202 protein-coding genes, 1 other RNA gene and 3 riboswitches (1 of these 206 cut by a window edge) are annotated in these 227,809 nt (G+C 72.8%); of the genes, 110 read left to right on the top strand and 93 right to left on the bottom strand.

Going from position 1 to position 227,809, the window contains the following annotated elements; all coding sequences use genetic code 11:
- From ACZ52R_RS03895 to ACZ52R_RS03885, 3 genes are all read left to right on the top strand, one after another.
- Positions 1–635: the end of a glycosyltransferase family 4 protein gene (locus ACZ52R_RS03895; protein WP_465752653.1), read on the top strand. The gene continues 676 nt to the left of window position 1, outside the view; the window shows 635 of its 1,311 coding nt (coding positions 677–1,311); its start codon lies beyond the left edge, outside the window; its stop codon occupies positions 633–635.
- Positions 636–789: 154 nt separating this feature from the next.
- Positions 790–1,533 (top strand): class I SAM-dependent methyltransferase, encoded by a 744-nt coding sequence (locus ACZ52R_RS03890; RefSeq protein WP_465662809.1) that lies wholly within the window; start codon positions 790–792, stop codon positions 1,531–1,533.
- Positions 1,530–2,591, top strand: coding sequence for a prenyltransferase/squalene oxidase repeat-containing protein (locus ACZ52R_RS03885; RefSeq protein WP_360492749.1), 1,062 nt, complete (start codon positions 1,530–1,532; stop codon positions 2,589–2,591). The genes ACZ52R_RS03890 and ACZ52R_RS03885 overlap by 4 nt, the downstream gene beginning before the upstream one ends.
- Before the next feature lie 98 nt (positions 2,592–2,689).
- Here ACZ52R_RS03885 and ACZ52R_RS03880 read toward each other — a convergent pair whose 3' ends face one another.
- The 4 genes from ACZ52R_RS03880 to ACZ52R_RS03865 form a co-directional block, all read right to left on the bottom strand.
- Positions 2,690–3,592 carry a hypothetical protein gene (locus ACZ52R_RS03880; protein ID WP_465623645.1) on the bottom strand — a complete coding sequence of 301 codons (903 nt, stop codon included), beginning with the start codon at positions 3,590–3,592 and terminating at the stop codon, positions 2,690–2,692.
- 215 nt (positions 3,593–3,807) lie between these two features.
- A complete protein-coding gene (locus ACZ52R_RS03875; protein ID WP_465752651.1) occupies positions 3,808–4,836 on the bottom strand; it encodes an N-acetylmuramoyl-L-alanine amidase in 1,029 nt (342 codons plus the stop codon).
- A 7-nt stretch (positions 4,837–4,843) separates the two neighbouring features.
- Complete coding sequence (locus ACZ52R_RS03870) at positions 4,844–6,127, bottom strand: hypothetical protein (RefSeq protein WP_465752649.1); 1,284 nt, start codon at positions 6,125–6,127, stop codon at positions 4,844–4,846.
- Between the two features lie 209 nt (positions 6,128–6,336).
- Positions 6,337–6,990 carry a class I SAM-dependent methyltransferase gene (locus ACZ52R_RS03865; RefSeq protein WP_465623640.1) on the bottom strand — a complete coding sequence of 218 codons (654 nt, stop codon included), beginning with the start codon at positions 6,988–6,990 and terminating at the stop codon, positions 6,337–6,339.
- 287 nt (positions 6,991–7,277) lie between these two features.
- On the opposite strand from ACZ52R_RS03865, the gene ACZ52R_RS03860 reads away from it, so the two are divergent.
- Positions 7,278–8,360 carry a Zn-dependent alcohol dehydrogenase gene (locus ACZ52R_RS03860; protein WP_465752647.1) on the top strand — a complete coding sequence of 361 codons (1,083 nt, stop codon included), beginning with the start codon at positions 7,278–7,280 and terminating at the stop codon, positions 8,358–8,360.
- A gap of 141 nt (positions 8,361–8,501) precedes the next feature.
- Here the strand turns inward: ACZ52R_RS03860 and ACZ52R_RS03855 are convergent, their stop codons facing one another.
- From ACZ52R_RS03855 to lanL, 5 genes are all read right to left on the bottom strand, one after another.
- Entirely contained in the window at positions 8,502–8,672 is a 171-nt protein-coding gene (locus ACZ52R_RS03855) for a hypothetical protein (RefSeq protein WP_360492731.1), read from the bottom strand.
- A 645-nt stretch (positions 8,673–9,317) separates the two neighbouring features.
- Positions 9,318–10,418 carry an ATP-binding cassette domain-containing protein gene (locus ACZ52R_RS03850; protein ID WP_465752645.1) on the bottom strand — a complete coding sequence of 367 codons (1,101 nt, stop codon included), beginning with the start codon at positions 10,416–10,418 and terminating at the stop codon, positions 9,318–9,320.
- A gap of 149 nt (positions 10,419–10,567) precedes the next feature.
- A complete protein-coding gene (locus tag ACZ52R_RS03845; RefSeq protein WP_465623635.1) occupies positions 10,568–10,711 on the bottom strand; it encodes a VenA family class IV lanthipeptide in 144 nt (47 codons plus the stop codon).
- Positions 10,712–10,853: 142 nt separating this feature from the next.
- Complete coding sequence (locus ACZ52R_RS03840) at positions 10,854–12,824, bottom strand: alpha/beta hydrolase family protein (protein WP_465752643.1); 1,971 nt, start codon at positions 12,822–12,824, stop codon at positions 10,854–10,856.
- Positions 12,821–15,808 (bottom strand): class IV lanthionine synthetase LanL, encoded by a 2,988-nt coding sequence (gene lanL / locus ACZ52R_RS03835; RefSeq protein WP_465752641.1) that lies wholly within the window; start codon positions 15,806–15,808, stop codon positions 12,821–12,823. The genes ACZ52R_RS03840 and lanL overlap by 4 nt, the downstream gene beginning before the upstream one ends.
- Positions 15,809–16,243: 435 nt before the next feature.
- On the opposite strand from lanL, the gene ACZ52R_RS03830 reads away from it, so the two are divergent.
- Genes ACZ52R_RS03830 through ACZ52R_RS03820 form a run of 3 tightly spaced genes read left to right on the top strand, consistent with a single transcriptional unit; the run spans position 16,244 to position 18,988 of the window.
- The gene (locus ACZ52R_RS03830) at positions 16,244–17,080 is read left to right on the top strand and encodes a Nif3-like dinuclear metal center hexameric protein (protein WP_465623630.1); all 837 of its coding nucleotides are present in this window, start codon (positions 16,244–16,246) and stop codon (positions 17,078–17,080) included.
- Positions 17,081–17,103: 23 nt separating this feature from the next.
- Positions 17,104–17,847, top strand: a complete 744-nt coding sequence (locus ACZ52R_RS03825) for a zinc ribbon domain-containing protein (RefSeq protein ID WP_360492719.1) — start codon at positions 17,104–17,106, stop codon at positions 17,845–17,847.
- A gap of 4 nt (positions 17,848–17,851) precedes the next feature.
- On the top strand, positions 17,852–18,988 hold the full coding sequence (locus ACZ52R_RS03820) for a bifunctional RNase H/acid phosphatase (protein WP_465623628.1): 1,137 nt from the start codon (positions 17,852–17,854) through the stop codon (positions 18,986–18,988).
- Between the two features lie 87 nt (positions 18,989–19,075).
- On the opposite strand, the gene yaaA is transcribed toward ACZ52R_RS03820, so the two are convergent.
- Both yaaA and ACZ52R_RS03810 read right to left on the bottom strand, forming a co-directional pair.
- The gene (yaaA, locus tag ACZ52R_RS03815; protein ID WP_465623626.1) at positions 19,076–19,861 is read right to left on the bottom strand and encodes a peroxide stress protein YaaA; all 786 of its coding nucleotides are present in this window, start codon (positions 19,859–19,861) and stop codon (positions 19,076–19,078) included.
- Positions 19,862–19,871: 10 nt separating this feature from the next.
- Positions 19,872–20,324, bottom strand: coding sequence for a DUF3995 domain-containing protein (locus ACZ52R_RS03810; RefSeq protein ID WP_465623625.1), 453 nt, complete (start codon positions 20,322–20,324; stop codon positions 19,872–19,874).
- A 171-nt stretch (positions 20,325–20,495) separates the two neighbouring features.
- On the opposite strand from ACZ52R_RS03810, the gene ACZ52R_RS03805 reads away from it, so the two are divergent.
- From ACZ52R_RS03805 to rnpB, 5 genes are all read left to right on the top strand, one after another.
- Complete coding sequence (locus ACZ52R_RS03805) at positions 20,496–20,834, top strand: hypothetical protein (RefSeq protein WP_360492707.1); 339 nt, start codon at positions 20,496–20,498, stop codon at positions 20,832–20,834.
- Complete coding sequence (locus ACZ52R_RS03800) at positions 20,831–21,211, top strand: type II toxin-antitoxin system death-on-curing family toxin (RefSeq protein ID WP_465662819.1); 381 nt, start codon at positions 20,831–20,833, stop codon at positions 21,209–21,211. The genes ACZ52R_RS03805 and ACZ52R_RS03800 overlap by 4 nt, the downstream gene beginning before the upstream one ends.
- 41 nt (positions 21,212–21,252) lie before the next feature.
- The gene (locus ACZ52R_RS03795) at positions 21,253–22,749 is read left to right on the top strand and encodes an RNB domain-containing ribonuclease (protein WP_465752639.1); all 1,497 of its coding nucleotides are present in this window, start codon (positions 21,253–21,255) and stop codon (positions 22,747–22,749) included.
- Between the two features lie 73 nt (positions 22,750–22,822).
- Positions 22,823–24,328 (top strand): MFS transporter, encoded by a 1,506-nt coding sequence (locus tag ACZ52R_RS03790; protein ID WP_465752637.1) that lies wholly within the window; start codon positions 22,823–22,825, stop codon positions 24,326–24,328.
- 13 nt (positions 24,329–24,341) lie between these two features.
- Positions 24,342–24,739, top strand: an RNA gene (gene rnpB / locus ACZ52R_RS03785) — RNase P RNA component class A.
- Between the two features lie 195 nt (positions 24,740–24,934).
- Here the strand turns inward: rnpB and ACZ52R_RS03780 are convergent.
- Positions 24,935–26,197: a transcriptional regulator gene (locus ACZ52R_RS03780; RefSeq protein ID WP_465752635.1), complete on the bottom strand. Its 1,263-nt coding sequence runs from the start codon at positions 26,195–26,197 to the stop codon at positions 24,935–24,937.
- Between the two features lie 203 nt (positions 26,198–26,400).
- On the opposite strand from ACZ52R_RS03780, the gene ACZ52R_RS03775 reads away from it, so the two are divergent.
- The 4 genes from ACZ52R_RS03775 (at position 26,401) to ACZ52R_RS03760 (ending at position 29,203) form a co-directional block, all read left to right on the top strand.
- Entirely contained in the window at positions 26,401–26,865 is a 465-nt protein-coding gene (locus ACZ52R_RS03775; protein WP_465662826.1) for an ATP-binding protein, read from the top strand.
- Between the two features lie 78 nt (positions 26,866–26,943).
- Positions 26,944–28,062, top strand: coding sequence for a radical SAM protein (locus tag ACZ52R_RS03770; protein WP_465752633.1), 1,119 nt, complete (start codon positions 26,944–26,946; stop codon positions 28,060–28,062).
- 1 nt (position 28,063) lies between these two features.
- Entirely contained in the window at positions 28,064–28,261 is a 198-nt protein-coding gene (locus ACZ52R_RS03765) for a hypothetical protein (RefSeq protein ID WP_465623616.1), read from the top strand.
- A 96-nt stretch (positions 28,262–28,357) separates the two neighbouring features.
- Complete coding sequence (locus tag ACZ52R_RS03760; protein ID WP_465623614.1) at positions 28,358–29,203, top strand: GNAT family N-acetyltransferase; 846 nt, start codon at positions 28,358–28,360, stop codon at positions 29,201–29,203.
- Between the two features lie 363 nt (positions 29,204–29,566).
- Here the strand turns inward: ACZ52R_RS03760 and ACZ52R_RS03755 are convergent, their stop codons facing one another.
- The gene (locus tag ACZ52R_RS03755) at positions 29,567–29,824 is read right to left on the bottom strand and encodes a Prokaryotic metallothionein (RefSeq protein ID WP_360492696.1); all 258 of its coding nucleotides are present in this window, start codon (positions 29,822–29,824) and stop codon (positions 29,567–29,569) included.
- Between the two features lie 124 nt (positions 29,825–29,948).
- Positions 29,949–30,341, bottom strand: coding sequence for an ACT domain-containing protein (locus ACZ52R_RS03750; RefSeq protein ID WP_465621651.1), 393 nt, complete (start codon positions 30,339–30,341; stop codon positions 29,949–29,951).
- Between the two features lie 202 nt (positions 30,342–30,543).
- Between ACZ52R_RS03750 and ACZ52R_RS03745 the strand changes: the two genes are divergently transcribed.
- The gene (locus ACZ52R_RS03745) at positions 30,544–31,218 is read left to right on the top strand and encodes a PadR family transcriptional regulator (RefSeq protein WP_465752631.1); all 675 of its coding nucleotides are present in this window, start codon (positions 30,544–30,546) and stop codon (positions 31,216–31,218) included.
- Positions 31,219–31,285: 67 nt separating this feature from the next.
- Here the strand turns inward: ACZ52R_RS03745 and ACZ52R_RS03740 are convergent, their stop codons facing one another.
- Positions 31,286–31,486 carry a hypothetical protein gene (locus tag ACZ52R_RS03740; RefSeq protein ID WP_465621649.1) on the bottom strand — a complete coding sequence of 67 codons (201 nt, stop codon included), beginning with the start codon at positions 31,484–31,486 and terminating at the stop codon, positions 31,286–31,288.
- Positions 31,487–31,541: 55 nt separating this feature from the next.
- A complete protein-coding gene (locus ACZ52R_RS03735; protein WP_465621648.1) occupies positions 31,542–31,772 on the bottom strand; it encodes a hypothetical protein in 231 nt (76 codons plus the stop codon).
- A gap of 473 nt (positions 31,773–32,245) precedes the next feature.
- Between ACZ52R_RS03735 and ACZ52R_RS03730 the strand changes: the two genes are divergently transcribed.
- Entirely contained in the window at positions 32,246–32,947 is a 702-nt protein-coding gene (locus ACZ52R_RS03730; RefSeq protein WP_360492683.1) for a bifunctional DNA primase/polymerase, read from the top strand.
- Between the two features lie 323 nt (positions 32,948–33,270).
- Here ACZ52R_RS03730 and map read toward each other — a convergent pair whose 3' ends face one another.
- On the bottom strand, positions 33,271–34,116 hold the full coding sequence (gene map / locus ACZ52R_RS03725; protein WP_360492680.1) for a type I methionyl aminopeptidase: 846 nt from the start codon (positions 34,114–34,116) through the stop codon (positions 33,271–33,273).
- 119 nt (positions 34,117–34,235) lie between these two features.
- Here map and ACZ52R_RS03720 point away from each other — a divergent pair, with 119 nt between their 5' ends.
- Positions 34,236–34,463 (top strand): hypothetical protein, encoded by a 228-nt coding sequence (locus ACZ52R_RS03720; RefSeq protein ID WP_360492677.1) that lies wholly within the window; start codon positions 34,236–34,238, stop codon positions 34,461–34,463.
- 30 nt (positions 34,464–34,493) lie between these two features.
- Here the strand turns inward: ACZ52R_RS03720 and ACZ52R_RS03715 are convergent, their stop codons facing one another.
- A complete protein-coding gene (locus tag ACZ52R_RS03715; RefSeq protein ID WP_360492674.1) occupies positions 34,494–35,252 on the bottom strand; it encodes a hypothetical protein in 759 nt (252 codons plus the stop codon).
- A 91-nt stretch (positions 35,253–35,343) separates the two neighbouring features.
- Positions 35,344–35,952, bottom strand: a complete 609-nt coding sequence (locus ACZ52R_RS03710; protein ID WP_465621644.1) for a hypothetical protein — start codon at positions 35,950–35,952, stop codon at positions 35,344–35,346.
- Positions 35,953–35,999: 47 nt separating this feature from the next.
- Between ACZ52R_RS03710 and npdG the strand changes: the two genes are divergently transcribed.
- Both npdG and ACZ52R_RS03700 read left to right on the top strand, forming a co-directional pair.
- The gene (gene npdG / locus ACZ52R_RS03705) at positions 36,000–36,692 is read left to right on the top strand and encodes an NADPH-dependent F420 reductase (RefSeq protein ID WP_360492668.1); all 693 of its coding nucleotides are present in this window, start codon (positions 36,000–36,002) and stop codon (positions 36,690–36,692) included.
- A 131-nt stretch (positions 36,693–36,823) separates the two neighbouring features.
- Complete coding sequence (locus ACZ52R_RS03700; RefSeq protein ID WP_360492665.1) at positions 36,824–37,018, top strand: hypothetical protein; 195 nt, start codon at positions 36,824–36,826, stop codon at positions 37,016–37,018.
- 38 nt (positions 37,019–37,056) lie between these two features.
- Here ACZ52R_RS03700 and ACZ52R_RS03695 read toward each other — a convergent pair whose 3' ends face one another.
- Positions 37,057–37,872 carry a site-2 protease family protein gene (locus ACZ52R_RS03695; RefSeq protein WP_465621640.1) on the bottom strand — a complete coding sequence of 272 codons (816 nt, stop codon included), beginning with the start codon at positions 37,870–37,872 and terminating at the stop codon, positions 37,057–37,059.
- A gap of 229 nt (positions 37,873–38,101) precedes the next feature.
- Between ACZ52R_RS03695 and ACZ52R_RS03690 the strand changes: the two genes are divergently transcribed.
- Entirely contained in the window at positions 38,102–41,488 is a 3,387-nt protein-coding gene (locus ACZ52R_RS03690; protein ID WP_465662837.1) for an AfsR/SARP family transcriptional regulator, read from the top strand.
- A gap of 169 nt (positions 41,489–41,657) precedes the next feature.
- On the opposite strand, the gene ACZ52R_RS03685 is transcribed toward ACZ52R_RS03690, so the two are convergent.
- The 3 genes from ACZ52R_RS03685 to panB form a co-directional block, all read right to left on the bottom strand.
- Positions 41,658–42,470 (bottom strand): ABC transporter permease, encoded by an 813-nt coding sequence (locus tag ACZ52R_RS03685; RefSeq protein ID WP_465621637.1) that lies wholly within the window; start codon positions 42,468–42,470, stop codon positions 41,658–41,660.
- Complete coding sequence (locus ACZ52R_RS03680; protein WP_465752629.1) at positions 42,467–43,486, bottom strand: ATP-binding cassette domain-containing protein; 1,020 nt, start codon at positions 43,484–43,486, stop codon at positions 42,467–42,469. Before ACZ52R_RS03680 ends, ACZ52R_RS03685 begins: the two co-directional genes overlap by 4 nt.
- A gap of 184 nt (positions 43,487–43,670) precedes the next feature.
- Positions 43,671–44,540, bottom strand: coding sequence for a 3-methyl-2-oxobutanoate hydroxymethyltransferase (gene panB / locus ACZ52R_RS03675; protein WP_465621633.1), 870 nt, complete (start codon positions 44,538–44,540; stop codon positions 43,671–43,673).
- Positions 44,541–44,828: 288 nt separating this feature from the next.
- On the opposite strand from panB, the gene ACZ52R_RS03670 reads away from it, so the two are divergent.
- The 3 genes from ACZ52R_RS03670 (at position 44,829) to ACZ52R_RS03660 (ending at position 48,616) form a co-directional block, all read left to right on the top strand.
- Positions 44,829–46,445 (top strand): MFS transporter, encoded by a 1,617-nt coding sequence (locus ACZ52R_RS03670; protein WP_465621631.1) that lies wholly within the window; start codon positions 44,829–44,831, stop codon positions 46,443–46,445.
- A gap of 198 nt (positions 46,446–46,643) precedes the next feature.
- Positions 46,644–47,303 carry a TetR/AcrR family transcriptional regulator gene (locus tag ACZ52R_RS03665; RefSeq protein ID WP_465752627.1) on the top strand — a complete coding sequence of 220 codons (660 nt, stop codon included), beginning with the start codon at positions 46,644–46,646 and terminating at the stop codon, positions 47,301–47,303.
- 260 nt (positions 47,304–47,563) lie between these two features.
- Entirely contained in the window at positions 47,564–48,616 is a 1,053-nt protein-coding gene (locus ACZ52R_RS03660) for an endonuclease/exonuclease/phosphatase family protein (RefSeq protein ID WP_465621627.1), read from the top strand.
- A gap of 8 nt (positions 48,617–48,624) precedes the next feature.
- On the opposite strand, the gene ACZ52R_RS03655 is transcribed toward ACZ52R_RS03660, so the two are convergent.
- Complete coding sequence (locus ACZ52R_RS03655; RefSeq protein WP_360492639.1) at positions 48,625–50,379, bottom strand: NAD+ synthase; 1,755 nt, start codon at positions 50,377–50,379, stop codon at positions 48,625–48,627.
- 253 nt (positions 50,380–50,632) lie between these two features.
- On the opposite strand from ACZ52R_RS03655, the gene glnA (ACZ52R_RS03650) reads away from it, so the two are divergent.
- On the top strand, positions 50,633–51,994 hold the full coding sequence (glnA, locus tag ACZ52R_RS03650; protein WP_465621622.1) for a type I glutamate--ammonia ligase: 1,362 nt from the start codon (positions 50,633–50,635) through the stop codon (positions 51,992–51,994).
- A 268-nt stretch (positions 51,995–52,262) separates the two neighbouring features.
- Positions 52,263–53,363, top strand: coding sequence for a hypothetical protein (locus tag ACZ52R_RS03645; protein ID WP_465621620.1), 1,101 nt, complete (start codon positions 52,263–52,265; stop codon positions 53,361–53,363).
- A gap of 188 nt (positions 53,364–53,551) precedes the next feature.
- Here ACZ52R_RS03645 and ACZ52R_RS03640 read toward each other — a convergent pair whose 3' ends face one another.
- A complete protein-coding gene (locus ACZ52R_RS03640; RefSeq protein ID WP_465621618.1) occupies positions 53,552–54,298 on the bottom strand; it encodes a class E sortase in 747 nt (248 codons plus the stop codon).
- Between the two features lie 262 nt (positions 54,299–54,560).
- On the opposite strand from ACZ52R_RS03640, the gene ACZ52R_RS03635 reads away from it, so the two are divergent.
- Positions 54,561–57,584 carry a bifunctional [glutamine synthetase] adenylyltransferase/[glutamine synthetase]-adenylyl-L-tyrosine phosphorylase gene (locus ACZ52R_RS03635; protein ID WP_465752771.1) on the top strand — a complete coding sequence of 1,008 codons (3,024 nt, stop codon included), beginning with the start codon at positions 54,561–54,563 and terminating at the stop codon, positions 57,582–57,584.
- 133 nt (positions 57,585–57,717) lie between these two features.
- On the opposite strand, the gene ACZ52R_RS03630 is transcribed toward ACZ52R_RS03635, so the two are convergent.
- On the bottom strand, positions 57,718–58,686 hold the full coding sequence (locus ACZ52R_RS03630; RefSeq protein WP_465752624.1) for a phosphatase PAP2 family protein: 969 nt from the start codon (positions 58,684–58,686) through the stop codon (positions 57,718–57,720).
- 317 nt (positions 58,687–59,003) lie between these two features.
- Between ACZ52R_RS03630 and pulA the strand changes: the two genes are divergently transcribed.
- The 4 genes from pulA (at position 59,004) to ACZ52R_RS03610 (ending at position 69,869) form a co-directional block, all read left to right on the top strand.
- Complete coding sequence (gene pulA / locus ACZ52R_RS03625) at positions 59,004–64,526, top strand: pullulanase-type alpha-1,6-glucosidase (protein ID WP_465752622.1); 5,523 nt, start codon at positions 59,004–59,006, stop codon at positions 64,524–64,526.
- 635 nt (positions 64,527–65,161) lie between these two features.
- Entirely contained in the window at positions 65,162–67,495 is a 2,334-nt protein-coding gene (locus ACZ52R_RS03620) for a M4 family metallopeptidase (RefSeq protein ID WP_465621612.1), read from the top strand.
- Between the two features lie 302 nt (positions 67,496–67,797).
- On the top strand, positions 67,798–69,534 hold the full coding sequence (locus ACZ52R_RS03615) for a carbohydrate-binding module family 20 domain-containing protein (protein WP_465621610.1): 1,737 nt from the start codon (positions 67,798–67,800) through the stop codon (positions 69,532–69,534).
- A gap of 113 nt (positions 69,535–69,647) precedes the next feature.
- Complete coding sequence (locus tag ACZ52R_RS03610) at positions 69,648–69,869, top strand: hypothetical protein (RefSeq protein ID WP_465621608.1); 222 nt, start codon at positions 69,648–69,650, stop codon at positions 69,867–69,869.
- 55 nt (positions 69,870–69,924) lie between these two features.
- Here the strand turns inward: ACZ52R_RS03610 and ACZ52R_RS03605 are convergent, their stop codons facing one another.
- Positions 69,925–70,668, bottom strand: coding sequence for an SDR family oxidoreductase (locus ACZ52R_RS03605; protein WP_465621606.1), 744 nt, complete (start codon positions 70,666–70,668; stop codon positions 69,925–69,927).
- Positions 70,669–71,132: 464 nt separating this feature from the next.
- On the opposite strand from ACZ52R_RS03605, the gene ACZ52R_RS03600 reads away from it, so the two are divergent.
- Entirely contained in the window at positions 71,133–72,176 is a 1,044-nt protein-coding gene (locus ACZ52R_RS03600) for an alpha/beta hydrolase (protein WP_360492610.1), read from the top strand.
- 64 nt (positions 72,177–72,240) lie between these two features.
- On the opposite strand, the gene ACZ52R_RS03595 is transcribed toward ACZ52R_RS03600, so the two are convergent.
- Complete coding sequence (locus tag ACZ52R_RS03595) at positions 72,241–73,269, bottom strand: hypothetical protein (protein ID WP_465752620.1); 1,029 nt, start codon at positions 73,267–73,269, stop codon at positions 72,241–72,243.
- Between the two features lie 126 nt (positions 73,270–73,395).
- Positions 73,396–73,917 carry a SigE family RNA polymerase sigma factor gene (locus tag ACZ52R_RS03590; RefSeq protein WP_465621602.1) on the bottom strand — a complete coding sequence of 174 codons (522 nt, stop codon included), beginning with the start codon at positions 73,915–73,917 and terminating at the stop codon, positions 73,396–73,398.
- A gap of 222 nt (positions 73,918–74,139) precedes the next feature.
- Between ACZ52R_RS03590 and ACZ52R_RS03585 the strand changes: the two genes are divergently transcribed.
- The 3 genes from ACZ52R_RS03585 (at position 74,140) to ACZ52R_RS03575 (ending at position 76,670) form a co-directional block, all read left to right on the top strand.
- Positions 74,140–74,931 (top strand): hemerythrin domain-containing protein, encoded by a 792-nt coding sequence (locus ACZ52R_RS03585; protein ID WP_465621600.1) that lies wholly within the window; start codon positions 74,140–74,142, stop codon positions 74,929–74,931.
- 224 nt (positions 74,932–75,155) lie between these two features.
- Positions 75,156–75,557, top strand: coding sequence for a hypothetical protein (locus ACZ52R_RS03580; RefSeq protein ID WP_465752618.1), 402 nt, complete (start codon positions 75,156–75,158; stop codon positions 75,555–75,557).
- A 150-nt stretch (positions 75,558–75,707) separates the two neighbouring features.
- Positions 75,708–76,670: a DUF1152 domain-containing protein gene (locus ACZ52R_RS03575; protein ID WP_360492596.1), complete on the top strand. Its 963-nt coding sequence runs from the start codon at positions 75,708–75,710 to the stop codon at positions 76,668–76,670.
- Between the two features lie 56 nt (positions 76,671–76,726).
- Here the strand turns inward: ACZ52R_RS03575 and ACZ52R_RS03570 are convergent, their stop codons facing one another.
- The gene (locus ACZ52R_RS03570) at positions 76,727–77,272 is read right to left on the bottom strand and encodes a DUF1707 and FHA domain-containing protein (RefSeq protein WP_360492593.1); all 546 of its coding nucleotides are present in this window, start codon (positions 77,270–77,272) and stop codon (positions 76,727–76,729) included.
- A 136-nt stretch (positions 77,273–77,408) separates the two neighbouring features.
- Positions 77,409–77,981, bottom strand: coding sequence for a DUF1697 domain-containing protein (locus tag ACZ52R_RS03565; protein WP_465752616.1), 573 nt, complete (start codon positions 77,979–77,981; stop codon positions 77,409–77,411).
- Positions 77,982–78,121: 140 nt separating this feature from the next.
- Here ACZ52R_RS03565 and ACZ52R_RS03560 point away from each other — a divergent pair, with 140 nt between their 5' ends.
- Positions 78,122–78,592: a pyridoxamine 5'-phosphate oxidase family protein gene (locus ACZ52R_RS03560; protein ID WP_465752614.1), complete on the top strand. Its 471-nt coding sequence runs from the start codon at positions 78,122–78,124 to the stop codon at positions 78,590–78,592.
- A 29-nt stretch (positions 78,593–78,621) separates the two neighbouring features.
- On the opposite strand, the gene ACZ52R_RS03555 is transcribed toward ACZ52R_RS03560, so the two are convergent.
- Positions 78,622–78,978, bottom strand: coding sequence for an arsenate reductase family protein (locus tag ACZ52R_RS03555; RefSeq protein ID WP_465752612.1), 357 nt, complete (start codon positions 78,976–78,978; stop codon positions 78,622–78,624).
- Between the two features lie 197 nt (positions 78,979–79,175).
- On the opposite strand from ACZ52R_RS03555, the gene ACZ52R_RS03550 reads away from it, so the two are divergent.
- Complete coding sequence (locus ACZ52R_RS03550) at positions 79,176–80,267, top strand: PP2C family protein-serine/threonine phosphatase (protein WP_465621589.1); 1,092 nt, start codon at positions 79,176–79,178, stop codon at positions 80,265–80,267.
- 42 nt (positions 80,268–80,309) lie between these two features.
- Here the strand turns inward: ACZ52R_RS03550 and ACZ52R_RS03545 are convergent, their stop codons facing one another.
- The 9 genes from ACZ52R_RS03545 to ACZ52R_RS03505 all read right to left on the bottom strand — a co-directional run bounded on the left by ACZ52R_RS03545 (position 80,310) and on the right by ACZ52R_RS03505 (position 88,380).
- Positions 80,310–81,080 (bottom strand): FAD-binding oxidoreductase, encoded by a 771-nt coding sequence (locus ACZ52R_RS03545; RefSeq protein WP_360492578.1) that lies wholly within the window; start codon positions 81,078–81,080, stop codon positions 80,310–80,312.
- A 37-nt stretch (positions 81,081–81,117) separates the two neighbouring features.
- Positions 81,118–82,359: an MFS transporter gene (locus ACZ52R_RS03540; protein WP_465621587.1), complete on the bottom strand. Its 1,242-nt coding sequence runs from the start codon at positions 82,357–82,359 to the stop codon at positions 81,118–81,120.
- Positions 82,360–82,459: 100 nt separating this feature from the next.
- Positions 82,460–83,710, bottom strand: coding sequence for a hypothetical protein (locus ACZ52R_RS03535; RefSeq protein WP_465621585.1), 1,251 nt, complete (start codon positions 83,708–83,710; stop codon positions 82,460–82,462).
- Positions 83,707–84,873: an ATP-grasp domain-containing protein gene (locus ACZ52R_RS03530; protein WP_465621583.1), complete on the bottom strand. Its 1,167-nt coding sequence runs from the start codon at positions 84,871–84,873 to the stop codon at positions 83,707–83,709. The genes ACZ52R_RS03535 and ACZ52R_RS03530 overlap by 4 nt, the downstream gene beginning before the upstream one ends.
- A complete protein-coding gene (locus tag ACZ52R_RS03525; RefSeq protein WP_465621581.1) occupies positions 84,870–86,126 on the bottom strand; it encodes an ATP-grasp domain-containing protein in 1,257 nt (418 codons plus the stop codon). The genes ACZ52R_RS03530 and ACZ52R_RS03525 overlap by 4 nt, the downstream gene beginning before the upstream one ends.
- 88 nt (positions 86,127–86,214) lie before the next feature.
- Positions 86,215–86,970 (bottom strand): iron-containing redox enzyme family protein, encoded by a 756-nt coding sequence (locus ACZ52R_RS03520; RefSeq protein WP_465621579.1) that lies wholly within the window; start codon positions 86,968–86,970, stop codon positions 86,215–86,217.
- A 30-nt stretch (positions 86,971–87,000) separates the two neighbouring features.
- Positions 87,001–87,273: a 2Fe-2S iron-sulfur cluster-binding protein gene (locus ACZ52R_RS03515; protein ID WP_465621577.1), complete on the bottom strand. Its 273-nt coding sequence runs from the start codon at positions 87,271–87,273 to the stop codon at positions 87,001–87,003.
- Between the two features lie 13 nt (positions 87,274–87,286).
- Positions 87,287–88,210 (bottom strand): 2-dehydropantoate 2-reductase, encoded by a 924-nt coding sequence (locus ACZ52R_RS03510; protein WP_465621575.1) that lies wholly within the window; start codon positions 88,208–88,210, stop codon positions 87,287–87,289.
- Between the two features lie 32 nt (positions 88,211–88,242).
- Positions 88,243–88,380: a hypothetical protein gene (locus ACZ52R_RS03505; protein ID WP_465621573.1), complete on the bottom strand. Its 138-nt coding sequence runs from the start codon at positions 88,378–88,380 to the stop codon at positions 88,243–88,245.
- Positions 88,381–88,681: 301 nt separating this feature from the next.
- Here ACZ52R_RS03505 and ACZ52R_RS03500 point away from each other — a divergent pair, with 301 nt between their 5' ends.
- On the top strand, positions 88,682–89,623 hold the full coding sequence (locus ACZ52R_RS03500; RefSeq protein ID WP_465752610.1) for a LuxR C-terminal-related transcriptional regulator: 942 nt from the start codon (positions 88,682–88,684) through the stop codon (positions 89,621–89,623).
- A 15-nt stretch (positions 89,624–89,638) separates the two neighbouring features.
- Here ACZ52R_RS03500 and ACZ52R_RS03495 read toward each other — a convergent pair whose 3' ends face one another.
- The 3 genes from ACZ52R_RS03495 to ACZ52R_RS03485 form a co-directional block, all read right to left on the bottom strand.
- Complete coding sequence (locus ACZ52R_RS03495) at positions 89,639–90,247, bottom strand: TetR/AcrR family transcriptional regulator (RefSeq protein ID WP_465662853.1); 609 nt, start codon at positions 90,245–90,247, stop codon at positions 89,639–89,641.
- Positions 90,248–90,389: 142 nt separating this feature from the next.
- The gene (locus ACZ52R_RS03490; protein WP_465752608.1) at positions 90,390–91,229 is read right to left on the bottom strand and encodes an NmrA family NAD(P)-binding protein; all 840 of its coding nucleotides are present in this window, start codon (positions 91,227–91,229) and stop codon (positions 90,390–90,392) included.
- Positions 91,226–91,651: a nuclear transport factor 2 family protein gene (locus tag ACZ52R_RS03485; protein ID WP_465752606.1), complete on the bottom strand. Its 426-nt coding sequence runs from the start codon at positions 91,649–91,651 to the stop codon at positions 91,226–91,228. The genes ACZ52R_RS03490 and ACZ52R_RS03485 overlap by 4 nt, the downstream gene beginning before the upstream one ends.
- A gap of 240 nt (positions 91,652–91,891) precedes the next feature.
- Here ACZ52R_RS03485 and ACZ52R_RS03480 point away from each other — a divergent pair, with 240 nt between their 5' ends.
- Positions 91,892–92,473: a TetR/AcrR family transcriptional regulator gene (locus ACZ52R_RS03480; RefSeq protein WP_360492567.1), complete on the top strand. Its 582-nt coding sequence runs from the start codon at positions 91,892–91,894 to the stop codon at positions 92,471–92,473.
- Positions 92,470–92,997 (top strand): dihydrofolate reductase family protein, encoded by a 528-nt coding sequence (locus tag ACZ52R_RS03475; protein WP_465621563.1) that lies wholly within the window; start codon positions 92,470–92,472, stop codon positions 92,995–92,997. Before ACZ52R_RS03480 ends, ACZ52R_RS03475 begins: the two co-directional genes overlap by 4 nt.
- A 627-nt stretch (positions 92,998–93,624) precedes the next feature.
- Here ACZ52R_RS03475 and glnA (ACZ52R_RS03470) read toward each other — a convergent pair.
- Positions 93,625–95,037: a type I glutamate--ammonia ligase gene (glnA, locus tag ACZ52R_RS03470; protein WP_465621562.1), complete on the bottom strand. Its 1,413-nt coding sequence runs from the start codon at positions 95,035–95,037 to the stop codon at positions 93,625–93,627.
- Between the two features lie 286 nt (positions 95,038–95,323).
- Between glnA (ACZ52R_RS03470) and ACZ52R_RS03465 the strand changes: the two genes are divergently transcribed.
- Entirely contained in the window at positions 95,324–95,791 is a 468-nt protein-coding gene (locus tag ACZ52R_RS03465; RefSeq protein WP_360492558.1) for an RDD family protein, read from the top strand.
- Positions 95,792–95,950: 159 nt separating this feature from the next.
- Here the strand turns inward: ACZ52R_RS03465 and ACZ52R_RS03460 are convergent, their stop codons facing one another.
- The 7 genes from ACZ52R_RS03460 to ACZ52R_RS03430 all read right to left on the bottom strand — a co-directional run bounded on the left by ACZ52R_RS03460 (position 95,951) and on the right by ACZ52R_RS03430 (position 103,475).
- Positions 95,951–96,649, bottom strand: coding sequence for a DUF4191 domain-containing protein (locus ACZ52R_RS03460; RefSeq protein ID WP_396287787.1), 699 nt, complete (start codon positions 96,647–96,649; stop codon positions 95,951–95,953).
- Positions 96,650–96,749: 100 nt separating this feature from the next.
- Positions 96,750–96,947 (bottom strand): SCO2195 family GlnR-regulated protein, encoded by a 198-nt coding sequence (locus tag ACZ52R_RS03455; protein WP_465621559.1) that lies wholly within the window; start codon positions 96,945–96,947, stop codon positions 96,750–96,752.
- Between the two features lie 192 nt (positions 96,948–97,139).
- A complete protein-coding gene (gene lipA / locus ACZ52R_RS03450; RefSeq protein WP_360492549.1) occupies positions 97,140–98,093 on the bottom strand; it encodes a lipoyl synthase in 954 nt (317 codons plus the stop codon).
- A 219-nt stretch (positions 98,094–98,312) separates the two neighbouring features.
- Positions 98,313–99,083, bottom strand: coding sequence for a lipoyl(octanoyl) transferase LipB (lipB, locus tag ACZ52R_RS03445; protein WP_465621661.1), 771 nt, complete (start codon positions 99,081–99,083; stop codon positions 98,313–98,315).
- Positions 99,084–99,178: 95 nt separating this feature from the next.
- Complete coding sequence (locus tag ACZ52R_RS03440) at positions 99,179–101,089, bottom strand: helix-turn-helix domain-containing protein (protein ID WP_465752604.1); 1,911 nt, start codon at positions 101,087–101,089, stop codon at positions 99,179–99,181.
- 66 nt (positions 101,090–101,155) lie between these two features.
- Complete coding sequence (locus ACZ52R_RS03435) at positions 101,156–102,583, bottom strand: MFS transporter (protein ID WP_465752602.1); 1,428 nt, start codon at positions 102,581–102,583, stop codon at positions 101,156–101,158.
- Between the two features lie 130 nt (positions 102,584–102,713).
- Positions 102,714–103,475: a 3-hydroxybutyrate dehydrogenase gene (locus ACZ52R_RS03430; RefSeq protein WP_360492537.1), complete on the bottom strand. Its 762-nt coding sequence runs from the start codon at positions 103,473–103,475 to the stop codon at positions 102,714–102,716.
- Between the two features lie 309 nt (positions 103,476–103,784).
- On the opposite strand from ACZ52R_RS03430, the gene ACZ52R_RS03425 reads away from it, so the two are divergent.
- Positions 103,785–105,677: a regulator gene (locus ACZ52R_RS03425; RefSeq protein ID WP_465663749.1), complete on the top strand. Its 1,893-nt coding sequence runs from the start codon at positions 103,785–103,787 to the stop codon at positions 105,675–105,677.
- 286 nt (positions 105,678–105,963) lie between these two features.
- Here ACZ52R_RS03425 and ACZ52R_RS03420 read toward each other — a convergent pair whose 3' ends face one another.
- Together ACZ52R_RS03420 and ACZ52R_RS03415 are read right to left on the bottom strand one after the other, a co-directional pair.
- On the bottom strand, positions 105,964–107,295 hold the full coding sequence (locus tag ACZ52R_RS03420; RefSeq protein WP_465752600.1) for an FAD-dependent oxidoreductase: 1,332 nt from the start codon (positions 107,293–107,295) through the stop codon (positions 105,964–105,966).
- A 520-nt stretch (positions 107,296–107,815) separates the two neighbouring features.
- Positions 107,816–108,721 (bottom strand): TIGR01777 family oxidoreductase, encoded by a 906-nt coding sequence (locus ACZ52R_RS03415; RefSeq protein ID WP_465621549.1) that lies wholly within the window; start codon positions 108,719–108,721, stop codon positions 107,816–107,818.
- Positions 108,722–108,784: 63 nt separating this feature from the next.
- Between ACZ52R_RS03415 and ACZ52R_RS03410 the strand changes: the two genes are divergently transcribed.
- Both ACZ52R_RS03410 and ACZ52R_RS03405 read left to right on the top strand, forming a co-directional pair.
- A complete protein-coding gene (locus ACZ52R_RS03410; protein ID WP_360492525.1) occupies positions 108,785–109,282 on the top strand; it encodes a GNAT family N-acetyltransferase in 498 nt (165 codons plus the stop codon).
- A 135-nt stretch (positions 109,283–109,417) separates the two neighbouring features.
- Entirely contained in the window at positions 109,418–110,506 is a 1,089-nt protein-coding gene (locus tag ACZ52R_RS03405) for a DUF2510 domain-containing protein (RefSeq protein ID WP_465621546.1), read from the top strand.
- A 79-nt stretch (positions 110,507–110,585) separates the two neighbouring features.
- Here ACZ52R_RS03405 and ACZ52R_RS03400 read toward each other — a convergent pair whose 3' ends face one another.
- From ACZ52R_RS03400 to cobU, 7 genes are all read right to left on the bottom strand, one after another.
- Positions 110,586–111,101, bottom strand: coding sequence for a DUF4240 domain-containing protein (locus tag ACZ52R_RS03400; protein WP_360493023.1), 516 nt, complete (start codon positions 111,099–111,101; stop codon positions 110,586–110,588).
- Between the two features lie 186 nt (positions 111,102–111,287).
- The gene (gene sucB / locus ACZ52R_RS03395) at positions 111,288–113,075 is read right to left on the bottom strand and encodes a 2-oxoglutarate dehydrogenase, E2 component, dihydrolipoamide succinyltransferase (RefSeq protein ID WP_465752598.1); all 1,788 of its coding nucleotides are present in this window, start codon (positions 113,073–113,075) and stop codon (positions 111,288–111,290) included.
- A gap of 82 nt (positions 113,076–113,157) precedes the next feature.
- Positions 113,158–114,546 (bottom strand): dihydrolipoyl dehydrogenase, encoded by a 1,389-nt coding sequence (gene lpdA / locus ACZ52R_RS03390; RefSeq protein ID WP_030061083.1) that lies wholly within the window; start codon positions 114,544–114,546, stop codon positions 113,158–113,160.
- 398 nt (positions 114,547–114,944) lie between these two features.
- Positions 114,945–116,447 (bottom strand): leucyl aminopeptidase, encoded by a 1,503-nt coding sequence (locus ACZ52R_RS03385; RefSeq protein ID WP_465663752.1) that lies wholly within the window; start codon positions 116,445–116,447, stop codon positions 114,945–114,947.
- A gap of 257 nt (positions 116,448–116,704) precedes the next feature.
- Positions 116,705–117,496, bottom strand: a complete 792-nt coding sequence (locus ACZ52R_RS03380) for an adenosylcobinamide-GDP ribazoletransferase (protein WP_465752596.1) — start codon at positions 117,494–117,496, stop codon at positions 116,705–116,707.
- Between the two features lie 148 nt (positions 117,497–117,644).
- A complete protein-coding gene (locus tag ACZ52R_RS03375) occupies positions 117,645–118,760 on the bottom strand; it encodes a nicotinate-nucleotide--dimethylbenzimidazole phosphoribosyltransferase (RefSeq protein ID WP_360492509.1) in 1,116 nt (371 codons plus the stop codon).
- A gap of 28 nt (positions 118,761–118,788) precedes the next feature.
- Positions 118,789–119,373, bottom strand: a complete 585-nt coding sequence (cobU, locus tag ACZ52R_RS03370) for a bifunctional adenosylcobinamide kinase/adenosylcobinamide-phosphate guanylyltransferase (protein ID WP_465621538.1) — start codon at positions 119,371–119,373, stop codon at positions 118,789–118,791.
- 97 nt (positions 119,374–119,470) lie between these two features.
- On the opposite strand from cobU, the gene ACZ52R_RS03365 reads away from it, so the two are divergent.
- Positions 119,471–119,671: a hypothetical protein gene (locus ACZ52R_RS03365; protein ID WP_360262116.1), complete on the top strand. Its 201-nt coding sequence runs from the start codon at positions 119,471–119,473 to the stop codon at positions 119,669–119,671.
- 29 nt (positions 119,672–119,700) lie between these two features.
- Here ACZ52R_RS03365 and ACZ52R_RS03360 read toward each other — a convergent pair whose 3' ends face one another.
- Positions 119,701–120,441: a methyltransferase domain-containing protein gene (locus ACZ52R_RS03360; RefSeq protein WP_465621659.1), complete on the bottom strand. Its 741-nt coding sequence runs from the start codon at positions 120,439–120,441 to the stop codon at positions 119,701–119,703.
- Between the two features lie 158 nt (positions 120,442–120,599).
- On the bottom strand, positions 120,600–121,199 hold the full coding sequence (locus tag ACZ52R_RS03355; RefSeq protein WP_360492506.1) for a DUF3043 domain-containing protein: 600 nt from the start codon (positions 121,197–121,199) through the stop codon (positions 120,600–120,602).
- Positions 121,200–121,500: 301 nt separating this feature from the next.
- Between ACZ52R_RS03355 and ACZ52R_RS03350 the strand changes: the two genes are divergently transcribed.
- The gene (locus ACZ52R_RS03350) at positions 121,501–122,304 is read left to right on the top strand and encodes a PspA/IM30 family protein (protein WP_360492503.1); all 804 of its coding nucleotides are present in this window, start codon (positions 121,501–121,503) and stop codon (positions 122,302–122,304) included.
- A 37-nt stretch (positions 122,305–122,341) separates the two neighbouring features.
- Positions 122,342–122,635, top strand: coding sequence for a PspA-associated protein PspAA (pspAA, locus tag ACZ52R_RS03345; RefSeq protein WP_360492500.1), 294 nt, complete (start codon positions 122,342–122,344; stop codon positions 122,633–122,635).
- 140 nt (positions 122,636–122,775) lie between these two features.
- On the opposite strand, the gene nadA is transcribed toward pspAA, so the two are convergent.
- On the bottom strand, positions 122,776–123,960 hold the full coding sequence (nadA, locus tag ACZ52R_RS03340) for a quinolinate synthase NadA (RefSeq protein WP_360492497.1): 1,185 nt from the start codon (positions 123,958–123,960) through the stop codon (positions 122,776–122,778).
- A gap of 220 nt (positions 123,961–124,180) precedes the next feature.
- Here nadA and ACZ52R_RS03335 point away from each other — a divergent pair, with 220 nt between their 5' ends.
- From ACZ52R_RS03335 to ACZ52R_RS03325, 3 genes are all read left to right on the top strand, one after another.
- Positions 124,181–125,104, top strand: coding sequence for an NADP-dependent oxidoreductase (locus ACZ52R_RS03335; protein ID WP_465663753.1), 924 nt, complete (start codon positions 124,181–124,183; stop codon positions 125,102–125,104).
- A gap of 181 nt (positions 125,105–125,285) precedes the next feature.
- Positions 125,286–125,750 (top strand): Lrp/AsnC family transcriptional regulator, encoded by a 465-nt coding sequence (locus tag ACZ52R_RS03330; protein WP_360492491.1) that lies wholly within the window; start codon positions 125,286–125,288, stop codon positions 125,748–125,750.
- A gap of 195 nt (positions 125,751–125,945) precedes the next feature.
- Complete coding sequence (locus ACZ52R_RS03325) at positions 125,946–127,328, top strand: pyridoxal phosphate-dependent decarboxylase family protein (RefSeq protein WP_465621532.1); 1,383 nt, start codon at positions 125,946–125,948, stop codon at positions 127,326–127,328.
- A 72-nt stretch (positions 127,329–127,400) separates the two neighbouring features.
- Here the strand turns inward: ACZ52R_RS03325 and ACZ52R_RS03320 are convergent, their stop codons facing one another.
- The gene (locus tag ACZ52R_RS03320; RefSeq protein WP_360492485.1) at positions 127,401–128,261 is read right to left on the bottom strand and encodes a GNAT family N-acetyltransferase; all 861 of its coding nucleotides are present in this window, start codon (positions 128,259–128,261) and stop codon (positions 127,401–127,403) included.
- A gap of 248 nt (positions 128,262–128,509) precedes the next feature.
- Between ACZ52R_RS03320 and erpA the strand changes: the two genes are divergently transcribed.
- Positions 128,510–128,863 carry an iron-sulfur cluster insertion protein ErpA gene (gene erpA / locus ACZ52R_RS03315; RefSeq protein ID WP_189915188.1) on the top strand — a complete coding sequence of 118 codons (354 nt, stop codon included), beginning with the start codon at positions 128,510–128,512 and terminating at the stop codon, positions 128,861–128,863.
- Between the two features lie 84 nt (positions 128,864–128,947).
- On the opposite strand, the gene ACZ52R_RS03310 is transcribed toward erpA, so the two are convergent.
- The gene (locus ACZ52R_RS03310) at positions 128,948–129,637 is read right to left on the bottom strand and encodes a hypothetical protein (RefSeq protein WP_360492482.1); all 690 of its coding nucleotides are present in this window, start codon (positions 129,635–129,637) and stop codon (positions 128,948–128,950) included.
- A 167-nt stretch (positions 129,638–129,804) separates the two neighbouring features.
- Positions 129,805–130,011, bottom strand: coding sequence for a hypothetical protein (locus ACZ52R_RS03305; RefSeq protein WP_360492479.1), 207 nt, complete (start codon positions 130,009–130,011; stop codon positions 129,805–129,807).
- A 279-nt stretch (positions 130,012–130,290) separates the two neighbouring features.
- Between ACZ52R_RS03305 and ACZ52R_RS03300 the strand changes: the two genes are divergently transcribed.
- The gene (locus tag ACZ52R_RS03300) at positions 130,291–131,268 is read left to right on the top strand and encodes a carbohydrate kinase family protein (RefSeq protein ID WP_360492477.1); all 978 of its coding nucleotides are present in this window, start codon (positions 130,291–130,293) and stop codon (positions 131,266–131,268) included.
- Here the strand turns inward: ACZ52R_RS03300 and ACZ52R_RS03295 are convergent.
- Positions 131,261–132,658, bottom strand: coding sequence for an aminotransferase class V-fold PLP-dependent enzyme (locus ACZ52R_RS03295; protein ID WP_465621527.1), 1,398 nt, complete (start codon positions 132,656–132,658; stop codon positions 131,261–131,263). The two genes, ACZ52R_RS03300 and ACZ52R_RS03295, sit on opposite strands and share 8 nt — an antisense overlap.
- 368 nt (positions 132,659–133,026) lie before the next feature.
- Between ACZ52R_RS03295 and ctaC the strand changes: the two genes are divergently transcribed.
- From ctaC to ACZ52R_RS03275, 4 genes are all read left to right on the top strand, one after another.
- Positions 133,027–133,881 carry an aa3-type cytochrome oxidase subunit II gene (gene ctaC / locus ACZ52R_RS03290; RefSeq protein ID WP_465621525.1) on the top strand — a complete coding sequence of 285 codons (855 nt, stop codon included), beginning with the start codon at positions 133,027–133,029 and terminating at the stop codon, positions 133,879–133,881.
- Positions 133,878–135,653: an aa3-type cytochrome oxidase subunit I gene (gene ctaD, locus ACZ52R_RS03285; RefSeq protein ID WP_396287785.1), complete on the top strand. Its 1,776-nt coding sequence runs from the start codon at positions 133,878–133,880 to the stop codon at positions 135,651–135,653. Before ctaC ends, ctaD begins: the two co-directional genes overlap by 4 nt.
- Positions 135,653–136,069, top strand: a complete 417-nt coding sequence (locus tag ACZ52R_RS03280) for a cytochrome c oxidase subunit 4 (RefSeq protein ID WP_360492469.1) — start codon at positions 135,653–135,655, stop codon at positions 136,067–136,069. Before ctaD ends, ACZ52R_RS03280 begins: the two co-directional genes overlap by 1 nt.
- Positions 136,070–136,238: 169 nt before the next feature.
- On the top strand, positions 136,239–137,495 hold the full coding sequence (locus tag ACZ52R_RS03275; RefSeq protein ID WP_465752594.1) for a L,D-transpeptidase: 1,257 nt from the start codon (positions 136,239–136,241) through the stop codon (positions 137,493–137,495).
- 69 nt (positions 137,496–137,564) lie between these two features.
- Here the strand turns inward: ACZ52R_RS03275 and ACZ52R_RS03270 are convergent, their stop codons facing one another.
- From ACZ52R_RS03270 to ctaE, 5 genes are all read right to left on the bottom strand, one after another.
- Positions 137,565–137,936 carry a GntR family transcriptional regulator gene (locus tag ACZ52R_RS03270; RefSeq protein ID WP_465621520.1) on the bottom strand — a complete coding sequence of 124 codons (372 nt, stop codon included), beginning with the start codon at positions 137,934–137,936 and terminating at the stop codon, positions 137,565–137,567.
- A gap of 113 nt (positions 137,937–138,049) precedes the next feature.
- Positions 138,050–139,708 (bottom strand): cytochrome bc1 complex cytochrome b subunit, encoded by a 1,659-nt coding sequence (qcrB, locus tag ACZ52R_RS03265; protein WP_360492462.1) that lies wholly within the window; start codon positions 139,706–139,708, stop codon positions 138,050–138,052.
- Complete coding sequence (qcrA, locus tag ACZ52R_RS03260) at positions 139,705–140,757, bottom strand: cytochrome bc1 complex Rieske iron-sulfur subunit (protein WP_465621516.1); 1,053 nt, start codon at positions 140,755–140,757, stop codon at positions 139,705–139,707. Before qcrA ends, qcrB begins: the two co-directional genes overlap by 4 nt.
- An 8-nt stretch (positions 140,758–140,765) precedes the next feature.
- Positions 140,766–141,575 carry a cytochrome bc1 complex diheme cytochrome c subunit gene (gene qcrC, locus ACZ52R_RS03255; protein WP_360492457.1) on the bottom strand — a complete coding sequence of 270 codons (810 nt, stop codon included), beginning with the start codon at positions 141,573–141,575 and terminating at the stop codon, positions 140,766–140,768.
- Positions 141,576–141,763: 188 nt separating this feature from the next.
- Complete coding sequence (gene ctaE / locus ACZ52R_RS03250; protein ID WP_196949465.1) at positions 141,764–142,384, bottom strand: aa3-type cytochrome oxidase subunit III; 621 nt, start codon at positions 142,382–142,384, stop codon at positions 141,764–141,766.
- Positions 142,385–142,781: 397 nt separating this feature from the next.
- On the opposite strand from ctaE, the gene ACZ52R_RS03245 reads away from it, so the two are divergent.
- From ACZ52R_RS03245 to ACZ52R_RS03235, 3 genes are all read left to right on the top strand, one after another.
- Positions 142,782–143,207: a response regulator gene (locus ACZ52R_RS03245; protein WP_360492454.1), complete on the top strand. Its 426-nt coding sequence runs from the start codon at positions 142,782–142,784 to the stop codon at positions 143,205–143,207.
- 120 nt (positions 143,208–143,327) lie between these two features.
- The gene (gene trpD / locus ACZ52R_RS03240; RefSeq protein WP_465621513.1) at positions 143,328–144,404 is read left to right on the top strand and encodes an anthranilate phosphoribosyltransferase; all 1,077 of its coding nucleotides are present in this window, start codon (positions 143,328–143,330) and stop codon (positions 144,402–144,404) included.
- A gap of 107 nt (positions 144,405–144,511) precedes the next feature.
- A riboswitch (SAM riboswitch) is annotated at positions 144,512–144,631 on the top strand.
- A gap of 52 nt (positions 144,632–144,683) precedes the next feature.
- Entirely contained in the window at positions 144,684–146,060 is a 1,377-nt protein-coding gene (locus ACZ52R_RS03235) for an aminotransferase class V-fold PLP-dependent enzyme (protein WP_465621511.1), read from the top strand.
- Positions 146,061–146,073: 13 nt separating this feature from the next.
- On the opposite strand, the gene ACZ52R_RS03230 is transcribed toward ACZ52R_RS03235, so the two are convergent.
- Both ACZ52R_RS03230 and ACZ52R_RS03225 read right to left on the bottom strand, forming a co-directional pair.
- On the bottom strand, positions 146,074–146,355 hold the full coding sequence (locus ACZ52R_RS03230; protein ID WP_030240061.1) for an Lrp/AsnC ligand binding domain-containing protein: 282 nt from the start codon (positions 146,353–146,355) through the stop codon (positions 146,074–146,076).
- Positions 146,356–146,396: 41 nt separating this feature from the next.
- On the bottom strand, positions 146,397–147,179 hold the full coding sequence (locus ACZ52R_RS03225; RefSeq protein ID WP_465621509.1) for a rhomboid family intramembrane serine protease: 783 nt from the start codon (positions 147,177–147,179) through the stop codon (positions 146,397–146,399).
- A 202-nt stretch (positions 147,180–147,381) separates the two neighbouring features.
- On the opposite strand from ACZ52R_RS03225, the gene ACZ52R_RS03220 reads away from it, so the two are divergent.
- The 6 genes from ACZ52R_RS03220 to ACZ52R_RS03195 all read left to right on the top strand — a co-directional run bounded on the left by ACZ52R_RS03220 (position 147,382) and on the right by ACZ52R_RS03195 (position 154,663).
- Positions 147,382–147,645, top strand: coding sequence for a hypothetical protein (locus tag ACZ52R_RS03220; RefSeq protein ID WP_360492442.1), 264 nt, complete (start codon positions 147,382–147,384; stop codon positions 147,643–147,645).
- A 341-nt stretch (positions 147,646–147,986) separates the two neighbouring features.
- On the top strand, positions 147,987–149,288 hold the full coding sequence (locus ACZ52R_RS03215; RefSeq protein WP_360493015.1) for an NYN domain-containing protein: 1,302 nt from the start codon (positions 147,987–147,989) through the stop codon (positions 149,286–149,288).
- Positions 149,289–149,488: 200 nt separating this feature from the next.
- Positions 149,489–150,526: a C40 family peptidase gene (locus ACZ52R_RS03210; RefSeq protein WP_360492439.1), complete on the top strand. Its 1,038-nt coding sequence runs from the start codon at positions 149,489–149,491 to the stop codon at positions 150,524–150,526.
- A gap of 337 nt (positions 150,527–150,863) precedes the next feature.
- Positions 150,864–151,017: riboswitch (cyclic di-AMP (ydaO/yuaA leader) on the top strand.
- Positions 151,018–151,027: 10 nt separating this feature from the next.
- Positions 151,028–152,161 (top strand): C40 family peptidase, encoded by a 1,134-nt coding sequence (locus ACZ52R_RS03205; protein ID WP_360492436.1) that lies wholly within the window; start codon positions 151,028–151,030, stop codon positions 152,159–152,161.
- A gap of 226 nt (positions 152,162–152,387) precedes the next feature.
- Positions 152,388–153,434 (top strand): C40 family peptidase, encoded by a 1,047-nt coding sequence (locus tag ACZ52R_RS03200; RefSeq protein ID WP_465621506.1) that lies wholly within the window; start codon positions 152,388–152,390, stop codon positions 153,432–153,434.
- A gap of 206 nt (positions 153,435–153,640) precedes the next feature.
- A complete protein-coding gene (locus tag ACZ52R_RS03195) occupies positions 153,641–154,663 on the top strand; it encodes a hypothetical protein (RefSeq protein ID WP_465663756.1) in 1,023 nt (340 codons plus the stop codon).
- Between the two features lie 57 nt (positions 154,664–154,720).
- Here the strand turns inward: ACZ52R_RS03195 and ACZ52R_RS03190 are convergent, their stop codons facing one another.
- The gene (locus ACZ52R_RS03190; RefSeq protein ID WP_465663757.1) at positions 154,721–156,091 is read right to left on the bottom strand and encodes a glycosyltransferase 87 family protein; all 1,371 of its coding nucleotides are present in this window, start codon (positions 156,089–156,091) and stop codon (positions 154,721–154,723) included.
- 214 nt (positions 156,092–156,305) lie between these two features.
- On the opposite strand from ACZ52R_RS03190, the gene ACZ52R_RS03185 reads away from it, so the two are divergent.
- Complete coding sequence (locus tag ACZ52R_RS03185; RefSeq protein ID WP_465663758.1) at positions 156,306–157,442, top strand: glycosyltransferase family 4 protein; 1,137 nt, start codon at positions 156,306–156,308, stop codon at positions 157,440–157,442.
- 83 nt (positions 157,443–157,525) lie between these two features.
- Here the strand turns inward: ACZ52R_RS03185 and ACZ52R_RS03180 are convergent, their stop codons facing one another.
- Positions 157,526–159,319, bottom strand: a complete 1,794-nt coding sequence (locus ACZ52R_RS03180; protein ID WP_465621498.1) for an AMP-dependent synthetase/ligase — start codon at positions 159,317–159,319, stop codon at positions 157,526–157,528.
- Positions 159,320–159,654: 335 nt separating this feature from the next.
- On the opposite strand from ACZ52R_RS03180, the gene ACZ52R_RS03175 reads away from it, so the two are divergent.
- The 5 genes from ACZ52R_RS03175 to ACZ52R_RS03155 all read left to right on the top strand — a co-directional run bounded on the left by ACZ52R_RS03175 (position 159,655) and on the right by ACZ52R_RS03155 (position 163,933).
- Positions 159,655–160,089: an SRPBCC family protein gene (locus ACZ52R_RS03175; RefSeq protein WP_465621496.1), complete on the top strand. Its 435-nt coding sequence runs from the start codon at positions 159,655–159,657 to the stop codon at positions 160,087–160,089.
- A gap of 22 nt (positions 160,090–160,111) precedes the next feature.
- Positions 160,112–161,284: an ArsA family ATPase gene (locus ACZ52R_RS03170; RefSeq protein WP_465621494.1), complete on the top strand. Its 1,173-nt coding sequence runs from the start codon at positions 160,112–160,114 to the stop codon at positions 161,282–161,284.
- Between the two features lie 113 nt (positions 161,285–161,397).
- Positions 161,398–161,799 (top strand): DUF5304 family protein, encoded by a 402-nt coding sequence (locus ACZ52R_RS03165; RefSeq protein WP_360492416.1) that lies wholly within the window; start codon positions 161,398–161,400, stop codon positions 161,797–161,799.
- 192 nt (positions 161,800–161,991) lie between these two features.
- The gene (locus tag ACZ52R_RS03160; RefSeq protein WP_360492413.1) at positions 161,992–162,936 is read left to right on the top strand and encodes an ROK family glucokinase; all 945 of its coding nucleotides are present in this window, start codon (positions 161,992–161,994) and stop codon (positions 162,934–162,936) included.
- Positions 162,937–163,087: 151 nt separating this feature from the next.
- Positions 163,088–163,933: an endonuclease/exonuclease/phosphatase family protein gene (locus ACZ52R_RS03155; protein ID WP_465621491.1), complete on the top strand. Its 846-nt coding sequence runs from the start codon at positions 163,088–163,090 to the stop codon at positions 163,931–163,933.
- Here the strand turns inward: ACZ52R_RS03155 and ACZ52R_RS03150 are convergent.
- Positions 163,930–164,751 (bottom strand): hypothetical protein, encoded by an 822-nt coding sequence (locus ACZ52R_RS03150; protein ID WP_465621489.1) that lies wholly within the window; start codon positions 164,749–164,751, stop codon positions 163,930–163,932. The genes ACZ52R_RS03155 and ACZ52R_RS03150 overlap by 4 nt on opposite strands.
- Positions 164,752–164,761: 10 nt before the next feature.
- Positions 164,762–165,556, bottom strand: a complete 795-nt coding sequence (locus tag ACZ52R_RS03145; protein WP_465621487.1) for an alpha/beta hydrolase — start codon at positions 165,554–165,556, stop codon at positions 164,762–164,764.
- Between the two features lie 177 nt (positions 165,557–165,733).
- Between ACZ52R_RS03145 and ACZ52R_RS03140 the strand changes: the two genes are divergently transcribed.
- Genes ACZ52R_RS03140 through ACZ52R_RS03130 form a run of 3 tightly spaced genes read left to right on the top strand, consistent with a single transcriptional unit; the run spans position 165,734 to position 168,486 of the window.
- Positions 165,734–166,564, top strand: coding sequence for a lysophospholipid acyltransferase family protein (locus ACZ52R_RS03140; protein WP_360492401.1), 831 nt, complete (start codon positions 165,734–165,736; stop codon positions 166,562–166,564).
- Between the two features lie 30 nt (positions 166,565–166,594).
- Complete coding sequence (macS, locus tag ACZ52R_RS03135; protein WP_465621484.1) at positions 166,595–167,806, top strand: MacS family sensor histidine kinase; 1,212 nt, start codon at positions 166,595–166,597, stop codon at positions 167,804–167,806.
- A complete protein-coding gene (locus tag ACZ52R_RS03130) occupies positions 167,806–168,486 on the top strand; it encodes a response regulator transcription factor (protein WP_360492395.1) in 681 nt (226 codons plus the stop codon). Before macS ends, ACZ52R_RS03130 begins: the two co-directional genes overlap by 1 nt.
- Positions 168,487–168,543: 57 nt before the next feature.
- Here the strand turns inward: ACZ52R_RS03130 and ACZ52R_RS03125 are convergent, their stop codons facing one another.
- Positions 168,544–170,481 carry an anthranilate synthase family protein gene (locus tag ACZ52R_RS03125; protein WP_465621482.1) on the bottom strand — a complete coding sequence of 646 codons (1,938 nt, stop codon included), beginning with the start codon at positions 170,479–170,481 and terminating at the stop codon, positions 168,544–168,546.
- A 300-nt stretch (positions 170,482–170,781) separates the two neighbouring features.
- Between ACZ52R_RS03125 and ACZ52R_RS03120 the strand changes: the two genes are divergently transcribed.
- Entirely contained in the window at positions 170,782–172,131 is a 1,350-nt protein-coding gene (locus tag ACZ52R_RS03120; protein ID WP_465621480.1) for a class II 3-deoxy-7-phosphoheptulonate synthase, read from the top strand.
- 178 nt (positions 172,132–172,309) lie between these two features.
- Positions 172,310–172,639, top strand: coding sequence for a (2Fe-2S)-binding protein (locus tag ACZ52R_RS03115; RefSeq protein WP_465621478.1), 330 nt, complete (start codon positions 172,310–172,312; stop codon positions 172,637–172,639).
- A gap of 66 nt (positions 172,640–172,705) precedes the next feature.
- Here the strand turns inward: ACZ52R_RS03115 and bfr are convergent, their stop codons facing one another.
- Positions 172,706–173,185, bottom strand: a complete 480-nt coding sequence (gene bfr, locus ACZ52R_RS03110; RefSeq protein ID WP_045692153.1) for a bacterioferritin — start codon at positions 173,183–173,185, stop codon at positions 172,706–172,708.
- Between the two features lie 227 nt (positions 173,186–173,412).
- On the opposite strand from bfr, the gene ACZ52R_RS03105 reads away from it, so the two are divergent.
- Positions 173,413–174,042 carry a sulfite oxidase-like oxidoreductase gene (locus ACZ52R_RS03105; protein ID WP_360492384.1) on the top strand — a complete coding sequence of 210 codons (630 nt, stop codon included), beginning with the start codon at positions 173,413–173,415 and terminating at the stop codon, positions 174,040–174,042.
- 39 nt (positions 174,043–174,081) lie between these two features.
- On the opposite strand, the gene pknB is transcribed toward ACZ52R_RS03105, so the two are convergent.
- The 4 genes from pknB to thiO form a co-directional block, all read right to left on the bottom strand.
- The gene (gene pknB / locus ACZ52R_RS03100; protein WP_465752769.1) at positions 174,082–175,860 is read right to left on the bottom strand and encodes a Stk1 family PASTA domain-containing Ser/Thr kinase; all 1,779 of its coding nucleotides are present in this window, start codon (positions 175,858–175,860) and stop codon (positions 174,082–174,084) included.
- Positions 175,861–175,955: 95 nt separating this feature from the next.
- Positions 175,956–176,753 (bottom strand): thiazole synthase, encoded by a 798-nt coding sequence (locus ACZ52R_RS03095; protein ID WP_360492381.1) that lies wholly within the window; start codon positions 176,751–176,753, stop codon positions 175,956–175,958.
- A 1-nt stretch (position 176,754) separates the two neighbouring features.
- Positions 176,755–176,955 (bottom strand): sulfur carrier protein ThiS, encoded by a 201-nt coding sequence (thiS, locus tag ACZ52R_RS03090; protein ID WP_360493009.1) that lies wholly within the window; start codon positions 176,953–176,955, stop codon positions 176,755–176,757.
- A gap of 65 nt (positions 176,956–177,020) precedes the next feature.
- Complete coding sequence (gene thiO / locus ACZ52R_RS03085; protein ID WP_465621476.1) at positions 177,021–178,199, bottom strand: glycine oxidase ThiO; 1,179 nt, start codon at positions 178,197–178,199, stop codon at positions 177,021–177,023.
- 3 nt (positions 178,200–178,202) lie between these two features.
- Positions 178,203–178,315: riboswitch (TPP riboswitch) on the bottom strand.
- Positions 178,316–178,456: 141 nt separating this feature from the next.
- Here thiO and ACZ52R_RS03080 point away from each other — a divergent pair.
- The 3 genes from ACZ52R_RS03080 to thiE are packed head-to-tail and all read left to right on the top strand — an operon-like array spanning position 178,457 to position 180,726.
- Positions 178,457–179,665, top strand: a complete 1,209-nt coding sequence (locus ACZ52R_RS03080; protein WP_465752592.1) for an NAD(P)/FAD-dependent oxidoreductase — start codon at positions 178,457–178,459, stop codon at positions 179,663–179,665.
- A gap of 42 nt (positions 179,666–179,707) precedes the next feature.
- Positions 179,708–180,073: an Rv2175c family DNA-binding protein gene (locus ACZ52R_RS03075; RefSeq protein ID WP_360492372.1), complete on the top strand. Its 366-nt coding sequence runs from the start codon at positions 179,708–179,710 to the stop codon at positions 180,071–180,073.
- Positions 180,073–180,726, top strand: a complete 654-nt coding sequence (gene thiE, locus ACZ52R_RS03070; RefSeq protein ID WP_360492370.1) for a thiamine phosphate synthase — start codon at positions 180,073–180,075, stop codon at positions 180,724–180,726. Before ACZ52R_RS03075 ends, thiE begins: the two co-directional genes overlap by 1 nt.
- A 149-nt stretch (positions 180,727–180,875) precedes the next feature.
- Here the strand turns inward: thiE and ACZ52R_RS03065 are convergent, their stop codons facing one another.
- Positions 180,876–181,997 (bottom strand): polyprenyl synthetase family protein, encoded by a 1,122-nt coding sequence (locus ACZ52R_RS03065; RefSeq protein ID WP_465752590.1) that lies wholly within the window; start codon positions 181,995–181,997, stop codon positions 180,876–180,878.
- Between the two features lie 163 nt (positions 181,998–182,160).
- On the opposite strand from ACZ52R_RS03065, the gene metF reads away from it, so the two are divergent.
- Both metF and ACZ52R_RS03055 read left to right on the top strand, forming a co-directional pair.
- Positions 182,161–183,075 (top strand): methylenetetrahydrofolate reductase [NAD(P)H], encoded by a 915-nt coding sequence (gene metF, locus ACZ52R_RS03060; protein WP_360492364.1) that lies wholly within the window; start codon positions 182,161–182,163, stop codon positions 183,073–183,075.
- A 218-nt stretch (positions 183,076–183,293) separates the two neighbouring features.
- Positions 183,294–184,181: a hypothetical protein gene (locus tag ACZ52R_RS03055; RefSeq protein WP_465752588.1), complete on the top strand. Its 888-nt coding sequence runs from the start codon at positions 183,294–183,296 to the stop codon at positions 184,179–184,181.
- A 62-nt stretch (positions 184,182–184,243) separates the two neighbouring features.
- Here the strand turns inward: ACZ52R_RS03055 and ACZ52R_RS03050 are convergent, their stop codons facing one another.
- Together ACZ52R_RS03050 and ACZ52R_RS03045 are read right to left on the bottom strand one after the other, a co-directional pair.
- Positions 184,244–185,737, bottom strand: a complete 1,494-nt coding sequence (locus ACZ52R_RS03050; RefSeq protein WP_465621465.1) for a phytoene desaturase family protein — start codon at positions 185,735–185,737, stop codon at positions 184,244–184,246.
- A 37-nt stretch (positions 185,738–185,774) separates the two neighbouring features.
- Positions 185,775–186,395, bottom strand: coding sequence for a DUF4126 domain-containing protein (locus ACZ52R_RS03045; protein WP_360492355.1), 621 nt, complete (start codon positions 186,393–186,395; stop codon positions 185,775–185,777).
- A 563-nt stretch (positions 186,396–186,958) separates the two neighbouring features.
- On the opposite strand from ACZ52R_RS03045, the gene ACZ52R_RS03040 reads away from it, so the two are divergent.
- The 3 genes from ACZ52R_RS03040 (at position 186,959) to ACZ52R_RS03030 (ending at position 189,241) form a co-directional block, all read left to right on the top strand.
- The gene (locus ACZ52R_RS03040) at positions 186,959–187,534 is read left to right on the top strand and encodes an SAV_6107 family HEPN domain-containing protein (protein ID WP_465621655.1); all 576 of its coding nucleotides are present in this window, start codon (positions 186,959–186,961) and stop codon (positions 187,532–187,534) included.
- A 96-nt stretch (positions 187,535–187,630) separates the two neighbouring features.
- Positions 187,631–188,383 carry a methyltransferase domain-containing protein gene (locus ACZ52R_RS03035; RefSeq protein WP_465621463.1) on the top strand — a complete coding sequence of 251 codons (753 nt, stop codon included), beginning with the start codon at positions 187,631–187,633 and terminating at the stop codon, positions 188,381–188,383.
- A 468-nt stretch (positions 188,384–188,851) separates the two neighbouring features.
- Positions 188,852–189,241 (top strand): DUF3040 domain-containing protein, encoded by a 390-nt coding sequence (locus tag ACZ52R_RS03030; RefSeq protein WP_360492347.1) that lies wholly within the window; start codon positions 188,852–188,854, stop codon positions 189,239–189,241.
- A gap of 98 nt (positions 189,242–189,339) precedes the next feature.
- Here ACZ52R_RS03030 and ACZ52R_RS03025 read toward each other — a convergent pair whose 3' ends face one another.
- The 4 genes from ACZ52R_RS03025 to ACZ52R_RS03010 all read right to left on the bottom strand — a co-directional run bounded on the left by ACZ52R_RS03025 (position 189,340) and on the right by ACZ52R_RS03010 (position 194,953).
- The gene (locus ACZ52R_RS03025; protein WP_465752586.1) at positions 189,340–191,796 is read right to left on the bottom strand and encodes a transglutaminase TgpA family protein; all 2,457 of its coding nucleotides are present in this window, start codon (positions 191,794–191,796) and stop codon (positions 189,340–189,342) included.
- Positions 191,793–193,115, bottom strand: a complete 1,323-nt coding sequence (locus ACZ52R_RS03020) for a DUF58 domain-containing protein (RefSeq protein ID WP_360505357.1) — start codon at positions 193,113–193,115, stop codon at positions 191,793–191,795. The genes ACZ52R_RS03025 and ACZ52R_RS03020 overlap by 4 nt, the downstream gene beginning before the upstream one ends.
- Before the next feature lies 1 nt (position 193,116).
- Positions 193,117–194,061: an AAA family ATPase gene (locus tag ACZ52R_RS03015; protein ID WP_360505465.1), complete on the bottom strand. Its 945-nt coding sequence runs from the start codon at positions 194,059–194,061 to the stop codon at positions 193,117–193,119.
- A gap of 349 nt (positions 194,062–194,410) precedes the next feature.
- Positions 194,411–194,953, bottom strand: a complete 543-nt coding sequence (locus ACZ52R_RS03010; protein WP_360505359.1) for a beta-class carbonic anhydrase — start codon at positions 194,951–194,953, stop codon at positions 194,411–194,413.
- A gap of 537 nt (positions 194,954–195,490) precedes the next feature.
- On the opposite strand from ACZ52R_RS03010, the gene rsmH reads away from it, so the two are divergent.
- From rsmH to ACZ52R_RS02930, 16 genes are all read left to right on the top strand, one after another.
- Positions 195,491–196,465 (top strand): 16S rRNA (cytosine(1402)-N(4))-methyltransferase RsmH, encoded by a 975-nt coding sequence (gene rsmH / locus ACZ52R_RS03005; RefSeq protein ID WP_360505361.1) that lies wholly within the window; start codon positions 195,491–195,493, stop codon positions 196,463–196,465.
- 155 nt (positions 196,466–196,620) lie between these two features.
- A complete protein-coding gene (ftsL, locus tag ACZ52R_RS03000) occupies positions 196,621–197,139 on the top strand; it encodes a cell division protein FtsL (protein WP_465621460.1) in 519 nt (172 codons plus the stop codon).
- Positions 197,136–199,397: a peptidoglycan D,D-transpeptidase FtsI family protein gene (locus ACZ52R_RS02995; RefSeq protein WP_465752584.1), complete on the top strand. Its 2,262-nt coding sequence runs from the start codon at positions 197,136–197,138 to the stop codon at positions 199,395–199,397. Before ftsL ends, ACZ52R_RS02995 begins: the two co-directional genes overlap by 4 nt.
- A gap of 93 nt (positions 199,398–199,490) precedes the next feature.
- Positions 199,491–201,056, top strand: a complete 1,566-nt coding sequence (locus ACZ52R_RS02990) for a UDP-N-acetylmuramoyl-L-alanyl-D-glutamate--2,6-diaminopimelate ligase (RefSeq protein ID WP_465621456.1) — start codon at positions 199,491–199,493, stop codon at positions 201,054–201,056.
- On the top strand, positions 201,053–202,456 hold the full coding sequence (locus ACZ52R_RS02985; protein ID WP_360505369.1) for a UDP-N-acetylmuramoyl-tripeptide--D-alanyl-D-alanine ligase: 1,404 nt from the start codon (positions 201,053–201,055) through the stop codon (positions 202,454–202,456). The genes ACZ52R_RS02990 and ACZ52R_RS02985 overlap by 4 nt, the downstream gene beginning before the upstream one ends.
- Positions 202,456–203,517 (top strand): phospho-N-acetylmuramoyl-pentapeptide-transferase, encoded by a 1,062-nt coding sequence (gene mraY / locus ACZ52R_RS02980; RefSeq protein ID WP_360505467.1) that lies wholly within the window; start codon positions 202,456–202,458, stop codon positions 203,515–203,517. The genes ACZ52R_RS02985 and mraY overlap by 1 nt, the downstream gene beginning before the upstream one ends.
- The gene (gene murD / locus ACZ52R_RS02975) at positions 203,514–204,947 is read left to right on the top strand and encodes a UDP-N-acetylmuramoyl-L-alanine--D-glutamate ligase (protein ID WP_465663763.1); all 1,434 of its coding nucleotides are present in this window, start codon (positions 203,514–203,516) and stop codon (positions 204,945–204,947) included. Before mraY ends, murD begins: the two co-directional genes overlap by 4 nt.
- Positions 204,948–205,053: 106 nt before the next feature.
- On the top strand, positions 205,054–206,358 hold the full coding sequence (ftsW, locus tag ACZ52R_RS02970; RefSeq protein ID WP_360505469.1) for a putative lipid II flippase FtsW: 1,305 nt from the start codon (positions 205,054–205,056) through the stop codon (positions 206,356–206,358).
- Between the two features lie 6 nt (positions 206,359–206,364).
- Complete coding sequence (gene murG / locus ACZ52R_RS02965) at positions 206,365–207,471, top strand: undecaprenyldiphospho-muramoylpentapeptide beta-N-acetylglucosaminyltransferase (RefSeq protein WP_030239918.1); 1,107 nt, start codon at positions 206,365–206,367, stop codon at positions 207,469–207,471.
- Positions 207,464–208,240 (top strand): cell division protein FtsQ/DivIB, encoded by a 777-nt coding sequence (locus ACZ52R_RS02960; protein ID WP_465663764.1) that lies wholly within the window; start codon positions 207,464–207,466, stop codon positions 208,238–208,240. Before murG ends, ACZ52R_RS02960 begins: the two co-directional genes overlap by 8 nt.
- A 363-nt stretch (positions 208,241–208,603) precedes the next feature.
- A complete protein-coding gene (gene ftsZ, locus ACZ52R_RS02955) occupies positions 208,604–209,830 on the top strand; it encodes a cell division protein FtsZ (protein ID WP_465621450.1) in 1,227 nt (408 codons plus the stop codon).
- On the top strand, positions 209,827–210,558 hold the full coding sequence (gene pgeF, locus ACZ52R_RS02950) for a peptidoglycan editing factor PgeF (protein ID WP_360505377.1): 732 nt from the start codon (positions 209,827–209,829) through the stop codon (positions 210,556–210,558). The genes ftsZ and pgeF overlap by 4 nt, the downstream gene beginning before the upstream one ends.
- A complete protein-coding gene (locus ACZ52R_RS02945) occupies positions 210,558–211,367 on the top strand; it encodes a YggS family pyridoxal phosphate-dependent enzyme (RefSeq protein ID WP_360505379.1) in 810 nt (269 codons plus the stop codon). Before pgeF ends, ACZ52R_RS02945 begins: the two co-directional genes overlap by 1 nt.
- Positions 211,368–211,674: 307 nt before the next feature.
- A complete protein-coding gene (locus tag ACZ52R_RS02940; protein ID WP_360505471.1) occupies positions 211,675–212,289 on the top strand; it encodes a cell division protein SepF in 615 nt (204 codons plus the stop codon).
- 99 nt (positions 212,290–212,388) lie between these two features.
- Complete coding sequence (locus tag ACZ52R_RS02935) at positions 212,389–212,670, top strand: YggT family protein (protein WP_030060143.1); 282 nt, start codon at positions 212,389–212,391, stop codon at positions 212,668–212,670.
- Between the two features lie 59 nt (positions 212,671–212,729).
- A complete protein-coding gene (locus tag ACZ52R_RS02930) occupies positions 212,730–214,136 on the top strand; it encodes a DivIVA domain-containing protein (RefSeq protein WP_465621449.1) in 1,407 nt (468 codons plus the stop codon).
- Positions 214,137–214,321: 185 nt separating this feature from the next.
- On the opposite strand, the gene ileS is transcribed toward ACZ52R_RS02930, so the two are convergent.
- Positions 214,322–217,453, bottom strand: a complete 3,132-nt coding sequence (ileS, locus tag ACZ52R_RS02925) for an isoleucine--tRNA ligase (RefSeq protein WP_465621448.1) — start codon at positions 217,451–217,453, stop codon at positions 214,322–214,324.
- A 677-nt stretch (positions 217,454–218,130) separates the two neighbouring features.
- On the opposite strand from ileS, the gene ACZ52R_RS02920 reads away from it, so the two are divergent.
- The 8 genes from ACZ52R_RS02920 to ACZ52R_RS02885 all read left to right on the top strand — a co-directional run bounded on the left by ACZ52R_RS02920 (position 218,131) and on the right by ACZ52R_RS02885 (position 227,712).
- A complete protein-coding gene (locus ACZ52R_RS02920; protein ID WP_360505385.1) occupies positions 218,131–218,595 on the top strand; it encodes a TraR/DksA family transcriptional regulator in 465 nt (154 codons plus the stop codon).
- Between the two features lie 172 nt (positions 218,596–218,767).
- Positions 218,768–219,403, top strand: coding sequence for a signal peptidase II (gene lspA, locus ACZ52R_RS02915; RefSeq protein WP_465621654.1), 636 nt, complete (start codon positions 218,768–218,770; stop codon positions 219,401–219,403).
- Positions 219,404–219,464: 61 nt separating this feature from the next.
- Entirely contained in the window at positions 219,465–220,403 is a 939-nt protein-coding gene (locus ACZ52R_RS02910; protein ID WP_360505388.1) for an RluA family pseudouridine synthase, read from the top strand.
- Between the two features lies 1 nt (position 220,404).
- Positions 220,405–220,878, top strand: a complete 474-nt coding sequence (locus tag ACZ52R_RS02905) for a GNAT family N-acetyltransferase (RefSeq protein ID WP_465621444.1) — start codon at positions 220,405–220,407, stop codon at positions 220,876–220,878.
- A 223-nt stretch (positions 220,879–221,101) separates the two neighbouring features.
- Positions 221,102–223,879, top strand: coding sequence for an alpha/beta fold hydrolase (locus tag ACZ52R_RS02900; protein WP_465663766.1), 2,778 nt, complete (start codon positions 221,102–221,104; stop codon positions 223,877–223,879).
- Positions 223,876–224,748: an ABC transporter permease gene (locus ACZ52R_RS02895; RefSeq protein ID WP_465621440.1), complete on the top strand. Its 873-nt coding sequence runs from the start codon at positions 223,876–223,878 to the stop codon at positions 224,746–224,748. Before ACZ52R_RS02900 ends, ACZ52R_RS02895 begins: the two co-directional genes overlap by 4 nt.
- Before the next feature lie 101 nt (positions 224,749–224,849).
- The gene (locus ACZ52R_RS02890; protein ID WP_465663767.1) at positions 224,850–225,455 is read left to right on the top strand and encodes a dienelactone hydrolase family protein; all 606 of its coding nucleotides are present in this window, start codon (positions 224,850–224,852) and stop codon (positions 225,453–225,455) included.
- Between the two features lie 529 nt (positions 225,456–225,984).
- A complete protein-coding gene (locus tag ACZ52R_RS02885; RefSeq protein ID WP_465663768.1) occupies positions 225,985–227,712 on the top strand; it encodes a carbamoyltransferase family protein in 1,728 nt (575 codons plus the stop codon).
- Positions 227,713–227,809: the final 97 nt, after the last annotated feature.

The following is a 227,809-nucleotide window of genomic DNA, read 5'->3' as shown; positions in this document are numbered from 1 at the left end:
GGCTCTGGTCGCCCTCGGACGCGGTCGAGCAGGTGCCTGGCCGGATCGTCACCACCTCCAGCGCCGACGTGCCGCTGAAGGGCCTGGTCTTCCTGGTCGAGGCGCTCGCCAAGGTCCGTACCGAGCGGGACGCCCACCTGGTGGTCGTCGGCAAGCCGCAGAAGGAGGACGGGCCGGTGGCCGAGGCGGTGCGCCGCTTCGGGCTGGAGGAGTGCATCGAGTTCCGCAGCGGCCTGACCGACGGCGAGCTGGTCGACCTGTACCGCTCGGCCGAGGTGGCCTGCGTCCCGTCGCTGTACGAGGGCTTCTCGCTGCCCGCCGCGGAGGCGATGGCCACCGGCACCCCGCTGGTCGCCACCACGGGCGGGGCGATCCCCGAGGTCGCCGGACCGGACGGGGAGACCTGCCTGGCCGTGCCGCCGGGCGAGGCGGACTCGCTGGCCGCCGCGCTCGGCCGACTGCTGGACGACCCGGAGCTGCGCGCCGAGTTGGGCGCGGCCGGTCGCGAGCGGGTGCTGGCCCGGTTCACCTGGGAGCGGGCCGCCGAGCTGACCGCCGAGGCCTACCGCGCGGCGATCGCCACCGGTGTCGGCGCCCGGGCCCGCTCCGGGCCCGGCTGGCGGTACGTGGCCTAGCTCGGCGGTACCTGGCCCAGCCCGGCGGTGCGCGGCCGCCCGATACCCAGCCGGGCCGCCGCCCCGAGGCGGTGCGCGCGTCGCCCGCCCGAGCGTGATGAAGCATGACGAAGCGTCAAGGACGCTTGGTAGCAATAGGAATGGGAGTCCTGCAGTGCTGACCGTCGATTTCTCGCGCTTCCCGCTCGCCCCCGGCGACCGGGTGCTCGACCTGGGCTGCGGCGGGGGCCGGCACGCGTTCGAGTGCTACCGCCGCGGCGCCAATGTGATCGCCCTCGACCAGAACACCGAGGAGATCGCCGAGGTCACGAAGTGGTTCGCGGCGATGGAGCAGGCCGGTGAGGCTCCCGAGGGCGCGTCGGCGGTCGCGATGGAGGGCAACGCGCTGGCGCTGCCGTTCGAGGACGAGTACTTCGACAAGATCATCATCTCCGAGGTGATGGAGCACATCCCCGACGACAAGGGTGTGCTCAACGAGATGTTCCGCGTCCTCAAGCCGGGCGGCCTGCTCGCCGTCACGGTGCCGCGCTGGCTGCCCGAGAAGATCTGCTGGGCGCTGTCCGACGAGTACCACGAGGTCGAGGGCGGCCACATCCGCATCTACCGGGGCGACGAGCTGCTCGGCAAGCTCAAGGACGCCGGCCTGGAGCCGTACGGCACCCACCACGCGCACGCGCTGCACTCGCCGTACTGGTGGATCAAGTGCGCGGTCGGCGTGAACAACGACAAGGCGCTGCCGGTCAAGGCCTACCACCAGCTGCTGGTCTGGGACATCGTCGGCACCCCGGTCATCAGCAGCCTCACCAAGGCCGCCGAGCGGGCGCTCAACCCGGTCATCGGCAAGAGCTTCGTCGCTTACGCCTCCAAGCCCAACCGCACCCCGGGCGGCACGGCGTGACCGCCGCCGTCCCCGAGGTGCTGCTCCTGGACGGGGTGCTCGACGCCGAGCAGGCCGCCGACACCGTGCGCAGCATCCTCGCCGAGCAGCGCCCCGACGGCGCCATACCGTGGTTCGCCGGCCACCACCTGGACCCCTGGGACCACACCGAGGCCGCGATGGCCCTCGACACGGCCGGCGAGCACGCCGCCGCCGAGGCCGCCTACCGCTGGCTCGCCGCCAGCCAGAACCCGGACGGCTCCTGGTACGCCGCCTACACCGACGGCGTGGTCACCGACCGGGCCAAGGAGAGCAACTTCTGCGCCTACGTGGCGGTCGGGGTCTGGCACCACCACCTCAGCAGCGGCGACGACGCCTTCCTGGAGTGGATCTGGCCGGTCGTCCGGCGCGCCCTGGACTTCATCGTCTCGCTGCGGCTGCCCGGCGGCCCGATCGCCTGGCGGGTCGACGACGACGGCACCGCCACCGACGAGGCGCTGCTCACCGGCTCGTCCAGCATCCTGCACGCGCTGCGCTGCGGCCTGGCCATCGCCGACTACCTGGAGGAGCCGCAGCCCGACTGGGAGCTCGCGGCCGGCCGGCTGCGGCACGCCATCGCCCACCACCCGGAGCGGTTCCTGGACAAGGGCCGCTACTCGATGGACTGGTACTACCCGGTGCTCGGCACCGGCCTGCGCGGCGACGCGGCGCTGGCCCGGATCGAGCGGGACTGGGAGCGCTTCGTCGTCCCCGGCCTCGGCGTGCGCTGCGTCAGCGACCGCCCCTGGGTGACCGGCGGCGAGAGCGCCGAACTGGCCCTCGCGCTCTGGGCGATCGGGCAGTCCGACCGCGCGGTGGACATCCTGCGCTGGATCCAGCAGCACCTGCGGCACGAGGACGGCTCGTACTGGACCGGGTACGTGTTCGAGGACGACGCAATCTGGCCGGAGGAGCGCACCACCTGGACGGCCGGGGCGCTGCTGCTCGCGGTGGCCGCGCTCGGCGGGGACCCGGCGACGGTCGCGGTCTTCGGCGGGGACCAACTGCCCGCCGGGCTGGTGGTCCAGGACTGCTGCTGAGCGCACGCAGGCACGGAAGCCGCGGCTCAGCGCACGCATACGGAAGGGGCGGGACCGGAGAACCGGTCCCGCCCCTTCCGTATGCGCGTCCGAGGACGTCAGCCGCGCTGGAGGCCCGTGGTGTCGGTCAGCACACCCTGGGTGCCGTCCGCCAGCTGCGCGACCAGCGCGGCACCGCGCTGCTCGACGGCCAGGTACCAGGTACCGGGCACGACCTCGCCGATCGGGGCGCCGGCCGGGTTGTCCTTCGGGGCCAGCTGGCGCGGGGACGGGACGGCGAACCAGAACGGCTGGAAGTCCGCCGCCGGGGCGGCCTGCGCGGCCGGGGTCGGCTGCGGGGCCGGCACGCCGGCGTCCTGCGGCTGACCGAGCTGACCGGGCTGCGGCTGGCCGGCGGCCGGGAAGCCGTAGCCGCCCTGGGCGCCGAACGCCGGGTCGTGGCCCTGGGCCGGGTAGCCGTACTGGCCGGGCTGACCGGGCGCACCCGGGTGGCCGGGCTGGCCCGGGGCCGGGTAGCCGCCCTGGTACGGGACGGCCGGGCGGTCGGAGACCAGCGGGGCCTTCAGCGCGGGCACCAGCGGGCTCGCCGCGGCCGCGCCGGCGAGCACGATCAGCGCGATGAAGCCGAGCCAGGCGCCGAAGCCGTGGCTGATGCTGCCGCCGGACGGGCCGCCGCCGAGCGACCAGATCGAGGTCCACAGCGCCGCGACGGCGAACGCGATGCCCCACTGGTCCAGCCGCAGGCCGAGCACCTGACGGTTGGCCGCGTCCTTGCCCTGGAAGCGCTGCACCAGGATCAGCACTGCGGCGGCGATGCCCAGCAGGTAGATCGAGGGCAGGATGGGGAACAGCTCCGTGCTCCACGCGTTCTGCGAGGCGTCGGGTCCGCAGTACCGGCCGGCGCAGCTCACGGTCCAGTAAGGCAGGAAGGAGGCGATGAAGAGCAGGACGGCCGCGCCTGCGACGGCGGCGTCTCCCCTGGTGAGAGCGCGCAGATTCACTAACGTTCCCCTCGTTGACGTGTCGTGGACGGTGGTTCGTGCGGTCAGGCTGACCGGCCGAAACTCCCGAACGGACCAGAAGCCTAGGCCCAACCGTCCTGCCGGTGCACGGCGGGACCGGGAATGGGGCGAAGTCGTTGCAAACCACGCGGGCCGGGCGGAGCACCGTCCGCCGGGGTGTGCGGCTCAACTTCCCTACTGGGACTTCGAGTCTTCTATTGAGTCGTCAGGAACGCGGTCAGCGCGTCGGCGATACCCTGGGCGGCCTGCTGGCGCCACTGAGGGTCCGTCATCCGCTTCGCGTCCGTCGAGTTGCGCATGTTACCGCACTCGATGAACACCTTGGGGACGGTGGACAGGTTGAGGCCGCCCAGGTCGGAGCGGGTGTCCAGGCCCTGGCTCGCGATGTAGTCGGCGTACGGCTCGCCGGTCGCGGTGTGGAAGTGGTCGCGCAACAGCAGGCCGAGCCGGTGCGAGGGTTCGACGATCGACGAGTTGTCCGCTTTCCCGGCCACCACCTTGGCGGGCATGATCACGTGGAAGCCGCTGCCGCTCGCCGGGCCGCCGTCCCCGTGCACCGAGACCGCGACGTCGGCGTGCGCGTCGGCGCCGGCCCGGGCGCGCTCGTCGATGCACGGGCCCCAGGGGCGGTCGCCGTCCTGCACCAGCACCACCTTGGCGCCCCGGGCGGTCAGGATCGCGCGGGCCCGGCGGGAGACGTCCAGGGTGTACTCGGCCTCGGTGTAGCCGGCGTTGGTCTCGGTCCCGGTGGTGTCGCACTCCTTGCGGGCGTTGCCGATGTCCACCTGACGGTTGATCTCGGCGGAGTGTGCGACGTTGCCGGGGTTGTGACCGGGGTCGAGGAGGACGGTGCGACCGGCGAGGCTGTTCGCCTCGGCAGGGGTGCCGGTCGGCGCGGCGGCCGGCGGCTGCGACGGCGTCGCGGCGGGCGCGTCGGCCGCCGGGGCGTCGGGGGTCGGGGCGTCGGAGGTCGGCGGCGGCGCCACGGGTGGGGTGAGGGGCGCCGAGGCGGAGTCGGCGGCGCCCGCCGGCGCGCCGGTGCCCTGCGGGTCGGCCGGGTCGGCCGGGGCGGAGGCGGCGGCTGTGGCGCCCGCCGGGCCGGAGTGGTCGAGGGCCTGCCAGCCCAGCCAGCCCGCCGTGCAGAGCGGAACGGCCGCGGCCACCACGGTGGTGACGCGCAGCAGGGTGGAACGGCGGGGCGGTCGGGGGGCGGTGCCGGTCACGGGTCGGTCAGATCCTGTCCTGGGTTCGCGGGGTCAGGCCGTAGCTGATCGCGATCGGGTTCCACTTGGTCATGAAGTCCGTCTTCGCCTGCGTGGCCTGCGGGTTGAGCTCGTCCGCGTGCTTCTTGTCCTGGGTGGTCGGGGCCCTGCCGGAGCAGCCCTGGGCGGCGACGGCGCGCGCCCAGGTCGCGTACGCCTTGTCGATGTCGGCGGACAACTGCCAGGCGGACTTCAGCGAGTTCAGCGCGTCCGTGCCGCCCGGCACGTCCGTGAGGGTCAGCTTGCCGAGCTTGGTCAGCAGGGCGGTGCGCTGGTTGGCGCCGCCGTCGAAGACCTGGGCCGCGCTCTCGATGTCGGCCTTCGACGGGCAGCTGATCACCTTGGCGACGGCGCTGCCGATCGGGGCCTTGGCGCTCTCGCCCTCGCTGAGCAGGCCGTCCAGCGCCTGCGCCTGGGCCTGGGCGTTGGGCCCGGCGCCGGTCGCGGTCGGGGACGGCGCGGCGGTCGGCGAGGCCGGGGTGCTCGCGGCGCCGCTCGGCGCGGCGTCCGTGCCGGTGGGCGCGGAGGCGGGCGGCGGATTGCCGGAGCCGGCCGTGGGGGCGGCCGTCGGGGCCGGTGCGGCCTGGCCGTCCTTGTCGCTGCCCCGGGCGGCGAACAGCAGGCCGCCGCCGATGGCCAGCACCAGGAGCAGGGCGAAGCCGATCAGCAGCGGGGCCTTGCGGTTGGCCGGGCGGTCCCCGTCGTCGTCCGGGTAGGCGGTCGGGTAGTCGGCCTCGTGAGGGGCCGGGTAGCCGGGCTGGGCGCCGTACGGGGGCTGCGGCGGGGCGGCGGGGGGCTGGGGGTAGCCGTAGCCCTGCGGGGGCTGCTGCTGCGCGGTCGCGTGGGAGGGGAACGGCGAGGCCGCGGGAGGGACGGCCGGGGGCTGCGCGGCGGCGGCGCGGGGGATCGGGGCGGTCGGCGGGTCGTAGCCGGGCGCGGTGGCCAGGTACGGGCGGGCGCCCAGCGGCGGGCCCTGGTCGCCGACGGCGCCGGGCACGGGCGGCGGGACGGCCCGGTCGGCCCGGTCGAGGCGGGGGTCGGCGGGGGACTGCGGCGTCGCCGCCGGCTGCGGTGCGGTGGGTGCGGTGGTGTGCGGGGTGGTGGGTGCGGCGGTGTACGCGGTGCCCGGCGCGGGGGCCTCGGGGGCGGGCTCGGTGCCGGCAGGGCGCTGCGGGCCGCGTACCCAGCCGCCGGCACCGCCGCGCGCCGTCGGGTCCCAGACCGCCGGAGCGGTGTTCTGCTGGTCCGTCATGTCGCTGCTGGCCCCCACCGTCCGCCGATGCTCTGCCTGGTGCTGCGCGGCCACCGTACCGTTCGAATCCGCGCCGGACAGCCCCGGCACGACGTTAGAGCATCGGTGCGGGGCCGTGGGGCGGCTCGGGGGATCCGAGGGGGCTGTGGGGGGTGTGCGGGGGTCTGCGGGGGTTTGGAGGGGGTCTGCGGGCTGTCGAGGGGCCCGGGTCAGCGGGCGGAGCGGCGCAGGACGCGCAGGGAACCGGTCACCGAGACCTCCTCGAAGCCCTCGGCGAGCGCCCGCAGGTACACCCGGTACGGGGCCTGGCCGCCGTCCGCCGGGTCCGGGAAGACGTCGTGCACCACCAGCAGGCCCTCCGGCGCCAGATGCGGCACCCAGCCCTCGTAGTCACCGGTCGCGTGCTCGTCGGTGTGCCCGCCGTCGATGAACACCAGGCCCAGCGGGCGCCCCCAGAGCGCGGCGATCCGCGGCGAGCGGCCGACCAGCGCCACCACGTGCTCCTCCAGCCCGGCGGCGTGCAGGGCGCGGCGGAACCGGGGCAGGGTGTCCATCAGCCCGACCTCGGGGTCGACCAGGGTCGGGTCGTGGTACTCCCAGCCGGGCTGCTGCTCCTCCGAGCCGCGGTGGTGGTCCACGGTCAGCGCCACCGTCCCGGCCTCCCGGGCCGCCGCCGCCAGCAGGATCGCCGAGCGGCCGCAGTAGGTGCCGATCTCCAGCACGGGCAGGCCGGTGTCGCGGGCCACCGCCACCGCCGCCGCGTACAGCGCGAGCCCCTCGTCCACCGGCATGAACCCGGTGGCCGCCTCGAACGCCGCCAGCACCTCGGGCGCCGGGCGGGCGCTCTGCAGCAGGTCGGACATGCGATGCTCCTCGGGTCGGGACGGGGACGGACGTGGTCGGACCCTACTGGACGGTAGCGGTGGCGGTGTCGGCGGGCCCGGACGCGGGCCTGGGTGTGGGCCCGGACGCGGGCCTGGGCGCAGGCCTGGACGCGGGCCTTGGCGGGGTCGGAAACGGCGAGCCCGGGCTTTCGGCTCTTTGCTCACCCTTTTGAAACCTGTTCTCCTGATATTGCGGAGGCCATGTCAGAATCGGCCCCGTCCTAGGATCCACTCCGCGTCACGCGATGCACACAGGGAGCAGCCCCATGCGCGCAGCCGTCCTGCACAAGACCGGCCAGGACACCCTCGACGTCCGCGAGGACGTGACCGCGGTCGGCTTCAGAAAAGGCAGCGTCCGGGTCCGGATGCGTGCCGCCAGCCTGTGTCACTCCGACCTCTCCGCGATGAGCGGCGTCCTGCCGCAGCCCGCGCCGTTCGTCCCCGGGCACGAGGGCGCCGGAGACGTGCTGGAGGTCGGCGAGGGCGTGACCGGCCTCGCCGTCGGCGACCGCGTGGTGCTCTGCTGGATGGCCCCCTGCGGCCGCTGTGACCACTGCGCGCAGGATCGCGGCCACCTCTGCGTCACCAGCCTGCGCCGGCTCGGCGCCCCGGGCTTCCGGATCGAGGAAGGCGGCCTGATCGCCTCCGGCTTCTACGGCACCGGTGCCTTCGCCGACGAGGTCGTGGTCTCCGCCGACGCCCTCATCAAGGTGCCCGCCGACCTCCCGTACGAGGTCGCCGCGCTGATCGGCTGCGGGGTGACGACCGGCATAGGCGCGGCGGTGAACACCGCCAAGGTCGAGCCCGGCGCGTCCGTCGCGGTGATCGGGGCGGGCGGCGTCGGCGTGGCCACCGTGCAGGGCGCCCGGGTCTGCGGCGCCGGCCGGATCACCGTCGTCGACCCGGTCGCCTCCCGCCGCGAGCGCGCCCTCTCCTTCGGCGCCACCGAGGCGATCGCCCCCGAGGAGCTGAAGGCGGTGGCCAAGAAGCTGCCGGGCGGCGGCTTCGACTACGTCTTCGAGGCGGTCGGCCGCGCGGCCACCGTCCGGGCCGGCTACGACGCGGCCCGGCGCGGCGGCGCGGTGGTCGTCATCGGCGCGGGCGCCCAGGACGACCTCGCGCAGTTCACCATGGGCGAGCTGTTCTTCAACGAGAAGCGCCTGATGCCCTCGCTCTACGGCGGGGCGACGGTCCGGCGCACCATCGCGCTGGTCGTGGACCTCTGGCGGGCCGGACGGATCGACCTCGACGGCATGATCACCCACCGGGTCGGCCTGGCGGACGTCAACGAGGCGATCGCGCAGATGCGCAGCGGCGAGGCGCTGCGGACCGTCGTGACGATGGACTGACGCAGGGACTGACGCACGGACCTGACGCATGGACTGACGTACGGACTGATGCTCCGACGGACGAGGGCCCGCCGGGGAGCGTTGCTCCCCCGGCGGGCCCGGTGCGCGTCGCGTGCTGCCCGGTGCGTGACGCGGGTGGGATCAGCCCCGCGCCGCGGCCGCGCGGTGGCGGCCGTGCGGGTCGGACTCCGAGCTGTCGTCGGCGGCGGAGCGGCCGCGGTGACGGCCGTGCGCGGAGTCCCCGGCCGTCTTCTCGTCGGCGTCGGTCCCGTTGAACGCGTGGCCGGTGATGTCGGTGAGGGTGTCGGACATGAGAAATCGTCTTCCGTGCGGAGGGTGCTGGTCATCGGCGCCCGGCCGACGCCGGTGGCGCGCGGTCGGGTCCCCGATCGGGCACTCGGTACGCGCCCGTAGCCGGTGATCGCGGCCCGGCCACCATAACGGCCGGAACGGGCGAGATCCTATCGAGATCACGACGCGAGACCCGCCCTGGTCCGGGGCCCGGAACCGAGCCAGTGACCGACCAGCTCGCGGTAGAGCGGGGACAGCACCTGAAGATCGCCGTGCCGGGCCGACAACCCCCGCCCGCCGTCCAGGCCGCCCGGCCAGGAACCCCTGGTCGACGGCGGCCGCGACGAACAACCCGGACACCAGCGGCGGCAGCGCCTCCACCCCGGACCACGCGAGCATCCGCACCAGCGGCCCCCGGGTGACCGCCAACTGCCGGAACAGCAAGCCCCACCCGGGCGCAGCGCCGAACGCGGAACGTCGGCCCCGCCGACTTCCTGCGCGGTTCGGCGGAGCGGGGCCGTCGGTCGGCGGTGGTGTGGGCTGCATGAGGGGTCGGCTGGGCCGGCTTTCTGTGAGGGGTGGCCGCCCTTCGGGCGCGGGCGGGATCGGACGGCGGAGGGCTCTGCTGCGCAGGAAGTCGACCCCGCCGACTTCCTGCGCGGGCCGTCATCCGGTGGCAGCGGCCTGGAGGGCGGCGTCGGCGAGGGTGGCGCGGTAGTCGGGGTGGGCGAGGAGGGTGGTGTGGGGGGCCAGGGCGCGGAGCCGGCCGGTGTCGAGCCAGGCGACGAGGTCGGCGCGGGCGGCGACGGCGGCTCGGTGGGCGACGACCAGGCGGGTGCGGCCGTGGGTGGCACGGTCGAGGGCTTCGGTGGCCAGGTACTCGGTGGCGAGGTCCAGGCCCGAGGTGGCGTCGTCCAGGATCACGATCCGGGCCGGCCGGGCCAGCAGCCGGGCGAGGTCGAGGAGCTGCAACTCCCCGCCGGAGAGGTGGAGTTCGTCGAGCGGGGTGTCCCAGCCGTGCGGCAGTCGCCGCAGGAAGCCGTCCGCGCGGGCGGCCGCCGCCTCGGCCGGGCCCGCGCCGGCCAGCGCGTCACGGACGGTACGGCCGACCAGCGCGGGCCGGGCGAAGGCGTAGCCGACCGCGTGCCGCAGTTCGCTCGGCGCGAGCGCGCCGACCGGGACGCCGTCGATCAGTACGGTGCCCTCGTCGGGGTCGCGCAGTCGGCCCGGCAGCGCGGCCAGCAGGGACTTGCCGGAGCCGGAGCGTCCGACCAGGGCGACCGTACGGCCGCCGGGGATGGTGAGGTCGAGCGGGCCGAGCAGCACCCGGTCGCCGTCGCGCACCACCACGCCCCGCAGTTCGACCTGCCCGGGGCCGCCCGCCGGGAGTGCGGCCGTACCGGAGGAGGCGGGCGTGAACGCCAGCACCTCGTCCACCCGGGCCCGTCCGGCGCCCGCGTGCGCGACCCCGACCAGCGCCTCGACCTGCTCGAACAGTCCCGCGCCCAGTGCCGCCCAGCCGGCCGCCGCGGCGAGCGCGCCGGGGGCGAGGGCGCCGTCGGCGAGCAGGGCGCCGGCGGTGGTGAGCACCGCGACCTCGACCAGGGCGATCAGCAGGGTCGCCTGCCAGGCGGTGCGCCGCTGCGCCGCCCAGAGTGCGTGTCCGGCCATCGAAAGCTCCGGCAGTGGTGCCAACACCCGTGCCGCCTCGCGCGGTTGGGCGCCCGCCGCGTGGATGCTGCGCAGCCCGGTGGGGCGGCGGGGCAACCGGGAGCTCCCGTCGGAGAGTCGGAACGTACGGGGACGTGTCGGAACGCAGAGGGAAGGAGAAGACGGGTGCCGTCCCCGCCTGTCCGGACAGGCAGGGACGGCACCCGGTGACTACCGCCCGATCAGCGGTCGGCCGAGCCGGTGGCTCAGCTGACGGTGAAGAGCAGACAGGTCAGGACGAGGCAGGTGTACTGGCAGCCGTTGCCGTGGCCGGTCAGCTCGACGGACTCGGTCTCCGGCAGATCCTGCAGCGCCGCGAGGTCGGTCTCGAAGTCCACCATGTTCTCCATGATCGGTTCCTCCCCTTGAGGTCACGCCCGCCGCGCTCTGCGTGCGGGGCGTCGGGTGTCGCACCCCGGGCGGTCTCCATCCACCGCGTCGGGGGTGTGCCCGGGCCTCGGCGGGCCCGGGAGTCTGCGGGATGCGGGCGGCTCAGCCCGGTCGGCCGGTCCGCAGGAACGCGGCCAGCAGCTCGTGCAGGACGGCGGCGCCCTCCTCGGCGAGCACCTCGTGCCCGGACCCGGCCGCCTCGACGTACCGGAAGTCCTCGCCCTCGACCCGGCCGATCCGCAGCAACTCGTGCCGCAGTGACCGCGATTGGCTGACCGGTACCACCTCGTCCCGGCTGCCGTGCACCACCAGCAGCGGTGCGCTCAGCCGGTGCGCGAGCTGCAGCACGTCGCGCGGGCCGCGGGCGTCGGCGATCGGCTCGCCGCCGCCCAGCCGGGTGGTCAACGCCCGTACGGGGGGCGCCGCTTCGGCCAGCAGTCGGGCGCCGGACAGGAACGGGGCGACCACCGCGCAGCGGGAGACCTGCCCGGCCGGGGCGTGCGCGGCCGCCAGCAGCGCCAGGAACGCGCCGTAGCTGACCCCGAACAGCGCGGGCGGCTCCAGGCCGAGTGCCGCGCGCTGCCCGGCGATGCCGTCCAGCAGGTACAGCACGTCGTCCAGGTCGGACCCGCCCCAGGCGCCCCGGATGGCCAGCGCGTGCGCGACGCCGTAGCCCGTGGAACCGCGCTGGTTGGGTGCGACCACCGCCAGGCCCTCGGCGGCCATCCGCTGCAGTGCCGGGTCGAACTCCAGCCGCCAGGCGTCGGCCGGGCCGCCGTGCAGCGCCAGCACCAGGTGCGGGCTGCTCAGCCAGGTGTCGCCGCCGTACACCACGGCCTCCAACGGACCGGCCGGGCCCGCCAGTTCGAGGCTCTGCGCGGGATTCCAGCGGCCGCCCTCGCCGGGCGGGGTGCTGCCGTCCAGCCGCCAGCCGGGCGGTGGGGTCCGGACGCCGGGCGCCACGCCGGGCTGCCAGGGCAGAACGGTGCCCCGCCACGGGCCCGGCAATCCCGAGGTCAGCGGCGCGAGTTGCAGGGGCAGCGGCATCGGGCCGTGCGCCAGCAGCGCGTCCACGTCCAGGGTGGCCAGCGCCGCCGGGTGGTCGGGGGAGGAGTACGGCAGCCGCAGCCCCGCCGCGTCCCAGTGCCCGACCGCGCCGAGCCGCCCGGGCGGCACCGGCAACGGGTCCAGCCGCCCGGCGGACGGCCGCCACAGGGCGAGCGCCGACCCGGCACCGTGGTCGATCTGCACCGCGACCCGGGGGCCGTCCGCCCCCCGCCGCAGGGCCACCGGCCGCAGGAACATGCCCGCGACGTGCAGGCATTCCGGGAACCGCAGCGGCGCGCCGCCGCCGAGGACGCCCCAGCCGAGCCGGTCGGTGCCGGGGGCGTCGCTGCGCACGATCGCGAACCGGCTGTCCGGGTCGAACAGCACCAGGCGGTCGTTGCTGCGCTCGCCGATCTCCAGCAGCGGGGTGGTGGTGCCGCTGCGCAGGTCGAGCACCACGCTGCGGACCAGGCCGCCGTTCACCCGGTCCAGCGCGAGCATCGCGCCGGTGTGGTCCAGCCAGGCGCCGCCGCCGTGCAATCCCGGGATCTCGGCGACCCGTTCGGGCTCGCTGCCGTCCGTCCGGACCAGCCAGGCGGTGGTCGCCGGTCGGGTGTCGGTGCCGAGGGCGACCGCCACCGGCGTCCGGGGGTCGGCGCCGGCCGTCACGGGGAGCGGCAGCAGACGCAGCCCGGCCATCCGGAGGGAGGCCAACGGCTGCTCCACGGTGGCGGTTTCGCCGTAGTGAAGGCGGACCAGGTCGTGCCGCTCGCCGTCGTGCCGGCAGACCAGCACCGAGCCGTCCGGCAGCGCGACCAGCTGCGAGCGCAGGCTCTCCGAGCGGTTGCCGGACAGCGGCAGCGCGAGCGGCGCGGCCGGCGTGCCGTCCTGTGGCAGTCGCCAACTCTCCACGTACCAGCCGCTGTCGGCGGAAGCGGCCAGGCAGGCGGCGTGACTGCCGTCGGCGGCGAAGGTGAAGCTCAGCCGGCGCAGGGCCTGTGTCATGGTCCGGATGGCCACGTTCATGCTCCACTCACCTCGCATCCAGCGGACGGGAGTTGGTGTATGGCGGGCGGCACCGGGTCCAGCCAGAGCCGGGGGCCGCCGTGGCGCAGTCGCAGCAGGAAGGCCAACGGGCTTGCCGTGCCGGTCCCGTAGGCGGTGGCGCAGCCGGTGCCGGTCTCGTCCGGGAGGACCAGCAGACCGTCGCGCAGGGCCGCCCTGGCGGCGACAAGGGTGGCCAACTGCTCGGCTCCGGTACGGAATCCGGGCTCGCCGGTGGCCTCGGCGAGGTCCAGCAGGAACTCGCCGTCACCGGCCAGCCCGTGGCAGGCGCTCACCCCGCTGTGCCAGCGGGCGGCCAGCACGGCACGGCCGGCGGCGCGGGCCAGGCCGAGCGCTTCGGCGTCGCCGGTGGCGCGCCAGAGCCGCAGCAGGAAGCTGCCCGCGCCGGAGGAGCCGCTGCACCAGTGCGCGAGCCGGATGTGCTCCGGATCGGCCGCGCTCTGCGGCCACCAGGCGGTCCCCTGCCCGTCGACCTGCGCGGTGCCCCGCTCGCTGTTCTGCTGCTCGCCGTTCTGCCGATCGCTCCACCGTACGGTCGCGGCGAGCGTCCGCCCGGCCTCGGCGGCACCGGTGAGCAGGGCCTGGTCGCCGGTCGCCTCGGCGGCGGCCAGGAGGAAGGCGCCCACGCCGGCCACGCCGTGGGCGAAGCCGAGATGGGTGATCCCGGCGAGCGCCGAGTCGAAGTCCCTCGGCACCGGCCAGACCGTCCCGTACGGCTCGCGGCGGGCGGCGGCGAGCAGGGCGCGGGCGCCGCGAGCAGCCCGGTCGAGGAAGTCCGGAGTATCGAAGTCTTCTGCGGCGAACCGTAGTTGGGTGAATCCGGCGCCGGCAGCGCCGTGACAGACATCGGGGTTGGGCCACTCGACGGCGATCCGGCGAACGAGCCCGGCGGCGCGGTCGGCCAGCGCGGTGTCGCCCAGCACGCGGGCGGCGTCCAGCAGCGCCCAGGCCGTCCCCGACCGCCCGAAGTGCAGCCCTGGCAGTACCACCGGCTCGGCCGCGATGCGCCGCTCGATCCAGCTCACGGCGGTCCGGGCCGTCCGCGCCGCTTCCGCCCGTACCGCGCCCGGCAGCGCTTCGGCGGCGACCGCCCGCGCCAGCACGGCCAGCACCCCGGCGGCGCCGTGCTGCACATTGCACGGATCGGTGCGTTCACCGGCGGGCACCACGGGCCACAGCCGGTCCCGCCGCTCCGGCGTGGCGGTGGCGGCGAGGTGCCGCAGGCCGTCGTGCAGGAGGCGGTCGAGCAGGAGGCGGTCGGGCGGCGGGGCGTCGTCAGCGGTGGCCCCGGGAGCGGCGGCGGCCCGAGCGGCGCCCTGCCGGGCGGACGCGTGCCGGGTGGAGGCGTGCCACAGCGGTGTGACGGCGGCGGGTCGCGCGGCGCGGCCCCCCGGGCCCGCGTCCTCGCGCAGCGACTCCCGCACCCGCGCGACACTCCACCGCTGCTCCGGTTCCTCGGCCCGCAGCCCGAGGATCGCCGGAGCCAGGCGGCGCGCGGTCGTTCCCGTCCGCGCCGCGAGGGCGAGCCAGCGGCCGAGGCGTTCGGCGACCGGGCGGGCCTGCGGGAGGTCGTCCGGCAGGAGCGGGTCGTGGCCGGTGGCCAGGAGGAAGAGCAGCCCGCCGAGGGCGTACAGGTCGACGGCCGGGTCGGCGACGCAGCTGCCGGCGGGGGCGAGCCGGCCGGGCCCGTGCTCGGGGGCGCGGTAGCCGGGGGTGCCGGCCGATCCGGCGGCCCGGCCGACCTCGGCGGCCAGTTCGAGGTCGACCAGCCGCAGCGTGCCGTCCGGGCGGACCATGACGTTGCCGGGGGAGAGGTCGCGCAGCACCAGGCCCTGGGCGTGCACCCGCTCGACGAGGTCGAGGAGGGCGTGCGCGACCGGCCCGGCCTCGGCCCAGTCGACGTCGGGGCTGCCGTCGCGTCGCAGCCGGGCGGTGACCCAGCTGCCCAGCGGCTGTCCGGCGATTCGTTCCTGCACCAGGAAGACGGAGTCGTCCTGCTCGATCAGTTCGACCGCGCGCGGCGCCAGGTCCTGCCCGTCCAGGCGGTCGAGCAGCGCGGCCTCGTGACGCAGCGCGTCGCGGGCGTCGGTGCCCGCGCGGTCGACCTCGATGTGCGCCCGGGCCTGCTTCACCACGACCTCGGCGCCGCTCGACGCCTCTCGGCCGAGGAACACCCCGCCCTTGGCACCGTGCCGCACGGCGGCGGTCACCGCGTACCGCCCGGCCAGCAGCACGCCGCCCTTCCGCCTGCCCGAAGCCGCACCCGCACCCGAAGCCCCGGCCGAACCGGCCTCGGCGCGCAGCGGATCCCGCGCCCACCCCGGCGCCCGGTACGACCCCCCGCGCACGTCCTCGGTCCGCTCCCCGCCCGGCCCGCGCAGCACCGACCGGTACTCCCCGTCGTTGCCCAGCTCCGCCGGCAGCGCGAACGCGCCGTACCGGTAGTGCACCCGGCTCCCGGGCCGGTACGGGCGGTCGGAGAGCACCACCGGCCCCGGCAGCCCGGCGGTGGCCCGGTCGAGCTCGGCCGCCAGCCGTTGGAACTGCGCGTCGTCCGCCGGATAGACGGTGATGAACTTTCCCGCCGAACCCCGGTCGCTGTTACGGGAGTTGAGCTGGCTCAGCCGCTCCTGCGCGGCGGCGAACTTGAAGCTGCACGGGTCCTCGGCGAGCACCCGGACGACCGCCGAGAGCACCTCCTCGCCCACCACCGACGCCGCGCTCACATGGAGCTTCCACCCCTGTTCGGGCAGGGGTGAGGACGCGGACGGCCTGGCCGTGCACCAGAAGCCGCCGACGGTGATGTTCCAGCCGCCGTCGCCTCCCCGGCCGCCGGCACCGGCCAGCGCCGTCCGCGTCGACTCCGGCCACGAACCGGCCGCATCCGGTCCGCGCCCCGCCGACCCCTGGCCCCCGGCAGCACGCAGCGATGTGCCCGCGCTCATTCGCCACCACATCCCTTCGTCTGTTGCCGCCCCTCCGGGGGCGATGAGGCCGCGCCTCTTGATCGGCGGGGCCCAGGCCCGCGCCGACGGGGTGCCCGCCCCGCCCGTCAGCCGGGGCGACTGGGGCAACTCCCGTTCGCAGGACTGAAGTTAGTTTCGAGAAAACCGGCGGTTCAACGCCGAGCCGGTCACTTCACTCGTAAGGGTGGTCCAAAGGCGGTTTCGAATTCGTACGAGAGCCCCGATGTGAGCAGTGGGCGCCGGGCGCACCGGCGCGCACGGCCCGCGCGGGGCGGCACGCGCGCCTCCGCCGCAGGTTGACGCGCATCCGTACGCCGGCGGCACCCCCGTCCGAACAGCCGCGACGGGGCGCGCCGACCGGTGCGGCGAACGGCCGAGGCCCGACCGCCCCCGCGCGCACGGTAGTCTCGACAGGTGCCGAAACTGTCCGACGTCATCACCGCGCTCGAAGAGGTCTACCCGCCGCAGTGGGCGGAGTCCTGGGACGCCGTCGGCCTGGTCTGCGGAGACCCTCAGGCCGAGGTCAACCGCGTCCTGTTCGCCGTCGACCCCGTCCAGGCGGTCGTCGACGAGGCCGTGGAGTGGGGCGCCGACCTGGTGGTCACCCACCACCCCCTCTACCTGCGCGGCACCACCAGCGTCGCCGCCACCACCTTCAAGGGCCGGGTGGTGCACACGCTGATCACCAACGGCATCGCCCTGCACGTCGCCCACACCAACGCCGACCACGCCGACCCGGGCGTCTCGGACGCGCTCGCCGAGGCGGTGGGCCTGCGGGTGACCGGCCCGCTGGTGCCGGACCCGACCGACCCGCTGGGCCGTCGCGGCACCGGCCGGATCGGCCTGCTGGAGCCCCCGCTGCCCCTGTCCGCGTTCGCCGCGCAGGTCGCCAAGGGCCTGCCCGCCACCGCCGCCGGCGTCCGCGTCGCGGGCGACCCGAACCGGCTGGTCAGCCGGGTCGCGGTGTGCGGCGGCTCGGGCGACAGCCTCTTCGCCGACGTACGGGCGGCCGGTGTCGACGCCTACGTGACCGCCGACCTGCGCCACCACCCGGCCTCCGAGGCCGCCGAGGCGGCGCCCGTCGCGCTGGTCGACGCCGCCCACTGGGCCACCGAGTGGCCCTGGCTCGGCCTGGCCGAGCGCGCCCTGCAGTCCGCCGCCGACAAGGGCGGCTGGGCCGTGGAGACCAAGGTCTCCCACCGGGTCACCGACCCGTGGACCGCGCACGCCCCCATGTCCTTCACCGCCTGACCCGATTCACAGGAGCTCTCCGCTTGAACGCCGCGCCCGCCGACCAGACCCGCCTGCTCGACCTCCAGGCCTTCGACTCGAAGCTCGACCAGCTGGCCCACCGGCGCCGGACGCTGCCCGAGCACGCCGAGATCGACAAGGCCTCCGCCGACCACACCGCGCTCAAGGACCTCGTCGTCGCCGCCGAGGCCCAGAAGGGCGACACCGCCCGCGAGCTGACCAAGGCCGAGCAGGACGTCGAGCAGGTCCGCACCCGCGCCGCCCGCAACCAGCAGCGCCTGGACTCCGGCGCGATCACCTCGCCGAGGGACCTGGAGAACCTCCAGCACGAGATCGGCTCGCTCGCCAAGCGCCAGGGCGACCTCGAGGAGGTCGTGCTGGAGATCATGGAGCGCCAGGAGAGCGCCCAGACCCGGGTCGAGGAGCTGTCCGCCCGCCTGGAGCACTCCACCGTCGTCCTCACCGAGGCCGAGGGCCGCCGCGACGCCTCCTTCGCCGAGATCGACGCCGAGGCCGACAAGGTCAAGCGCGACCGCGAGACCATCGCCGCCGTCATCCCGGCCGACCTGCTCAAGCTGTACACCAAGCTGCGCGAGACGCAGGGCGGCGTCGGCGCGGCCCGCCTCTACCAGCGCCGTTGCGAGGGCTGCCGCACCGAGTTCTCGATCACCGAGCTGAACGCCATCAAGGCCGAGCCGGCCGACAAGGTCGTCCGCTGCGAGAACTGCTCGCGGATCCTGGTCCGCACCGCCGACTCGGGCGTCTGATTCGGTGGCGGCGCGCTTCATCGTCGAGGCGGACGGCGGGTCCCGGGGCAACCCGGGGCCGGCCGGCTACGGCGCGGTGGTCCGTGACGGGGACACCGGGCAGATCGTCGCGGAGGCCGCCGAGTTCATCGGCCACGCCACCAACAACGTGGCCGAGTACAAGGGCCTGATCGCCGGGCTCAAGACGGCCCGCGAGCTCGACCCGGACGCCTCGGTGGACGTCCGGATGGACTCCAAGCTCGTCGTCGAGCAGATGTCCGGGCGCTGGAAGATCAAGCACCCCGACATGCAGCCGCTGGCCGCCGAGGCCCGGACCGTCCTCCCGCGCGGCCGGGTCACGTACACCTGGATCCCCCGCGAGCGGAACAAGGACGCCGACCGGCTGGCCAACGAGGCGATGGACGCGGGCAAGGCCGGGCGCCAGTGGGAGCCCAGGCCGAAGGCCCCGGCCGTCGCCGACGAGCCGCCCCTGGAGACCGCCGCCCCCAAGGCCGGCTGGGCCGCCCCCGCCGACCTCGGCACCCCGACCACCTTCGTCCTGCTGCGCCACGGCGAGACCCCGCTCACCCCGGAGAAGCGCTTCTCCGGCAGCGGCGGCAGCGACCCGGAGCTCTCCGACAAGGGCCGCTGGCAGGCCGAGCGGGCCGCCGAGGCGCTCGCCGCGCGCGGCAGCATCCAGGCCGTCGTCGCCTCCCCGATGCGCCGCACCCGGCAGACCGCCGAGACCGTCGCCGCCCGGCTCGGCCTGGAGGTCCGGTACGAGGACGGGCTGCGCGAGGTCGACTTCGGCGACTGGGAGGGCCTGACCTTCGCCGAGGTGCAGGAGCGCCACCCGGAGGACCTGGCGGCCTGGCTCGGCTCCGCCAAGGCCAAGCCGACCGGCAGCACCGAGAGCTTCACCACCCTCACCCACCGGGCCGGCGTCGCCCGGGACAAGATCATCGCCCGGTACGCGGGGAAGACCGTGCTGGTGGTCTCGCACGTCAGCCCGATCAAGACGCTGGTCCGGCTGGCGCTCGGCGCACCGCCGGACTCGATGTACCGGATGGAGCTGAGTGCCGCCTCGCTCTGCGCCGTCCAGTACTACGCGGACGGCAACGCCTCGCTGCGGCTGCTCAACGACACCTCGCACCTGCGCTGATCACCGCGCACCTGCGCTGACCGCCGCGCTCCTGCCCCGGCTGGCCGCGCACCCGCGTCGGCCCGGGGTGCACCGGGTCGGCGCCGCTCAGTGCACCTCGGTGACCACCACGTCCAGCTGCCACGGCTTGCGGGCCGTGCCCTCCGCCGCGAGCTCCACCCGGTGGCCCAGCTCCTGCAGCGCGTCCATCAGCTCGCCGGGCGTCTTCGGCTCGGCCCCGGCGACCAGCAGGTCCCGGACGAGTCGGCCCTTGGTCGCCTTGTTGAAGTGGCTGACCACGGTGCGCTTGCCGCCCCGCTCCTGCAGCACCCGGACGGTCGCGGTCCGGGCGGCCACCTCGCCGGCCGGCTTCCAGGCCGCCGCGTACGCGGAGCTGCGCAGGTCCAGCACCAGCCCGTCCGCCACCTCCGGGAGCGCGGCGGCCATCGGGCCCCGCCAGTGCGCCCCGAGCGCCCCCGGCCCGGGGAGTTTCACGCCCATCGAGCAGCGGTAGGACGGGATCCGGTCGGAGATCCGCACCGCGCCCCAGAGGCCGGAGAAGACCAGCAGCGAGCGCTCGGCCCGGTCGTACGCGGCGGAGTCCAGGGTGGCCAGGCCGAGGTTGTCGAACAGCACCCCGGTGTACACCTCGCCCGCCGGGCGGGCCCCCGCCGTCGGCAGGCCGGCGTTCTTGGCGATCTCGCCGCGCAGGCCGGGGGAGAGGCCCAGCACCTCGGCGGCGGTGGACTCGTCACCCCGGCAGAGCTCCACCAGCGCGTCCAGCACGGCCCCGCGCGCCGCCGTCAGCCCGGGCAGCGACAGCCGGTCCAGCGCCACCGGCCCGCCGTCCCCGGACCCGGCCTTGCCCTCCGAGGGCGGCAACAGCACCAGCACAGCGGACTCCTCAACAGTTTGTGGCGGACGAACCCCGCCACCCTACTGCGGCCGCTCCGGCTCCCAAGGCCACGCACAGGGGCGAGTAGTACCGGCGGTTCAGCCGCGTGAACCGCTCCGAGCGCTCGATCACGGTGCCGAACAGCGCCACCCCGCCGATCCCGCGCGCCAGCATCACCCCGGCCACCGTCCGCACCCCGGCCCGCCGCAACCGCCGCGACCCCGCCTCCGGCAGCACCCCGGCCTCCGCCCCCACCAGGTACGCGGCCGCCCCCAGCAGCCCCGCCACCGCGACACAAGCCGCCGCCGGCGGCACCCCCTCACCCGCGCCCACCACGGTGTCCGCGAACTCCTCCGGCGTCCGCAACGGCCACGGCGTGACCGCCCACACCGCGTGCAACGCCCCCGTCACCGCCAACGCCCCCGACACCGCGACCCCGGTCGCTCTCACCACACCGCTCATCGCCCGAACCCCCTTCGCGCAATTCCCTGTGCGCCCACCGTACGAGCCTTTACACCGGGCCCCACCCGCCCCGCCGGGCCGCCACCCCTGAAGGAGACGGTGGCGGCGGGGCAAACCGGTGGGAACATCCCGCGCCCGCCACTACCGTGAGCAGCGAGGAGAGTGATCGAGATGACCCTGCGACCCCTGGACCTGGTACCCGACGACGGCGATGCCGTGGAGGAGTCCCTGTCCGTGCGGCTGCCCGCGGGCCTGCCGGAGGAGACGCGGCGGGCGCTGGAGTTCGCGCTGCGGGCGACGGCGCAGGCGGTGATGGCCGGGCGGGTGCGGGTGACGGAGGCGCCGGGCGGGTCGGACACCGCCGAGCTGGCCTTCGAGGTCCGCCAGTCCGAGGTGCCGGAGGCGCTCACCGAGCAGGCCCGGCCGAGCAAGGACGAGCGCCGGGCGGCCATGGTGGCCCGGATCCGCGCCGCCAACGCGGAGACGCTGGAGAGGCTCAGGGACCTGTGACGACGCACACCGAGTACCTGGACCCGGAGGACGTCACCTACCTCGCCGGCGGTCCGGAGAACATTCGCGACCTCGGCGGCCTGCTCTCGGCGATCGCCCGTCCCCAGGCGAGCCTGTTCGGCGGCGACGCCTACCCGGACCTGTGGTCCAAGGCGGCCGCCCTCGGGCAGAGCCTGGCCCGCAACCACCCCCTGATCGACCGCAACAAGCGCACCGCCTTCGAGGCGATGCTGCTGTTCCTGGACTACAACGGCGAGCCGTACACGGACCCGCACCCGGACGACGCCGTGGCGTTCATGCTGCGGCTGGCCACCGGCGGGTACGACGACGCGGTCGCGCTCGCGGCGAAGGACCTGAAGTCCCTGCTGGGACGCTGAGCCTCCGTCCGGAATCACCCGATTCGCCCTACGCTGCCTCCATGCCTCGCCGAAAACTGCGCGTCAAGGCCGCCGACTCCGCCCGGATCAACACCGAGCTGACCGAACTCCGCACCCGCCTGGAGATCCACACCGAGTGGCCGGAGGCGGTGCTGGCCGAGGCGGAGGAGGCGGCCGAGCGCCCCCGGCTGCCCGAGTACGACGCCACCGACCTGCCGCTGTTCACCGTCGACCCGCCCGGCTCCCGCGACCTCGACCAGGCCATGCACCTCACCCACCGCGCCGGCGGCGGCTACCGGGTGTACTACGCGATCGCCGACGTCGCCGCCTTCGTGCGCCCCGGCGGCGCGATCGACGCCGAGGCCCGTCGCCGGGTCGAGACGCTCTACTTCCCCGACCACCGGATCCCCCTGCACCCCACCCGGATCTCCGAGGACGCCGCCAGCCTGCTGCCCGGCGAGCCCCGGCCGGCCCTGCTCTGGCAGCTGGACCTGGACGCCGACGGCGCCGTCGTCCTCGCCGACCTGCGCCGCGCCCTGGTCCGCTCACACCGCCGCCTGGACTACGCCGCCGTCGAGCGCGCGGTGGACCTCGGCGGAGCCGACGAGCAGCTCGCCCTGCTCGCCACCGTCGGCCGGCTGCGCGAGGAACAGGAACGAGCCCGGGGCGGGATCAGCCTGCCGGTGCCCGAACAGGAGGTCGAGGAGACCCTGCACGGCTACGTCCTCGGCTACCGCGCGCCCGGCCCCGCCGACGGCTGGAACGCCCAGATCTCGCTGCTCACCGGCATGGCTGCGGCCGAGCTGATGCTGGACGCGGGCGTCGGCCTGCTGCGCACCCTGCCCGCCGCGCCCGCCGCCGGGTACGAGCGGCTGCGCCGGATCGCCGCCGCGCTGGACGTGGACTGGCCGCAGGCGCTCCCGTACCCGGAGCTGATCCGCTCCCTGGACCCGGACGTGCCGCTGAACGCCGCCTTCCTGAACGCCTGTACGAGCCTGCTGCGCGGCGCCGGCTACCACGCCTTCGACGAGTCCCGCGGCCTGCCCGCGCCCGCCGAGCCGGGCCACGCCGCGCTCGCCGCCCCGTACGCGCACTGCACCGCGCCGCTGCGCCGGCTCGGCGACCGCTTCGCGCAGGAGGTGTGCGCGGCGGTGGCAGCGGGGGAGGACGTGCCGGAGTGGACGCGAGAGGCGCTGCCGTCCGTGCCGGCGCTGATGGCGAGCGGGGACCGCCGCGCGGGCGAGGTCGAACGCGCCTGCGTGGACCTGGTGGAGGCGGAGCTGCTGGCGGGCCGGGAGGGCGAGGACTTCTCCGCGGTGGTCATCGACGTGGACGAGAAGCGGCCCGCCGTCGGCACCGTGCAGCTGCGCGACCCCGCCGTCCGGGCCCGCTGCGACGCCCCGGGCGCGGAGGCGGGCCCGGGCACAGCCGAGGGCCCGCACGGCGCCGTCGGCCGGCTGCCGCTCGGCCGGGTGATCGACGTCCGGCTGACGAAGGCCGACCCGACCACCCGGACCGTCCGCTTCGCAGCGGTATGACCGGGTTGTTGTCCGCCACCCGTACGGTCCGTCCCGCCACCCCGCCCCCGGGTCGGGGTGGGAGGATCGGTGCGTGCTTGATGCCCCCCAGTCCTCCACCCTCGCGCCCGCGCCCGCGTCCGGGCGCCGCCGCCGTCTGCTCGTCCTGGCGATCTGCTGTCTGAGCCTGTTCATCGTGGGCCTGGACAACACGGTGGTGAACATCGCCCTGCCCGCGATCCAGCGGGACCTGAACGCCCCGGCGTCCGGGCTGCAGTGGATCATCGACGCCTACACCCTGGTGCTGGCCTCGCTGCTGATGCTGTTCGGCTCGGTGGCCGACCGGTTCGGCCGCCGCCGGGTGTTCCAGACCGGGCTGGTGTGCTTCGCGCTTGGCTCGCTGCTGTGCAGCCTGGCGCCGAGCCTGGAGTGGCTGGTGGCGTTCCGGGCGCTGCAGGCGGTGGGCGGCTCGATGCTCAACCCGGTGGCGATGTCGATCATCACCAACACCTTCACCGATCCGAAGGAGCGGGCCCAGGCGATCGGCGTCTGGGGCGGCGTGGTCGGGATCTCGATGGCGCTCGGCCCGCTGCTCGGCGGCTTCCTGGTGGACGGCGCGGGCTGGCCGTCGATCTTCCTGATCAACGTCCCGGTCGCGCTGGCCGCCATCGTGCTGACGGCCCGCTACGTCCCGGAGTCCCGCTCGCCCCGGCCGCGCCGACTCGACCCGGTGGGGCAGCTGCTGATGGTCGTGCTGCTCGGCTGCGGCACCGCCGCGATCATCGAGGGCCCGGGCAACGGCTGGACCTCCCCGCTGATCCTCGCGCTCGCCGCGGCCGCCGTGGCCGCGTTGGTCGCCTTCCCGCTGTGGGAGCGGCGGGTGGCCGAGCCGCTGGTGGACCCGCGGTTCTTCGCCAGCGCGCCGTTCGCCGGGGCGACCGTCACCGCGGTCTGCGCCTTCGCCGCCCTCGGCGGCTTCCTCTTCCTCAACACCCTCTACCTGCAGGACGTCCGGCACTACGGCCCGGTCGAGGCCGGCCTGTGGACGCTGCCGATGGCCGGGCTGATGCTGGTCTGCGCGCCGCTGTCCGGACGGATCGTCGGCAGCCGGGGCCCGCGGCTGCCGCTGGTCGCGGCCGGGCTCGGCCTCGCCGCGAGCGGGGTGCTGCTCACCCGGCTCTCCGCCGACTCCCCGGCGGTGCTGCTGCTGGTCGCCTACGCGCTGTTCGGCTTCGGCTTCGGCATGGTCAACGCGCCGATCACCAACGCCGCCGTCTCCGGCATGCCGCGCGCCCAGGCGGGCGTGGCGGCCGCGGTCGCCTCGACCAGCCGTCAGATCGGCCAGTCCCTGGGCGTCGCGGTGATCGGCACGGTCGTCACCTCGGCCGTGGTCGGCCCGGTCGCGACCGGCTTCGCCGCGGCCAGCCACGCCGGCTGGTGGATCCTGGTCGGCCTCGGCGGCGCGATCCTCCTCCTCGGCCTGGCCACCACCACCGCCTGGGCGAGCGCGACGGCCGCCCGGGTGGCCGCCCGCCTCGGCGGCGAGCCCCCGGCCGTCCGGTCCGATGTACGGGAGGCGCCGCCCGAGCGGCTACGATGACCACTACGGCGGAAGAGTCGGCCGGGCGGTCGCGACGGGTCACCAGACCCGCCGAGGAACGTCCGGGCTCCACAGAGCAGGGTGGTGGGTAACGCCCACCCGGGGTGACCCGCGGGACAGTGCCACAGAAAACAGACCGCCCACCGCTTTCGTGGTGGGTAAGGGTGAAACGGTGGTGTAAGAGACCACCAGCGACCGGGGTGACCCGGCCGGCTAGGTAAACCCCACCTGGAGCAAGGTCAGGATCGGCGCCCTCGGGCGCCGTGCGCGGACGATTGAAGGCTGCTCGCCCGAGTCCGCGGGTAGACCGCACGAGGCTGTCGGCAACGGCAGCCCTAGATGGATGGCCGCCTCCCCGGGCCGCGCAAGCAACCCGGGAGACAGAACCCGGCGTACAGGCCGACTCTTCCGTCGCCGGTTTGAGAAGGGCCCCCTGATCTGCAACTTCACAGGTCAGGGGGCCTTTTCATGTCTCGAAGAGCTGTAGCCGCTTGCTGACTCTTCGTGCCTATTGCGGCCTGTGTTTCTGGGTGCTGTGTGGGCGATCGTGTGGCGGCGGGAACGGTCGAAGCAGCCGTCCAAGAGCCCCCGGTGACCTCGTTGTAGCTAGCTGGCCAGCGCCTCCCCGAGCAGCGCGTACGGCCGACCGGTGAGCTGGCGATGCAGCGTCTCGGTGCGGGATCGGATCAGACCCTCACGGTAGGCGGCCGGCAGCCGCTCCCACACCCCGGACGCCATCTCGGCCGCACCGGTCGGGTCGCCGTCGACGCGGAGGCATGCGGCGGTGTCCACTGCCAGGAGGGCTCGCGCCATTACCGACGGAGAGTCCGTGAGCGCCAGGGCGTCCTCCTGTGCCTGGAAAGCGCTGCCCGTGTCGCCCAGCAGTGTGTACGCCTGCGACAGGTGCAGGTGGTGCTTCTGCTCGGGGTAGCCGAACCAGGTGTCGGCCGCCTCGGCGCCGTCCAGGCGCTCCGCCAGATTCCGCGTGTCGTCCACCGCCCGCCGGGCCCCTTCGAGGTCGCCGGAGGCTGCCAGAGCCCTCGCGGTGACGGCCGCAGCGAGCGCTCCGGCCGCCGTCGGGCCGTTCCCCGCCTCCTGCCGGGCCTGCTCGGCGATCCGAGCGGCCGCCCCAGGAGCGCCGTAGTTGAGCGGGACCATGGCGCGCCGGGCCAGCACCCACGCGATCATCCGCTGATCACCGGACTCCCGCGCGGCCTGCTCGGCGGTGCCGAACCAGCGGTAGGCGTCGCGCTGGTCACCGCGGTCGTGCTGGACGATGGCCACCAAGCCCGCGATGCCTGCCGCCGTCCGGGCGAGGTCCGCACGGGTGCGCGCCGGGTGAGGTCGGTTCAGCACCTCTCCCAGCAGATCGAGATCACCCATCATCTCGGCCAGCACCGCCTCCGGTGCCCGGCCACGGTAGCCGCCCCGGTGCCGCTCGAACGCCGACTCCAGGTAGGCGAGATCACCCTCTCCGGATGGCCTGAGCGCTGCGGTGATCCCCTCGTGGGCCTGTGCGATGCCGGGCAGCGCGACGAGGCCGGTGGCTGCTCCTATCCCTGCTCCAATGAACTTCCGCCTGTCCACGCTGTTGCCCTTCGTGCTGCGCTCACTCCGGTACCGCCGGGAGGCGGCGGCGGCCTCGGCCACCTGGCCCACGGTCAGACCGTAGGCGTCGGCGATCCCCTGGTACGAGGGTTTCTGCGGAATTCGCTTCTCGGTTTCCCACCGCTTGATGGTCTCCCAATCGCACCACTCGCCACTTGCGGCGGCGACTAACTCTGCCTGCTCGGCGCGTGTCTTCTTCGGATACGCCTCGCGGATCTCCCGCAGCAGTCGGCCGATCCCGTCCGGGCTGACACTGCTCACAAGTGGCCTCTCGATCGAAGCTGACAGGGCATCAATTCTGGCCCCGCTGGCGGCCCCTGCTGGAAAATGCACCCCTTCGTGGCCCCTCTCCTACGGCATGCCCGCGCCGTTCAATAACTAACAGCCGCCCGGCGCGAGGAATCACCGATCCCCCTCGGCTCCATGGAAGAGCGCCGGGCGGCCCCTGACTACCGGAGGCCGCCGTGACGACGAGGATGACGCTGCTGCGCACAAAGCACGGCCCGACCCAGGCCGACACCGCCTTGGTGGCCACCGCACTTGACGCGCCCGCCATGCAGCGCCGCCGCTGCATGCGGCACATGCCCTGCGCCCCCGAGTCGGCGAGGAGTGCCCGACGCCTGGTCCAGGAGAAGCTGACCGATTGGGGCCGTCTCGATCTGCTGGAAGATGCTCGGCTGATCGTCTCGGAACTGGTCGGCAACGCAGCCCGGCATACCGGTTGCACCCGGCTGTGTGTCGCACTCGGCCTGGACGGTGACCGGCTTCGACTGGCGGTCCGCGATTCGTCACGCACCCTGCCCGTGGTCATCAAGACCGGGCTCACCGAGACGTCCGGGCGCGGCATGGGCCTCGTCGACAGCACCGCCAACCGCTGGGGCGTCGACGAAGCCCCATTCGGCAAATGGGTTTGGGCCGAGATCGGTTGACCCCACCAAACGCACTGCGGCAGGTGGGCCAGCACGGCATCACAGCTACCGAATACCGCTCAGCGAAGGAGGGAACACGTGCATGACCTGATCGCCAGTCCGTTCCTGGACGAATACCTGTTGGTGCGCCCCGGTGGCCGGGGTGGTCTCCGGCTCCCGCAGGCCAGCTACGAGGATCTGCGCGCCCACAACCCCGCTCAGGCCGCTCCCTCGTGGCTCGCGGACGCGGTGCGCGTCCAGTGGGCCGACCTGGACCTGACCGGTCGTCCTGCGGGTGACGTCCTGCTGGTCCGCGAGCCCTCCGCCTGGGGCTATTCGCGGGCCAGTTGGGAGATCAACCTCGGCTGCAACTACAAGTGCAAGCACTGCTATCTCGGGCTCAAGGTCAACTCGGGCATGCCGCTCGCGGACAAGCTCACCTGCCTGGGCATCATGGCCGAGGCCGGTGTCCTCTGGCTCCAGATCACCGGGGGCGAGCCCACCGTGGACCGGGACTTCATGCCCTCGTATCGCCGCGCGTTCGAGCTGGGCATGATGATCACCGTCTCCACCAATGCCTCGTTGCTGTGGCGGGAGAACCTGCTGGAGATGTTCCGCGAGTGCCCGCCCTACCGGGTCACGGTGTCGATGTACGGGGCGACCAAGGCCAGCTACGACGAGCTGACCCAGCGGCAGGGCGCCTGGGACCTGTTCATCCAGGGCATGAATGCCGGCCGCCGGGCCAAGCTGCCGCTGCGGATGAGCATCATCGTCACCGAGGACAACGCCACCGAGGAACAGGCGATGATCGACCTGTGTGAAGGCTGGGGGCTGGAGTGCAACGTCTTCACCAACATGACCCCGACGATCTACGGCGGGGCGGAGTCGCTGACCGCGCAGTCCAAGGAGCACCTGCGGATGCGCAAGCCGTTCGGCGGCTGCAACGCCGGACACAACTTCTTCCACACCGACCCACACGGGCTGGTGTCCATCTGCAAGATCGGCCGTGACGACCAGATCAGCCTCCCCGCCGAGGGGATCAACGGCCTCGCCCGGCTCGGCGCCATCGCCGACCGCCTCATGCTTCGCACCGGTGGATGCTCCGGCTGCCAGCTCTCCGTCGCGTGCACCGTGTGCCGGCCGCTGGCCAAGCACTACCAGGAGGCGAAGGCACCACTCGCAAGTTACTGCCAGCACGGGATCAAGAAAGCAGGGTGACATGACCGCTGTAGCTGTCGAATTCTCCCCGAGGCGTCCGTTCCCGGACGACGGCCCGGCCCAGCGCCTGCCGTACCTCACGCGGCCGATCGCGGCCCCGACCCCGCCCGTCACCGAGATCATCGCCGTCGGCGACCTGGACGAGGTCATGGACAGCGTGAAGTGCTCGTGCAACGCGGGCGACGACAACCCCCACTGAACCACCTGCTGATCGCACCTGATCAGTAACGCTCAGGCCCCGGCGCTCTCCGCGTCGGGGCCTGAGCCGTGCGGGGCTGGCGAGTAGGGTGCGGGTATGGATCTGCGCTGGGACTTGCTGCGCCCCGTGATGTGCGTCCCATATTTTCCGACGCTCGGGCCGCTCCACCCCGAAGCTGTTTCCGCTGAACTTCTGGCCGACGTGTTCGCCGTCGCTGGCACCGGAGAATTCCTGCCACACGACAAGGACCGGCGGTGGTCCGACCACAAGGACGAGCATGTCCTGGTGGATGCCGTCGTTCAGGACCAGGCCCGCACGCTGATCCCCACCATCAGCGGTCGCGGCATTCTGCGCGTTCATCTCTACGGCGCCCGCGAGCACCGGCAGGAGGCCGAGGAGTTGGCCGCCAAGCTCGCCGCCGGGCGCGACGCGCCTAAAGCCCGTGTGGTGTGGTTCCAGGACGCCGCCGACCCAGTGGCCGCCTCTACCCGCGTACAGCTGCGTACCTTCGACCAGGCCGCACCAGCCGTCGACGGGATCGAGGACCTCGGCCAACAGCCGGAAGCCATCCGGACCACCTTCCCCGAGTTCGCCGAGAAGCTGGCCGGCGAGGGCTTCGTGTTCCTGCACTCCCGAATCGACAGCGTCGGCCCCGTGCTGGTCGCTGTCCAGGACGAGCGCGTAGTAGGCGCAATCGGCCCCATGGAGACCATGGCCGACCCCATCGGCAGGCGACGACTCCTCCCGCAGTACTTCGGTGTTCTGCCGGAATACCGCAGCCTCGGCCTCGGGCGGCTCCTGTGGCGCGCGGCGATGCACTGGGGCAAGGCGCACGGCGCCGACTACCAGCTCTTGCAGACAGCTGCCGGAGGCGCATCCGACCGGCTGTGCCAGAGCGAGGGCCTGGCCGACCTCGGATTCGTCTGCACCACCACCGTCTGACGAGACCCTCACGACGGCCGAGGAGCCGCTGGAGAAGTTGCAGGTTGCCTCCGTCCGAGCAGAACAGTCGGGTCTCACCCTGCCTTGGCGCTGCAGCGCAAAACCGGAAGGCGCTCGAAGCCGTCCTCTTTGATGAGACCGCAGACGTCCAGGTCCCCGCTGCAGTTCGAGGATGACGCTGAAGAGGCCAAGTGAGTGGCGGTCGCCGAAGGTGTGGCGATCACGTGGGCGATCGGACCGCCGGGAACGACGTTTCCGTAGGTTGCTGCTCGTAAAGAGACTGTTCCCGGCGTACAGGCCGACTCTTCCGCCCGCTCCCCGCCCCTTCGAGGGGCCCGCCTCCTGGGCGGGAACGCCCCGCGACTACGCGGGATGCGCGCCCACGGCGTCGCGGATCTGCTCGCCGAGGCCGCCGTTGACCCGGGCGCAGTTGGCGCAGCAGAAGAACATCCCGGCCACTTCGACGCCGTGGCCCACGATCCGGACGTTGCAGTGCTCGCAGCGCGGCGCGAGCTTCTCCATCGCGCACTCGAAGCTGTCGAACGTGTAGGTGTCGCCGGTGACCGTCTTGATCTCGAAGGCCAGCCAGTAGTCGTTGCCGCAGGTCACGCAGATGGCCATGGCGGCCGTCTCCTTCCGGTGGGGCCGCCCCCGGCGGGGCGGCTGTTCCCAGTGTCGAAGGCCCGGTCGGTGGCGGCCACCCGGCGGGACTGTCGGGCGGACGGCGGGAGTCCCAGGAAGGGCTCTAGCGTTCGGCGAGCTCCGTCAGGGCACGGACGGCGCGTTCCGCGTCGTCGGCGGCGACGAACAGGTGGTCGTGGTGGAAGCCGGCCACCACGTTGCAGCTGATCCCGTCCTCGGCGAGCCGCCCGGCCACGGCCGCGGTCAGGCCGACGGCCTCCAGGGCCGAGTGGATCTGCAGGGTGATCCAGGCCGCCACGTACTCGTAGCGCAGCCCGAGCGCGTCCGCCTCCTCCTGGGTGACCACCACCGTCACCCCCTCGGGCTCGGCGACGGTCACCACCGGCCGCATGCCTGCGGGCACCTTCGCGGGGAGCGTGCAGTAGACGTACCGCCCCGGGTTGAGCTGCGGGCGCATTCCGCGCAGCAGCGTCGCAAGATCTCGTTCTCCGGCCATGCCCGCCACCGTAGCGGCTGGGTGGTGGACGCGCCCGGGGCGTGGCGGCCGTGTCGGGAACGGCGCAAGGGGCTGTCGGGGAATCGTCGGGGGAACTGTCGGCGGGCTATCGGCCAGTCGTTGACGAGCGACAGTCACCGATATATCGTCGAACTATCGAGACAGTAACTCGACTGTTTCGGCGAACCAGGAGGTGGGCGCCATGCGCTCAGGAATGCGATTTCGTGGAGAGGGCCCGCGCGGCGGCGGTCGCCGGCGTGGGCCGGGGCCCGAGTTCCGGGAGTTGCCCGGGGAGGGCTTCGAAGGCCGGGAGGCGTTCGGCGGGTTCGGTCCGCCGTTCGGCGGCGGCCCCGGGCGGCCGATGGGCGGCCCCTTCGGGCACGGCTTCGGCGGACACGGCGGCCGGCGAGGCGGCCCGCACGGGCGGCGTGGCGGCCGGGCCCGACGCGGTGACGTCCGCGCCTCGCTGCTCGCGCTGCTCAAGGAACGGCCGATGCACGGCTACGAGATGATCGCCGAGATCACCGAGCGGACCGGCGGGGCCTGGCGGCCCAGCCCGGGCTCGATCTACCCCAACCTCCAGCTGCTGGAGGAGGAGGGCCTGATCACCGCCGAGGAGGTCGGCGGCAAGCGGCTGGTCTCGCTCACCGATTCGGGCCGGGCCGTGGCCGAGGCCGGACCGGCGGAGCCGTGGGCGGAAGCCGGCCGGGAGGTCGACTGGGAGGCCGTCCAGGAGGTCGGCCAGGCGCTCGCCGCGGTCGACCAGGCGGTCCAGCAGGTCATGCGGACCGGCACCGAGGCGCAGCGCGCCAAGGGCCTTGCCGTACTGACCGAAGCCCGCAAGAAGCTGTACCTCATCCTCGCCGAGGATGACTGACCGGCGCGGGGGGAACCGGGCCGGCGTGACGGGCGGTGCCGCTGCTCACGGGCGGACCACGAGCTGCCTACGGGCGGACCACGAACAGGGCCACGCAGACCAGCAGCAGCACCGCCCAACCGAACCAGAGCCAGCCGTTGGGCCCGATCGTCACCGTGTAGAGGCTCACCGCCAGCAGCAGCACCCCGGTGACCCCGGCGACCTGCCGGTTGTGGTGCGCGACCGCCGCCCGGGAGTCACTGCGCGGGTGTCGTACCGTCCTGGCCATGCCGACCTCCCGGGAAGGCGATGGGGAGCGGGCGGCCCGCCGGCCGGAGGCTCCGTCAGCCGGAAGCCTTGGCGGAGGCCGCCTCGTCGTACTCGTAACGCCAGAACCAGCTCAGGCCCCGAACCTGCTTGGCCCGGACGTACACCAGTGTGCGCGCGGCGACCCCACCGTGCGCGGGGACCGGGACCTTGTACTTCTTGGGCACGCCGAGCATCGGCCCCAGCGGGATCGGGAGGATCTTCCCGTCCAGGGGGCCGCCGACGAATGCGGTGTCCGCGCTCTTCACCCCTCCAGGGTCTCACCTCCGCGCGGGTGACCGGGGTCCCCCCGAGGTGACCGGGAACACCCCGGTGGGAGGGGGAACGGGAGGCCTCGTGAGGGCGGAGTGCCGGGAGTGTGCCCGGGGTGCGTGCGGGAGTGTGACCGGAGAGGCACCGCCCCCGGTCATCCGGAGGGCCCGCGCACCCCTATCCTTTCCTGTACGCCCTCGGGGTTCACCCGGGTCAGCGGGCCCCGTACGGGCCGGGCGAGGCGCGAATCCGCGTGCTCTCCGGCCGATCCGGCGCGGACAGCGTGCTGCCGCGACTTCGTACCGTGACCCGGGCGTCGGCCGTCCGGTGACCCCGGGCCGCGGTCGACAGGGCGCGGACGGCAAGGTCGAGCACCCCCGGGAAGCAGCGGGGGGCGCCGTGCGTTGCGTCGAGTGGTACGTCGAACGCTGTGCCGCACCAGGCACGGCAGTTGCGCGGAAGGGGCCCGATGGAAGCCGGCGGCAGGTGGACGACCTGGTGGCAGAAGCGTGAGCGTCAGCGGGCTCGGGCGGGGGACCCGGACGGCCCGGCCGTAGGACTCGATCAACTGCTCGGCGCGGCACGCGCCGGATTCCCGCTCGCCCCGGCCGCCCACCCGGCCGGCTACCGCTGTTCCTGTGACCGGGTGGCCTGTCCGGCCCCGGCCCAGCACCCGGTCTCCTTCGCCTGGCAGACCCAGGCCACCACCGACCCCGAACAGCTCTCCCGCTGGCTCGCCCGCGACCCGCAGGCCAACTTCATCACCGCCACCGGCCGGGTGCACGACGTCCTGGACGTCCCGGCCGAGGCCGGACGGCTGGCGCTGGAACGACTCACCGCGGCGGGCGTCGAAGGCCCGGTCGCCGCCGTCGGCGAGGACCGCTACCTGTTCTTCACCGCCACCCGCGGCACCCCGCAGGACGAGGACGAGTGGTGGCCGAGCGCGCTCGACTCCACCCCGGACACCATGTCCGAACACCCCGGCCTGCGCTGGCACTGCCGCGGCTCGTACACCCTGCTCCCGCCGGCCGCACTGCCGGACGGCTCCCAGGTGCGGTGGCTGCGCGGGCCCGAGCAGCCACTGCCGGACCCGCTGCGCGTCCTGGACGTGCTGACCGACGCCTGCACCGAGGTGGGCGCCGTCGCCGAGGAGCAGTGGCTCATCGGCTGACGGGCGCTGTGACTCGCCCGCTCGCCTCCGGGGCGCTCTGACCCGGTGCCGACGGTCGGCGCTCCAAGACCCCTCGTTCCTCGGGGCCTCTTCGCTTCTTCCTTTCGGCGCCGGCGCGCCCCTTCGGCTCGGGGCGGGGGCTCGCCCGCTCGCCTCCGGGGCGCTCTGACCCGGTGCCGACGGTCGGCGCTCCAAGACCCCTCGTTCGTCGGGGCCTCTTCGCTTCTTCCTTTCGGCGCCGGCGCGCCCCTTCGGCTCGGGGCGGGGGCTCGCCCGCTCGCCTCCGGGCCGAAGGGGCTCGGGGCGGCTGCCCCGACGCGGGGTCACGGCAGGGTGAGGATCTCCGCGCCGTCCGCCGTGACCACCAGGGTGTGCTCGAACTGGGCGGTCCGCTTGCGGTCCTTGGTGACGACCGTCCAGCCGTCCGGCCACATCTCGTAGTCGTAGGTGCCCAGGGTCAGCATCGGCTCGATGGTGAAGGTCATGCCCGGCTTGATCACCTCGGTGGCCCGCTCGCTGTCGTAGTGCGGGATGATCAGGCCGGAGTGGAACGACGTGTTGATGCCGTGTCCGGTGAAGTCCCGCACCACGCCGTAGTCGAAGCGCTTGGCGTAGGACTCGATGACCCGGCCGATGACGTTGATCTGACGGCCCGGCTTGACCGCCTTGATCGCCCGGTTGAGGGATTCCCGGGTGCGCTCGACCAGCAGCCGGGACTCCTCGTCCACGTCGCCGACCAGGTAGGTGGCGTTGAGGTCGCCGTGCACCCCGTGGATGTACGCGGTGGCGTCGATGTTGATGATGTCGCCGTCCTGCAGCACGGTCGAGTCCGGGATGCCGTGGCAGATCACCTCGTTGATCGAGGTGCACACCGACTTGGGGAAGCCCCGGTAGCCGAGGTCGGACGGGTAGGCGCCGTGGTCGCACATGTACGCGTGGGCGACGGCGTCCAGCGCGTCCGTGGTGACGCCGGGGGCGATCAGCTTGGCCGCCTCCTCCATCGCCCGGGCCGCGATCCCGCCCGCGATCCGCATCTTCTCGATCGTCTCGGCGGTCTGCACCTCGGGCCCGGTGTACGGCGTCGGGGCGGGCCGCCCGACGTACTCGGGGCGCGCGATGTGTGCCGGGACCTTGCGGGTGGGGGACTGGATGCCGGGTACGAGAGCCATGGCCGCGAGTCTAGTCGCCGGGCCCCGGCCGGACGGGCGGTGTGCGGAGCCCCCCGGGCCGGGGAATGATCGGTATCGACCCCAGCTGTGAACGCCGACCGACTGAACGGGAGAACACCATGCCCCTCGGATTCCACCGCAAGCCGACCGGGAAGCCCGGCGAGTGGTTCTACTGCATCAAGCACGCCAAGGTCGAGGAGGGCCCGGAGTGCCCGGCCAAGGACCGCCTGGGGCCGTACGACAGCCCTGCGGAGGCCGCTCAGGCGCTGCAGATCGCGGACGAGCGCAACCGGGAGTGGCGCAACGACCCGCGGTGGACCGACAAGCCGAAGGACGGGGCCGAGTAGGCCGACACCGGGTGGCCGACGCCGGGCAGGTCAGCGCGGCTCGGGGGCGGTGAAGTACTCCTCGTCCACGCTCAGCACGACGAGGCGCCGCCCGCCCGCGAGCGCCTGGGCGGCGGCCTGGTCCACGGGCATCGCGGGCCTGGACTCCCGGTCGGCCCAGGCCTTCGTGGCGGCGTTCGGCGCGGAGAGCGTCCAGGGGAAGCCCACACCCGGGGTCGGGGGGCCGCCCGCGTCCTTCCGTTCGTCGAAGGCCAGGCTCACCCCGAGCAGGTCGTGCTCGCCGTCGCTGCGCGGGAAGCCGTACCAGAGTCCCTCGCCCGGCCGGGGCGAGGCGTTGGAGTCGACGGTCAGGGCGCCCTGGGCGGTCATCGCCTGCTCCCAGCGCGATCGGGCCTGCTGCGGATCGCCGCTCACCGCGAGGTACTTGACCACCTGTCGACGGCACTTCGGGGCCGGCCAGTGCGCCCCGAACCCGTCCGACCGGCTGGGATCGACCCCGCAGCCGTCCTGGACGCCCTCGCCGATCACCTGGGCGCCGGAGAGCGCCGGGAGCAGCGTGGCCAGCCGCCGGTCGATCTCGGCGGTGAGGGCCTGGTCGGCGGCGGCCACCTCGGAGGAGGCGGCCAGGGCCGCGACGTCCGGCACCGGCGAGTCGAGCGTGGTGCCGACCGCGGGACGGGCCTGGTCCGCCACCTTGTTGCCTCGCGACAGCGCCCAGCCGAGCGAGCCGACCACGGAGGTCACGACGACCACCACCGCCGCCCACTGCTTCCAGCCCCCGGTCTTCATGCCCGGCAGTCTAGGGCGCGGCCGTCGCCCGCGTGGCTGCCGAGCTCCAAGCACCTGAACACCGTCCCCGCCGCCGGATTCGGCGACGGGCCTACCAGCGGCTGATCGTGGGGGCCGCGGTGAGTCGGGCGGCCAGGTCGGCGAGGCGGTCGAGGGTGGTGCGGCGGCCGGAGGGCTGTGCGGCGGCGGTGCTGACCAGGTGTTGGGCGAGGTCGAAGGGTTCCTCGGCGGCGGTGCCGACGGCCAGTCGCTCGTGGGCGAGCCCGTCGAGGTCGCTCGGGGTGGTGGGGGCGGCGCCGTCGACGGCGAGGACGGTCGCGCCGTGCCGTCGGGCGTCGTGCACCCGTTCCAGCAGCGGGGTGCCGGCCGCCTTCGGGGCGACCACCAGGACGGTGGCGCCGCGTCCGGCGTCGGTGAGCCGCCGCAGGCCGTGCGCGAGGTGGGGTGGGGCGCCGACCGGTGGACGGTGCCGCAGCAGGGTGGGTGCCAGCCGGGGGACGGCCGACCAGGCGGCCTCGTCCTCGAGGTGGGCGGCCAGGTGCCAGGGCTCGTACGCCTCGGTGCCGACCAGCAGCAGCCCGCCGGCCCCGCGCCGCCGTTCCACCGAGTGCCGCAGTGACGCGGCGAAGTCGCCGACCGTCTCCCACCAGCCCGTGCCGGACAGCCGTTCACGGAGTGCCGAAACTCTCACCGCGTCCATGCGGGCCAGGATGTCGCGCCGGGCCGGGGATTTGGCAGGATCGGCCCATGACTTCCCTCGATTCAGCGACAAACCCGGCCCATGAGCTGCCGGACGTCTCGCAGCTGGTGGTCGGTGTCCTCGGCGGCACCGGTGACCAGGGGCGTGGTTTGGCCCTGCGGCTGGCCAAGGCCGGCCAGCAGGTGATCATCGGTTCCCGGGACGCCGCCCGGGCCGAGGCCTCGGCCGCCGAGCTGGGCCTCGGCGTGCGCGGTGCCGACAACGCCACCGTCGCCCGGGAGAGCGACGTGGTGATCATCGCGGTTCCGTGGGACGGCCACGCCGCGACGCTGACCGCGCTGCGCGAGGACCTGTCCGGCAAGATCGTCGTCGACTGCGTGAACCCGCTCGGCTTCGACAAGCAGGGCGCGTACGCGCTGAAGCCGGAGGAGGGCAGCGCCGCCCAGCAGGCCGCTGCGCTGCTGCCGGACTCCCGGGTCACCGCCGCCTTCCACCACCTCTCGGCGGTGCTGCTGCAGGACGAGTCGGTGGAGTCGATCGACACCGACGTCATGGTGCTGGGCGAGGACCGGGCCGCCACCGACATCGTGCGCGCCCTGGCCGCCCGGATCCCCGGCATGCGCGGCATCTACGCGGGCCGGCTGCGCAACGCCCACCAGGTCGAGGCGCTGGTGGCCAACCTGATCTCGGTCAACCGCCGCTACAAGGCCCACGCGGGCCTGCGGATCACCGACGTGTGACCGATGGACGCCGTGTCGACCTCACCCCTGGACCCGCTCCGGAGGTGAGGTCGGCGACAATGGGTGGCGGCCGCAACCCGGCCCGGCCGCACCCGTTTCGTCGGCCGCACCCGTTCTAGGAGCCTTCCGCCATGCCCCGCACGTCCCTGCTCGCCCTGATCGTCGTCGTCCTCGCGCTGGCGGCCGCCGTCTTCTCGCTGACCCAGGGCCTGTGGCTGGGCCTGATCTGGGTGCCGCTGGCCGGCGTGGCCAGCAACGTGCTGTGGCTGAACCGCCGCCGGGCGAAGATCGCCGAGGCCGCCGCCTCGGCCGCCGAGCGGGGCTAGCAGGAGCTGGCTCCGGGCTGGTTCGGGCTGGTTCCGGGCTAGTTCTTCCAGAAGCTGAACAGGTACCGGCCGAGCGTCGCGTAGTCCTGGTCCACGCCGAAGAGGTTCATCAGGTCGTGGACGATCCCGAAGAAGAACGAGTTCACCGAGGGCTGCCACAGCAGCGCGAAGATCGCGAGCATCCCGTACGGCGCGAACGGCTCGACGGCGCGTCGCGTCTTGTACGACAGCCAGGGCTCGACGATGCCGTATCCGTCCAGGCCGGGCACCGGCAGCAGGTTCAGCACCGCCGCGCTGAGCTGGAGGAAGCCGAGGAAGCCGAGCGCGCCGGAGAACGGCGAGATGGTCAGCTCGTAGCCGTTCCAGAACGCGTGCACCGTCGGGTCGTCCAGCCAGCCCGCGCCGATCGGGATCAGCAGCGCCCCCGCGATCACCAGGTTGACCAGCGGCCCGGCCGCCGAGATCAGGCTGTGCTTGAGCCGGCCCTGGATGCGGTGCCGCTCGATCCACACCGAGCCGCCGGGCAGGCCGATGCCGCCGAGGATCACGAAGACGATCGGCAGCACGAAGCTGAGCAGCACGTTGGCGTACTTCAGCGGGTTGAGCGTGAGGTAGCCCTTGGCGCCGACGGTGATGTCGCCGCCGTGCAGCGCGGTGCGCGCGTGGGCGTACTCGTGCAGGCAGAGCGAGACCATCCAGCCCGCGACCACGAACAGGAACACCCCGAACGAGGCGTTGCCGTAGCCCGAGTACACCGCCCAGCCGGAGGTGCCGAATATGGCGAGGAGTACCCAGAACACCGGGCTGATCCGGCGGTCCTCGCTGCGGGAGCGCGGCGTGGCGGCGAAGGTCATGGTGTGGATGCTCCGTGGGCAGGGGGAGGGCGGGATACGGGCCGGGGTCGATCATGCCGGGCGGGCCGGTGACCGGACAAGCCGCTCCGGGTGAACGTCCGAACACCCGGCCGCGTTCCGTCGCGGGCAGGGGACGCCGGGCAGCGGGCATGGGGCAGCGGGCAGGGGGCGCCGGGGCCGCCAGCACAATTGTGCGGCTGTACCCCCGCCGATCGACCAGAATGGTCCGGTGCACTACGGCATCCTCGGGACGACCACGGCCCACCACGACGACGGAACCCCGGTGCCGCTCGGCGGCGCCCGGCTCCGGGCGCTGCTCACCGCACTGGCCCTGCGGCAGGGCCGCCCGGTGCCGGCCGACCTGTTGGTGGACGAGGTGTGGGACGCCGACCCGCCGCAGGACTCCTCCGCCGCGCTGCAGACCCTGGTCGGCCGGCTGCGCCGCACCATCGGCCGGGACGAGATCGGCTCCGGCCCGGCCGGGTACTGGCTGACCGGCCCCGGCACCGACCTCGCCGACTTCCAGCGGCTGAGCGCCGAGGGCCGCCGCGCCCTGGACGCCGGGGACCACGCGGCCGCCGCCGAGCGGCTGCGCGCCGCCCTGGCGCTGTGGCGCGGCCACGCCCTCGCCGACCTGCCGGACCGCACCGGGCCGGCCGCCCGGCTGGAGGCCCAGCGCGAGGAGGCCCGCCGGCACCGGATCACCGCCGATCTCGGGCTCGGCCGGGCCGCCGACCTGGTCGCCGAACTCGCCGAGCTGTGCGAGCGGCAGCCGCTGGACGAACCACTGCAGCTGTTGATGATCCGGGCGCTGCGCGAGAGCGGCCGGACGGCCGACGCGCTGCGCCACTACGAGCGGACCAGGCGCGCCCTGGCCGACGAGCTCGGCGTCGACCCGGGCCGACAACTCCAGTCCGTGTACGCCGAGTTGCTCGCCCCCGCCGCGGAGAAGGAATCGACGCCGGCGCCGGAGCCGACCAGGGCCGCCGCGACGCCCCAACCTCCGCGCGCCGGCGGCAACCTGCGCAGCCGGCTGACCAGCTTCGTCGGCCGGGAGGCGGATCTCGCCGCGCTGCGCGACCTGCTGACGGAGCGTCGGCTGGTGACGCTGACCGGCCCCGGCGGCTCCGGCAAGACCAGTCTCTCGGTCGAGGCCGGTCGGGCCGAACAGTCCGCCGGGGCCTGGCCGGACGGCGTCTGGGTGGCCGAACTCGCCCCGCTGGAGAGCCCGGACGCGGTGCCCGCCGCCGTGGTCTCCGCGCTCGGCCTGCGCGAGATCGTGCTGCACAGCACCAGCATGGTCGCCGAGGTGATCGAGAAGCGGGTCGAGAACCCGGTGCGCCGGCTGGTCGAGCACTGCGGCCACCGCCGGATGCTGCTCGTCCTGGACAACTGCGAGCACCTGATCCAGGCCGCCGCCGACCTCGCCGACGTGCTGCTCGCCGAGTGCCCCGGGCTGACCGTGCTCGCCACCAGCCGCGAGCCGCTCGGCGTGCCCGGCGAGACGGTGCTGCCGGTCGAGCCGCTGCCCGACCCGGTCGCGCTGCGGCTGTTCGCCGAGCGCGCCGCCACCGCCCGTCCCGGCTTCGACCCGCAGGGCGACCCGGCGGCCTGCGCCGAGATCTGCCGCCGACTGGACGGGCTGCCGCTGGCCATCGAGCTGGCCGCCGCCCGGCTGCGGGTGATGACGGCCCGCCAGATAGCCGACCGGCTGGACGGCCGGTTCGCGCTGCTCACCGCGGGCAGCCGCACCCTGCTGCCGCGCCAGCAGACCCTGCGCGCGGTGGTCGACTGGAGCTGGGACCTGCTGGGCAAGCGGGAGCGCGCGGTGCTGCGCCGGCTCTCGGTGTTCTCCGGCGGCTGGCAGCTGGAGGACGCCGAGGCGGTCTGCGCCGACGGCCTCGACGTGGCCCCCGGGGAGGTCGCCGACCTGCTGTTGTCGCTGGTCGACAAGTCGCTGCTGGTCGCCGACCTGGACGGCGCCAGCCTGCCGCGCTACCGGATGCTGGAGACCATCCACGAGTACGCGGACGAGCGGCTCGCCGGGTCCGCCGCCGAGCGCGCCGCCACCGAGGCCCGCCACCTGGCGCACTTCCGTGCCCTGGTCGCGGAGGCCGACCGGTACATCCACGGCCCCCAGCAGCTGCACTGGCTGACGGTGCTGGATCGCGAGCAGGACAACATCCGGGCCGTGCTGCGCCGCGCGGTCGACCTGCGGGACGAGGAGCAGGCGCTGGTCCTGTGCCTCGGCATGAGCTGGTACTGGTCGCTGCGCGGCTACAGCATGGAGGCCCGTAACTGGTACAACGCGGTCGCCGCCCTGGGACCGGACCCGCTCGCTCCGGACGTCCCGCCGCCGGTGCCGCTGGAGCGCGGCGTGCTCGCGTACGGCGTGCCGATGCCCGACGGCGTGGTGGAGGAGGCCCGTCGGCTGCTCGCGATGTACCAGCTGATCGGGCTGTTCGAGGGGAACCTGGACGTGATCGGCGACCAGGACGCGGCCGCCGTCGCCCAGGGGCTGCTGGACGTCTACACCCCGGAGCTGCCGCAGGGCTACCGGTTCCCGGCGCTGATGCGAGTGTTCGGCGCCTTCCTGTCCGGCCGGCCGGAACTGATGAAGGACCTGCTGGACGACGCCGTGCGCGGCTGCGAACAGTACGGCGGGTCGAGCGACCTGGCGTTCATCCTGCAGGTCCGGGCCCGGATGCTGAACGACTGGCCGAGCGGTGCGGATCAGAGCGTCGCGGACGGCGAGCGCTCGCTGGAGCTGTACGAGCGGGCCGGCAACCTCTGGGGGGTCTCCCAGGCGCTGGCCGCCCACGGCGAGAGCCTGGCCAACCGGGGCGAGTCCGAGGCCGCCGCGGCCGCGTACGCGCGGGCGATCGAGCTGGCCGAGGAGCTGGGGGCGCCGCAGGAGATCCCGATCCTGCAGGTGCACCTCGGCACCGCCCTGCTGGAGTACGACATGGAGCGCGGCGAGCGGGTGATCCGGGAGGCGCTGGCCTCCATCGTCTCCCCGGGCACCGACCAGTCCACCACCGGCGCCCTGATGTTCGGCCACCTGACGCTCAGCGGCATCCACGCCCAGCGCGGCGAGTACGGGCCGGCCCTGGCCGAGCTGGACAGGCTCGAGGTGGTCAACGTGGGCGGCTTCGCGCCGAGCGTCGTGGCCGGGCTGTTGACCAGCGCCCGGGGCTGGATCACGGCCCGGGCCGGCGACCCGGACCGGGGCCTCGCCATGCTGCGCGAGGGCCGGCGGCTGCTGCGCTCGCTCACGGCCGCGAGCGGCTTCGCCGAGCACATGACGGTGATGGTGGTTCCCGCCGTCATCGCGGTGCTGTGCACCTTCGCCGAGCGCGACGGGGACCTGGCGCGGGCCGAGGTGGCGGCCGTGCTGACCGGTGCGTACGGCGGGCTGCACGGCCCGAAGGGCGGCTACCTCGACCGGGTCGAGCGTGAGCGTTCCGTCGGCATCCTGCGGGAGCTGCTCGGCACCGAGGCGTTCGAGGAGGCCCGCGCCCGCGGTGACGAGATGACCCAGCAGCAGACCCACGAGCTGCTGGAGGAGTTGATCGGCGAGCAGTCGGGCGAGCTGGGGGACGAGCAGTCGGGCTAGCGGCGGGCGAGCGGCCGGGCGAGCGGTGAGGGCCCGGCCGGTGACCGTCCCCTGGTCACCGGCCCGCCGGGCCCGGACGACGGCCGGCGCCTGTCCCGGGCAGCCGGCCGCCCTGCCCGCCGCCCCTCCTTCCGCGGAGGGCCGGCGGAGGCCTTTTCCTCGAAGAGGGTCAGGTCCGCTTGCGGAACCGGGCCACCGCGAGCGGGGCGAAGACCGCGGTGATGGCGGCGGACCAGATCATCACGATCATCACCGGGTGGGCCACCGGGCCCTGGCCGTTGAGCAGCGCCCGGGAGGCGTCGGCCAGTGCGGACAGCGGGTTGACCTTGGTGAAGGACTGCAGCCAGCCCGGCATGGTGCTGGTCGGGGCGAAGATCGAGCTGCCGAACTGCATCGGCATCAGGACCAGCATGGACACGCCCTGGACGGCCTGGGCGCTGCGCAGCGCCATGCCCAGCAGCATCGATATCCAGACGATCGACATGCCGAACACCAGGGCCAGGCCGATCGTGGCCAGTACCTCCAGGAGGCCGGTCTTCACCTCGAAGCCGATGCACATCGAGAAGCCGATCAGGATCGCGAAGGAGAGCAGCCCGCGGAGGGTCTCGGCGGCGATCTTGGAGAGCAGGACGGAGGCCCGGCCGATCGGCAGGGTCCGGAAGCGGTCCATCACGCCGGTCTGGAAGTCGCTGTTGAGGCCGGTGCCGACGGCCATCGCAAGGGTGAGGCCGGTCTGCCCGAGCAGGCCGGGGACCAGGTACTGCCGGTAGGTTTCCTGGTCGCCGGCCATCGCCCCGCCGAAGACGTAGACGAACAGCACGGTGAAGATCACCGGCATCAGCACGGCGTCGAACATCGACTCCGGGTCGGCCTTGATCCGCATCAGGTTGCGCCGGGTCAGCGCGCCGACGTGGCGCAGCGTCCCGGACAGGCCGATCCGGGAGTCCTCGACCCGGGCGGGGGCGAGCGTGGCGGTGGTCATGCGACGGGCTCCTTGGCGAGGCTGGGGGCGGGTGCCGCGTCGGCGGGCTTGCCGGTGATGGCGAGGAAGACCTCGTCGAGGCTGGGCACCTTGGTGTCGATGCCGGCGATCGCGAAGCCGCGGCCGCCGAGCACGCCGATCACCGCGGTCAGCTGCTCGTCGCCGGTGATCGGCACCGCGAGCAGGCCGGTGTCGGCGGAGTAGGTGGCGGTGCTGACGCCGTTGTCGCGCAGGCAGCGGGCCATCTCGGGCAGATCGGCCGGGTCGGCCGGGCGGACCTGGAGGGTCTGGCCGCCGACCTTGGCCTTGAGTTCGGACACCAGGCCGTTGGCGATGACCTTGCCGCGGTCGATGACGGTCAGCTCGTTCGCGAGCTGCTCCGCCTCCTCCATGTACTGGGTGGTCAGCAGCACGGTGGTGCCCTCGGCGACCATCCGCTGCACCTCGTCCCAGACCTCGTTGCGGGTGCGCGGGTCCAGGCCGGTGGTGGGCTCGTCCAGGTAGAGCACCCGGGGGCGGCCGATCATGCTGGCGGCCAGGTCGAGGCGGCGGCGCATGCCGCCGGAGTAGGTCTTGGCGGTCCGCTTGGCGGCCTCGGTGAGCGAGAACCGCTCCAGCAGCTCGTTCGCGCGGGTCCTGGCCTCACGGCGGGAGAGGTCGAGCAGCCGGCCGATCAGGTAGAGGTTCTCGTACCCGGAGAGGAGCTCGTCGACGGAGGCGTACTGGCCGGTGAGGCCGATCGTGCGGCGCAGCTGCTTGGGCTGGCGCAGGACGTCGTAGCCGCCGACGTGGGCGGTGCCGGCGTCCGGCTTGATCAGGGTGGAGAGGACCCGGACCAGGGTGGTCTTGCCCGCGCCGTTGGGGCCGAGCACGCCGAGGACGGTGCCCTCCCGCACGGTGAGGTCGACCCCGTCGAGGGCCTTGGTGGTGCCGTACTGCTTGACGATGCCGCGGACCTCGACGGCGTTGCCGGCGGCGGCTCCCCGGTCGTTCGGGGCGGTGGCGATTCGTGTCATGCCACCAGGTTGTCCGCCCCGGCTGTCAGCCCCCTGTCAGCGCGGCGGCGGCCGCGGCGGTCCGCTGCCAGGCGGCTGTCACGCCGCTGTCAGCGCCGTCCGGGCATGACAGCGGCCCCGCTCCGAGCCCTTCGGTTCGGAGCAGGGCCGGACGCTTCGGTTCGGAGCGGGGCCGGACGGCCGGTCAGTGGAAGCTGTGCTCCTCCGCGGGGAAGGCACCGCCGCGGACGTCCTCGTCGAAGGCCCGGGCGGCGTCGCCCAGGACGGCCCGCAGGTTGGCGTACTGCTTGACGAACTTCGGCACCCGGCCGGCCGTCATGCCGGCCATGTCGGTCCAGACCAGCACCTGGGCGTCGGTGCCGGGGCCGCCGCCGATGCCGACGGTCGGGATCGCGAGCTGCTCGGTGACCTGGGCGGCCAGTTCGGCCGGCACGGCCTCCAGCACCACCGAGAAGGCGCCCGCCTGCTGGACCGCCTTGGCGTCGCGCAGCAGCTGGTGCGCCGCCTCGTCGCCGCGGCCCTGGACCGGGTAGCCGCCGAAGGCGTGCACGGACTGCGGGGTGAGGCCGATGTGCGCCATCACCGGGATGCCGGCCTCGACCAGCAGCTCGATCGAGCGGGCGCTGCGCTCGCCGCCCTCCAGCTTGACCGCGCCGACCCCGGCCTCCTTCATCAGCCGGGCCGCGTTGTGCATGGCCTGCGCGGGGGACTCCTGGTACGAGCCGAACGGCAGGTCGGCGACGATCATCGACCGCTTGGTGCCGCGGACGACGGCGGCGGAGAGCATCACCATCTGATCCATGGTCACCGGGACGGTGGTCTCGTAGCCGAGGTGGCAGTTGCCCGCCGAGTCGCCGACCAGCAGCACCGGGATGCCGGCCTCGTCGAACACGCCTGCGGTCAGGGCGTCGTAGGCGGTGAGCATCGACCACTTCTCGCCGCGCTGCTTGGCGGAGGCGAGGTCGCGGACGGTGATGCGGCGGCTGGTGACCCCGCCGTAGAGGGTGGCGGTCGACGCCTGGTTCTGGGCAGGCGAAGGCGAAGAAGCGTTCATGGAACGGACTCCTGAAGGGTTGTCGTCTCGTGGCGCCGTACGGCGTCCCCGGATCACCTCCATGCTTGCACGCCCCGGCGCGCGCGCAAAGAGGGGTGCGTTCGTCCCGGTGCGATCCGTGACACACCCGGGCCCGTCGCCTCGGACGGCGGCCTCGGACTTTGCCTCGTTTTTACGAAACGGGGTCGTCTCGTATCGTATTCCCCGCTACTCTGGTGCGGGGGGTTACGAGACGTTTCCGACTCGGAATTGCCCGCCAGTGCCACGCCAACACGGACGGGAAGACCAATGACCACCGCAGCCGCGCCACCCCGCGTGCCGGAAGCCATCCACCGTCGGCGCTGGGCGATCCTCTGCACCCTCGTGCTCGCCCTGCTCGTCGTCGTGCTCGACAACTCGATCCTCAACGTCGCGATGAAGACCATCGCGACCCCCGCTCCGGTCGGCCTCGGCGCCACCCAGAGCGACCTGGAATGGTCGATCAACTCCTACACCCTGGTGTTCGCCGGGCTGCTCTTCACCTCGGGCCTGCTCGGCGACCGCTTCGGCCGCAAGCTCGCCCTGCTGGCCGGCATGGTGGTCTTCGGCATCGCCTCGCTGCTGTCCGCGATGGCCGGCTCGCCCGGTGAACTCATCGGCTTCCGCGGCCTGATGGGCGTCGGCGCCGCGCTCGCGATGCCCGCCACGCTGGCGATCATCATGAACGTCTTCGAACGCTCCGAGCAGCCCAAGGCGATCGGCATCTGGGCGGGCGCGGTCGGCCTGGCCATCGCCATCGGCCCGATCACCGGCGGCCTGCTGATCGAGCACTTCTGGTGGGGCTCGGTCTTCCTGATCAACGTCCCGATCGTGATCGTCGCGGTGATCGCGATGGTGATCCTGGTGCCCGAGTCCAAGGACCCCAACCCGGGCAAGCTCGACCCGGTCGGCGTGCTGCTGTCGATCATCGGCCTGGTCGCGCTGATCTACGGCATCATCAAGGGCGGCGAGCTGGCCGACTTCACCGCCGTCGAGGCCTGGGCACCGACCCTGACCGGTGTGGTCGCGCTGGTCGCCTTCGTCTGGTTCGAGCGCCGCACCGCGTTCCCCGCGCTGGACGTCTCCTGGTTCCGCAACAAGGTGTTCAGCGCCTCCGTGGTGGTCGTCGGCGTGATCTTCTTCGCGCTGATGGGCGTCTCCTTCTTCGGCGTCTTCTACATCCAGAGCGTGCGCGGCTACAGCGCGCTGCAGGCCGGTCTGCTGATGCTGCCGCTGGCCGTCGCCCAGCTGCTGTTCGCGCCGCGGGCCCGGCTGGTGGTCGACCGCTTCGGTGTCGCCGCCACCGCCGCGACCGGCATGGTGCTGGTCGCGCTCGGCTTCGTCGGCTACATCGTGCTGACCGCCACCACCCCGATCTGGGTGCTGATCGTGCTCGGCCTGGTGATGGGCGCCGGCATGGCGCACGTCATGCCGCCGGTCACCGTCGCGATCATGGGCTCGCTGCCCCGCGAGAAGGCCGGCGCCGGTTCGGCCGTCAACAACACCTTCCGTCAGGTCGGCGGCTCGCTGGGCGTCGCCGTGCTCGGCGCGGTGCTCTCCACCGTCTACCGCGACGGGATGTCCGACACGCTGAACCAGCTGCCCGAGAACCTGCGCGACAAGGCCGGCGAGTCGCTGGAGGCCACCCTGGCCATCGCCGACCGGATCCCCGGCGGCAAGGCCCTGATCGCCCCGGCGAACGACTCCTTCATCCACGCCATGCACGTGGTCGCCTCGCTCTCGGTGGGCATCTCGCTGGTCGGCGCGCTGGTCGCCTGGTTCCTGCTGCCGCGCCGCACCGCCGCCCCCGGCGCTCCGGCCGCCCCGGCCGGTCCGGCGGGCGAGCAGGCGGACGCGAGCCGGGAGACCGCGGCCGCGGAGGCCTGACCGGCGGCCGGGTCGCAGGACGGCTCGGGCCGGACCACGGCTCGGGCCGCAGGACAGCCGAGAGACAATGGCCCTGCCGACCGGTGCACCCGGTCGGCAGGGCCTCGGCCCGGCGGCGGGCCCCCGCCCGCCGTACGGACCGCCCATGACACGGACGGCGCCCGCGCGCCCCGGGGACAGCGAGGGAGAACAACGGGGATGAAGACGGACACCCCGACCGCCGACACCGAGCAGGACTGCGCCGCCGACGCCGACGCCGGCCAGGCCTGCGCCGCCGCACGCCGCGGCCGGCCGCGCAGCGAGGCCGCCGAACAGGCCATCTTCACCGCGGTGGTGGACCTCATGGCGAGCGGCACCACGATGTCCGAGCTCACCATCGAGGGCATCGCCACCGCCGCCGGCGTCGGCAAGGCCACCATCTACCGGCGCTGGCCCAACAAGGAGGCCCTGCTCGTCGACGTGGTCGGCAAGCTGGAGGCCCCGATGCCGGAGCCGAGCGGCGGCGGCGCGCGGGCCGACCTGATCGAGATGGTCGACTACATGCGCCGGCGCGGCCTCGCCAAGCGCACCCGCTGGGTGCTCAAGGCCGCCATGGGCCAGATGCAGAGCCTGCCCGAGCTGCACAACGTGTACCGCGAGCGGGTGGTCAAGCCGCGCCGTGACGCGGGGCTGGACCTGATCCGCCGCGCCATGGACGAGGGCGTGCTCCGCTCCGACCTCGACCTGGACCTGCTCGGCGACCTGCTGATGGGCCCGATCCTCTACCGCAGCATCCTGTGGGACGACTCCGACCTGGAGGACCCGGACCTGGCCCGCAAGATGGTCGACGCGCTGCTCCAGGGCCTCGCGCCGCGCTGACCCCGGGCCGCCGTCGAGCCGTCCTCCAGCAGCCGTCGGGCCGTCGTCGGGCCGTACCGGACTGCCACCGGAGCGTCCTGACGGGACGTGGCCTAACTCACCAAACCGGGCCACGCCGGAACCCGCTCCGGGAGCGTGACGTCTGTCCCGGCATAGGCTGAGCCGGGTATCCGATCGAACCGGCACCGGTCCGGTGCCGCGCCCGTCCCCACGGGCCGGATCCGGGCCGGCGGACGGCACGAGCGAACGGGAGCCACGGAATGGCGCAGGCGGACAGGACCGAACGGATCGCGGCCCCCGGAGGTGCCGACGACTCGGCCCCGGCGGTCCGGTTCGGCGGCCTCCTCGGCCTGCGGGACTGGGGCCGGGACGCCCGCGGCGCGACCACCTGGCGGCGCGGCCTGGTGGTCGCCGTCCTGGCCGGGCTCACCGCCGCGCTGCTCGCCTTCCACGCCGAGGTGCCCAACAGCGTCGGCAACCTCGGGAGCCTGCTGGAGACCTTCCTGCCCTGGCTGGGCCTGGCCGTCCCGGTGCTGCTGGTGCCCGCGCTGCTGCGCCGCTCCGCCACCGCGCTGCTCGCCCTGCTGCTGCCCGTCGTGCTCTGGGTCAACCTGTTCGGCGGCCTGCTGACCGACAAGAGCGGCGGCAAGGGCGACTGGACGGTGGTCAGCCACAACGTGGCCGCCGCCAACACCGACGTGCCGGGCACCATCCGGGGGCTGGTCGCCTCCGGCGCCCAGGTCGTCGCCCTGCAGGAACTGGCGGGCAGGGCGATGCGCTCGTACGAGACCGGGCTCGCCGAGGCCTACCCGTACCACACGGTGGAGGGCACGGTCGGGCTCTGGTCGAAGTACCCGATCAGCGGGGTCGCGCCGGTGGACCTCAAGATGGGCTGGACCAGGGCGTTCCGGGCCCAGGTCGGCACCCCGCAGGGCCCGGTCGCGGTGTACGTCGCGCACCTGCCCTCGGTGCGGCTGAAGGCCGAGGGCGGCTTCACCGTCAACCAGCGGGACGCCAGCGCGCAGGCGCTCGGCGACGCGATCGAGGCCGAGCCGCTCAAGAAGGTGCTGCTGCTCGGCGACCTCAACGGCACCATGAACGACCGCAGCCTGGCGCCGGTCACCTCGCAGATGCGCTCGGCCCAGGGCGCCGCCGGGGACGGCTTCGGCTTCAGCTGGCCGGCGTCCTTCCCGATGGCCCGGATCGACCAGATCATGAGCAAGGGCGGGCTCGAACCGGTCGACTCCCGCACCCTGCCCCGGGACGGCAGCGACCACCTCCCGGTGGTCGCCACCTACCGGTACGACGCGTAGCGCTCGTCTCAGCCGCGCCGCCAGCGGTTGGTGATCGGCAGTCGGCGGTCCCGGCCGAAGTTCTTGACCGAGATCTTCGGGCCCGGCGGGTACTGGCGCCGCTTGTACTCGGCGGTGTCGACGAGCCGCACCACCCGGTCCACCACGGCCGGGTCGAAGCCGGCCGCCACGATCGCGTCCCGGCCCTCGTCGCCCTCGATGTAGCGCGCCAGCACGCTGTCCAGCAGGTCGTAGTCGGGCAGCGAGTCGCTGTCCACCTGGTCCGGCCGCAGCTCGGCGGACGGCGGCTTGACGATGGTGTTCTCCGGGATCGGCGCCACCTCGCCGCGCCGCTCGGCCTCCTCGTTGCGCCAGCGGGCCAGCCGGAAGATCAGGGACTTGTACACGTCCTTGATCGGCCCGAACGCGCCCACCGAGTCGCCGTACAGGGTCGAGTAGCCGACGGCCAGCTCGCTCTTGTTGCCGGGCGCGAGCACGATGTGCCCCTCCTGGTTGGAGATCGCCATCAGCAGGGTGCCGCGCAGCCGGGACTGCAGGTTCTCCTCGGCCAGGCCGGTCAGCTCGGTGGCGGCCAGGTAGGCGTCGAACATCGGGGCGATGGAGACGGTCCGGAAGTGCAGCCCGGTGCGGCGGGCCAGCTCGGCCGCGTCGTCCTTGGAGTGCTCGGAGGAGTAGCGGCTGGGCATCGAGACGCAGTGGACGTTCTCGGCGCCGATCGCGTCCACCGCGATCGAGGCCACCAGCGCCGAGTCGATGCCGCCGGACAGGCCGATCAGCACCGACCTGAAGCCGTTCTTGGCGACGTACGCCCGGGTGCCGGAGACCAGCGCGGCCCAGATCTCGGCCTCGTCGGACAGCCGCGGCGCGACCTCGGCGGTCAGCTGCTCGGTGGGCACGGGCTGCGGCTCGCCGTCCAGCTCGGTGCGGACCAGGTGCAGCCCGTCGCTCAGCAGCAGGCCGTCGGTGTGGTCGCTGCTGGCGGCCGGCAGGTCGAGGTCCAGCACCAGCAGGTGCTCCTCGAACTGCGGGGAGCGGGCGAGGACTTCGCCGTCCGCGCCGACCACGATCGAGTCGCCGTCGAAGACCAGCTCGTCCTGGCCGCCGACCATGTTGACGTACGCCAGGGCGCAGCCCGCCTCGGCGGCCCGGCGCCGGACCAGCTCCAGCCGCTGGTCGTCCTTGTTCCGCTCGTACGGCGAGCCGTTGATCACCAGCAGCAGCCCGGCCTCGGCCTCGCGGGCCGCGGTGACCCGGCCGCCGTCCTGCCAGATGTCCTCGCAGACGGCCAGCGCGACGTCCACCCCGTGCACCCGGACCACCGGCAGCTGGTCGCCCGGGACGAACCAGCGGAACTCGTCGAACACGCCGTAGTTGGGCAGGTGGTGCTTGGCGAAGCGGGTCACGACCTCGCCCCGGTGCAGCACGGCGGCGCAGTTCTGCGGCGACCCGGCCGGGCGGTTGAAGCGCGGCGAGGCGTGCTCGGAGCGCCCGAGGTAGCCGACCACCACCGGCACCTCGCCCAGCCCGTCGGCCGCCAGCCGGCCGGCCAGCTCGACCAGCGCGCCGCGGGAGGCCTCGACGAAGGAGCGCCGCAGGGCGAGGTCCTCGACCGGGTACCCGGTGAGGGCCATCTCGGGGAAGGCGACCAGCTGCGCGCCGGCCTCGACGGCCTGCCTGGTCCAGCGCACCACCTCATCGCTGTTGCGGGCGAGGTCACCGACCCAGGGGTCGATCTGGCTCAGGGCGAGACGGAGATTGGGCATGCCCCCGAGTGTAATCGTCTATCTGACGCAATGTCCCGCGAGGGGGGTCGGTCCAGGGTCGGTCCGAAGCCGGCCCGGGGTTGTTCCGCGGTTGCTCCGGGGCTGTTCCCGGGCCGATCCAGGGCCGATCCAGGGGGTCGGCACTGCCGGACCGGGCGGTGATCGGCCATGATGGGGGCATTCGCCGCCAGGGGTCTTCCGGAGGCCGCCCGGGCGTAACACGAGCGTAAAGAGCAGAGGTGAGACTGTCCCCATGGGCAAGCAGCAGCAGTTCGTGCTTCGGACGCTCGAAGAGCGTGACATCCGGTTCGTCCGGCTGTGGTTCACCGACGTGCTCGGGTTCCTCAAGTCGGTCGCGGTGGCGCCGGCCGAACTGGAGCAGGCCTTCGAGGAAGGCATCGGGTTCGACGGCTCCGCGATCGAGGGCTTCGCCCGGGTGTACGAGTCCGACATGATCGCCAAGCCGGATCCGACCACCTTCCAGATCCTGCCGTGGCGCTCGGAGACCCCGGGCACCGCCCGGATGTTCTGCGACATCCTGATGCCGGACGGCTCGCCGTCCTACGCCGACCCCCGGTTCGTGCTCAAGCGCACCCTGGAGAAGGCCTCCCAGCAGGGCTTCACGTTCTACACCCACCCGGAGATCGAGTTCTTCCTGCTGAAGAACCTGCCCGGCGACGGCACCGCGCCGATCCCCGCCGACCAGTCCGGCTACTTCGACCACACCCCGCGCGGGGTCGGCCACGACTTCCGCCGCCAGGCGATCACCATGCTCGAGTCGATGGGCATCTCGGTCGAGTTCTCGCACCACGAGGGCGCCCCCGGCCAGCAGGAGATCGACCTGCGCTACGCCGACGCGCTGTCCACCGCCGACAACATCATGACCTTCCGGCTGGTCATGAAGGAGGTCGCGCTGGAGCAGGGCGTGCACGCGAGCTTCATGCCCAAGCCCTTCTCCGAGCACCCCGGCAGCGGCATGCACACCCACCTCTCGCTGTTCGAGGGCGACCGCAACGCCTTCCACGAGTCCGGCGCCGAGTACCAGCTCTCCAAGGTCGGCAGATCCTTCATCGCCGGCCTGCTGAAGCACGCCGCCGAGACCGCCGCCGTCACCAACCAGTGGGTGAACTCCTACAAGCGGATCTGGGGCGGCTCCCAGCGCACCGCCGGGGCCGGCGGCGAGGCGCCGTCCTACATCTGCTGGGGCCACAACAACCGCTCGGCGCTGATCCGGGTGCCGATGTACAAGCCGGGCAAGCAGGGCTCCACCCGGATCGAGGTCCGCTCCCTCGACACCGGCTGCAACCCCTACCTCGCCTACGCCGTCACCCTCGCGGCCGGCCTGAAGGGCATCGAGGAGGGCTACGAGCTCCCGCCCGGCGCCGACGACGACGTGTGGGCGCTGTCCGACTCCGAGCGCCGCGCCCTCGGCATCCAGCCGATGCCGCAGAACCTCGGCGAGGCCATCGACCTGATGCAGCGCAGCGAACTCGTCGCCGAGACGCTGGGCGAGCACGTGTTCGACTTCTTCCTGCGCAACAAGCGCCAGGAGTGGGAGGAGTACCGCTCCGAGGTCACCCCGTTCGAGCTGCGGAAGAACCTCCAGGTGCTCTGACGGATCCGTCGGTCATCGCGTGGGCCTGGTCCGGTCGGACCAGGCCCACGCCGCTCGTGTGGCCGACCGGACCGCGGTCGGATCCGCGCCTCGGCCGCCTTGAGCGAACCGTCAGGCGGTCCTACGTTGTTGGTGGGTTGGACGGGCGGCATCCCCCGCGCACGTTAATCCGTTGGGCCAATGCGGTTACTCTGCAGCGATGCGAGCCGTGACCGGGTGACGGAGAGGCGTATCCAGAAGGTCCGTTTGCGGATCATCCTGGAGTGTCATGCGTATTCGAATCACCACCCTGGTCCTGTCCGGACTGACCTCGGCCGCCCTCGTGTGGGGTGCCGGCTCCGCGGCCTACGCCTCGCCCGTCGTCGACCACAGCGCGTCCTCCGAATCGGCTGGGGCCCAGGGCGAATGGGTCGACAGCCTCCTTCGTCAGGCCGAGAGGGACAACGGCGACGCCACCGGCACCTTGGCCTTCAGCGGCCGTGGTGCCCTCAAGTCCGGGCCGGTGTTCAGCCAGACCTACCGAACCGACGGTGGCACCGAGATCGACGGAACCTCGGCCGACATTCCGGCGGCGGACAGCGCGAAGCCAGTCGACGTTCCGGCGGTGGACGGCGCGAAGCCGGTCGACGTTCCGGCGGTGGACGGCGCGAAGCCGGTCGACGTTCCGGCGGTGGACGGCGCGAAGCCGGCCGACGCCCCCGAGCGGGACAAGGCGGGCGAGCCGGGCGAGGAAGGAACCAAGCAGGACGAAGTGGGTCAGCCGAGCGAGGAAGGAGCCGAGCGCGGTCGGCCCGTGGCCCAGCCGTCGACGCTCGCGCTCCCCGAGGGCCTGTCGGCCGGTAGCGGCAAGCGCTGCGACGAAGGCAAGCACGGCCACGGCGTCCACCACGGCCCCGGCTGCTCCTGCCGCCCCTGCGAGCACGTCAGCCATGGTGAGCACGGCGAGCACGGCGAGCACGGTGAGCACGGTGAGCACGGTGAGCACGGTGAGCACGGCGGGCAGGAGCAGGGGCAGCACGGCGAGCAGAACCAGTCCCAGGGCCAAGGCCAGCACGTCGACGTGACCGTCACCGTGCAGAACAACCTCAACAACAGCGCCAGCAACTCGAACAAGCAGGCCTCGCACAACGTGAACAAGGTCAAGTTCGTCGCGGAGGAGCGAGCGCCGTACAAGACGGTCCACCTGGGCGGCCACGAGCACGAGGCGAAGGGCGGGCACCACAACGCGGGCGAGCAGCGCCCGGCCGGGCACAGCCACGAGGAGCTGGCCCAGACGGGGAGCCAGGAGGCGCCGGTGCTGATCGGCCTCTCGGCGGCGTTCCTCGCGGCGGGCGCGGCAGCCATGCGGGTCAGCCGACGGCGTGCATGACCGGGACCGTCCCCCGGGGTGCCGGGTAGCGCCCCGCCCGGCTGGTCAACGGCCGGGCAAGACGGCGAACCAGGGGCTGGTGCGCCGGCGGTTGCCGAGTATCGAGTGACGGACGGGCGGTGCGCTGTGGGCGCACCGCCCGTCGGTCGTGCGTCGGTGTCACCGCCTGCGCCCCTTCGAGGGCCCCGCTAGCGCAGCTCGGGGGGCGGCGTACGGCCCGGGTCCACCGGCTGTTCCCGGACCAGGCTGCCCCAGACGGCCATCCGGTACAGCGACGTGTAGACCGGCGTGCAGGTCGTCAGGGTGATGTAGCGGCCCGGCTCGGTGTACGGGGAGCCGGTGGGCACGGGGGCGATGACCCCGGTGTCGTACTTGGAGGTCTGGGGCAGCGTGGCATCGACGCGGTAGACGTACCAGCGGTCGCGGGTCTCCACGACCAGCGGGTCGCCCGGCTTCAGCCGGTCCAGGTCGTGGAACTTGGCGCCGTGCCCGTCGCGGTGGGCGGCGAGGGCGAAGTTGCCTTGGGCTTCCCAGGGCATGGCCGAGGGGTAAGGCTCCGTGTAGGCGCCGGCGACCCCGTCCGCGAGGGTGTCCTCGTCGGCACCGACCTTGATCAGCACCTGGTAGCCGGCTCCGAGGGCCGGCACGTGAAGGAAACCGATGCCCCCGCCCGCGTCGAACGGGGGCGGCGCGGCGGTGCCCGCGGCGCCGGTCGGTGCGGGCGTCGGGGCCGTCGCCGACCAGGACTTGCGCAGCTGCTCGGCGGCGAGGCCGGCGTGCCGGGCGGCCGTGAGGTTCGTCCACCACAGGGAGTAGACGACCAGCAGGGCCAGCAGCACACCGATGGTGAACAGCACGTCGCCGAGCACGCCGACCACACCCCGGAGGGGGCGTCGGCGTGCGGTCGGCTCCCCGGCCGGGTGCTCGGTCGCCATGGGTCGTCCCTTCGGATGGGGGAGCGCAGGGGCGGACCCGGGCGGGGAGGCACCCGGCGCGGGAGCCGCCGCCGGGGGCGTCCCGGCTGGTCATGCGCGTACTCCACCGCGCCCGCGAGTCGGCGGGCAAGCCGACACGCCACGCCGGCGGCCGGGGCCCCTCCGCCCGGCCGACCGGTGACGGGCGGGCTCGACCTGTGGGCCGTCCGGCGGTGGGCCGCGCAGGCGCGTAACCTGCTGGAGCGGACGGATGGAGGGGCCGATGGCGGTGGACGAGCAGCGGGCCGGGAGCCGGGTCAGCAAGCCGGAGAACCGGCTGGTCCGGCGCGGGTTCGGCGACCCGGCGCGGGCGGTGCGGCTGTTGGAGGGCCCCGGGCTGGAAGGCCTGGCCGACGACCCCGTGCTGCTGGACGCGCTCGGCGCCACCGCCGACCCCGACCTCGCGCTGCTCGGCCTGGCCCGGCTGATGGAAGCCGCCGACGAGGCCGACCGGCACACCCTGCGCGACACCCTCACCACCTCCAAGCCGCTGCGCGACCGGCTGCTCGGCGTGCTCGGCGTCTCCACCGCGCTCGGCGACCACCTGGCCCGGCACCCGCACGACTGGCACACCCTGGTCACCTTCGAGCTGCGCGACATGCACCCCGGCCCGGAGGACTTCCGCCGCGCCCTGTCCGAGGGCGTCCGCGGCGGCGGCCCCGGCCCGGCGGACGCGCTGCGGATCGCCTACCGCCGCTGCCTGCTCGCCATCGCCGCCCGCGACCTGACCGGCACCAGCGACCTCGCCCGGACCGCCGCCGAACTCGCCGACCTGGCCGGCGCCACCCTGCAGACCGCCCTCGACCTCGCCGCCGAGCATGGCCCGGAAGCCGCCGCGGCCTGCCGGCTCGCGGTGATCGGCATGGGCAAGTGCGGCGGCCGCGAACTCAACTACGTCTCGGACGTGGACGTCATCTTCGTCGCCGAGCCGCGCGAGGGCGTGGAGGAGCACGAGGCGGTCCGGGCCGCGACCCGACTGGCCGCCGCCCTCACCCGGCTCTGCGCGGACACCACCGGCGAGGGCACCATCTGGCCGGTGGACGCCAACCTGCGCCCCGAGGGCCGCAACGGCCCGCTGGTGCGCACCCTGGCCAGCCACCTCGCCTACTACCAGCGCTGGGCCAAGACCTGGGAGTTCCAGGCGCTGCTCAAGGCCCGCCCGGTCGCCGGGGACGCCGAACTCGGCGCCGCGTACATCGAGGCGCTCGCCCCGCTGGTCTGGCAGGCCGCCGCCCGGGACAACTTCGTCACCGACGTCCAGCAGATGCGCCGCCGGGTGATCGACTCCATCCCGGTCACCGAGCTGGACCGCCAGCTCAAGCTCGGCCCGGGCGGGCTGCGCGACGTCGAGTTCTCCGTCCAGCTGCTCCAGCTGGTGCACGGCCGCACCGACCCGGCGCTGCGCAGCGGCAACACCCTGGAGGCGCTGGCCGCGCTCTCCCGGGGCGGGTACGTCGGCCGGGCGGACGCCGCCTCGCTGGACACCGCGTACCGCTTCCTGCGCTCGCTGGAGCACCGGATCCAGCTGTACCGGCTGCGCCGCACCCACCTGATGCCCACCGGGGCCGAGGACCGGCGCCGGCTGGCCCGCTCGCTGGCCACCCTGATCAACGACGACACCCGCGCCGACCCGGTGGCCGCGCTGGAGCGGGAGTGGAAGCGCCACGCGGTGGAGGTCCGGCGGCTGCACGAGAAGCTGTTCTACCGGCCGCTGCTCGACGCCGTCGCCGAACTGCCGCCGGGCGCCGCCGGGCTGACCCCGGACGCCGCGCGGGCCCGGCTGGAGGCGCTCGGCTACACCGACCCGGCGGCCGCGCTGCGCCACATCAGCGCGCTGGCCTCCGGGGTGAGCCGCAAGGCCGCGATCCAGCGCACCCTGCTGCCGGTGCTGCTCGGCTGGTTCGCCGACTCGGCCGACCCGGACGCCGGGCTGCTCAACTTCCGCCAGGTCTCCGACGCGCTCGGCCGCACCCCCTGGTACCTGCGGCTGCTCCGGGACGAGAGCGCCGCCGCCGAACAGCTGGCCCGGGTGCTCTCGGCCGGCCGGCTCGCGCCCGACCTGCTGCTGCGCGCCCCCGAGGCGGTGGCCATGCTCGGCGACCCGAACGGGCTGGAACCGCGCGGACGGGCGGCGCTGCAGTCGGAGATACTGGCCGCCGTCGGCCGGGCCGGGTCCACCACCGCCGCGGTGGCCGCCGCCCGCTCGGTGCGCCGCCGGGAGCTGTTCCGGACGGCCGCCGCGGACGTCCTCGGCCGGCTCGGGGAGGACCCCGCCGAGGCGCTGGACACCGCCGGGGAGGCGCTCACCGCGCTCAACGCCGCCACCCTGCAGGGCGCGCTGCGGGCCTGCGTCGCGGGCTGGGAGGCCGAGAACGGGGACCTGCCGACCCGGATCTCGGTGGTCGCGATGGGCCGCTTCGGCGGCCACGAGCTGGGCTACGGCTCGGACGCGGACGTGCTCTTCGTCCACGAGCCGCTGCTCGGCTCGCTGGAGCAGGAGGCCGCCCGGGCCGCCCAGGCGGTCTGCCACGAGCTGCGCGCCCAGCTGGGCGCGCCGTCCACCGAGCCGCCGCTGCTGGTCGACGCCGACCTGCGGCCGGAGGGGCGCAGCGGACCGTTGGTGCGCAGCCTCGCCTCGTACGCGGCGTACTACCGGCGCTGGTCGCACGCCTGGGAGAGCCAGGCGCTGCTGCGGGCCGAGCCGGTCGCCGGGGACGAGGAGCTGGGCACGCGGTTCCGGCAGCTGATCGACCCGCTGCGCTACCCGGGCAACGGGGTGCCGGAGCGGGACCTGGTGGAGATCCGCCGGATCAAGGCCCGGATCGAGGCCGAGCGGCTGCCGCGCGGGGCCGACCCGACCACCCACACCAAGATCGGCCGGGGCGGGCTGGCGGACGTGGAGTGGACGGTGCAGCTGCTCCAGCTGCGGCACGGCCACGAGCTGCCGGCCCTGCGCACCACCCGGACCAGGGCGGCGCTGGCGGCCGCGGTCGCGGCCGGGCTGGTGGAGCCGGAGGACGCGGAGGTGCTGGAAGCGGCCTGGGTGCTGGCCTCCCGGGTGCGGGCGGCGGTGATGCTGGTGCGCGGCCGGCCCGGGGACAGCTTCCCGGGGGAGGCCCGGGAGCTGGCCGGGGTGGCCCGCTACCTCGGGTACGGCGCCGGGCACAGCGGGGAGCTGCTGGACGACTACCGGCGGACCACCCGGCGGGCCCGGGCCGTGGTGGACCGGCTGTTCTACGGCCTCTGACGGCCGCTGACCGCCGCTGACCGCCGCTGACGGCCTCTGCCCGTCTCCGGCCGTCTCCGGGTGCGTGACTTCCGGGTACGCGAAAGGGGCCCCTGCTCGGGGCCCCTTCGTCGTGGTCCGTTCGCGGCTGCCGCTACCGGCGCGCGCTGCTGGCCGCGGGCTCGCTCCACTGCTCCGGGACGGTGATCGGCTGCTCGGCCGCCGCCTCCCGGGCGGGCACCTGCGGCAGCTTGTAGACCCACTCGTGGTACAGCCAGCGGGCGGTGAGGAAGCCCAGGCTCAGGCAGATCTCGCCGCCGACGGCGTCCATCCAGAAGTGGTTGGCGGTCGAGACGATGACCACCAGGGTGGCGGCCGGGTACATCAGGCCGAGTGCCCTGACCCACTTCCGGCGGGCCAGGAAGAAGATCGCCAGACCGCACCACATCGACCAGCCGATGTGCATCGAGGGCATCGCGGCGTACAGGTTGGAGACGTGTGCGGCGGGCCCGGAGGCGAACGAGCCCCAGGTGCCGTGGGTCTTCACGGTGTCGATGAAGCCGCCGTCGGTCATCAGCCGGGGCGGGGCCAGCGGGAAGGCGTAGAAGCCGACCAGGGCGATCAGGGTGGTGACGAACAGCACGGTACGGGCCGCGACATAGCGGCCGGGGTGGCTGCGGTAGAGCCAGACCAGGACGCCGATCGTGATCACGAAGTGCAGGGTGGCGTAGTAGTAGTTCATCCCGGTGATGAGCCACCCGACGCCGTCCACGGCGTGGTTGACCGAGCGCTCGACGGCGATGCCGAGGTGCTGCTCGAGCTCCCAGATCCAGCGCGTGTGCTTCTGGGCTATCGATTCCTGCTGCGGGACCGCGTTGCGGACGATCGAGTAGATCCAGTAGCTGATCCCGATCAGGGCCAGCTCGATCCAGATCCGCGGTCGGGCCGGTGAACGGCGCTGCTCGCGGAAACGGTGGCGCAGGGCCGCGGTACGGGACTGCGCGGCGCGGGTGGCTCCGTCGGGCACGCGGCCGGGGACGGCCGTCGCTTCCTCGGAACCGCCACCGCTGGCCGCGTCGGCGCGCCGGGCGTCGCCTCGCTGGATCTCGGTCGGTTCCCCCATGGCCGAGAAGTCTGCCAGACCGCTCGTAGCCGTCTGCTCATCCTCTGGAAGTGGATTCTTCACCGGCTGTCCCCCTTGAGGGCTAGGGGCCGGCTCCCACCGGGGGAGGGGGTGCGCAGGGTTCTGGGGCATACCGGTGGGACGGACATACGTCCCATTGTCACGCCCGTCGCTCCGGGGGAGTAATCGGGGTGGCCGGAGACGGCCGCCGGCCTGGATTTTCCCGGCACGAAACGGTTTCTGCATCTTGCTGAAACATATTGCAGGCCGCTAGCTTCCTGGAAACTCGATCGCCCCTTCCCCTAAGGGAGCCCTCAGTGGCCGATGTCCCGCTCCGCCCCCGACGGAGCAGAACAACCCCCCGCAGGCCAGGCCGCACGGCCGTCCTGCTGGCCGCCGCGCTGACCGCCGCCACCCTCGGCAGCGTCCCCGCGGCCCACGCCGCCGCCCCGCCGGCCCCGCCCTCGGACACCGCGCTCGCCGCCACCGCCGGGCGGCACGACCTCACCCGCGAGCAGTTCTACTTCGTCCTGCCCGACCGCTTCGCCGACGGCGACCAGGCCAACGACACCGGCGGCATCACCGGAGGGCGGCTGGAGAACGGCTTCGACCCCGCCGACAAGGGCTTCTACCACGGCGGCGACCTGGCCGGCCTGATCCAGAAGCTCGACTACATCCAGGACCTCGGCACCACCGCGATCTGGATGGCGCCGATCTTCAAGAACAAGCCGGTGCAGGGCAGCGGCGCGGACGCCTCGGCCGGCTACCACGGCTACTGGATCACCGACTTCACCCAGGTCGACCCGCACTTCGGCACCAACGAGCAGCTCAAGGACCTGATAGCCAAGGCGCACGCCCGGGGCATCAAGGTCTTCTTCGACGTCATCACCAACCACACCGCCGACGTCATCGACGACGCCGAGCAGCAGCACGGCTACCGCTCGGCGGGCGCCTACCCGACGCTCGACGCGGACGGGAACCCGGTGGACGAGACCGCCGTCGCCGACGCGGGCACCCCCTGGCCGCGGACCACCAAGGACTCCTTCCCCTACACCCCGGTCTTCCGCAACCCCGGCGACGCGAACGCCAAGACCCCGTCCTGGCTCAACGACCCCTCGCTCTACCACAACCGGGGCGACTCGACCTTCGTCGGCGAGTCCGCCACCGAGGGCGACTTCAGCGGCCTGGACGACCTCGACACCCAGAACCCCCGGGTGGTGAAGGGCTTCGAGAAGGTCTACCAGCAGTGGGTCCAGGACGCCGGCGTGGACGGCTTCCGGATCGACACCGTCAAGCACGTCAACATGGCGTTCTGGCAGCAGTGGGCGCCCGCGCTCAAGGACTTCGCCGCCCGGCAGGGCAACAAGAAGTTCTTCATGTTCGGCGAGGTCTACTCCGGCGACCCGGCGATCACCTCGCCCTACGTCACCAAGGGCAAGCTGCAGGCCACCCTGGACTTCCCGTTCCAGGGCGCGGCCCGCTCGTACGTCTCCCAGGGCGGCTCGGCGAAGACCCTCGCCGACGTCTACGGCCAGGACTACCGCTACACCGGCGCCGACACCGACGCGTACGAGCTGCCGACCTTCCTCGGCAACCACGACATGGGCCGCTTCGGCTCCTTCCTGCTCGCCGACAACCCGGGCGCCGACGAGGCGACCCTGCTGAAGAAGGACCGGCTCGGCAACGAGCTGCAGTTCCTCACCCGCGGCCAGCCCGTCGTCTACTACGGCGACGAGCAGGGCTTCACCGGCGCCGGCGGCGACAAGGACGCCCGGCAGGACCTGTTCGCCTCCAGGACGCCCTCCTACAACAGCGACCGGGTGCTCGGCGGCACCTCAGGCCCGGCCGACCGGTACGGGCAGGGCGGCGAGCTCTACCAGGGCATCGCGGGGCTCGCCAAGCTGCGCCGCGACAACCCGGCGCTGGCCGACGGCGCCCAGATCGAGCGGTACGCCGCCGACGGCGCCGGCGTCTACGCCTTCTCCCGGATCGACGCGGGCCAGCAGGTCGAGTACCTGGTGGCGGTCAACAACGCCACCGAGGCGAAGACCGTCACGCTGGACACCTTCTCCGCGGGGATGGGCTTCGACCGGATCCACCCGGCGGCCGGGGACCGCGTCACCAGCGGCCCCGACCGCAAGGTGACCGTCACCGTGCCGGCGCTCTCCTCCGTCGTGTTCAAGGCGGGCGGCAGGCTCGCGGCCGTCGGCGCGGCGCCGCAGATCGCGGTGCAGCCGCCCGCAGACGGCTCCACCGGGCTCGTCACGGTGGGCGCCCACGTCGACGGCGGCGGCTTCGACCGGGTCACCTTCGCCGCCCAGATCGGCAACGGGGCCTGGCAGACGCTGGGCACCGCCGACACCGGGAAGTACCTCGTCACCCAGGACCTGAGCGCCGTCGCCCCCGGCACGGTCGTGCGGTACAAGGCCGTCGTCCAGGACTCCAGCGGCCACCTGCGCTCCGCCACCGGCAGCTTCACCACCGGCACCCCCGCGCCCAAGCCGGTGCCCACCGCCGGCGCCCGCCCCTACGCCGTCGTCCACTACAACCGGCCGGACGGCGACTACGACGGCTGGAACCTCTACGCCTGGGGCGACCTCGCCGACGGCGAGGCCACCCCGTGGCCGGCCGGGCACGGCTTCACCGGGCGCGACGCGTACGGCGCCTTCGCGTACGTGCGGCTGAAGCCCGGCGCCTCGGACGTCGGGTTCATCGTGGAGAAGAACGGCGTCAAGGACGTGGACGCCGACCGGCACATCGACCTCGGCAGCACCGGCGAGGTGTGGCTCAAGCAGGGCGACCCCGCGGTGCGCACCGCCGACCCCGGCCCGGGCAACACACAGCCGGCGAACACCGCCGTCATCCACTACAACCGGGCCGACGGCGACTACGACGGCTGGGGCCTGCACGACTGGACCGGCGCCGCCACCCCCACCGACTGGGGCAAGCCCCTGACGCCGGTGCGCCGCGACGCCTTCGGCGCCGTCTTCGAGGTGCCGCTGGCCCCCGGCGCGACCAGCCTCAGCTACATCCTGCACAAGGGCAACGACAAGGACCTGCCCGCCGACCAGTCGCTCGACTTCGCGGTCGACGGCAAGGAGGTCTGGATCCTCGGCGGCCGCGAGGGCCACCTGCTGCCGCAGAACCCGGCCGCCTCCTCGCAGCTGGACCTCGGCACCGCCAAGGCGCAGTGGATCGACGCGAAGACCGTCGTCGTCCCGGCGAACTACGGCGCGGGCGACGACGCCCTGGCCGGCGGCACCAGCGCCCAGCTGGTGTACGACCCGGCGGGCGGCATCCGGGCCGACAAGGGCGTGCTGACCAAGCCCGGCCAGTGGCTGCGGCTCACCCCGGTCAAGGGCGGACTGACCGACGCGCAGAAGGCCGAGTTCCCGCACCTGGCGGGCTACCGGGCCTTCACCGTGGACGCCCGGGACACCGCCAGGATCCCGGCCGCGCTGCGCGGCCAGCTGCTGTTCACCGAACACCTGCCCAGCGGCGCGGTGTCGGCCGCGACCGGGGTCCAACTCCCGGGCGTGCTGGACGACCTGTACGCCGCCAAGACCGCCAAGGTCGACTTCGGCCCGGCGTACTACGACGGCAAGGTGGCGCTGTCCCTCTGGGCGCCGACCGCGCAGGAGGTGTCCGTCCAGGTCTTCGACGGCCCGGCCGGGGGCACCCCGAGGACGCTGCCGCTGAAGCAGGACGACGAGACCGGCGTGTGGGAGGTCGTCCGCGACAAGAAGGAGCTGGACGGCAAGTACTACCTGTACCAGGTGAAGGTCTGGGCGCCCTCGGTGCAGCAGGTGGTGGTCAACACCGTCACCGACCCGTACTCGGTGGCACTGTCGGCCGACTCCGGGCGCAGCCTGGTCGCCGACCTCGACGCCAAGGCGCTCAAGCCCGCGGGCTGGGACGACCACGCCCGTCCGCAGGCCGTCCCGCCCGGGCAGCAGCAGATCCAGGAGCTGCACGTCCGGGACTTCTCGGTCGAGGACCCCACCGTTCCGGACGCCGAGCGCGGCACCTACCTGGCGTTCACCGAGTCGCAGTCGGCCGGCATGCAGCACCTGCGGGACCTGGCCAAGGCCGGGGTGACCACGATCCACCTGCTGCCGACCTTCGACATCGCCACCATCCGGGAGAACCGGGCCGACCAGAAGCTGCCCGCGTGCGACCTCAAGTCCCTTCCCGCGGACGGCCCGAAGCAGCAGGAGTGCGTGGCGGCCGTCGCCGCCGACGACGCCTACAACTGGGGCTACGACCCGCTGCACTACAACGTGCCGGAGGGCTCGTACGCCACGGATCCGGCCGGCACGGCCCGTACCGTGCAGTTCCGGCAGATGGTGCAGGCGATGCACGCGGCCGGGCTGCGGGTGGTGCTCGACGTCGTCTACAACCACACCGCCGCCGCCGGGCAGGCCGAGCACTCGGTGCTGGACAAGGTCGTCCCCGGCTACTACCAGCGGCTGGACGCCAACGGCAAGGTGACGGCCGACAGTTGCTGCGCCGACACCGCGCCCGAGCACGCCATGATGAACCGGCTGGTGGTCGACTCGGTGACCCTGTGGGCCCGCGAGTACAAGGTGGACGGCTTCCGCTTCGACCTGATGGGCCTGGACCCGAAGTCCACCATGCTGGACGTGCAGGCCGCGCTGCGGAAGATGACGCCGGACTCGGACGGCGTGGACGGGAAGAACGTCCTCCTGTACGGCGAGGGCTGGAACTTCGGCGCCGTCGCGAACAACGCCCGGTTCGAGCAGGCCACCCAGCTCAACATGGCCGGCACCGGCATCGCCACCTTCGACGACCGGATGCGCGACGCCGCGCGGGGCGGCAACTTCATGCTCGACTCCGCGCCGCAGCAGGGCTTCGCCTCGGGCCTGTTCACCGACCCGAACGGCTCACCCGCGAACGGCACCCCGGAGCAGCAGAAGGCCCGACTGCTGCACCAGATGGACCAGTTGAAGGTGGGGCTGACCGGCAACCTGGCCGGGTACTCCTTCACCGACAGCTCCGGGAAGGCCGTCACCGGCGCCCAGGTCGACTACAACGGTTCCCCGACGGGATACGCGGCCAAGCCGGGCGAGGCGGTGGAGTACGTGGACGCCCACGACAACACCGACCTCTTCGACGCGCTCGCGTACAAGCTGCCGACCGGCACCGAACCCGCCGACCGGGCCCGGATGCAGGCGCTCGGGCTCTCGCTCACCGCGCTCACCCAGGGCGCGGGCTTCGCCCAGGCCGGCAGCGACCTGCTGCGCTCCAAGTCGCTCGACTCCAACTCCTACGACTCGGGGGACTGGTTCAACGCGATCCACTGGCCCGATCCGGCGACGGGGGCGGTGGCCGGCAACGGCTGGGGCCGCGGCCTGCCGCCGGCGGCCGACAACAAGGGGATGTGGCCGACCGCCCAGTCCCTGCTGGCGAACCCGAAGCTGACCGTCGGCGCGACCGACATGCGGGCGGCCTCGGCGCAGTACCAGGAGTTCCTGCGGATCAAGCAGTCCTCGCCGCTGTTCTCCCTGCCCACCCTGGCCGCCGTCCAGCAGCGGCTCTCGTACCCGCTCTCCGGCACCGCCGACGAGACGCCCGGGGTCATCACCCTGCACCTGGACGGCACCGGGCTGAAGGGGGCGGAGAAGGGCATCACGGTGGTCTTCAACGCCACGCCCACCGCGCAGGCGCAGACCGTCGCGGCGCTGCGGGGGACGGGCCAGGCGCTGCACCCCGTCCAGGCGGGCGGGGCGGACCAGGTGGTGAAGCAGTCCGGCTTCGACGCCGCGACCGGCACGTTCACCGTGCCGGGGCGCACCGTGGCGGTGTTCGTCCAGCGCTGAGTCCGGTACCGGACGGGTGACGAGCCGGCGCCCGGTACGGCACCCGACTCGCCATCCGAGCCGGCACGGATGCGGTACTGGTCCGTATACCTGTGCAACTGTCAGGCCCCGCACCGCCGTTCAGGTGGAGCGGGGCCTGGTTCCGTTCCGGTCGCAGTGTGGCCGGAAACCGCTTCTGGCACGGCCGGAACTGTGACGTGCCGCGCTCGCCCGGCGCTGTCCGCTACTCGGCGGTACGGGCGGTGGTTCTGAGTGCTGGTCAGTGACCGCCGGTGGTGATCGAACTTTGTCCGGAGCATGAAAACCGTGTTCATGAGTTTGCAATCACTTAGCACAACTGACGAACCACCATGCATACGGTTTCGGTAATGAATCGGCCAATCAGTGGCATGCATCTGTCATCGGCGGCCGGTTTGCTGCCACGATTCGTCCGGCTGCAGACGAGGGGGCCCCACCTCCCGGTGCAGCTGTTCTGCCAAGGTGCAGCGCGTCCTGACCCTGCAACGGGTTGTGAGCACCGCAACCCGCTACCGCACCTCCGTCGCACCCGGCGGGGGCCCCCACTGCGCCGCAACCCCGCGGCCCAGGTTTCTCTCCACCGGCGCGACCCAGCGCCGGTCGGAAAAGGAGTCCGCATGTCCCGTTACGCTCACGCCCGGAAGGCGGCGGTCGTCATGGCCGCCTCCACCGCGCTGCTGGTCACCGGCATACCGGTCATCGCCCAGGCCGCCACCGCGGACGCGCCGGCCGCCGTCGCCGCCCAGCAGACCACCCGGGCCGCGCTGATCGCCTCGGCGAACCAGCAGACCGCCTCCCTCGCCCAGGCCCTCGGCCTGAGCGGCCAGGAGAAGCTGGTCACCAAGGACGTCGTCCAGGACGCCAACGGTGGTCGCCACCTGCGCTACGAGCGCACCTACGCCGGACTCCCGGTCCTCGGCGGCGACCTGATCGTCCACCAGGACGCGGCCGGCGCCACCAAGAGCGTGACCAAGGCCAGCCAGGCCGACCTCGCGGGCGTCGAGACCACCCCGGCCCTGGCCGCGCCGAAGGCCCAGGCCGCCGCGCTGGCCGCCGAGGCGGGCTCCGTAGACACCGCGCCGCGGCTGGTCGTCTGGGCCGCCGACGGCACCCCCAAGCTCGCCTGGGAGACGGTCATCGCCGGCCGCGAGTCCGACGGCACCCCGAGCAAGCTGCACGTCGTCACCGACGCCAAGACCGGTGACGTGCTCAGCAAGGCCGACGGCATCCAGCGCGGCTCCGGCACCGGCGTCTTCGTCGGCAACGTGCCGCTGACCACCACCCAGAGCGGCTCGACCTACTCGCTCAAGGACGCCACCCGTGGTGGCCAGTACTCCACGGACATGAAGAACGGCACCTCCGGCAACGGCACGCTGTTCTCCAAGTCCTCGGACACCTGGGGCAACGGCCAGGCCAGCAACCGCGAGTCGGCCGCCGTCGACGCCCAGTTCGGTGCCGCCGCCACCTGGGACTTCTACAAGAACACCTTCGGCCGCAACGGCATCCGCAACGACGGCGTCGGCGCCATGAGCCGGGTCCACTACGACACCGGCTACGTCAACGCCTTCTGGGACGACAGCTGCTTCTGCATGACCTACGGCGACGGCTCGGGCGACACCCACCCGCTGACCGAGCTCGACGTCGCGGGCCACGAGATGAGCCACGGCGTCACCGCGGCCACTGCCAACCTGAACTACTCGGGCGAGTCCGGCGGCCTCAACGAGGCCACCTCGGACATCTTCGGCAACATGGTCGAGTTCTACGCCAACCTGCCCGCCGACAACCCGGACTACCTGGTCGGCGAACTCATCGACATCAACGGCAACGGCACGCCGCTGCGCTACATGGACAAGCCCTCCAAGGATGGCACCTCGGCCGACTCCTGGTACTCGGGCGTCGGCAACCTGGACGTGCACTACTCGTCCGGTGTCGCCAACCACTTCTTCTACCTGCTGGCCGAGGGCAGCGGCGCCAAGGTGATCAACGGCGTCAGCTACAACAGCCCGACGGTCAACAACATCACCGTCACCGGCATCGGCCGGGACAAGGCAGCGCAGGTCTGGTACAAGGCGCTGACCGCCTACATGACCTCCACCACCAACTATGCGGCCGCCCGTACCGCGACCCTGAGCGCGGCCACCGACCTGTACGGCGCGAACAGCGCCGAGTACAACGCGGTCGCCACCGCCTGGGCCGCCGTGAACGTCGGGGGGCTGCCCAACCCGGGCGGCGTCACCGTCACCAACCCGGGCAACCAGTCCACCGCCGTCGGCACCGCGGTCAACCTGGCCATCAAGGCCTCGGGCGGCACCGCTCCGCTGTCGTACTCGGCGGCCGGCCTGCCCGCGGGCCTGGCCATCAACGCCTCGACCGGCGCGATCACCGGCACCCCGACCGCCGCGGGCACCTCGAACGTCACCGTGACGGTCAAGGACTCGGCCGGCAAGTCCGGCACGACCAGCTTCACCTGGACCGTGACCAGCGGTGGTGGCGGCGGCTGCACCCCGGCGCAGCTGCTCGGCAACCCGGGCTTCGAGACCGGTTCGGCGGCGCCGTGGACGGCGAGCTCCGGAGTGGTCGACAACAGCTCCAGCCAGGCCGCGCACGGCGGTTCCTGGAAGGCGTGGATGGACGGCTACGGCTCCTCCCACACCGACACGGTGTCGCAGACCGTGAGCATCCCGGCGGGCTGCAAGGCGACGCTGAGCTTCTGGCTGCACGTCGACACCGCGGAGTCGGGCACCACCGCGTACGACAAGCTGACCGTGTCGGTGAACGGCACCGCGCTGAAGACGTACTCCAACGTCGACGCCGCGGCGGGCTACCAGCAGCGCACCTTCGACCTGTCGGCCTACGCGGGCCAGACGGTCACCGTGAAGTTCAACGCGGTCGAGGACTCCTCGCTGCAGACGAGCTTCGTGATCGACGACACCTCCGTCCAGACCGGCTGAACCCGGACCGGTTCCCCCTGAGGGGCCGGTGAGCCAGGACAGGTGAGGGGCCCGGCGGCTACGGCTGCCGGGCCCTTGTCGTGTGTCCCGTTCCAGCTTGTCCCGCTGCGGTCGATACAGAAGCGCGGCGATGCGGAACGTGGTGATGCGGAACGTGGTGATGCAGAAACGTATCTTCCAGGGACCTTGACGGTGCCTCTCGGTGACTCTAGGTTCAGCGCTGCAAGTTTCCGGCAAGTTACAGAAACTTCCTGCAGGATTCACCACCGGCTGCCCCACCCCAGCCACCCCCAGGAGACGACGTGGTCACCACCGCCCCCACCCGCCGGCCCGCCCGCGCGGCCGGCGCGCTCGCCGCCTCGGCGGCGCTCGCGCTCTCGTTCGGCACCACCCTCGGTGCCCCCGCCGCCCAGGCCTCCCCGCCCGCGAACAACGGCAAGGACGTCACCGCCACCCTCTTCGAGTGGCGCTTCGACTCGGTCGCCCAGGCCTGCACCTCGACGCTCGGCCCCAAGGGCTACGGCTTCGTCGAGGTCTCTCCGCCGCAGGAACACATCCAGGGCCCGCAGTGGTGGACCTCCTACCAGCCGGTCAGCTACCGGATCGCCGGTCGGCTCGGCGACCGCACGTCCTTCAAGAACATGGTCGACACCTGCCACGCGGCCGGGGTCAAGGTGATCGCCGACGCGGTGGTCAACCACATGTCGGCCGGCTCCGGCACCGGCACCGGCGGCACCGCGTACACCAAGTACAGCTACCCCGGCACCTACCAGGACCAGGACTTCCACTCCTGCCGCCAGCCGATCTCCGACTACCAGAACCGCGCCAACATCCAGAACTGCGAGCTGGTGAACCTCGCCGACCTGGACACCGGAAGCGCGTACGTCCAGACCACCATCGCGCACTACCTGGACGACCTCGGCTCGCTCGGCGTGGACGGCTACCGGATCGACGCCGCCAAGCACATCGCCGCCGCCGACCTCGCCGCGATCAAGGCGAAGACGGCCAACCCCAAGGCCTACTGGGCCCAGGAGGTCATCTACGGCGCCGGCGAGCCGATCCAGCCCACCGAGTACACCGGCACCGGCGACGTGGACGAGTTCCGGGTCGGCACCGACCTCAAGCGCATGTTCACCGCCGACAAGCTCGCCAACCTCAACGGCTGGGGCGCCTCCTGGGGCTACCTGCCGAGCGACCAGGCGCGCAGCTTCATCGACAACTGGGACACCGAGCGCAACGGCTCCACCCTCAACTACACCTACGGCAACACCTACACGCTGGCCAACGTCTTCCTTCTGGCCTCGCCGTACGGCGCCCCCAACGTCTACTCCGGCTACTCCTTCACCAACAAGGACGACGGCCCGCCGAACGGCGGCACCGTCAACGCCTGCTACCAGGACGGCTGGAACTGCACCCACGCCTGGCGGCAGATCGCCAACATGGTCGGCTTCCGCAACGCCGTGGCGGGCACCGGGGTGACCGACTGGTGGTCCGACGGCAACAACGCGATCGCCTTCGGCCGCGGCAACAAGGGCTACGTCGCGATCAACCACGAGAGCGGCGCGATCACCCAGACCTTCCAGACCGGGCTGCCGGCCGGCACCTACTGCGACGTCCAGCACGGCGACCCGCAGGCGGGCGGCGGCTGCACCGGCCCGACCTACCAGGTGGGCGCCAACGGGCAGTTCACCGCGACGGTCGGCGCGGGCGACGCGGTCGCGCTGTACGTCCAGCCGGGTACGACCGTCTCCGGCGCCTCCTTCAACGTCAACGCGACCACCGGGTACGGGCAGAACGTCTACGTGGTCGGCGACGCCGCGGCGCTCGGCGGCTGGGACCCGGCGAAGGCGCTGCCGCTCTCGTCCGCCGGCTACCCGGTCTGGTCGCTCGCGCTCTCGCTGCCGGCCGGCACCTCCGTCCAGTACAAGTACGTCCGCAAGGACGCCAACGGCGCGGTGACCTGGGAGTCCGGCGCCAACCGGACGGCGACCGTGCCCGCCGGCGGGGTCGTCACGCTGAACGACACCTGGCGGCCGTAGCCTCCTCGCCGTCCCCGGGAACCCCGTCAGCATGCTCTGACGGGGTTCCCTCGTACGGGTGGCCGCGCGGTTTCAAACCCCGGTGGGCGAAGGGGCGCTGACACCATCGCGGGATGAGAACCACCCCCCTCGTCCTGGACCTCGAACTGTGCGGCGGCCGCTGGGACGGCCACCGCAAGCGCGTCAACGCCGACGCCCCGCCGCCCGCCCTGCGGATGGCGCTCCGCGCCGAACTGCCCGCCGCCGAGAGCGGCGAGTACTGGCCGACCACCAGCGTCTACCGGCTGGACGAGGACGGCGAGGCGCTGCGCTACCGGCACTCGCACGACGAGTGAGCGCGCCCCGACGTACGGCGTTCCGCCGGCCGCGCCCCAGGCGCGAGGCGGGTGCTCAGCCGCGCCCGATGTACGGCATGGCGGTCGCCATCACGGTGGCGAACTGCACATTGGCCTCCAGCGGCAGCGCGGCCATGTGCCGTACGGTCCGTGCGACGTCGGCCACGTCCATGGTCGGCTCGGGGGCGATCCGGCCGTCCGCCTGCCGGACGCCCGCGCTCATCGCCGCCGTCATGTCGGTCGCCGCGTTGCCGATGTCGATCTGCCCGCAGGCGATCCGGTAGGGGCGGCCGTCCAGGGACAGCGACTTGGTCAGGCCGGTGACCGCGTGCTTGGTCGCCGTGTAGGCGATCGAGTGCGGGCGCGGGACGTGCGCCGAGATCGAGCCGTTGTTGATGATCCGGCCGCCCTGCGGGTCCTGGGCCCTCATCTGCCGGAACGCCGCCCGGGCGCAGAGGAAGGCGCCGGTCAGGTTGAGGTCGACCACCGCCCGCCAGGCCTCGACCTCCAGCTCCTCCACCGGGACGGCCGGGCCGAAGCTGCCGGCGTTGTTGAACAGCAGGTCCACCCGGCCGTGCCGCTCGGCGGCTGCGGCGAACAGCGCGTCCACGGCTGCCGGGTCGGTGACGTCGGTCGGCACCACGTCGGCCGGGGCGCCGCAGAGCCGGGCGGTCTCGTGCAGCGGCTCGGCCCGCCGGCCGGCCAGCACGGGCAGCCAGCCGGCCGCGGCCAGTTCCACCGCCACGGCCCGGCCGACGCCGCTCCCTGCTCCGGTGACGACGGCGATCTGCTGGGGCATGGCGCTCTCCTCGGTGGCGGTGCACGCAGTGACGGTGGCAGTGGCAGTGGCAGGGGCAGGGGCAGGGGCAGTGGCAGTGGCAGTGGCAGGGGTGGTGTCCCGGTCGGTCCTCGAGGAGATCGTTCCGGATCCGCGGGCCGCCGTCACTGGTCGAAAACACCCAAAATCCGCCGACCGGACGAGCGCGCGGCTGTGACCCCCGCCGTCCGGCCCCCGCCACCCGACGGGAGTGGTGAAGGGTTTTACCCGATCGCGAACAAACATTGGATTTCCGGTGGCCGACGCGCAACCGGCCCATCCCGGGCCACGTCATAAGATCGCAGGAAGGCGCGCCCCCGCGAGGGACGGCACGCCATCACTCCGGGGGCCGTACCAGCGTCGTGTCCCCGGGTCTGTCCGGCCCCACCGGGGGGCCGCCGCCCGGTCGACGGACCGGGCGCGACATCGGTCGGAGAGTCCTCACCGTGCTTAGGCAGTCGTCCCGTTCCCGTGCCGTCCTGTCCGGCGCCGCCCTGCTCGCCCTGGCCGCCTCGCTCGCGGCTTGCGGGAGTTCCGGTGGTGGGAAGGGCGACAGCGCCAAGCCGGACGCCGGGCCCGCCTCGACCGGCAGCGCCGAGGGAACCCCGACCGGCGCCGGCTCGGGCACGGCGATCTCGGCCGGCACCGGCAAGGTGCTGATGCCGACCGGCCCGAACGCCAACCTCAGCAAGGTCCGGGACACCGCCGCCGGCCCGATCTTCCTGACCACCGTGACCGGCGCGAAGTCCGGTGTCGCCGGCAAGGTCTGGGTCTGGCTGCCGCCCGAGTACAACGACCCCAAGTTCGCCAAGACCGGCTTCCCGGTGCTCACCCTCTTCGCGGGCGGCCAGAGCAACGGCTACAACACCTGGACCGACAACCAGTTGCCGATCCAGGAGGAGAACGAGCGGCTGGTCAAGGAGGGCAAGTCCCACCCGTTCATCATGGTCATGCCGGTGCAGAACTTCAACGGCGACGAGAAGAACGCGCTGGACTGCTCCGACATCCCGGGCCAGCCCAAGATGGCCACCTGGATGGCCCAGGACATCCCGGACTTCGTCCGCGCCAACTTCCGCACCGTGCGCGGCCGCGACGGCTGGGGCGTGATGGGCGCCTCCACCGGCGGCTTCTGCAGCGCCAAGCTCGCCCTGCAGTACCCCGACGTCTACAAGGCCGCGGTGCCGATCGACGGCTACTTCATCCCGGACTCGCTGCTGTGGAAGGGCCACGACGCCGAGCGCGCGGCCAACAACCCCGACGTGCTGGTCACCGAGGGCAAGGCCGACGTGAAGATGCTGGTCACCGCGGGCGGGGCCAACCCGTACGAGACCAAGGTGGTCAAGTCCTGGGTGGCCAAGGCCGCCCCGCCGGTGGGCATCACGTACTTCGAGCAGCCCGGCGGCAAGCACCTGACCTCGGACTTCAAGAAGATGATCCCGGACACCCTGGAGTGGCTGACCAAGAACCTGGCCGGGCCGGCGGCCGACTGAGGCCGGTCCGTCGCGCACCGCGGCTGCCGTGCCCGGTGCCCCGCGCCTCGGCGGCCGCGGGCGGTCAGTGAGTCGGGGACAGGGTCGAGGACGGGGACGGGGTGGAGGTCTTGGGCGGTCCGGGGGCCTTGGGCGGTCCGGGGGTCGTGGACGGTCCTGGGGTCGTGGACGGTCCTGGGGTCTTGGGCGGTCCGGGAGGTGTGGTCGGTCCGAAGATCGGGTCCCCCCAGCCGTCCCGGACCGCCGCCACGAACCCCGGCTGCCCGGACAGCACCAGCAGCTGCGGCAGCGGCACGGTCGGGTCGCCCGGCTGCGGTCGGGCGCCGGCCCGGACGAACAGCAGGACGTACGCCAGGTCGTCCGGGGTGACGATACGGAGCTGGGCCTCCCGGCCGCGGTGGGCGGCCGACAGCGGGTGCAGCGCCCAGACCGTCGAGCCGTCCGGGAGCTTCATGCCCACGCAGTCCTCGCCCTCCGGATTCATCGGGCCCCAGGCGTTCGAGCGCGGCCCGCACGGCGAGTCGGTGCCGCCGGACGGGCCGGCTGGACCGTCCAGGCGTCGGCTCACGGTGACCGTGCCGCCGTCGGTCCTGGTCAGCAGGAAGTCGTTCGCCGTGGCGCCCCGGAAGACCTGCACGATGTCCTCGGGCGGGTGGGCGCGCAGCAGGGCGAGCAGGCTCAGGCTGCCGTCCGCGGCCGGGCCGCCGGTGGTCGGCCTGCCCGGGGTCGTGCTGCCTGGTGCCGTGCCGCCCGTTGCCGTGCCGCCCGTCCCGGTGACCGCCGGGGACGGCGGGACGGACGGGCTCGGCATGGCGGACGTCAGGCCGGGCGCGCTCGCCGCCGGGACGAACTCCCGGCCGGACCCTTCCACCGGGGTCCGCCCGCGCACCGCCCAGCCCGCCGTGGCCAGCAGACCCACGGCGGCCGCGGTCGCGACCGTCGCCAGCAGATGGCGCCGGCGGCGCAGCCGTGCGCCCGATCGGCGGACCTCCGGCAGCAGTGCCGGGGGAGTGGCCGGCTCCGGCTGGTCCAGGACCGTGCGGAACAGTGCGCCCATGTCGTCGGCGTCGAACGCCGGATCGTCCCCGTTCAAGACCGCTTTCCTCTCGTCTCTCGCTCGTCCCGGGCGGCCCGTTCCGCCCCTGTGTCCGGTTTTCGGCGCCCCGGCCCGCGCGTCCGGCCGGGGCTCGCCCGGCTCGGCCCGCCGGTCCGGACCGGCTCAGCTCGCCGCGATCTCCCGCAGCGAGTCGCCGAGGATCACCCGTAGCTGGGCCAGCCCCCGGCTGGTGTTGGACTTCACCGTGCCGGTGCTCTGCCGCAGGGCCGCCGCCGTCGCCTCGACCGACTGGTCCTCCCAGAACCGCAGGACCAGCGCCGCCCGGTAGGCCGGGGTGACCTGCGCGAGCGCCGCCAGCAGGGCCAGCCGGCGCTCCGGGTCCGCCGGGGCCGCGGCCCGGGGACCGGTTGCCGGTGGCTCCGGCAGGTCCGGTGCGGGCACCTCGTGCGAGCGGCGCAGGCGCCGGGCGTCGATGTAGGTGCGGACCAGTGTGGTCCGGGCGTAGCCGGCCGCCGCATCCGGGTCGCGCAGCCGGGTCCAGCGCGAGTACAGCTTCACCAGCGTGGTCTGCGCAAGGTCCTCGGCGAGGTGCCAGTCGCCGCAGAGCAGGTAGCCGGTGCGGCGCAGCGCGGCGTACCGACCCGCGACGAACTCGTCGAACGACTGCTCCTGCTCCGGTGACATGCGGCCTCGCTGTTCCCCTGGACTCCCCGGCGCGTGTGGTGCGCACCCTCACCCGGGTACACGGGGCAGGCGCCGCGAAGCGTTGCGTCCGCTCCCATAAACGCCCTGACCTGCGCGTCAATCGGACATTGATTCGCTTCTGATCGACTGCGGGCACCTTGGCTGGGGTGGTCCTCACCGGCCGCCACCACCCGTCCTGCCCCAAGCCGTGAAGAGAGTGCCATGCCCATCCACCTGCTGCCCCAGCCCGCCCCCGCCGTGCCCGCGCAGGGGCAGTCCGGCGCCGACCCCCTGGGCGCGGACGCGCACGGGCGGACCGCGGACGACGACCTGACCACCGTGCGGTTCGCCGGGCTGCGGCTGGTGCACGCCGCACTGCGCCGGGACCTCGCCCGGCTGCCCAACGCGCTGCGGCTGCTCCAGCCCGACGAGGAGGACAAGGGCGAGGCGCTGCTGCGGCACTGGACCTTCATGACCGCGATGCTGACCTGCCACCACGAGCAGCAGGACACCAGGATCTGGCCGATCGTGCGCCGCTTCGCGCCCGAGCTGCGGCTCCTGCTCAACTGGCTGGAGGCCGACCACCACAACTTGGACCACTCGTTCACCCGGGTCACCACGCTGGTCCGGATCGCCAGCCGGGACACCGGCAGCGCCTGGCCGGTGGCGTACGCGATGGAGGACCTGGCGGCCCGCCTGGAGACCCATCTGCGGATCGAGGAGCGCCAGTTGCTGCCCCGGATGGACCGGGTGGTCGCCGACGGCTCCCGGCTCGGCGGCCTCGGGGAGCTGCTGGACCTGCTGCGTGCGGCGGACGGACCGGGAGCGGCGGACGCGCTGGCCTGGCTGCTGGACGGCGTCGAGCCGGCCGCGGTGGAGCGGCTGCTGGCCGAGTGCGACGACGACGTGGCCCGCAACTGGCCGCACTGGCAGGCGACCTACCAGCGCTGCACCGCGCCGCTGTGGGGGCCGGTCGGCGAGTCGGAGGGCGACCTGGGGATCATGGTCGACTGACCGTCGGGCGTTTTCGCGGGCCGTTGATCTACGCGCGTGGCATGAGCCTGCGGCATATGCTGAGGAGTGTCGGCCATCGGTCCATCGGTCAACTCCCGGCGCCCCCTAGGGGATTCGACCCAGCACTCTCAGGGTTCGGCCACCCGGCCGATCCGGGCCGCACCAGGGCAGGCCTCCCGCCGACGGCCGATGGCTGGCTGTGTCCGGGCCACTACCGTCGAGACATGACCACAGCGAGTAGCACTCCCAAGGCCCACCGCACCAGCCTCCGGACCCGCTTCCGCATCGGCTCGGCGATCCTCGCCACGGGTGCCGTCCTGACACTCGGCGCCGGACTGGCCGCCTGTGAGGGCGGAGTGGCGCTCTGCCTGGACGACCACAAGTGCACCGTCGGCATCAAGACCGACGGCGCCGACGCCTCCAAGACCGTCAAGGTCTTCGGCGGCGACAACCCGATGAAGATGACGATCGGCCACATCACCGACAGCTCGGCCGAGGTGACGATCGGCGACACAAAGAAGACCGTCGACAAGGACTCCGAGACCGCCGTCGGCAACGTCCGGGTCACCATCCGCAAGGCGGACAAGGGCGACCACTTCGCCGAGGTGCACGTCGAGCGCGACTGACCCTTCCCCGGCGCTCACCCCGCCCCCCTCCACTCTCCTCGGTTCCTCCGACCTTCCCCCTCCCTTCGGCTTTCCCCGGTCCCTTCGGCTTTCCCCGGTTCCCCTGGGCCGCCCGGGCCGCCTGGGGCCCCCGGTGCTACCGTCCCGCCGGTGACCTCTCTGCTGCAACCCCCGCTGATCACCCGGCTGCTGGCCGCCGAACGCATCCTGATCGCCGGAGCCGGCGGCGGATTCGACGTGTACGCCGGGCTGCCGATCGCCCTCGCCCTGCGCGCCGCGGGCAAGGAGGTCCACCTCGCCAACCTCTCCTTCACCCACCTCTACGGCCTGCCGCTCGACGTCTGGGCGGAGCCCGACGTGGCCATGATCCGGCCGGACACCCCCGCCCCCGAGGGCTACTTCCCGGAGCGCACGCTGGCCCGCTGGCTGCACCTGCACAGGATGCCCGACACCGTCTGGGCCTTCCCGTCGGCGGGCGTGCAGCCGCTGCGCGACGGCTACCGGGCGCTCGTCACCCGGCTGGGCATCGACGCCGTCCTGCTGGTGGACGGCGGCACCGACATCCTGATGCGCGGCGACGAGGTCGGACTCGGCACCCCCGAGGAGGACATGGCCAGCCTGGCGGCGGTGGCCGGCCTCACCGAGGTGCCCGAGCGGCTGGTCGCCTGCCTGGGCTTCGGCATCGACGCCTTCCACGGCGTCAACCACACGCTGGTGCTGGAGAACCTCGCCGCGCTGGACCGGGCCGGCGGCTACCTCGGCGCCTTCTCCATCCCGCGCGACAGCCGGGAGGGGGCGCTCTACCTGGACGCCGTCGAGCACGCCCGGGCCGCCTTCCCCGAGCACCCCAGCATCGTCAACGGCTCGGTGGCGGCGGCCCTGCGCGGCGAGTTCGGCGACGTCCGGTTCACCGAGCGGACCAAGGGCAGCGACCTGTTCGTCAATCCGCTGATGGCGATGTACTTCGGCGTCACGGTGGAGGCGCTGGCCGCCGAGCACCGCTACCTGGACCGGCTGGAGCGCACCGTGGTGACCCGCCAGATCGCCACCGTCATCGCGGAGTTCCAGGACGAGCTGCCCCGACAGCGGCCGCCCCGGCAGTTCCCGCACTGAGACCGTACGGGCGGCCGGCGGCTTCCGGCCACCGGCCACCGGCCACCGGCCGGCGGTCAGGAAGCGGCGAGCCGGAACTCCAGGTTGCCGAACCGCACCTGGTCGCCCGGCCGGACCCGGACGCCGCCCGCGATCCGGCGCCCGTTGACGTGCGTGCCGTTGGTCGAGCCGAGGTCGTACAGCACCCAGCCGCCGTCCTCGTGCCGGAGTTCGGCGTGGTTCCGGGAGACCGAGGCGTCGTGCAGCCGCAGTCCCGAGCCGGGGAGCCGGCCGATCGTCAGCAGCCCGGCCCCGGTCTGCGGCAGGCTCAGCCCGGGCAGCCGCTCGGTGCGCCAGGCCCGGTTCAGCCGGTCGCCGAAGGAGGAGACCCGGCCGACCGTGCGCAGCACGAAGCGCTCGACCGGCCCGCCGGTCGGCAGCCCGGCCACCGCCGCGTCCAACTCGCCGCGGCTGGTGGCCTGCAGGACGATGTCCATCCGGCCGAGGAAGGTCTCGTGCGAGAGCCGTCCGCTGCCCGCGCCGTCCTTCAGTACCCCGAGCGCCTGGTCCCGTTCGGCGTCGGAGGGCCGGACCCGGCCGGTGGGGAGCTCAGGAGGCGTCATGGCCGAATTGTCGGCTCGGCCGGCTCGGGCTGTCCAGATCACGCCGTGCGCGGGCGCGTGGTTCGTACGTCACGGCAGTCCAGACGCCCTGTCCGGCCGCGCGGTTCCGCGCCGTTCCCGCAGGCCGTACGGGCCGTCAGGCCTTGCGGGCGGCGGCCAGGATCTTCTCGGTGGTGTGCAGGAACCGGGAGGTGACCGAACCCCCGTAGGCCTTGCCGAACATGTCCTTGGTGACCCACTTGCCGTCCCGCAGGTGGATCACGAGGTACGCGGCCCCCGGGTCGGCGCCGAGAACCTCGACGTCGCCCTTGGGCGTGCGGTGCGGTGCGGCGAACTCGGCGGGCAGCGGCTCGGAGAGGAAGGCGATGACCAGCCGGACGTCCGGTGTCACCTCGACGCCCCGGAACGGCTCGGCGGCGAGCAGTTCGGCGACCTCGTCCACCGTCCGCAGCATCACCGGCACCGGGTAGCCGAGCGACCGCTCCAGGTGCTCCTCGATCCGCCGGGTCAGCGCGGCACGGTCGGACGCGGTGGCGGACCCGCCGTCGGACCCGCCGGTGGTGAAGAAGACGTTGCCGCTCTGGATGTACGAGCGGACGTTCTCCAGACCCAGCTCGGCGAAGAGCGCCCGCAGCCGCTCCATCTTCACCGTCCGGCCGCCGACGTTGATGGCCCGCAGGAAGGCGATGTACGTGGTCGTGGTGGTCACCCCGCCAGTGTGGCACCGGCCTGCGACAACGACGTGTGACAACGACGTGTGGCAACTGTGTGTGACGACGGCCCGGCCGGTGCTGCGCGGCCCCGCTGCGACGAACGGTGGTCGTCAGCACCGGGTGCCAGACTGGCGCCATGGCTACCTGGCAGGATTTCGAGCAGGAGGCTCCCGATCTGGCGCCCCTGGTGCGGGCCCGGTTCGAGGCCAACAAACACCACGTCCTGGCAACGCTGCGCAAGGACGGTTCGCCCCGGGTCAGCGGGACGGAGGTCGAGTTCGTCGGCGACGACCTGTGGCTCGGGTCGATGTACGGCGCGGTCAAGGCGCGCGACCTCCAGCGCGACGCCCGCTTCGCCCTGCACGCGCACCCGGGGGACGAGACCATGGCCGGCGGGGACTCCAAGGTCTCCGGCCGGGCCGTCGAGGTCACCGACGAGGCCGAACTCGCCGCGTTCGCCGCCGATCTGCCCGAGCCGCCGCCCACCCCGTTCCACGCCTTCCGGCTGGAGCTCGAGCAGGTGGTGCACACCGCCGTCGAGGGTGAGCACCTGCTGGTCCACAACTGGCACCCGGGCCGGCCGGTGGAGCGGATCCAGCTCCACTGACCGGCCGGGTCCCGGGCTCGGTCCGGGCCCTACGGCAGCACGGACCTGAGGGCCTCGGGGGTGCGGGCCACGACGGCGTGCCCGTCGTCCGCGGTGATGATCGGGCGCTGGATCAGGATCGGGTGCTCGGCCATCGCCGCGATCCAGCGGGTCCGCTCGCCCGGCTCCCGGGGCCAGTCCTTCATCCCCAGGTCCTTCGCGGCCTGCTCGTCGGTGCGGGTGATGTCCCACGGCTCCAGGCCCAGGCGCTCCAGCACCTGCTCCAGCTCGGCCGCGGTCGGCGGCTCCTCCAGGTAGCGCCGCACGGTGTACTCGACCCCGGCGTCGTTCAGCTCGCCGAGCGCCGCCCGGCACTTGCCGCAGCGCGGGTTGATCCAGATCTCCATACCGGCCAGCCTACCGAGCCGCCGGCACCGGTCCGGGTGACCGTGCGCCGACGCTCGGGAGCGACGTCGGGCCCGGCTCCGCAGGACGGGACGTTCGGCCGTTCGTGGCTGGGCCGTCCGTGGGAGAGCATGGAGGGACGAAACCGACCATTCCGGACTTATCCTCCCGGAACGGCCGCCAGCCAGGAGGTCCCGCCGTGCCCACAGCGCCCCGCCCGTCGCGCCCCGCCGCGCCGGAGTCCCGGGTGCCGCGCTGGGTCCCGTGGCTCCCGGTCGTCCTGCTGGTGCTGGACCTGACCGCCGAGGCCGTCGTCCCGGACGCGGTCGCCGCCGGCTTCCTGCTGACCGCGCTGCCCGTGGTGGCCGCGTTCAGCTACGGCCCGGTGCTGACCGCCGCCGCCACCGGCGGCTCCCTGGCGCTCCAACTGGTCCTGGCCCTGCGCGCGGGCCACATCAACGAGCAGCACCACGTCTGGGTCTACATCGCCACCCTGCTCTCCGGCGTGATGGGCACCGTCCTGTCGTGGCAGCGCACCCGGCAGAACCGCAATCTGCTGCAGGCCCGTACGGTCGCCGAGACCCTGCAGCGCATCGTGCTGCGGCCGGTGCCCGAGCGGGCCGGCGGACTGCGGGTGGCCGGCCTCTACCGCTCGGCCCAGGCCGAGGTGCTGGTCGGCGGGGACCTGTACGAGGTGTGCGACACCCGTTTCGGCGTGCGGGTGCTGCTCGGTGACGTCCGAGGCAAGGGCCTCGGCGCGGTCCGTACGGTCGCCGACGTCCTCGGCGCGTTCCGGGCGGCCGCGTACGACACCCCGGGGCTGGTCGAGCTCGCCGACCAGCTGGACCGCGCGGTGCTGCGCGACGCCGCCGACCGCGGCGACGACGAGCTGTTCGCCACGGCCGTCCTGCTGCAGTACCGGCCGGGCTCCGACTGCGTGGAGATCGTCAACCGCGGCCACACCACCCCGCTGCTGCTGACCGGCGGCACGATATCCCCGGTGCCCTGCGCGGACGAGCTCCCCCTGGGCCTGGGCCACCTCGGACCCGCCGAGGAGCGCGGCAAGCCGACCATCGTCGCCCTGCCTCCCGGCCACACCGTGCTGCTCTACACCGACGGCGTCAGCGAGGCCCGCGACGCCGCGGGCGCCTTCTACCCGCTGGCCCCGCGCCTCGCCGCCCTCGGTACCACCGTGCCCGACCGGCTGGTCTCCTTCCTGGCCGAGGACGTCCACCGGTACGCCGGCCTGCTCGCCGACGACCTCGCCGTCCTCGCCCTCACGCCGGAATGACCCCGGCCCGCACCGGGGGCGGTGCGGGCCGGGGTCAGCGCGTCACAGCCCCGCGAGGGCCGCCACCACGAAGCGTTCGCAGTGGATGCGGCGCCGTTCGATCCCGGCGTCCGCGAGGAACGAACCGACCGTGGCGACCAGGCCCGCCGGTCCGCACAGGTAGTACTGCAGCTCCGGGTCGGTGGTGGCGCAGCCGGCCGCCGCGATGAGTTCCGGCAGCCGCTCGGGGTCGATCCGTCCGGTGCGCAGCGGGTCGGGCCCCTGCTCGCGGGAGAGGACGTGCAGCACCGTGAACCGCTCGGCGAAGCGGTGCCGGAGCTCGGCCAGCTCGTCGGCGAACAGCACGCTCGCCGACGTGCGGTTGCCGAGGATCAGCGCGAACTCGTCGCCGCGCCGCAGCGCCGCCTCGGCCATCGCGAGCACCGGGGTGATGCCGGAGCCTGCGGCGACCGCGAGGTGACGGCGGCCGGGGCGCAGGCGGAACCGGCCGGTCGGCGGCAGGACGTCGACGGTATCGCCCGGGCGCAGCCGGGCGTGGGCGAACTCGGCGAAGCCGCCGGGGCCGAGCAGCTTGACCGCGATCCGCAGCGAGGCCGGGGCGCCGTCGTCGGCCGGCGGGGCCTGGCAGATCGAGTAGGAGCGGCAGGTCTCCTCGCCGTCCGCGTCGATGCGTCGGACCATGACGTACTGGCCCGGCTGGTACCGGAATTCGTCCCGGACGGCGTCGGGGACGGCGAAGGTGACGGTGACCGCGTCCTCGACCGGCCGGCTGATGTCCTGGACGGTGAGCGGGTGGAAATCCTGGCTACTCATCGGTCTTCCTCGGTTGCTGGTTCGGGTCGGGAGGACTTCAGGCCGCGGCGGCGGCTTCGGCCGGGCGGGCGGTGACGGCCTGCCCCTGCAGGGGACGGAACAGCAGCAGGTACGCGACGACGGCCAGTGCCGCGACCGCGAGGAAGAGCGTCTGCACCGGCAGCCACCCCCCGACCACCGCGACCAGCAGCCCGGAGAGCGGCATGGTGCTCTGGTTGAGCAGCACGATCAGGCTGATCACCCGGCCGCGTTCGGCTTCCTTGATCCAGTGCAGGCGTTCGATCCGGATGAAGACGTTGAAGAGCCCGCACAGCCCGATGCACAGGCCGTAGCCGAGCACGTAGAGCGGGAAGAGCGGGGCCACGGTGATCAGCGTGCCGCCGACGGCGATCCCCACGAACGACACGATGCCGATCCGGTAGACCGAGACCCTGCGCAGCAGCCACGGCATCAGGAAGAAGGTGGCCAGCGAGAGCGATCCGACCGTCATCTGGAGTGAGGCGAAGACGCTGTCGCTCTGCCCGAAGTGCCCGACGGTCAGGGCCGCGCCGGTCGCCGTGGCGATGCCGACCATCAGGTTGACCGTCATCGTCAGCCCGACCAGGGAGAGCAGGACCGGCTCGGCCCGCAGGCTGCGCACGCCGACCCGCAGGTCGTGCAGCACACTGCGCCGCTCGGCGGCAGCCGTGGCCGAGCTCGTGCCCGCGGCATGCGCACCGAGCCCGCGCAGTGCGAGGACCCCGCAGGCGCTGACGGCGAAGACCGCCGCGGCCGCCCAGAGCAGGTCGGCCGGACGGATCCAGATGAGCAGGGCCCCGCCCGCCGCCGGCCCGAGCACGCCGGAACCGCTGTTGATCATCTGGAGCAGGCTCTGGGCCTTGGCCAGGTCCTCCTTCGGCACCAGCTGCGGCACGGTCGACTCCAGGGCGATGAACGCCTGGGCGTAGCAGAAGGCGCACAGCGCCATCAGTGCGGCGGTGAGCTTGAAGGTCTCCCCGGGCCACTGGCCCAGAGCCAGCACGGTGAGCAGGCAGGCCGTGGCCCGCAGGATGTCGGCGGTGGTGTAGAGCCGGCGGCCGCCGACCCGGTCGGCCAGCAGTCCGGCGAGGGGGAGCGAGGTCAGCCGGGGCAGCCATTCGATCAGGAAGGCCAGTCCGGACATCGTCACACTGCCGGTGGCGTCGTAGACGATGAGCGGCACCGCGAACTGCAGCAACTGGTCGCCCAGCGTGGAGAAGACGCGCGAGCCCAGGAAGACCCCGATGCGCCAGGTGTACATTCCGCCTCCTCGGGACGGTTGCGGTGCGCCCTGACGGTGCGTCACCGGATGATGGTCGGTCACCGCCCTCGGAGGTCGGTCACCGCTCCTGGAGCGACGGTCACCGCTCCTGGAGCGTGATCCGCGCCTCGATCGCGGCGGCGAGCCCGTCGAGCCGGTCCACCAGGGTCTTGGCGTGGTCCGCGACCAGGACGATGTGGCCGACGAAGCCCGCGTTGTCGGTGATGCCGGCGCTCACCCGGTCCGAGGGCGACGCGGCGAACGCCGACCGGTGGAGCGGGATGTCGAGCGAGTCGGCGAGCTTGAGGACGTCGGGCAGCGAGGCCAGGACGCCGTCGCCGGGAGCCCGCAGCATGCGGATCCCGCTGAACGCGCGCGGCTCCGGACGGCCGGGCCGGAACTCGCCGGTCACCGCCCAGTGCAGCCATTCCCGCCAGGGGTCGAAGTCCTCGAAGGACAGCCTGGCGAGGTCCCAGATGTGCATGCCGGCCGGGCGCATGTTGGTCTCCACCGCCGAGACGCCCTCCTCGCGCAGGAACAGCTCGTTGTGGAACGCGCCGTTGCCCGGCGAGACCAGCTGCCGGACGTGCTCGCCGGCCCGGTCCAGGGCGGCGGCCTGGTCCGGCTCCAGCGGGGCCGGCACGATCTGCTGGATCTCCGCGCGGAAGCGGTCCTGGGTGGTGTGCTTCTCGGTGAGCCACCGGGTGCCGCCGACGAAGTCCCAGCTGTACTCCTGGGCGTCGCGCACCAGCGTCTCGACCAGCACGCCGGAGTCGTGGTACGGCGCCAGCGCCGCCCAGATCTCCGGGCACCGGGTGAGGTCCGAAACCACCTGGCAGCCACGGCTGTTGCCCTCGTTCGCCGGCTTGACGAACGCCGTGCCGCCGAGCCGGGCGACCGCTGCCTCGAACTCGCCGAGGGAGTGGGCCGGCAGGCTCAGCAGCGGCTGGAACCCGTCCGGGTGCGTCGTGGTGGCGGCCTCGAGCCCGCGGTAGTGCCGCTTGTCCAGGCCGGCCGCGGCCTCCTGCGGTTCGGCGCCGGGCAGCGCGAAGTGCCGGGCCAGCCACGCGCCGAGCGGGACGCCGCGGTCCGAGAAGGGCAGGATGCCGATCGGCCGCAGGCCGAGCCGGCGCAGTTCCTCGGCGATCGGCCGGGCGGCGTCGGCCGACTCGACCGCGCCGAGCGGGGCGACCAGGACCACGTCGGCGGCGGCGTGGTCCTGCGGCTTCGCCTGCTCCGTGATCAGCACGATCTTCGCCCGGTAGGTGCCGTGGCAGAGGTCGCGCAGTTTGGCGACGTCGTAGATCCGGGTGTTGTTGTATCCCGTCACCACGAAGCACGGGTTGCTCATCGCTGCTCCATGACTGCCTGCTGGGTGAGGATCTCGCCGAGGGTGTGTCGCACCTCGGCCGCACTGCCCTGCACGAATCCGGACAGCGGCGTCGCCGCGGTGGCGTAACTGATCCGGCCCGCGTGCGCGGCGGGGCGGGTGTTGCGGACGAAGGAGTGCAGCCGCTTCCCGTACCGGTCCGGGTCGAATTCGATGGCCGCCTGCTCGGTCCGGTGGTGGCCGGGGAAGACGAACCAGCCGTAGTGGTCCTGCGCCGGGCGCGGCTCGATCTGCCCGGTGTCGCCCCAGAGTTGGTAGCGCAGGTCGGCCTGGTAGAGGTCGATGCCGGTGCGCAGTTCGAAGGTCTCCGCGACCCCGGCCCCGCCGATCCGGCTGGCGGTCTCCAGGAAGAGGAACCGGCCGTCCGGCTCGCGGATGGCCTCGAAGTGGAAGCAGCCGTTGCGCTGCCCGAGAACGGCCAGGGTGCGGCGCAGCAGCTCGACGGCTTCCGGCTCGTCGGGCGTCTGGGCGGAGCCGAGCGGGCTGCCGTGCGCGTAGGCGAGGCAGTCGCCCACGTAGACGCTGCTGACCAGGGCCGCGATCTCCCCGTCGCGCAGGCAGCCGTCGAGGTGCCAGATCTCGCCGGGGACGAACTCCTCGACGAAGACCTCCTCGGGATCCGGGCAGGCGTCGAGCCGGTCGAGGATCCGGTCGGCGCCGCCCAGTTCGATGCCGGTGCTGGACGCCTCCAGCCGGGGCTTGATCAGGAACCTGCCTTCGCGCGGCGGGTTGCGGCGGAACGCCTCGACGCTGCGGAACGCGGGCTGCGGGACTCCGGCCTCCTCGGCGAGGGTGCGCATCAGCCACTTGTCGCGGACCGGGAGCACGGCGTCCGGCTGGTCGCCCGGGATGGCGAACTTCTCCCGCAGCAGGGCGGCCGGCAGCAGGTCGTACTCGGAGCGGGCGATCAGCCGGTCGGCGTCGGCGAGCCAGTCGCCGTGGCGCTCGATCATGGCCTGGATGTCGTGCGTGGGGACGCCGAGCAGGCGGCGTTGCGCGTCGGCGGGCAGGTCGTCGAAGCCGTCGGGGGCGCTGAGGTAGCGAACGGTGTGCTGCCGGTGGTCGATCGCCAGGTCGTAGCGGATCTTCCGGAAGGGGATCCGGTGCAGGATGACGATGTTCACGCGCTGTACTCGATTCTGAGGTGCGACTCGCTCTCGCGGAGGAACTCGTCGAGGGCGTCCGGGCTCAGCGAGGTGACGTCCCACAGGGCTTGGCCGACGAAGATCTCCCGGTCCACCTCCGGCAGTTGCTCGCCCTCCTGGACGAACAGCCTGTCCTCCACCAGGTCGACGGGTACGGATCCCCGTGCCACCCGCGCGACCCGCCGGCCCGGCTCACCGAAGAAGACCCGGAAGAAGGTGCGGCGTTCCTCGCTCGCCACCGGCTCGACGGTCCGCCCGAGCAGCTGGTCGATCCAGAGCTCCAGGACGTCGACGCCGCAGTGCCGCAGCGTGCTGGCCACGATGTACGCGCCGCCGATCCGCGGGTTGACCTCGACGATCTCCCAGCCGCGGCCGCGCTGGAACCTGGCCTCCACGTGGTAGACGCCGGTGTCCACGCCCAGGGCCAGCAGGCAGCGCTCGACGTGCTCGACGCCCAGCCGCACCTCGGCCTGGTCGAGGGACCGGGGCGGGCAGACGCAGGCGTTCTCCAGCGTCGTGCGGCCGGACTGGCGCATGTCGACCTTCTCGTGCACGGCGTGCACGGTCATCACGCCGTCGCTGACGCTGGTCTCGAAGCTGCACTCGACACCGTCGATGAACTCCTCGACGATGAACGACGGTTCACCCTCGAAGACGCCGGCGTAGGCGCGGTCCGCGCAGGCCTGCTGCCAGAGGGTGTCGAGTTCACCGATGTCGGTGAGCCGGTCGGCGCGGAAGGCGCCCATCGAGGCGAGCCCCTCGCGCGGCTTGATGAAGTAGCGCGACCTGTCCTCCAACGCGTCGAAGCGCGCCTCGGTGAGGGGCCAGGCGGCCACCTGCGACAGCTCCTGGACGCGCAGGAAGGTGCGCATCGCCAGCTTGTCGCGCAGTCCCCGGACGGTCTCCTCCGACAGGTCGGGGGTGCCGAGCCGGCGGTTCGCGTACGCCATCAGCACCCGGTAGGCGTCCCAGACGGTCAGGCAGCCGAGCAGCCGCACGCCGTCCGCCGAGAGCTCCGCCAGGAACCGGTCGATGTCCGAGCTGCGCAGGGCGGGGTCGTCGGTGATCCGCACCAGCTCGACCTCGTCCTGCCAGGCCGCCTCCACCTCGCGGGTCGGGCTCGATGACAGCACGTACGTCCTGATCCCGCGGCGCTTGAGCGCGGCGGCCAGCGGCGGCACCATCGACATCAACTGGTGCGAGAGGATCAGGAATCCAGTTTTCTCAGCCACGTGAACGAATCCTCTTCTCGACCGCCCGGCCGCCCGCGGTGCAGCGGGCGGCCGGGCAGGGTTACCGAGTGGTCCGGGACGGCGGGGTTCAGGCGGCCTGGGCCGACTCGTCGCCGAAGCGCTCGTACAGGTCGACGAAGAACATCTTCAGCAGCTCCTGGATCTCGGCCAGGTAGCGCTTGATGTCGACGATGTCCTGCTCGCTCTCGATGAAGAGGCTGAGGATGTCCCACATGTCCTGGGTGTGGTCCTCGACCAGGTCGGTGTTCAGGTGGGAGGCCTGACCGACGATCATGTCCTTGCCGAGGGACTCGGACATCGCCTTGATCTGCTTCGGGGTGATCTTCTGGGTGGTGTACTCGACCAGGTAGCTGTAGCAGATCACGCCGAGCGGCTTCTCGTGCTCCGCGACGAAGTAGAGGTAGCCGGCCAGCAGCCGGGTGTTGAAGTTCGGCTCGGTGGCGAAGATCTCCTCCGCGGAGATGCCGACCTTCTCGGCGTCCTTCACGAACAGGGTGTCGTGCAGCATCTCCTCGTCCTGGTAGGCGGCGTAGAGCTGGGCCGCCTCGGCGTTGATGCGGGTGATCTTGTGCAGCGCGTTGGCCTGCGCGGTGCGCATCAGCCGGATGCGCCAGGCGTGCTCGACCAGCGTCTGCTTGTAGTAGCCGAGGTTGACGTCGCTGCCTTCCAGGTGGCGCGCGTAGGGAACGGTGGCGTTCCACTCCTCGATCTTCCCGTCCAGGAAGGTGTCGATCTCCTGCTTCGCCCGCTTGCTGTCCTCGGTGGACAGGAAGGGCTTGCGACGCAGCAGCGCGGAGTCGGTCAGGCGGTTCTTGTTCTCCATGATGGAATCCCTCCAGGGGGTTATTGACTGCTAGTTGATTTCGAAGAGGACGGCGTCGCCGTGGGCCCGGCTCTGGCAGGCGAGCCGCACCGCCGGGTCGTCCATTTCGATGAGCTCGAAGAGGCGCTCTTCATTGGGAGTTCGGGGCGACAGGTTGTCGCCGCCGCTCACCACGCGAACGGCGCAGATCCCGCACTTTCCGGACCGGCAACCGAAGGTGATGTAATCTCCCATCTCCTTCAGGTCGACGTGGCCCTCGAAATCCACACTCTCTTCGGCGTTGACAAATTTCAGATTCGGCACGATGAACCTCGGGTTACGGCCAGTCGGTGGTCAGCGCGGCCTGGGCCGCGCGCAGACTCAGCACCTCGTACAGGAAGCTGTTGACCGGGGTCGCCGTCGCCGTCCTGGCGCCGAGGCAGACCGCTGCTCCGGTCCAGGCTTCGAGCTCGGACGGCTTGCCCGATCGGATGTCGCGGTGCAGCGAGGAGATGCCGGCCGGGGGCTGCCGGTCCAGGAACGCCATGGTGGTGCCGACGATGTCCGCCGGCAGGCGGACGCCCATCGCCTCGGCGACCTGGTGGATCTCGGTCATGGCGTCGCCGAGCAGCCGCCGGGTGCCCGGCCGCGAGCGCAGCGCGCCGACCGGTGCGTCGGTCACCGCGCCGAGGCCCCCCAACGGCACGACGAAGAGGAACTTCGCCCAGAGGTCCGCCCAGATGTCCTCGGCGATCACCGGGGCCACCCCGGCCTCGCCCAGCGCGTCCCGGAGCCGCTCCACCCGCCGGGTGACGCGGTTGTCCCATTCGCCGAAGGTCAACGACCCGGCCGAACCGACGTGGTGGATCCGGCCGGGACTGTCGAGGTACGTGATGACCTTCGCGACGCCGGGCAGGACCGCGTCACGGCCGACGACCTGCGCGACCTCCTCGGGCGTCCGGACGCCGTTCTGTAAGGTCAGCACCGCCGTGTCGGGGCCGATCAACGGCCCCAACCCGGCTGATGCGGACGCTACTTGCCACGTTCTGACGCCGAGGAGAACGTAGTCGACCCGGCCGATCTCCCGGGTGTCGGCGGTAGCCCGCACCGACCCCACGGAGAAACCCTCGGTCGGGCTCTGCACGGTGAGCCCGTGGCGGCGAAGTGCCTCCAGGTGCGCACCGCGCGCGACGAAATGCACGTCCTGCCCGGCCGCTGCGAGGCGGCCGCCGAGGTATCCACCGAGGCCTCCGCTGCCCACGACCGCGATTCTCACAGCGCCTCCTCGTGGAGTTACGCGACGGGCGCGCCGCCCCACTGCGAATCGGCCACCACGACCGCGGCGCCCGAACGCCCGCCGTGCTCCTGACCGGCGGCGGCGAAGCCGATGACGGTCAGGGCGCAGACGGTCGCTGCGATCGCTGCGGCCAAACGGCGAACAGTGGACTTCGGCATAGCGGCCCCCGCACTTTCGAGTCAGCGGGGAGTCGTTTTCCCCGTTGCACCCATCCTGTCGAGATCCGACCCGCGGTGGCCAGCGGATTCGTCTGCACAAATGCGCGCTGCACTGTTGTGAGGCCCCCCCGAGCATCTTCACGAAGCCCACCTATGATGCACAATCATGCGCTGCACTTCTGTGAACCAGGGCCAAGCCTGCCCGAATACGGACAACCCGGATTACTCGGGTGGCACTGGATTGTGCGAAGCCGCGCTGCAGTTTTACCGAACTGCCGTGGCAGAGCACGCCGTTCCCCGCACGGACACGCCCGACTGCCTGATCACCCTACGGCTCATGGCGGAAAGCCGGGAAAACCCGGAGCTGGCCCACGCGCTGCCGCCGTCCACGGCCTCCGCCTTCGTCATCCGGCCGATGGAGCACAGGATCGCCGCGCTGGAGGAGACCGCCCGGTCCACCCGCGCCGCCTTCTCCGCCCTGGAGACCGTCTACGCGGACGCCAGACGGCGCGAGAAGCCCGGATACGCGCTGCTGCAGGGGTCCGAGACCATCAGCGAGGTGCTCGGCGCGGCGGTCGACGCCTGCCGGACCGAACTGCTCACCGCCCAGCCCGGCGGCGCCCGGCCGCACGAGTTGCTGGAGCGCGCCCTCGAGCACGAGATCCCCAGACTCCGGGCCGGAATGGTCCAGCGGACCCTCTACCAGCACGCGGTGCGCTCGGATTCGCCCACCATGTCGTACATCGAGCGGATCACCGAGGCGGGCGCCCAGGTCCGGACGACCGCCGAGGTCCTCGACCGCCTGGTGGTGGTGGACCGCGAGGTCGCCTTCATCCCCGTCCAGGACGAGCGGAGCACCGCCGCCCTGGAGATCCGCCAGCCCGCGATCGTCCGCTACCTGGTCCGGGTCTTCGAGCACGCCTGGGACCGGGCCATCGTCATCGACGGCTCCCTGCGCCGCAGCGCACCGATCACCTCCGACGTCCAGCGCGCCATCCTGCACGGGATCATCTCCGGCGAGACCGACGAGAGCGTCGCCCGCCGGGTCGGCATGAGCCGGCGCAGCGTCGCGGAACACGTCCGCAAGATCTCCGAGCGCCTCGGCAGCAACAGCCGCGCCCAGCTCGGCTACCTCATCGCCATCAACGGGCTCCTCGACAGCCTCGGCGACGCCCCCGCCCCACCCCGCCCCCACTCGTACGAGGCCGCGCCCCACTAGGGCGTTTCTTTCCGATCAGCGGATCGCTGGTCTGGTCGTGCCGTTGGCTGACGCGCAGCCGAGGACGTCGCCGAGGTGGGCCGCGAACGACGCCCGGACGGCGTCGGGCGTCATCTTCCGATCGTCGGTCAGGTGCGCCACCAGGTCGGCGCGGATCGCCGCCAGCAGCGCGTGCGCGGTGAAGTCCGGGTCGTGGACGCCGGGCACCCGCTCCAGCGCCGTACGCAGGACGTCGTGCCACCAGCCGTAGTGCGCGGCCCGATAGGGGCTGCCGAGCCCGGCCTCCTCCGCGGCCGCCATCAGGTGCCGATTGTCGATCTTGAACTGCAGTACGGCGTCGAGGAGGTCGAGTACCTGCTGCCGCGGTGAGGCCCCGGCCGCGTCCCGCGCCTCGCGTACGGACTCCTGAAGGGGCTCCATCCGGGAGGCGATCACGGCGGCGATCAGGCCGGTCCGATCGCCGAAGCGGCGGAAGAGGGTGCCCTTGCCCACGCCCGCCGCCGCGGCGATGTCGTCCATGGACACCGCGTGAGGGGCGTTGGTGGCGGCGAACAGAGCGTCGGCGGCGGCCAGGACGGCTTCCCGGTTGCGTTGGGCGTCCGCGCGTTCGGTCCGCTGGGTCACGGGTGTCCTCCCTGGTCTTCGACGGGTGGGGTGGGCGGGCGGTGAGGCGGGCAGTCGCGTCATCCGGCCAGTCGACGATACGTGCTGCCGAGCAGCAGACGTCGCCGGGGTCGGGGAGTCGCAACACCGGGTCGCTGCGGCGTCAGCTGTCGCGGGCCAGGTCACGTTCGACGAAGGCGCGGAGGCTTCCCGGTGCGCGCCCGGTGAGCCGCTCGACCGTGTCCGAGACCCGGTCTTCGGCGCCCTCCGCGATGGCGCGGTCCATGCCTGCCAGCATGGTGGCGAACTCCATCGGTATCTCGGCCGCCCAGCGGTCGCGCAGTTCCTCGAAGGTCAGCTGCCGGTGTACGACGGGTCGGCCGGTGACCTCGGCGACGGTCGCGGCGACCTCGTCGTAGCTCAGTGCCTGCGGGCCGGTGAGGATGAGGTCGGCATTCGGGGCCGGCTCGTCGACCAGGGCCCGTACGGCGACGGCGGCGATGTCGGCCGCGTCGATGAAGCCGACCCGGCCGTTCCCCGAGGCCGTCCGGATGACGCCCTCCTCCCGGATGCTGCGGGCGTGGGGCATGGAGCCGGTGAAGTTCTGCATGAACCAGGAAGGCCGGAGTGCCGCCCACTCGTCGAACAGGCCGGGCAGCGCCGCGTGCACCTCTCCTACGGCCGGGCCGCCCGCGGGGATCGCCGACGAGCTGAGCAGCACCGCGCGCCGCACGCCCACCGCGCGGGCCCGGCGCAGGAAGGGCAGCATGACGGTGGCCGGCTCCGAGGAGCCGATGGGCGGGACGAGGTAGGCGCGGTCGACGTCGGCGAGGGCCTCGTCCCAGGTGGTGGACTCGTGCCAGTCGAAGCGGACGGCCTGTGCGCCGTCCACCGGGGTGGCGGTCCGGCCGGCGGCCTTCACCCGATGGCCTTCGGCGACCAGTCCGGCGGTCACCCGGCGGCCGGTGGTGCCGGTGGCCCCGATGACCAGAGCGGCGCTCACCGGCCCGCTCCCGCGAAGTCGACGCCGGGCTGTGAGACGGCGAGCGGGTTCCAGTAGTCGCGGTACGAGGTGATTCGCCCGCGCTCGACGGTGACCACGGCGATGTAGGTCATGTCGAAGGGGCTGTCGGTCTTCACCAGGCGGCCGACGCCGCGCATCTCCACCACGATGCGCTCGGGCGCGGTGGTCTGGTGGATCGTCACCTCGGGGAAGTCGCGGAGGTCGACGTGGTCGGGGTAGTGGCGCATGTACGCGCCGACCGCGGCCTTGCCCTCCAGTCTCGTGGGCCAGCCCTCCGGCGCGAAGGGGAACTCCAGGACGCCGTCCTCGTCCCACAGGTCCACCCAGGCGGGGATGTCCTTCTCCAGCAGCAGTCGCAGGCTGTGGCGGTACAGCTCTGCGGCCTCCGTCGGTACGGCCATGATCGTGGATTCCGTTCTGAGGAAGGTGGTCGCGACCGAGCCCGCAGCGGCCGGCGGCGCGAAAGCGGACCGTCGGTCCGCATGAGTGGAAGCATACGGACCGGCGGTCCGCTTAACAAGGCCGAGCGTCGGCGGACGACCTCCCTCGCCGGCGCTCCCGTGGGCGCCTGACCTGGGGGCGCGTTTATAACTGAAGCATCATTTATAAACGTGTTACGCTGGACGCGAAGGAGGAAACACATGCCACGACCACGCACCACCAGCGACGCGGAGATCCTCGCGGCCACCGCGCGCGCCATCGGCGCGCACGGGCCGGGGAGGATGACCCTGGCCCATGTCGGGGCGGAGGCAGGCGTGTCGCCTGCGACTCTGTCGCAACGCTTCGGGTCCAAGCGGTCGCTACTGCTGGCGTTCGCGGCCGACGCCGCGAAGAACGCCGCCGAGCCCTACCGGCGGGCCCGGGCGGTACACGACTCGCCGCTCAAGGCCCTGCATGCGGCGGCGACCGAGTTCGCCGGGTACATGGCCACGCCGCAGGAGATGTCCAACCACCTCGGGATGCTCCAACTCGACCTCACCGACCCCGACTTCCGCACCCTGGCCGCCGCGCACACCCATGCGGTGGACGAGGCGCTGCGGGAACTGCTTGCCGAGGCCGTCAAGCGCGGCGAACTCGCCCCGGGCACGGACGTGCCGCGCCTGGCGCGCGCCGTGAAGATCACCACCGACGGGTCGCTGCTGCGCTGGGCCCTCACCGGCGAGGGGGAGCCCGCGGCCCTGCTCCACGACGACCTCGACCATCTTCTGGGGAGGACCCCATGACCTTCAGCGCCACCGTCTTCGTCGGCACCAGCCTCGACGGGTACATCGCCCGCCCGGACGGCGACATCGACTGGCTCGACGAGCGCGGCCGGAAGGCCGGCGACCTCGGCTACACCGACTTCCTCGACACCGTCGACGCGGTCGTCATGGGCCGCAACACCTACGAGAAGGTCCTCGGCTTCGGCGAGGACGCCTGGCACTACGGCGACCGCCACGTCGTCGTGCTCAGCACGACCCTCCCCGAGGACGCCGACCCGCGGATCACCGTCCACCGCGACCTCGGCGCCCTGATCGCCGACCTCGACGAGCGCGGCATCAGGCACGTCTACCCCGACGGCGGCCGCCTGGTGCAGAGCTTCGTCCGCGCGGGCCGTGTCGACGCGTTCATCATCAGCGTTGCCCCCGTGCTCATCGGTTCCGGCCTCCAACTGTTCGGCGAGCTGACCGAGGACGTCCCCCTGCGCCTGGAGTCAGCCACCAGCGCCGGCGGGTTCGCCCAACTGCGCTACGCGGTCGAGAAGTAGCCGCACCCGCCTCGGCTGACCCACGCGGACACGTGGCGCCGTCGACCTCGTTCGCTGCCATTTCACATCGCGAGCCGTCGGACGGCCTATGGCGGGTCCGAAGACTGCGTTCCGCAGGTCGGAGGTGCTCTTACAGGTCGTAGTTCTGATCGAACATGTCCCTGACCTGCGGAAATGGGAGCCTCGCGGAAGATCATTTCACAACCGGTGCACACGCGGCGACCATGACGATGCTCGCTTGCTGTCACCCCACGCGACCGGCACTTCTGAGTTGCGCCCTACGAGCAAAAGTGGTGGCTGCCACCTGCGGGTGGCAGCCACCACTTTTGCTCGTAGCCGTGGGGGCCCGTTCATTTCGGCGCTCAGCCTGACCGGTGTCCCGCTGCGATGGCACGTTGCGCATGGTTGCTCAGAGCGGTGAAACGCCCGCTCTGCTGCGATTGTTCACGCGTTGTGGGTGCTGTGCTGTAGCCCTCTCGCCGAGTTCGATCTCAAGCATGATCATTTCACGCTCATTTCACATCGCGAGTCGGCGGCGGCCCCTGAAGGGCGTTTCCGCAGGTCAGGAGAGTCCCTGGCCTGCGGAAACGATGAGAGATCGAACTGCGTTTCCGCAGGTCGGAGGGCTTACAGGTCGTAGTAGAGCTCGAACTCGTGCGGGTGCGGCCGCAGGGCGATCGGGGCGATCTCGTTGGTGCGCTTGAAGTCGATCCAGGTCTCGATCAGGTCCGGGGTGAAGACGTTGCCCGCGAGCAGGTACTCGTGGTCGGCCTCCAGGGCCTCGAGGACGGCCGGGAGCGAGGAGGGCACCTGCGGGACGTTGGCGTGCTCCTCGGGGGCCAGCTCGTAGAGGTCCTTGTCGACCGGCTCCAGCGGCTCGATCTTGTTGCGGATGCCGTCGAGGCCGGCCATCAGCATGGCGGAGAAGGCCAGGTACGGGTTGGAGGACGGGTCCGGTGCGCGGAACTCGATGCGCTTGGCCTTGGCGTTGGAGCCGGTGATCGGGATGCGGATCGCGGCCGAGCGGTTGCGCTGCGAGTAGACCAGGTTGACCGGGGCCTCGAAGCCCGGCACCAGGCGGTGGTAGGAGTTCACCGAGGGGTTGGTGAACGCCAGCAGCGAGGGCGCGTGCCGGAGCAGGCCGCCGATGTAGTAGCGCGCGGTGTCGGAGAGTCCGGCGTAGCCCTGCTCGTCGTAGAAGAGCGGCGAGCCCGCGGTCCACAGCGACTGGTGGACGTGCATGCCCGAGCCGTTGTCGCCGAAGATCGGCTTCGGCATGAAGGTGGCGGTCTTGCCGTTCCGCCAGGCGACGTTCTTGATGATGTACTTGAACAGCATCAGGTCGTCGGCGGCGTGCAGCAGGGTGTTGAACTTGTAGTTGATCTCCGCCTGGCCGGCCGTGCCGACCTCGTGGTGCTGGCGCTCGACCTCGAGCCCGGCCTTGGCGAGTTCCAGCGACATCTCGGCGCGCAGGTCGGCGAAGTGGTCGACCGGCGGGACGGGGAAGTAGCCGCCCTTGTACTTGACCTTGTAGCCGCGCGCGTCGCCCTCGGCGGCGCCGCTGTTCCAGGCGCCGGCCTCCGAGTCGATGTGGTAGAAGGACGCGTTGGCGCTGGTGTCGAAGCGGACCGAGTCGAAGACGTAGAACTCGGCCTCGGGCCCGAAGAACGCGGTGTCGGCGATGCCGGAGGAGGCGAGGTAGGCCTCGGCCTTCTTGGCGACGTTGCGCGGGTCGCGGCTGTAGGCCTCGCCGGTGACCGGGTCCTGGATGAAGAAGTTGATGTTGAGGTGCTTCTCGGCCCGGAAGGGGTCGAGCCGGGCCGTGGCGAGGTCCGGCACGAGTGCCATGTCGGACTCGTGGATGGCCTGGAAGCCGCGGATCGACGAGCCGTCGAACATCAGGATCTCGGACGGATCGAAGGTCGCCGCAGGTACGGAGAAGTGCTGCAAGACGCCAGGCAGGTCGCAGAAACGGACATCGACGAACTTCACGTCGTTGTCCTGGATGTACTGCTTCACTTCGGCGGCGTTGTTGAACATCCATCCTCCTCAGCGTGCGAATTGGGCTCACCCTAGGAATGGGGCGTTTCCGTCCGGTGACCCGCTCGTTTCCTCGATGTTAACCGCGTCCCCCGGGCGGGCGGCAAAGACGTACGGGAGCGGGCAAAACGCCCCGCTCACCTGGGCGGCTTCCCGCCAGTGGTCTGGACCACTGGGAAGGCCGCGGGGAACGCGCCGCAGGCGGGATTCACCCGGTCGGGGACGGCGCCCCGCCCGGAGGGGTGCCGGTGACGGTGCGCGCCGTCAGCCCGGTTAGTGTGGATTCGTGGACACCAGAGAAGCGTTGGGATCGTGGATCGACGGCCCTAAGGCGGCCGCCGAGAAGATGGGCGCCGACTTCGGCCACCGCGGCGAGCGCCTCGGACTGCCCGAGGAGGGCTCCGGCTCCCTCGCCGGCCCCGGCCGCCGGATCGGCGCCCTGCTCGTGGACGGCTGGCTGGTCGCCCTGATCTCCTACGGCCTGATCGCCCGAGGCGACCAGGCCGAGGCCAACCTGTGGACCAGCCCGCTGTACTTCCTCGTCGCGGCCCTGCTGCTCGCCACGACCGGTACGACGGTCGGCAAGCGGCTCTTCGGCCTCCGGGTGATCCGCCTGGACGGCGGCCGCGCGACCATCCCGCAGGTCCTGCTGCGTACCCTGCTGCTCTGCCTGGTGGTGCCCCCGCTGGTCTGGGACCGCGACACCCGGGGTCTGCACGACAAGGCGGTCGGCACCGTCGAGGTCCGGATCTAGGCGAGGCCCGGATCCGGCACCCACCGGACCCGGTGGGTACCGCACGGCGCGCAACGCACGGCACCCACCGCACGGCGCGCAACGCACGGCGCACAACGTCGAAACGGCCCCGCCGCGGAGCTTCCGCGGCGGGGCCGTTCTGGTGTGGACGGGGGAGGGTCAGCGGGCCTGGCCGCCCTTGGGCATCCGGGCGCCCTTGGGCATCGGGCCCTTGGGGATCGGCGCCTTGGAGAGCAGGTCGCCCAGCGCGCGCAGGCGGTCGTTGGTCTCGGTGACCTGGGAGGCGGTGATGGCGCGGGGCAGGCGCATGAGGTGGATCTGCAGCTTCTTCAGCGGGACCTCACCCTCGCCGTCGCCCACCACGATGTCGTGCACCGGCACATCGCCGACCACACGGGCCATCTTCTTCTTCTCGGAGGCCAGCAGCTGGCGCACCCGGTTCGGGTTGCCCTCGCCGATCAGCGCGATGCCGGCCCGGCCCACCGCGCGGTAGACCGCGTCCTGGTTACGGGTGACCGCGACCGGGGTGGTGTTGGAGCTCCAGCCGCGCCGGATGTTGTTCAGCACCGCCGCGACGGCGCCCGGCTGCCCCTCCATCTGCCCGAACGCGGCGCGTTCGGCCCGGCGCCCGAAGACGATCGCCATGGCCAGCACGGCCACGATGAAGCCCAGGATGCCCAGATAGATCGGGTGGTCGATTGCGAAGCCGATGGCGAGGAACACGCCGAAGGTCAGCAGGCCGACGCCGGCGATGATCAGGCCGATCTTGGTGTCGACCTTCTTGGTCATGGTGTAAGCCAGGCGGATCTGCTTCAGTCGCCCGGGGTTCTCGGATGTTTCCCTCGCCATAACGCTCATGGTACGTGGCAGGGGTACGGGATATCCAAGCCCGGGTACCCGTTCGCCCGAACCGTGACCCGTGTGCCCGTACGCCGTCGCACACAGCGACGCCGGAACCTCACCCCGGTACGGACCGGGCTGCCGCCGTCCCCGCGCTCTCCACCGCCATCGCGTCGTGCCGGCGGTCCGCCGCGTGCTGACGGTTCTCGCACACCGCCGCCCAGGCGTTGCGCCGCGCGTGCCGCTGGCCGGGCGCCAGCAGGACGCTCTCGGCGAACCGCAGCGCCACTCCCACCGACCGGATCCGCATCCCCATGCCGAACAGCTCCTCTCGTGGCTGAGAAGAATCGAACGCTCGCTGGACGTCCATCATCCCCACCCCGTGTTACCAGCCCGTGACCAGGCAGTCAAAGTGTGGTGAAGCGTCGAGGGGCGGAGCCGCAGCTCCGCCCCTCGAATGGCTCAAATGGCTCGAACCCGATCAACGGCTCGAACCCGATCGCGACCGTCAGACCGCGGCCTGCTCGCGCCGCTCCAGCGCCTGCCGGTACAGCCGGCCGGCCCGGTACGACGAGCGCACCAGCGGGCCCGACATGACGCCGGCGAAGCCCAGCTCCTCGGCCTCCTCCTGGAGCTCGACGAACTCGTGCGGCTTCACCCAGCGCTCCACCGGGTGGTGGCGCAGCGAGGGGCGCAGGTACTGGGTGATGGTGATGAGCTCGCAGCCGGCGCCGACCAGGTCGGCGAGCGCCTGGCTGACCTCCTCGCGGGTCTCGCCCATGCCCAGGATCAGGTTGGACTTGGTCACCAGTCCGGCCGCGCGGGCCTGGGTGATGACGTCCAGCGAGCGCTCGTAGCGGAACGCCGGGCGGATCCGCTTGAAGATCCGCGGCACCGTCTCGACGTTGTGCGCGAGCACCTCGGGGCGGGAGGAGAAGACCTCGGCCAGCTGCTCGGGCACCGCGTTGAAGTCGGGGATGAGCAGCTCGACGCCGGTGCGGCCGCTCTCGCGGTCGGCGGTCATCGCGTGCACCTGGCGCACGGTCTCGGCGTACAGCCAGGCGCCGCCGTCCTCCAGGTCGTCGCGGGCGACGCCGGTGATGGTGGCGTAGTTGAGGTCCATGGTGACGATGGACTCGGCGACCCGGCGCGGCTCGTCACGGTCGAACTCGGCGGGCTTGCCGGTGTCGATCTGGCAGAAGTCGCAGCGGCGGGTGCACTGGTCACCGCCGATGAGGAAGGTCGCCTCGCGGTCCTCCCAGCACTCGAAGATGTTGGGGCAGCCGGCCTCCTGGCAGACCGTGTGCAGCCCCTCCTTCTTCACCAGCGAGTGGAGGGCGTTGTACTCCGGGCCCATCTTCGCGCGGGTCTTGATCCACTCGGGCTTCCGCTCGATGGGGGTCTCGCTGTTGCGGACCTCCAGGCGGAGAAGCTTCCTGCCGTCGGGTGCGACAGCGGACACGTGCGACTCCTAGAACTAGACGGGGTACCCCCAGGGTACGCCTGTGGTTGTACGGCCTTCGCCGGGCCTGCCGCCCTGCAATCGCAGGGCAACACGGCTACTGGTGAGTAGATTCCCAGTGCTCGGGGGTTTTCGTGCTCGGGGGTTTTCGGCGGCTGTGCGCCGGGCCGGGTCGGCGACCGGGCGCCGGCAGGGTGCCGACGGGGGTCAGCGACGGGGTCAGTGGCTGAGCGCCGGTTCGGGCAGCTCGGCGAAGAGCTCCGTCAGGTGCCGCTCGACCACCGGCGCCGCCTCGGCGACGGAGAGCCCGCGCTCCAGCTCGCCGGAGAGCGAGGCCACGCCCGCGTCCCGGATGCCGCACGGCACGATCTTGTCGAACCAGGTCATGTCCGGGTCGCAGTTGAGCGCGAAGCCGTGCATGGTCACACCGCGGGCGACCCGCACGCCGATCGCGGCGAGCTTGCGGTCGTCGCCGCGCTGCCCGGCGTTGGAGGGCGCGTACTCGGGGCCGGCCAGCCGCGGGTCGATGCCCAGCGGCAGGCCCATCCGCAGGGTCAGCTTGCCGATGTCCACCACCTCGGCCGGGTCGACCACGGCGTCCGGGATGGACTCGCCCAGCACCCAGACCCCGCTGCGGCCCTCGACCCGGGCGGTCCCGATGCCGAACTCGGCGGCGGCGCGGATCAGCGCCTCCTCCAGCCGGCGGACGTAGGCGATGACGTCGATCGGGTCGGGCAGCTTGACGATCGGGTAGCCGACCAGCTGGCCGGGGCCGTGCCAGGTGATCTCGCCGCCCCGGTTGACCTCGACCACCGGGGTGCCGTCGAGCGGCAGGTCGGCGGGGTTGGTGCGCTTGCCCATGGTGTACACGGACTGGTGTTCCAGCAGCAGGACGGTGTCGGGGATCTCGTCCGCGACCCGCAGCGCGTGCAGCCGCTGCTGCTCCTCCCACGCCTCCTGATACGGCACGGTGCGCTCACCTATGCCCATGTGAACAAAACGCACGTTCGCGCTCACGTTCTGCGCTCCTTGCCAGGCGTTCGAGACCAACCTCGCCACTGTACGCCCAGGCCCGGTCGAGCCCTTCAGCCGCCCGCGAGCAGCTGCAGCCGCAGCGCGAGCCGGAGTTCCAGCGACCGTTCCGGGTGGTTCCAGTCCGGCCCGAGCAGTGCCTCGACCCGGTCCAGCCGCTGGACCACCGTGTTCACGTGGACGTGCAGTTCGTCCTTGGCGCGGGTGAGGCTGCCGCCGCAGTCGAAGTAGGCGCGCAGGGTGCGGACCAGCTCGGTGCCGCGCCGGGTGTCGTAGGTGAGCAGCGGGCCGAGCGTCGCGCCGACGAAGCCGTCCACGTCGTGGCCGTCGCCGAGCAGGACCCCGAGGAAGCCGAGCGTGCGGGCCGAGGCGCCCTCACCGGCGCGGCCGAGCACCCGCAGCGCCCGTACGCAGCGCAGGCCCTCGGCGTACGAGGCGGCCAGCGCGGTCGGACCGGCGGCCGGGCGGCCGGCGCCGACGGTGACCGGGAAGCCGGCCAGCCGGGCCAGCCGTTCGGCGGCCTGCCGGGCGGTCTCCTCGGGATCCTCGGCGGTGCCGGTCTCGACGGGCGCCAGCAGCACCACCGCCTCGCCGTGCTCGGCGCTGACGCCGCGGGAGCCGAACAGGTACCGCCGGGCCGCGCCCGCCAGTCGTCCCCGGTCGGTGCCGGTCGGCTCGGCGGGTTCCGCGACCAGCACCAGGTGCGGGCGGGCGAGGTCGACGCTGAGCCGGCGGCCGCGTGCGGTGAGCCCGGCCGGGTCGCGTTCGGGGGCGGTGAGCAGGTCGGTGAGCAGTTCGCCGCGGATCCGGTTCTCGGTCTCGGCCACCGAGCGGCGCAGCAGCAGGAGCAGGGCGGTCACCACGCTGGCCCGCTCGAACAGCCGCCGGTCGGCGTCGTCGAGGTCGGGCCGTCCGCGCAGCACCATGGTGCCGAGCGCGTCGTGCCCGGCCAGCACCGCGCAGACCCACTGCTCGCCGTGCCGTACGGACCGTCCCTCGATGCGGGAGGCGGCGACGGCCCCGGCCAGCTCGGCGGCGGGCGCGGACCGGCCGGCCAGCGGCTCGCCCTCGGCGTCGAGGACCGCTATCTCCCCGTCCAGCAGGGCCGCGACGGCGGCGGCGACGTCCGGCACCTCGGCGCCGCGCAGCACCAGGTCGGTGAGCCGGTCGTGCGCCTGCTCGGCGCGCTGGACGGCGGCGGAGTGGGCCCGGACCAGCTCGTTGGCGGCGTTCAGCTCGGCGAGTGCGGCGCGGGTGTCGGCCAGGGACTTGGCGGTGTCCAGGGCGATCGCGGCGTGCGCGGCGAGGGTGCAGAGCAGTGCGACCTCGTCGGGGGAGAAGGCGCGGGGCGAGCGGTCGGCGGCGAACAGCACCCCGATGACCTGTCCGCCGAGCAGCAGCGGCACCCCGATGATCGCCACCAGGCCCTCGTCCAGCACGCCCGCGTCGATCGTGCCGGTGTGGTGGAAGCGTTCGTCGGTGCGGTAGTCGGGGGTCGCGTACGGGCGGGCGGCCTGGGCGACCAGCCCGCCCAGGCCGTCGCCGAGGCTGAGCCGCAGGGTCTGGAACAGGACGGAGACGGAGCCGTCGGTGACCCTCATGTAGGTGTCGCCCGCGGCCTCGTCCGGCAGGGTCAGGTATGCGGTGTCGGTGCCGAGCAGCATCCGGGCCCGGCGGACGATGGCCTGGAGCACGGTGTCCAGGTCCCGGGAGGCGGCGAGGTCTCCGGCGGTGTCGAACAATGCGGTCAACTCGGCTTCTCGGCGCCGGTGTTGACGCAGGGTACGGTGGACCCGCAGGGCTTGCCAGGTGGCGTCGTCGATCTCGGCGAGGACGGTGGCCGACGCCCCGCGGCGGCGGGCGTCGGCCAGCACGTCGGCGAAGTCCTCGGTGGCGGCGCCCGAGGCGAGCAGGTCGAGCAGTCGCCGCAGGGCGGGCGCGGCGCTTTCGTGCGGGTGGTTCATGGTGCGTGCCGCCAATCGGCGTCGGTTCGTCGATTCCGAGAAATCGCGATGGTAGCGGCTCAACCGTCAGGCGACGGCGGGCTTTTCGGCCGTCGGGGCGTCCGCCTCCGGCCCCTTTTGTCCCGCCCGCTCCTCAGACCCCTCAGGCCCCTGGGACCCCTCTCGCTCCTCGACCTCGGTGAGGTCCTGTCCCCTGGTCTCCCGTCCGCAGAGCACCGCGAGGACGGTGATCGCCGCTGCGATGGCGACGTACACCGAGATCGGGGTGGCGCTGCCGTAGTCCTTGAGCAGCGCGGTGGCGACCAGCGGCGCCGGGGCGCCGGCCGCCACGGACGAGAACTGGGCCCCGATCGAGGCGCCCGAGTACCGCATCCGGGTGGCGAACAGCTCGGAGAAGAAGGCTGCCTGGGGCGCGTACATCGCGCTGTGGAAGACCAGCCCGACGGTGACCGCGAGGAGCAGCGACCCGAACGAGCGGGTGTCCACCATCCCGAAGAAGACGAACGCCCAGATCCCGACGCCGACCGCGCCCACCAGGTACACCGGCTTGCGCCCGACCCGGTCGGACAGCGCGCCGAACAGCGGGATCAGCGTGAACTGGATCGCGGAGGCGATGAGTACGGCGTTCAGCGCGCTCTGCTTGGAGAAGTGCGCGTGGGTGACCGCGTACGTCAGCACAAAGGTCGTCATCACGTAGTACGAGATGTTCTCCGCCATCCGCGCCCCCATGGCCACCAGCACCTCCCGCCAGTGGTGCCTCAACACGCTGACCAGCGGCGGCTGCTCGGCGCTCTTCCGGTCCTTCTCCCGCTTCTGCTGCGCCGCCAGCGCGGCCCGGAACAGCGGCGACTCGTCCACCGCGAGCCGGATCCACATCCCGACCGCGACCAGCACCGCCGACAGCAGGAACGGCACCCGCCAGCCCCAGGACAGGAACGCCACGTCCGACTGCACCGAGGTCATCAGCGACAGCACCCCCGCCGCCAGCAGGTTCCCGGCCGGCGCCCCGCCCTGCGGCCAGGACGCCCAGAAACCCCGCCGCCGCTGGTCCCCGTGCTCCGACACCAGCAGCACGGCCCCGCCCCACTCACCGCCGAGCGCGAACCCCTGCACCAGCCGCAGCGTCGTCAGGAGTACCGGCGCCGCGACCCCGACCGACTCGTACGTCGGCAGCAGCCCGATCGCCGTGGTCGACCCGCCCATCAGCAGCAGGCTCACCACCAGCAGCTTCTTGCGGCCCACCCGGTCCCCGAAGTGCCCGAACACCAGGGCCCCGATCGGCCGCGCCGCGAACCCGATCGCGTAGGTGAGGAACGACAGCAGCGTGCCGGTCAGCGGATCGCTGTGCGGGAAGAACAGCTTCCCGAACACCAGCGCCGCCGCCGTTCCGTACAAGAAGTAGTCGTACCACTCGATCGTTGTGCCGATCAGGCTGGCAGCCACCACTCTCGGGAGTGAGGTGCGCGCAGCCGCACCGCTTGCAGAGGCCTTCATGTGCCACCACTTCCAGGGCCGGGGGGAGACGATGTCGCCACAAGGTAGGAACCCTCCGGGCGGAGTCCTATGGGGGCGGACCACATACTGTTCGGTCGGTTCATGGCGCCCGGGGCCACGGTCCCGTCGCTCAGTGCGCCGTCCAGCCGCCGTCGACCGGGAGGCTGGCGCCGGTGATGTAGGAGGCGGCGGGGGAGCAGAGCCAGAGGGCGAGTTGGGCGATCTCGTCGGGTTCGATGAGGCGTTTCACGGCGGTGCGGTCGAGCATGATCTGCTCGACGACCTCGTCCTCGCGGATGCCGTGCGCGAGCGCCTGGGCGGCGATCTGCTTCTCCACCAGGGGGGTCCGGACGTAGCCGGGGTTGATGCAGTTGCTGGTGACGCCGTGCGGGGCGCCTTCGAGGGCGACCGTCTTGCTCAGCCCCTCCAGGGCGTGCTTCGCGGTGACGTACGCGGACTTGAAGGCGCTGGCCCGCAGGCCGTGGACGGAGGAGATGTTGACGATCCGTCCCCACTCCCGCTCGTACATGTGCGGCAGGGTCCGGCGCAGGATGCGGAACGGGGCCTCGACCATGACGCGTTGGATGAGGGTGAAGCGGTCGGGCGGGAACTCGTGCACCGGCGCGACGTGTTGGAGCCCGGCGTTGTTGACCACGATGTCGGCGTCGTCCGGAAGGGCGTCCACGGCCCCGGGGTCGGAGAGGTCGGTGACGATCGCGCGCCCGCCGATCCGCTCGGCGATTTCCTCGGCCGGACCGGCCGCGAGGTCGACGACGTAGACCCGGGCGCCGGCCCCGGCGAAGGCCTCGGCGCAGGCCCGGCCGATGCCCGAGGCGGCGCCGGTGACCAGGGCCGTGCGGCCGTCGAGCGGGCGGGCTGTAGTGGTGTCCATGGCTGAGAACGGTAGGAATCCGGCGCCCCGGCTCCCATGTGGCAGGCCGCCACAGCATCCCGCCGAGCTGTGGCGTCAACCACTACGACCCTCGATCGACGGTTCGACTGCGGAAGGCCAAACCCAGGGTGACCGCGCTTCCCCACAATGGGCGCGGTTGCTTCACCCGTTCGGAGGATTGCTCGGTCAGATCCACCCATAGCGCCCGAATGCTCGCTACATTCACGCCGATTCCCGACAGGGGGCGCCGCCCCAGGCCGCCGAAGTGCTGGTAGAGCCCGGTGCGACGTCCGAGAGGTGTTGACAGACATGCCCCAACGGCCTGCAACCGACAGCCCGGCGTACGGACCGCTCGACCCGCTCGGCCAGCACCGAGGTCCGGTCGGTCGGACCCTTCCGGACGCCCCCGACGCCCTGGCCCCCGACGCCCTGACGGGCGACACGCTGACCGCCGACGCCTCGACCGCCGACGAACTGCGGCTGCCCTCGCAGGCCACACCCGACCGGCACGAGACCCCCGTCACCCCCGCGCCCGCGCCCGCGCCCGCGCGGAGCACCGGCCACTCCGGCCCGGCCCCGCAGAACGGCCAGCTCGCCGCACTGATCGAGGAGGCCGGCTTCTCGCACGCCGGCCTGGCCCGCCGGGTCGACCAGCTCGGCCTGGAGCACGGCCTCGACCTGCGCTACGACAAGACCTCGGTCACCCGCTGGCTGCGCGGCCAACAACCCCGCGGCGCCACCCCGGCCCTGATCGCCGAGGTCTTCACCCGCCGCCTGGGCCGCCGCCTCACCGCCCAGGACCTCGGCCTGGACGCCTGCGCCCCGGTCTACGCCGGCCTCGAGTTCGCCGAGACCCCGCAGGAGGCGGTGGACATCGTGGCGAGCATGTGGCGCAAGGACAACGGCCCGCAGTCCGAGCTGCGCCGGATCGCCTTCACCCCGGCCGGCCTGGTCGTCCCCAGCCGGGACTGGCTGATCGGCCGCACCGACGAGCGCGTCGCCCGGGACGGCTCCACCCTGGCCCGGACGGACACCGCCGCCGGCCCGCCGTCCGCCGGCACCGCCTCCGCCGCCATCACCGGCGCGCCCGCGCCGAGCGCGCCCGGCGCGTCCCCGGTGGGCCCGGCGCGCGGCCCGGCCGCGGGCCTGCCCGGCGCGCCGCCCACCGCGCGCAGCACGGCCGGGACGACCGGCACCGCCCCCACCATCGGCCGGGTGCCCATCCAGAGCCGCCGCCCACCGGTCGCCGTCGAGCCGCCGTACACCGACCCGGCCCGCGAATCCCGCCCTGCCCTGCGGGTCGGCCGCGGCGACATCGCCGCCATCCGCGCCGTCGGCGACCTCTTCCGCGCGCTCGACCACGCCTACGGCGGCGGCCACGCCCGCCAGGCGCTGGTCCGCTACCTGGAGAGCGAGGCCGAGCCGATGCTGCGCGGCCGCTACGGCGAGCAGATCGGCCGGGCCCTGTTCGGCGCGGTCGCCGATCTGACCCGGCTGGCCGGCTGGACGTCCTTCGACATCGCCGCGCACGGCCTGGCCCAGCGCTACTTCGTCCAGGCGCTGCGCCTGTCCCAGGCCGCCGGGGACCGCGCGCTCGGCGGCTACGTGCTGGTGACGATGAGCCAGCAGGCCGTCCACCTCGGCCACGGCCGGGAGGCGGTCCAGCTCGCCCGGGTCGCCCAGCAGGGCGTGGGCACCGCCGTCCCCCCAGTGGTCCAGTCGCTGATGCACGCCGCCGAGGCCCGCGGGCACGGCCTGCTGGGCGACGTCCGGTCCTGCACCACCGCCCTGGTACGCGCCGAGCGGGCCCTGGCGGCGGCCCGCACCGGCGACGAACTGCCGGCCTGGGCACGGTACTTCGACGAGGCGCAGCTCTCCGACGAGTTCGCCCACTGCTACCGCGACCTGCAGCAGTGGCGCACCGCCGCGCAGCACGCCGAGAAGTCGCTGCGGCTGCGCTCGCCCGCCTACGCGCGCAGCCGGATCTTCTGCCGGCTGGTGCTGGCCACCGCCCGGCTCGGCATGGGGGACCTCGACGAGGCCTGCGCCATGGCGACCGACGCGCTGCGGGCGGCGGGGGAGATGCGCTCGGCCCGCTCGCTGGAGTACGTCCGGGACTTCCACCGCCGCCTCACGCCCTACCGCGGCAGCCCGGTGGCCCGCGCCTTCGAGGAGACGGCCCGCCAGGCCGGGGTCATCTGACCGTTCGGGGTCCGGGCCGGGCGCTGACCAGCTCTCGGCCCGGACCCTCGGCCTGCCCCCGGCCGCCGCCCCGGACGGCCGCGCGCCACCCCGCACCCGCTGCGCCGCCAGCGGGAACACCAGCACCGACGGCATTCCGGCGCCGACCAGCGCCGCCGCGGTCGAGGACGCCAGGTGCCCGGCTTCCACCTCGATGGTGGTGACCACCACGGGCGGGGGAGTTGCCGCTGAGCAGCACGGCGATCGCGATGATCGGCCCGAATTCGCCGACCGCCCCGGTGGCCCCTCAGGCCGCCGCCTCCGCCTCCCGCGCGTCGGCCGGGACGCCGAGGTCGCGCAGCACCGCCCGCGCCGCTCGCCGCCCGGAGACCAGCGCGCCCTGCACGGTGCTGGTGTCCCGGTGGTCCCCGGCGACGTACAGCCCGGCCACCAGGCGCACCGGCCGCCGGGTGTTGTGCGGCGGCGGCATTGCGGGCAGCGCGTCCGGGACGTGCCGCACGCTGAGGAACTGCCAGCCCGCCGTCGAGGTGCCGTACAGCTCGGCGAGCCGGGCCCGGACGGCCGGTTCCAGTCCGGCCGGGCCGCTCGCGTCGAAGGCGCGCCGCCCGAGCACGGTGGTGGCGACCAGCGTCTGGCCGGCCGGGGCGTAGGACGGGTGCAGCTCGCTGAGCACCAGCGAGTGCGAGACCAGTGGCGGGTGCCCGTTCGGCCGGTCGCCGTCGAGCAGCAGCACGGCCTCGCCCACCGGCGGGTGGTCGGCCGCGTGGTAGAAGGTCGTGACGGGGTGGAAGTCCGGCAGCCGCAGGCCGGGCAGCAGCTCGGTGGCGGAGCGGGCGTCGGTGGCGACGATGACGGCCTGGGCGCCGGTCCGCCCGTGGTGGAGGGTCTCCACGCCGTCCGCGGCGATCGAGGTGACCTGCACCCCGGTGTGGACGGTGCCGGCGGGTAGCGCGGCGGCCAGCTGGGCCGGCACCGCGGCGATCCCGTCGGCGGGCAGACAGAGCCGCCCGCGCGCGTACGAGCGCAGCACCAGGTCGGCGACCCGGCTGCTGGTGCCGAGCGCCGGGTCGCTGAGCAGGGCGCTGAGCAGTGGGCGCAGGAAGCCCTCGACGGTGCGCGGGGCGAGTCCGTGGCCGGTCAGCGCGCGGGCGGCGGTGGTCTCCGGTCGGGCCTGCAGCCGGCCGATCGGGGTGGCGGCGAGCCGGCCGAGCCAGCTGCCCAGCCGGGCCTTGTCCAGCGGGCTGCCGAGCGGGGCCCGGGTGGCGGCCTGTCGGGCGGCGGTGAGCTGCGGGTCCCCGGTGCGGTACCGGCGGCCGCCGCTGTGCACCAGTACGCCGGGTGCGAGCGGGCGCAGGTCGAGGCGGTCGAGGTCGAGCGCGCGGCGCAGCTCGGGGAAGGCGGTGTTCAGCAGGTGACTGCCGTCGTCGAGCCGGAAGCCGTCCAGCTCGCGGGTGGCCATCCGGCCGCCGATCCGGTCGCTGCTCTCCAGGATCCGAACGGCGAGGCCGTGGCCGGTGAGCGCGCGGGCGGCGGCCAGGCCCGCAAGTCCGGCGCCGACCACGACGACGTCCGGGTCGGATGGCCGACGGGCGCGGCGGGTGAAGTCGTACGTGGGCACTGGCGTGCTCCCTCCCTGGGCCCGGGGCTCCGGCCGACGCAGGCAGCGGGGTGCCGGGACACGGTTCGAGGAGGGTGATGCCCAGTCAGTGTGAGCATCAGACAAGCACATCGGGCCGGATTCGAGGGCCTGCAGGGGTTGTGCGGCACCGGGCGGGGGCGCGGTCACGGACAGTGCGCCGTGGTGGCCGGGTTCGGGGGTCGGCGGGCGCGTACGGTCACCGGGGGCGTGCGACGCGCCCGCCATGTGCTCCCGTGCGCCCCCTCCCGGAGCCCCGTCCGACCCCCGCCCGGCATATGCCCCTGGTCAGCGCGGATGCCGTAGCCGGAGGTACGCACGGGGCCCGGCACGCGTACGTCACGGCGCCCGCCGGCACGGCGCTCCGAGCACCACCGCCGTCACGGCGTTCCGAGCACCGCCACCGCGCCGCGTACCGCCGCCGTCACCGCGCCGCGAGCACCACCGCCGTCACAGTGCCGCGAGCACCACCGCCGTCACCGCGCCGCGAGCACCACCGCCGTCACAGTGCCGCGAGCACCGCCGAGTACACGTCCGGGTGCGTGAAGCGGAAGCCCGCGTCCGACAGCCGCCGTGGCACCACCCGGTGGCTGCCGACCACCTCGACGGCCAGCTCGCCGAGCACCACCTTGAGCACCGCCTCCGGCACCGGGAAAGGCGTCGGCCGCCGCAGCGCCCGCCCGAGCGCGGCGGTCAGTTCGGCGTTGGTCGCCGGGTTCGGCGCCGTCAGGTTGAAGGCGCCGGACAGGTCGTCGTGGTCGATCAGGAAGCGCAGCGCGGCCACCTCGTCGTGCAGCGAGATGAAGCTCCAGTACTGCCGCCCGTTGCCGAGCCGCCCGCCCAGGCCCATCCGGAACAGCGGGAACAGCCGCCCGCCCGCCCCGCCGCTCGAGGACAGCACCATCCCGGTGCGCGGGTGGACGACCCGGATCCCGGCCCGCTCGGCGGGCCTGGCGGCGGCCTCCCACTCCAGGCAGACCTCGGCCAGGAAGTCGTCGCCGGCGGGGGAGTCCTCGTCGATCACCCGGTCGCCGGTCTGCCCGTACCAGCCGACCGCGGAGGCGCTCACGAAGACCCGGGGCGGCTCCTTGAGCTCGGCCAGCGCGACGGCCAGCGTCTCGGTGCCGTAGACCCGGCTCTCCCGGATCTCCCGCTTGTAGGCGTCCGTCCAGCGGTGGTCGCCGACCCCGGCGCCGGCCAGGTGCACCACCGCCTGGACCCCGGCCAGCCCGTCCCGCTCGACCTCACCGAGCAGTGGGTTCCAGCCGATCGCCGTGCTGCCGTCGGGCTGTGGGCCCGTCCTGGACCGGTGCCGGACCAGCCGGACCACCTCGTGGCCGTCCGCCAGCAGGGAGCGGACGAGGGCCGAACCGATCAATCCCGTGGAACCCGTGACAGCGATGCGCATGCGCTCATCCTCGCAGCTGGAATTGTCTGTCACCTTCTCAGGCGTCTCATTAGCATGACGCGCATGTTCGACGACGATCTGATCATCCGTCCGGCACGGCCCGAGGACGAGCGCGACCTCGCCGTCCTCAATCGCGCGGCCTGGTCGGTCCTGTCCGATGTCTCCCCGCAGCCCCCCGAGGAGGACGGGCTCTTCGACGAGCGGCGCACCCCCGAGCAGTTCCTGCTCGCCGTCCTGGACGGCCGGCTCGTCGGCTACGTCCGCCAGGTCCCGGCCACCCCGCTGGTCGCCAACCGGCACGTCCGCCAGATCCAGGGCCTGGCCGTCGACGGCACGGTCCGCGGCCGGGGCATCGGCCGCCGGCTGGTCGAGGCGGCCTGCGACACGGCCCGGACCGAGGGCGCCCGGAAGATGACCCTGCGGGTGCTCGGCTGGAACGCCCCGGCCCGCCGCCTCTACGAGAGCTGCGGCTTCGTCGTCGAGGGCTCGCTGGTCGAGGAGTTCCTGATCGACGGCTCCTACGTGGACGACATCTGGATGGCCCGCCGGCTGGCCGACTGAGCCCCCGGCTTTCCCGGCGGTCGGTCAGCTCCCGGGCGGCGTGCGGAAGCGGCGCGGAAGCCGGTGCGGCGGCGGTGCAGAGTCGTGACGGTCCCGCCCTGTCTGGACCGCCGCCACGCCGGGTACCGTACGCCCGTGAGCAACTCGACGCCTCCCGGGTGGTACCCGGTCCCGGGTGCGGACGGCACCCCCGGTCACGAGCGCTGGTGGGACGGCAACGCCTGGACCAGTGAGGTCAGGCCGCTCCAGGGCGGTGCCGGACAGCTCTCCGACGCCCCCACGCAGACCTGGCAGCCCTCCGACCAGAAGCCCGGCTACGGCTACCCGGGCGGCTCGCCGGCCCCCGCCTACGGCTACCCGGGCCAGGACGGTTCCCCGGCCCCCGCCTACGGCTACCCGGGCCAGGACCCCTACCAGGGCCAGGGCGGGTACCCGGGCCAGGCCGGCTACCCGGCGGCCCAAGGCGCGGGCTACGGCTACCCCGGGCCGGGCTACCCGCCGCCGCCCGCCAAGAACAAGTCCGGCATGATCATCGGCGGCGCCGTCACCGTGCTGGTCGTGGGCGGGACCATCGCCGGGATCATGCTCAGCGGCGGCGGCAACGACCCGAAGGCGGACCCGACCCCGAACCCCACGGTCACCGTCACCCAGAGCGACGGCCCCACGCCGAGCCCGACCCGGCCCACCACCAGCCCCACGGTGTCGCCGCCCAAGCCCGCCCCGGTCCTCAAGAGCACCGTCGCCGACCCGCAGCACGCGATCACCATCCCGGTCTACGACGGCTGGGACGCGGCGACCGACTCGGCGCACTCGACGGTCTTCCTCGGCACCGGCCGTTACACCTGCCCGGACGGCAACTCCTGCATCCGCGGTCAGTTCTCGGTGGAGAAGAACACCGTCCAGGGCGATACCCCCAAGGCGGCCGCCGACGCCACGATGCCCACCTACGCGGGGCAGATCTTCACCGGGATCACCTCGCACACCGACTACGGCTCCGGCTACGTCAGCGTCGCCGGTGTGCTCGGCTACGCCACGCGCTGGCACGTCCGCACCTCGGACGGCACCCAGGGCTACGTCCTGCTGGCCGCGGTCCCGGCCAAGGGCGGCGGCTACGTGGTCTTCGAGGGCGGCGTGGACGACAACCCGGCGGCGCCGGACGCCTCGGTACTGGACCAGATCCTCAAGGGCGTCCAGCAGGACAGCTCGTCCGGCAGTTCCACCTGAGCACCGGGCCGGCCCCCGGCTGAGAGCCGAGGGCCGGGGGCCGGGAGTCGAGGGCCGGAGGCGGGGAGCCGGGGCGGCCTCAGTCCCCGTACCGCTCCCACAACTTGGGGAAGCGCTTCGCCATGACGTCCGGGTCGTCGAAGTCCAGCGTCGCCCCGGACGGCCGTCCGGCCTGCCGCCCGCCCACCTCGGGCAGCGGCAGCCCGGTCAGCTGCTCGTACGCCTCGTCGGCGGCGTAGCCGATGTCCTCGGCCTCGCCATCCTCCTCCTCGTCGAACTCGGGCAGCAGGTCGGCCAGGTCGTCCGGCTCGGCCAGTCCGCCCTCGAAGACCTCCCGGCCCTGGGCGATCAGCCAGCAGCGGAAGTAGTCGAAGGTGTCCTCGGAGGCCCCGTCCAGCAGCAGGTAGGCCGCGCCCCACAGGTCGTACTGGTAGGCGCGCTGGAACCGGGCCTCGAAGAGCCGGGCGAAGTCGATCACATCGTCCGGGGTCAGTCTGACGAGCCGCTCCACCAGCCGGTCGGCCTGCTCGTCGGGATCGCCGTCGGCGGCGTCCCGTGTGTCGTCGATGATCTGCCAGAAGTCCGTCTCGTCCATCACCGCTCAAGCATCCCCGTTCGGCCGCGTCCGCGCATGCCATGACCCGGCGCGGCCCGGGCCGAAAACGGGGGAACGGGCCTGGAAACGGCCGAGCAGGGCCGGGAAGGGCGCGACGGGGGCCGGAAACGGCGGAACCCCGCGCCGTCCGGAGACGACGCGGGGTTCCGCAGGACCGTGGAGGGGTCAGAGGCCGAGCTCGACCTCGAACTCGCCGGCCTCCAGGATCTCCTTGACCGCGACCAGGTAGCGGGCGGCGTCGGCGCCGTCCACCAGGCGGTGGTCGTAGGAGAGCGACAGGTAGGTCATGTCACGGATGCCGATGGCAGTGCCGCCGTCGGCCTCGATGACCACCGGGCGCTTGACGGTGGCGCCGATGCCCAGGATGGCGGCCTGGTTCGGCGGCACGATCACGGTGTCGAACAGCGCACCGCGCGAGCCGGTGTTGCTGATGGTGAAGGTCGCGCCGGACAGCTCGTCCGGGGTGATCTTGCTGTCGCGGACCTTGCCGGCCAGCTCGGCGGTCTTCTTCGAGATGCCGGCGAGGTTGAGGTCGCCCGCACCCTTGATGACCGGGGTCATCAGACCCTTCTCGGAGTCCACCGCGATACCGATGTTCTCGGTGTCGAAGTAGGTGATGGTGCCCTCGGCCTCGTTGATCCGGGCGTTGACGACCGCGTGGGCCTTCAGCGCCTGGGCAGCGGCCTTGACGAAGAACGGCATCGGGGACAGCTTCACGCCCTCGCGGGCGAGGAAGGAGTCCTTGGCCTTGCCGCGCATCGCCATGATCTTGGTGACGTCCACCTCGACCACGCTGGTCAGCTGCGCCTGCTCGTGCAGGGCCTTCATCATGTTGTCGCCGATGACCTTGCGCATGCGGGTCATCTTGACCGTCTGGCCGCGGAGGGCGGACGGCGCGGCGGCGGCCTTCGGCGCGGCGGCCGGGGCGGCAGCGGCGGCGGGGGCCGGAGCGGCCTTGGCGGCCTCCGCGGCGGCGATGACGTCCTGCTTGCGGATGCGGCCGCCGACGCCGGTACCGGCGACGGAGGACAGCGCGACGCCGTGCTCGGCGGCGAGCTTGCGCACCAGCGGGGTGACGTAGGCGTCACCGTTGTCGGCAGCCGGAGCGGCCGGAGCAGCCGGGGCAGCGACCGGAGCCGGGGCAGCGACCGGAGCCGGGGCGGCAACCGGGGCGGCAACCGGAGCCGGAGCGGCAACGGGGGCCGGAGCAGCCGGAGCGGCGGCGACCGGAGCCGGGGCAGCCGGAGCAGCCGGGGCCGGAGCGGCCACCGGAGCCGGGGCAGCGACCGGAGCCGGAGCGGCAGCCGGGGCCGGGGCGGCGGCGACCGCACCCGCGGCGCCGATCAGCGCGAGCTGGGCGCCGACCTCGGCGGTCTCGTCCTCGCCGACCAGGATCTTCACCACGGTGCCGGCGACCGGCGACGGGATCTCGGTGTCGACCTTGTCGGTGGAGACCTCGAGCAGCGGCTCGTCGACCTCGACCGTCTCACCCTCGGCCTTCAGCCAGCGGGTGACGGTGCCCTCGGTGACGGACTCGCCCAGGGCGGGCAGCAGCACCGGGGTGGCGTCGCCGGCCGGAGCAGCCGGAGCGGCGGCGGCCGGGGCGGCCGGAGCAGCCGGGGCCGGAGCGGCGACCGGAGCCTCGGCAACCGGGGCCGGGGCGGCGGCGGGCGCGGCCTCGGCGACCGGGGCCGCAGCGGCGGCCGGGGCACCGGAGCCGTCGTCGATGATCGCCAGCTCGGCGCCGACCTCGACGGTCTCGTCCTCGGCGACCTTGATCGAGGAGAGGATGCCGGAGACCGGGGCCGGGATCTCGGTGTCGACCTTGTCGGTCGAGACCTCGAGCAGCGGCTCGTCGACCTCGACACGCTCACCCTCGGCCTTCAGCCAACGGGTGACGGTGCCCTCGGAAACGCTCTCGCCCAGCGCGGGCAGTGTTACTGAGACCGCCATGGTTTCAGCGACTCCTATCAAGTCTTGCGTACGGGAAGTACTTGCGTACGGGAAGTACCGGAAAAGGTGGGGTGGGGCGCGATCAGTCGTGCGCGTGCAGCGGCTTGCCGGCCAGCGCCAGGTGCGCCTCGCCCAGGGCCTCGGACTGGGTCGGGTGCGCGTGGATGAGCTGCGCGACCTCGGCCGGCAGGGCCTCCCAGTTGTAGATCAGCTGGGCTTCGCCGACCTGCTCGCCCATGCGGGCGCCGACCATGTGGACACCGACCACGGCGCCGTCCTTGACCTGGACGAGCTTGATCTCGCCGGCGGTCTTCAGGATCTTGCTCTTGCCGTTGCCGGCCAGGTTGTACTTGAGGGTGACGACCTTCTCCTTGCCGTACAGCTCGACGGCCTTGGCCTCGGAGATGCCGACGGAGGCGACCTCGGGGTTGGAGTAGGTCACGCGCGGGACGCCGTCGTAGTCGATCGGCACCGGCTTGAGGCCGGCCAGCCGCTCGGCGACCAGGATGCCCTCGGCGAAGCCGACGTGGGCCAGCTGCAGGGTCGGGGCGAGGTCGCCGACGGCGGAGATGGTGGGCACGTTGGTGCGCATGTACTCGTCGACCAGGACGTAGCCGCGGTCCATCGCGACGCCGTTCTCCTCGTAGCCGAGGCCGGCCGAGACCGGGCCGCGGCCGATGGCGACGAGCAGCAGGTCGGCGTCGATCTGCTTGCCGTTCTCGGTGGAGACGCGGACACCGGTCTCGGTGTACTCGACGCCCGAGAAGCGGGCCTTCAGCTCGAACTTGATGCCGCGCTTGCGGAACGCGCGCTCCAGCAGCTTGGACGAGTTCTCGTCCTCGAGCGGGACGAGGTGCGGCAGCGCCTCGACGATGGTGACCTCGACGCCGAAGGACTTCCAGACCGAGGCGAACTCGACGCCGATGACGCCGCCGCCGAGGATGACGGCCGACTTCGGGATGCGGTCGAGCTTGAGGGCGTGGTCCGAGGAGATCACGCGGTTGCCGTCGATCTCCAGGCCCGGGATCGAGCGCGGCACGGAACCGGTGGCCAGGACGATGTGGCGGCCTTCGATGCGCTGGCCGTTGACGTCCACCGAGGTCTGCGAGGAGAGCTTGCCCTCGCCCTGGATGAAGGTGACCTTGCGGGACGCCACCAGGCCCTGCAGGCCCTTGTACAGGCCGGCGATGACGTCGTCCTTGTACTTGTGGACGCCGTTGATGTCGATGCCCTGGAAGGTGGCCAGCACGCCGAACTCGGCGGCTTCCTTCGTCTCGTCCGCGATCTCCGCGGCGTGCAGCAGCGCCTTGGTCGGGATGCAGCCGCGGTGCAGGCAAGTGCCGCCCAGCTCACCCTTCTCGACCAGGGCGACGCTCAGGCCCAGCTGAGCGGCGCGGAGCGCCGCGGCGTAACCGCCGCTTCCGCCTCCGAGAATGACTACGTCGAAAACGGTGCTGGCGTCGTTCGCCACGTCACGTCCTCCATGCAATGGGGTGGGTCGCCGGGCCGGTACGGTCCGGTGGGTCGGAAGCCTTTGTGAGGCGCCCAGTCGTGCCGGAAATACATCTTCGCACTTGTTCGCGGTGGCTGATGTCCGGGTCCACCCCAGGGGTGTCCCGCAGAGTGGTCACCGGGGCGGGAATACCCCCCACGGATGGGCATCATTGCAGCTCAGCGCGGTGTTGACAGCCGCCGGACGGGCGTCTTCCGCCCTGTCCCGCCCGGTCTCTTCCGCAGTGTGGAACAAAGTTTCGCCCGCAGCGAACAGGGGTGCGCCCCGGTGTCCCGGCCTACTCGCAGGTAACCCGGTCGGAACGCCGACGGGGCCCGGCGCATCCGCGCCGGGCCCCGTCGCAGCGGGCTGCCTGATCAGGCCTTGCCGTTCGCCGTCCGCTCGGCGAAGCGGACCAGGGTGCGCACCGCGCTCGCGGTGCCGCCCTTCGGGGTGTAGCCGAACGGAGCGCCCTCGTGGAACGCCGGCCCGGCGATGTCCAGGTGCGCCCAGTCGATGCCCTCGGCCACGAACTCCTTCAGGAACAGGGCGGCCACCAGGCCGCCGCCCATCCGCTCGCCCATGTTGGCCAGGTCGGCGATGGTCGACTCGGTCATGCCCTTGCGCAGGTCGGCGGGCAGCGGCATCGGCCAGGACTGCTCGCCCACCTCGCCCGCGAGGGCGTGCAGGTCGTCGCGCAGCTCGTCGCTGTTGGACATCACGGCGAAGGTGCGGTTGCCCAGGGCCAGCACCATGGCGCCGGTCAGGGTGGCCACGTCGACGATGACGTCCGGGTTCTCCTCGCCGGCCCGCACGATGACGTCGGCCAGCACCAGACGGCCCTCGGCGTCGGTGTTCAGCACCTCGACGGTCTTGCCGCCGTACATCCGCAGCACGTCGCCCGGGCGGGTGGCGGAGCCGGACGGCATGTTCTCGGCCAGCGCCAGCCAGCCGGTCACGTTGACGGCCAGGCCCAGCCGCTTGGCGGTCACCACGGCGGCGAGCACGGCGGCGGCGCCGGCCATGTCGCACTTCATGGTCTCGTTGTGGCCGGCCGGCTTGAGCGAGATGCCGCCCGAGTCGTAGGTGATGCCCTTGCCGATGAACGCCAGGGTGGCCTTGGCCTTCGGGTGGGTGTAGGCCACCTTCACCAGGCGGGGCGGGTTCGTCGAGCCGTTGCCGACACCCAGCAGGCCGCCGTAGCCGCCCTTGGTCAGCGCCTTCTCGTCCAGCACCTCGACCTTGAGGCCGTGCTCCTTGGCGGCCGCCTGCGTGATCGCGGCGAAGCTCTTCGGGGTCAGGTCGTTCGGCGCGGTGTTGACCAGGTCGCGGGCGCGGTTCATCTCCTCGCCGAGCGCGGCGGCCCGCTCCACGGCGGCCTTGGCGTCCTTGCTGCCCTTGCGGGCGGCCAGCACGACCAGCTCGCCGACCGGCTCCTTGCCGTTGCCGTTGCCCTTGTACGTGCCGAAGGCGTACGAGCCGAGCAGACCGCCCAGCGCGACCGCCTCGACCTCCGCCGCGGACTCGGCCGGCAGGGCCAGCGCGGCCTTCTTGGCACCGGCCAGCGTACGGGCGGCGACACCGGCGGCGCGGCGCAGCGCCTCCAGCCCGTAGCCCTCCTCGCCGGCCTCGCCGAGGCCGACCGCGAGCACGAGCGCGGCCTTCAGCCCGGCGGGGGAGGGAACCTTCACGGCCTCGCCCTCGGCGCCGGTCGCGCCCAGGGTGCTGAGGACCTCGGCCAGCTTGCCCTCGAACGCCTCGTTCACGGCCTCGGCGCCGGGCGCCAGCACGATGCCCTTCGGGCCCTTGGCGACACCGACCACCAGGGCGTCCGCGCGCAGCGAGGCGGCGGAGGAGGTGCTCACAGACAATGCAGTCACGTAATGCGTCCTGTTCTTTCGCGGTCCACGGCCGGTCGCGGCGCGGCTGCCGCACCGGCGCAGCCCGCCGTCGAAGGCCGTCCGCCGGCGGGCCTCCGGGTCCGGGGCCCCTGGCTGTGCGCGGCCGCCGGAGCGGCCGCGCACACCAGAGGCCCCGGCTCCACGGTGCGCGCCGGGCGGGCAGGACCTGCCACGGTGCAGGGCTGCGGTGCTTCACGCATGGTAGTCCGCATGGTGGGATCACGCGCCGCCCGGTGTCAGCCGAGCAACGCCAGGGCGAACAGCGTCCCCGTCGCGGCGGTCTCCGCCATCGCCCCGAGCACGTCCCCGGTGATTCCGCCGAACCGGCGCACACACCGCCCCAGCAGCAGTCGGGCGCAGCCGGCCCCGCACACAAGGGCCAGTGGGAGGCGGAGGGCTGACCATCCGTCGAACAGTCCGAGCGCGGCCAGGACGAGCGCCGCACCGGCCGTCCCGGCGACCGCCCCGGCGGGCGTCACCGTGCTCGCCACCATCGCGCCGAGCCCGCCCGGCCGGGCGGCCGGCACCGACCGCAGACAGCCCCAGGCGAGCGCGCACCGGGCGGCCGTCGCCGAGGCGAGCACCGCGAGCGCGCCGCGCAGCGGCGAGTACCCCAACTGTCCGGCCAGCGCGGCGATCTGGGCCAGCAGCACCAGGACCAGGGTCAGCACACCGAACGGGCCGATGTCGGACTGCTTCATGATCCGCAGCGCGTCCTCGGCCGGTTTGCCGCTGCCCAGCCCGTCGGCGACGTCCGCGAGGCCGTCCAGGTGAAGTCCCCGGGTCAGCCCGGCGAGCACCCCCACCGCCGTCACCGCCCCGAGCAGCCCGCCCGCCCGCCAGGCCACCAGCGCCCCGGCCCCGGCCGCCGCCGCCCCCAGCACCAGGCCCACCACCGGCGCCGCCACCATCGCCTGCGCCCCCGCCGCCCGGTCCCACCGCTCCACCCGCACCCGCAGCACGGACAACGTCCCGAACCCGAACCGCAGCCCGTCCCCCCAGGTGGCCCGACCACCGTGGTCCGTCATCGCCTCACTCCTCACCGCACCCCACACGTCACCGCACCCCACACAGCAGAATCCCCGCGCCCCACCAGGGACGCGGGGAACCGCGCGAGCAGGAAGGCCACGGGCCGCCACCCGAGCTGCGACGCTCAGGTGCGGGCGACCCCGCCGCCTACAGCTTCCGCAGCAGATCCGCCGCCGACGGCAGCTTCGGCTGCTCCTTCGGCGCCGCCGGCACGTACGGCTTCGGCGCCTCGTCCGCGAGCGCGTCCCCCGCCGCCTGCAGCAGCGGCAGCGCCAGCAGCGCTCCGACGCCCTCGCCCATGGTGATGCCCTGGTCCTGCAGCGGCGTCAGGGTGAGCCGGTCGTACGCCTTCGCCTGCGCCGGTTCGCCGCTGGACTGCCCGGCCCGCCACCACTCCGGCGCCCGGAAGGCGATCCGCTGCGCGACCAGCGCGCAGGCCGCCGCGACCACGCCGTCCAGCACCACCGGCAGCCGCCGGACGGCCGCCTGCAGCAGGAAGCCGGTGATCGCCGCGAAGTCGGCCCCGCCGGTGGCGCGGAGCAGTGCGAGCTGGTCGCCGAGCACCGGCCGGGCCCGTCGCAGCGAGTCCCGGATGGTGGCGCACTTGACCATCCACACCCGGTCGTCGATCCCCGAGCCGCGCCCGGTGACCGCCGCCGCGTCCGTTCCGCACAGCGCGCCGACCAGGACGCCGGCCACCGTGGTGGAGCCGACCCCGAGGTCGCCGAGCAGGACCAGGTCGGTGCCGGCGTCGGCCTCCTCGTCGGCGACGGCCATGCCGGCCCGGAAGGCCCGGGCGGTCTCCTCCGGGGTGAGGGCGTCCTCGACGTCGATCCGTCCGGAGCCGCGCCGGATCCGGTGGGCGACCACCTCGTCCGGGAAGTCGGCCGGGTCGGTGTCCACCGCGACGTCGACGACCCGCACCTCGGCGCCGTAGCGCGCGGCCAGCTTGGCCACCGGCGCGGTGCCGTCCAGCACGGCCCGCACCCGGGCCGCCGTGCCGCCTTCGGCGGGCATCCGGGAGACGCCGAGCGCCGCCACGCCGTGGTCGGCGGCGAACAGCAGCACCTTGGGCGCCGATACCGGCCGCACCGGGGAGCGCCCCTGCACGGAGGCCAGCCAGCTGCCCAGCTCCTCGAGCCTGCCGAGCCCGCCGCGCGGGCGGTCGGCTGCCTGCCAGCGCTCCTCGGTGGCCCGCCGGGCGCTCTCGTCGGGGCGCTCGACGAGGGAGGAGAACGTATCGAGATCCACGGTCGTGTCCATCGTCCGGAAGGCTACACGCCGAAGATGTTCAGTCCGCGGCTGGCTTGACGTCCGGCTTGATGGTCAGCACTTGCCCGGCCACGACCAGCAGGACCCGCTCCGAGGCGTCCGCCACGGCCATGTTGAGCCGGCCCAGGGTGTCGCGGAAGCGCCGCCCGGCGGCGGTGGCCGGGACGACGCCCATGCCGACCTCGTTGCTCACCGCGACGACCGTCCGCCCGGTGGCCGCCCAGGCCTTCGCCAGCGCCTCGCAGCGCCGCTGCACCGCGCTCTCGCCCCGGTCCGCCCAGGCCTCGTCGTCCCAGGCGTCGCACTCGTCCATCACGGCGGTCAGCCACAGCGCCAGGCAGTCGATCAGCACCGGCGCCGGGTCGGCGGCGTCGGCCAGCACGGCCTCCAGGTCGCAGGTCTCGGCGGTGCGCCAGCTCGCCGGCCGGCGGTCCCGGTGCAGGGCGACCCGCTGGGCCCACTCGGCGTCGCCGTCCCGGGTGCCGCCGGTGGCCACGTACAGGACGTCCGGGCGGTCGGCGAGCAGCTGCTCGGCGCGGGTGGACTTGCCGGAGCGGGCGCCGCCGAGCAGCAGGGTGCGGGGGAGCGGGGGGTGGGTCGCCATGCCGCCCATCCTGCCGGACGAGGCATACGGAAGATCGGGCCGGGCAAGCTAAGGTGCGCAGCGACACAGGCAGTGTCGTCAGTGGGAGGAGCCGGGCATGGCGTGGACGTGGCGGTACGAGAAGGCGGACGGCAGCGCGGTGACGCCCGGCGGCAGCCAGGAGGAGTTCGCCGGCCAGGGGGACGCCGAGACCTGGATCGGGGAGTCCTGGAAGCAGCTCGCGGAGGACGGCGTCGACACCGCGGTGCTCCTGGAGGACGACCGGGTCGTCTACGCGATGAGCCTGCACGAGGAGTGAGCCCCGGTCGGGGAGGGCCCGCGAGGGCCCTACTTCGCCCCGATGACGTGCAGTAGCGCGGCGACCTGCCGGTACGGGTCGGTGCGGCCGGCCCGGTCCTCGGCTTCCAGCAGCTGGGCCAGCTGGCGCCCGTCCACCGGCGGGGCCGCGTCGTCGGGGGCGTTGTCGGTGAAGACCCGCACGCCGTACCAGTGCCGGACCGGCACCGACACCTCGGAGAGGGTGACGGAGAGGTCGGCGAGCCGGTCGGCGCGGGCGGCCAGCCCGAGCCGGTTGTAGTACCGGTCGCTTTCGAAGGCGTGCAGTGCGGCCCGCCAGTCCCCGGCGGCGGCGGGCCGCAGGGCGAGCGCGTCGCGGTTGCGGACCAACAGCGAGAGCAGTCCGCCGGGCGCCAGCAGCCGGGCCAGCGAGGCGATCATCGGGTCCGGGTCGGGCAGGTACATCAGGACGCCGTGGCAGAGCACCACGTCGAAGCTGCGCGGGCCGAACCAGCGCCCGCACTGGTGGCCGTCGCCGCTGAGCAGCTGCAGCCGGCCGCGGACCTCCGGCGGCTCCTCGGCGAGCGCCCCCTGGGCGACGCCGAGCGCGACCGGGTCGGAGTCGATCCCGGTGACGTAATGGCCGACCCGGGCCAGCCGCAGGGCCTGGGTGCCCTGGCCGCACCCGATGTCCAGGACCCGCTGCGCGGTGCGGCCGGTCAGCTGCTCGGCGAGCTGGCGGGAGACGAGTTCCTGGCGGACGAAGTTGCGCAGTCCGCCGAGCCGGTCCAGCCAGGCGGCGGTGCCGCCGGCGAAGGACCCGCTGCGCGAGGGCAGTCGGCGCTCCTGGGCCAGCCGGTCGTGGCCGCCGTGGCCCTGCCCCGGAAGCGCGTACAGGCCGGGCCCCTCCCAGGAAGGCGGGGCCCAGCCGGAGTCGACCGGTTCGGCGGTCAGGGCTTCTCCCCGCGCCGCACCTGCGGCTTGGGCAGTCGCAGGCGGCGCATCTGCAGGGTGCGCATGATGCCGTAGGCGATCGCGCCGCGGGTGTTCTCGTTCGGGAAGCGCGCGGCGAGCTGCTTGCGCAGACCGAGGCCGAGGCGGACGAAGTCCAGGATCACGAAGACGAAGAACAGCAGGAACAGCAGCGTCGAGAGGATCTGGATCTGGCTCACCTTGATGATGCTGAGCACCAGGATGACCACGGCGGCCGGCAGGAAGAACTCGGCGAGCGACCAGCGGGCGTCCACGTAGTCGCGGGCGAACTTGCGCACCGGGCCCTTGTCACGGGCCGGCAGGTGCCGTTCGTCGCCGTTCACCAGGGCCTGGCGCTGCTTCTCGCGCTCGCCCCGCATCCGGTCCCGCGACTGGCGCGCGGCCTCCTTGCGGTCCTTGGGCACCGTCACCCGGGTGCGACGGTGGGCCTCGGCCTCGTTGCGCTTGGGGGTGGGGCGGCCCTTCTTGGCCTCCGGGTGGCGGGCCTGGGTCGTCTCGTCCTGCTTCTCCAGCACGGTGGCGGAGGCGGCGGCATCATCTGAACGGCGTCGGAACACACCACCAGCGTACGGGGTGCGGAGCCGCTTCCACGGGCGCCCTCGGACCCAAACGCATATCGATACCGCGAGACGGCCGCCCGAACCGGGTTTCCCGGGGACTTCCCGTAGGGGATCAGTCGGATGGAGGATGGGAGGGATGAGGGGCGGATCCACCCGGGGGAGGAGGAAACACCCCTGGTCGCTGTAGCAGTCTTGTTGCAGGCAGGTGCGCTGCGGCGAAGGGCTCGCTGCACATACACTCGTCGTGTCTGGTAACGAGATAGAGACCGCAGGCCGGAGAAGGGGGCACCCGAGGCCCATGAGCGACGGAATCATGAAGCGTATGGGGTTGATCTTCCGCTCCAAGGCGAACAAGGCCTTGGACCGGGCGGAGGATCCCCGTGAGACGCTCGACTACTCCTACCAGAAGCAGCTCGAACTGCTGCAGAAGGTACGGCGTGGTGTCGCGGACGTCGCGACCTCGCGCAAGCGCCTCGAACTTCAGCTGACCCAGCTCCAGCAGCAGTCGGCCAAGTACGAGGACCAGGGTCGCAAGGCACTGTCCCTCGGCCGCGAGGACCTCGCCCGCGAGGCGCTGACCCGCAAGGCCAACATGCAGTCCCAGATCACCGATCTGGAGACGCAGTACCAGCAGCTGCAGGGCGAGGAGGAGAAGCTCACCCTCGCCTCCCAGCGGCTGCAGGCCAAGGTGGACGCCTTCCGCACCAAGAAGGAGACCATCAAGGCGACCTACACCGCCGCCCAGGCGCAGACCCGCATCGCCGAGTCCTTTTCCGGCATCTCGGAGGAGATGGGCGACGTCGGCCTGGCCATCCAGCGAGCCGAGGACAAGACCGCCCAGATGCAGGCCCGGGCCGGTGCCATCGACGAGCTGCTCGCCTCCGGCGCGCTCGACGACGCCAGCGGTCTCGGCCGCAAGGACGACATCGAGGCCGAGCTGGAGCGCGTGGCCGGCGGGTCCGACGTCGAGCTGGAGCTCGCCCGGATGAAGGCCGAGCTGTCCGGCGGTCCCACCTCGGGCCCGGCCGCGATCGAGCAGGGCAAGCCGGAGGCCCAGCCGCAGCAGCAGCAGGACACCCCGCGCATCAACTACAACAAGTGATCTGAGCTCGACCCCACGAACCAGGGAGACGCACGGCATGATCATGAGGGTCATGGGTGAAGGGCAGTTCGAGGTGGGCGAGAGCCACCTGAACATGCTCAACGAGCTCGACGCCGAGCTCGTCACCGCACTGGAGTCGGGGGACGAGGAGCTCTTCCGCCTGGCCTACGGCAAGCTGCTGGACGCGGTGAAGCAGTACGGCACCCCGGTGCCACTGGATTCGCTGGAACCGTCCGAGCTGATCCTGCCGAGTGCCGACGCGACCATCGACGAGGTCCGTGACCTGCTGATGGCCGACGGCGAGGGCGTGATACCGGGCTTCCCCGAGTAGCTGCGGCTGCTGCCAGACGAAAGGGCGGGCCCCCTCCACGTGGAGGGGGCCCGCCCTCAGTCTGTTACTCGCCCTCAGTCTGTTACTCGCCCGCTCGCTGTTACTCGCCCGCTCGCCTCCGGGGCGCTCGGGGCGAGTGCCTACGGCAGGGCCAGCATCCGGTCCAGTGCCGCCTTGGCGTACTTCTCGGTCTCCGGGTCGACGGTGATCACGTTCGGCACCCGGCCCTCGACCAGCGACTCCAGCGCCCAGACCAGGTGCGGCAGGTCGATCCGGTTCATGGTGGAGCAGAAGCAGACCGCGCGGTCCAGGAAGACGATCTCCTTGTCCGGGTGCGCCTTGGCCAGGCGGCGGACCAGGTTGAGCTCGGTGCCGATGGCCCACTTGGAGCCGGGCTCGGCGGCGTCCAGCGCCTTGATGATGTACTCGGTCGAGCCCACCATGTCGGCGGCCGCGACGACCTCGTGCTTGCACTCGGGGTGCACCAGGACGGTCACGCCGGGGATCCGCGCGCGGACGTCGTTCACCGAGTCCAGGCTGAACCGGCCGTGCACCGAGCAGTGGCCGCGCCAGAGGATCATCTTCGCGTCCCGCAGCTGCTCGGCGGTCAGCCCGCCGTTCGGCCTGTGCGGGTTGTAGACGACGCAGTCGTCCAGCGAGAAGCCCATGTCGCGCACCGCGGTGTTGCGGCCGAGGTGCTGGTCGGGCAGGAAGAGGACCTTCTCGCCCTGCTCGAACGCCCACTCCAGCGCGCGCTTGGCGTTGGAGGAGGTGCAGATGGTGCCGCCGTGCCGGCCGGTGAAGGCCTTGATGTCGGCGGAGGAGTTCATGTACGAGACCGGGACGGTCACGTCGGCTATGCCGGCGTCGGTCAGCGCGTCCCAGCACTCGGCGACCTGCTCGGCGGTGGCCATGTCGGCCATCGAGCAGCCGGCCGCGAGGTCCGGCAGGACGACCTGCTGGGCCTCGGTGGTGAGGATGTCCGCGGACTCGGCCATGAAGTGCACGCCGCAGAAGACGATGAACTCGGCCTCGGGGCGGGCCGCCGCGTCACGGGCGAGCTTGAAGGAGTCGCCGGTGACGTCGGCGAACTCGATCACCTCGTCGCGCTGGTAGTGGTGGCCGAGGATGAAGACGCGGTCGCCGAGTGCGGCCTTCGCCGCCCGGGCGCGCTCGACGAGGTTCGGGTCGGAGGCCGGGGGGAGGTCACCGGGGCAGTCGACGCCGCGCTCGCTGTTCGGGTCGGCCTCGCGGCCGAGCAGCAGCAGAGCGAGCGGCGTCGGAGTGGGGTCGACGCCGGAGGTCTCGGTGATGGTGGTGGTCACGGGCGGGTGCCCTTCTGTGCGGCCGATCGAGCGGTGAAGCCTTTTCGTCTAACTGACGCTATCTATGATAACCGGTTAGCGTCAGAGTGACGATGGCCATCCTGTCGATGTGACGAGAACCGCTCGACGAATCGGACCCCCGGCGGGGTCGGATGCCCGGTTTGGGGGAGTCCGGGCGTGGCCGAATCGATATTTCCAAGCTTCCGGGTATGGCTGAGCCATGAAAGCAATCGCGATCAACCGCTACGGCGGCCCCGAGGTGGTCGAGTACACCGATCTGCCCGATCCCAAGGTCGGCCCGGACTCGGTCCTGGTGGAGGTCCGGGCGGCCGGGGTGAACCCGGTGGACTGGAAGGTCCGGGACGGCGCCCTGGACGGCGTGCTCGACGCCCACTTCCCGATGATCATGGGCTGGGACGCGGCCGGCGTGGTCCGCGCGGTCGGCGGCGGCGTCACCGAGTTCGCCCCGGGCGACGAGGTGTACGGCTACGTCCGCAAGGACGCCGTCGAGCACGGCACCTACGCCGAGCTGGTCTCCGCCCCGGTCCGCACCCTCGCCCGCAAGCCGGCCGCGCTGGACTGGGTGCAGGCCGGCGGCCTGCCGCTGGCCGGGCTCACCGCGCTGCAGGGCCTCAGGGCGCTGCGGCTCGCCGAGGGGGAGACCGTCCTGGTGCACGCCGCGGCGGGCGGGGTCGGCCACCTGGCGGTGCAGCTCGCCCGGGCCTTCGGCGCCCGGGTGATCGGCACCGCGGCCGAGCACAACCACGACTACCTGCGCGGCCTCGGCGCCGAGCCGGTCAGCTACGGCGAGGGCCTGGCCGACCGGGTCCGCGCGCTGGCCCCCGACGGCGTGGACGCGGCCCTCGACCTGGTCGGCCGCGGGGCCGTCCAGGTCTCGGCGGGCCTGGTGGCCGACCCGGGCCGGATCGCCTCGATCACCGACTACGGGGTCAAGGCGCTCGGCGGCCGGTACGTCTGGGTCCGCCCGGACGCCGACGGCCTCGCCGAGCTGGCCGCGCTCGCCGACGACGGCCGGCTGACCGTGACCGTGGCCTCCACCTTTCCGCTGGCCCAGGCCGCCTCCGCCCAGGCGCTCAGCGCCGAGGGCCGTACCCGGGGAAAGATCGTCCTCCTGGTGGCGTGACGGCCTCCAGCCCGTCATCCGTCGGCGGTGACCTCGTTCAGGTCATCCGCCAGAATGGGTGGCGAACCGTTTCGGCAGTGACAGCCGCAGTGGCAGCCGCCGTGGCCGCCGCAGTGACAGTGGCAGCCCGCCGCCGCGACGCGCCGCCGAACCCTCGCACGACCCGTGGAGCCCCGCACCGATGAGCAGCAGCCGAGCGCACGAGGTGGTCGGGACCGACCTGGACGAGACCGACCGGCTCCTGCTCGCCCGGCTCGGCCGCGACGGCCGCGCCTCGTACGCCGAGATCGGCCTGCAGGTGAACCTCTCCGCCACCGCCGTGCGCCGCCGGATCGACCGGCTGCGGGCGCGCGGCGTGGTGCGGGGCTTCACCGTGGTGCTCGACCCCGCCGTCCTCGGCTGGCAGACCGAGGCCTTCGTCGAGGTCTACTGCCGCGAGCGCACCGCCCCCGAGGAGATCCTCGCCAGCCTGCGCCAGTTCCCCGAGGTCATCGCGGCCTGGACGGTCACCGGCGACCCGGACGCCCTGGTCCACCTCAGGGCGGCCGACATGCGCCATCTGGAGGCCGTCATCGAGCGGATCCGGCGCGAGCCCGGAGTCCAGCGCAGCCGCTCCTCGGTGGTCCTCTCCCAGCTGATCGGCTGACGCCCGGGCGGTACGCAGGAATCCTGCGCGGACCCGCCCGAAGACGCTCGAAACCTGCCTGACCAGCCGCGTTCCGACGCGCGGCGAAGCACTCCGGCTGCCTACGCTGATCACGTCCGGTCGTCGCGGTGAAGCCCCCCGCCGACCGGGCCGGATCCACACCCCCCGACACCCCACAGCCGAGAGGGACCCGCCGTGTCCGCAGCCTCCGACCGCATGCACCGGCCCGACAACGAACTGGTCGACCTGGTTTTCGACTACATGCGGGAGCGGCTGCAGTACGACCCCGTCCCGCTCGACCACCCCGGTGACGGCGAGCACCTGCGTACCCAGCTGGCCGGCCTGCTGAACCAGGACGGCAACAACCCGGCCGACGTGCTCAAGCTCTACGACCACGAGCTGTCCCGCGCGGTCATCTCCGCCGACAGCCCGCGCTACCTGTCCTTCATCCCGTGCGCCCCGACCAAGGCCGCGCTGCTGTTCGACATGGTGGTCTCCTGCGCTTCGCTGCAGGGCATCTCCTGGCTGGAGGCGGCCGGCGCGATCGCCGCCGAGAACCAGGTGCTGCGCCTGATCGCCGACCGCGCGGGCATGCCCCAGTCGGCCGGCGGCACCTTCGTCTCCGGCGGCTCGGCGGGCAACCTCTCCGCCCTCGTGGTCGCCCGCGACACCGCCCGCCGCCGCCTCGCCGAGCAGGGTCGTCCCAGCGGTCCGGAGGTGCGGCTGCGGATAGCCGTCGCCGACCAGGTGCACTCCTCGGTCAAGAACACCTTCAACATCATCGGCGTCGAGGCCTTCATGGTCCCGACCGTGAACCGGCAGTTCACCGGCGAGGCCCTGCGCGCCGCGCTGGCCGCCGACCCGAACCCGGAGACGGTGATCGCCGTCGTCGGCACCGGCGGCACCACCAACGAGGGCATCATCGACGACCTCGCGGGCCTGGCCGAGGTCGCCCGCGAGCGCGACCTGTGGTTCCACGTGGACGGCGCCTACGGCGGCGCGGGCCTCTTCGCGCCCTCGGTGCGCGAGCGCTACAACGGCATCGAGCACGCCGACTCCTTCGTGGTCGACCCGCACAAGTGGCTGTTCGCCCCCTTCGACTGCGCCGCGCTGATCTACCGCAACCCGCAGCTCGCCCGCGCCGTGCACACCCAGGACGCCTCGTACCTGGACGTCCTGCACACCGAGGGCGACGAGTGGAACCCCACCGACTACGCCTACCACCTGACCCGGCGCGCCCGCGGCCTGCCGCTCTGGTTCTCGCTGGCCGTGCACGGCGTCCAGGCCTACACCGACGCCATCGAGACCGGCCTCACGCTGGCCCGGGAGACCGCGCAGCTGATCCGCGAGACCGACCACCTGGAGCTGCTGTTCGACCCGCAGCTCTCGGCGGTCTGCTTCAAGCGCACGGGGTGGACCAGTGACGACTACTACCGCTGGTCGCAGCAGCTGCTCGCGGACCAGATCGGCTTCGTCACCCCCACCGGCTGGGACGGCGAGACGGTCGCCCGCTTCGCCTTCCTGCACCCGGGCACCACCATGGAGATGGTCAGGGAGATCCTGGACACCATGGTCTGACCGGGGCCCCGAGGCTCCCGCGCACGGCCCCACCGGGCTCCCGGTGGGGCCTTCGCGCGTTCCCGACCGCCGCTACAGGAACGCCCCGCTCGGCAGGTACGGCATCGGCGGCCGCATCCCGCGCGCCCCGACGAACCCGGCCGCCCGCGGGGTCAGCCCGACCTCCAGCCCGACGTCCAGCGCCCACTCCTGCTCCGCGGTCAGGAACTCCACCCTCGCCTCGACCCCGTCCGGCACCCGGGCCAGCGCCTCGCGCAGCAGCCGGGCGGCGATCCGCTTGCTGGTGGCCGCCAGCAGCCGCACCGCGCCGCCGTCCCGGTAGCAGTAGCCGCTGCCGGCCAGCGCGTCGGCGATCAGCAGCTCCTCGAAGTGCCCCAGCATCAGCTCGTGGTCGGGCCCGTGTGCGGACCCGCGCAGCCGCCGGTCCACCGAGTCCAGCAGGTGCAGGTGGGTGGCGTTGCCGCGGTGCACCGGAATGTCCCCGGGGTCGATCAGCCCGTTCCGGTCCACCCGCCCGGCCAGCCGCATCGCCGGGTGCAGGGTGAACCCGGCCAGCCGGTAGCGGCGCGCCGCGGCGGGGGAGTCCGAGGCGCAGACCATCCCTCGCAGGCAGCCCCGCGCGTGCGTCGCCGCCCGCTCGAGCAGCAGCCGCCCGACGCCCTTGCCCTGCGCGGACGGCCGGACCGCGTACAGGGACGGCGTCCACAGGCCCTCCCGGCGCATCGACAGCACCACCCCGACCGGCTCCCCGCCGATCGACGCCAGCCAGCAGCCCCCGGGGTCGGTGCGCGCCAGGTGCCTGGTCCTGGCCAGCTGCAGGGGCGTCGGCCCCGGCGCCGGTCCGGCCTCGGCGGGGTCGGCGAACGCGGCGGCGGACAGCTCCTGGACGGCCTCCGCGTCCGCGGCGGTGTCCCTGACCGGGCGAAGGATCATGGGCACCATCCTGGCGTCCGACGGGCCGCCGCGGGGCCGGTTCAGCCGGATCCGGGGCTCGGGCGGTGACCGGTCCGGCCAGGGTTGTGCGAGCATGGGGAGCGTAGGGGACACGGGTGGTACACCCGGCCCACGGAAAATCCGCCGCGAAACAGGCCGAAGAAATCCATCGCCGCCCGGGAAATGAATCCGGACGGACGGTGGTTGGCACTGGCGGCAGAACCGTCGTCAAGACCGGGAGAAAGCAGATGACCGTCCAGGACGAGACCACCGTCGAGAGTGGCATCCTCCTTACCGATGCCGCCGCGGCCAAGGTCAAGGCCCTGCTGGAGCAGGAAGGCCGCGAGGACCTCGCGCTGCGCGTCGCCGTCCAGCCCGGTGGCTGCTCCGGCCTGCGTTACCAGCTGTTCTTCGACGAGCGCTCGCTCGACGGCGACGTGCTCAAGGATTTCGACGGTGTCAAGGTCGTCACCGACCGGATGAGCGCCCCGTACCTGGGCGGCGCCACCGTCGACTTCGTCGACACCATCGAGAAGCAGGGCTTCACGATCGACAACCCGAACGCCACGGGCTCCTGCGCCTGCGGCGACTCGTTCAGCTAAGTCGGCTGCGAAAAGGCGGCCCCGGGTGCTCCCGGGGCCGCCTCTTCGTTTTCCTGGCGCCGTAGGGCTCGTACGGCAGGGCTCCTACTGGCCGGCGACGTCCGGGGTCACCGGGTCCGGCCCGGAGTGCGGCTCGGCGTCCAGCGGCAGCTCCTGGCCGCTGGTCTTGTCGACCACCGTCCGCCCGGTCAGCGGCGAGCGCAGATCGGCCGACACCGACTGCCGCTTGGCCAGCGCGTTGCAGACCTGCCCGGGGCCCACCGTGGGCGGCCCCGACACCACGGTGACGTCCACCCGGCCCGGCTGCGACTCGTCCGCCTTCAGCGCGTACTTGGTGCAGACCCCGCCGAAGAAGTAGACGGTCAGCTTGGTGGTGCCGTCCACCCGGTAGGCCACCGGCGGGCGCGCGGGCGCGGCCGAGCCGTTCGGGTTCGGCTCGCCCGGCGCGATCCCGTTGACCGGCGGAGTGCCCGGCGTCGCCTGCCCGGGAGCGGGCGAGCCCAGGGTGGGGGAGAAACCGGTCGGCGGCGTCTGCGGCGGCGTCCCGGCGCCCGCGGGGCTCCCCGTCGGGGCCGCGGACGGGTCGCCGGAGGGCGTCGGGGCCTGCGGGGAGGCACTCGCCGAGGCGGAGCCGGTGGCCGCGCCGCTCGTCGCCGAGTCCGAGGCGGACTTGCCGTCCCCGTTGCACCCGGCCACCGTCACCACCGCCGCCAGCGCCAGACCCGCCAGGGCCATCGCCCGCCGACCGCGCCGGGGCATCGTCTCCAGATCCATCTGCACATCCTCCCGAGAGCTCAGCGGTGCCGCCTCCTCGGCCGCTCCGCGCGGATGTGACGTGCCCCGGACGGATCCGGTTCCGCTCCGATCCGGCCAGATTTCGATCCGGTCCCGCTGTGGTCCGGTCCCGCTGTGGTCCGGCCGGGTCTCGATCCGGCTCCGGCTCAGAAGCCGTACTCGGCCATCCCGGCGACCACCCGCTGCGCCCCGGACGGGACCCGGAAGCCGACGGACGCGGGGGCGGTGGGCTCCGGGCCGGCCGCCAGCAGCGGCCAGAACCGGCGCAGCCGCCGGGAGGAGTCCAGCAGGGCGTCGAGGGTCTCGCCGTCCTCGGCCCGCAGGCCAGGCAACGGGGAGTGTTCGGTCTTCATCGGGCATCGCTCCGATCCAGAGCCGTGGCCGCGCTGCCACGGTCGACGTCGGGGCCCACCCGCGCGGCGGGCCTCCTGGGGCCGACCCTAGGCCGGGCCTCGTCCCGCCCACCAGTGCTACCCGGAGGTAGTACACGTTCGACGGCGACGGGTGCCACCATGGCCGTACGGGCGGCAACTTTCGGCACTCTTGCGGGGGCACCTCCCGGGGCCCGGTACCGTGAGTGGGTTCATCCGCGCCTGCCCGCTGGCCCCACAGCCACCCTGAGGAGACCTTCCGTGCGTATCGCCGTCGCCGGCTCGATCGCCACCGACCATCTGATGACGTTTCCCGGTCGGTTCGCCGACCAGCTCGTCGCCGAGCAGTTGCACACCGTGTCGCTGTCCTTCCTGGTCGACACCCTGGACATCCGCCGGGGCGGGGTCGCCCCGAACATCGCCTTCGGCATGGGTGTGCTGGGGCTGCGCCCGATCCTGGTCGGCGCCGCCGGCGCGGACTTCGCCGAGTACCGCAGCTGGCTGGAGCGCAACAACGTGGACTGCGACTCCGTCCACATCTCCGAGACCCGGCACACGGCCCGCTTCATGTGCACCACGGACCAGGACCACAACCAGATCGCCTCGTTCTACACCGGCGCCATGGCCGAGGCCCGCAGTATCGAGCTGAAGCCGATCGCCGACCGCGTCGGCGGCCTGGACCTCGTCCTGATCGGCGCCGACGACCCGCAGGGCATGGTCCGCCACACCCAGGAGTGCCGCACCCGCGGCTACGCCTTCGCCGCCGACCCCTCCCAGCAGCTGGCCCGCCTGGAGGGCGACGACATCCGCGACATCGTGGACGGCGCCGCGTACCTCTTCACCAACGAGTACGAGGCCGCGCTGATCGAGACCAAGACCGGCTGGAACGCCGAGGAGCTGCTCACCCGCGTCGGCACCCGGATCACCACCCTCGGCAGCAAGGGCGTCCGGATCGAGCGCAAGGGCGAGGCGCCGATCCTGGTCGGCTGCGCCAAGGAGGAGGCCAAGCTCGACCCGACCGGCGTCGGCGACGCCTTCCGGGCCGGCTTCCTCGCCGGTCTGTCCTGGGACCTCGACCTGGAGCGCTCCGCCCAGCTCGGCTGCATGCTCGCCACCCTGGTCATCGAGACCGTCGGCACCCAGGAGTACGAGCTGCGCCCGGCCGGCTTCCTGAAGCGCTTCGAGGACACCTACGGCGCCGAGGCGGCCGCCGAGATCCGCGCGCACCTGGTCAAGTAGTGCGCCGCACGACGAGGTAGGCCGAGCCCCGGTCGCCGCCGTACTCGGCGGCCGGGGCCTCGCCCGCGTACTCCTGCCCGCGCATCTCGCACCAGGCCGGGATGTCCAGCCGGGCCGCCTCGTCGTCCGCCAGCACGGCGACCGTGCCGCCCGGCGGCACCTCGCCGATCCGCTTCGCCAGCTCGATCACCGGCAGCGGGCACCGCTTGCCCAGCGCGTCGATCACCAGCAGCGTGCCCGCCGGGGCGGCCTCGGGCGCCGGCAGGTCCAGCCCGAGCGGTGCCCGGACCCCGGCCACCAGCTCCGGCAGCACCGCGAGGAAGCGCTCCACGTCCGCCTCGGCCGTCCCGTACGGCAGCGAGATCCGGACGTTTCCCTCGGTGAGCACCCCCATGGCCGCCAGCACATGGCTGGGCGTCAGTGTGGAGGAGGTGCAGGAGGAGCCGGAGGAGACCGCGAAGCCCGCCCGGTCCAGCTCGGTCAGCAGCACCTCGCCGTCCACGTACAGGCAGGAGAAGGTGACGATGTGCGGCAGCCGCCGCACCGGGTCGCCGACCACCTCGACCTCGGGCACCAGCCGCGGCACCCGGGCCCGGATCCGCTCCACCAGGGCGTGCAGCCGGGCGTTCTCCTGCTCGGCCTCGGCCCGTACGGCGCGCAGCGAGGCGGCCGCGGCCACGATCGCCGGGACGTTGACGTAGCCGGGCACCCGGCCGCCCTCGCGCTCGTCGGCCGGCAGCGGCGAGGCGTACCGGACGCCCTTGCGCACCGCCAGCACCCCGACTCCGGGCGGGCCGCCCCACTTGTGCGCGCTCGCGGTCAGCAGCGACCAGCCCGCCGGGACGTCCACCCGCCCGGCGCTCTGCGCCGCGTCGACCAGCAGCGGGACGCCGGCCGCGGCGCACGATTCGGCGACCTCGCCGACCGGCTGGACCGTCCCCACCTCGTGGTTGGCGCTCTGCAACGCGGCCAGCGCGGTGTCCGGGCGCAGCAGCGCGCCGAAGGCCGCCGGGTCGACCCGTCCGCCCCGGTCCACCGGGACGACCGTGACCTCGCCCCCGCCCGCCTCGTGGCGCTCGGCGACGTGCAGCACGCTGGAGTGCTCCACCGCGGAGTGCACCAGGTGGCCGCCGCGCCGCCGGTTCCCGGCCAGGGCGCCGAGCAGGCCGAGTTGGACGGCCTGCGTCCCGCTCGCGGTGAAGGCGATCTCGTCGGCCCGCGCGCCCAGCACCGCGGCGACCGTCTCGCGGGCGGCGTCCAGCAGCATCCGGGCCTGCCGGCCGGAGCGGTACAGCCGGGCCGGATCGGCCCAGCCCTCGTCGAGGGCGGCGGTCAGCGCCTGTCGCGCGACGGGGTGCAGAGGGGCCGTCGAGGCCGCGTCGAAGTACACGGTCACATTTAACGACACACCCGGGCCCTTTCCGGTCCGATCGCACGGCTCACCCACCGTCAGTCGATCACCCCGAATGTCCGCTTCGTCCGCGTCCGACGGGTCGTCATGGACGTTGCCCGAGGTCATCCCCCGATCGGGCGTACGGAGCTCTAATGCCTACGATGACCTGCGACGCAGCCCCTTCCGGGCCTGATCGGGCGACCGGGCGGCGCGTTACCGGGGGCTGCCCGTCAGGAGCGCATAAGGCTGGAGTAGGGTTTGGCCCGCATAAGCATTCAAACCGTGCCCGTGGTCGGGTCGCCGGGGAGGCTCACAATCCTCCTCGGGGCGACGCGAAGGCGGGCGAGACTTCGGGAAGGCGCTACGTGAGTCCCAACGGCTCCGACCGCTCGCCGCGGCGCACGATGCGGCGGAAGCTGCCTCAGGCGCTGGCACTGGGCCTCGTCATCGCGACCGCCACCGGCTGCTCGGCCAACGACCTCCCCAGGCTTGGCCTCCCGAGCCCCGTCACCACGGAAGGGCCGTTGGTCCTCCGGATGTGGCAGGGGTCCTGGATCGCGGCGCTGGTGGTCGGCGTACTGATGTGGGGTCTGATCATCTGGAGCGTGATCTTCCACCGGCGCAAGCGCACCGGTGTGGAGGTCCCTCCGCAGACCCGGTACAACGTGCCCATCGAGGCGCTCTACACCGCGGTCCCCATCATCATCGTCTCGGTGCTCTTCTACTTCGTCGCCCGCGACGAGAACAAACTGACGCACGTCTCCGAGAAGCCGCAGCACTACGTCAACGTGGTCGGCTTCCAGTGGAGCTGGGCGTTCAACTACGAGAACACCGAGACTCCCGACCCGGCCAACAAGGATGCCGCGTACGACATCGGTACGCCCAAGGATGTTCCGACGCTCTGGCTGCCGGTCAACGAGACGGTGCAGTTCCGTCTCACCTCGCGTGACGTCATCCACGACTTCTGGCCCGTCAACTTCATGATGAAGATGGACGTCGTGCCGGGCGTGGTGAACAAGTTCGAGGTCACCCCGACCGTCAAGGGCGAGTACATGGGCAAGTGTGCCGAGCTCTGCGGTACCGACCACTCGCGCATGCTGTTCAACGTCAAGGTCGTCGACCGCGCCGACTACGACAAGCACCTGGCCGAGCTTCGCGCCAAGGGCCAGAACGGCTCGGTGCCCTCCGGCCTCATCGGCATGGGAAGTGAAGAGAAGTGACCATCCTCAACGAGCCCGCCGCGGCCGGCGGGGGCGCCGGTGCCGTCACGGTCGGGGCGCAGCGGACCCGGAAGCCGGGTTCGACCATCATCAAGTGGCTGACCACCACTGACCACAAGACGATCGGCACCCTGTACCTGGGCACGTCGTTCGCCTTCTTCCTGATCGGTGGCATCCTCGCCCTGGTCATGCGCGCCGAGCTGGCTCGTCCCGGGACCCAGATCCTGTCGAACGAGCAGTTCAACCAGGCGTTCACGATGCACGGCACGATCATGCTGCTGATGTTCGCGACGCCGCTGTTCGCGGGCTTCGCGAACTGGATCATGCCGCTGCAGATCGGCGCGCCGGACGTGGCGTTCCCGCGTCTGAACATGTTCGCGTACTGGCTGTACCTCTTCGGTTCGACCATCGCGGTGTCCGGCTTCCTGACCCCGAACGGTGCCGCCAACTTCGGTTGGTTCGCCTACTCCCCGCTGTCGGACGCGGTGCACTCGCCCGGCGTCGGCGGCGACATGTGGATCATGGGTCTGGCCTTCTCCGGCTTCGGCACGATCCTCGGTGCGGTCAACTTCATCACCACGATCATCTGCATGCGCGCCCCGGGCATGACGATGTTCCGGATGTCGATCTTCGTCTGGAACGTCCTGCTGACCTCGGTGCTGGTCCTGCTGGCCTTCCCGGTCCTGGCCGCCGCGCTGTTCGCCCTTGAGGCCGACCGGAAGTTCGGTGCCCACGTCTTCGACCCCGCCAACGGCGGGGCGATGCTGTGGCAGCACCTGTTCTGGTTCTTCGGCCACCCCGAGGTGTACATCATCGCGCTGCCGTTCTTCGGCATCGTGTCCGAGATCATCCCGGTCTTCAGCCGCAAGCCGATGTTCGGCTACTCCGGTCTGATCGCGGCCACCATCGCGATCGCCGGTCTGTCCGTGACGGTGTGGGCGCACCACATGTACGTCACCGGGCAGGTCCTGCTGCCGTTCTTCTCCTTCATGACCTTCCTGATCGCGGTCCCGACCGGTGTGAAGTTCTTCAACTGGGTCGGCACCATGTGGAAGGGCTCGCTGAGCTTCGAGACCCCGATGCTCTGGACGGTCGGCTTCCTGGTCACCTTCCTCTTCGGCGGTCTGACCGGTGTCCTGCTGGCCTCCCCGCCGATCGACTTCCACGTCTCGGACTCGTACTTCGTCGTCGCCCACTTCCACTACGTGGTCTTCGGCACCGTCGTGTTCGCGATGTTCGCCGGCTTCCACTTCTGGTGGCCGAAGATGACCGGCAAGATGCTGGACGAGCGGCTCGGCCGGATCACCTTCTGGACGCTGTTCATCGGCTTCCACACGACGTTCCTGGTGCAGCACTGGCTCGGCGCGGAGGGCATGCCCCGCCGCTACGCCGACTATCTGGCGTCGGACGGTTTCACCACCCTGAACACCGTCTCGACCATCGGCTCCTTCGTGCTCGGCCTGTCGATCCTGCCGTTCCTCTACAACGTCTGGAAGACCGCCAAGTACGGCGAGAAGGTCACCGTGGACGACCCGTGGGGCTTCGGCCGCTCCCTCGAGTGGGCGACCTCCTGCCCGCCGCCGCGGCACAACTTCCTCACCCTGCCCCGGATCCGCTCCGAATCCCCGGCCTTCGACCTCCACCACCCGGAGATCGCCGCGCTGGACTACCTGGAGAACCACGGTGAGCCGGCCAAGCACCTCGCCGGTGTGACCCCGGCGAAGTACGACGCCCCGAAGCTGGGCAAGGGCAAGCAGGAGGGTGACGCCTGATGAAGGAACAGGGAAAGATCTTCCTGGGCCTGTCGGTCTTCGTGCTGGCCATGGCCATCACCTACGGCCTGTGGACCAACAACTCGGGCCCGGGCCTGGAGGCCGCGGGTACCACCGCGCTCTTCCTCGCCTTCGCCCTCTGTGCCTTCATCGGGTACTACCTGGCCTTCACCGCCCGCCGGGTGGACAGCGGCGCGGGTGACAACCCCGAGGCCGAGGTCACGGACGACGCCGGTGAGGTGGGCTTCTTCGCCCCGACCAGCTGGCAGCCGCTGTCGCTGGCGCTCGGTGGCGCGCTCGCCTTCATGGGCGTGATCTTCGGCTGGTGGCTGATGTTCTGGGCCGCCCCGATCATCGCGATCGGCATCTTCGGATGGGTCTTCGAGTTCTACCGGGGCGAGAACCAGAACCAGTAGGGCTCCGCATCCGACACCAGGGCCGGTCCCCCCGCACGGGGGGACCGGCCCTGCTGCGTCTCCGGGGTGACGGTCTCACTCTCCCGGGTCAACGGAGGGTCCCTCGGATGTCGCTCTGCCGGTAGGCGTTCCTACGATCTGATCAATCGTGCGAACCCCGGAGGCGGTCATGCCCGACAGGTGCGGAATCGCAGCTATAGGCAGCATCTCGCTGACCCTCGTAGTACTGGCCCCGCTGGCCGCCTGCTCGTCCGGCGACGACGAGTCCGCCGGGCCGCACCGGATCGACGCGGCCCCGCTGGTCCACCTCTCGGCGGACGGCAAGGTCGACCCGGCCCAGCCGGTCACCGTGACGGCCGTGCAGGGCAGTCGGCTCACCGACGTCACCGTGGTGGGCCCGGACGGCCGGGTGGTCGCGGGCGAACTCGCCGCCGACCAGCGCAGCTGGCGGACCACCGGCCGGCTGAAGGCCGCCACCACGTACTCCGTCCGCATCGCCGCCGACGACGGCAAGGGCGGCCGCGGCGACACCACCGAAGACTTCAGCACCCTCGCCGCCCAGCGCCTGCTCACCGCCAAGCTCGGCCCGGACTCCTCCGGCAGCGGCGTCTACGGGGTCGGCCAGCCGCTCACCGTGCAGCTCTCCGAGGCGGTGAAGGACCCGCAGGCCCGCCGGGAGGTCGAGCAGGCCCTGACCGTCACCTCCCAGCCCGCCGTCACCGGCGCCTGGTACTGGGTGGACGACAAGAACCTGCACTTCCGCCCGGAGGAGTACTGGCCGGCCGGGACGACCGTCACGCTGGCCTTCGACGACACCGGCAGCCGGATCGCGGACGGCCTCTACGGCGGCGACCGCAGCTCGCTGAAGCTGCGGATAGGCGAGCGGGTCGAGTCGGTGGTCGACGCGGCCGCCCACGAGCTCACCCTGAAGCGTGACGGCGAGGTCGTGCGGACGATCCCGGTCACCACCGGAAAGCCCGGGTTCGACACCCGCAACGGCATCAAGGTGGTGCTCGGCCAGGAGCGGTCCGTCCGGATGAGCGGCGAGACCATCGGCATAGCCGCCGGCAGCTCGGAGTCGTACAACCTCGACGTGCAGTGGGCCACCCGGGTGACCTGGAGCGGCGAGTACGTCCACGCGGCGCCCTGGTCGATCGGCTCGCAGGGCGTGGAGAACGTCAGCCACGGCTGTACCGGCATGAGCACCGAGAACGCCAAGTGGTTCTACGAGAACACCCGGGTGGGGGACCTGGTGACGGTGGTGAACAGCCGCGGCGCCGGGATGGAGGCGTTCGGCAACGGCTTCGGGGACTGGAACGTCACCTGGACGGACTGGGTCAAGCACAGCGCCGTCGGACAGCCCCTCAGCACCACCGCACCGGCCGGCCAGGCCCCGGCCGCGGGGATGATCCGCCCGGAGGTCTGAGGGCCCGCGAAGCCCCCGCCGGGCCCCGCTGCCAGGGCCACTGCCGAGCCTTGCCGCCGGGTCCCGTTGCTAGGCCTCGGGGTAGGCCAGCCCCAGCGCGGTGACCACCGCGGCCAGGGCGTCCGCGTGGGAGAGCCCGAGTCGGTCCGCGCGCTCGGCGTACTCGGTGGCGGCCGCGGCGGCCAGCCGGTGCGCGGTGTCCCCGGCGGCGGCGATCAGCGTGCCGCGCCGGCCGTGGGTCTCCACGATGCCGTCCGCCTCCAGCTCCCGGTAGGCCCGGGCGACGGTGCCGGCGGCCAGCCCCAGCTCCTCGGCCAGGGCCCGTACGGTGGGCAGCTTCAGCCCGGTCGGCAGGTCCCCGGTACGGGCCCGCTCCGCGATCTGGGCGCGGATCTGCTCGTACGGGGGAGTGGCGGACGCGGAGTCGACGGACAGCTGCACGGGAAGCTCCTGAGGGCGAGGGCGGGTACGGAACCGGAGGATACGGAAAAGCCCGAGGGCCGCTGACCAGATGAACTCTGGTCAGCGGCCCTCGGGGTGACGCGGGTACGGGATCAGTGGTGGCCGTGGCCGCTGGTGATCTCGTGGTGCTCCTCGGCGGTCGGCTTGGGGATCTGGCTGCCCTCGCCGTAGAAGCCGCGGGACAGCTTGGCCCGGGTGCGGGTGACGACGCCGGCCTTGCGGGCCACGCCGTTCTCGTCCGTCTGGGCCGGCAGCTGGACCGGCTGGATCTGCTCGTGCGCGGTGAGCTTGTGCAGGTCCTTCTGCGGCAGCTGGGCGTGCACCTCGATGAACTCGCCGTGCGGCAGGCGCTTGATGACACCCGTCTCGCGGCCGTGCAGCACCTTCTCCTTGTCACGGCGCTGGAGGCCGAGGCACCAGCGCTTGGTGATGATGAAGACGATCACCGGGACGGCGAAGAAGCCGACGCGGACGAAGTAGGTGATCGCGTTGAGCGACAGGTGCAGGTGGGTGGCGAACAGGTCGTTGCCACCACCGATCAGCAGCACCAGGTACAGGCTGATCCAGGCGGCACCCAGGGCGGTGCGGACCGGGGCGTTGCGCGGACGGTCCAGGATGTGGTGCTCGCGCTTGTCACCGGTGATCCAGCCCTCGATGAACGGGTAGACCGCGATCGCGACCAGGACCAGCGGGAAGATCATCAGCGGGACGAACACACCCAGGTTGAGGGTGTGGCCCCACAGGCTGATCTCCCAGCCCGGCATGACACGGATCAGGCCCTCGGAGAAGCCCATGTACCAGTCCGGCTGGGCGTCGGTGGACACCTGGTCGGGACGGTACGGTCCGTACGCCCAGATCGGGTTGATCGAGGCGATCGCCGACATGGCGGCGATGATGCCGAACACCAGGAAGAAGAAGCCACCGGCCTTGGCCATGTAGACCGGCATCAGCGGCATGCCGACGACGTTCTTCTCGGTCTTGCCCGGGCCCGCCCACTGGGTGTGCTTGTGGTAGAAGACCAGGATCAGGTGCGCCACCAGCAGGCCGAGCATGATGCCCGGGATCAGCAGCACGTGGATCGTGAAGAACCGCGGGATGATGTCGGTGCCGGGGAACTCGCCCCCGTAAAGGAACATCTGGACGTAGGTGCCCACCAGCGGGACGGCGAGGATCGCGCCTTCCATGAAGCGGATACCGGTACCCGACAGCAGGTCGTCCGGCAGCGAGTAGCCGAAGAAGCCGTCGAACATGCCCAGGACCAGCAGCAGGAAGCCGAAGACCCAGTTGATCTCACGCGGCTTGCGGAACGCGCCGGTGAAGAACACGCGCATCATGTGCACGAGCATCGCGGCCACGAAGACCAGGGCGGCCCAGTGGTGGATCTGACGGATCAGCAGACCGCCGCGGACCTCGAAGCTGATGTTCATCGTCGAGGCGTACGCCTCGGACATCCCGATGCCCTTGAGCGGCACGTACGAGCCGTTGTAGACGACCTCGGCCATCGACGGCTTGAAGAACAGCGTCAGGTAGACACCGGTCAGGATGATGATGACGAACGTGTAGAGGCAGATCTCGCCCAGCATGAAGGACCAGTGGTCCGGGAAGATCTTCCGCAGGTTGGCCTTGGCGAGGGAGTAGATCCCCAGCCGGCCGTCCGTCCAGTCAGCCGCGGCTTCCCACTTGTTGGTGGGCTTGGCACGCGTGCTGGAAGGCTTGGCGGCACCGGTGGTGGTGCTGCTCGCGCTACTCATCGAGCACGCTCCCAGAAGCTCGGGCCGACAGGCTTCGCGAAGTCGCCGGTGGCGACCAGGTTGCCCTTGTCGTCAGTGGTGATCTTCAGCTGCGGCAGGGGGTGACCGGCCGGGCCGAAGATGACGCGCGCGCCGTCCGCCAGGTCGAAGGTCGACTGGTGGCAGGGGCAGAGCGCGTGGTGGGTCTGCTGCTCGTACAGGCTGATCGGGCAGCCGACGTGGGTGCAGATCTTGGAGTAGGCGAGGATGCCCTCGAAGCCCAGCTCCCTGGACTTGTCGTCCTTGATGTCGTCCGGCGCGATGCGCACCAGCATCAGGGCGTCCTTGGCGATCCGCTGCTGGAAGTCCTCGTCGTGCGTGGACAGGCCCTCCGGCATGGCGAAGGTCAGCGAACCGATGGCGATGTCCTCGGGCTTCATCGGCTGCAGGGTGTTCATGTTGACGAGCGGCAGCGGCTTGGCCGGGGTCGCCTCCTTCCAGCCGGTCTCCTGGAGCTTCTTCTCCGGGAGCGGGCCGAGGTCGCGGAGCAGGACCACGCCGGAGAGCGGGACCAGCGCCATCGAACCGATGAGGGTGTTGCGGATCATCTTGCGGCGGCCGAAGCCGGACTCGGCGGCACCGGTCTTGAACTGGTCGATGACGTCCGCGCGGACCTCGTCGGAGGCCTCGATCGGGTGACGCTCGGCCGGCAGCTCGACGTCCGACATCAGGGTGCGGGCCCAGTGGACCGCGCCCGCGCCGATCATGAAGAGGGCGACGCCCAGGGTCAGGCCCAGCGCGAAGTTCATCGCGCTGACCTTGCCCAGCGGGAAGATGTAGACGATCTTGTCCGGGTCGATGGCCACGTACGAGGCGATGAAGCCGACGGTGGCGAGCATCGAGATCACGAACATCAGCGACACCTGGCGCTCGGCCCGCTGCGCGGCCCGCTCGTCGATGTCGGTGCGACGGGGCTCGTGGGCCGGCAGGCCCGGGTCGGCGAAGGGGTTGCCGTGGTCGGCGACCTCGCCGGCGGAGCCGTGCGACTCCGGGAGCTTCTCTTCTGACATGTCGTGGCTCATGACTTCTTGGCCTTGGTGGTGTGGGCGGCGACCCAGATCGCGACCGCGATGAGCGTGCCAAGACCGAAGATCCAGCCGAACAGGCCCTCGGTCACCGGACCGAGGCTGCCGAGCGTGAGACCGCCGGGGTTGGGCTCTTCGCTGGTGGTGTGGCGGACGAAGGCCACGATCTGCTTCTTCTGCTCCTCGGGCATGGTGGTGTCCGGGAACGACGGCATCTGCTGCGGGCCGGTCTGCATGGCCTCGTAGATGTGCTTGGCGTCCACGCCCTCCAGCGACGGGGCGTACTTGCCCTTGGTCAGGGCACCACCCTGGCCGGCGAAGTTGTGGCACTGGGCGCAGTTGGTGCGGAACAGCTCGCCACCCTTGGAGATGTCCTCCGGGTTGGTCGAGGTGTACTGCTCCTCCTTCGGGGTCACCGGGCCGGGACCGAGGGAGGCCACGAAGGCGGCGAGCTGGTCGATCTCGGCCTGCGTGTAGATGTTCTTCTTGCGCGGCACCTGGGCGCCGGGCTGCTGGGCCGGCATGCGGCCGGTACCGACCTGGAAGTCGACGGAGGCGGAGCCGACGCCGACCAGGCTAGGACCGTCACTGCCGCCCTGGCCGTTCAGGCCGTGACAGGAGGAGCAACCGACGGCGAAGAGCTTCTTGCCCTCATCGATCGCGAGCGACTGCGCGGCGACGTCGGCCTGCGCCTTGTCGGCGGGAGCGAACGCGGCGTACAGCCCCCCGGTTGCCGCCAGGGCGAGAAGTAGGACGACCAGCGCCGCCAATGGGTGGCGCCGTCGTGCGGAGAGCTTTTTCACGGAATAACCCCGGTGTCAGGATCTGGTCGACTGGTGGGTGCACCCGGCGGCCGGTCTGGCCGGCACGAGGCTGCCTGTCTAAGGGCTGCGCGCGCGGTCGGTCGGTGGGAGCGTCGGCACCGGCAGAAGCGGCCCGTCGCCGGTGAGGGCGGGGGCCGCAGCCGGTGGCCAGCGACCTGATCAGCTGGTTACTTGATCAGGTAGATGGTCGCGAACAGGCCGATCCACACGACGTCGACGAAGTGCCAGTAGTACGACACGACGATCGCGGCGGTGGCCTGCTCGTGCGTGAAGCGCTTGGCTGCGTACGTCCGTCCCAGGACCAGCAGGAAGGCGATCAGACCACCCGTCACGTGCAGGCCGTGGAAGCCGGTGGTCAGGTAGAACACCGTGCCGTACGGGTCGGAGGACAGCGACAGGCCGTCCTTCTTGACCAGCTCGGTGTACTCGAAGACCTGGCCGCCGATGAAGACCGCGCCCATCATGAACGTGATGATGAACCACATGCGGAGCTTCTTCACGTCACCGCGCTCGGCGGCGAACACGCCGAGCTGGCAGGTGAGTGAGGAGAGCACCAGGACGGTGGTGTTGACCGAGGAGAACGGCACGTTGAGGGCGTGAGCCTTCTCGGTCCAGAACTCGGCTCCCTTGACGGAGCGGAGCGTGAAGTACATCGCGAAGAGGGCCGCGAAGAACATCAACTCGGAACTGAGCCAGACGATCGTTCCGACGCTGACCATGTTCGGCCGGTTGACCGATCCGTGCGCGTGCCCGGTTTCTACTGCTGTTGCTGTCGCCACGACGGACATTATGTCGGTCCCTTATTCCGTCTTCACGCCGGGGGGTGTCCCTCGGAGTGTCCGGTGCGTGCGGTATGCCCGCTTGGGGGGCGACGGGGTGCCCGGATGGGGGCTGAGCAGCGGCGTGTCCCTTTTCTGACGGTTCCTCGGGGCAGCCTACGACCCCGTTGCCCGGCGCGTCGCCGCACGGTCGGAGTAGCCGCGGGAGGTAGGGGGGGAGAGGCCGGGGTCGGCCGTACGGGTGGACCGGGCGGGCCCGGGTGACGGGCCGTCCTCCAGGCGGGTGAGACCAGGGCGCGGCGCCTTGAGCAGGAACGTGCGCGAGGGGCCCTCGGCGGAGGGTGATCGGGAGTAGCATCCGGATCAGGCGAACGTGGTCCGGATCACACTTGAGGGAGCAGGGTCCATGGCGTACACGACCGATGAGACGCTCACCGTCCTCGTCTACAGCGACGATCGCAACACCCGCGAGCAGGTGCTGACGGCGCTCGGCCGCCGGCCTGCCGAGGATCTTCCCGAGCTGTCCTACCTGGAGTGCGCGACCACCCCCGCGGTGCTCAAGGCACTGGAGAAGGGCGGCGTGGACCTCTGCGTGCTGGACGGCGAGGCGGTCCCGGCCGGCGGGCTGGGGCTCGGGCGCCAGTTGAAGGACGAGATCTACGGCTGCCCGCCGGTGCTGGTGCTGATCGGCCGGCCGCAGGACTCCTGGCTCGCCGCCTGGAGCCGGGCCGATGCCGCGATCTCCCGACCGGTGGACCCGGTGGCGCTGGCCGAGGCGGTCGCCACCCTGCTGCGGGCACGGCTGGCGAAGCGGGCTCCGGCCGGCCGCTGAGCGGCGGTGTCTCAGTACTAGAGAAGACAGGGCCGTAGGCGCCCCGCCGCTGGATAGGCTGGCTCCCAACCGTACGGACGTCCCCCGGAGCGGGGGAACCGACAACAGCTGGAGTCAGCCATGGTGAACGTGAACCCTGCGAACGGCGGTAGCGACCCCGCGCAGGTGGTCCGCTCCTGGCCGGACATCCTGGCGGCGCTGTTGCGGGGGGAGGACCTCGACCGCTCGTCCACCGCGTGGGCGATGGACCGGATCATGAGCGGCGAGGCGTCCCCCGCCCAGGTGGCCGGCTTCATGATCGCGCTGCGGGCCAAGGGCGAGACGGTCGACGAGGTCACCGGTCTGGTGGACGCGATGTACGCGCACGCCGAACCGCTGGAGATCCCCGGCCCGGCGGTGGACATCGTCGGCACCGGCGGCGACCGGGCGAAGACCGTCAACATCTCCACGATGTCGGCGATCGTCGCGGCGGCCGCCGGCGCCAAGGTGGTCAAGCACGGCAACCGGGCCGCCTCCTCGTCCACCGGGTCCTCGGACGTGCTGGCGAAGCTCGGCGTGGCGCTGGACCTCTCCGCCCGGCGGGTCGCCCAGGTCGCCGAGGAGGTCGGACTCACCTTCTGCTTCGCGGCGAAGTTCCACCCCTCGATGCGGCACGCCGCCACCGCCCGGCGCGACCTCGGGGTGCCGACGGCCTTCAACATCCTCGGCCCGCTGACCAACCCGGCCAAGGTCACCTCCCACGCCATCGGCTGCTTCGACACCCGGCTGGCCGGGCTGATCGCCGGCGTGCTCGCCCGGCGCGGCTCGACGGCGCTGGTCTTCCGCGGCGACGACGGGCTGGACGAGCTGACCATCACCACCACCTCGCGGGTGTGGGTGGTGCGCGACGGGGTGGTCACCGAGACCTCCTTCGACCCGCGGGAGGTCGGCATCGAACTGGTCGGCATCGAGACGCTGCGCGGCGGGGACCCCGCCTACAACGCCGAGGTCGCGCGCCGGCTGCTGGCGGGCGAGCGCGGGCCGGTGCGGGACGCCGTCCTGCTGAACACGGCGGCGGCGCTGGTCGCGCTCGACCTGGGCGACGCGCCGCTGGCGGAGCAGCTCGCGGCGGGCATGGCGCGGGCGGCGGAGGCCATCGACTCGGGCGCCGCGCAGGACCTGCTGCGGCGCTGGTCGGAGGCCACCAGCCGGAGCTGAAGCGGTAGTTGGGAGCCCGCGCCGGTACGCCGGCGCGGGCTCCCCGGCTGTCCGGATGGTGGATGCCCGTTTGACCACCCGCTGGACCCGACCTAGAGTCTTCGGCAGGTCATGAGTGACAGCGCCAAAGCCCCAGCTTGCTGTCCGGCAACCCTCCGTCCGTGGCGGGGTGCCCTGGGTGAGGACCGGGTCGCCACGGCAAACCGTCCGTGCGGCAAGCGCGGACGCCCGACGATTTGGCACTCCCGGGGTCCCATACCCCCGAAGGAGTGCATCCTCATGTCTCTCTCCACCGAAATCGCCACCGAGATCGGCACCCCCCTCGCGGTCCTCGGCGCCGACGTCCAGGTCCCGCTCGCCAGCGGTGACAAGGTCGGCTACGCGGCGCTCGACTACGCGGCCAGCGCGCCGGCGCTGCAGCGGGTGTGGGACGACGTCGCCGCCTACGCGCCGTACTACGGCAGCGTGCACCGCGGGGCCGGGTACCTCTCGCAGCTGTCCACCGACCTCTTCGAGCAGAGCCGCCGCACCGTCGCCGAGTTCCTCGACCTGCGCGAGGGCGACCAGGTGGTCTTCACCCGGGCCACCACCGACTCGCTCAACCTGCTCGCCGGCGCCGTTCCGGCCGGCACCCGGGTGTTCGCCTTCGAGACCGAGCACCACGCCTCGCTGCTGCCCTGGGCGCACGCCGGACTGGGCGTCACCTACCTGCGCGCGCCGCGCTCGCGGGCCGAGGCGGTGGCCGCCCTGGACGCCGCGCTCACCGAGGCGCCCGAGGGGCCCAAGCTGCTCTGCGTCACCGGCGCCTCCAACGTGACCGGCGAGCTGTGGCCGGTCGCCGAGCTGACCGAGACCGCGCACCGGCACGGCGCCCGGGTGGTGCTGGACGCCGCCCAGCTGGCCCCGCACCACCGGGTCTCGGTGCGCGAGCTGGACGTCGACTGGATCGCCTTCTCCGGCCACAAGATCTACGCGCCGTTCGGCGCCGGGGTGCTGGCCGGCCGGGCGGACTGGCTGGACGCGGCCGAGCCGTACCTGGCCGGCGGCGGAGCGACCCGCACGGTGGCCCGGGAGACGGACGGCTCGGTGGCCGTGCAGTGGCACACCGGCCCGGCCCGGCACGAGGCCGGTTCGCCGAACGTCATCGGCGCCTACGCGATCGCCTCGGCCTGCCGGGCGCTGAGCGAGGCCGGCTTCGACGCGCTGGAGGCCCGCGAGCGGCAGCTGGTCGACCGGCTGACCGCGGGGCTGGCGCGGATCCCCCAGGTCAAGGTGCTGAACCTGTTCGGCGCCGGCTCCGCCCGGGTGGGCGTGCTGTCCTTCGTCGTCCGGGGCTGGAACAGCTCGCACTTCTCGGCCGCGCTGTCCGCCGAGTACGGCATCGGGGTGCGCGACGGCCTGTTCTGCGCCCACCCGCTGGTGCGGACCCTGCTCGGTGACGAGGACACCCCGCCGTCGGAGTGCGGTGCGCCGGAGCCCTCGCTGCCGGGCGAGCGCAGCCTGAACGCGATCCGGGTGAGTTTCGGCGCCGGGACGCCGGACGAGCACATCGACCGCTTCCTGACCGCCGTTCGGGAGCTGGTCACGGACGGCGCGGCCTGGAACTACCGCAACGAGGGCGGGCGTTGCGTCGTGGACACCCGCCGGGAGGGCTGAGGCCCCGGCCCCGCTACTCGTCCAGGCCGAGGGCGAAGGCGGCTTCCAGGTCGTGCTGGGAGTAGGTGCGGAAGGCGATCTGGGTCTCGGTGTGGGCCACGCCCGGGACCTTGTTGAGCCGGCCCGGGATGACCTCGGCCAGGTCGTCGTGGCGGCGCACCCGGACCATCGCCACCAGGTCGTATCCGCCGGTCACCGAGTAGACCTCGCTGACGCCCTCGATGGCGGCGATGGCCTCGGCGATCTCCGGGATGCGGTCGACACTGGTCTTGATCAGGACGATGGCGGTGATCACTGTTCGGGCTCCTTTGTGGGGTGCCGCCAGCGTATCGGGCGTCAGCCGGGTCGTCGCGAGGGGTGGCGAACCACCGTGCAGGTGTAGAGGAAGCCGGCCGAGAAGCCGATCACGTGGACCAGGTAGGCCACCCCCGGGCCCGCCGAATGCACCGACCACCACTGCAGGGCGAACCAGAGGCCGAGCACCAGCCAGGCCGGGAAGCGCAGCGGCAGGAAGAACAACAGCGGGACGAGGGTGGTCACCCGGGCGCGCGGGTGCAGGCGCAGATAGGCGCCCAGGACGGCCGAGATCGCGCCGGACGCTCCGATGAGCACCCGGGTGGAATCCGGCGCGTGCGCCTCGGCGAGCGCGAAGCCGTACGTGGCCAGGCTGCCGGCCGCCAGGTAGAAGACGGCGTACCGGGCCCGGCCCAGCCGCCGTTCGACGGCCGGGCCGAAGACGTGGAGGAAGAGCAGGTTGCCCAGCAGGTGCAGCCAGCCGGCGTGCAGGAAGAGGCCGGTGAGGGCGGACAGCGCCGGGTGCTTGCCCGGGGTCGGGGCGGCCGGGCAGCCGGGGACCGGGTCGGGGGCCTCCGTCAACTGCGCGGCGGTCAGCGGCCGCCCGGTCAGCAGTTCGGCCGGGACGGCGCCCCAGCGCTGCTCGTACCGCTGCTCCGCGCAGACCCGGGCCTGGCCGGTGCCGTACAGCGGATTGAGTCCGGCGGCCGGGCCGAGCAGGAAGACCAGGGTGTTGACCGCGATCAGGGCGTAGGTGACCGCCGGGGCGGCCGCCTCCGGCCGGCCGCCCCGCTCGGCGGTGTGGTCGGGGGCCGCGAGCGCCATGCGGCCAAGCATCCCTCCGGGCGCCGCAGGTGACACGGCGGTTTACGGCAGGTGGACTAGCCCCGCTATTCCGCTGACCGGTGGTCGCGATGGTTGCCCCAGGCAATAGGCTTGGGGCGGGCAATCCCGCCTCCCGCCGCCGATGCCGGGGCTCCGGGGGGAGCGCCTGGCCCACGCAGGGACCACCCGAGAGGACCCCCCGATGACCGTCCCCGCCCTGACCGCCGAGACGCGCTGGCGCTGCACGCTGTGCGGCAACCTCACCCGGTTCGATGTCACCCGCAGCGCGCGGGTCACCGAGTTCCTGCACTTCGACCTGGCCGGCGACTCCAAGGTCGAGGAGACCGAGGTGCTGAGCGAGACCATCGAGTCGGTGCGCTGCCGCTGGTGCAACGCCGTGGACCAGGTCGAGCTGGTGGCCCGCCCGGGTGCCGAGGGCGCGGAGGCCCCGACCGAGCAGGGCTGATCCCCGCCGGTGTGGTGGGCGGTGCGCCGCGCGCCCGTCCGCCGCACGGGACAATACAGACAAGACGCACGGAGCGTGACGACAGGGGGCGGTCGCGGCCGTACCCCGCCGGAAACAGGATCGGAGCCGAGGACGTGGTGGACGCAGCGAAGGAGCCCGGCGAAGCGCAGGGGCTTCGGCCCGCTGCGCAGGAGCAGGTGCCGGACGCCGGGACGGGACCGGCGGAGAGCGCTGCGCCCGACACCCCAGACACCCCAGACACTCCAGACACCCCTGACACCTCTGAGTCCCCTGAGCCCTCCGAGTCCGCTGAGCCCGGGTCGGAGCACGTCGCCGAGAAGCTGGACCGGCCGCTGCCCGAGGGGGTGCGCCGACGCGTGGTCGGGCTGGCCTCGGACGCGCTGGGCGGACTGCCGCCGGGCGAGCTCCCGCAGAGCCTGCGTCAGTACGTGAAGTTCACCCCCGCGCGGCGCGCCAAGTACGCGGCCACCGCGCTGGCGGCCGCGCTGGAGGCGGAGCCGGCGTTCCGGGTGCGGATAGCGGAGCGGCTGCGGCTGGGGCAGCCGGACCTGGTGAGGGCGCTGGAGTCGGGCAGTGTCCCGGGCGCCGCCGATCCGATGGACGTCGCCGCCGCCGCCTACCTGGTGCGTTCGGCGGGCTGGAGCCGGCTGGTCGCCGAGGTCGGCGAGGAGGTCGAGCGGGCAGGCGCCGAGGACGCGGCCGCGGAGGCGGCCCGGCTCGCGGAGAAGCTGCAGGCCGAGCTGGCCGAGGTGCGGGCCGCCGCACGGGCGGACCTGGAGCGGCAGCGCGCGGAGTTCGAGGGCGTCCGGCGGGAGGCCGAGTCGCTGCGCAAGAAGGTGCGGTCGCTGGAGAGTGACACCCGCCGGGCGCAGGCCGAGGCGCGCCGCCTGGCCGGGGAGCTGGAGGCCGCGAAGGCGCAGGGCGCGGCCGAGCGCAGTGCGGCCGAGACCGAGGCGCGGCGGCTCAAGCACCGGGTCTCCGAGCTGGAGAACGCCGCCGAGCAGGGCCGCCGGTCGGCTCGCGAGGGGCGCAGCGTCGAGGACATGCGGCTGCGGCTGCTGCTGGACACCGTGCTGCAGTCGGCCCAGGGGCTGCAGCGGGAGCTGGCGCTGCCGGTCTCCCAGATCCGCCCGGCGGACCTGGTGGAGGCGGTGGTGCCGGGGGCGGCCTCGCCGCACGACGTGGCGCGGCGCGGGCTGGCCGAGGACGACCCGGCGCTGCTGGACCAGCTGCTGGCGATCCCGCAGGTGCACCTGGTGGTGGACGGCTACAACGTGACCAAGACCGGCTATCCGACGCTGCCGCTGGAGCAGCAGCGGATCCGGTTGCTGGGCGGGCTGGCGATGCTGGCCCAGCGCACCCAGGCGGAGGTCACCTGTGTGTTCGACGGGCAGGACCTGGACGTTCCGGTGATCATGGCACCGCCGCGCGGGGTCCGGGTACGGTTCAGCCGGACCGGGGAGACCGCGGACGAGCTGATTCGCCGTCTGGTGCGGGCCGAGCCGCAGGGCCGTCCGGTGGTGGTGGTCTCCGCCGACCGGGAGGTCGCGGAGGGCGTGCGGAAGGCGGGCGCGCGCCCGGTCGCCTCGGTGCTGCTGCTGAACCGGCTGGCCCGGCCCTGAGCGCGGGCCGCGTAGGATGACTCCTGGTCAGCCTTGGGTCCGTGGTGGTGTGCGGGTCCGGTGAAGTCGGTGTGGGAAACAGAGTTCACGCCTTCGGGGGAGTGGCAAAGCGGATAGATCCGCACTAGGGTCTGGCGTCAAACCTATTTTCCGGAATCTCATCCAATCGGGTGAGTCCGTTGGAAGAAGGAGCCGGTCCCTTGGCCTCCCACCGCCGTCCCAAGCAGCCGAGCCGCGCGCGGGTCTCCGTGCTCACCGCGGCCGCTGCGACCGCGGTCGCACTCTCCGCCCAGGTAGCCGCGCACGCCGCGCCGCAGCCGAACAAAACGGACGTCAAGGCGCAGATCGACCAACTCCAGCAAGAGCAGGAGCAGGCGGCAGAGAAGTACAACGGCGCCACGGAGCGGGCCACGCAGCTGCGCAAGCAGGCCGACCAGCTGCAGGACCAGGTGGCCCGCGGCCAGGAGCAGATGACCCAGCTGCAGGCCGGCCTGGCCGAGGTGGCGGGCGAGCAGTACCGCACCGGCGGCATCGACCCGTCCGTCCAGCTGATGCTCTCCTCCGACCCGTCCGGCTACCTGGAGAAGGCCTCCACCGTCCAGCAGGCCAGCACCACCCAGGCGGAGGCGCTCAAGGGGCTGCTGGACCAGCAGCGGCGGCTGGACCAGGAGAAGACCGAGGCGGCCGCCGTGCTGGCCTCGCTCGACACCACCACCAAGGACCTGAACCAGGCCAAGGCGGACGTCAACACCAAGCTGAAGGCCGCCCAGGACCTGATGAACTCGCTGAGCGCCGCCGAGCGCACCGCGCTGAAGGCCCAGCAGGCGCAGGACGACCGGGCCTCGCGCGGCAGCGACCGGGTCGACCTGAGCAGCCTGCCGCCGGCCAGTGGCTACGCGGCCGTGGCCCTCGCCAAGGCGATGAGCAAGCAGGGCTCGCCGTACGTGTGGGGCGCCACCGGGTCGAGCACCTTCGACTGCTCGGGCCTGATGGTCTGGTCGTACGGCCAGGCCGGCGTCTCGCTGCCGCGCACCTCGCAGGAGCAGGGCCACTACGGCACCGCGGTGCCCGGACTGGCGGCGGCTCAGCCGGGCGACCTGGTCATCTACGGCCCCGACATGCACCACGTCGCGATGTACATCGGCAACGGCATGGTGGTCCACGCGCCGCACACCGGTGACGTGGTGAAGGTGATGAAGGCCGACGCGATGCCGATCAACACCATCCGCCGGGTCTGACGGCCCGACACGCCGAAGGGGTTCGCCCGAGCCCTGTGATCCGCGCCACCCCCGATCGGGGGTGGCGTTCGGGTTTTCGACCGTTTCGCGAGCATCGGGTGAGACCTGATCAGCCTTGCGTGGGGCGGCGGTTACCATCGGTCATTTTCACAAAAGAACTTGGGTAATCTTCCGTCTTTTTTCTGACAAGGATTTGAACCGATCACGGTTCAGTTACTAGGGTCATGCACCGAGCCATCGCAGTGTCGATCACCCAGCCGGGGTGGCGGCGGTGGCTACCGTCGAGTTCGCGAGGCAGCGGGGCAGGTCGAAGCGACTGCCCGACAGGGGAGCCCAGTAGTCGGGGGTGCTGCGCAGCGGAGCCGGGGAACCACGTTCCTCCGGGGTGAATCGGCGCCAGGTCGGCCGCTGGAACGGCCGTGAGGCGTCGTAGGGCATGCTTCCGGCCCGAACCCGTCAGCTCACCCGGTAGGCGGACGTAGGAAGAAGGAGCCCGCCTTCGTGGCGTCCCATCGTCGTCCCAAGCCAGCCGGCCGCGCCCGTGTCTCGATCCTGACCGGTGTCGCCGCCGCAGCCGTCGCCCTCTCCGCGCAGTCCGGCGCCCACGCCGACCCGCAGCCGACCAAGGACCAGGTCAAGGAGCAGGTCGACCAGCTCAACGAGCAGGCCGAGGTGGCGACCGAGCAGTACAACGCCGCCCAGGAGAAGCAGCAGACGCTGGAGAAGCAGGTCTCCGGCCTGCAGGACCAGGTGGCCCGTCAGCAGGACCAGGTGACCGACCTGCAGGGCGGCCTGGCCGAGATCGCCGGGGAGCAGTACCGCAACGGCGGCATATCCCCGACCGTGCAGCTGATGTTCTCGTCCAGCCCGGACAGCTTCCTCAACCAGGCCGGTGCGCTGAACCAGGCCGGCGACACCCAGAAGAACCAGCTGAAGGTGCTCCAGGAGCAGCAGCGCAAGCTCGACCAGGACCGCACCGAGGCCCAGGGCAAGCTCGCCGAGCTGGAGTCGACCACCCAGCAGCTGAAGGCCTCCAAGGACGAGGTCCAGAACAAGCTGAAGGCCGCCCAGGACCTGCTCAACACCCTGACCGAGCAGGAGCGCCAGGCGCTGCGCGCGGCCGAGGAGAAGGCCGCCGCCGACGCCAAGGCCCAGGCCGACGCCGCGGTGAAGGCCCAGCAGGCCGCCGACCGCGCCTCCCGCGACAACAGCCGCACCGACCTCTCCGCGGGCTCGGCCCCGGCCCCGGCCTCGCCGGTCGCCAAGCCGGTCGCCCCCGGCAGCTCGCGCGGTGCAGCCGCGCTCTCCGCCGCCGCCTCCAAGGTCGGCAGCCCGTACGTGTGGGGCGCCACCGGCGCGTCCTCCTTCGACTGCTCCGGCCTGATGGTCTGGGCGTTCAACCAGGTCGGCGTCTCGCTGCCGCGCACCTCGCAGGAGCAGGCGCACGCCGGCACCCGGATCGGCAGCGACCTGTCCCAGGCCCAGCCCGGCGACCTGCTGATCTTCTTCGGGGACGCCCACCACGTCGGCATCTACGCCGGCAACGGCCAGGTGCTGCACGCGCCCAAGCCGGGTGCCTCGGTCCGCTACGAGGCCGTCACCAACATGCCGCTGACCAGCATCGTGCGGGTCTGATCCGTACTCGGCGCTTCCAGGCCCGGTCTTCCTCCACGGAAGGCCGGGCCTGCGGCTTTTTCGGCGGCTCGGGCTGATGTCCGATTACGGGTCAAATATTCGGGTCCGGAGGGGTTTGGACTCGCTTGCCCGGACTCGCTAACGTCTGCCACCGGACTCCCGCTCGACGACCGCCCGCAGTGGGGCGGCGGCGGGGCCGCGCCGCAGGATTGGAGCCGCTGCCACCATGCCCGTGCACCGCCGTTCCCAACTGCTCGTCCGTGCGCTGGTGCTGACGGCGGCGGCCACCACCGCGCTCGGCATGGCGACCGGCGGCAGCGCCCACGCCGCCCCCGGCAGCCCGGACCCGGCCGACCGCAAGGACGTCAAGACACAGGTCGAGCAGCTCTACGACGAGGCCGAGCAGGCTTCGGAGAGGTACAACGCGGCCCAGGAGGCCCAGCGGCGGCTCCAGGGGGAGACCACGATCCTGCAGGGCGAGATCGCCGTCGCCCAGGACCAGCTCAACGAGCTGCGCGGCGACCTGGCGACCGTGGCCGGGGCCGAGTACCGCGGCGGCGGGATGACCCAGACCGCCCGGCTGATGCTGTCCCCCGACCCGGAGGACTACCTCGCCCGCGCCCGAACCATGGGCCAGGCGACGCAGCGGCAGCAGGAGACGCTGCACGAGCTGGTCACCCGCCAGCGCCGGCTCGACCAACGGCGCGCCGAGGCCGCCGGCAAGCTCGCCGAGCTGGACCAGACCCGCCGCTCGCTCGCCGACAGCAAGCAGCAGATCCAGCAGCGGCTGACCACGGCACAGAAGCTGCTCAACGGCCTGGGCGCCGTCGAGCGGGCCAGGATGACCGCCCAGGACGCCCGGGACGCCGAGCAGCGCGCCACCCGCGGCACCGACCGGCTGGACCTCGGCTCCGCCCCGCCCGCCTCCGAGCGCGGGGCCGCCGCGCTGGCGGCCGCGGTCCGGATGGTCGGCGCGCCGTACGTCTACGGGGCCACCGGGCCCCGTGCGTTCGACTGCTCCGGTCTGATGTACTACAGCTGGCGGCAGGCCGGAGTGACCCTGCCGCGCACCTCGCAGGCCCAGGCGTACGCCGGCCAGCGGATCAGCCTCTCCGAAGCGCGACCGGGAGACCTGGTGATCTTCTACCGGGACATGCACCACGTCGGCATGTACGCCGGCGGTGGCGTGATCGTGCACGCCCCCTACCCGGGCGCCAAGGTCCGCTACGAGAGCGTCAACGCCATGCCGGTCTCGGGGGTGGTCCGGCTCTGAGCGCGTCGCCGCCCGGCCCCCACGACCCCCACCCGATAGCGGGCCCCCACGACCCCCACCCGACGGACAGGACCCGCCGCACGCTGTCCCGGCGGGGTGCGCTGCTGCTCGCGGCCGGCGGGCTGGCCCAGCTGTCGCTGCCGCCGGTCGCCCCGGCGGCGGCACCGGCCCGCCAGGCGGCCGACCGGCGCGGCGAGGTGGCGGCGGTGCTGGCGGAGCGGGCGCGCTCGCTGCCGGCCCGGTCGGGGCTGCCGGTGGCCGAGGCGGCCTACCGCAACCTGGTGCTCGCCGCGGGCGGCGGGCCGGACCGGCTGACCGCCGCGGCCGACCTGGCGGTGCGGATCGCCGACTACGACGACTACCCCGTGGTGTACCCGCGCCGGATCGAGCTGGCCCGGGCCGGGGACGGCTGGCGGGTCGAGCGCGAGGAGAGCGCGAGCGGGCCGCCGGCGCCGTGGGACTTCGGCGCGGGGCGGTCGGCGGCCGGCGCGCGCTGCCTGGTGCTCGGGTCGGCCGACGGCCCCGACCCGGCCGGGCTGGTCGCGGTCGGGGACCGGGCGGTACCGGCCGTCGAGGAGGTCTGGGGCGGCGCCTGGCCCGGCCGGCTGCTGCTCGAACTGCCCGGTACCGAGGAGCGGTTCGCCCGGCTGCTGGAGGGCGACCCGGCGGGCTGGGCGGGCATGGCGGCGGTCACCGTGGCCGCCCCCGGCGCGCCCCGGCACACCCCGGCGGACCGGGTGCTGGTCAACCCCGAGGCGTACGGACGGCTCAGCGACTTCGGCCGACAGGTGGTCATCACGCACGAGGCCACCCACGTCGCGACCAGGTCCGACACCCGGGCCTGGACACCGCTGTGGCTCTCCGAAGGCGTCGCCGACTGGACCGCCTACCGCGACTCCGGCCGCGTCCCGCGGCAGATCGCCCCCGAGCTGGCCCGGGACGTCGCCGCCGGGCGGCTGCCCGCCGACCTGCCCGCCGACCGGGACTTCGCCGCCGGCGCCACCGGCATCGCCCAGGCCTACGAGCAGTCCTGGCTGGCCTGCGAGCTGATCGCGGGCCGCTACGGGCCGCAGCGGCTGGTCGCCTTCTACCGGGCGATCGGCGCGGCCGACGGGCAGGGCGAGGACCGCGAGCGCCGTACGGACCGGCTGCTGCGCGCCGAACTGGGTGTCGGCCTGGCCGAGTTCACCCGGCTCTGGCTGGACGAGGTGGCGGCGCTGAAGGACTGAGGCCCGGTGCCCCCCGGGGGCGACGGCCCGCTCGGTGCCGAGCAGCGGCGCCGCTGCTCAGCGCCGCTGCTCGGCCGGCGTCCCCGGGTGGTCGATGCCGTCCAGCAGGTCCTGCTCGTACGCGATGCCCGGGCGCACCGGGTAGCCCGAGCCGGGCAGCGCGGCGGGCTCGCGGTCCAGCACCACGGTCGCGGGCAGCGGCGCCCCGCCGCGGGTGGAGCGCCAGAGCCGGACGCAGGAGAGCACGGCGGCGGACAGCAGCAGCAGGTTGCGCGCGGCCAGCACGGTGATCGCGCCGGGGTCGCTGGCCAGGACCTGGGTGAACATCGTCGGGAACTCGACCAGCGTCAGCGGGCAGGCGATCAGGATCAGCAGCGCCACGGGCCGCTGGCTGGTGCCGCGTACGGTCAGGCAGACCGCCGCGACGCCGATCAGCCAGACCAGGTACTGCGGGCTGATCACCCGGCTGGTCACCACGAAGATCAGCAGCGCGCACAGCGCCGCGTCGTACATGGTGGCCGCGTTGCGGCGCTTGGAGGTGAAGCGCCACAGCAGCAGCCAGAGGAACCCCAGCACGGTGCCGGCCATCATCACCTTGCTGATCACGCTGACCCACGGTCCGAGCATCTCGGGGGAGCCGTAGTTCATGGTGACCTTGCCGTCCCAGCCCCCGGCGATCCGGGCGAAGTGCAGCGGCAGCGCGCCGACCGACTCGACCTCGATGCCGCGGTCCTTCTGGAAGGCCAGGAAGTCGAAGGCGCCGTTCATGCCGGCCGCGAGCAGGAAGCCGATCGAGACGGCGGTGGCCCCCGCCAGCGTCCAGGAACGGCGGGTCCTGCGACCGGAGGGGGTGCCGATCAGGCCGAGCAGCGGCCAGACCTTGACGATGCCGCCTAGCCCCAGCAGCAGCCCGCCGACCGCCGGACGGCGGATCAGCGCCAGCAGGCCGGCCAGGGCGACCGCGGTGACGATCATGTCGAAGCGGTTGTAGATCATCGGGCCGAGCAGCGGAACGCCCACCACCCACATCCAGGCGCCGGTCAGCGCCCGGCCCCGGCGCAGGCCGGTCCGCACCAGCAGCGCGGCCGCGGCGGCGTCGGCGATCCCGCAGACCACCCAGAACGAGACCAGGTACGACCAGGGCAGCAGACCCGGCAGCAGGATCACCAGGGCGGCGCCCGGCGGGTACTGCCAGGTCACGTCGTCGAACGGGAAGGTGCCGGTCTGCAGCACGCCGTACCAGGCGTGGTAGATCATCCACACGTCGGCGGTGACATCGCCGCCGGGCGACTTCAGCACGCCGGTGATCAGCAGCACCAGTACGGTGCGGGTGGCCAGCCAGGTCGCGCCGAGTGCGGCGAGCGCCCCGAGCGGGCGGCCGAGCCGGCCGCGCGAAGAACCGGGCTCGGTGGCCGGGGCCAATTCCACTGCGCTCCCTCGTTCGTCTCGGACGTCCTCACCGGAGGCGTCGTACTGACGGACGCCCGGGCCGTGGTGCACAGCGGCCTAGGTACTAGGACTGACCCGGGGGTCAAACGGTTGCCGTGCGCGGTTCCGTTCCCGGCGGGTCATGGTGTTGACCTATCGTACGGATCACCCAGCGGTACACCGAGCACCCCCCGACCGAGCGAGCCGTGGCCTGATGCACAGAACCTTGATCGTCACCAATGACTTCCCGCCCCGTCCGGGGGGTATCCAGGCCTTTGTCCACAACATGGCCGTCCGTCAGCCCGCGGGAAGCATCGTGGTGTACGCCTCGACCTGGCGCGACGGCAGCGAGGTGCGGCGCTTCGACGCCGAGCAGCCGTTCCCGGTGATCCGGGACCGGACGAAGGTGATGGTTCCCACACCCAGGGTCACCCGGCGGGCCGCCGAGATCCTGCGCGCCGAGAAATGCGACTCGGTCTGGTTCGGCGCCGCCGCCCCGCTCGGCCTGATGGCGCCCACCCTGCGCCGGGCCGGGGCCGGGCGGCTGCTCGGCATGACCCACGGGCACGAGGCCGCCTGGGCCCAGCTGCCGGGCTCCCGGCAGCTGCTGCGCCGGATCGGCGCGGGCACCGACGTGCTGACCTACCTGGGCGAGTACACCCGCTCCCGGATCGCCGCCGCGGTCGGGCCGCAGGCCGCGGCCCGGATGGTGCAGCTGCCGCCGGGCGTGGACGAGACGACCTTCCACCCGGGCTCCGGGGGCGCCGAGGTCCGCCGTCGGCTCGGGCTGGCGGACCGGCCGGTGGTGGTCTGCGTCTCCCGGCTGGTGCCGCGCAAGGGGCAGGACACCCTGATCGAGGCGATGCCGCAGATCCTGGCCGACGTGCCGGACGCGGTGCTGCTGATCGTCGGCGGCGGCCCGTACCGGGCGGACCTGGAGAAGCTGGCGGACGCCACGGGCGTACGGGACTCGGTGCGGTTCACCGGCTCGGTGCCCTGGGAGGAGCTGCCCGCCCACTACGGGGCCGGTGACGTCTTCGCGATGCCGTGTCGGACCCGGCGCGGGGGGCTGGACGTCGAGGGCCTGGGCATCGTCTACCTGGAGGCCTCGGCGACCGGCCTGCCGGTGGTCGCGGGGGACTCCGGGGGCGCGCCGGACGCGGTGCTGGAGGGCGAGACCGGGTACGTGGTGCCCGGCGGCTCGGCCCCGGCGGCGGCCGAGCGGATCGTGCGGCTGCTGCGCGACGAGGAGCTGCGGCGGCGGATGGGCGAGGCCGGGCGGCGGTGGGTGGAGCGCTCGTGGCGCTGGGACCTGCTGGCCGGGCGGCTGACCTCGCTGCTGGCGGTGTAGGGCCTGTCTTCGCACGACGCGGGGCCCGTCTCCTTCCGGGAGACGGGCCCCGCGTCTGCTTCAGGGTGGTTACCCGTCGGCGGTCACTTCTGGTAGAGCGCCTCGATGTCGGCCGCGTGGTCCTTCAGGACGAGGTTGCGCTTGAGCTTCAGCGAGGGCGTCAGGTGGCCGCTCTCCTCGGAGAACTCGGTGTCCAGCAGGCGGAACTTCTTGACCGCCTCGGCGTGCGAGACGGCCGCGTTGCCGTCGTCCACCGCGGACTGCAGGGCGGCCAGCAGGTCCGGGTCCTCGGCGAGGTCGGCGACGGTGGCGGCGGCGGGCTTGCCGTTGAGCTCCTTCCACTTGGGGAAGAAGTCCGGGTCGAGGGTGATCAGGCAGGCGATGAAGGGCTTGCGGTCGCCGACCACCATGACCTCGCCGACCAGGGCGTGGGCGCGGATCCGGTCCTCGATCACGGCCGGGGCGACGTTCTTGCCGCCGGCGGTGACGATGATCTCCTTCTTGCGGCCGGTGATGGTCAGGTAGCCCTCGGAGTCCAGCGAGCCGATGTCGCCGGTGGCCATCCAGCCGTCCCTGAGCGTGTCGGCGGTGGCCTGCGGGTTGTTCCAGTAGCCGGTGAAGACGTGCGGGCCCTTGAAGAAGACCTCGCCGTCCTCGGCGATCCGGACCGAGGCGCCGGGCACCGGCTGGCCGACCGTACCGATCTTCGGCTTGTCCCACGGGTTGAAGGCGGTGGCCGCGCAGGTCTCCGTCAGGCCGTAGCCCTCCAGGACGGTGAAGCCGATGCCCCGGTAGAAGTGGCCCAGGCGCTCGCCGAGCGGGGCGCCGCCGGAGATGGCGTGGGTGGCGCGGCCGCCGAGCGCGGCGCGCAGCTTGCTGTAGACCAGCTTGTCGAAGACCGCGTGCTTGATCCGCAGGACCAGGCCCGCGCCGCCCGCGTCCAGCGCCCGGCTGTAGGCGATCGCGGTCTCGGCGGCCTTGTCGAAGATCTTGCCCTTGCCGTCGGCCTGGGCCTTGGCACGCGCGGTGTTGTAGACCTTCTCGAAGACTCTGGGCACGCCCAGGATCAGGGTCGGCTTGAACGCGGCCAGCTCGGCGGTGACGTCCTTGATGTCGGAGACGTGGCCGAGGTTGATCGGGGCCATCGCCGGGGCGATCTCGGCGATCCGGCCGAGCACGTGGGCCAGCGGCAGGAAGAGCAGGACGGAGCTCTCGCCGGTGCGGAACAGCGGGGCCAGGCGCTCGACGATGTTGCCGCACTCGGCGAGGAAGTTGCCGTGCGTCAGCTGACAGCCCTTCGGGCGGCCGGTGGTGCCCGAGGTGTAGACGATGGTCGCGATCGAGTCGGAGTCGGCGGTCGAGCGGTGCTCGGCGACGGTCTCGTCGGAGACCTCGCGGCCGGCCTCGGCCAGCGCGGCGATCGCGCCCTGCTCGATCTGCCAGGTGTGCTTCAGCTCCGGGAGACGGCCGCGGACCTCCTCGACCACCTTGCGGTGCTGGTCGGTCTCGGTGAGCACGGCGACCGCGCCGGAGTCGCCGAGGATCCACTCCACCTGCTCGGGGGAGGAGGTCTCGTACACCGGCACGGTGATGGCGCCGGCCGACCAGATCGCGAAGTCCAGCAGCGTCCACTCGTACCGGGTCCGGGACATGATGGCCACGCGGTCGCCGGGGCGGATGCCGGTGGCGATCAGGCCCTTCGCGGCGGCGTGCACCTCGACCAGGAACTGGGCAGCGGTCAACTCCTGCCACTGGCCGTCCACCTTGCGGCTGAGGACCACGACGTCCGGGTGCCGCTCGGCGTTCTGGTGCACGAGGTCGGAGAGGTTACCGCCGCTCGGTACCTGGTAGAGGGCCGGAAGGCTGAAGTCGAGCAAGACTGCTCCTCGTTCGCGACGCTGCGGGACGGCAGGACGTTACTGCCCGGTAGGCAGCTTCGACCAGGGGGGTCGGCCCCGGTGTTCGAAGTGTCACACCCGGCCGGGTCCGACCAGGCCGTGACCGGGTCGTTCGAATGGCACCCTACGGCAGCCCCACGGTGACCGACCGGTAGCCCACCCGAGGCCCGGCGCCCGCCGACCCGCGGCCGCCCGCAGGACACCGCCCGCGCCGCCGACCGGATCCCCGGTCGCGATAGCCTGCTCCGGGCGGACCGGGCCGAGCGCGCCCCGGACGGACCGGCAGGCAGAGGGACGACGCGGAGGGCCATTCCATGGCGGAGCACACCAGGTCGAGCATCACCATCGACGCGACCCCGGCCACGGTCATGGCCGTGATCGCCGACTTCGCCGCCTACCCGGCCTGGACCGGCGAGGTCCAGGAGGTCGAGGTCCTGGAGACCGGCGAGGCCGGCCGCGCCGCCCAGGTCCGCCTGCTGCTCGACGCCGGCGCCATCCGCGACGAGCACGTCCTCGCCTACACCTGGGACGGCGACCGCGAGGTCAGCTGGACCCTCGTCCGCAGCCAGATGCTCCGCTCGCTGGACGGCTCGTACACCCTCGCCCCGCTGGCCGGCGGCCGTACCGAGGTGACCTACCAGCTCGCGGTGGACGTCAAGATCCCGATGCTCGGCATGATCAAGCGCAAGGCCGAGAAGGTCATCATCGACCGTGCGCTGGCCGGACTGAAGAAGCGCGTCGAGGGCTGACGAGCGGAACGGGGCCGACGGCATGACGGCGACACGCACCATCCTGGTCAGCGGCGACGCGGGCGCGCCCGCGGTGGCCGCCGCCACCGCCCTGCACGCCGCCCGGCGCGGCCACCGCACCTGGCTGCTGGCGGCCGACGACCCGCACCGCACGCTGGACGCCGTCCTCGGCACCCGGCTGGAGCCCGAACCGCTCGGCTACGCACCGGGCCTGACCGTCTCCAGGATCGACGAGCAGGCTGCCTTCCGCTACGCCGTCGGCGAGCTCACCGGCCGGCTCAAGCCCGCCCTCGACCTCCTCGGCGCCGAACAGCTCGACCCCGAGGAGCTCACCGCCCTCCCCGGCATCGCCCGGCTCGCCCTGCTGCGCGCCCTGCCCGCCGCCGACCAGGACGTCCTGGTCGTGCTCGCCCCGCCGCCCGCCGAGCTGATCGCCACCCTCGCCCTGCCCGAGCAGCTGGCGCGCTACCTGGACCGGCTCGTCCCCGAGCAGCGCCAGGCCGCCCGGGCGCTGCGTCCGCTGCTGGCCGGACTGGCCGGGGTCCCGATGCCCGCCGACTGGCTGTACGAGGGGCGCGGCAAGGCCGCCGCGGCGCTCGCCGAGTCCCGCGCCGCGCTCACCGACCCCGGCACCAGCGTCCGCCTGGTCGTCCCGGCCGACGGCCACCCGTACGAGGAACTGCGCCGGATCCGGGCCGGGCTCGCGCTGTACGGGCACCGGCCGGACGCCGTGGTCCTGCACGGCGCACTGCCCGAGGCCGCCGTCGCCTCGCCCGACCCGTGGCTGGCCGCGCTGGCCCGCCGACGGCAGGAGGAGCTGGCCGCCCTCGCCGCCGACACCGACGCCCCGGTCCTGGTCACCGGCCTGGCCGAGGCCACCCTGGAGGCCGTCGCCGACCGCCTGTACGGGGACGGCCCCGGGCCCGAGCGGCTCGACCCGGCGCCCTGGACGGTCGAGGACCGGCTCGCCGCGGACGGCCTGCTGATCTGGCACCTCGACCTGCCCGGTGCCGACCGGGCCGAGCTGGACCTGGTCCGCCGGGGCGACGACCTGGTGGTCGGCCTCGGCGCCCACCGCCGGGTGCTCGCCCTGCCCTCCGCGCTGCGCCGCTGCACGGTGGCCGGGGCCGGGCTGCTGGACGGGGTGCTCTCGGTGCGGTTCGCACCCGACCCTTCGCTCTGGCCGAAGGGCTGACGGGCCGCCCGCCCCTTTCCCGGGCCGGCGTTTGAGGACGGGTGCCGCGGTCGGTCCGGTAGCGTCGGGCCGGAGGGCCGCGGGGTGCGGCCACGGCTGAGGAGGCGCCCGCGATGACCAGCACCGACGACCGCACCGAGCCCGTCGGGGACCATGCCGAGGCGGGCGATCACGGCGGGGCGGGCGAGCAGGCCCACCCGTTCGGGCCGGAGCTCGGCCCGCTGGTGGACGAGGTGCGCCGGTTCGCCACCGCGTTCGGCGAGAAGGCCCAGGAGACCAGCGCCACCACCCTGATCACCCTCTCCGGCCTGGCCGACCGCCTGCGCACCCAGCAGCCTGAGGTGTACACCCACCTCGCCGCCGCCGGCTCCGGGCTGGCCGCCGCGGGCGCCGAGCTGCTGGCCGCCTACCGTGCCGCCGTGGCCGGGCACGAGCACCGCTGGACCGCCGGGCAGAGTGCGGCCGCCGAGAAGATCGACCTCGACGGGCCTGACGAACCGTCCGCCAAGCAGTGAAACCGTAGGTTTCGGAGGGTGATCACGGCGCTCTCGTGCGTCACGAAGAAGGAAATTCGATAAGACTTTTGAAGCATTGCGGCCCGGCTGTCCCAGGATTGTCTTCGGATAATGTATGCGAGGCTGTGTACGGGGACTGGGTTGGGCGGTACCGTTCCGTCCAGCGGGAACGAGTGAATAGCTGAGGGACACATGGCTCTGACCATCGGCGTCGATGTCGGCGGGACCAAGATCGCAGCAGGCGTGGTCGACGAGGCGGGCGAGATCCTGGCCCGGACCAGGGTGCCCACCCCGGCCGACCCGCAGTGGGCGGTCGACGCCATCGCGCAGGCCGTGCGCGAGCTCAAGGAGCAGCACCCCGACGTCACCGCCGTCGGCGTCGGCGCCCCCGGCTTCGTCGACAGCAACCGCTCCACGGTGATCTTCGCGCCCAACATCGACTGGGAGAACGAGCCGCTGCGCGGCCGGATCGAAGAGCTCACCGGGCTGTCCGCGGTGGTCGAGAACGACGCCAACTGCGCCGCCTGGGCCGAGTTCCGCTTCGGCGCGGCCGCCGACCACCAGGACATGGTGCTGATCACCGTCGGCACCGGCATCGGCGGCGGCATCGTCCTCGACGGCCGGCTGCACCGCGGCCGCTTCGGCGTGGCCGGCGAGATCGGCCACCTCAACATGGTGCCGGACGGCCTGCAGTGCGGCTGCGGCGGCAAGGGCTGCTGGGAGCAGTACGGCTCCGGGCGGGCGCTGCGCCGCTACGGCCGGGAGAAGGCTGCGGCCGACCCGGTGCGCGGCCGGCGCATGCTGGAGCTCAACGACGGCGTCGCCGAGACCATCCGCGGCATCCACATCACCGAGGCGGCCGAGGCGGGCGACCCGCTCGCCCTGGAGTGCTACGCCGAGCTGGCCGACTGGCTGGGCCGCGGCATGGCCGACCTCGCCGCACTCTTCGACCCGGGCGTCTTCGTGCTCGGCGGAGGCGTCTCCGACTCCGGCCGCCTGCTGCTCGACCCGGTCGCCAAGGCCTTCGAGTACTACCTGACCGGCGGCGTGCACCGCCCGCGCGCCGAGGTCGTGCTGGCCTCGATGGGCTCCGCCGCCGGCATCGTCGGCGCGGCCGACCTCGCCCGCGTCCCGTAACCGCCCCACCCCTCCCTCCCAGCCCGCCGGCGGCGGTGCGACCGGGCCCCGACCGATCCCGGACGCGCCGCCGCCGTCGCACGTCCCGGCGCCGCCGCGTACGGTCGGACCCAGCGACGACGCACCCGGTGACGACGTACAGGGGAGGGCCATGACCGCCGCGAGGGCGACCCGAAGGAGCGCGACCCAGGCGAGCGCGACCGGAGCGACCGGGACCGGCGCGAGCGCCACGAGTGCGGTGGGTGCCGCGGCCGTCGAACCGTTGCCGCCGGCCGGCCCGCGCCGGCTGCGCCTGCTCAGCTACAACATCCGCTCACTGCGGGACGACCGGCGCGCACTGGCCCGGGTGATCCGGGCCTGCGCGCCCGACCTGGTCTGCGTCCAGGAGTCACCGCGCTACTGGCGCCCCGAGGGCCAGGCCGGGTGGCTGGCCCGGCACACCGGGACGGTCGTCCTGGCCGGCGGCGGCCGCACCGCGGCCGGCCCGCTGCTGCTCGGGCGGCCCGGCGCGGTGGAGGTGCTGGGCGTGCACGACCGGCTGCTGCCCAAGACCCGCGGCCTGCACGCCCGGGGCTTCGCCACCGCGCTGCTGCGGCTGCCCGGCGCGGCGCCGTTCACCCTCACCAGCTGCCACCTGAGCCTGGAACCCGAGGAGCGGTACGGGCAGTTCGAGCTGCTGCTCGACCAGCTCGCGATCGCCGAACACGGCGTCGTGGCAGGGGACTTCAACGAGCACCCGGACGGGCCGGGCTGGCAGCTGCTGGCCTCCCGACTGCAGGACGGATACCCGACCGCGCCCTGGGGCGGCGAGTTCACGTCCGTCCCGGAGCGCCCCTACCAGCGGATCGACGCCGTCTTCGCCACCCCCGGGATCACCGTCCTCGGCTGCGGGGTGCCGCACGGACTGCCCGGCGTCACCGAGGCCGACCTGCGGGCCGCGACCGACCACCTGCCGGTGCTCGCGGTGCTCGAACTCCCCGAGAGCAAGGCGGGCTAGACCACGGCGCCGTGGTCCGGGTCCTCCGGCTCGTCCTCGTCGCGGTCCCGCATCCGGGCCACCAGGGTGACGAAGCCGCCGAGGAAGGCGGTGATCCCGACCCAGGCGGGCCAGCCGGAGATCTCCCGCCAGACCATGGCGTCGACCAGCAGCAGGGCGGGGCCGCCGAGCACGGCGAGCCAGGCGAACTTGGCGGTCACGTCGGCGGCGGGCAGCGGCGGGGGCTCCGGCGGGACGTAGTGGTCCTCGTCGCTCTCCTCGGCCAGCTCGTAGTCGCGCGGGCTCGGACCGGCGGCCGGTAGCACCGGCCGGCCGGAGCGGGGGCGGGGCTGCGGGGCGAGGTCGGACAGGTCGTCCTGGTCGTCGCGGCCGCTGCCGTTCTTGTAGCCGCCCTTGAGCTCGTTCTGCGCCCGGAGGTTCTCGACCTCGGGCCAGTCGGGGTTGTTGAGGTCGACGGGGTCGTCGAACTGGGCGACCAGGGCGGCGAAGATCTCGTCCTGCTCGGCCTGGCTGCGCTCGGGCGCGCGGCGCGGCCGGGGACCGGCGGGGGCCGCCGGTGCGGCGGCGTCCTCGGCGGAGCCCTTGGCGGCGGCGTCCTTCGCGGGTGCGGGTGTGGGTGCGGGCGTCACGGCGCCGTCCACGCCGGTGCGGTCCGTCGGCGCACCGCCCGGGGCGGCGTCGTTCGCCGCGCCGTCGTTCGCCGCGCCGTCGTTCGCCCCGCCGTCCTGCGCCCCGCCGTCGTTCGCTCCGCTGTTCTTCGTCGCGCCGTCCTCGCGGGGAGCTTCGTCCCCGCCGCCCGCCGTGCTGCTCTCGTGCACTTCCGGCCCTTCAGCCATGGTGATCGTCGGATTCGACCCGGGTTGCGCCCGCCGCGTGCGCGGGGGCCAGCTGTCGGATGAAGTCCTGGCTGGCCGCGAATATTTCCGCCGCGTCGTGGTCCAGCGTCGCGACGTGGAAGCTGCGTTGGCACAGCCGCTCCGTCACATCGGTCGAGGATATCCGGGCCAGCACCAGTTCCGAGTTGGCCGGAGAGACGACGTGGTCCTGCGGGCTGTGGAAGAGCAGCACCGGCTGGGTCACCTCGGGAAGGCGGTGCTGGACCTCCCGCCACAGCCGGCTCAGCGACCAGGCGGCGTGCAGTGGCGTCCGGTCGTAGCCGAGCTCGGTCGCGCCGGCCTTGGCGATGTCGTTCGCGATGCCGGGCGTGCTCGGGACGAGGTGGCGCAGCACCGGAAGCAGCACACTCGCGGGGGTGTCCGAGCGCACCGACGGGTTGACCAGCACCAGCCCGGACACCGTCGGGCCGTGCAGCGCGGCGAGCCGCAGCGCCAGCGCGCCGCCCATCGACAGCGCGCAGACGAAGACCTGTTCGCACTCGTCGGCGAGCGTCAGCAGCTCGCGTTCGACCGCGGCGTACCAGTCCTCCCAGCGGGTGAGCTGCATGTCCTGCCAGCGGGTGCCGTGCCCGGGCAGCAGCGGCAGCGAGACGGTGTACCCGGCTGCGGCCAGGTCCTCGGCCCACGGTCGCAGCGACTGCGGCGACCCGGTGAAACCGTGGCAGAGCAGCACTCCCACCGGTCCGCCACGGTGGCGGTACGGTTCTGCACCGGGCAGCAACGGCATGGCGGACTCCTTCGCGGGCGGGTGGCGCTGGGGGAGGGGACGCTGGAGGGGGAAGCTGCAGGAATCCGCATCGTCCCACGCTCCGCGCGGGGTCGTACACCCCCTTCGGCGGGGCCGGGCACAGCGGACGGCCGCGGGGCATTAGGATCGACCGGTCCGCATAACAGGAGGCCCCGGTTGTTCTACCGACTGATGAAGATGATCGTCGCGCCACTGCTTCGGATCTTCTTCCGGCCGTGGATCGAAGGTGAGGAGAACATCCCCACCGAGGGTGCGGCGATCATCGCGAGCAACCACCTGTCCTTCTCGGACTCGTTCTTCTTCCCCGCGCTGATCAAGCGCCGGGTGACCTTCATCGCGAAGGCCGAGTACTTCAACACCCCGGGCCTCAAGGGCCGGCTGACCGCCGCGTTCTTCAAGGGCGTCGGCCAGCTGCCGGTGGACCGCTCGGGCGCGCGCGGCGCCGGCGAGGCCGCGATCCGCAGCGCCATCGCCGTGCTGGAGCGCGGCGAGCTGTTCGGCGTCTACCCCGAGGGCACCCGCTCGCCCGACGGCAAGCTGTACCGCGGCAAGGTCGGCGGCCTGGCCCGGGTGGCGCTGGCCACCGGCGCCCCGGTGATCCCGGTCGCCATGATCGACACCGAGAAGGTGCAGCCGCCCGGCCAGGTGGTCCCGAACTTCGGCATCCGCCCGGGCATCCGGATCGGCCGCCCGCTGGACTTCTCCCGCTACCACGGCATGGAGAACGACCGCTTCATCCTCCGTTCGGTGACGGACGAGGTGATGTACGAGATCATGCGGCTCTCCGGCCAGGAGTACGTGGACATCTACGCGACCGCCGCCAAGCGGCAGATCTCCGACGACAAGAAGAAGGCCGACGCCGAGCGTCGCGCGGCGGCCAAGGCGGAGAAGGCGGAGGCAGCCGAGGCCGAGAAGGCAGCCGAGGCGGAGAAGGCGGCCGAAGCCGAGAAGGCGGCCGAGACGGACAAGGAGACCGGGTCGGCCTGACGGCCCGGCCGGGCCCGGGGGGAGGGGCGGATGACGGACGGCGGCAGAGCCGGCGCGGTGGGCGGTACGGTGGCGGCCGGCGGCATGTCCGTCGAACTCCCGTTGTGGAGGGCCATCTCCTACTTCCGGGTGCTGGCCCTGATCTACGCGTTGCTGCGGTACTTCAACTCGTACCTGCACTTCCTGCACCCCGTCGCCGGCTGGATCTTCCTCGGCGCGCTCACCCTCTGGACCCTCGCCACCACCCGGGCGTTCGCCAACCCGCAGCGCTGCACCTGGTACGTCCTGGGCGTCGACCTCACGCTCGCCGTCACCGGCATCGTGATGAGCGGACTGACCGACGCCCCGGCCCGGATCAGCCACGGCGCGCCCACCCTGCCCACCATCTGGGCCGCCGGTACCGTGCTCGGCTGCGCCGCGAAGGGCGGCTGGCGCCCGGCGGCGGCCGCGGGCTCGGTGATCGGCGTCGCCAACATCCTCGGCCACGGCGGGCCGACCGGCGACAACATCCACAACATCGTGCTGCTGATGGTCGCCGGGTGCGCGATCGGCTACGTGATCGAGCTGGCCCGGGGCAGTGAGGCCACGCTCACCCGGGCGCTCCAGGTCGAGGCGGCCACCCGGGAGCGGGAGCGGCTCTCCCGGGACATCCACGACGGCGTGCTGCAGGTGCTGGCGCTGGTCCAGCGGCGCGGCGCGGAGCTGGCCGCGGTGCCGGACGGCGGCACCTGCGGCACGGACTTCGCCGAGCTGGGCCGCCTGGCCGGCGAGCAGGAGCGCGCGCTGCGGACGCTGATGACCGGCGGCCCGATCCCGGCCCAGCGCCTGCCGCAGCCCGACGCCGCCCAGCCGCGCGACCTCACCGCGCTGCTGCGCCCGTACGCCGACGAGCGGATCACGTTCTCCGCCCCCGGCACCCCGGTGCTGCTGCCCGCCCCGGCGGCGGGCGAGCTCGCCGCGGCGGTCGGCGCGGCCGTGGACAACGTCCGCCGGCACGCCGGGGAGGAGGCCCGGGCCTGGATCCTGGTCGAGGACGAGCCGGAGGCGGTCACGGTCAGCATCCGCGACGACGGCCCCGGTTACGCCCCAGGCCGGCTCGGCGAGGCGGAGCGGGCCGGGCGGCTCGGTGTCTCCCAGTCCATCCGGGGCCGGCTGCTGGACCTCGGCGGCACGGCCGAGCTGTACTCGGCGCCCGGGGAGGGCGTCGAGGTCGAACTGCGTGTCCCGAGGAAGGGTGCTTGATGACCGATCAGCCGACCACCGACCGGCCGGTGCGGGTGATGGTGGTGGACGACCACCCGATGTGGCGCGACGCCGTCTCGCGTGACCTCGCCGAGTCCGGGCTGGACGTGGTGGCCACGGCGGGCGACGGCGAGGAGGCCGTCCGCCGCGCCCGCGCCTGCTCGCCGCAGGTCGTCGTGCTGGACCTCAACCTGCCCGGGCTGCCCGGTGCCGAGGTGTGCCGCCAGGTGGTCGCGCACGACCCGGCGGTGCGGGTGCTGGTGCTGTCGGCCAGCGGGGAGCACCAGGACGTGCTGGAGGCGGTGAAGTCCGGTGCGACCGGGTACCTGGTGAAGTCGGCCGGGCGGGAGGAGCTGCTGGACGCGGTGCGCCGTACGGCCGTCGGTGACGCGGTGTTCACCCCGGGCCTGGCCGGCCTGGTGCTCGGCGAGTTCCGCCGGCTGGCCGCCGAGCCGGCCCCGGCGTCGGCGCCGGCCGCCCCGCAGCTCACCACCCGGGAGACCGAGGTGCTGCGGCTGGTGGCCAAGGGCCTGTCGTACCGCCAGATCGCCGACCGGCTGGTGCTGTCGCACCGCACGGTGCAGAACCACGTGCAGAACACCCTCGGGAAGCTGCAGTTGCACAACCGGGTGGAGCTGGTCCGGTACGCGATCGAGCAGGGCCTGGACGACGAGATCTGACGGGCCCCGGGCGGTGCGTCCGCCCGGGGCCCGTCAACTCCTCACGTCCTCGACCCCTCAGCGCGGTACGGCCGCAGCCTCGCGCAGCAGGCCCGCCACGATGTCCACGCCCTCGCGGGTGAGCACCGACTCGGGGTGGAACTGGAGGCCGGCGAAGCCGGGCCCGCGCAGGGCGTGGACGTCGCCGGTGGCGGCGTCCCGGGCGACCTCGACGCCCGCGGCGGCGAGCCGGGCCGCGTCGGCCTCCGAGCAGCGCGCGGTGAAGGTGTTGTAGAAGCCGACCGTCCGCTTGCTGCCGAACAGGTCGATGCTCTCCTGCGCGCCCTGGTACGGGACGGCCTTGCGGCCCAGCGCCAGCCCGAGTTCGGCTGAGAGCAACTGGTGGCTGAGGCAGACCGCGAGCAGCGGCGCGGTCCGGGCACCGGACCGCGCGGCGGCCAGGGCGTCCGCGACGATCGGCCGCAGCACGGCCATCTTGGGGTCGTCGGCGACGGCCGGGTCGCCGGGGCCGGGGCCGAGCACCAGCGGGCCGCGGTGCGCCGCGACCAGCGCGCGCAGCCCGGGCTCGTCGTAGCGCACGACCGTCACCCGGTGGCCGAGCGAGCCGAGCAGGTGGGAGAGCATCGAGGTGAAGGTGTCCTCGCCGTCGACGACCAGCGTCGGCTCGGCCTCGGTGATCCGGGCCGGGGTCTGCATCCGCAGCCAGAACGGCGCGAGGCCGGCCCGGCGGGCGTCCAGCGCGGCCTGCACCCGGTGGTTGTCGGCGAGCCGGGGGCCGGTGGGGTGGGGCAGCCGGGCGGGCGCGGGCCGGGCACCGATCGCGGTGAGCACCCCGGCGGCCTTGGCGTGGGTCTCGGCGACCTCGGACTCCGGGACGGAGTGGCGCACCAGGGTGGCGCCGACCCGGACGACCAGCCGTCCGGTGGCCGGGTCGATGTCGGCGGTGCGGATGCAGATCGGCGAGTCCAGCAGCTGCCCGCCGCTGGCGGAGCGTCCGATCAGGGCGAGCGCGCCGGAGTAGTAGCCGCGCCCGGTGGGCTCGTAGCGGTTGATGACCCGGGTGGCGTTCTCGACCGGGCTGCCGGTGACGGTGGCGGCGAACATCGTCTCGCGGAGCACGTCGCGGACGTCCAGCGAGGTGCGCCCGCGCAGCTCGTACTCGGTGTGGGCGAGGTGGGCCATCTCCTTGAGCCGGGGCCCGAGCACCTGGCCGCCGAGGTCGCCGACCGTGCACATCATCTTCAGCTCCTCGTCCACGACCATGGTGAGCTCCTCCAACTCCTTGGGGTCGTGCAGGAATTGGAGCAGCGAATCGAGGTCGGAGCCGCCTGCCGGATAGCGGTAGGTGCCGGAGATCGGGTTCATCACGACGGTGCCGCCGCTCTGCCGGACGTGCACCTCGGGGGAGGCGCCGACCAGGACCCGGTCACCGGTGTGCACCAGGAAGGTCCAGTAGGCGCCGCGCTCCTGCTCCAGCAGCCGCCGGAACAGCGTCAGCGCGAGCGCGGGGCTGAAGTCCTCCAGCGTGGCGTGGAAGTCGCGCCGGATCACGAAGTTGGCGCCCTCGCCGTTGCCGATCTCCTCCTCGACCACCCGGCGGACGATCGAGGCGTACGAATCGTCGTCCACGTCGAACGCGCCACCGGCAAGCGAGACCGGCAACTGCGGTAGGGCGGAAGTGAATTCGGCCAACGGTAGAACGTGCTGCTCAGCCACCGTGAGGGCCTGCAGCGGGGTGCCGTCGTCGTGCGCCTCGAAGCCGCGCTCGCGGATCTGCCGGTACGGGACGAGCGCGAGCAGGTCGTGCACCGGGGTGCCGCCGGCCGGGGCACCGCTGCGCACCGGGAGGTCGGCGAGGCGCTCGTAGCTGTCGACGCTGCCCAGCAGCACCTCGACGGTGTCCGGGGCGAGTCGGGGGGTGCGGCGGTGCAGCAGGGCGAAGGCGGGGGCGCCGGGGGCGGTGAGACGGGTGAGCAGGTCGGTGATGGTGGTCACGGTGCGGCTTCCTTCCGGGTGGAGGGCGAGGGCGGTGCTGGATTCCGCTCCCGGAGGGCCGTCAGCTCAGACGCCGACGGCCGCCCCGAGGGGCGGCCGTCGTGTTCGTCTAGGAACGCGCGATCGGTGGGCCACCCTTGGGGGAGGCCCACCACCAGGAGTGGTTGTGGGGCGCGTGCATGGCTCGAGCGTAGCGGATCCGGCAGGACGGGTGAGCGAGGTCACTCCTTTGTCCGAGATGTGTCTCACCCCTCGGGCAATGGTCACGAATCGCTCGGGTCACCCCGTAGCCTTGGCGGTGTGACCGCTACGACTGAGACATCGAGGGCTGCCCACTCCTGGCAGTCCCTGCCCGCGGCGCAGCAGCCTGAATGGCCGGACCAAGAGGCTCTGCGCAAGACCCTTGCCGAGCTCGCCTCGTATCCGCCGCTCGTCTTCGCCGGCGAGTGCGACCAGCTGCGCGCCCGGCTCGGAGCCGTGGCGCGCGGGGAGGCCTTCCTCCTCCAGGGTGGTGACTGCGCCGAGGCCTTCGACGGTGTCTCGGCGGAGCACATCCGCAACAAGCTGAAGACCCTGCTGCAGATGGCCGCCGTGCTGACGTACGCGGCCTCGGTGCCGGTGGTGAAGGTCGGCCGGATCGCGGGCCAGTACTCCAAGCCGCGTTCCAAGTCGACCGAGACCCGCAACGGTGTGACCCTGCCGGTCTACCGGGGCGACTCGGTGAACGGCTTCGAGTTCACCCCCGAGTCCCGCAACCCGGACCCGGAGCGCCTGAAGCGGATGTACAACGCGTCCGCCGCGACGCTCAACCTGGTGCGCGCGTTCACCACCGGTGGCTACGCCGACCTGCGCCAGGTGCACGCCTGGAACCAGGACTTCGTCCGCAACTCGCCGGCCGGCCAGCGCTACGAGCAGCTCGCCCGGGAGATCGACAACGCCCTGGCGTTCATGAACGCCTGCGGTGTCGCGCCGGAGGAGTTCAAGACGGTCGAGTTCTTCTCCTCGCACGAGGCGCTGATCCTCGACTACGAGACCGCGCTGACCCGCGTGGACTCGCGCACCGGCGAGCTGTACGACGTCTCCGGCCACATGGTGTGGATCGGTGAGCGCACCCGGCAGCTGGACCAGGCGCACATCGAGTTCGCCTCGAAGATCCGCAACCCGATCGGCGTCAAGCTCGGCCCGACCACCTCCGTGGACGAGGCGCTCGCCCTGATCGAGAAGCTGGACCCGGAGCGCGAGCCCGGCCGCCTGACCTTCATCACCCGGATGGGCGCGGGCAAGATCCGCGAGCACCTGCCCGCCCTGGTGGAGAAGGTCACCGCCTCCGGCGCCAAGCCGGTGTGGATCTGCGACCCGATGCACGGCAACACCTTCGAGGCCTCCAGCGGCCACAAGACCCGCCGCTTCGACGACGTCCTGGACGAGGTCAAGGGCTTCTTCGAGGTGCACCGCGCGCTCGGCACCCACCCGGGCGGCATCCACGTGGAGCTGACCGGCGACGACGTCACCGAGTGCGTCGGCGGCGGCGACGAGGTCATGGTGGACGACCTGCACCAGCGCTACGAGACGGCCTGCGACCCGCGGCTCAACCGCAGCCAGTCGCTGGACCTGGCGTTCCTGGTGGCGGAGATGTACCGGGGGCAGTGAGCCCCGGGCACTGCCGGCCCCCGGCGGTGCCGGATGTGACGTAAGCCCCTCCGGATTCGGGATTCCCGAGCCCGGAGGGGCTTTTTCGTACCCGGATCGCCGGGTAAGGTGAGGCTTAGTGAACTAAGGCAAGCCTTAGTCAAGATCCACTCCGTACTTCACCCCGGGAGAGACCGCGATGTTCGTGTGCATGTGCCATGCGGTCACCGAGGACCAGGTGAAGAAGGCAATCGACGGGGGTGCCAACACCCCCCGCCAGATAGCGAAGGGCTGCAAGGCCGGCACCGACTGCGGGTCCTGCGTGCGCCGGATCCAGGCGCTGCTCGGCGAGCACGGCGCCCGGCCCTGCCCGACCGCTCGGCTGGCCGCGAAGCTCGGCCTCGCCGAATCGGAGCCGCAGCCCGCGCCCGACGCCATGCCGGCTGCCGCTGTGCCGGCCGCCGCCGTTGCTCCGGCGAGGCTTGCCGCGGGTCCGATCGCCCCGGTGGTCACGCTGCGCGTCGCCTGAGGCCGGATCCCCGGGGTCCAAGCCTGGCGTCTGAGGCCCGGCGCCTGAGGCCCGGCACCTGAGGCCTCAGGACTCCGGCTGCTCGATGAGCTGGGCGATGTAGAGCGCCTCGCCGAGCTTCTCCAGGAGCTCCAGCTGGGTGTCGAGGTAGTCGATGTGGTGCTCCTCGTCGGCCAGGATGTCCTCGAAGATGTTCGCCGAGGTGACGTCGTTCTTGGCCCGCATCACCACGATCCCGCGCTTGAGCCGGTCGATCGCCTCGACCTCGATCTGCCGGTCGGCCTCGAACATCTCCTTGACCGTCTGGCCGATCCGGACGTGGAACAGCCGCTGGTAGTTGGGCAGCCCCTCCAGGAACAGGATCCGGTCGGTGAGCGTCTCGGCGTGCTTCATCTCGTCGAAGGACTCGTGCCGGGTGTACTTGGCGAGCTTCGTCCAGCCGAAGTTCTCCTGCATCTTGGCGTGCAGGAAGTACTGGTTGATCGCGGTCAGCTCGGCGGTGAGCTGTTCGTTGAGGAACTCGATGACCTCGGGATCGCCCTGCATGGCGGTGCCTCCTGCGCTCGTCCTGGAGTAAGTCCTGCGCTGGGCATCCTGGCACCGTAATGGGAAGTAATTCCAGTAAGTTCACACTCACTAGGACATGTGTCGGAATATCCGATTTGGCCGGAGTCGGCCGGTGGGCGATCGACGGTTGGCCCGTCCGGGCGGGGCGTGAATCCGCGCCAAGGGGCGCGCGTCGGCGTACGTCCGCCGTCTGTCACCATGGATCCATGGGTCAGTCCAAACACGAACCGCTGCCGCCGTCTGACCCGAGGCTCCCCCCGGGCCAGCGCGAACAGCGCGGCTGGCCCGCCCTGCACTACGGGCCGGTACCCCGCTTCAAGCCGCTGACCTGGGACCTCCAGGTGTTCGGCGCCACCGCCTCGGCGGAGAAGCACAGCTGGGACTTCGAGGGCTTCAACGCCCTGCCGCGTACCACCGTCGTCGCGGACCTGCACTGCGTGACCAAGTTCTCCGTGCTCGGCAACGAGTGGACGGGCGTGTCGGCCGCCGCCGTGCTCGACCTGGTGCCCCCGGCGCCCGGCGTCACCCATGTGATGGTCTGGGCCGAGTACGGCTACAGCGCCAACCTGCGGCTCGCCGACTTCGCCGACCCGCGCACCCTGCTCGCCACCCACCGCAACGGCGAGGCGCTGACCGCCGAGCACGGCTTCCCGGTCCGGCTCGTGGTGCCGCAGCTCTACGCCTGGAAGGGCCCCAAGTGGGTCCGCGCGGTGGAGTACATGCGGGCCGACCGGCGAGGCTTCTGGGAGGAACGCGGCTACCACAACCTCGCCGACCCCTGGGGCGAGCAGCGCTACTCCTACCAGGAGGAGCCGGGCGAGGGCCCGCTGCGCTGAGCCCGGCCGCAACGGCCGCAACGGCCGGGGCAGGGGTGCCTAGAAGAGCGAGAAGCGGACCGTCACCGCACTGTGCTGCGGCCGCCGCTCCCCGGCCGCCGGGGACTGGCCGTTCACCTTGACCGCGCCGAACACGTCCCAGCCGGTGGTCTGCATCGTGAAGCCCGCTGCCTGCAGCGCCTTCTGTGCCTCGTCCTTGGTCATCCCGGTGACGTTCGGGACCGGCACCATGCCCTTGCTGACCACCAACGAGACCGCGGCGTTCTCCTGCAGCTGCTGCCCGGCCGCCGGCGAGCTGCTGATCACCGAGCCCTCCGGGACGTTGTCGTCGTACGTCTCGGTCACGCTGCCCTTGGACAGCTGGGCGCCGGCCAGGGCCGCGGCGGCGTCGGCGGCGCTCTTGCCGACGAGGTCCGGCACCGCGACCCGCTTGGGCCCCTTGGAGACGGTGACGGTGATGCTGTCGCTCCGGCGGGTGCGCGCGCCCACCCCGGGGTCGGTGGAGATCACCTGTCCGGACGGGACGGACTCGCTGAACGCCTCGACGAACTTGCCGTGCAGACCCTCCTTGTCCAGGATTCGCTGCGCCTCGGCCCGGTCCTTGCCGAGCACCCCGGGCACCGAGCCGTACAGCCCCTCGGACAGTCCGTAGGTGGCACCGCCGACCGCCAGCACCAGCGCGGTCAGCACGGAGGCCCAGATCAGCGCCTTGCGGGGGATCCGGCGCAGCAGGCCGGGCCGGCGCTCGCGCGCCGGGGCCGGCTCGTCGTACGGGCGCGGCTCGGTGAGCAGCTGGTCCATCAGCTCCGGCGGCACGTCCAGCACGCTGGTGCGCTCCGGCGGCGGGGCGTCGGCGGGCCGCGGCAGCGGCTGGATCACCGAGGTCGGCTCGCTGGTCGGGTAGCGCGGGCTCGGCCGGGTGGAGGCCGGCGGCTCGGCGTCCAGCTCGGCCGGGGTGAGGGTGCGGCGGACCCGCTGGAGCGCGGCGAGCAGCTCGACCGCGTCGTACGGGCGGGCGTCGGCGACCCGGGCGCAGGCGCCGGCCACTATGGCGTCCAGCTCCGGGCCGACCGCCGGGGCGACCAGGGAGGGGGCGGGGACGTTCTCGTGCAGGTGCTTGTACATGACCTGGACGGGGTTGTCGCCGGTGTGCGGGCGGCGGCCGGTGAGCATCTCGTAGAGCAGGATGCCGGCCGCGTAGACGTCGACCCGCTGGTCGGTGGGGGCGTCCGGGAGGATCTGCTCGGGGGCCAGGTAGGAGACGGTGCCCAGGACCGTGCCGCCGGTGGCGGTGCTGGTCGAGGTGGGCGCGCCGTCGGCGGCGCCGAGCACCCGGACCAGGCCGAAGTCGGCGACCTTGACCAGGCCGCTCTCGGTGATCAGCACGTTCTCCGGCTTGACGTCGCGGTGGACGAGCCCGGCCCGGTGGGCGGCGCCGAGGGCGGCGAGCACCGGCTCCAGGACGTCCAGCGCGGCCCGAACGGAGAGCGCGCCGCAGTCGCGCAGCAGGTCGCGCAGGGTGCGGCCGGGCACGTACTCCATGGCGAGGAAAACGTTTCCGCCGTCCGCGCCCTGGTCGAAGACGTTGACCACATTGGGGTGGGTGAGCTTGGCGACCGCCTTGGCCTCGCGGATGAAGCGGGTGGTGAAGGCCTCGTCCCCGGCCAGCGCGGGGTGCATCACCTTGAGGGCGACCACCCGGTCGAGCCGGGTGTCGGTGCCCTTGTAGACGGTGGACATCCCGCCGGTCGCGATGCGCTGCTCGACCCGGTACCGGTTGTCGAGCAGGGCGCCGATCAGCGGGTCGTGCAGTGCCATGTCCACCCGGCGAGTCTAGTGCCGGGCCGGGCGGCCGGACCCGGAGGACGCCGCCCCGGGGCCCGGCTGTGCCCGGCTTGTGACACGCCGGTGCTTCAGAAGGCAGGCCGCTCCCGGGTGTCCAGGTCGGCCCGGCCGGCCATCGCGGAGGAGGCCTCGGCGTGGAAGCGGCGCGGGATGCGCCCCGCCCGGTGGGCGAGCCGGCCCGCCTCGGCGCCGTGCCGCATCGCCTCGGCCATCAGCACCGGGTCCTGAGCCCGGGTCACCGCGGAGGCCAGCATCACCGCGGCGCAGCCCAGCTCCATCGCCAGCGCGACGTCGGAGGCGGTGCCGGCGCCCGCATCCAGGATCACCGGGACGCCCGCACTCTCCACGATCAACTGGAAGTTGTGCGGGTTGCGGATGCCGAGACCGGAGCCGATCGGCGAGCCCAGCGGCATGATCGCGGCGCAGCCGACGTCCTCCAGCTTGCGGGCCAGCACCGGGTCGTCGTTGGTGTACGGCAGCACCGTGAAGCCGTCGTCGACCAGGGTCTCGGCGGCGTCCAGCAGCTCGATCGGGTCCGGCAGGAGGGTTCGCTCGTCGGCGATCACCTCCAGCTTCACCCAGTCGGTGCCGAGCGCCTCGCGGGCCAGCCGGGCGGTCAGCACGGCCTCGCCGGCGGTGAAGCAGCCGGCCGTGTTGGGCAGCACGCGGATGCCGTTGCGGGTCAGCACGTCCAGGACGGAGCCCTGGGTGCCCGCGTCGACCCGGCGCATCGCGACGGTGGTCAGCTCGGTGCCGGAGGCGAGCAGCGCGCGCTCCAGCACCTCCAGGCTCGGCGCGCCGCCGGTGCCCATGATCAGCCGGGAGGAGAAGCTCGTCCCGGCGATGGTCAGCAGGTCGTCGGCCATCTCAGCCTCCCTGCACGGCGGTGAGGATCTCGACCCGGTCGCCCGCGGTCAGCGGCGTCTCGGACCACGAACTGCGGGGCACCACGGCCTCGTTGAGGGCGGCGGCGACGCCGGAGTTGGCCCGGCTGACGGTGGCCACCACCTCGGCGAGGGTCGTCGCGGCCGGCACCTCGCGGGGCTTGCCGTTGACGGTCAGTGCGATCTCGTCCGGACCGGTTTCGTTCGGTGCGGTCTCGTTCGGGCCGGTTTCGTTCGGTGCGATCTCGGTCATGCCAGGGCCTTCGTGGTGGGGCGAGCGGGGGCGGGGGAGAACCGGGTGGGGGTGAACGGCTGCGCCAGTTCGGGGAGTTCGCCGGTGGCCAGGTACTCGGAGAGCAGGTCGGCGGTCACCGGGGTGAGCAGCACGCCGTTGCGGTAGTGGCCGGTGGCGGCGACCAGCCCGGGCAGTGACGTCGGGCCGAGCAGCGGCGCGTTGTCGGGCGAGCCCGGGCGCAGACCGGCCGAGGTCTCCGCGAGCGGGAGTTCGGTGAGACCCGGGACCAACTCGTGCGCGTCGCGCAGGAGTTCGTACACCCCGCCGGCGGTGACCGTGGTGTCGTAGCCCTGCTCCTCGGTGGTCGCGCCGATCACCAGCTCGCCGTTCTCCCGCGGCACCAGGTAGATGTGCCGGCCGCGCACCACGGCGCGGACGTTGCGGGAGAGGAACGGCCGGTAGGCGTCGGGGACCCGTAGGCGCAGCACCTGCCCCTTCACCGGGCGGATCGCGGGCAGCACGCCCTCGGGCAGACCGGCCAGCCGGTGGCTGTGCGGGCCGGCGGCGAGCACGACCTGGTCGGCGGTCACGGTCTCGTGCGTGCTCAGGCGGGCGCCGACCGCGCGGCCGCCCTCGACCAGCAGCTCAACCGCCTCGGCGGCCCGGACGACGACGCCCGCGCGCTCCCCGGCCGACAGCAGCGCGGTGAGCATCCGCCGGCCGTCCACCTGGTGGTCGTCCGCGACGTGCAGGCCGCCGCGCACCCCGGGGGCGAGCATCGGCTCCAGCCTGCGGGCCTCCCGGCCGGTCAGCCAGGTCGAGTCCAGGCCCAGCCGCCGGTGGAAGGCGTGCAGTTCGCGCAGTTCCTCGCGGTCGTCGGAGTCCAGCGCGACGGCGATCGTGCCGCACTGGCGGTAGCCGGTGTCCTGGCCGCCGCTCGCCTCCGTGAGTTCGGCGACGAAGTCCGCGTACCGCTCGTTGGAGGCCATGCCGAGGCGCAGCAGCGGCTCCTCGCCGTACTGGAGCTCGGTGACCGGGGCGAGCATCCCGGCCGCGACCTTGCCCGCCCCGCCGCCGGGGGTGGGGTCGACCACGACGGTCCGCAGCCCTCGCTGCGCCGCCCGCCAGGCGACGGCGAGGCCGATGATGCCCCCGCCGATCACCAGGACGTCGGGTGGGGCGCCTGATGGCATGCGTGTCAAAGCTGCTCTTCTCCCTTCGCCGGTATGACCCGGATCAGGTTCGGACGGTCGCAGGCCGTGCCAGCCCGCCTCTCAGCCCGGTTCGCCGGGCTCCCGTGATGGTGTCCCCACCATAACGCCGGGGCCCGGCCCGGCCGAAGGGCCGGACGAAGGGTGGACAGGGGGAGGCGGAAGGGGGCCGCTCGGCGCGAGGCCGCGCCTGAACGAAGGGTGGACGGCCCGGAAGCGGTGGCGTCGCGCTGAGTACAGTGACGGGCGTGGCAGAGCTGAGCGGGACGGATCAGGTGGTCGTCGTCGGGGCCGGGCTGGCCGGGGCGCAGTGCGCCCTGAAGCTGCGGCAGGGCGGTTGGCGGGGGCGGATCACGCTGGTCGGCGAGGAGCCGCACGCGCCGTACGACCGGCCACCGCTCTCCAAGGACGTGCTGCTCGGCAAGAGCGACAGCACCACCCTGGACATCGACTACGCGAACCTCGGCATCGAGGTCCGCACCGGCCGCCGGGCCACCGGCCTCACCCCCGGCGTGCTGCACACCGACGACGGCGACCTCCCGTACGGCTCGCTGGTGATCGCCACCGGCGCCGTCCCGCGCGCCCTGCCCGGCGCCGAGCGGGCCCACCTGCTGCACACCCTGGACGACGCGCTGGCGCTGCGCGCGCTGCTGCGCCCCGGCCTGCGGCTGGTGCTGGTCGGCGCGGGCTGGATCGGCGCCGAGGTGTCCACCGCCGCCCGCGAGGCGGGCTGCGAGGTGACCGTGGTCGAGGCGGGCCCGGCGCCGCTGCCCGGCGCGCTGCCGACCGCGATCGGCTCGGCGATGGCCGCCTGGTACGCCGAGGCCGGCGTCGACCTGCGCTGCGGGGTCGGCGTGGCCGCCGTCGAGCCCGGCGCGGTGCTGCTGGCGGACGGCTCGCACCTGCCCGCCGACGAGGTGGTGGTCGGCATCGGCGCCCGGCCCGCGACCGAGTGGCTGACCGGCTCCGGCGTCGAACTGGACGGGACCGGCGCCGTCGTGGTGGACGCGCGGCTGCGCACCAGCCTGCCCGGTGTCTTCGCGGCCGGGGACTGCGTCAGCTACCCCTCGGCCCGGGCCGGCGGCCGGCTGGCCGTCCAGCACTGGGACCACGCGCTGCAGTCCGGCGAGGCGGCGGCCGCCGCCGTCCTCGGTGCGGACGCGCCGCCGTACGACCCGGTGCCGTACTTCTGGTCGGAGCAGTTCGGGCGGATGGTCCAGTACGTGGGCCGGCACGCCGAGGGCGACGAGCCGCTGTGGCGCGGCAGCCCGCAGGACGGCTCCTGGGCGGTGCTCTGGCTGCGCGACGGGGTGCCGAGCGCGCTGCTGACCGTGGACCGGCCGCGCGACCTCACCCAGGGACGGAAGCTGATCGAACGCGGTGCGGCGCTGGACCCGGCCCGCGCGGCGGACCCCTCGGTTCCGCTGAAGTCGGCGGTCGCCGGGTAGCGGCTGGTGCGCGGCGGGCCGCGGAGGTGGCAGTCTGGTGGCGTGAGTGAGATCGAAAGCAAGATTGAAGCCCTGGTCGCCGAGTGGATGTACCTCCCCGACATCTCCGAGCAGTGGGGGGTGCGCGTCACCGAGGTGCGCGACCTGGTCCGCAGCGGCGGCCTGATCGCCGTCCGGCGGGGCCCGAACAAGTCGCTGCAAGTCCCTGCGGCGTTCATCGACGGCCAGGGGCTGGTCAAGCACCTGTCCGGCACCCTGACCGTGCTGCGCGACTGCGGGTACAACGACGTGGAGATCCTGGAGTGGCTCTTCACCGAGGACCCGTCGCTGCCCGGCAGCCCGATCCAGGCACTGCGGGAGAACCGCGGCACCGAGGTCAAGCGCCGCGCCCAGGCGATGCTGATCTGATGGCGGCGGACACGCCGCGCGCCCGCCTGGCGGACGCGCGCCTCTACCTGTGCACCGACGCCCGCCGCGAGCAGGGCGACCTCGCCGAGTTCCTCGACGCGGCGCTGGCGGGCGGGGTGGACATCGTCCAGCTGCGTGACAAGGGCCTGGAGGCCAAGCAGGAGCTGGCGGCCCTGGAGGTCTTCGCCGACGCCTGCCGTCGGCACGGCAAGCTGCTGTCCGTCAACGACCGCGCCGACGTCGCCCACGCGGCCCGGCCGGACGTGCTGCACCTCGGCCAGGACGACCTGCCGGTGCCGGCCGCCCGGGCGATCCTCGGCGAGGACGTCCTGATCGGCCGGTCCTGCCACGCCGAGTCCGAGGTGGACGCGGCGGTCGCCGAACCCGGGGTGGACTACTTCTGCACCGGCCCGGTCTGGCCGACCCCGACCAAGCCGGGCCGCCCGGCACCGGGCATCGGCCTGGTCTCGTACGCGGCGAAGCAGGCCACCGACCGGCCGTGGTTCGCCATCGGCGGGATCGACCTCGGCAACCTGGACGAGGTGCTGGCCGCCGGTGCCCGCCGGATCGTCGTGGTCCGGGCCATCACCGCCGCGGAGGACCCGCGGGCGGCCGCCGCCGAGCTGTCCCGCCGGGTGCGCGCGGCGCTCTGACCGCCGCCGAGGACCGCCTTTGAGGCCGTCGCCGTCCGCCAGTACTTGCGGACGGTGGCGGTCTCGGCCACGTCTTCAGTACTTGCGGATGGTGGCGGCTTCGGCCACGTCTTCAGTACTTGCGGATGGTGGCGGCTTCGGCCACGTCTTCAGTACTTGCGGATGGTGGCGGCTTCGGCCAGTGCCAGCAGCACCCCGCGGGCCCGTTCGTCCACCAGCGGGGCCGCCTGCAGCGCGGCCAGCGACTGCCGCATCAGCTCCTCGATCCGGTGCTCCACCAGCTCGGGCGCGCCGCTGCGGGCGACCAGTTCGCGCAGCCCGGCGACCTCCTCGGGTGCCAGGTCCGGCGCGCCGAGCCGCTCGTCCAGGTGCCGGGCGTCGGCGGTGGGCAGGCCGCGCATCGCGTGCGCGACCAGCAGGGTGCGCTTGCCCTCGCGCAGGTCGTCCCCGGCCGGCTTTCCGGTGACCGCCGGGTCCCCGAAGACGCCGAGCAGGTCGTCCCGCAGCTGGAACGCCTCGCCCAGTGGCAGCCCGAACGCCCCGAGGGCCTCGACCAGCTCGGGTCCGGCCCCGGCCAGCAGTGCTCCGACCTGCAGCGGGCGTTCGATCGTGTACTTCGCGGACTTGTAGTGCAGCACCGTCTGCGCCCGGTCCAGCGCGCCCTCGTCCGTCGAGTCGCCGGCCACCGGCTCCAGCACGTCCAGGTACTGGCCGAGCATGACCTCGGTGCGCATCAGGTCGAACACCGGCTTGGCGGCCAGCACGGCGGCCGGCTCCAGGCCGGAGCGCAGGAACAGCTCGTCGCACCAGATCAGCAGCAGGTCGCCGAGCAGCACCGCGGCCGAGGCGCCGTACTGCTCGCGGTCCCCGCGCCAGCCGCTGTCGCGGTGCAGCGCCTCGAAGCGGCGGTGGATCGAGGGCAGGCCGCGGCGGGTGTCGCTGCGGTCCATCAGGTCGTCGTGCACCAGGGCACTCGCCTGGAGCAGTTCCAGGGCGGCGGCCGCGTTGGCGATCCCGTCGCCCCCGTCGCCCCCCGGGCTGGCCGGGCCGCCGGCGGCCCGCCAACCCCAGTAGCAGAAGGCCGGGCGCAGCCGCTTGCCGCCGTCGAGCAGGAAGTCGCGCAGCGCGTCGGACGCGGGGACCAGCTGGGGCGAGATCTTGCCGAGCAGCGCGGACTGGCCGTCCATGAACGCGGCGAGCGCGGCGTTGACGCGTGTGCGGACGTCCTCCACGTCAATGGGATTGGCCGGCCGGGTGCTGGACGAGGTCACGATGGGGCTCCGCTGGTTCTCTGGGGTGCAGCAAGCGTAGCTGGGCGGCTGGGAACGGGCGTGCGAGCAGCCCTGCGGGGTCAACCGGAATGCCGTCCACTAATTGTCTCAATCCGTGGAATCGGGTTGTCCGGCCTCCATGAGGGGCGGATAGCCTGCCAGCATGGCACTCGGTATCGCTTCCACGAGAACGGATCGCGCACTGACCGTCCGCGAACTCCTGGCGGCCGGCAAGCGCTCCTTCTCCTTCGAGTTCATGCCGCCGCGCACCGAGGTCGGTGAGCAGAAGCTCTGGGACGCCATCCGTCGACTCGAACCGCTCGACCCGAACTTCGTCTGCATGACGTACGGCGCGGGCGGCTCCTCGCGCGAGCGCACGGTCAACATGGTCGGCCGGATCGCCACCGAGACCACGCTGACCCCGGTCGCCCACCTGACCGCCGTCGACCACTCGATCGCGGAGCTGCGCAACATCATCGGCCAGTACGCCGACCAGGGCGTGCGGAACGTCCTCGCCGTCCGGGGTGACCCGCCGGGCGACCCGCTGGGCGAGTGGGTCAGCCACCCCGAGGGCGTCACCTACGCGTACGAGCTGGTGGAGCTGATCAAGGGCATCGGCGACTTCTGCGTCGGCGTCGCGGCCTCGCCGAACATGCACCCGCGTTCGAGCAACTGGGACGACGACATCCGGCACTTCGTGGCGAAGATCCGCTCCGGGGCCGACTACGCGATCACCCAGATGTTCTTCGAGGTGGACGACTACCTGCGGCTGCGCGACCGGGTGACCGCCGCCGGCTGCGAGACGCCGATCATCCCGGAGATCATGCCGGTCACCAACGCCAAGCAGCTGGAGCGTTTCCCGCAGCTCAGCGGCTCGCCCTTCCCCGCCGACCTGGAGGCCCGCCTGCGGGCGGCCATCGACGACCCGGCGGCGCTGCGGGCCGTCGGCATGGAGCACGCCACGGCGATGGCCGAACGGCTCCTGGCCGAGGGTGCGCCCGGTCTGCACTTCATCACGCTGAACCACTCGACGGCGACGCTGGAGATCTACCAGAACCTGGGGCTGCACAAGCGCTGAGCCGCGGCCCGCCGCCTGCGGGTGGTCCTGGCCCGACTGCCGTGCTGACGTCGGGTGTTCACGAGTCCGTCACCGTTCCGACGGGGACGGGCTCGGTCGTGTGCGGCCGGTTCCGGGTGCGGTGGGAACGCGATGCGGTACCCCGGCCGTTGAACCGGTACAGTCGCCGGACACGCGCGGCGTGGACGCGCGGGCACGCGACTGGAGGTAGCGGGCGGATGGGCATCGGATACCTGCTGCTGTACGCCGCGTTGGCGGTGGTGGCGCTCTGGCTGGTCGCCGAGGTGCTGCTGCAGAACCGGGCGCCGCTGCACTGGCGGGCCCTGGCCCTGGTCGGCTTCCTGGGCGTGGCCGCCGGGATGAACCTCGGGTCGGTCGTGGTGATCGGGGCCGGCGCGGTGCTGTTCGCGGTCGGCCAGACCTTCGTGACGCTCTCGGTCAAGCGCGGCTACCGGGACGGCTGGTCCCTGCGGAAGGCCGACGGCAGCCTGCCGGGCCCGCTCGCCAAGGTGCCGCTGCTCGGCGCCCTCACCGGCGGCGGGGCCGCGGTGGCGGCCGTCGCGGTCGCCAAGGAGCGGATCGGCGAGGTCAGCGCCGTCGAGGAGCCTCCGGCCGTCCAGCCGACGCCCGAGGAGCTGCCGGAGGTCGAGCAGACCGCCGCCTTCGCGATGCAGGAGCTTGCCCAGGACGGCATCTACGCCCCCGCGTACTACGAGCAGCAGCAGCCGCAGCAGCAGGCCCAGGACCCGTACGCCACCGCCTACCAGGGCGGCTACGACCAGCAGCAGTGGCAGACCCAGCAGCAGCCCGCCTTCGCCTACGACCAGTCCTACGGCGCCTACCCGCAGCAGCAGGACCCGCAGCAGATCCCGCAGCAGGACCCGTACGGCGCCTATCCGCAGCAGCAGAGCCAGCAGCAGATGCCGCAGCAGGACCAGTACGCGGGCTACCAGCAGCACCAGCAGGCCTGGGACCCGAACGCCCAGCAGCAGCACCAGCAGCAGTGGCAGCCCCAGCCCGACCCGCAGACCCAGGGCATCCCGCCGCAGCCGGTCTACGACCAGAACTACGGCTACCAGCAGCAGAACACCTGGCACCAGGGCTGACGCGACCGGACAAGGCGAAAGGGGGCCGATATCGGCCCCCTTTCGCCTTGTCCGGGGCGCGCTTACGCCGGTCCCACCAGGTTGGCGGCGATGCAGGCCGACATGCCGACGCGGGCGAGCCCGCCGCCGGGGTGGGCGGTGCCGCCGATGAGGTACAGGCCGGGGACGGGGGACTCGTTGGCGGTCTTCAGCCAGTCGCCGTCGGTTCCGGCGAGGACGGGCAGGGCGACCGAGCCGCCCGGGGCGCCGGTCTCCCGGCGGGTGTCCTCCGGGGTGCGCACGACCCGCCACAGCACCCGCTCGCGCAGGCCCAGGCCGGCCGCGTCGACGTGGGCGAGCAGCCGGTCGGCGTAGCGCTCGGCGACACCGGGGGCGGTCCAGTCGACGACGCCCTGGGCCGGGACGGTCGCGGTCAGCACCACGCTCTCGTGCGCGTCGTCGGGGCGCAGCGCGGGGTCGTCCGGGCGCAGTACCTGCACGGTGGGGCGCTCGCAGAGCGGGGCCAGGCCGGTCAGGGCCCGCTCCTCGGCGGCGAGGTCGGCCGCGTGCACCACCGTGCGGTGCGCGGTGCCCTCCGGCCGGGGGCCGCGCAGCGCGAGCAGCACGCCGAACCGGCCGGGCGCCCCGGACGGCGTCCACGCCTCGGCGGGCTTCCCCGGCCACTCGGCCAGGCCGTGGCCGAACAGCGCGTCGGAGTCCATCGCCGAGAGCACCAGATCCGCGTCGATCCGGCCATCCGCCGTCTCGACGCCGCGCGCCCGGCCGTCCTCCACCACGACCCGGGTGACGGGCGTGGCGAAGCGGAAGTCGACCCTGCGCAGCTCGCAGCGCCGGTACACCGCCTCCGCCAGGGCGCGCAGGCCGCCCCGGACGTACCAGACGCCGAAGGACTGCTCCATGTACGGCAGCACGGTGGCCCCGGCGGGGGCCAGGCCCGGGGCGAAGCCGTACCGGACCGCGGACTCGAACAGCAGGGCGGTCAGGCCGGGGTGGCCGTCCAGTTGGCGCGCCGCCACGTCGTGCAGTGTCCACGGGACGGCGCGGCGCAGCCGGGCCAGGCCGGTGCGCGGCGGGACGGGGTACGGGTCGGTGCCCAGGAACGCCCGGTCGGCCGGGAGCGGCTCCTCCAGCAGCGGGCGGCGGGTGGCCTCCCAGACCGTCCGGCCGTGGTTCATCACCGCACTCCAGCGGGCGCCCGAGCCAGCCCCGAAGGCCGCGTCCAGGGCCTGGCTGACGCCGCCGCGGGAGGCGTTGGGCAGGGCGACGGCGGTGCCGTCGGGGAACAGGTGCCGGCTCTCCGGATCGACCGGGGCCAGCTCTACCAACTGTTCCAGCGGCTCCTTGCCGGTCTTCAGCGCGAGGTCGCGGTAGACGGCGGGGAGCGCGAGCAGCCCCGGCCCGGTGTCGAAGGCGAAGCCGTCGCGCTCGTAACGGCCGACCATGCCCCCGTACGTGCCGCTCGCTTCGCAGACCGTCACCCGGTGGCCGAGGGTCGCCAGCCGGGAGGCCGCCGCGAGCCCGCTCATTCCTGCGCCGATGATGACGATCCGTGCCATGGCACCCGATCCTAGGGCCCGGCTTCGGGCCCGCCGGTCAGGCCCCCGGCTGCCCGGCGTACGCGCTCCCCACGGCCCGGGCGGCCTTGCGCTCGCGGCGGCGGGCCCGGAAGGCGCGGATCTTGCTGATCGCCAGCCAGACCAGCAGCAGGCCGACGGCCAGGACCACGGCGGCGATCGACGCGGCCAGCCAGGGGTGGAAGATCGCCAGGGTGACCAGGCCGGCCACCGAGAGGTCCTCCGCCATGCTGACCACGATGTTGCTGGCCGGCTCGGGAGATGTGTTGACTGCCATCCGCAGCGAGGCCTTCACCAGGTGGCTGACCAGCGCCGTGGTCCCGCCCATCACACCGGCCGCGACCTCGCTCAGCGAGCCGGGGTCGTTGCTCGCGATCAGCACGCCCACGGTGGCCCCGGCGATCGGCCGGATCACGGTGTGCACGACGTCCCAGACGCTGTCCACGTACGGGATCTTGTCGGCCACCGCCTCCATCGCGAACAGCACGGCGGCCGCGATCAGCACGTCCGTGCGCTCCAGCGCATGCGGCACCGACTGCGCGTCGGCGAACCGGCCCAGCAGCCCGAGCAGCAGCACCACCGCATAGGCGTTGATTCCGCTGGCCAGTCCGCTGGTGAAGATCAGCGGCAGGATCGTCATGGCCTCCCCCTCCTCGTGAACCCGGGCCGGTTCCGGCCGGCCCCGCCGTACCGTACCGGGACCCGGGACGCCGTGCGGACGTGTGTCGGTTCCGGCGCGGGGGGACTGAGTACGGATACTCAGATCCGCGGTTGAGTACGTGAGCGGATGGCCTGCGACCTGCGGAGACGGGAGAGTAGTGGCACCCGGGAGGAACGGCGCGTCGGGCGCCGCTCCACCCGGGTGGCGGATCCGTCCAACCCTCCGGCCGTGATGGCCAGGGGGACGACGGGGGAGATCCGCGACGGGGCTGGTCACGGTCCCCGCACCGCCGGCACGGGGCGGCGGAGCGGGCCGGGGGGAGACCGGCCACGGGGGAAGTTCGTCACCGCCGCCCATGGGGGGAACGGCGGAGCGACGGAACACGGCGGCGGCGCGGACCGGGGGAGGGTCCGCGCCCGCCGCCGATCCGCGTGTCCGGGGCCAGGCGCCGGAGCGGACGGATTGTCAGTGGTGCCGTTCACGATGGAGGAGCACGGACCACCCGGTCCGCGCGCTGCCTCGGAACGGGGGAGACCATGACCATCAGCCACCCTGAGCCCGTCACCGCCCGCCTCCACTCCGCCGCCCTCCCCGTCACCCCGGGCCCGTCGGGCGCACGCCCCGCGGGCCGGGACGTCCACCCCGTGCCGCGCCGGACCGCCGCGCCGCCGGCCGCCCTCGACCTGCTCGCCGACGCCCACCGCACCCTCGCGCGGGCCCGCGCCCTGGAAGACCCGCTCGAGCGCTACGCCACCGCCCACCTGGCCGCGCTGCGCACGGTGGCGGCCGTCCTGGCCGTGCGCGGCCGCCCGGAGAAGAACCCGCGGCGGCGCAAGGCCATCCGCAGTGCCTGGGAGGTGCTGCCCGAGGTGGCCCCGGAGCTCGCCGAATGGGCGCTCTTCTACGGCGTCGGCGCCCGCCGACGGGCCGCCGCGGAGGCCGGGATCCGGGGCGCCGCGTCGGCCCGCGACGCCGACGACCTGATCCGCAACACCGCCCTGTTCCTGCGTCTGGTCGAGCGGCTGCTGGGCCTGCGGGTGGTCCCGCCCGCGCCGCGGCTGCCGCTGGACGGCGACGAGCGGCCGGGGGTGGAGGGCCCGCGCGCCCGGCGGGCATGAACGCCCGGCGGGCATGAGCACCCGGCGGGCGTGAGCACCCGGCAGGCTTAAGGTGGAGGCATCCTGATCGAACTGCACGTGCCAAGGAGTCCCACCTTGTACCCGACGCGTCCCCGCAGTGCCCTGCGTACCGCCGTGGTGTGGGAGGTGGTGCGGGCAGCCCTGGAGAAGCGGGCGGCCGAGCTGGACCAGCCGGTGCTCGACGTGGTCGACACCGGGGGCGGCACCGGTAACTTCGCCGTGCCGGTGGCCAAGCTCGGCCACCGGGTCACTGTGGTCGACCCGAGCCCGGACGCGCTGTTCGCCCTGGAGCGCCGGGCCGCCGAGGCCGGCGTGACAGACCTGGTGCGCGCCGTCCAGGGCGACACCCAGACGCTGCCCGAGCTGGTCGCCCCCGGCACCGTGGACGCGGTGCTCTGCCACGGTGTGCTCGAGGTCGTGGACGACCCGGCGGAGGCGCTGGGCAGCCTGGCCGGCACCCTGCGCAAGGGCGGCCTGGTCAGCCTGCTGGCCGCCAACCGCAACGGCGCCGTGCTGGCCCGCGCGCTGGCCGGCCACTTCAACGAGGCCCGGACGGTGCTCTCCGCGACCGACGGCCGCTGGGGCGAGCAGGACCCGATGCCGCGCCGCTTCACCGGCGAGGAGCTGGGTCGGCTGGCCGAGGCCGCGGGCCTGCGGGTGGAGTCGGTGCACGGCGTCCGGGTCTTCGCCGACCTGGTCCCCGGGGTGCTGGTGGACACCGAGCCGGGCGCGCTGGAGGCGCTGCTGAAGCTGGAGGAGGCCGCCGCCGAGCAGCCCGCCTTCCACGCCGTGGCGACCCAGCTGCACCTGCTGGCCACCCTGGCCTGAGCCGTCCGTCACCGGGCCTTCGCGGCCTTCGCGAAGCCTTCGCGAGACCTACCGCCGCCGTACGGTTCGCGCACCGCACGGCGGCGGTTCGCGATCCGGTCGCCCGCCGGTTGTCCGGCCCGGCTGTCCGGCCGGTTTCCGCGCTCCGGCGGCGGAGCTCCCCAGGTCCGGACCGATTCCATCGGGTCGGGCACTTGTCCGGGGCGTGGCGCGTTGGCACGGGTGCGGCCGTGCCCGGTCGAAGTGGCCCGTCCCACGCGGCGCAGACCACTCCGTAACGGGCCTACGGACCGTATGATCTGGGTAAAGCCGGAAAGCATGACAGCCGGATGCGTGGGGCATATGGACGACACGGGCCGGGTCCCCCGCACAGGCGTCCGACCGTGTGCCCCAAGGCTGATTGGACTTGCCTCCCCGACCGGGGTGGGCGGACCGGTCGCACCCGCGACCGACGAGTAGGAGGACTCCGTGCCGCTCTCGGAGCACGAGCAGCGACTGCTCGACCAGATGGAGCGAGCGCTGTATGCCGAAGATCCCAAATTCGCGTCGGCGCTTGAGGGAACCGGGCTGCGCACTTACACCCGTCGGCGGGTCTACCTGGCCATCGCCGGATTCGTGGTGGGGATCGGCCTCTTGATGGGCGGCATGGTCGTACCGGATCAGATCTGGGTCAGCGTCGTGGGCTTCCTGGTCATGCTCGGGTGCGCGGTGTTCGCCGTGACGGGCTGGCGCCGCGGGCCCGCGACCCAGGGCTCCGGGCCCCGCCAGGCCGCCGCCCCGCGCCGCAAGGCCGGGATGATGGACCGGGTCGAGCAGCGCTGGCAGCGCCGCCGGGACGAGCAGACCGGCGGCTTCTGAGCCGTCGGGCCGTCCGGCGCGACCGAGACCTAAGACGCCGGGGGCGGGCAGTCGATCGACTGCCCGCCCCCGGCGTCTTTCCGTGTCCGGCCCGGAGCTCAGGACTCCTGAGTGTCCGACGTGGGGGTGTCCGACGGGGCGGCGTCCGGCCTGGGCCGCCGGGTGAAGACCCGCCGGAGCGGGGCGGTGGCCGCCTCGCCCGTCCGGGCCGCCCGGGTGCCGACGGCCGCCCGGGCCGCCCGCACCGCGTCGGAGGTCCGCCACCACAGCTGCGCCGAGGACGGCGGCAGCAGCAGCGCCCTGGTCCGCCCGGCCCGTCCGACGCTCGCCTGCAGGCCACGCCGGGCGGTGTGGACGTCGGCGGCCAGCGGTGCCGCGGTGGTCTGGCCGGGCGGGGCGTACAGCACCCGCTCGGTGGCCAGCGCCAGTCGGCCGGCGGCAGCCGCCGAGTCCGCGTCCAGGTCCGCCTTCTCGGTGATCCGTCGTGCGGCCGAGCGCGGGGTGCGTGACTCGTCCGGGGGAATTCCGAGGTCCCAGGCGGAGTCGACCAGCTCGTCCCAGGCGGCGAGCACCTGGGCTTCGGTCAGCTCCGCGGACCCGGTCCCGCCGGGGCGGCGCCGCCCGCCGCCGCCGAGCCGGCGACGGCGTACGGCCGTGCGCCAGAGCATCGGGACGAGCAGCAGTGCGATCACCGCCACCACCGCGGCGAGGGCGCCGAGCACCTGCCCGGACAGCAGCCAGGATTCTTCGGCGGTCTTGGCGGCGGTCTTGCCCATCGGCCCGCAGTCGCCCAGCTGGCGCTGCTTGGCGGTGCAGTCCGAGGCGGCGGACGGCGCCGGGGCGGCCGACGCGGTCTGCGGGGCGGTGGTCGCGTGCTGGGTCGGCGCGGTGGTCGCGGCGCCGGACGTCTCGTTGTAGTGCGTCGCGATGCCGCGGCTCGGGGTCGGCTCGAAGCGCAGCCAGCCGTAGCCCGCGAAGTACAGCTCGGGCCAGGCGTGGTACATCCGGCCGCTCACCGAGTAGACGTTGCCGCCCTTGTTGTCGCCGGGGGTGAACCCGACGGCGACCCGGGCCGGGATCTTCAGCACCCGGGCCATCGCCGCCATGGTGGAGGCGAAGTGCACGCAGAAGCCCCGGCGGTCGCGCAGGAAGACCGCGATGGCGTTGCTGCCGGTGCCCGCGCTGACCGAGGTGTCGTACTTGAAGTCCGGGCCGGTGAACCAGTTCACCAGGGCCATCGCCCGGTCGTAGTCGTTCTGCGCGCCGCCGGTGATCGACCGGGCCTGGTCGGCGACCACGCCCGGCAGGTCGGACGGGACGACGGTGTAGTGGTCCCGGACGTCCTGCGGCGCGATGGGCGCCAGGCGCAGCTCGTTGGCGGTGGGCCGCAGGTCCAGGGCACTGGCGTGGTAGCGCAGCCCGCGGATCGCCTTGTCGTTGCTCGGGATGACGGTGCGGGTCAGCGGGTCGAGCTTCCAGTCCCCGCGGTTGGGGACCTGGACGGCGGCGGCCGGGTAGGGCAGCGGCAGCCAGCTGTTCTCCAGCCGGTCGCTGATCTGGAAGTCGGCCTCGACCCGGGGGACGTTGGCGTTGCGCAGGCCCTCGGGGGCGGGCAGCGACGCCGGGAGGTCGTTGACCGTGGTGCTGCCGAGCCGCCAGCTGGTGCCGTCGAACTGGTCCAGCGAGCCGGTCCGCAGGTAGATCTGGTCGGCCAGCTCGCTGTCCATGGTGTAGCTGAGCAGCTCGGCGTCGGTGGGCTTGGTGATCGCGGCCTCCAGGCTGACCAGCGGGTCGAGGCTGGTCGCCACGCTCCCGCCGGTGCCCTTGCCGGAGCTTCCGCCGGAGCCGGAGTGCAGCAGCCCGGCGTCCCAGTGCGGGAGGACGACCGGGAGCAGTATCGCCACGGCCAGCGCCAGGACGCCGACCTGTCGGCCGCCCGGGCTGACCTTGGAGGAGCTCACGGTGCCGCGGGCGGTGCCGCGGAAGACCCGGCCCCAGCGGGAGACCCGGTCCTGGCCCTCGGCGAAGAGCAGCAGCAGGTAGCCGGCCGCGGCGGCCGCGAACCAGAGCCAGCTGCCGTGGTCCCCGGACAGGCCGTTGCCGATCGAGTAGAGCGCCAGCAGCGGCAGCCCGGCCAGGGCCGAGTGCCGGTAGGTCACCGCGACGGTGTCCACCACGATGGCGATCAGGCCGACCGCCGAGACCAGGATCAGCCGCAGGCCGGCGGTGGGCGGCGCCGGGATCGCGTACTGCTGGATGTCGTCCAGACCGGTGGAGAAGACCTGCTCCAGGACCCGCAGCGAGGACGGCCCGGGCAGCGCACTCCCGGCGAAGCCGATGACCACCAGCAGGAGCAGCACCAGCAGCTGCCCGACCGGCACCGTCCAGCGGTACAGCGGGGAGCGGCGCAGGCCGGCGCCGACCCCGGCGACGACGGTGATCACCAGGACGGCGTGGGTGAGCCAGCTGCGCGAGGTCAGCAGCGGGAGCAGGCAGAACGAGGCGAGGGCGGTGGCCAGCGCCGCGTAGACGGTCAGTTTGGCCCGGGTGGTCACGCGCCGGCCTCTTCTCGGTTGGGGGCGGTCGTCTTGGCGCCTTCGGCGGCCCGCCACAGGTCCGGTACGGAGTCGCCGGCGCGCACCGGAATGACCGTCCAGCCGGCCTCGCGCAGCTGCCGGACCCGGGCCCGGACCTCGTCGCCGCCGGTGTTCGGGGCGAGCATCCGCAGGCCGGCCCAGGTGCCGGTGTCCAGCAGGAAGGCGATCGCCCCGCCGGTACGGCTGCGCAGTCGGCCCAGCCGGGCGGTCTGCGTGTCGTCCAGCTCGCCGAGGACGGCGACCAGCAGGCCCTCGCCGCCGGTGCGCAGCGGCTCCTCGGCGCGGGAGAGCGTGCCGCCGTCGGACAGGTCGGCGACCGCGAGGGCGTCCAGGATCAGCCCGGAGGTGTCGGCGGCGTTGTTGTGGCCGCCCGCGCCGGGCCCGGGCACCGAGAGGCCGGTGTCGGTGAGCAACTGGGTCTGGTAGCCGCGCTCCAGCAGGTGCGTGGCGACCGAGGCGGCGCAGCTGACCGCCCACTCGAAGGAGGAGGCGGGGCCGCTGCCCCGGTGGCCGATCTCGCGGGTGTCCAGCAGGACGGTGGCCCGGGCCCGCTGCGGCTGCTCCTCGCGGCGCACCATCAGCTCGCCGTACTTGGCGGTGGAGCGCCAGTGCACCCGACGCAGGTCGTCGCCGGGCCGGTACTCGCGCAGGATCACGTCGTCGTCGCCGGCCAGCGCGAGGGTGCGGCTGTGGCTCTCGCCCTGGCCGAGCCACTCGCCGCTGAGCCGGACGAACGGCAGGGCCTGGACCTGGGGGACGACGGTGAGGACGTCGGAGGCGGTGAAGGCGCGGGTCACCTCGCACATCCCGAACGGGTCGGACAGCCGCAGCTGCAGCGGCCCGAGCGGGTAGCGCCCGCGCAGGTCGGAGCGGACCCGGTAGGAGACCTCGCGGTGGCCGCGCGGCTCGACCCGGTCCAGCACGAAGCGCGGGCGCGGCCCGAGCACGTACGGGACCTTGTCCTCCAGGAGCAGCAGGCCGGTGGGCACCCGGGAGACGTTGTCGAGCCGCAGGTGGACCCGGGCCTCCTGGCCGGCGATCGCCCGGCGCGGGCTGAGCCGGCGGCCGCTGGCGACCCGGTACCGGGTGTTGGCGACCACCACCACGGCGACCAGCGGGAGCGCGGCGAGCAGCACGCCGACCCGCAGCAGGGCGTCCTGGTCGAGCAGGTAGGCGCAGACCACCGCGGTGAGGCCGGCGGCGAGGAAGGACCGGCCCCGGGTGGTGAGGCCGTGGAAGCCGGCCCGCAGCCCTGACGCCGAGTCGGACTGGACCACCTCAGCCCCTCCGGACGGCCGGGCCGCCCTGCGGGCGAGGCAGCGGCAGCCGGGCGACCAGGTCGGTCACGATCTGCTCGGAGGTGCGGCGGCTGAGCTGGGTCTCGGCGGTCGGCATCAGGCGGTGCGCGAGGACCGGGACGGCGAGGCGCTGGACGTCGTCCGGGGTGACGTAGTCGCGCCCGTCCAGCGCGGCGGCGGCGCGGGCGGCCCGGACCAGGTGCAGGGTGGCGCGCGGCGAGGCGCCCAGGCGCAGCTCGTGGCTGGTGCGGGTGGCGCCGACCAGGTCGACGGCGTAGCGGCGGACCGGGTCGGCGATGTGCACGGTGCGGACCAGGTCGACCAGCTTGAGGATGTCGGCGGCGTGCGCGACCGGCTGGAGGTCCTCCAGCGGGCTGGCGCCGGAGTGCACGTCCAGCATCGCGAGCTCGGCCTCGGGGCTGGGGTAGCCGATCGAGATCCGGGCCATGAAGCGGTCGCGCTGGGCCTCCGGGAGGGGGTAGGTGCCCTCCATCTCGACCGGGTTCTGGGTGGCCACGACCATGAACGGCGAGGGCAGCTCGTAGCTGGTGCCGTCGATGGTGACCTGGCGCTCCTCCATGGACTCCAGCAGCGCGGACTGGGTCTTGGGCGAGGCGCGGTTGATCTCGTCGCCGACCACGATCTGGGCGAAGATCGCGCCCGGGCGGAACTCGAAGTCGTGCCGCTGCTGGTCGTAGATGTTGGTGCCGGTGACGTCCGAGGGCAGCAGGTCGGGCGTGAACTGGATGCGGCGCACGGTGCAGTCGACCGAGCGGGCGAGCGCCTTGGCCAGCATGGTCTTGCCGACGCCGGGTACGTCCTCCAGCAGCAGGTGGCCCTCGGCGAGCAGCACGGTCAGGGCGATCCGGATGGCCTCCGGCTTGCCCTCGATCACGCTCTCGATGTTGGTGCGGATCCGGTCCACGACCGCGGCGAGCTCGGGGAGCCCGACCTGCTGGTACCCGTTCGCCCTCTGCTCGCCCCCCGCAGGACCACCGAGACCGGCCTGATCGTTGTAGCTCGTCACCCGTTTACGCTCCCTGGCACCCTGTGCCCGCCCCGTCCCGAGGCCGGACCCCACCCCATGCTTGACGCGGCCGTCCCGGGGACGGTTCCGATGGCGGATCCGGCGTCGGGGAGGCGGCCTGCGGCCCGGTCGCCCCAGGTGGTTCGGGGTCTGACCGGCAGCCGCATTCTCCCCCGCGCGATGGCCAGAAGTCACCATTCGGCCGACCCCGAATGCCGGTGGGGCGGGGGGCGGGGCCGGAGACCGCCTACCGGATCTCGCGCAGCAGGCCGGTGTGGACGTCGAAGACGAAGCCGCGGACGTCGTCCGTGTGCAGCAGGAAGGGCGAGGTGCGCACGCGCTGCATGGACTGGCGGACGTCGCCGTCCAGGTCGACGAAGGCCTCCACCGCCCACTGCGGGCGCTGGCCGACCTCCAGCTCCAGCTCGCGGCGGAAGTCCTCGGTGAGCCCGAGCAGGCCGCAGCCGGTGTGGTGGATCAGCGCGATCGAGCGGGTGCCGAGGGCGCGCTGGCTGATGGTCAGGGACCGGATGGTGTCGTCGGTGACGACGCCGCCGGCGTTGCGGATGACGTGCGCGTCGCCCAGTTCGAGGCCGAGCGCCGCGAACAGGTCGAGGCGGGCGTCCATGCAGGCCACCACGGCGATCTTCTGCACCGGGCGGGCGTCCATGCCGCCGTCCTGGAAGGTCACCGCGTACTCGCGGTTGGCCGCGACGAAGCGGTCGATGATGGTGGGTCCGGCGGGAGCGGCAGCGGCGTTCGGCGTGGGCCGGTCGGGGGTCACTGTCATGCCGGCGACGTTAGTGCGAATCCGGCGTCCGCGGTGGGGTGAAGAGCTACAGAACAGGAGGCTGTGATCGAGTGCATAGCCACAACGGGAGGGTTTGTCCGGGCTGGTCCCGGATGGGTCGTACGCGGGTCGTGGGGTGGGGGCGCGCGACGATGTCCGAAGGCCCCCGGATCGGGCCGCCGCGGGACCACCCCAACGGCCGCGACCTGCGGTGATCCGTTCCGCCGCCCGGGTGGTGCGCCGGAGCGGACCATTGACTGGCAGGGCCTGGGCGATAGAGTTTGCGGCGCAGTGGAGCACACCCGCCGGAGCCCGTCAACCGGGCCTTCCCGGCCGGTGCGGCCGGTCGACGCGGCCCGTGGCCTCCACCCGCTCCGTGCTCACCTGGCGCACCTTCCCCGGTGCCGGGCGGTCACGATCTTCCCCTCGAGCGGGCGGGGACCACGGGCCGCTTCGTCGTGCCGGGGGACGGTGGGCGAGAATGGTGGCAGCTCCCGGGCCTCGGGCTGCTCCGCACGAAGAAGGGCGCCACCGCGCATGACCACCAACGAACCGGGCCCCAAGCACGTTCCGGTGATGCTGCAGCGGTGCATGGACGCCCTGGCGCCGGCGATCTCGCGCCCCGGCGCCGTGGTGGTGGACGCCACCCTCGGCCTCGGCGGGCACAGCGAGGCGCTGCTCACCCAGTTCCCCGAGGTCCGGCTCGTCGCGGTGGACCGCGACCCGCAGGCACTGAAGCTCTCCGGCGAGCGGCTGGCCCCGTTCGGCGACCGGGCGACGCTGGTGCACGCCGTCTACGACGAGATCCCCGAGGTGCTGGAGCGCCTGGGCATCGACCGCGTGGACGGCGTCCTGTTCGACCTCGGCGTCTCCTCGATGCAGTTGGACGAGGCGGACCGCGGCTTCGCGTACGCGCAGGACGCTCCGCTGGACATGCGGATGGACCAGACCCGGGGGATCAGCGCGGCGGAGGTGCTGAACACCTACAGCCACGGCGAGCTGGCCCGGATCCTCAAGTTCTACGGCGAGGAGCGGTTCGCCGGGAAGATCGCCTCGGTGATCCTCCGGGAGCGGGAGAAGGAACCGTTCACCAACAGCGCGCGTCTGGTCGATCTGGTGCGCAACGCCATTCCGGCGGCGACCCGCCGCACCGGCGGAAACCCGGCCAAGCGGACGTTCCAGGCGCTGCGGATCGAGGTCAACGGCGAGCTGGAGGTCCTGGACCGGGCGATCCCGGGGGCGCTGGACGCCCTCACGATCGGCGGCCGGATCGTCGTGATGTCCTACCAGTCGCTGGAGGACCGCCTGGTGAAGCAGTACTTCGCCGCCGGGGCGACCAACACCGCCCCGCCGGGGCTGCCGTTCATCCCGGAGGAGCACCAGCCCTGGCTCAAACTGATCACCCGCGGTGCCGAGCAGGCCACCGAGGAGGAGATCGAGGAGAACCGGCGCGCCGCGCCCGTACGGCTGCGGGTGGCGGAGAGGATCAGGGACCGAAGCAAGCGGGGCTGACGAACGGTCCGGCGGGGTCCGAAGGGCGGAGGAGAGCGGTGGGGCCGGTGGCCGGTGAGGTCCGGGCGGGGCGGGGAGGACTCCCCGGACAGGGGAGGGCACGCATCACGGTCCGGCCGGGGAAACGCCCGGTCCGGGGGCGCACGCCGTTCGCGGTGCTCGTCGTGGTGCTGCTGGCGGCGGGGCTGCTCGGGCTGCTGGCGCTGAACACCGCGCTCAACGAGGGCTCCTTCGAGCTGTCCCGGCTGCAGAAGCAGACCACCGTGGCGACCGACGAGCAGCAGAGCCTGCAGCACCAGATCGATCAGAGCTCGGCCCCGGACGCGCTGGCCAGGCGAGCCGCCGAGCTGGGCATGGTCCCGGCCGGGGGGATGGCCTTCCTGGACGTCCCGAACGGAGGCAAGGTGGTCGGCACGCCCGGCCCGGCGCAGGACAGCCCGCCGGTGAAGCGCTCCACGGCCGACCCCTGGCCGACCAAGCCCGTGCCGGGCGGCGCCCAGCCGAGCACCGGACCGTCGCCGGCCGCCCAGCCGCCGGCCCCGCCGGCCGTGCCGACGACACCGGCCGCACCGACCACCACGGCGACTCCGACGACGGCGGCCTCGGCCGGCGACTCGGTGATCCAGCTCAACCCGGCCTCGCCCGCCGCGCCGAACGGGGGCCCCGGCCGATGACCACGCCTCGTCAGCCCTCCGGTTCGGGCTCCGGCAACGGCCGCCGCCCGGTGCCTCGGTCCGCCGCGCCGCGCGGCCAGTCCGGCTCCGGTCGGCCGCAGCCCGCCAAGAGCCAGCCCACGCGCGGCCAGCCGGCCAAGGCCCCGTCCCCGAAGGCGCAGCCGGCCAAGGCCCCGTCCGCGAAGGCCCAGCCCCCGCGCGGCCAGTCGGCGGCCAAGGCCCAGCCCGCGAAGGTGCAGCCCGCCAAGGCCGCCGTGTCCCGCAGCGCCCCGCGCACGCCGCAGCAGCGGCGTCCGGAGGGCCGGCCGCCGGCCCGCAGCCAGGCGGCGGTGCGGCCGCGCCCGAAGAGCCGGCTGCCGCAGCGCCCCAAGGCGCTCAAGCTGGCCGAGCCGAAGCGCCGGCTGCGGGTGATCACCGTGGTGATGTCGCTGGTGTTCTCGGTCTTCGCGGGCCGCCTGATCCAGCTCCAGCTGGTCGACTCGGACGCGCTGGCCGCCGACGCCAACACCAACCGCTACCTGAACATCCCGATCACCGCCGAGCGCGGCTCGATAGCGTCCGCCGACGGGGTGGCGCTGGCCGCCACCGTCGACGCGTACGACATCACCGCCGACCCGGCGATGTTCACCCCGGAGGCGACCGGCATCCCGGACGCGCCGGAGCAGGCGGCCGCCCTGCTGTCGCCGATCCTCGGTGTGCCCAAGGAGAGGATCGCCGCCGACCTGCACACCCCCAAGACCCGCTACAAGCGGCTCGCCGCCCAGCAGACCCCGGCCGCCAAGAACCAGATCAGCGACCTCAAGTCGAGCCTGGAGAAGCAGGCCGGCTCGCGGGCCTGCCAGGTCCAGAAGAAGCTGCTCGGCAAGCCCGCCGACCAGGGCGGGCGCACCCGGGTGGACAACGAGTGCGCCAACCCGCTGGCCGGGGTGTTCAACCGGGAGACCCAGAAGCGGGTCTACCCCGCCGACGGGCTGGCCGCCAACCTGGTCGGCTTCGTCAACGGCGAGGGCGCGGGCGCCGGGGGGCTGGAGCTGCAGTACCAGCAGCAGCTGGCCGGCAAGGACGGCCACAGCAGCTACGCCCAGGCCGGCGGACGGCTGGTGCCCACCGCCGGGGGCTCGATGGACCCGGCCGTGCCCGGCAGCGACGTGAAGCTGACCATCAACCGGGACATCCAGTGGGCCGCCCAGCGGGCGATCACCGACCAGGTGGCCAACTCCGGCGCGGAGAAGGGCTACGTGGTGGTCCAGGACGTGAAGACCGGCCAGGTCCTCGCGATGGCCACCGCGCCCGGCTTCAACCCGAACGACCTGAGCCTGTCCAAGCAGGCCCAGCTGGGCAACCCCGCCCTGGTCGACGCGTACGAGCCGGGCAGCACCGCCAAGCTGATGAGCCTGGCCGCCGTCCTGGACTCCGGCAAGGCCACCTGGGACACCAAGGTCACCGTCCCCAACCGGCTGGTCCGGGCCGGCCAGCAGTTCAAGGACGACGTCAACCACGACCCCTGGTACCTGACCCTGGCCGGAGTGCTGGCCAAGTCCTCCAACATCGGCACCATCGAGGCGATCGAGACCCTCGGTGACGGCAACCAGCTCCAGGCCAACAAGGTGCTGGACGGCTACATGCGCAAGTTCGGCGTCGCCCAGCCGACCGGCCTGAACTTCCCCGGGGAGACCCCGGGGATGCTCAAGAAGCCGGAGGACCTGGTCGCTTCGGAGAAGTACAACATCTCCTTCGGCCAGGGCCCGCTGCAGATGAACGCGCTGCAGGCCACGTCGGTCTACTCGACCATCGCCAACGGCGGGGTGCGGGTCGCGCCCAGCATCGTCCAGGGCCTCACCGGCCCGGACGGCAAGTACACCGCGACGCCGCCGGGGGAGCAGACCCGGGTGGTCAGCGACCAGACCGCCAAGACCCTCACCTCGATGCTGGAGTCGGTCGTCGACGACGAGCAGGGCACCGGCGGCAAGGCCGCCATCCCCGGCTACCGGGTCGCGGGCAAGACCGGCACCGCCGACCGGGGCGCCGCCAACGGCGTCGGCTACGACGGCTACACCGCCTCCTTCATCGGCTTCGCCCCCGCCGACGCCCCCCGCGTCACCGTCTCCTGTACTCTCCAGGGCCCGGTCAACGGCCACTTCGGTGGCCAGCTGTGCGGCCCGGTGTTCAAGCAGGTGATGGAGTTCACCCTGAAGACCCTGCAGGTCCCGCCGAGCGGCAGCCAGGCGCCCAACCTGCCCGTCGAGTGGAAGCCGTGAGCGAGCATGAGCGACGAGCGGGCCGGGTCGGCCGACGGTGCGGCGAAGGGCCGGTTTGGCCCTGGGCACCCTTCGGCGGATAGCCTTCCCGCCGTGCCGAAACCCGATCAAACCACCGTGAGTCCGCCCCGCCCGACCGGGACCGCCGCTCTGCCGCTGGCCGAGCTGGCCGTCCGGCTGGGTCTCGCGCCCGTCGAGGGCGGCGCCGTCACCGGCGTCACCCACGACTCCCGCGCGGTCCGCCCGGGCGATGTGTACGTGGCCTTCCCGGGCGCCAACCACCACGGCGCGGCCTTCGCGGCCAAGGCCGCGGAGTCCGGCGCGGTGGCCGTGCTCACCGACCTGGCGGGCGCCGACCTGGCGGCCGACACCGGTCTGCCGCTGCTGGTCGTCGAGCGGCCGCGAGCCGTCATGGGCGAGCTCGCCGCGATCGTCTACGGCCGCCCCTCCGAGCGGCTGCTGATGATCGGGCTGACCGGCACCAACGGCAAGACCACCACCTCGTACCTGGTCGAGGGCGGCCTGCGCGGCGCCGGGCGCCACCCCGGCGTGATCGGCACCGTCGAGATGCGGGTCGGCGAGGAGCGGATCAAGAGCGAGCGCACCACCCCCGAGGCCACCGACCTGCACGCGATCCTCGGCGTGATGGCCGAGCGCGGCGCCGACGCGGTGACCATGGAGGTCTCCAGCCACGCCCTGGTCTTCGGCCGCACCGACGGCGTCGCGTACGACGTCGCGCTGTTCAACAACCTCACGCCCGAGCACCTCGACTTCCACCCGGACATGGAGGACTACTTCCAGGCGAAAGCCCGGCTCTTCCAGCCCGGCAAGTCCCGCCACGGCGTGGTCAACCTGGACGACGAGTACGGCCGCCGGCTCGCCGCCGAGGCCAAGATCCCGGTGACCACCTTCTCCGCCACCGGCGCCGCGGACGCCGACTGGCGGGCCGTGGACGTCCGGCTCGGCCCGGTCGGCTCCACCTTCCGGGTGCTCGGCCCGGACGGCGCCGAGGCCGAGGCGGCCGTCCCGCTGCCCGGCCCGTTCAACGTCGCCAACGCGATCGCCGCGATCACCCTGCTGGTCGCCGCCGGGCTGCCGCTGGAGCAGGCCGTGGCCGGCGTCGCCGCGGTTCCCGGTGTGCCCGGCCGTCTGGAGCGGGTGGACGCCGGCCAGCCGTTCGTGGCCGTCGTGGACTACGCGCACAAGCCGGACGCCCTGCAGGCCGTCCTCGCCTCGCTGCGCGAGGTCACCAAGGGCCGGCTGCACGTCGTCGTCGGCTGCGGCGGCGACCGCGACCCGCACAAGCGCGGCCCGATGGGCGCCATCGCCGCCCGCCTCGCCGACACCGCCCTGCTGACCAGCGACAACCCGCGCAGCGAGGACCCGCTGGCGATCCTCGCCACTATGCTGACCGGCGCCGCCGCGGTGCCGGAGGCCGAGCGCGGGGCCGTCCTGGTCGTTCCCGACCGGGCCGAGGCGATCCAGCTGGCGGTCGCCCGCGCCCAGGCGGGGGACACCGTGCTGGTGGCCGGCAAGGGCCACGAGCTCGGCCAGTACGTACGAGACGAGATCCGCCCCTTCGACGACCGGGAGGTGCTGCGCGAGTCCATCGCGCGGACCACGGCCGTGCGGGGCGACCGAGGAGTAGAGCAGCAGTGATCGCACTGACCCTCGCCGAGGTGGCCGCCGCAGTCGGGGGCACCCTGGACGGCGCCGACCCGGACACCCTGGTCACCGGCCCGGTCGAGGTCGACTCGCGCAAGGTGAGCCCCGGCGGCCTGTTCGCGGCCTTCGTCGGCGAACACGTGGACGGCCACGACTACGCGACCACAGCCGTCGAGGCCGGCGCCGTCGCGGTGCTGGCCTCCCGCCCGGTCGGCGTGCCCGCCGTCCTGGTCGACAGTGTGGTGGAGGCGCTCGGCAGGCTGGCCCGTACCGTGGTCGCCCGCGCCGAGGGCACCGCCGTGGTCGCGCTGACCGGCTCGGCCGGCAAGACCAGCACCAAGGACATGATCGCGCAGCTGCTCCAGCGCCACGGTGCGACCGTCTACCCGCCCGGCTCGCTCAACAACGAGATCGGCCACCCGATGACCGCGCTGCGGGTCGAGGCCGGCACCCGGCACCTCGTCATGGAGATGGGCGCCCGGCACAAGGGCGACATCGAGTACCTCACCTCGATCACCCCGCCCCGGGTCGGCGTGGTCCTGAACGTCGGCACCGCCCACGTCGGCGAGTTCGGCTCCCAGGAGGCGATCGCCGAGGCCAAGGGCGAGCTCGTCGAGGCGCTGCCCGTCGACGGCACCGCGATCCTCAACGCGGACGACCGGCTGGTGCGCGCGATGGCCACCCGCACCAAGGCGAAGGTGGTCCTGTTCGGGGAGTCCCCGGACGCCCACGTCCGGGCGACCGACGTTCGCCTGGACGCCACCGGACGGCCATCGTTCACGCTCACCACCCCGGCCGGTTCCGCGCCCGTGCAACTGCGCCTGTACGGTGAGCACCACGTCTCGAACGCCCTCGCCGCCGCCGCGGTGGCGGTGGAGCTCGGGATGTCCGTCGACGACACCGCCGCAGCCCTGGGCGAGGCGGGTGCGCTGTCCCGCTGGCGCATGGAGGTCGTCGACCGGGCCGATGGTGTCACCGTCGTCAACGACGCCTACAACGCGAACCCCGACTCGATGCGGGCCGCGCTGCGGGCGCTGGTCTCGATGGGGGGTCGCGGCCCGGAGCGTCGCCGCACCTGGGCGGTGCTCGGCGAGATGCGGGAGCTCGGCGAGGAGAGCCTGGCCGAGCACGACGCCATCGGGCGGCTCGCCGTCCGGCTGGACGTCACCAAGCTGGTGGCGGTCGGCGGACGCGAGGCGGCCTGCATGGAACTCGGCGCGAGGAACGAAGGTTCGTGGGGTGAGGAGTCGGTGCTGGTGTCCGACGCGGACGCGGCGGTCGAGTTGCTGCGCAGTCAGCTGCGGCCGGGGGATGTGGTCCTGGTGAAGGCATCCCGTTCGGTGGGGCTGGAGAAGGTGGCCGAGGCCCTCCTGACGGACGGTGCTGCCCGATGATGAAGCAGATCCTCATCTCCGGGATGATCGGCCTGATCCTCTCGCTGGCCGGCACGCCCGCCCTGATCAAGCTGCTCGCCCGGCAGGGCTACGGCCAGTACATCCGCGACGACGGCCCGAAGGCGCACCACAGCAAGAAGGGCACGCCCACCATGGGCGGCATCGCCTTCATCCTGGCGACCCTGATCGCGTACTTCGGCACCAAGGCGATAACGGGCGAGAGCCCGACCGCCTCCGGGCTGCTGGTGCTCTTCCTGACCACGGGCCTCGGCCTGGTCGGCTTCCTGGACGACTACATCAAGGTGGTCAAGCGCCGCTCGCTCGGCCTGCGGGCCAAGGCGAAGCTGGCCGGCCAGTCCATCGTCGGCCTTGCCTTCGCGATCCTGGCCCTGCAGTTCCACGACGACCGGGGGCTCAGCCCGGCCTCGCAGTCGCTGTCCTTCGTGCGCGACTTCAAGTGGTCGATCGGCCCCGTGCTGTTCGTCATCTTCGCCTACTTCATGATCGCCGCGACCTCCAACGGCGTGAACCTGACGGACGGTCTGGACGGCCTCGCCACCGGCGCCTCCGTGATGGCCTTCGGCGCCTACACCTTCATCGGCGTCTGGGAGTACGGGCAGAGCTGCGCCTACACCGTCACCGCGACCGTCAGCTGCTACGACGTCCGCGACCCACTGGACCTCGCGGTGGTCGCGGCCGCCCTGATGGGCTCCTGCTTCGGCTTCCTGTGGTGGAACACCTCGCCCGCCAAGATCTTCATGGGTGACACCGGCTCGCTCGCCCTCGGCGGCGCCCTCGCCGGTCTGGCGATCTGCTCCCGCACCGAGCTGCTGCTCATCATGCTCGGCGGCCTCTTCATGGTCATCACCCTGTCGGTGATCATCCAGGTCGGCTCCTTCCGGATGACCGGCAAGCGCGTCTTCAAGATGGCACCACTGCAGCACCACTTCGAACTCAAGGGCTGGAGCGAAGTCCTGGTCGTGGTCCGCTTCTGGATCATCCAGGGCCTCTGCGTGGCCGTCGGCCTCGGCCTCTTCTACGCGGGATACCGGACCGGATGACCAACCCTGACTTCTCCGAACTGCCCGTCGTCGTCGCCGGACTCGGCGTCTCGGGCATCAGCGCCGCACGCGCCCTGCACGGCCTCGGCGCCCGCGTCACCGTCGTGGACGGCGGCGGCGGGCCTGGCCTGGCCGCCCGGGCCGCCGAGCTGGAGGCGCAGGGCATCACCGTGCGCCTCGGCGACGGCGCGAGCCTGCCCGAGGGCACCGAGCTGATCGTCACCTCGCCCGGCTGGGCCCCGGACAGCCCGCTGTTCGCCGCCGCCGAGGCGGCCGGGGTGCCGGTCTGGGGCGACGTCGAGCTCGCCTGGCGGCTGCGCAAGCCGCTGCCGGGCACCGGCGAGCCCGCCCCCTGGCTGGCCGTCACCGGCACCAACGGCAAGACCACCACCGTCCAGATGCTCGCCTCGATCCTCGCCGCAGCCGGCATGCGCACCGCCGCCGTCGGCAACGTCGGGGTCTCGGTGCTGGACGCGGTGCTCGCCGAGGAGCCGTACGACGTGCTCGCCGTCGAGCTCTCCAGCTACCAGCTGCACTGGGCGCCCTCGCTGCGCCCGTACTCGGCCGCGGTGCTCAACCTGGCGCCCGACCACCTCGACTGGCACGGCTCGATGGAGGCGTACGCCGCCGACAAGGGCCGGATCTACGAGGGCAACGTCGTCGCCTGCGTGTACAACCTGGCCGACCCGGCCACCGAGGCGCTGGTCCGCGAGGCCGACGTCGAGGAGGGCTGCCGGGCGATCGGTTTCGGCCTCGGCGCCCCGGGCCCGTCGAACTTCGGCGTGGTGGACGGGCTGCTGGTGGACCGCGCCTTCATCGAGGACCGGGCCAAGAACGCGGCTGAGCTGGGCTCCGTCGAGGACGTCAACCCTCCTGCCCCGCACAACATCGCCAACGCGCTCGCCGCGGCGGCGCTGGCCCGGGCGTACGGCGTCGAGCCGAAGGCCGTCCGGGAGGGCCTGCGGGCCTTCCGCCCGGACGCCCACCGGATCGCCGAGGTCGGCGTGGTCCGCGAGGTCACCTACATCGACGACTCCAAGGCCACCAACACCCACGCGGCGGCCGCCTCGCTGGCCGCCTACCGGCCGATCGTCTGGATCGCCGGGGGCCTCGCCAAGGGCGCGACCTTCGACGACCTGGTGCAGGGCGCGGCCGAGCGGCTGCGCGCCGCGGTGCTGATCGGCCAGGACCGGGCGCTGATCCGCGAGGCGCTGGAGCGACACGCTCCGGATGTGCCGGTGATCGAGGCGGCCGAGGGCCAGACTGGCGCGGTGGCGATGGCCGAGGTCGTCCGCGCGGCCGCGTCGCTCGCCCAATCGGGTGACACCGTGCTGCTGGCCCCGGCCTGCGCCTCGATGGACATGTTCACCAATTACGGCGAGCGCGGCGACCTGTTCGCGGCGGCCGTCCGGGAGCTTGCGGACAGCTAGGGCACTGGGCCTCCGGCGAGAGCACAGAACGGGTAGGGGCGTGGCGGGGCAGGGCAGGGCGGAATCCGGCGTTGGCAAGCAGGACGCCGCCGAGCCGTGGCGAGTGATCTCCGCCACCACGACCAAGTACAAGTCGGCCGGTCCGCTGGCCCGCGTCCAGGCCTTCCGGGCCCGGCTCGGGTACTGGCTGGACCGGCCGCTCACGCCGTACCTGCTGGTCGTCGGCAGCACGCTGCTGCTGGTCGTGCTCGGCCTGATGATGGTCTTCTCGGCCTCGCAGATCCTCGCCCTGAACCAGCACCACGCGGCCCAGTACTACTTCCTCAAGCAGCTGATCGCGGCCATCCTCGGCCTGGTCCTGCTGATCGGCTTCGCCTCCGTCCCCGTGGCGGTGCTGCGGGTGATCGTCTACCCGGTGATGTTCGGGGTGATCGGCGCGCTCACGCTGGTCGCCGTGCCCGGCATCGGGGTGCGGATCAACGGCAACCAGAACTGGCTGGATTTCGGCTTCTTCCAGTTCCAGCCCTCCGAGTTCGCCAAGCTCGCGCTGGTGCTCTGGGGCGCCGACCTGCTCGCCCGCAAGCAGAAGGCCGGCACCCTGAACTCCTGGAAGCACCTGCTGGTACCGCTGGTGCCGGGAGCCCTGCTGCTGCTCGCGCTGATCATGTTCGGCGGCGACATGGGCACCTCGATGATCCTGGTGGCCATGGTGTTCGCGCTGCTGTGGATGGTCGGAGCACCACTGCGGCTGTTCGTGGCCACCGTCGGGGTCGCGGTGGTGGTCTGCACCGCGCTGGTCATCACCGTCCCGCACCGCGCGGAGCGACTGGGCTGCATCGGCGTCACCAAGCTCGACCCCGAAGGCGCCTGCTTCCAGGCCCTGCACGGCGTCTTCGCGTTCGCGAACGGCGGTGGCTTCGGCACCGGCCTCGGCGCCGGCGTGGAGAAATGGGGTCAGCTGCCCGAGGCGCACACCGACTTCATCTTCGCCGCGACCGGCGAGGAACTGGGCCTGGTGGGGACGCTGTCGGTGATCGGCCTCTTCGCGGCACTAGGCTACGCGGGTATCCGTGTGGCCATCGGCACGAAGGACCCCTTCGTCAGGTACGCCGCGGGAGCCGCCACCACCTGGATCATGGCGCAGGCCATGATCAACCTGGGGTCGGCGCTGGGACTGCTGCCCATTGCGGGCGTCCCGCTCCCGCTGTTCTCCTACGGCGGTTCCGCCATGCTGTCGGCCATGTCCGCGATCGGTGTGCTGCTGTGCCTGGCACGCAGTACCTCGGGCGCGAAGGCGGCCCTGGCCGCCCGGAACAAGAACTCCCGGATCAGGAAGCGACTGGCCCGGGTGCTGACACGACGACGAACCACAGCGCGCCCGGCCCCCGGGCCGGCACGCAGGGAGCGGTGAATTTCGGTGCATGTCGTACTCGCCGGCGGGGGGACCGCCGGTCACATCGAGCCGGCCATGGCCCTCGCGGACGCCCTCCGCAGGCACGACCCGTCCATCGGGATCACCGCCCTGGGCACCGAGCGCGGTCTGGAGACCCGGCTGGTGCCCGAGCGCGGCTACCAGCTGGAGCTCATCCCGGCCGTCCCGCTGCCCCGCAAGCCCACCCCGGAGCTGATCACCGTCCCCGGCCGGCTGCGCGGCACCGTGCGGGCCGCCCAGGAGATCATCGAGCGGGTCAACGCGGACGCCGTGGTCGGCTTCGGCGGCTACGTCGCGATGCCCGCCTACCTGGCCGCCAAGCGGGCCGGCGTGCCGATCGTGGTGCACGAGGCGAACGCCCGCCCGGGCCTGGCCAACAAGATCGGCGCCCGCTACAGCGACTTCGTGGCGGTCTCCACGCCCGACAGCAAGCTGCGCGACTCCCGGTACATCGGCATCCCGCTGCGCCGCACCATCGCGACCCTGGACCGCAACGCGGCCCGCCCGGAGGCCCGGCACTACTTCGGCCTCGACCAGCGGCTGCCCACCCTGCTGGTCTCCGGCGGCTCCCAGGGCGCCCGCCGGCTCAACGAGACGGTCACCGCGATCGCCCCGCGGCTGCAGCAGTACGGCGTGCAGATCCTGCACGCGGTCGGCCCCAAGAACGAGCTGCCGCAGGTCGCGGACGTCCCCGGGATGCCGCCGTACCGCCCGGTGCCGTACCTGGACCGGATGGACCTCGCCTACGCGGCGGCCGACATGATGCTCTGCCGGGCCGGTGCCATGACGGTGGCCGAGCTGGCGGCCGTCGGCCTGCCCGCCGCCTTCGTCCCGCTGCCGATCGGCAACGGCGAGCAGCGGTTGAACGCCCAGCCGATGGTCAAGGCCGGCGGCGGCCTGCTGGTGGACGACGCCGAGCTGACCCCGGACTGGGTGCTGCAGAACGTGCTGCCGGTGCTCACCGACCCGCAGCGGCTGTGGGACATGAGCCGGTCCGCGGCCGAGTTCGGCCGGCGGGACGCCGACGACCTGCTGGTCGGCATGGTCTACGAGGCGATCCAGGCCCACCGCGGCGGCCGCCGCCGTGGCTGACGGCCGGCTCGCCGACCCGCTCGAAGCGGAGCTGGAGGACGAGGAGTCCGCTCCTCGCCTCCGGCTCTCCCGGCGGGGCATCGTGGTGCTGAGCGTGCTCGGCGCCGCGGTCTTGGGCGGGCTGGCCTGGCTGGTGTTCTACTCGTCGGTGCTGGACGTGCGCAGCGTCGCCGTCCAGGGGACGACCGACGACAAGCTGACGGCGGCCCAGGTCCGCGACGCGATCGGCGGGCTCGGCGACGGCCCGCTGGCCCGGGTGGACCTGGACGACGTCCGGCACCGGGTGGAGGCGATCCCCCGGGTGTCGAAGGCCGAGGTGTGGCGGGGCTGGCCGCACACCCTGCAGGTGAAGGTCGCCCAGCGCAAGGCGGTGGCCGCCGTCAAGGGGGAGGACGGCCGGTTCACCCAGGTGGATGCCGGGGGCGTGAGCTTCGCCACCGAGGCGGCCCCGCCGCAGGGCGTGCCGGTGGTGGAGCTGCGGCTCAGTCAGCAGGCGAACGACGTGGACGGGGTGATCTCCCGTCCGCAGTTGGTCCAGGGCGCGGTGGCGGTGGCCGCCGGGTTGCCGCCGGACGTCGCCAAGCGGGCCGGGGCGGTGCTGGTGCACTCGTACGACGACATCGAGCTGCAGCTCAGCGGGGGTGCGACGGTGCGCTGGGGGAGTCCGGAACAGATCGACCGGAAGGCCCGGGTGCTGGTGGCGCTGCTGAACCAGAAGGGTACGAACTTCGATGTGACCGCTCCGGAGGCGCCGGCGGTGTCGGGATGATCCGGTAGGTTCTGTGCCTGAGGGAGGGGTTGACGCCTCGAAGTGTCGGCCTGAACCTTGGTGGTCACCCCGGTTTCCTAAGCCGGCTGATGATCACATAGGCTCAAAAGAAAAGGGGAAGCTCGGCGTGTTCGTTGAAACACGTGCCAAGAGCCACCTAGTGTCCTGTGTCACCAGACTGTGCCACTTGGTGATGTGACGAAGGCACAGGACTAACCCTAAAGGTCAAGTTTAGGGTTGGGGTCGGCGGTCGGCATTTCGGACATTCAGTCAGAAACCAGGCTCCCTACCCATCGACATCCGTCGGAACGGACCCTCGCCGGGCCGGGCCGACCCGGAAATTCGAGGCGAGAGGCCTTCGACGTGGCAGCACCGCAGAACTACCTCGCAGTCATCAAGGTCGTCGGAATCGGCGGCGGTGGTGTCAACGCCATCAACCGGATGATCGAGGTCGGTCTCAAGGGCGTCGAGTTCATCGCGATCAACACCGATGCGCAGGCCCTCCTGATGAGCGACGCCGACGTCAAGCTCGATGTGGGCCGTGAACTCACCCGGGGCCTCGGCGCCGGCGCCAACCCCGAGGTCGGCCGCAAGGCCGCCGAGGACCACCGCGAGGAGATCGAGGAGGTCCTCAAGGGGGCCGACATGGTCTTCGTGACCGCCGGTGAAGGCGGTGGCACGGGCACGGGCGGCGCGCCCGTCGTCGCCAACATCGCGCGCTCCCTGGGCGCCCTGACCATCGGCGTGGTCACCCGCCCCTTCACCTTCGAGGGCCGGCGCCGGGCCAACCAGGCCGAGGACGGCATCGCGAGCCTGCGCGAAGAGGTCGACACCCTCATCGTGATCCCCAACGACCGGCTGCTGTCCATCTCGGACCGCCAGGTCAGCGTGCTCGACGCGTTCCGCTCGGCCGACCAGGTCCTGCTCTCCGGTGTCCAGGGCATCACCGACCTGATCACCACCCCGGGTCTGATCAACCTCGACTTCGCGGACGTCAAGTCCGTCATGTCGGAGGCCGGTTCGGCCCTCATGGGCATCGGCTCGGCCCGCGGTGAGGACCGCGCCAAGGCCGCCGCCGTGATGGCGATCTCCTCGCCGCTGCTGGAGGCCTCGATCGACGGCGCCCGAGGCGTGCTGCTCTCCATCTCGGGCGGCTCCGACCTCGGCCTGTTCGAGATCAACGAGTCGGCCCAGCTGGTCAGCGAGGCCGCCCACCCCGAGGCCAACATCATCTTCGGCGCGGTCATCGACGACGCGCTCGGCGACGAGGTCCGGGTCACCGTCATCGCGGCCGGCTTCGACGGCGGGCAGCCGCCGGCGATCGTCCGTGACCCGGTGGTCAAGTCCACCGCCTCGGACCGCCCGGCCACCCCGCCGGCCGCCCCGGACCGCCCGGCCAGCCGGCCGTCGTACGGGAGCATCGGCTCGGTGGCGTCCCGTTCGGAGGAGACCCCGGCCGCGTCGACCCGGGCCGAGACCCCGGCCACCACGACCGCCGCCGCCCCGGTGCCGCCGCAGGTGCAGCCGGTCCGGCAGCCCTACGTGGAGAGCCCGGCCGAGGAACTCGACGTCCCGGACTTCCTTAAGTGATCGATCACGCGGTACACGCGGGTGCTCACTTCGCCTTCACCGACCGGTGGGGCGGGGTGAGCACTTCGCCGTACGGGGAGCTCAACCTCGGCGGCGCCGTGGGGGACGACCCGGGGGCCGTCCGGGAGAACCGGGCGCTCGCCGCCCGGGAGCTGGGGATCGAACCGGCCGACGTGGTGTGGATGAACCAGGTGCACGGCGCCGAGGTCGCCGTGGTGACGGAGCGCCAGCCGCTGGGGGCGGCCCCGACGGTGGACGCGGTGGTCACCGACCGGCCGCTCGCCCTCGCGGTGCTGACCGCCGACTGCACTCCGGTGCTGCTGGCCGACCCGGTGGCCGGCGTGGTGGGCGCGGCCCACGCGGGCCGGCCCGGGCTGGCGGCCGGGGTGGTGCCCGCGGTGGTCCGGGCGATGGTCGAACTGGGGGCCGAGCCCGGGCGGATCACCGCCGCCACCGGGCCCGCGGTCTGCGGCAGCTGCTACGAGGTGCCGGCCGAGCTGCGCGCCGAGGTCGCCGCGGTGGTGCCGGAGGCCTTCGCCGAGACCTCCTGGGGGACCCCGGCCCTGGACGTGCCGGAGGGAGTCGCGGCCCAGCTGGCCGCGATGGGGGTCAAGGAGCCGGTGCGGTCACCGGTCTGCACCCTCGAATCCGCCGATCACTACTCCTACCGCCGCGAGCAGCGCACGGGTCGGCTCGCGAGCTACGTCTGGTTGGGCTCCGATCATTGATGACGAATGACATCTACGGACCGTTCCCGGGTGGTCCCGGCCCCTTCTCGCCCGGTCAGGACTGGCTGGGTGCGCTGACGGAGGGCCGACGGGCCCGGTACGAGGAGCTCGGGACCAACCTCGAGGTGGTCGAGCGCCGGATCGCGGCCGCCTGTGCGGCCGCCGGGCGCTCCCGGGACGAGGTCACCCTGATCGTCGTCACCAAGACCTACCCCGCCGAGGACACCGCGCTGCTGGCCGGACTGGGTGTGACGGATGTCGCGGAGAACCGCGACCAGGACGCCGCACCCAAGGCGGAGCAGTGCAGAAACCTTCCTCTTGACTGGCACTTCGTCGGACAGCTGCAGACCAACAAGGTGCGCTCGGTCGTCGGATACGCGAACCACGTGCACTCGGTGGACCGGCTGCGGCTGGTCGAGTCGCTCTCCGCGGCGGTGCTCAAGTCGGAGCGCCCCGAGCTGGGCTGCCTGGTGCAGGTGGCGCTGGACAAGGCGCACGGCGAGGGCGCGCACCGGGCCGGGGTCGCGCCGGAGGACGTCGCGCGGCTGGCCGACGCCATCGCCGACACGCCCGGGCTGCGGCTTGACGGTGTGATGACCGTCGCTCCGCTGGCCGGGCCGCTGGCCGGAGACCCGGCCCGGGCCTTCGATCGGCTGGCGGAAATCGCAACCGGCGTACGGACGGCCCATCCTGCTGCCACCATGGTCTCCGCAGGCATGAGCGGCGACCTTGAGCAGGCGATTGCCGCCGGAGCGACACATGTGCGCGTCGGAACGGCGGTACTCGGAGTGAGGTCACCCCTCAGGTAACGTCACCGGGTAAGTAGATCAGACTGCAGGACAAAATAGGACAGAATCTAGCAGCTCTTCGGAGCGCTAGCGAACCGTGGATCGCAGCTCCGCGGACCCCACTCCACGAACCCTGACAGGCCGTCGGCCTGACGCGCCGTCGTGGATGGACCGTGGAATCCGCAGGCAGGGCCGTACGGCCCCGGCCGCCGGGAGACGGATCCGGTCCCACGGAGTGAGCGAAGCGAGCGACCATCGGACGGGGCGCGGCTTCGCGGAGTAGCCACCGGGCGCCAGCTCGGTGGCCATGAGCGGAGGAGACAGGAGCATGGCCGGCGCAATGCGCAAGATGGCGGTCTACCTCGGCCTCGTGGAGGACGAGACGTACGACGGCCAGGGGTACGACCCCGACGACGACTACGACGCGGACCCCGAGCCGATCCGGACGGGACAGCGGACCGAGGACATCCCCCGGCCGGCCGCCCCGGCCGCCGCCACGCCCGCCCCGGTCTCCTCGATCACTCCGCAGCCGGTGCCGGCGGCGGTGCCGATCCGACAGGAGACCCCGAGGATGGCCCCCGTGTCGTCCATCACACCCGAACGCCGCCACAACCTGGAGAAGAGCGCCCCGGTGATCATGCCCAAGGTAGTGAACGAACGAGAGCCCTACCGCATCACCACGCTGCACCCCCGGACCTACAACGAGGCCCGTACCATCGGGGAACAGTTCCGTGGCGGCACTCCTGTGATCATGAATCTGACCGAGATGGACGACACGGATGCGAAGCGGCTCGTAGACTTCGCCGCTGGACTCGTCTTCGGTCTGCACGGCAGTATCGAGCGCGTGACACAGAAGGTGTTCCTGCTGTCGCCTGCTAACGTCGATGTCACGGCGGAGGACAAGGCTCGGATCGCCGAGGGTGGGTTCTTCAACCAGAGCTGACCCGGCCACGACTTTACGTGTGGATCTGATCAACAGTGGGTTAGCGACAGGTGACGAGGGCGGGCCCGAGGGCTCGGGACCGGGGAGAGGGAAAACGCGATGGACATCGTGTGGGCGGTGCTCTACTACGCCCTGACCGTCTTCCTGGTGTTCCTGCTCGTGCGACTGGTCATGGACTGGGTCTTCCAGTTCGCGCGTTCGTGGCGGCCTGGCAAGGCCATGGTCCTGGTCCTGGAGGCCACGTACACTGTCACGGATCCGCCGCTCAAGCTTCTTCGGCGGCTCATTCCGCCGTTGCGTTTCGGGGGCGTGGCGCTCGACCTGTCCTTCTTCGTACTGATGATCATTGTGTATGTCCTGATCTCGCTTGTGCACCCCTAGTCGTAGGTGAGCGATGCGACAGGATGCCGGTGTGCCGACGATCACGTTGAGGTGAAGAGATGCCATTGACCCCCGAGGACGTTCGGAACAAGCAGTTCACGACCGTCCGCCTGCGTGAAGGCTATGACGAGGACGAGGTCGATGCCTTCCTCGACGAGGTCGAGGCGGAGCTGACGCGCCTCCTCCGGGAGAACGAGGACCTGCGCGCCAAGCTGGCCGCCGCGACTCGTGCCGCCGCGCAGAACCAGGCCAACCTGCGCAAGGAGCCGCCGCAGGACGCCCCCCGTCAGGGTGGCGCCCCCGTCCCGGCCGCCATATCCGGCCCGCCGATCCCCGGCCAGCAAGGCCCGGGCGGCCCGCAGCAGATGGGCCCCGGCGGCCCGCAGCAGCAGATGGGTCAGGGTGGTCCGCAGCAGATGGGCCCCGGTGGCCCGCAGCAGCAGATGGGCAACCAGCCGCTCGGCCTGCCCGCCGGCTCCGCCCCGCAGCTGCCGCCGGCCGGCGGCCAGCAGCAGATGAACCAGACCATGGGCGGCCAGCAGCAGCTGGTCCAGCCGATGGGCGGTCAGATGCTCCAGCCCATGGGCGGCCCCGGTGGCCCGCAGCAGATGGGCAACCCGATGGGCCAGGGTATGGGCCAGGGCATGGGCCAGGGCCAGGGTATGGGCCAGGGCATGGGTCAGCAGCAGATGCAGCAGATGGGCGGCCCCATGGGCGGCCAGCAGCAGATGGGCAACCCGCAGCAGATGGGCGGCCCGCTCGGCGCCCCGATGCAGCAGCAGGGCCCCGGTGGCGACAGCGCGGCCCGCGTGCTGGCGCTCGCCCAGCAGACCGCCGACCAGGCGATCTCCGAGGCCCGTTCCGAGGCCAACAAGATCGTCGGCGAGGCGCGCAGCCGGGCCGAAGGCCTCGAGCGCGACGCCCGTGCCAAGGCCGACGCCCTGGAGCGGGACGCGCAGGAGAAGCACCGCGTCGCGATGGGCTCCCTGGAGTCCGCGCGGGCCACGCTGGAGCGCAAGGTCGAGGACCTGCGGGCGTTCGAGCGTGAGTACCGCACGCGTCTGAAGTCGTACCTGGAGACCCAGCTCCGTCAGCTGGAGTCGCAGGCCGACGACTCGCTCGCCCCGCCGCGGATCCCCGCCACCGCGTCGCTGCCGCCGGCAGCCTCGTCGATGGCGTCGGCCGGTGCCGGTGCGATGGGCAGCGGTGCGCCGAGCTTCGGTGGCAACCAGCCGTCCTTCGGGGGCAGCTCGCCGTCCTTCGGCGGGAACAGCTCCTTCGGCGGCAACACCTCGGCGCCGAGCTTCGGTGGACAGCCCAACGTCGGCAACAGCGGTGCTCCGCAGATGCAGCCGGCCGGGATGACCCAGCCGATGGCGGCCGTCCGGCCGCAGCCGCCGCAGCCGATGCAGCAGGCTCCGGCGCCGATGCGGGGCTTCCTGATCGACGAGGACGGCGACAACTGAGGTTGTAGCAGGGCCTTCTGAGGGCGTCCCCTTTCTGACCTCCGGGTCGGGGAGGGGGCGCCTTCTTGTGTGGGCGGGTGGGGGTGGAGACGGGGCCGGACCGGGGGTTCGGGGGAGGGGCGCGGGGTGGGTGTGGGTATGGCGAAGCCGCCGTCACCCGGGGGTGACGGCGGCTTCGCCGGGGGTCAGGCCTTGCGGAGTTGGAAGGCGAGGCCGAGCGAGTCGTCGGTGAAGGTCTCGGAGTCCCAGTCGGCTGCGCCGGCGGCGAAGTCGGTGGCGAGGACCTCCTCGGCGACGAGGGGGCCGTGTTCGGCGATGGCCTCGGCGGTCTCCTCGGTGGCGGCGCGCCAGCGCAGGACGATGCGGTCGGCGACGTCCAGGCCGGAGTTCTTGCGGGCCTCCTGGATCTGGCGGATGGCGTCGCGGGCGACGCCGAGGCGCTTGAGCTCCGGGGTGATGGCCAGGTCGAGGGCGACGGTGGCGCCGGACTCGTTGGCGACGGCCCAGCCCTCGCGCGGGGTCTCGGTGATGATCACCTCGTCCGGCGAAAGGGTGATCGTCTCGCCGTCGAGCTCGACGCGGGTCTCGCCGTCGGCGCGCAGCTCGGCGGCCAGGCGGGCGGCGTCGGTGGCGGCGACCGCCTTGGCGACGTCCTGCACGCCCTTGCCGAAACGCTTGCCCAGCGCGCGGAAGTTGGCCTTGGCGCTCGTGTCGACGAGTGAGCCCCCGACCTCCGCGAGCGACTCCAGGGTGGAGACGTTGAGCTCCTCGGCGATCTGCGCGCGCAGGTCGGCGGGCAGCTCCTCCCAGCCCTGGGCGGCGACCAGCGCGCGGGAGAGCGGCTGACGGGTCTTCACGCCGGACTCGGCGCGGGTGGCCCGGCCCAGCTCGACCAGGCGGCGGACCAGCGCCATGTGCCGGGAGAGGTCCGCGTCGATCAGCGACTCGTCGGCCTGTGGCCAGGTGGCCAGGTGGACCGAGGCCGGGGCGTCCGGGACGACCGGGACGACCAGGTCCTGCCAGACCTGCTCGGTGATGAACGGGGTGAGCGGGGCCATCAGGCGGGTGACCGTCTCCAGCGCCTCGTGCAGGGTGGCCAGCGCGGCGGCGTCGCCCTGCCAGAAGCGGCGGCGGCCGCGGCGGACGTACCAGTTGGACAGGTCGTCGACGAAGCCGGAGAGCAGCTTGCCGGCGCGCTGGGTGTCGTACGCCTCGAAGGCCGCGTCGACCTCGCGGACCAGGGTGTTCAGCTCGGAGAGCACCCAGCGGTCCAGCTGCGGGCGGTCGGCCGGGGCCGGGTCGCTCGCGGAGGGCGCCCAGTTCGAGGTGCGGGCGTACAGGGCCTGGAAGGCGACGGTGTTCCAGTAGGTGAGGAGGGTCTTGCGGACCACCTCCTGGATGGTGCCGTGGCCGACCCGGCGGGCCGACCAGGGCGAGCCGCCGGCCGCCATGAACCAGCGGACGGCGTCGGCGCCGTGCTGGTCCATCAGCGGGATGGGCTGCAGGATGTTGCCCAGGTGCTTGGACATCTTGCGGCCGTCCTCGGCCAGGATGTGGCCCAGGCAGACGACGTTCTCGTAGCTGTTCTTGTCGAACACCAGGGTGCCGACCGCCATCAGCGTGTAGAACCAGCCGCGGGTCTGGTCGATCGCCTCGGAGATGAACTGCGCCGGGTAGCGCTTCTCGAACAGCTCCTTGTTCTGGTACGGGTAGCCGTACTGGGCGAAGGGCATCGAGCCCGAGTCGTACCAGGCGTCGATGACCTCGGGCACGCGGGTGGCGGTGCCGCCGCAGTCGCGGCAGGCGAAGGTCACCGCGTCGATGTACGGGCGGTGCGGGTCGAGTCCGCTCTGGTCGGTGCCGGTGAGCTCGGTCAGCTCGGCCAGCGAGCCGACGCAGGTGAGGTGGCCCTCCTCGCAGCGCCAGATCGGCAGCGGGGTGCCCCAGTAGCGGTTGCGGCTGAGCGCCCAGTCGATGTTGTTGTTCAGCCAGTCGCCGAAACGGCCGTGCTTGACCGTCTCAGGGAACCAGTTGGTGGCCTCGTTCTCGCGGATCAGCGCGTCCTTGACGGCGGTGGTCCGGATGTACCAGGACGGCTGCGCGTAGTAGAGCAGCGCGGTGTGGCAGCGCCAGCAGTGCGGGTAGCTGTGCTCGTACGGCAGGTGGCGGAAGAGCAGGCCGCGCTCCTTGAGGTCCGCGACCAGGGCCTCGTCGGCCTTCTTGAAGAACTGGCCGCCGACCAGCGGGACCTCGGGGGCGAAGGTGCCGTCGGCGAGCACCGGGTTGACCACCGGCAGGCCGTACTTGCGGCAGGTCGCGAGGTCGTCCGCGCCGAAGGCGGGGGACTGGTGGACGATGCCGGTGCCGTCCTCGGTGGTGACGTAGTCGGCGTTGAGGACGTAGTGCGCGTTCTCGATCTCGACCAGGTCGAAGGGGCGGCGGTAGGCCCAGCGCTCCATCTCGGCGCCGGTGAAGGACTCGCCGGTGGTCTCCCAGCCCTCGCCGAGGGCCTTGGCGACCAGCGGCTCGGCGACGACCAGCTTCTCGTTGCCGTCGGTGGCCACCACGTAGGTGACCTCGGGGTGGACGGCGGCGGCGGTGTTGGAGACCAGGGTCCACGGGGTGGTGGTCCACACCAGCAGGGCGGCCTGGCCGGCCAGCGGGCCGCTGGTCAGCGGGAAGCGGACGAAGACCGAGGGGTCGACCACGGTCTCGTAGCCCTGGGCCAGCTCGTGGTCGGACAGGCCGGTGCCGCAGCGCGGACACCAGGGGGCGACCCGGTGGTCCTGGACCAGCAGGCCCTTGTCGAAGATCTGCCGGAGCGACCACCAGACGGACTGGACGTACGACGGGTCCATCGTCCGGTAGGCCGAGTCCAGGTCGACCCAGTACCCCATGCGGGTGGTCAGCTCGGCGAAGGCGTCGGTGTGGCGGGTCACCGAGTCGCGGCACTTGGCGTTGAACTCGGCGATGCCGTACGCCTCGATGTCCTGCTTGCCGGAGAAGCCGAGCTCCTTCTCGACGGCGAGCTCGACCGGGAGGCCGTGGCAGTCCCAGCCGGCCTTGCGGGCGACGTGGTAGCCCTTCATGGTCCGGTAGCGCGGGAAGACGTCCTTGAAGACGCGGGCCTCGATGTGGTGGGCGCCGGGCATGCCGTTGGCGGTCGGCGGGCCCTCGTAGAAGACCCACTCGGGGCGGCCCTCGGACTGTTCCAGACTGCGCTGGAAGATCTTGTTGTCCTGCCAGAACGACAGGATCTGGTGCTCCAGGGCAGGCAGGTCCACCTGCGCCGGGACGGGGTTGTAGGAGCTGCTCATCGCGGGCGTCTACCTCCGGCGGATGCTGGGACTGGATCCTCCGGAGGGACGAGACGGCCAGGCCGCCCCGCGGTACCACCCTCCTTGGCCGCGGTGCTGCGTTGCGGCCCTCTTGTTTGGGCTTGCTGCCGGGTCTAGTGGACCGCCGCGGGCTTCGCGGTGGCCGTTCTTCCGGCGGCTCCGGGGTGATCTTCCCGTCGTGCACACCCCCGGGCTCGCACCATCCCCGGGTCGCTCGTGGCTGCGTACGTCGGTACTCGTCCCATCTGCGCCTTGCAGGGCCAGTGTATCGGCCGGGCGAGTCGGTTTGTCCAAACCGTTTCGGGCGGGCGGCCTCCGGGGCGGGCGGCCGGGTTGGTGGCCGGGCTGGTGGCGGGGCTGGTCAGGGCGGTGGTCGGGGCGGTGGTTAGGCGGGGGCGATGTGGGCACAACCCTGTCAGCGCGAGGGGCGTGGCGGCTGGGGCGGCTGCCTGGGTGGGATCGTCATGAGGCGTCGGTATGTCATGTTGTGACCGGTTTTGATCGGGATTATCGTTCCGGCACTGGAAGCCGCCGGGAACCGGCGGCTCGATTCGTTCGTAGATGGAGTCGAAGCCATGGCTGAGAAGGGAACCGGCGCGGGTACCGCCACCAAGCGGGCACGCAAGGCCGTGGCGGTCGATCCAGGGGAGGGGACCGTGACCACTACCGCACCGAAGTCCAGCACCGACACCGTCACCGTGCCGCGTGGGGCCGAGTCCGTGGACCCGGCAACGCTGCCGGTCCGGCCCGGCGAGGATCCGTGGACCACCGAGGAGGTCCACGAGCTCCACAACGAGCTGATCGGCGAGCTGGAGCGGCTGCAGAACGAGATCGACGCCGCCGAGGCGGCCATCTCCGGTCTGATGCGCGACTCCAACGACGGGGCCGGCGACGACCAGGTCGACGCCGGGACGAAGAACATCTCGCGGGAGAGCGAGCTGGCGCTGGCCAACAACGCGCGCGACAGCCTCGCCCAGACCGAGCGCGCCCTGGGCCGGCTGGAGGGCGTCGGGTTCGGCACCTGCGAGTCCTGCGGAAAGGCCATCGGCAAGGCCCGGATGCAGGCCTTCCCGCGGGCGACGCTCTGCGTGCAGTGCAAGGCCAAGCAGGAACGCCGCTGAACCGGCTGCCGAACCGGGCGACCGGAGCGACGCGGGGGGTCGGGCTTGCCGTACGCTCGACCCCGTAACGTCGCCTGACTCGTCTGTTCGTGGTTGCGGACGCGGTCGGGTCGGCACTGGCCCACCACCCTCCCCCTCCTACGCCGGGGGAGCTCCATCGGCAGCGGAGCGGATCATCAGTACGCAAGGTTCCCCCCAGACCCGGGACGACGCAGTCCCGTCCCCCGCCGATGGCGTGGAGGTGCCCGTGGCCGAGCCGTCCGAGGCGGCGTCCGTGGACGAACCGACGGTGGCGGAGAAGCCCAAGGGCCCGCGGCGGATCGGGGTACTGCTGGTCATCGCGGTCCTCGCCTTCCTGATCGACCTCGCCAGCAAGCTGCTGGTCGTCGCCAAGCTGGAGAACCACTCGGCGATCAAGGTGATCGGGGACGTCGTCACCTTCCAGGTGATCCGCAACTCGGGCGCGGCGTTCGGCATGGGCCAGGCCCTGACCGTCGTCTTCACGATGATCGCCTCCGCCGTCATCGTGGTGATCTGGCGGATCGCCCGCCGGCTGTACAGCCTGCCGTGGGCGATCGCGCTCGGACTGCTGCTCGGCGGGGCGCTGGGCAACCTCACCGACCGGCTGTTCCGCTGGCCCGGCGTCTTCCGCGGACACGTCGTGGACTTCATCTCCGTCCAGCATTTCGCGGTCTTCAACCTCGCCGACTCGGCGATCGTCTGCGGCGGGATCCTGGTCGTGCTGCTGTCCTTCCGGGGCAGCAACCCGGACGGGACCGTCCACCAGCAGGGTGGCAAGGAGGAGTAGCGCGGCGGCCGCCCGCCCGCCCCGGGAAGGGGCGGGCCGGGTTTCCGGCATACTCGTACGGGTGAGTACCGCAGCGCAGATCCGAAGCCTCCCCGTTCCCGACGGCCTGGAGGGCGAACGCCTCGACGCCGCCCTGGCCCGGATGTTCGGCTTCTCCCGGACCAAGGCCGCCGAGCTGGCCGCCGACGGCAAGGTGACGCTCGACGGCGCCGTGGCCGGAAAGTCGGACCGGGTGACCGGCGGTTCCTGGCTGGAGGTCGAGATCCCCGCCCCCGCCGCCCCGGTGCAGATCGTCGCCGAGCACGTCGAGGGCATGCGGATCGTCCACGACGACGAGGACATCGTGCTGGTCGACAAGCCGGTCGGCGTCGCCGCGCACCCCAGCCCGGGCTGGACCGGCCCCACCGTGATCGGCGGGCTCGCCGCGGCCGGGTACCGGATCTCCACCTCGGGCGCGGCCGAGCGGCAGGGCATCGTGCACCGGCTGGACGTCGGCACCTCGGGCCTGATGGTCGTCGCCAAGTCCGAGCGCGCGTACACCGACCTCAAGCGGCAATTCCACGACCGGATCACCGACAAGCGGTACCACACGCTGGTCCAGGGGCACCCGGACCCGATGAGCGGCACCGTGGACGCGCCGATCGGGCGGCACCCCAGCTCGGACTGGAAGTGGGCGGTGACCCAGGACGGCAAGGCGTCCGTCACGCACTACGACCTGATCGAGGCGTACCGGGCCGCGTCGCTGCTGGCGATCAAGCTGGAGACCGGGCGCACCCACCAGATCCGCGTCCACATGTCCGCGCTGCGGCACCCGTGCGTGGGCGACCTGACGTACGGGGCCGACCCGACGCTGGCCAAGCGGCTCGGGCTGACCCGGCAGTGGCTGCACGCGGTGTCGCTCGGCTTCGAGCACCCGTCGGACGGGCAGTGGGTCGAGTTCTCCAGCGAGTACCCCGCCGACCTGCAGGGCGCGCTGGACGTCATCGCGGCGGAGAGCTGACATGAGCACTGGCGTGGGGATCGCCATCCGGGTCGCCGAGGGTGACGCCGACCTGGCGCTCGTGCGGGCGGTCCGGCGGGAGGTGTTCATCGTCGAGCAGAACGTGCCGGAGGAGCTGGAGTACGACCGGTACGACGGGACCTCGGTGCACCTGCTGGCGGTGGGCGCCGACGGGGCCGCGCTCGGCACCGGGCGGCTGATCTTCGGCGACCAGGCGCGGGAGCTGACCGGGGGCGTCGAGGGGCGGGTGCTGCTCGGGCGGCTCGCGGTGCTGCCGGCGGCCCGGGGGACCGGGCTGGGGGCGCAGCTCGTGCGGGCGATCGAGGCCGCGGGGGCGGAGCGCGGGGCCTCGGAGGTGGAGCTGCACGCGCAGGTCCACGCGCTCGGGTTCTACGAGCGGCTCGGGTACGTGGCGGAGGGACCGGTGTACGACGACGCCGGGATTCCGCACCGGACGATGACCCGGGTGCTGTAGGCGGCGCTGTAGGCCTTGCGTTTCGCGCGGTTCCCCGCGCCCCGTCGGGGCGCGGGGAATTCGTGTTCGGTGGTGGGCTTCGGGGGTGGGTTTCGGGGGTGGGGGAGAGGCGAGGCGGAGCCGTACGCAACCCGGGCGTAGTGGGGTGAACCGGGCTCACGGCGGGCCGGCTTCAGGGGTGCTTATCAGGCGCCTACCCGGACGGCGGATACGATCAGCGGCCATGGAGTTCGGTGGGGCATGGCGTCGCTGGCGCGGCCGGGGTACGACGGTCAGGCGAAGGGTGCTGGCCGGTGCGGTCGCCCTGGTGGCGGTGGCCGGGGTGGGCACGGCGACAGTGGCGTCCGGCGGTGAGCAGACGGTCCGACAGGAGGACCGTTTCCTCAGCATGCCGGAGACGCCCGGCGGCACGCAGCAGGTCCAGCTGGACACCTCGTTCTTCACCGCCGGAAGCGGTCCGCGTCCGGCGGTGCTGCTGGCGCACGGCTTCGGCGGCTCCAAGGAGGGCGAGCGCGAACGCGCCCAGCAGCTCGCCCGGCAGGGGTACGCGGTGCTGACCTGGTCGGCGCGCGGGTTCGGCCGCTCGGGCGGCAAGATCGGCCTCAACGCGCCGGACCGCGAGGTCGAGGACGTCCGGCACCTGGTGGACTGGTTGGCCCAGCGGCCCGAAGTGCAGCTCGACGGGCCCGGCGACCCGAAGGTCGGCATCACCGGCGCCTCGTACGGCGGGGCGATCTCGCTGCTGGCCTCCGCGTACGACCACCGGATCGACGCGGTGGCGACCCAGATCACCTGGTGGAACCTGGCGGACGCGCTGTTCCCGCAGGGCGTGCAGGGCTCGGCCGCGGCGGACGGCGTGTTCAAGAAGCTGTGGGCCGGGATCTTCTTCACCACCGGCTCGGCCGGGGACCTCGGGCCGTCCGGCGGTGCGCCGCGCGAGGGCGGCGAGGCTAAGCCGATGGCGGACGGGCAGGCCGGGTGCGGGCGGTTCCTGGAGTCGCTCTGCCAGATGTACGACCGGGTCGCCACCGCCGGGCACGCCGACCCGGAGGCCGTCGCGCTGCTGGACCGCTCCAGCCCGTCCTCGGTCGCCGCGCAGCTCAAGGCGCCCACGCTGGTGGTGCAGGGGCAGCAGGACTCGCTGTTCCCGCTCGACCAGGGCGACCGGATCGCGCAGGCGATCGCCGCGAACGGCGCGCCGGTGGCGGTGGACTGGTTCGCCGGCGGACACGACGGGGGGACGGACACCAGCGCGCGGGTCGACGACCGGGTGACGGCCTGGTTCGAGCACTACCTGCGAGGCCGCGGCAACGACACCGGGCCGGCGTTCCGGGTGACCCGGACCGGCGGGGTGGACTCCACCGGCTTCCAGGCCGTGCTGCGCGGGGCCACCGCCGACCGCTACCCCGGGCTCGGCGGGACGGGCTCGCGGGCCGTCGCGGTGACGGGCGGGGAGAAGACCATCGCCAACCCGCCCGGCGGGGCGCCGCCGGGGATCTCGACGCTGCCGGGCATCGGCGCCCTGAGCCAGGCCGCCTCGCTGGGCGCCGGGCTGTCGCTGGACTTCCCCGGGCAGAACGCCGCCTTCGACTCGCCGCCGCTGGACTCGCCGCTGCACCTGACCGGGCAGCCGACCGTGCCGGTGCGGGTGAAGGCGGACCGGCCGGACGCGGTGCTGTTCGCGAAGCTGTACGACGTCGGGCCGGACGGCAAGGCGGTGCTGCCGCAGCAGCTCGCCGCGCCGCTGCGGGTCACCGGCGCGGACGCCGGGCGGACGGTCACCGTGGCGCTGCCGACGGTGGACCACACCTTCCCGGCCGGGCACCGGGTGCGGCTGGTGCTGGCGAGCACCGACCTCGCGTACGCCTCGCCCGTCGAGTCGGCCACCTACCAGGTCGCGCCGGCCGGGGTGATCACCGCGCCGACCGTTCAGGAGCTGGTCACCGAAGCGGCGCCGCTGCCCGCGCGGACCTGGCTGCTGCCGCTGGCCGCCGTGGTGGTGGCTGCGGGCCTGGTGCTGACGCCGCGGCTGCGGCGTCGGCGGGCGGCCGGCGGCCCGGAGTTCGATCCGGAGCTGGCCGCGGTCCCGCTGCGGATCAGCGGGCTGAGCAAGCGCTACAAGGGCTCCCAGGACCGCTACGCCGTAAGGGAGTTGGGCTTCCGGGTGGACCAGGGGCAGGTGCTCGGGCTGCTCGGGCCGAACGGCGCGGGCAAGACCACCACGCTGCGGATGCTGATGGGCCTGATCCGGCCGGACGCCGGGGAGATCCGGATCTTCGGGCACCTGGTGCGGCCCGGGGCGCCGGTGCTGTCGCGGGTCGGGGCGTTCGTGGAGGGAGCGGGCTTCCTGCCGCACCTCACCGGGCGGGCCAACCTGCGGCTGTACTGGCAGGCGACCGGGCGGCCGGAGGCCGACGCGTGCTTCGAGGGGGCGCTGGCCATCGCGGGGCTCGGGGAGGCGCTGGACCGCGCGGTGCGGACGTACTCGCAGGGCATGCGGCAGCGGCTGGCGATCGCGCAGGCCATGCTCGGGATGCCGGACCTGCTGATCCTGGACGAGCCGACCAACGGGCTGGACCCGCCGCAGATCCGCGAGATGCGCGAGGTGATGATCCGGTACGCAGCGGGCGGGCGGACGGTGATCGTTTCGAGTCACCTGCTGTCCGAGGTCGAGCAGAGCTGTACGGATCTGGTCGTGATGGACCGAGGGAAGCTGGTGACGGCCGGTGCCGTCAGTGAGATCGTCGGGTCGTCGGAGCTGCTGATGATCGGCGTCGCCGCTTCGTACGACCCGGAGTCGGCGGCCGAGAAGGTGGCCGCGCTGGCCGGGGTCGGCTCGGCGGAGGCCGTCGAGGACGGGCTGCTGGTACGGCTCGACGGCCTGGCCGCGAGCGAACTGCTCGCGGAGCTGGTGCGGCTGGGGGTGCCGGTGCAGAGCGCCGGGCCGCAGCGGCGGTTGGAGGACGCGTTCCTGTCGTTGATCGGAGGTGGCGAGCGATGAGCCAGGTCTCGGAGGTCTCCGCAGTCTCGGCTGACCACGCGGAGGGGTACCGGGCGAGCCGGACGCTGCCGCTGCGGGTGGAGGCGATGCGCCAGCTGCGCCGGCGCCGCACCCTGGTGATCGGCGCGGTGCTGGCCGCCATGCCGTTCGTCCTCCTGGCCGCGTTCCAGATCGGCGGCACCCCGGGCCGACCCGACCGGACCACCTTCATCGAGCTGGCCACCGCCTCGGGCGCCAACTTCGCGGTCACCATGCTCTTCGTGGGCACCGGCTTCATGCTGGTGATCCCGGTCGCGCTGTTCTGCGGGGACACCGTCGCCTCGGAGGCCAGCTGGTCCTCGCTGCGGTACCTGCTGGCCGCGCCCGTGCCCCGGGCCCGGCTGCTGGCCCGCAAGTTCACGGTCGGGCTGGTGTTCTCGGCGGTCGCCGTGGTCATGCTGCCCGCGATCGGACTGGTCGTCGGGACCGCCGCCTACGGGTGGGGCGACCTCAAGCTGCCCGCCGGGGCCAGCCTGCCGGCCGGCGAGGCGCTGCCCAGGATCGCCATCGCGGTGGCCTTCGTCTTCCTGAGCGAGATCGTGATCGCGGCCCTCGCGTTCTGGCTGTCCACGGCGACGGACGCGCCGTTGGGCGCGGTCGGCGGCGCGGTGTTCGCGTCGATCATCACCGGGGTGCTGGACGCCGTCACCGCGCTCGGCGACCTGCGGGAATGGCTGCCGGCGCACTGGCAGTACGCCTGGGCGGACGCGCTGCAGCCGCAACTGGAATGGGGCGGGATGGTGCAGGGCGTCTCGCTGTCGCTCTCGTACGCGGCGGTGCTGCTGGCGCTCGCGTTCCGGGGGTTCGCGCGCAAGGACGTGGTGTCGTAGGGCCCGGACGGTGTCATGGGGCCCGGTGGTGTCGTGGCGGCGGGTGGGACATGGGGGATCATGGGTGGGTAGCTGACCTCTGCAGGTGAAGGACCCCAACCGTGGCCCAGATCGTCCTCTTCCACTCCGCCTACGGGCTGCGCCCCGCCGTGCACGCCGCCGCCGACCGGCTGCGCGTCGCCGGACACACCGTGCACACGCCGGACCTGTTCGACGGGCGGACCTTCGACTCGGTCGAGGAGGCGCAGGAGTTCCAGGAGGAGATCGGCGGCCGCGACGAACTGCTGAAGCGAGCGGTGACGGCCGCCGCGCCGGTGTCCGAGGGCGGGCTGGTGTACGCGGGCTTCTCGCTCGGCGGTGCCGTCGCGCAGAACCTGGCGCTGGCCGACGAGAAGGCGCGCGGGCTGCTGCTCCTGCACGGCACCTCGGACCTGCGGGAGGACGCCGCCACGTCGATCCCCGTCCAGCTGCACATCGCGGAGCCGGACCCCTTCGAGCCGGAGGACTGGCTGAACGCCTGGTACCTGCGGATGCGGCGGGCCGGGGCGGAGGTCGAGGTGCACCGCTACCGGGGGGCCGGGCACCTGTTCACCGACCCGGAGCTGCCGGACTACGACGAGCAGGCGGCGGAGCGGGCCTGGGCGGCGTCGCTGGACTTCCTGGTGGAGGTGGACGGGCAGGAGGACTGGCGGGGACCGCAGGACTGACGGGCAGCAGGGCTGACGGGGGCCGTCAGTAGGTCGCGGGTCCGGGAAGGCCAGGTCGAAGCGAAGGCTTCGGTCTGGCCTTCGGCGTTTCCAGGGGTGGAGACCGCCGACGTCGCCGCCGACGTCGCGTGGGGCTGACGAGGCGTCATGTGACCGGTGGAGCACGAGTGGTGAGGCGCCGGGGGGACGGTCGGGAAGTGGCGGAAGTGCCGGTCGCGCACCGGTTCGCGGGTCGGAAAGACTGTTTCCGGACAGCTACCCACAGTGATCAACAGGGTAGTGGTCCAGACCTCTTGTCGAGCATGTGTCACTCTGCCAGCACGGATGATCGAGCTACGAACTGTTGTTAACCAAACGGCCGCCCCGGCGTCACCGTCCGACGGGTGGTCAGGTTGACCGGATTTCCCACGGCGTCGTTGATCTCCCGGGAAACCACTCCATAGAGTCGCGGTGCACTCCACCTCACCAGTTCGCCGAATCCGCGGAAATGCCGGCGAGCCATTCCCGCGACTAATCATTGGGGCGGCACATGCTTGTTCTCGGAATCACCAACAACGACCTGGCCGGCGCCTGCCTGGTTCAGGACGGAACGGTCGTCGCGGCCGTCAGCGAGGAGCGCTTCTCCCGGATCAAGGACCACAAGGCCTGGCCGGAGCAGTCGATCGACTACGTCCTGAAGGAGGCCGGGGTCACCCTTTCCGATGTCGACCGGGTGGCCTACGGGTGGCAGGCGGGATTCAGCGCCGAAAAGCACCTGCTGCTCTATGTGGACCGCATTTCGGAGGAGGCCAGGCTGCGCCCCGAGGCGCTTCCGCACCTCCGCAAGCGGATATCCGACGAAATTCAGAACGACCGCGAGAAGCGCGGCGAGTTCGATGCCTTCATCGAAGCGAACGGGCTGCGCGGCAAGGTGGTTCACGTCGACCACCACGAGTCGCACGGGCTGGGCGCCTACCTCTGCTCCCCGTTCGACGACGCCCTCGTGGTCACCTGCGACGGCCGTGGGGACTTCCAGTCCCTGACCGTCACGCACTACTTCCCCGGCGGCGAGGAGGTGCTCCAGCGCGAGACCTCGATCGACAGCCTCGGCTACTTCTACGGTCGGATCACCAAGCTGCTCGGCTTCCGCCCCAACCGCCACGAGGGCAAGATCACCGGCCTGGCCGCCAACGGCGACCCGGAGAAGCTCCTCCCGCTGATGCGGCGGATGATCGACGTCGAGGAGAACGGCGCGATCCGCGCCCGCTGCGGCGACTGGTACCAGCCGTCCTACGAGGGCTACTCCGAGGCGCTGCTGGCCGAGATCGCCACCCACGAGCCGGCCGACGTCGCGGCCGCGGCCCAGCGGCACGTGGAGGACCTGCTGACCGCCGTGGTGGCGCGGCACGTCGGCCGGGTGCCCAGCGGCAACGTCTGCCTGTCCGGCGGCGTGTTCGCCAACGTCAAGCTCAACCAGCGGATCTTCGAGACCGAGGGCGTGCGGAACATCTACGTGCTGCCGCCGATGGGCGACGGCGGGCTGCCGCTGCAGACCGCCGTGATCGTGGCCCACCGGGAGACCGGCGAGCGCCCGCGGGTGCCCTCGATGGCGCTCGGGCCGGACGCCGCGATCTCCGAGGGCCGGCTGGAGGAGCTCCTGCGGGACTACCCCGAGCTGCGCTACCGGCGGATCGGCGAGTCCATGCAGGAGGTGCTGCTGGGCGCACTGGAGGCGGACCAGGTCATCGGCACCTACCGCGGCCGGATGGAGTTCGGCCCGCGCGCCCTCGGCCGGCGCAGCGTCATCTACGGCACCGCCGACGTGACCATGAACGACTGGCTCAACAAGCGGCTGAACCGTACCGAGTTCATGCCCTTCGCGCCGATCACCGCCGAGGACCTGGCGGCGGACTGCTACGTGGGCTGGGAGCCCGAGCAGCCGTCGGCGCTGTTCATGACGATCACCTACGACTGCCACGAGACGTTCGCCAAGGCCTGCCCGGCGGTGGTGCACGTCGACAACACCGCCCGCCCGCAGATCGTCCGGGCCCAGGACGACCCGTTCCTGCACGAGCTGCTGATGGCCTGGTACGACCGCAGCGGCCAGGCGGCGCTGGTGAACACCTCGTTCAACAAGCACGAGGAGCCGATCGTCGGATCGCACCGCGACGCGCTGGACCCGCTGGCCGACGAGGTGATCGACCTGCTGCTCGTCGACGACGTGTACCTGGTCTGGAAGGACTCCGCCAACACCTTCATGGCGCGGCAGTCCGGCTAGGCCCAATGCCGGTGATTTAAGGTCCTGCCCGGTCCGGCGATCGTGACGATGGCCGGAGCGGGTGGTGGCCAGTCGCGGTGTTCGGCCCGTTTGAGGG

The sequence above is a fragment of the Kitasatospora sp. NPDC034023 genome, assembly GCF_055575795.1.
The sequence above is the reverse complement of the archived record's forward strand: the minus strand, read 5'-3'. Positions and strand labels throughout refer to the sequence as shown.

What these genes read in the sequence shown, in the direction of transcription:
- thiO (WP_465621476.1), bottom strand. Translation starts at nt 178,199, where the DNA reads ATGCCATCAGGCGCCCCACCCGACGTCCTGGTGATCGGCGGGGGCATC.
- ACZ52R_RS03280 (WP_360492469.1), top strand. Translation starts at nt 135,653, where the DNA reads ATGAAGGAACAGGGAAAGATCTTCCTGGGCCTGTCGGTCTTCGTGCTG.
- ACZ52R_RS03410 (WP_360492525.1), top strand. Translation starts at nt 108,785, where the DNA reads ATGTTCGACGACGATCTGATCATCCGTCCGGCACGGCCCGAGGACGAG.
- ACZ52R_RS03055 (WP_465752588.1), top strand. Translation starts at nt 183,294, where the DNA reads ATGGGCATCGGATACCTGCTGCTGTACGCCGCGTTGGCGGTGGTGGCG.
- ACZ52R_RS03840 (WP_465752643.1), bottom strand. Translation starts at nt 12,824, where the DNA reads ATGAACGTGGCCATCCGGACCATGACACAGGCCCTGCGCCGGCTGAGC.
- ACZ52R_RS03440 (WP_465752604.1), bottom strand. Translation starts at nt 101,089, where the DNA reads ATGAACCACCCGCACGAAAGCGCCGCGCCCGCCCTGCGGCGACTGCTC.
- ACZ52R_RS03155 (WP_465621491.1), top strand. Translation starts at nt 163,088, where the DNA reads ATGACCGCCGCGAGGGCGACCCGAAGGAGCGCGACCCAGGCGAGCGCG.
- ACZ52R_RS03535 (WP_465621585.1), bottom strand. Translation starts at nt 83,710, where the DNA reads ATGAGCAACCCGTGCTTCGTGGTGACGGGATACAACAACACCCGGATC.
- ACZ52R_RS03695 (WP_465621640.1), bottom strand. Translation starts at nt 37,872, where the DNA reads ATGACCTTCGCCGCCACGCCGCGCTCCCGCAGCGAGGACCGCCGGATC.
- ACZ52R_RS03200 (WP_465621506.1), top strand. Translation starts at nt 152,388, where the DNA reads ATGCCCGTGCACCGCCGTTCCCAACTGCTCGTCCGTGCGCTGGTGCTG.
- ACZ52R_RS03795 (WP_465752639.1), top strand. Translation starts at nt 21,253, where the DNA reads ATGCCTCGCCGAAAACTGCGCGTCAAGGCCGCCGACTCCGCCCGGATC.
- ACZ52R_RS02895 (WP_465621440.1), top strand. Translation starts at nt 223,876, where the DNA reads ATGAGCCAGGTCTCGGAGGTCTCCGCAGTCTCGGCTGACCACGCGGAG.
- ACZ52R_RS03745 (WP_465752631.1), top strand. Translation starts at nt 30,544, where the DNA reads ATGCGCTCAGGAATGCGATTTCGTGGAGAGGGCCCGCGCGGCGGCGGT.
- ACZ52R_RS03310 (WP_360492482.1), bottom strand. Translation starts at nt 129,637, where the DNA reads ATGGATCTGGAGACGATGCCCCGGCGCGGTCGGCGGGCGATGGCCCTG.
- ACZ52R_RS03235 (WP_465621511.1), top strand. Translation starts at nt 144,684, where the DNA reads ATGTCTCTCTCCACCGAAATCGCCACCGAGATCGGCACCCCCCTCGCG.
- ACZ52R_RS03225 (WP_465621509.1), bottom strand. Translation starts at nt 147,179, where the DNA reads ATGGCGCTCGCGGCCCCCGACCACACCGCCGAGCGGGGCGGCCGGCCG.
- ACZ52R_RS03870 (WP_465752649.1), bottom strand. Translation starts at nt 6,127, where the DNA reads ATGACGGACCAGCAGAACACCGCTCCGGCGGTCTGGGACCCGACGGCG.
- ACZ52R_RS03475 (WP_465621563.1), top strand. Translation starts at nt 92,470, where the DNA reads ATGACCTTCAGCGCCACCGTCTTCGTCGGCACCAGCCTCGACGGGTAC.
- thiE (WP_360492370.1), top strand. Translation starts at nt 180,073, where the DNA reads ATGGCGGCGGACACGCCGCGCGCCCGCCTGGCGGACGCGCGCCTCTAC.
- ACZ52R_RS03095 (WP_360492381.1), bottom strand. Translation starts at nt 176,753, where the DNA reads ATGGCCGACGACCTGCTGACCATCGCCGGGACGAGCTTCTCCTCCCGG.
- ACZ52R_RS03740 (WP_465621649.1), bottom strand. Translation starts at nt 31,486, where the DNA reads ATGGCCAGGACGGTACGACACCCGCGCAGTGACTCCCGGGCGGCGGTC.
- ACZ52R_RS02930 (WP_465621449.1), top strand. Translation starts at nt 212,730, where the DNA reads ATGCCATTGACCCCCGAGGACGTTCGGAACAAGCAGTTCACGACCGTC.
- ACZ52R_RS02885 (WP_465663768.1), top strand. Translation starts at nt 225,985, where the DNA reads ATGCTTGTTCTCGGAATCACCAACAACGACCTGGCCGGCGCCTGCCTG.
- ACZ52R_RS03580 (WP_465752618.1), top strand. Translation starts at nt 75,156, where the DNA reads ATGACCACAGCGAGTAGCACTCCCAAGGCCCACCGCACCAGCCTCCGG.
- murD (WP_465663763.1), top strand. Translation starts at nt 203,514, where the DNA reads ATGACCAACCCTGACTTCTCCGAACTGCCCGTCGTCGTCGCCGGACTC.
- ACZ52R_RS03590 (WP_465621602.1), bottom strand. Translation starts at nt 73,917, where the DNA reads ATGTCACCGGAGCAGGAGCAGTCGTTCGACGAGTTCGTCGCGGGTCGG.
- npdG (WP_360492668.1), top strand. Translation starts at nt 36,000, where the DNA reads ATGACTTCCCTCGATTCAGCGACAAACCCGGCCCATGAGCTGCCGGAC.
- ACZ52R_RS03670 (WP_465621631.1), top strand. Translation starts at nt 44,829, where the DNA reads ATGACCACCGCAGCCGCGCCACCCCGCGTGCCGGAAGCCATCCACCGT.
- ACZ52R_RS03665 (WP_465752627.1), top strand. Translation starts at nt 46,644, where the DNA reads ATGAAGACGGACACCCCGACCGCCGACACCGAGCAGGACTGCGCCGCC.
- ACZ52R_RS03105 (WP_360492384.1), top strand. Translation starts at nt 173,413, where the DNA reads ATGGGTCAGTCCAAACACGAACCGCTGCCGCCGTCTGACCCGAGGCTC.
- ACZ52R_RS03335 (WP_465663753.1), top strand. Translation starts at nt 124,181, where the DNA reads ATGAAAGCAATCGCGATCAACCGCTACGGCGGCCCCGAGGTGGTCGAG.
- cobU (WP_465621538.1), bottom strand. Translation starts at nt 119,373, where the DNA reads ATGGCGACCCACCCCCCGCTCCCCCGCACCCTGCTGCTCGGCGGCGCC.
- ACZ52R_RS03860 (WP_465752647.1), top strand. Translation starts at nt 7,278, where the DNA reads ATGCGCGCAGCCGTCCTGCACAAGACCGGCCAGGACACCCTCGACGTC.
- ACZ52R_RS03680 (WP_465752629.1), bottom strand. Translation starts at nt 43,486, where the DNA reads ATGACACGAATCGCCACCGCCCCGAACGACCGGGGAGCCGCCGCCGGC.
- qcrB (WP_360492462.1), bottom strand. Translation starts at nt 139,708, where the DNA reads ATGAGTAGCGCGAGCAGCACCACCACCGGTGCCGCCAAGCCTTCCAGC.
- ACZ52R_RS03160 (WP_360492413.1), top strand. Translation starts at nt 161,992, where the DNA reads ATGGCTCTGACCATCGGCGTCGATGTCGGCGGGACCAAGATCGCAGCA.
- ACZ52R_RS03400 (WP_360493023.1), bottom strand. Translation starts at nt 111,101, where the DNA reads ATGGACGAGACGGACTTCTGGCAGATCATCGACGACACACGGGACGCC.
- ACZ52R_RS03330 (WP_360492491.1), top strand. Translation starts at nt 125,286, where the DNA reads ATGAGCAGCAGCCGAGCGCACGAGGTGGTCGGGACCGACCTGGACGAG.
- ACZ52R_RS03455 (WP_465621559.1), bottom strand. Translation starts at nt 96,947, where the DNA reads ATGGGGATGCGGATCCGGTCGGTGGGAGTGGCGCTGCGGTTCGCCGAG.
- ACZ52R_RS03365 (WP_360262116.1), top strand. Translation starts at nt 119,471, where the DNA reads ATGGCGTGGACGTGGCGGTACGAGAAGGCGGACGGCAGCGCGGTGACG.
- ACZ52R_RS03620 (WP_465621612.1), top strand. Translation starts at nt 65,162, where the DNA reads ATGTCCCGTTACGCTCACGCCCGGAAGGCGGCGGTCGTCATGGCCGCC.
- ACZ52R_RS03115 (WP_465621478.1), top strand. Translation starts at nt 172,310, where the DNA reads ATGTTCGTGTGCATGTGCCATGCGGTCACCGAGGACCAGGTGAAGAAG.
- ACZ52R_RS03555 (WP_465752612.1), bottom strand. Translation starts at nt 78,978, where the DNA reads ATGGAGATCTGGATCAACCCGCGCTGCGGCAAGTGCCGGGCGGCGCTC.
- ACZ52R_RS03685 (WP_465621637.1), bottom strand. Translation starts at nt 42,470, where the DNA reads ATGACCACCGCCACGCTCGCCCCCGCCCGGGTCGAGGACTCCCGGATC.
- metF (WP_360492364.1), top strand. Translation starts at nt 182,161, where the DNA reads ATGGCACTCGGTATCGCTTCCACGAGAACGGATCGCGCACTGACCGTC.
- ACZ52R_RS03755 (WP_360492696.1), bottom strand. Translation starts at nt 29,824, where the DNA reads ATGGCCATCTGCGTGACCTGCGGCAACGACTACTGGCTGGCCTTCGAG.
- ACZ52R_RS02945 (WP_360505379.1), top strand. Translation starts at nt 210,558, where the DNA reads ATGACGAATGACATCTACGGACCGTTCCCGGGTGGTCCCGGCCCCTTC.
- ACZ52R_RS03540 (WP_465621587.1), bottom strand. Translation starts at nt 82,359, where the DNA reads ATGTACACCTGGCGCATCGGGGTCTTCCTGGGCTCGCGCGTCTTCTCC.
- ACZ52R_RS02935 (WP_030060143.1), top strand. Translation starts at nt 212,389, where the DNA reads ATGGACATCGTGTGGGCGGTGCTCTACTACGCCCTGACCGTCTTCCTG.
- glnA (WP_465621562.1), bottom strand. Translation starts at nt 95,037, where the DNA reads ATGTTCAACAACGCCGCCGAAGTGAAGCAGTACATCCAGGACAACGAC.
- erpA (WP_189915188.1), top strand. Translation starts at nt 128,510, where the DNA reads ATGACCGTCCAGGACGAGACCACCGTCGAGAGTGGCATCCTCCTTACC.
- ACZ52R_RS03220 (WP_360492442.1), top strand. Translation starts at nt 147,382, where the DNA reads ATGACCGTCCCCGCCCTGACCGCCGAGACGCGCTGGCGCTGCACGCTG.
- ACZ52R_RS03480 (WP_360492567.1), top strand. Translation starts at nt 91,892, where the DNA reads ATGCCACGACCACGCACCACCAGCGACGCGGAGATCCTCGCGGCCACC.
- ACZ52R_RS03375 (WP_360492509.1), bottom strand. Translation starts at nt 118,760, where the DNA reads ATGGACACGACCGTGGATCTCGATACGTTCTCCTCCCTCGTCGAGCGC.
- qcrA (WP_465621516.1), bottom strand. Translation starts at nt 140,757, where the DNA reads ATGTCAGAAGAGAAGCTCCCGGAGTCGCACGGCTCCGCCGGCGAGGTC.
- ACZ52R_RS03430 (WP_360492537.1), bottom strand. Translation starts at nt 103,475, where the DNA reads ATGGACACCACTACAGCCCGCCCGCTCGACGGCCGCACGGCCCTGGTC.
- ACZ52R_RS03165 (WP_360492416.1), top strand. Translation starts at nt 161,398, where the DNA reads ATGACCAGCACCGACGACCGCACCGAGCCCGTCGGGGACCATGCCGAG.
- ACZ52R_RS03010 (WP_360505359.1), bottom strand. Translation starts at nt 194,953, where the DNA reads ATGACAGTGACCCCCGACCGGCCCACGCCGAACGCCGCTGCCGCTCCC.
- ACZ52R_RS03605 (WP_465621606.1), bottom strand. Translation starts at nt 70,668, where the DNA reads ATGCCCCAGCAGATCGCCGTCGTCACCGGAGCAGGGAGCGGCGTCGGC.
- macS (WP_465621484.1), top strand. Translation starts at nt 166,595, where the DNA reads ATGACGGACGGCGGCAGAGCCGGCGCGGTGGGCGGTACGGTGGCGGCC.
- ACZ52R_RS03630 (WP_465752624.1), bottom strand. Translation starts at nt 58,686, where the DNA reads ATGGGGGAACCGACCGAGATCCAGCGAGGCGACGCCCGGCGCGCCGAC.
- trpD (WP_465621513.1), top strand. Translation starts at nt 143,328, where the DNA reads ATGGTGAACGTGAACCCTGCGAACGGCGGTAGCGACCCCGCGCAGGTG.
- lipB (WP_465621661.1), bottom strand. Translation starts at nt 99,083, where the DNA reads ATGGGCATAGGTGAGCGCACCGTGCCGTATCAGGAGGCGTGGGAGGAG.
- ACZ52R_RS02995 (WP_465752584.1), top strand. Translation starts at nt 197,136, where the DNA reads ATGACCACGCCTCGTCAGCCCTCCGGTTCGGGCTCCGGCAACGGCCGC.
- rsmH (WP_360505361.1), top strand. Translation starts at nt 195,491, where the DNA reads ATGACCACCAACGAACCGGGCCCCAAGCACGTTCCGGTGATGCTGCAG.
- ACZ52R_RS03730 (WP_360492683.1), top strand. Translation starts at nt 32,246, where the DNA reads ATGGAAGCCGGCGGCAGGTGGACGACCTGGTGGCAGAAGCGTGAGCGT.
- ACZ52R_RS03130 (WP_360492395.1), top strand. Translation starts at nt 167,806, where the DNA reads ATGACCGATCAGCCGACCACCGACCGGCCGGTGCGGGTGATGGTGGTG.
- ACZ52R_RS03750 (WP_465621651.1), bottom strand. Translation starts at nt 30,341, where the DNA reads ATGGCCGGAGAACGAGATCTTGCGACGCTGCTGCGCGGAATGCGCCCG.
- glnA (WP_465621622.1), top strand. Translation starts at nt 50,633, where the DNA reads ATGGGCAAGCAGCAGCAGTTCGTGCTTCGGACGCTCGAAGAGCGTGAC.
- ACZ52R_RS03845 (WP_465623635.1), bottom strand. Translation starts at nt 10,711, where the DNA reads ATGGAGAACATGGTGGACTTCGAGACCGACCTCGCGGCGCTGCAGGAT.
- ACZ52R_RS03435 (WP_465752602.1), bottom strand. Translation starts at nt 102,583, where the DNA reads ATGAAGGCCTCTGCAAGCGGTGCGGCTGCGCGCACCTCACTCCCGAGA.
- ACZ52R_RS03715 (WP_360492674.1), bottom strand. Translation starts at nt 35,252, where the DNA reads ATGAAGACCGGGGGCTGGAAGCAGTGGGCGGCGGTGGTGGTCGTCGTG.
- panB (WP_465621633.1), bottom strand. Translation starts at nt 44,540, where the DNA reads ATGAACGCTTCTTCGCCTTCGCCTGCCCAGAACCAGGCGTCGACCGCC.
- ACZ52R_RS03655 (WP_360492639.1), bottom strand. Translation starts at nt 50,379, where the DNA reads ATGCCCAATCTCCGTCTCGCCCTGAGCCAGATCGACCCCTGGGTCGGT.
- ACZ52R_RS03485 (WP_465752606.1), bottom strand. Translation starts at nt 91,651, where the DNA reads ATGGCCGTACCGACGGAGGCCGCAGAGCTGTACCGCCACAGCCTGCGA.
- ACZ52R_RS03810 (WP_465623625.1), bottom strand. Translation starts at nt 20,324, where the DNA reads ATGAGCGGTGTGGTGAGAGCGACCGGGGTCGCGGTGTCGGGGGCGTTG.
- ACZ52R_RS02900 (WP_465663766.1), top strand. Translation starts at nt 221,102, where the DNA reads ATGGAGTTCGGTGGGGCATGGCGTCGCTGGCGCGGCCGGGGTACGACG.
- ACZ52R_RS03320 (WP_360492485.1), bottom strand. Translation starts at nt 128,261, where the DNA reads ATGATCCTTCGCCCGGTCAGGGACACCGCCGCGGACGCGGAGGCCGTC.
- pspAA (WP_360492500.1), top strand. Translation starts at nt 122,342, where the DNA reads ATGATCATGAGGGTCATGGGTGAAGGGCAGTTCGAGGTGGGCGAGAGC.
- mraY (WP_360505467.1), top strand. Translation starts at nt 202,456, where the DNA reads ATGAAGCAGATCCTCATCTCCGGGATGATCGGCCTGATCCTCTCGCTG.
- lanL (WP_465752641.1), bottom strand. Translation starts at nt 15,808, where the DNA reads ATGAGCGCGGGCACATCGCTGCGTGCTGCCGGGGGCCAGGGGTCGGCG.
- ACZ52R_RS03185 (WP_465663758.1), top strand. Translation starts at nt 156,306, where the DNA reads ATGCACAGAACCTTGATCGTCACCAATGACTTCCCGCCCCGTCCGGGG.
- ACZ52R_RS02940 (WP_360505471.1), top strand. Translation starts at nt 211,675, where the DNA reads ATGGCCGGCGCAATGCGCAAGATGGCGGTCTACCTCGGCCTCGTGGAG.
- ACZ52R_RS03805 (WP_360492707.1), top strand. Translation starts at nt 20,496, where the DNA reads ATGACCCTGCGACCCCTGGACCTGGTACCCGACGACGGCGATGCCGTG.
- ACZ52R_RS03460 (WP_396287787.1), bottom strand. Translation starts at nt 96,649, where the DNA reads ATGAGCGTTATGGCGAGGGAAACATCCGAGAACCCCGGGCGACTGAAG.
- ACZ52R_RS03585 (WP_465621600.1), top strand. Translation starts at nt 74,140, where the DNA reads ATGCCCATCCACCTGCTGCCCCAGCCCGCCCCCGCCGTGCCCGCGCAG.
- ACZ52R_RS03660 (WP_465621627.1), top strand. Translation starts at nt 47,564, where the DNA reads ATGGCGCAGGCGGACAGGACCGAACGGATCGCGGCCCCCGGAGGTGCC.
- ACZ52R_RS03635 (WP_465752771.1), top strand. Translation starts at nt 54,561, where the DNA reads ATGGCGGTGGACGAGCAGCGGGCCGGGAGCCGGGTCAGCAAGCCGGAG.
- pknB (WP_465752769.1), bottom strand. Translation starts at nt 175,860, where the DNA reads ATGGCACTGCACGACCCGCTGATCGGCGCCCTGCTCGACAACCGGTAC.
- ACZ52R_RS03305 (WP_360492479.1), bottom strand. Translation starts at nt 130,011, where the DNA reads ATGAAGACCGAACACTCCCCGTTGCCTGGCCTGCGGGCCGAGGACGGC.
- ACZ52R_RS03645 (WP_465621620.1), top strand. Translation starts at nt 52,263, where the DNA reads ATGCGTATTCGAATCACCACCCTGGTCCTGTCCGGACTGACCTCGGCC.
- ACZ52R_RS03545 (WP_360492578.1), bottom strand. Translation starts at nt 81,080, where the DNA reads ATGAGTAGCCAGGATTTCCACCCGCTCACCGTCCAGGACATCAGCCGG.
- ACZ52R_RS03710 (WP_465621644.1), bottom strand. Translation starts at nt 35,952, where the DNA reads ATGGACGCGGTGAGAGTTTCGGCACTCCGTGAACGGCTGTCCGGCACG.
- ACZ52R_RS03640 (WP_465621618.1), bottom strand. Translation starts at nt 54,298, where the DNA reads ATGGCGACCGAGCACCCGGCCGGGGAGCCGACCGCACGCCGACGCCCC.
- ACZ52R_RS03170 (WP_465621494.1), top strand. Translation starts at nt 160,112, where the DNA reads ATGACGGCGACACGCACCATCCTGGTCAGCGGCGACGCGGGCGCGCCC.
- ACZ52R_RS03145 (WP_465621487.1), bottom strand. Translation starts at nt 165,556, where the DNA reads ATGCCGTTGCTGCCCGGTGCAGAACCGTACCGCCACCGTGGCGGACCG.
- ACZ52R_RS03275 (WP_465752594.1), top strand. Translation starts at nt 136,239, where the DNA reads ATGCCCGACAGGTGCGGAATCGCAGCTATAGGCAGCATCTCGCTGACC.
- ACZ52R_RS03245 (WP_360492454.1), top strand. Translation starts at nt 142,782, where the DNA reads ATGGCGTACACGACCGATGAGACGCTCACCGTCCTCGTCTACAGCGAC.
- ACZ52R_RS03865 (WP_465623640.1), bottom strand. Translation starts at nt 6,990, where the DNA reads ATGTCCGACCTGCTGCAGAGCGCCCGCCCGGCGCCCGAGGTGCTGGCG.
- ACZ52R_RS03765 (WP_465623616.1), top strand. Translation starts at nt 28,064, where the DNA reads ATGACCGCTGTAGCTGTCGAATTCTCCCCGAGGCGTCCGTTCCCGGAC.
- ACZ52R_RS02905 (WP_465621444.1), top strand. Translation starts at nt 220,405, where the DNA reads ATGAGCACTGGCGTGGGGATCGCCATCCGGGTCGCCGAGGGTGACGCC.
- ileS (WP_465621448.1), bottom strand. Translation starts at nt 217,453, where the DNA reads ATGAGCAGCTCCTACAACCCCGTCCCGGCGCAGGTGGACCTGCCTGCC.
- ACZ52R_RS03570 (WP_360492593.1), bottom strand. Translation starts at nt 77,272, where the DNA reads ATGACGCCTCCTGAGCTCCCCACCGGCCGGGTCCGGCCCTCCGACGCC.
- ACZ52R_RS03560 (WP_465752614.1), top strand. Translation starts at nt 78,122, where the DNA reads ATGGCTACCTGGCAGGATTTCGAGCAGGAGGCTCCCGATCTGGCGCCC.
- ACZ52R_RS03050 (WP_465621465.1), bottom strand. Translation starts at nt 185,737, where the DNA reads ATGGCACGGATCGTCATCATCGGCGCAGGAATGAGCGGGCTCGCGGCG.
- ctaE (WP_196949465.1), bottom strand. Translation starts at nt 142,384, where the DNA reads ATGTCCGTCGTGGCGACAGCAACAGCAGTAGAAACCGGGCACGCGCAC.
- map (WP_360492680.1), bottom strand. Translation starts at nt 34,116, where the DNA reads ATGGCTCTCGTACCCGGCATCCAGTCCCCCACCCGCAAGGTCCCGGCA.
- ACZ52R_RS03610 (WP_465621608.1), top strand. Translation starts at nt 69,648, where the DNA reads ATGAGAACCACCCCCCTCGTCCTGGACCTCGAACTGTGCGGCGGCCGC.
- ACZ52R_RS03720 (WP_360492677.1), top strand. Translation starts at nt 34,236, where the DNA reads ATGCCCCTCGGATTCCACCGCAAGCCGACCGGGAAGCCCGGCGAGTGG.
- bfr (WP_045692153.1), bottom strand. Translation starts at nt 173,185, where the DNA reads ATGCAGGGCGATCCCGAGGTCATCGAGTTCCTCAACGAACAGCTCACC.
- ACZ52R_RS03350 (WP_360492503.1), top strand. Translation starts at nt 121,501, where the DNA reads ATGAGCGACGGAATCATGAAGCGTATGGGGTTGATCTTCCGCTCCAAG.
- ACZ52R_RS03855 (WP_360492731.1), bottom strand. Translation starts at nt 8,672, where the DNA reads ATGTCCGACACCCTCACCGACATCACCGGCCACGCGTTCAACGGGACC.
- ACZ52R_RS03760 (WP_465623614.1), top strand. Translation starts at nt 28,358, where the DNA reads ATGGATCTGCGCTGGGACTTGCTGCGCCCCGTGATGTGCGTCCCATAT.
- sucB (WP_465752598.1), bottom strand. Translation starts at nt 113,075, where the DNA reads ATGGCGGTCTCAGTAACACTGCCCGCGCTGGGCGAGAGCGTTTCCGAG.
- ACZ52R_RS03380 (WP_465752596.1), bottom strand. Translation starts at nt 117,496, where the DNA reads ATGACGGACCACGGTGGTCGGGCCACCTGGGGGGACGGGCTGCGGTTC.
- ACZ52R_RS03415 (WP_465621549.1), bottom strand. Translation starts at nt 108,721, where the DNA reads ATGCGCATCGCTGTCACGGGTTCCACGGGATTGATCGGTTCGGCCCTC.
- ACZ52R_RS03520 (WP_465621579.1), bottom strand. Translation starts at nt 86,970, where the DNA reads ATGGAGAACAAGAACCGCCTGACCGACTCCGCGCTGCTGCGTCGCAAG.
- ACZ52R_RS03700 (WP_360492665.1), top strand. Translation starts at nt 36,824, where the DNA reads ATGCCCCGCACGTCCCTGCTCGCCCTGATCGTCGTCGTCCTCGCGCTG.
- ACZ52R_RS03425 (WP_465663749.1), top strand. Translation starts at nt 103,785, where the DNA reads ATGCCCCAACGGCCTGCAACCGACAGCCCGGCGTACGGACCGCTCGAC.
- ACZ52R_RS03045 (WP_360492355.1), bottom strand. Translation starts at nt 186,395, where the DNA reads ATGACGATCCTGCCGCTGATCTTCACCAGCGGACTGGCCAGCGGAATC.
- ACZ52R_RS03175 (WP_465621496.1), top strand. Translation starts at nt 159,655, where the DNA reads ATGGCGGAGCACACCAGGTCGAGCATCACCATCGACGCGACCCCGGCC.